Origin of the sequence: Arachidicoccus terrestris (assembly GCF_020042345.1) — a bacterium.
In the GTDB taxonomy this organism is placed as follows: domain Bacteria; phylum Bacteroidota; class Bacteroidia; order Chitinophagales; family Chitinophagaceae; genus Arachidicoccus; species Arachidicoccus terrestris.
Map to the genome: position 1 here is coordinate 4,210,021 of NZ_CP083387.1, position 230,686 is coordinate 4,440,706.

At 42.9% G+C, this 230,686-nt stretch carries 192 protein-coding genes and 3 tRNA genes (2 of these 195 running past the window's edge); 87 read left to right on the plus strand and 108 right to left on the minus strand.

The window, feature by feature from the left end; translation table 11 throughout:
* The 5 genes in view from K9M52_RS16380 to K9M52_RS16400 are tightly spaced (at most 59 nt apart) and all read left to right on the plus strand, a layout consistent with a single transcriptional unit that may run on beyond the window.
* Nucleotides 1-235 carry the end of a ParB/RepB/Spo0J family partition protein gene (locus tag K9M52_RS16380; protein WP_224069513.1) on the plus strand. 707 nt of this gene lie to the left of the window's left edge, so only the last 235 of its 942 coding nucleotides appear in the window; the start codon falls outside the window, past its left edge; the stop codon is at nt 233-235.
* 9 nt (nt 236-244) lie between these two features.
* The gene (locus K9M52_RS16385; RefSeq protein WP_224069514.1) at nt 245-1,156 is read left to right on the plus strand and encodes a DUF5683 domain-containing protein; all 912 of its coding nucleotides are present in this window, start codon (nt 245-247) and stop codon (nt 1,154-1,156) included.
* Nucleotides 1,157-1,214: 58 nt separating this feature from the next.
* The gene (gene dapB, locus K9M52_RS16390) at nt 1,215-1,934 is read left to right on the plus strand and encodes a 4-hydroxy-tetrahydrodipicolinate reductase (RefSeq protein WP_224069515.1); all 720 of its coding nucleotides are present in this window, start codon (nt 1,215-1,217) and stop codon (nt 1,932-1,934) included.
* A 59-nt stretch (nt 1,935-1,993) separates the two neighbouring features.
* Nucleotides 1,994-3,388, plus strand: a complete 1,395-nt coding sequence (locus tag K9M52_RS16395; protein ID WP_224069516.1) for an FAD-binding oxidoreductase — start codon at nt 1,994-1,996, stop codon at nt 3,386-3,388.
* A 40-nt stretch (nt 3,389-3,428) separates the two neighbouring features.
* A complete protein-coding gene (locus K9M52_RS16400; protein WP_224069517.1) occupies nt 3,429-4,115 on the plus strand; it encodes a hypothetical protein in 687 nt (228 codons plus the stop codon).
* Nucleotides 4,116-4,135: 20 nt separating this feature from the next.
* On the opposite strand, the gene hpt is transcribed toward K9M52_RS16400, so the two are convergent.
* The 4 genes from hpt to K9M52_RS16420 all read right to left on the minus strand — a co-directional run bounded on the left by hpt (nt 4,136) and on the right by K9M52_RS16420 (nt 8,072).
* Complete coding sequence (gene hpt, locus K9M52_RS16405) at nt 4,136-4,678, minus strand: hypoxanthine phosphoribosyltransferase (RefSeq protein WP_224069518.1); 543 nt, start codon at nt 4,676-4,678, stop codon at nt 4,136-4,138.
* 88 nt (nt 4,679-4,766) lie between these two features.
* Nucleotides 4,767-5,849 (minus strand): glycoside hydrolase family 73 protein, encoded by a 1,083-nt coding sequence (locus K9M52_RS16410; protein ID WP_224069519.1) that lies wholly within the window; start codon nt 5,847-5,849, stop codon nt 4,767-4,769.
* Nucleotides 5,846-6,487, minus strand: coding sequence for an O-methyltransferase (locus tag K9M52_RS16415; RefSeq protein ID WP_224069520.1), 642 nt, complete (start codon nt 6,485-6,487; stop codon nt 5,846-5,848). Before K9M52_RS16415 ends, K9M52_RS16410 begins: the two co-directional genes overlap by 4 nt.
* Nucleotides 6,488-6,575: 88 nt before the next feature.
* Nucleotides 6,576-8,072, minus strand: a complete 1,497-nt coding sequence (locus K9M52_RS16420) for a sodium:solute symporter (RefSeq protein ID WP_224069521.1) — start codon at nt 8,070-8,072, stop codon at nt 6,576-6,578.
* Between the two features lie 82 nt (nt 8,073-8,154).
* Between K9M52_RS16420 and K9M52_RS16425 the strand changes: the two genes are divergently transcribed.
* The 12 genes from K9M52_RS16425 (at nt 8,155) to K9M52_RS16480 (ending at nt 23,869) form a co-directional block, all read left to right on the plus strand.
* A complete protein-coding gene (locus K9M52_RS16425; RefSeq protein ID WP_224069522.1) occupies nt 8,155-8,622 on the plus strand; it encodes a GNAT family N-acetyltransferase in 468 nt (155 codons plus the stop codon).
* A 28-nt stretch (nt 8,623-8,650) separates the two neighbouring features.
* Nucleotides 8,651-9,895 (plus strand): 4-hydroxy-3-methylbut-2-enyl diphosphate reductase, encoded by a 1,245-nt coding sequence (locus tag K9M52_RS16430; RefSeq protein WP_224069523.1) that lies wholly within the window; start codon nt 8,651-8,653, stop codon nt 9,893-9,895.
* A gap of 525 nt (nt 9,896-10,420) precedes the next feature.
* Nucleotides 10,421-11,650, plus strand: a complete 1,230-nt coding sequence (gene spt / locus K9M52_RS16435) for a serine palmitoyltransferase (protein ID WP_224069524.1) — start codon at nt 10,421-10,423, stop codon at nt 11,648-11,650.
* A gap of 42 nt (nt 11,651-11,692) precedes the next feature.
* On the plus strand, nt 11,693-12,823 hold the full coding sequence (locus K9M52_RS16440) for a GNAT family N-acetyltransferase (protein WP_224069525.1): 1,131 nt from the start codon (nt 11,693-11,695) through the stop codon (nt 12,821-12,823).
* Entirely contained in the window at nt 12,820-13,803 is a 984-nt protein-coding gene (locus K9M52_RS16445; RefSeq protein ID WP_224069526.1) for an NAD-dependent epimerase/dehydratase family protein, read from the plus strand. The genes K9M52_RS16440 and K9M52_RS16445 overlap by 4 nt, the downstream gene beginning before the upstream one ends.
* Nucleotides 13,804-13,991: 188 nt before the next feature.
* Entirely contained in the window at nt 13,992-15,311 is a 1,320-nt protein-coding gene (locus tag K9M52_RS16450) for an inositol-3-phosphate synthase (RefSeq protein WP_224069527.1), read from the plus strand.
* A 482-nt stretch (nt 15,312-15,793) separates the two neighbouring features.
* Nucleotides 15,794-18,364: a DUF5686 family protein gene (locus tag K9M52_RS16455; protein ID WP_224069528.1), complete on the plus strand. Its 2,571-nt coding sequence runs from the start codon at nt 15,794-15,796 to the stop codon at nt 18,362-18,364.
* An 11-nt stretch (nt 18,365-18,375) separates the two neighbouring features.
* Nucleotides 18,376-19,092, plus strand: coding sequence for a DUF4833 domain-containing protein (locus K9M52_RS16460; protein WP_224069529.1), 717 nt, complete (start codon nt 18,376-18,378; stop codon nt 19,090-19,092).
* A gap of 45 nt (nt 19,093-19,137) precedes the next feature.
* Complete coding sequence (locus K9M52_RS16465; protein ID WP_224069530.1) at nt 19,138-19,839, plus strand: sterol desaturase family protein; 702 nt, start codon at nt 19,138-19,140, stop codon at nt 19,837-19,839.
* Between the two features lie 518 nt (nt 19,840-20,357).
* Nucleotides 20,358-21,737: a TolC family protein gene (locus tag K9M52_RS16470; RefSeq protein WP_224069531.1), complete on the plus strand. Its 1,380-nt coding sequence runs from the start codon at nt 20,358-20,360 to the stop codon at nt 21,735-21,737.
* Between the two features lie 2 nt (nt 21,738-21,739).
* Entirely contained in the window at nt 21,740-22,696 is a 957-nt protein-coding gene (locus K9M52_RS16475; RefSeq protein ID WP_224069532.1) for an HlyD family secretion protein, read from the plus strand.
* A 3-nt stretch (nt 22,697-22,699) separates the two neighbouring features.
* Nucleotides 22,700-23,869: an ABC transporter permease gene (locus tag K9M52_RS16480; RefSeq protein ID WP_224069533.1), complete on the plus strand. Its 1,170-nt coding sequence runs from the start codon at nt 22,700-22,702 to the stop codon at nt 23,867-23,869.
* 10 nt (nt 23,870-23,879) lie between these two features.
* Here K9M52_RS16480 and K9M52_RS16485 read toward each other — a convergent pair whose 3' ends face one another.
* The 8 genes from K9M52_RS16485 to K9M52_RS16520 all read right to left on the minus strand — a co-directional run bounded on the left by K9M52_RS16485 (nt 23,880) and on the right by K9M52_RS16520 (nt 31,241).
* Nucleotides 23,880-24,299, minus strand: a complete 420-nt coding sequence (locus K9M52_RS16485; RefSeq protein WP_224069534.1) for a GtrA family protein — start codon at nt 24,297-24,299, stop codon at nt 23,880-23,882.
* A 76-nt stretch (nt 24,300-24,375) separates the two neighbouring features.
* Complete coding sequence (locus tag K9M52_RS16490; protein WP_224069535.1) at nt 24,376-25,116, minus strand: HAD family hydrolase; 741 nt, start codon at nt 25,114-25,116, stop codon at nt 24,376-24,378.
* Between the two features lie 7 nt (nt 25,117-25,123).
* The gene (locus tag K9M52_RS16495) at nt 25,124-26,065 is read right to left on the minus strand and encodes a CDP-alcohol phosphatidyltransferase family protein (protein WP_224069536.1); all 942 of its coding nucleotides are present in this window, start codon (nt 26,063-26,065) and stop codon (nt 25,124-25,126) included.
* A gap of 74 nt (nt 26,066-26,139) precedes the next feature.
* Nucleotides 26,140-27,054: a hypothetical protein gene (locus K9M52_RS16500; RefSeq protein WP_224069537.1), complete on the minus strand. Its 915-nt coding sequence runs from the start codon at nt 27,052-27,054 to the stop codon at nt 26,140-26,142.
* A 23-nt stretch (nt 27,055-27,077) separates the two neighbouring features.
* Entirely contained in the window at nt 27,078-27,800 is a 723-nt protein-coding gene (locus K9M52_RS16505) for an NTP transferase domain-containing protein (protein WP_224069538.1), read from the minus strand.
* Between the two features lie 138 nt (nt 27,801-27,938).
* Nucleotides 27,939-29,897, minus strand: coding sequence for a ribosomal protection-like ABC-F family protein (gene abc-f / locus K9M52_RS16510; protein ID WP_224069539.1), 1,959 nt, complete (start codon nt 29,895-29,897; stop codon nt 27,939-27,941).
* Nucleotides 29,898-29,985: 88 nt separating this feature from the next.
* The gene (locus tag K9M52_RS16515; protein ID WP_224069540.1) at nt 29,986-30,576 is read right to left on the minus strand and encodes an acetate uptake transporter; all 591 of its coding nucleotides are present in this window, start codon (nt 30,574-30,576) and stop codon (nt 29,986-29,988) included.
* 86 nt (nt 30,577-30,662) lie between these two features.
* On the minus strand, nt 30,663-31,241 hold the full coding sequence (locus K9M52_RS16520; RefSeq protein WP_224069541.1) for a DNA-3-methyladenine glycosylase I: 579 nt from the start codon (nt 31,239-31,241) through the stop codon (nt 30,663-30,665).
* Nucleotides 31,242-31,420: 179 nt separating this feature from the next.
* Here K9M52_RS16520 and nagB point away from each other — a divergent pair, with 179 nt between their 5' ends.
* On the plus strand, nt 31,421-33,325 hold the full coding sequence (gene nagB, locus K9M52_RS16525) for a glucosamine-6-phosphate deaminase (protein ID WP_224069542.1): 1,905 nt from the start codon (nt 31,421-31,423) through the stop codon (nt 33,323-33,325).
* A gap of 567 nt (nt 33,326-33,892) precedes the next feature.
* On the opposite strand, the gene K9M52_RS16530 is transcribed toward nagB, so the two are convergent.
* From K9M52_RS16530 to K9M52_RS16585, 12 genes are all read right to left on the minus strand, one after another.
* A complete protein-coding gene (locus K9M52_RS16530) occupies nt 33,893-34,957 on the minus strand; it encodes a cytochrome d ubiquinol oxidase subunit II (protein ID WP_224069543.1) in 1,065 nt (354 codons plus the stop codon).
* A gap of 1 nt (nt 34,958) precedes the next feature.
* Nucleotides 34,959-36,284 carry a cytochrome ubiquinol oxidase subunit I gene (locus tag K9M52_RS16535; protein ID WP_224069544.1) on the minus strand — a complete coding sequence of 442 codons (1,326 nt, stop codon included), beginning with the start codon at nt 36,282-36,284 and terminating at the stop codon, nt 34,959-34,961.
* A gap of 576 nt (nt 36,285-36,860) precedes the next feature.
* Entirely contained in the window at nt 36,861-38,072 is a 1,212-nt protein-coding gene (locus K9M52_RS16540; protein WP_224069545.1) for a pyridoxal phosphate-dependent aminotransferase, read from the minus strand.
* A 134-nt stretch (nt 38,073-38,206) separates the two neighbouring features.
* Nucleotides 38,207-39,154: a glycosyltransferase family 2 protein gene (locus K9M52_RS16545; RefSeq protein ID WP_224069546.1), complete on the minus strand. Its 948-nt coding sequence runs from the start codon at nt 39,152-39,154 to the stop codon at nt 38,207-38,209.
* 52 nt (nt 39,155-39,206) lie between these two features.
* On the minus strand, nt 39,207-39,722 hold the full coding sequence (locus K9M52_RS16550; protein ID WP_224069547.1) for a DUF4199 domain-containing protein: 516 nt from the start codon (nt 39,720-39,722) through the stop codon (nt 39,207-39,209).
* A 10-nt stretch (nt 39,723-39,732) separates the two neighbouring features.
* On the minus strand, nt 39,733-41,001 hold the full coding sequence (locus tag K9M52_RS16555) for a dihydroorotase (RefSeq protein WP_224069548.1): 1,269 nt from the start codon (nt 40,999-41,001) through the stop codon (nt 39,733-39,735).
* Nucleotides 41,002-41,108: 107 nt separating this feature from the next.
* A complete protein-coding gene (locus tag K9M52_RS16560; protein ID WP_224069549.1) occupies nt 41,109-42,239 on the minus strand; it encodes a cysteine desulfurase family protein in 1,131 nt (376 codons plus the stop codon).
* A 162-nt stretch (nt 42,240-42,401) separates the two neighbouring features.
* Complete coding sequence (glmM, locus tag K9M52_RS16565) at nt 42,402-43,787, minus strand: phosphoglucosamine mutase (protein WP_224069550.1); 1,386 nt, start codon at nt 43,785-43,787, stop codon at nt 42,402-42,404.
* 91 nt (nt 43,788-43,878) lie between these two features.
* Entirely contained in the window at nt 43,879-44,361 is a 483-nt protein-coding gene (locus K9M52_RS16570) for a T9SS type A sorting domain-containing protein (RefSeq protein ID WP_224069551.1), read from the minus strand.
* Nucleotides 44,362-44,440: 79 nt separating this feature from the next.
* Nucleotides 44,441-44,746 (minus strand): chaperone modulator CbpM, encoded by a 306-nt coding sequence (locus tag K9M52_RS16575; protein ID WP_224069552.1) that lies wholly within the window; start codon nt 44,744-44,746, stop codon nt 44,441-44,443.
* On the minus strand, nt 44,733-45,674 hold the full coding sequence (locus K9M52_RS16580) for a DnaJ C-terminal domain-containing protein (protein WP_224069553.1): 942 nt from the start codon (nt 45,672-45,674) through the stop codon (nt 44,733-44,735). The genes K9M52_RS16575 and K9M52_RS16580 overlap by 14 nt, the downstream gene beginning before the upstream one ends.
* Nucleotides 45,675-45,956: 282 nt before the next feature.
* The gene (locus tag K9M52_RS16585) at nt 45,957-47,582 is read right to left on the minus strand and encodes an ABC-F family ATP-binding cassette domain-containing protein (RefSeq protein ID WP_224069554.1); all 1,626 of its coding nucleotides are present in this window, start codon (nt 47,580-47,582) and stop codon (nt 45,957-45,959) included.
* A gap of 194 nt (nt 47,583-47,776) precedes the next feature.
* On the opposite strand from K9M52_RS16585, the gene K9M52_RS16590 reads away from it, so the two are divergent.
* From K9M52_RS16590 to K9M52_RS16600, 3 genes are read left to right on the plus strand one after another with little or no spacing between them, the layout of a single operon-like run.
* Nucleotides 47,777-49,012 carry a formylglycine-generating enzyme family protein gene (locus K9M52_RS16590; protein WP_224069555.1) on the plus strand — a complete coding sequence of 412 codons (1,236 nt, stop codon included), beginning with the start codon at nt 47,777-47,779 and terminating at the stop codon, nt 49,010-49,012.
* 35 nt (nt 49,013-49,047) lie between these two features.
* On the plus strand, nt 49,048-51,384 hold the full coding sequence (locus tag K9M52_RS16595; RefSeq protein ID WP_224069556.1) for a TonB-dependent receptor: 2,337 nt from the start codon (nt 49,048-49,050) through the stop codon (nt 51,382-51,384).
* 7 nt (nt 51,385-51,391) lie between these two features.
* Nucleotides 51,392-52,237: a DUF4249 family protein gene (locus K9M52_RS16600; RefSeq protein ID WP_224069557.1), complete on the plus strand. Its 846-nt coding sequence runs from the start codon at nt 51,392-51,394 to the stop codon at nt 52,235-52,237.
* 38 nt (nt 52,238-52,275) lie between these two features.
* Here the strand turns inward: K9M52_RS16600 and K9M52_RS16605 are convergent, their stop codons facing one another.
* The gene (locus K9M52_RS16605; RefSeq protein WP_224069558.1) at nt 52,276-54,030 is read right to left on the minus strand and encodes a dipeptide ABC transporter ATP-binding protein; all 1,755 of its coding nucleotides are present in this window, start codon (nt 54,028-54,030) and stop codon (nt 52,276-52,278) included.
* 12 nt (nt 54,031-54,042) lie between these two features.
* Nucleotides 54,043-55,857: an ABC transporter ATP-binding protein gene (locus tag K9M52_RS16610; RefSeq protein WP_224069559.1), complete on the minus strand. Its 1,815-nt coding sequence runs from the start codon at nt 55,855-55,857 to the stop codon at nt 54,043-54,045.
* A gap of 183 nt (nt 55,858-56,040) precedes the next feature.
* Here K9M52_RS16610 and K9M52_RS16615 point away from each other — a divergent pair, with 183 nt between their 5' ends.
* The 6 genes from K9M52_RS16615 to K9M52_RS16640 all read left to right on the plus strand — a co-directional run bounded on the left by K9M52_RS16615 (nt 56,041) and on the right by K9M52_RS16640 (nt 60,763).
* A complete protein-coding gene (locus tag K9M52_RS16615) occupies nt 56,041-57,237 on the plus strand; it encodes a proline dehydrogenase family protein (protein ID WP_224069560.1) in 1,197 nt (398 codons plus the stop codon).
* A gap of 214 nt (nt 57,238-57,451) precedes the next feature.
* Entirely contained in the window at nt 57,452-57,850 is a 399-nt protein-coding gene (locus tag K9M52_RS16620; RefSeq protein WP_224069561.1) for a DUF3127 domain-containing protein, read from the plus strand.
* A 331-nt stretch (nt 57,851-58,181) separates the two neighbouring features.
* Nucleotides 58,182-58,694: an outer membrane beta-barrel protein gene (locus K9M52_RS16625; RefSeq protein ID WP_224069562.1), complete on the plus strand. Its 513-nt coding sequence runs from the start codon at nt 58,182-58,184 to the stop codon at nt 58,692-58,694.
* A gap of 208 nt (nt 58,695-58,902) precedes the next feature.
* On the plus strand, nt 58,903-59,745 hold the full coding sequence (locus tag K9M52_RS16630; protein WP_224069563.1) for a purine-nucleoside phosphorylase: 843 nt from the start codon (nt 58,903-58,905) through the stop codon (nt 59,743-59,745).
* 66 nt (nt 59,746-59,811) lie between these two features.
* On the plus strand, nt 59,812-60,300 hold the full coding sequence (locus tag K9M52_RS16635; RefSeq protein ID WP_224069564.1) for a BON domain-containing protein: 489 nt from the start codon (nt 59,812-59,814) through the stop codon (nt 60,298-60,300).
* Between the two features lie 37 nt (nt 60,301-60,337).
* Complete coding sequence (locus K9M52_RS16640) at nt 60,338-60,763, plus strand: SH3 domain-containing protein (protein ID WP_224069565.1); 426 nt, start codon at nt 60,338-60,340, stop codon at nt 60,761-60,763.
* Nucleotides 60,764-60,854: 91 nt separating this feature from the next.
* Here K9M52_RS16640 and K9M52_RS16645 read toward each other — a convergent pair whose 3' ends face one another.
* Nucleotides 60,855-61,202 (minus strand): 4Fe-4S dicluster domain-containing protein, encoded by a 348-nt coding sequence (locus K9M52_RS16645; RefSeq protein ID WP_224069566.1) that lies wholly within the window; start codon nt 61,200-61,202, stop codon nt 60,855-60,857.
* A gap of 54 nt (nt 61,203-61,256) precedes the next feature.
* Here K9M52_RS16645 and K9M52_RS16650 point away from each other — a divergent pair, with 54 nt between their 5' ends.
* Entirely contained in the window at nt 61,257-62,255 is a 999-nt protein-coding gene (locus K9M52_RS16650) for an acyl-CoA reductase (protein WP_224069567.1), read from the plus strand.
* An 11-nt stretch (nt 62,256-62,266) separates the two neighbouring features.
* Nucleotides 62,267-62,340: transfer RNA gene (locus K9M52_RS16655), tRNA-Pro, on the plus strand.
* A 332-nt stretch (nt 62,341-62,672) separates the two neighbouring features.
* On the opposite strand, the gene K9M52_RS16660 is transcribed toward K9M52_RS16655, so the two are convergent.
* From K9M52_RS16660 to K9M52_RS16680, 5 genes are all read right to left on the minus strand, one after another.
* Nucleotides 62,673-63,176 (minus strand): DUF417 family protein, encoded by a 504-nt coding sequence (locus K9M52_RS16660; protein ID WP_224069568.1) that lies wholly within the window; start codon nt 63,174-63,176, stop codon nt 62,673-62,675.
* A 503-nt stretch (nt 63,177-63,679) separates the two neighbouring features.
* Nucleotides 63,680-64,588 (minus strand): haloalkane dehalogenase, encoded by a 909-nt coding sequence (locus K9M52_RS16665; protein ID WP_224069569.1) that lies wholly within the window; start codon nt 64,586-64,588, stop codon nt 63,680-63,682.
* A gap of 61 nt (nt 64,589-64,649) precedes the next feature.
* Nucleotides 64,650-65,258, minus strand: a complete 609-nt coding sequence (locus K9M52_RS16670) for a Crp/Fnr family transcriptional regulator (protein WP_224069570.1) — start codon at nt 65,256-65,258, stop codon at nt 64,650-64,652.
* Between the two features lie 271 nt (nt 65,259-65,529).
* Entirely contained in the window at nt 65,530-66,456 is a 927-nt protein-coding gene (locus tag K9M52_RS16675; RefSeq protein ID WP_224069571.1) for an alpha/beta fold hydrolase, read from the minus strand.
* A 231-nt stretch (nt 66,457-66,687) separates the two neighbouring features.
* Nucleotides 66,688-67,704 (minus strand): GlxA family transcriptional regulator, encoded by a 1,017-nt coding sequence (locus K9M52_RS16680; protein ID WP_224069572.1) that lies wholly within the window; start codon nt 67,702-67,704, stop codon nt 66,688-66,690.
* A 129-nt stretch (nt 67,705-67,833) separates the two neighbouring features.
* Between K9M52_RS16680 and K9M52_RS16685 the strand changes: the two genes are divergently transcribed.
* The 4 genes from K9M52_RS16685 (at nt 67,834) to K9M52_RS16700 (ending at nt 70,306) form a co-directional block, all read left to right on the plus strand.
* Nucleotides 67,834-68,223: a hypothetical protein gene (locus K9M52_RS16685; protein ID WP_224069573.1), complete on the plus strand. Its 390-nt coding sequence runs from the start codon at nt 67,834-67,836 to the stop codon at nt 68,221-68,223.
* Nucleotides 68,224-68,245: 22 nt separating this feature from the next.
* Complete coding sequence (locus tag K9M52_RS16690; RefSeq protein ID WP_224069574.1) at nt 68,246-68,794, plus strand: dihydrofolate reductase family protein; 549 nt, start codon at nt 68,246-68,248, stop codon at nt 68,792-68,794.
* Nucleotides 68,795-68,944: 150 nt separating this feature from the next.
* On the plus strand, nt 68,945-69,409 hold the full coding sequence (locus K9M52_RS16695) for an anthrone oxygenase family protein (RefSeq protein ID WP_224069575.1): 465 nt from the start codon (nt 68,945-68,947) through the stop codon (nt 69,407-69,409).
* 735 nt (nt 69,410-70,144) lie between these two features.
* Nucleotides 70,145-70,306, plus strand: coding sequence for a hypothetical protein (locus tag K9M52_RS16700; RefSeq protein ID WP_224069576.1), 162 nt, complete (start codon nt 70,145-70,147; stop codon nt 70,304-70,306).
* Nucleotides 70,307-70,445: 139 nt separating this feature from the next.
* Here K9M52_RS16700 and K9M52_RS16705 read toward each other — a convergent pair whose 3' ends face one another.
* Entirely contained in the window at nt 70,446-70,823 is a 378-nt protein-coding gene (locus K9M52_RS16705; RefSeq protein ID WP_224069577.1) for a hypothetical protein, read from the minus strand.
* 419 nt (nt 70,824-71,242) lie between these two features.
* Here K9M52_RS16705 and K9M52_RS16710 point away from each other — a divergent pair, with 419 nt between their 5' ends.
* The 3 genes from K9M52_RS16710 to K9M52_RS16720 are packed head-to-tail and all read left to right on the plus strand — an operon-like array spanning nt 71,243 to nt 73,327.
* Nucleotides 71,243-72,226 (plus strand): aldo/keto reductase, encoded by a 984-nt coding sequence (locus tag K9M52_RS16710; RefSeq protein WP_224069578.1) that lies wholly within the window; start codon nt 71,243-71,245, stop codon nt 72,224-72,226.
* 35 nt (nt 72,227-72,261) lie between these two features.
* Nucleotides 72,262-72,633, plus strand: a complete 372-nt coding sequence (locus K9M52_RS16715; protein WP_224069579.1) for a hypothetical protein — start codon at nt 72,262-72,264, stop codon at nt 72,631-72,633.
* Between the two features lie 13 nt (nt 72,634-72,646).
* Nucleotides 72,647-73,327: a VOC family protein gene (locus tag K9M52_RS16720; RefSeq protein WP_224069580.1), complete on the plus strand. Its 681-nt coding sequence runs from the start codon at nt 72,647-72,649 to the stop codon at nt 73,325-73,327.
* A 98-nt stretch (nt 73,328-73,425) separates the two neighbouring features.
* Here K9M52_RS16720 and K9M52_RS16725 read toward each other — a convergent pair whose 3' ends face one another.
* From K9M52_RS16725 to K9M52_RS19220, 3 genes are all read right to left on the minus strand, one after another.
* Nucleotides 73,426-74,643: an efflux RND transporter periplasmic adaptor subunit gene (locus tag K9M52_RS16725; protein WP_224069581.1), complete on the minus strand. Its 1,218-nt coding sequence runs from the start codon at nt 74,641-74,643 to the stop codon at nt 73,426-73,428.
* Nucleotides 74,644-74,649: 6 nt separating this feature from the next.
* Nucleotides 74,650-79,008 carry a CusA/CzcA family heavy metal efflux RND transporter gene (locus K9M52_RS16730; protein WP_224069582.1) on the minus strand — a complete coding sequence of 1,453 codons (4,359 nt, stop codon included), beginning with the start codon at nt 79,006-79,008 and terminating at the stop codon, nt 74,650-74,652.
* 184 nt (nt 79,009-79,192) lie between these two features.
* A complete protein-coding gene (locus K9M52_RS19220) occupies nt 79,193-79,525 on the minus strand; it encodes a DUF6660 family protein (protein WP_394369820.1) in 333 nt (110 codons plus the stop codon).
* Nucleotides 79,526-79,809: 284 nt separating this feature from the next.
* On the opposite strand from K9M52_RS19220, the gene K9M52_RS16735 reads away from it, so the two are divergent.
* Nucleotides 79,810-83,091, plus strand: coding sequence for a S41 family peptidase (locus K9M52_RS16735; RefSeq protein ID WP_224069583.1), 3,282 nt, complete (start codon nt 79,810-79,812; stop codon nt 83,089-83,091).
* 91 nt (nt 83,092-83,182) lie between these two features.
* On the opposite strand, the gene K9M52_RS16740 is transcribed toward K9M52_RS16735, so the two are convergent.
* The 3 genes from K9M52_RS16740 to K9M52_RS16750 all read right to left on the minus strand — a co-directional run bounded on the left by K9M52_RS16740 (nt 83,183) and on the right by K9M52_RS16750 (nt 85,482).
* On the minus strand, nt 83,183-83,947 hold the full coding sequence (locus K9M52_RS16740) for an SDR family NAD(P)-dependent oxidoreductase (RefSeq protein WP_224069584.1): 765 nt from the start codon (nt 83,945-83,947) through the stop codon (nt 83,183-83,185).
* 117 nt (nt 83,948-84,064) lie between these two features.
* Nucleotides 84,065-85,000 carry a helix-turn-helix domain-containing protein gene (locus tag K9M52_RS16745; protein WP_224069585.1) on the minus strand — a complete coding sequence of 312 codons (936 nt, stop codon included), beginning with the start codon at nt 84,998-85,000 and terminating at the stop codon, nt 84,065-84,067.
* Nucleotides 85,001-85,035: 35 nt separating this feature from the next.
* Complete coding sequence (locus tag K9M52_RS16750) at nt 85,036-85,482, minus strand: NUDIX hydrolase (protein WP_224069586.1); 447 nt, start codon at nt 85,480-85,482, stop codon at nt 85,036-85,038.
* A gap of 219 nt (nt 85,483-85,701) precedes the next feature.
* Here K9M52_RS16750 and K9M52_RS16755 point away from each other — a divergent pair, with 219 nt between their 5' ends.
* The gene (locus K9M52_RS16755) at nt 85,702-86,268 is read left to right on the plus strand and encodes a type 1 glutamine amidotransferase domain-containing protein (RefSeq protein ID WP_224069587.1); all 567 of its coding nucleotides are present in this window, start codon (nt 85,702-85,704) and stop codon (nt 86,266-86,268) included.
* A gap of 66 nt (nt 86,269-86,334) precedes the next feature.
* On the opposite strand, the gene K9M52_RS16760 is transcribed toward K9M52_RS16755, so the two are convergent.
* Complete coding sequence (locus K9M52_RS16760) at nt 86,335-88,488, minus strand: cation:proton antiporter (RefSeq protein WP_224069588.1); 2,154 nt, start codon at nt 88,486-88,488, stop codon at nt 86,335-86,337.
* A gap of 308 nt (nt 88,489-88,796) precedes the next feature.
* Here K9M52_RS16760 and K9M52_RS16765 point away from each other — a divergent pair, with 308 nt between their 5' ends.
* Nucleotides 88,797-89,042 (plus strand): hypothetical protein, encoded by a 246-nt coding sequence (locus tag K9M52_RS16765; protein WP_224069589.1) that lies wholly within the window; start codon nt 88,797-88,799, stop codon nt 89,040-89,042.
* A gap of 712 nt (nt 89,043-89,754) precedes the next feature.
* Here the strand turns inward: K9M52_RS16765 and K9M52_RS16770 are convergent.
* The 3 genes from K9M52_RS16770 to K9M52_RS16780 all read right to left on the minus strand — a co-directional run bounded on the left by K9M52_RS16770 (nt 89,755) and on the right by K9M52_RS16780 (nt 93,291).
* The gene (locus K9M52_RS16770; RefSeq protein ID WP_224069590.1) at nt 89,755-90,486 is read right to left on the minus strand and encodes a sulfite exporter TauE/SafE family protein; all 732 of its coding nucleotides are present in this window, start codon (nt 90,484-90,486) and stop codon (nt 89,755-89,757) included.
* A 63-nt stretch (nt 90,487-90,549) separates the two neighbouring features.
* Entirely contained in the window at nt 90,550-92,265 is a 1,716-nt protein-coding gene (locus tag K9M52_RS16775) for a ribonucleoside-diphosphate reductase subunit alpha (protein WP_224069591.1), read from the minus strand.
* A 51-nt stretch (nt 92,266-92,316) separates the two neighbouring features.
* Nucleotides 92,317-93,291 (minus strand): ribonucleotide-diphosphate reductase subunit beta, encoded by a 975-nt coding sequence (locus tag K9M52_RS16780; protein ID WP_224069592.1) that lies wholly within the window; start codon nt 93,289-93,291, stop codon nt 92,317-92,319.
* A 507-nt stretch (nt 93,292-93,798) separates the two neighbouring features.
* Between K9M52_RS16780 and K9M52_RS16785 the strand changes: the two genes are divergently transcribed.
* From K9M52_RS16785 to K9M52_RS16795, 3 genes are all read left to right on the plus strand, one after another.
* Nucleotides 93,799-94,269, plus strand: a complete 471-nt coding sequence (locus tag K9M52_RS16785) for a hypothetical protein (RefSeq protein WP_224069593.1) — start codon at nt 93,799-93,801, stop codon at nt 94,267-94,269.
* A 421-nt stretch (nt 94,270-94,690) separates the two neighbouring features.
* The gene (locus K9M52_RS16790) at nt 94,691-95,074 is read left to right on the plus strand and encodes a hypothetical protein (RefSeq protein WP_224069594.1); all 384 of its coding nucleotides are present in this window, start codon (nt 94,691-94,693) and stop codon (nt 95,072-95,074) included.
* Nucleotides 95,075-95,077: 3 nt separating this feature from the next.
* The gene (locus K9M52_RS16795; protein ID WP_224069595.1) at nt 95,078-95,725 is read left to right on the plus strand and encodes a sigma-70 family RNA polymerase sigma factor; all 648 of its coding nucleotides are present in this window, start codon (nt 95,078-95,080) and stop codon (nt 95,723-95,725) included.
* 107 nt (nt 95,726-95,832) lie between these two features.
* Here the strand turns inward: K9M52_RS16795 and K9M52_RS16800 are convergent, their stop codons facing one another.
* The 7 genes from K9M52_RS16800 to K9M52_RS16830 form a co-directional block, all read right to left on the minus strand.
* Nucleotides 95,833-96,891, minus strand: coding sequence for an NAD(P)-dependent alcohol dehydrogenase (locus K9M52_RS16800; RefSeq protein ID WP_224069596.1), 1,059 nt, complete (start codon nt 96,889-96,891; stop codon nt 95,833-95,835).
* A 353-nt stretch (nt 96,892-97,244) separates the two neighbouring features.
* A complete protein-coding gene (locus K9M52_RS16805; protein WP_224069597.1) occupies nt 97,245-97,469 on the minus strand; it encodes a hypothetical protein in 225 nt (74 codons plus the stop codon).
* 219 nt (nt 97,470-97,688) lie between these two features.
* Nucleotides 97,689-99,296, minus strand: coding sequence for an MFS transporter (locus K9M52_RS16810; RefSeq protein WP_224069598.1), 1,608 nt, complete (start codon nt 99,294-99,296; stop codon nt 97,689-97,691).
* Nucleotides 99,297-99,299: 3 nt separating this feature from the next.
* Nucleotides 99,300-100,331 carry an HlyD family secretion protein gene (locus K9M52_RS16815; RefSeq protein ID WP_224069599.1) on the minus strand — a complete coding sequence of 344 codons (1,032 nt, stop codon included), beginning with the start codon at nt 100,329-100,331 and terminating at the stop codon, nt 99,300-99,302.
* Between the two features lie 45 nt (nt 100,332-100,376).
* Complete coding sequence (locus K9M52_RS16820) at nt 100,377-101,807, minus strand: TolC family protein (RefSeq protein ID WP_224069600.1); 1,431 nt, start codon at nt 101,805-101,807, stop codon at nt 100,377-100,379.
* Between the two features lie 53 nt (nt 101,808-101,860).
* Nucleotides 101,861-102,442: a TetR/AcrR family transcriptional regulator gene (locus tag K9M52_RS16825; RefSeq protein WP_224069601.1), complete on the minus strand. Its 582-nt coding sequence runs from the start codon at nt 102,440-102,442 to the stop codon at nt 101,861-101,863.
* Between the two features lie 38 nt (nt 102,443-102,480).
* Nucleotides 102,481-102,621, minus strand: a complete 141-nt coding sequence (locus K9M52_RS16830; protein WP_224069602.1) for a hypothetical protein — start codon at nt 102,619-102,621, stop codon at nt 102,481-102,483.
* A 6-nt stretch (nt 102,622-102,627) separates the two neighbouring features.
* Between K9M52_RS16830 and K9M52_RS16835 the strand changes: the two genes are divergently transcribed.
* On the plus strand, nt 102,628-103,512 hold the full coding sequence (locus K9M52_RS16835) for a helix-turn-helix domain-containing protein (RefSeq protein WP_224069603.1): 885 nt from the start codon (nt 102,628-102,630) through the stop codon (nt 103,510-103,512).
* 75 nt (nt 103,513-103,587) lie between these two features.
* Here K9M52_RS16835 and K9M52_RS16840 read toward each other — a convergent pair whose 3' ends face one another.
* Nucleotides 103,588-104,148, minus strand: coding sequence for a YdeI/OmpD-associated family protein (locus K9M52_RS16840; protein ID WP_224069604.1), 561 nt, complete (start codon nt 104,146-104,148; stop codon nt 103,588-103,590).
* A gap of 467 nt (nt 104,149-104,615) precedes the next feature.
* Between K9M52_RS16840 and K9M52_RS16845 the strand changes: the two genes are divergently transcribed.
* Both K9M52_RS16845 and K9M52_RS16850 read left to right on the plus strand, forming a co-directional pair.
* Entirely contained in the window at nt 104,616-105,101 is a 486-nt protein-coding gene (locus K9M52_RS16845; protein WP_224069605.1) for a hypothetical protein, read from the plus strand.
* Nucleotides 105,091-105,519: a DoxX family protein gene (locus K9M52_RS16850; RefSeq protein WP_224069606.1), complete on the plus strand. Its 429-nt coding sequence runs from the start codon at nt 105,091-105,093 to the stop codon at nt 105,517-105,519. The genes K9M52_RS16845 and K9M52_RS16850 overlap by 11 nt, the downstream gene beginning before the upstream one ends.
* Before the next feature lie 167 nt (nt 105,520-105,686).
* Here the strand turns inward: K9M52_RS16850 and K9M52_RS16855 are convergent.
* The 3 genes from K9M52_RS16855 to K9M52_RS16865 form a co-directional block, all read right to left on the minus strand.
* Nucleotides 105,687-105,775, minus strand: a tRNA-Ser gene (locus tag K9M52_RS16855).
* An 84-nt stretch (nt 105,776-105,859) separates the two neighbouring features.
* On the minus strand, nt 105,860-107,293 hold the full coding sequence (gene dnaA / locus K9M52_RS16860; RefSeq protein WP_224069607.1) for a chromosomal replication initiator protein DnaA: 1,434 nt from the start codon (nt 107,291-107,293) through the stop codon (nt 105,860-105,862).
* Nucleotides 107,294-108,055: 762 nt separating this feature from the next.
* A complete protein-coding gene (locus tag K9M52_RS16865; RefSeq protein WP_224069608.1) occupies nt 108,056-108,802 on the minus strand; it encodes a lysophospholipid acyltransferase family protein in 747 nt (248 codons plus the stop codon).
* Between the two features lie 163 nt (nt 108,803-108,965).
* Between K9M52_RS16865 and K9M52_RS16870 the strand changes: the two genes are divergently transcribed.
* Nucleotides 108,966-110,273 carry an alkaline phosphatase family protein gene (locus K9M52_RS16870; RefSeq protein WP_224069609.1) on the plus strand — a complete coding sequence of 436 codons (1,308 nt, stop codon included), beginning with the start codon at nt 108,966-108,968 and terminating at the stop codon, nt 110,271-110,273.
* 130 nt (nt 110,274-110,403) lie between these two features.
* Here K9M52_RS16870 and K9M52_RS16875 read toward each other — a convergent pair whose 3' ends face one another.
* Nucleotides 110,404-111,126, minus strand: coding sequence for a YebC/PmpR family DNA-binding transcriptional regulator (locus K9M52_RS16875; protein WP_224069610.1), 723 nt, complete (start codon nt 111,124-111,126; stop codon nt 110,404-110,406).
* Between the two features lie 146 nt (nt 111,127-111,272).
* Between K9M52_RS16875 and mutL the strand changes: the two genes are divergently transcribed.
* Nucleotides 111,273-113,465, plus strand: coding sequence for a DNA mismatch repair endonuclease MutL (gene mutL / locus K9M52_RS16880; RefSeq protein ID WP_224069611.1), 2,193 nt, complete (start codon nt 111,273-111,275; stop codon nt 113,463-113,465).
* A 12-nt stretch (nt 113,466-113,477) separates the two neighbouring features.
* Here the strand turns inward: mutL and K9M52_RS16885 are convergent, their stop codons facing one another.
* Nucleotides 113,478-114,755 carry a replication-associated recombination protein A gene (locus K9M52_RS16885; protein WP_224069612.1) on the minus strand — a complete coding sequence of 426 codons (1,278 nt, stop codon included), beginning with the start codon at nt 114,753-114,755 and terminating at the stop codon, nt 113,478-113,480.
* 95 nt (nt 114,756-114,850) lie between these two features.
* On the opposite strand from K9M52_RS16885, the gene mqnC reads away from it, so the two are divergent.
* Complete coding sequence (mqnC, locus tag K9M52_RS16890; RefSeq protein ID WP_224069613.1) at nt 114,851-115,975, plus strand: cyclic dehypoxanthinyl futalosine synthase; 1,125 nt, start codon at nt 114,851-114,853, stop codon at nt 115,973-115,975.
* Nucleotides 115,976-116,095: 120 nt separating this feature from the next.
* Here mqnC and K9M52_RS16895 read toward each other — a convergent pair whose 3' ends face one another.
* Both K9M52_RS16895 and K9M52_RS16900 read right to left on the minus strand, forming a co-directional pair.
* The gene (locus K9M52_RS16895) at nt 116,096-116,944 is read right to left on the minus strand and encodes a hypothetical protein (RefSeq protein WP_224069614.1); all 849 of its coding nucleotides are present in this window, start codon (nt 116,942-116,944) and stop codon (nt 116,096-116,098) included.
* A 75-nt stretch (nt 116,945-117,019) separates the two neighbouring features.
* Nucleotides 117,020-119,404 carry a glycoside hydrolase family 3 N-terminal domain-containing protein gene (locus tag K9M52_RS16900; RefSeq protein ID WP_224069615.1) on the minus strand — a complete coding sequence of 795 codons (2,385 nt, stop codon included), beginning with the start codon at nt 119,402-119,404 and terminating at the stop codon, nt 117,020-117,022.
* 397 nt (nt 119,405-119,801) lie between these two features.
* On the opposite strand from K9M52_RS16900, the gene K9M52_RS16905 reads away from it, so the two are divergent.
* Genes K9M52_RS16905 through K9M52_RS16915 form a run of 3 tightly spaced genes read left to right on the plus strand, consistent with a single transcriptional unit; the run spans nt 119,802 to nt 126,097 of the window.
* Nucleotides 119,802-121,034 (plus strand): ROK family protein, encoded by a 1,233-nt coding sequence (locus tag K9M52_RS16905; protein ID WP_224069616.1) that lies wholly within the window; start codon nt 119,802-119,804, stop codon nt 121,032-121,034.
* A gap of 48 nt (nt 121,035-121,082) precedes the next feature.
* Nucleotides 121,083-124,436, plus strand: a complete 3,354-nt coding sequence (locus K9M52_RS16910) for a SusC/RagA family TonB-linked outer membrane protein (RefSeq protein WP_224069617.1) — start codon at nt 121,083-121,085, stop codon at nt 124,434-124,436.
* 23 nt (nt 124,437-124,459) lie between these two features.
* Entirely contained in the window at nt 124,460-126,097 is a 1,638-nt protein-coding gene (locus K9M52_RS16915; protein WP_224069618.1) for a SusD/RagB family nutrient-binding outer membrane lipoprotein, read from the plus strand.
* A 425-nt stretch (nt 126,098-126,522) separates the two neighbouring features.
* Here K9M52_RS16915 and K9M52_RS16920 read toward each other — a convergent pair whose 3' ends face one another.
* A complete protein-coding gene (locus K9M52_RS16920; RefSeq protein WP_224069619.1) occupies nt 126,523-127,716 on the minus strand; it encodes a carbamoyl phosphate synthase preATP-grasp domain-containing protein in 1,194 nt (397 codons plus the stop codon).
* Nucleotides 127,717-127,781: 65 nt separating this feature from the next.
* A complete protein-coding gene (locus tag K9M52_RS16925; protein WP_224069620.1) occupies nt 127,782-128,825 on the minus strand; it encodes a quinone-dependent dihydroorotate dehydrogenase in 1,044 nt (347 codons plus the stop codon).
* 173 nt (nt 128,826-128,998) lie between these two features.
* Between K9M52_RS16925 and porV the strand changes: the two genes are divergently transcribed.
* From porV to K9M52_RS16960, 7 genes are all read left to right on the plus strand, one after another.
* The gene (gene porV / locus K9M52_RS16930; protein WP_224069621.1) at nt 128,999-130,132 is read left to right on the plus strand and encodes a type IX secretion system outer membrane channel protein PorV; all 1,134 of its coding nucleotides are present in this window, start codon (nt 128,999-129,001) and stop codon (nt 130,130-130,132) included.
* A gap of 180 nt (nt 130,133-130,312) precedes the next feature.
* Complete coding sequence (gene ispF, locus K9M52_RS16935) at nt 130,313-130,795, plus strand: 2-C-methyl-D-erythritol 2,4-cyclodiphosphate synthase (RefSeq protein WP_224069622.1); 483 nt, start codon at nt 130,313-130,315, stop codon at nt 130,793-130,795.
* An 83-nt stretch (nt 130,796-130,878) separates the two neighbouring features.
* On the plus strand, nt 130,879-131,328 hold the full coding sequence (dut, locus tag K9M52_RS16940) for a dUTP diphosphatase (RefSeq protein WP_224069623.1): 450 nt from the start codon (nt 130,879-130,881) through the stop codon (nt 131,326-131,328).
* Nucleotides 131,329-131,350: 22 nt separating this feature from the next.
* Complete coding sequence (locus K9M52_RS16945) at nt 131,351-132,190, plus strand: DUF4292 domain-containing protein (RefSeq protein ID WP_224069624.1); 840 nt, start codon at nt 131,351-131,353, stop codon at nt 132,188-132,190.
* Between the two features lie 58 nt (nt 132,191-132,248).
* Nucleotides 132,249-133,724: a murein hydrolase activator EnvC family protein gene (locus K9M52_RS16950; protein ID WP_224069625.1), complete on the plus strand. Its 1,476-nt coding sequence runs from the start codon at nt 132,249-132,251 to the stop codon at nt 133,722-133,724.
* A gap of 103 nt (nt 133,725-133,827) precedes the next feature.
* Nucleotides 133,828-134,802 (plus strand): deoxyhypusine synthase family protein, encoded by a 975-nt coding sequence (locus K9M52_RS16955; protein ID WP_224069626.1) that lies wholly within the window; start codon nt 133,828-133,830, stop codon nt 134,800-134,802.
* 141 nt (nt 134,803-134,943) lie between these two features.
* On the plus strand, nt 134,944-135,606 hold the full coding sequence (locus tag K9M52_RS16960) for a hypothetical protein (protein ID WP_224069627.1): 663 nt from the start codon (nt 134,944-134,946) through the stop codon (nt 135,604-135,606).
* Between the two features lie 7 nt (nt 135,607-135,613).
* Here the strand turns inward: K9M52_RS16960 and K9M52_RS16965 are convergent, their stop codons facing one another.
* Nucleotides 135,614-136,576: an aldo/keto reductase gene (locus K9M52_RS16965; RefSeq protein WP_224069628.1), complete on the minus strand. Its 963-nt coding sequence runs from the start codon at nt 136,574-136,576 to the stop codon at nt 135,614-135,616.
* A gap of 340 nt (nt 136,577-136,916) precedes the next feature.
* Here K9M52_RS16965 and trxB point away from each other — a divergent pair, with 340 nt between their 5' ends.
* Complete coding sequence (gene trxB, locus K9M52_RS16970; protein ID WP_224069629.1) at nt 136,917-137,858, plus strand: thioredoxin-disulfide reductase; 942 nt, start codon at nt 136,917-136,919, stop codon at nt 137,856-137,858.
* Nucleotides 137,859-137,901: 43 nt separating this feature from the next.
* Nucleotides 137,902-138,285 (plus strand): dihydroneopterin aldolase, encoded by a 384-nt coding sequence (locus tag K9M52_RS16975; RefSeq protein WP_224069630.1) that lies wholly within the window; start codon nt 137,902-137,904, stop codon nt 138,283-138,285.
* Nucleotides 138,286-138,370: 85 nt separating this feature from the next.
* Here K9M52_RS16975 and K9M52_RS16980 read toward each other — a convergent pair whose 3' ends face one another.
* The 17 genes from K9M52_RS16980 to K9M52_RS17060 all read right to left on the minus strand — a co-directional run bounded on the left by K9M52_RS16980 (nt 138,371) and on the right by K9M52_RS17060 (nt 158,611).
* Nucleotides 138,371-138,943, minus strand: a complete 573-nt coding sequence (locus K9M52_RS16980; protein WP_224069631.1) for an NAD(P)H-dependent oxidoreductase — start codon at nt 138,941-138,943, stop codon at nt 138,371-138,373.
* 174 nt (nt 138,944-139,117) lie between these two features.
* Nucleotides 139,118-139,927, minus strand: coding sequence for an AraC family transcriptional regulator (locus K9M52_RS16985; protein ID WP_224069632.1), 810 nt, complete (start codon nt 139,925-139,927; stop codon nt 139,118-139,120).
* A gap of 136 nt (nt 139,928-140,063) precedes the next feature.
* On the minus strand, nt 140,064-142,148 hold the full coding sequence (locus K9M52_RS16990; RefSeq protein ID WP_224069633.1) for a M16 family metallopeptidase: 2,085 nt from the start codon (nt 142,146-142,148) through the stop codon (nt 140,064-140,066).
* Between the two features lie 45 nt (nt 142,149-142,193).
* Complete coding sequence (locus tag K9M52_RS16995; RefSeq protein WP_224069634.1) at nt 142,194-143,519, minus strand: M16 family metallopeptidase; 1,326 nt, start codon at nt 143,517-143,519, stop codon at nt 142,194-142,196.
* Between the two features lie 219 nt (nt 143,520-143,738).
* Complete coding sequence (locus tag K9M52_RS17000) at nt 143,739-145,067, minus strand: DEAD/DEAH box helicase (protein ID WP_224069635.1); 1,329 nt, start codon at nt 145,065-145,067, stop codon at nt 143,739-143,741.
* 436 nt (nt 145,068-145,503) lie between these two features.
* Nucleotides 145,504-147,468, minus strand: coding sequence for a 4-alpha-glucanotransferase (locus tag K9M52_RS17005; protein WP_224069636.1), 1,965 nt, complete (start codon nt 147,466-147,468; stop codon nt 145,504-145,506).
* 27 nt (nt 147,469-147,495) lie between these two features.
* Complete coding sequence (locus K9M52_RS17010) at nt 147,496-148,428, minus strand: carbohydrate-binding module family 20 domain-containing protein (protein ID WP_224069637.1); 933 nt, start codon at nt 148,426-148,428, stop codon at nt 147,496-147,498.
* Nucleotides 148,429-148,524: 96 nt separating this feature from the next.
* Entirely contained in the window at nt 148,525-150,414 is a 1,890-nt protein-coding gene (locus tag K9M52_RS17015) for a DUF6263 family protein (protein WP_224069638.1), read from the minus strand.
* A gap of 320 nt (nt 150,415-150,734) precedes the next feature.
* Nucleotides 150,735-151,895: a cystathionine gamma-synthase gene (locus tag K9M52_RS17020; RefSeq protein ID WP_224069639.1), complete on the minus strand. Its 1,161-nt coding sequence runs from the start codon at nt 151,893-151,895 to the stop codon at nt 150,735-150,737.
* Nucleotides 151,896-151,977: 82 nt separating this feature from the next.
* Complete coding sequence (locus K9M52_RS17025) at nt 151,978-152,577, minus strand: acyl carrier protein phosphodiesterase (RefSeq protein WP_224069640.1); 600 nt, start codon at nt 152,575-152,577, stop codon at nt 151,978-151,980.
* A gap of 13 nt (nt 152,578-152,590) precedes the next feature.
* Nucleotides 152,591-154,207 (minus strand): NAD(P)/FAD-dependent oxidoreductase, encoded by a 1,617-nt coding sequence (locus tag K9M52_RS17030; protein WP_224069641.1) that lies wholly within the window; start codon nt 154,205-154,207, stop codon nt 152,591-152,593.
* Nucleotides 154,208-154,367: 160 nt separating this feature from the next.
* Entirely contained in the window at nt 154,368-155,048 is a 681-nt protein-coding gene (locus K9M52_RS17035; protein ID WP_224071875.1) for a transposase, read from the minus strand.
* A gap of 12 nt (nt 155,049-155,060) precedes the next feature.
* On the minus strand, nt 155,061-155,345 hold the full coding sequence (locus tag K9M52_RS17040) for a hypothetical protein (RefSeq protein ID WP_224069642.1): 285 nt from the start codon (nt 155,343-155,345) through the stop codon (nt 155,061-155,063).
* A gap of 31 nt (nt 155,346-155,376) precedes the next feature.
* A complete protein-coding gene (locus tag K9M52_RS17045; RefSeq protein WP_224069643.1) occupies nt 155,377-155,748 on the minus strand; it encodes an ISAon1 family transposase N-terminal region protein in 372 nt (123 codons plus the stop codon).
* Nucleotides 155,749-155,914: 166 nt separating this feature from the next.
* The gene (locus K9M52_RS17050; RefSeq protein ID WP_224069644.1) at nt 155,915-156,604 is read right to left on the minus strand and encodes a porin family protein; all 690 of its coding nucleotides are present in this window, start codon (nt 156,602-156,604) and stop codon (nt 155,915-155,917) included.
* A gap of 196 nt (nt 156,605-156,800) precedes the next feature.
* Entirely contained in the window at nt 156,801-157,814 is a 1,014-nt protein-coding gene (locus K9M52_RS17055; protein ID WP_224069645.1) for a LuxE/PaaK family acyltransferase, read from the minus strand.
* 416 nt (nt 157,815-158,230) lie between these two features.
* Nucleotides 158,231-158,611 carry a winged helix-turn-helix transcriptional regulator gene (locus K9M52_RS17060; RefSeq protein WP_224069646.1) on the minus strand — a complete coding sequence of 127 codons (381 nt, stop codon included), beginning with the start codon at nt 158,609-158,611 and terminating at the stop codon, nt 158,231-158,233.
* 116 nt (nt 158,612-158,727) lie between these two features.
* Here K9M52_RS17060 and K9M52_RS17065 point away from each other — a divergent pair, with 116 nt between their 5' ends.
* Complete coding sequence (locus tag K9M52_RS17065) at nt 158,728-159,480, plus strand: SDR family NAD(P)-dependent oxidoreductase (RefSeq protein ID WP_224069647.1); 753 nt, start codon at nt 158,728-158,730, stop codon at nt 159,478-159,480.
* 96 nt (nt 159,481-159,576) lie between these two features.
* On the opposite strand, the gene K9M52_RS17070 is transcribed toward K9M52_RS17065, so the two are convergent.
* The gene (locus K9M52_RS17070; RefSeq protein WP_224069648.1) at nt 159,577-160,857 is read right to left on the minus strand and encodes a Gfo/Idh/MocA family protein; all 1,281 of its coding nucleotides are present in this window, start codon (nt 160,855-160,857) and stop codon (nt 159,577-159,579) included.
* A gap of 266 nt (nt 160,858-161,123) precedes the next feature.
* Between K9M52_RS17070 and K9M52_RS17075 the strand changes: the two genes are divergently transcribed.
* Nucleotides 161,124-162,086, plus strand: coding sequence for a UbiA prenyltransferase family protein (locus K9M52_RS17075; RefSeq protein WP_224069649.1), 963 nt, complete (start codon nt 161,124-161,126; stop codon nt 162,084-162,086).
* Nucleotides 162,087-162,119: 33 nt separating this feature from the next.
* The gene (locus K9M52_RS17080; RefSeq protein ID WP_224069650.1) at nt 162,120-163,238 is read left to right on the plus strand and encodes a M42 family metallopeptidase; all 1,119 of its coding nucleotides are present in this window, start codon (nt 162,120-162,122) and stop codon (nt 163,236-163,238) included.
* Nucleotides 163,239-163,340: 102 nt separating this feature from the next.
* Here the strand turns inward: K9M52_RS17080 and K9M52_RS17085 are convergent, their stop codons facing one another.
* Together K9M52_RS17085 and K9M52_RS17090 are read right to left on the minus strand one after the other, a co-directional pair.
* Nucleotides 163,341-163,973, minus strand: coding sequence for a SprT-like domain-containing protein (locus K9M52_RS17085; RefSeq protein WP_224069651.1), 633 nt, complete (start codon nt 163,971-163,973; stop codon nt 163,341-163,343).
* 22 nt (nt 163,974-163,995) lie between these two features.
* Complete coding sequence (locus K9M52_RS17090) at nt 163,996-164,409, minus strand: hypothetical protein (RefSeq protein ID WP_224069652.1); 414 nt, start codon at nt 164,407-164,409, stop codon at nt 163,996-163,998.
* A 550-nt stretch (nt 164,410-164,959) separates the two neighbouring features.
* Between K9M52_RS17090 and K9M52_RS17095 the strand changes: the two genes are divergently transcribed.
* Entirely contained in the window at nt 164,960-166,048 is a 1,089-nt protein-coding gene (locus K9M52_RS17095; protein WP_224069653.1) for a PA0069 family radical SAM protein, read from the plus strand.
* A 9-nt stretch (nt 166,049-166,057) separates the two neighbouring features.
* Here K9M52_RS17095 and K9M52_RS17100 read toward each other — a convergent pair whose 3' ends face one another.
* The 13 genes from K9M52_RS17100 to K9M52_RS17160 all read right to left on the minus strand — a co-directional run bounded on the left by K9M52_RS17100 (nt 166,058) and on the right by K9M52_RS17160 (nt 179,095).
* On the minus strand, nt 166,058-167,716 hold the full coding sequence (locus K9M52_RS17100; RefSeq protein WP_224069654.1) for an amidohydrolase: 1,659 nt from the start codon (nt 167,714-167,716) through the stop codon (nt 166,058-166,060).
* A 224-nt stretch (nt 167,717-167,940) separates the two neighbouring features.
* Nucleotides 167,941-168,420: a hemerythrin domain-containing protein gene (locus K9M52_RS17105; RefSeq protein ID WP_224069655.1), complete on the minus strand. Its 480-nt coding sequence runs from the start codon at nt 168,418-168,420 to the stop codon at nt 167,941-167,943.
* A 4-nt stretch (nt 168,421-168,424) separates the two neighbouring features.
* Nucleotides 168,425-168,793 (minus strand): DUF488 domain-containing protein, encoded by a 369-nt coding sequence (locus K9M52_RS17110; protein ID WP_224069656.1) that lies wholly within the window; start codon nt 168,791-168,793, stop codon nt 168,425-168,427.
* A 72-nt stretch (nt 168,794-168,865) separates the two neighbouring features.
* Complete coding sequence (gene ric, locus K9M52_RS17115; protein WP_224069657.1) at nt 168,866-169,612, minus strand: iron-sulfur cluster repair di-iron protein; 747 nt, start codon at nt 169,610-169,612, stop codon at nt 168,866-168,868.
* Nucleotides 169,599-170,069, minus strand: coding sequence for a hypothetical protein (locus K9M52_RS17120; protein WP_224069658.1), 471 nt, complete (start codon nt 170,067-170,069; stop codon nt 169,599-169,601). The genes ric and K9M52_RS17120 overlap by 14 nt, the downstream gene beginning before the upstream one ends.
* Nucleotides 170,070-170,126: 57 nt before the next feature.
* Nucleotides 170,127-170,522: a group III truncated hemoglobin gene (locus K9M52_RS17125; RefSeq protein ID WP_224069659.1), complete on the minus strand. Its 396-nt coding sequence runs from the start codon at nt 170,520-170,522 to the stop codon at nt 170,127-170,129.
* Between the two features lie 4 nt (nt 170,523-170,526).
* Complete coding sequence (locus K9M52_RS17130) at nt 170,527-170,967, minus strand: cytochrome C (protein ID WP_224069660.1); 441 nt, start codon at nt 170,965-170,967, stop codon at nt 170,527-170,529.
* A gap of 1 nt (nt 170,968) precedes the next feature.
* Nucleotides 170,969-171,265, minus strand: a complete 297-nt coding sequence (locus K9M52_RS17135; protein WP_224069661.1) for a hypothetical protein — start codon at nt 171,263-171,265, stop codon at nt 170,969-170,971.
* Between the two features lie 137 nt (nt 171,266-171,402).
* Nucleotides 171,403-171,708, minus strand: a complete 306-nt coding sequence (locus K9M52_RS17140; RefSeq protein ID WP_224069662.1) for a phosphoribosylpyrophosphate synthetase — start codon at nt 171,706-171,708, stop codon at nt 171,403-171,405.
* 202 nt (nt 171,709-171,910) lie between these two features.
* Nucleotides 171,911-172,921: a cytochrome c gene (locus K9M52_RS17145; protein WP_224069663.1), complete on the minus strand. Its 1,011-nt coding sequence runs from the start codon at nt 172,919-172,921 to the stop codon at nt 171,911-171,913.
* Nucleotides 172,922-172,947: 26 nt separating this feature from the next.
* Nucleotides 172,948-175,095: a cbb3-type cytochrome c oxidase subunit I gene (locus K9M52_RS17150; RefSeq protein WP_224069664.1), complete on the minus strand. Its 2,148-nt coding sequence runs from the start codon at nt 175,093-175,095 to the stop codon at nt 172,948-172,950.
* Nucleotides 175,096-175,213: 118 nt separating this feature from the next.
* The gene (locus K9M52_RS17155) at nt 175,214-175,651 is read right to left on the minus strand and encodes an RrF2 family transcriptional regulator (protein WP_224069665.1); all 438 of its coding nucleotides are present in this window, start codon (nt 175,649-175,651) and stop codon (nt 175,214-175,216) included.
* A 132-nt stretch (nt 175,652-175,783) separates the two neighbouring features.
* On the minus strand, nt 175,784-179,095 hold the full coding sequence (locus K9M52_RS17160; RefSeq protein ID WP_224069666.1) for a TonB-dependent receptor: 3,312 nt from the start codon (nt 179,093-179,095) through the stop codon (nt 175,784-175,786).
* Between the two features lie 263 nt (nt 179,096-179,358).
* Here K9M52_RS17160 and K9M52_RS17165 point away from each other — a divergent pair, with 263 nt between their 5' ends.
* Together K9M52_RS17165 and K9M52_RS17170 are read left to right on the plus strand one after the other, a co-directional pair.
* On the plus strand, nt 179,359-179,988 hold the full coding sequence (locus K9M52_RS17165) for a peroxiredoxin (RefSeq protein ID WP_224069667.1): 630 nt from the start codon (nt 179,359-179,361) through the stop codon (nt 179,986-179,988).
* 335 nt (nt 179,989-180,323) lie between these two features.
* Nucleotides 180,324-181,640, plus strand: a complete 1,317-nt coding sequence (locus tag K9M52_RS17170) for a mechanosensitive ion channel family protein (protein ID WP_224069668.1) — start codon at nt 180,324-180,326, stop codon at nt 181,638-181,640.
* A gap of 118 nt (nt 181,641-181,758) precedes the next feature.
* Here the strand turns inward: K9M52_RS17170 and K9M52_RS17175 are convergent, their stop codons facing one another.
* The 8 genes from K9M52_RS17175 to K9M52_RS17210 all read right to left on the minus strand — a co-directional run bounded on the left by K9M52_RS17175 (nt 181,759) and on the right by K9M52_RS17210 (nt 192,952).
* On the minus strand, nt 181,759-183,072 hold the full coding sequence (locus K9M52_RS17175; protein ID WP_224069669.1) for a M28 family peptidase: 1,314 nt from the start codon (nt 183,070-183,072) through the stop codon (nt 181,759-181,761).
* A gap of 88 nt (nt 183,073-183,160) precedes the next feature.
* A complete protein-coding gene (locus K9M52_RS17180) occupies nt 183,161-186,247 on the minus strand; it encodes a vitamin B12 dependent-methionine synthase activation domain-containing protein (RefSeq protein ID WP_224069670.1) in 3,087 nt (1,028 codons plus the stop codon).
* A gap of 65 nt (nt 186,248-186,312) precedes the next feature.
* On the minus strand, nt 186,313-187,332 hold the full coding sequence (locus K9M52_RS17185; protein ID WP_224069671.1) for a homocysteine S-methyltransferase family protein: 1,020 nt from the start codon (nt 187,330-187,332) through the stop codon (nt 186,313-186,315).
* A gap of 356 nt (nt 187,333-187,688) precedes the next feature.
* Nucleotides 187,689-188,303 (minus strand): recombination mediator RecR, encoded by a 615-nt coding sequence (gene recR, locus K9M52_RS17190; RefSeq protein ID WP_262902410.1) that lies wholly within the window; start codon nt 188,301-188,303, stop codon nt 187,689-187,691.
* A gap of 48 nt (nt 188,304-188,351) precedes the next feature.
* Nucleotides 188,352-189,845 (minus strand): Ig-like domain-containing protein, encoded by a 1,494-nt coding sequence (locus K9M52_RS17195; protein ID WP_224069672.1) that lies wholly within the window; start codon nt 189,843-189,845, stop codon nt 188,352-188,354.
* Nucleotides 189,846-189,956: 111 nt separating this feature from the next.
* Complete coding sequence (locus K9M52_RS17200; RefSeq protein WP_224069673.1) at nt 189,957-191,840, minus strand: CocE/NonD family hydrolase; 1,884 nt, start codon at nt 191,838-191,840, stop codon at nt 189,957-189,959.
* Between the two features lie 53 nt (nt 191,841-191,893).
* Nucleotides 191,894-192,133 carry a hypothetical protein gene (locus tag K9M52_RS17205; RefSeq protein ID WP_224069674.1) on the minus strand — a complete coding sequence of 80 codons (240 nt, stop codon included), beginning with the start codon at nt 192,131-192,133 and terminating at the stop codon, nt 191,894-191,896.
* Between the two features lie 162 nt (nt 192,134-192,295).
* Entirely contained in the window at nt 192,296-192,952 is a 657-nt protein-coding gene (locus tag K9M52_RS17210) for a tetratricopeptide repeat protein (RefSeq protein ID WP_224069675.1), read from the minus strand.
* Between the two features lie 123 nt (nt 192,953-193,075).
* Here K9M52_RS17210 and K9M52_RS17215 point away from each other — a divergent pair.
* The 6 genes from K9M52_RS17215 to K9M52_RS17240 all read left to right on the plus strand — a co-directional run bounded on the left by K9M52_RS17215 (nt 193,076) and on the right by K9M52_RS17240 (nt 201,867).
* Nucleotides 193,076-193,147: transfer RNA gene (locus K9M52_RS17215), tRNA-Arg, on the plus strand.
* A gap of 900 nt (nt 193,148-194,047) precedes the next feature.
* Entirely contained in the window at nt 194,048-194,863 is an 816-nt protein-coding gene (locus tag K9M52_RS17220; protein WP_224069676.1) for a hypothetical protein, read from the plus strand.
* A gap of 15 nt (nt 194,864-194,878) precedes the next feature.
* Nucleotides 194,879-195,502 (plus strand): response regulator transcription factor, encoded by a 624-nt coding sequence (locus K9M52_RS17225; protein WP_224069677.1) that lies wholly within the window; start codon nt 194,879-194,881, stop codon nt 195,500-195,502.
* A gap of 236 nt (nt 195,503-195,738) precedes the next feature.
* The gene (locus K9M52_RS17230) at nt 195,739-197,967 is read left to right on the plus strand and encodes an ATP-binding protein (protein ID WP_224069678.1); all 2,229 of its coding nucleotides are present in this window, start codon (nt 195,739-195,741) and stop codon (nt 197,965-197,967) included.
* Between the two features lie 298 nt (nt 197,968-198,265).
* A complete protein-coding gene (locus tag K9M52_RS17235; protein WP_224069679.1) occupies nt 198,266-200,824 on the plus strand; it encodes a T9SS type A sorting domain-containing protein in 2,559 nt (852 codons plus the stop codon).
* A 200-nt stretch (nt 200,825-201,024) separates the two neighbouring features.
* On the plus strand, nt 201,025-201,867 hold the full coding sequence (locus K9M52_RS17240) for an alpha/beta fold hydrolase (RefSeq protein ID WP_224069680.1): 843 nt from the start codon (nt 201,025-201,027) through the stop codon (nt 201,865-201,867).
* Between the two features lie 25 nt (nt 201,868-201,892).
* Here K9M52_RS17240 and K9M52_RS17245 read toward each other — a convergent pair whose 3' ends face one another.
* Nucleotides 201,893-203,662: an ABC transporter ATP-binding protein gene (locus K9M52_RS17245; protein WP_224069681.1), complete on the minus strand. Its 1,770-nt coding sequence runs from the start codon at nt 203,660-203,662 to the stop codon at nt 201,893-201,895.
* 58 nt (nt 203,663-203,720) lie between these two features.
* Entirely contained in the window at nt 203,721-205,484 is a 1,764-nt protein-coding gene (locus K9M52_RS17250; RefSeq protein ID WP_224069682.1) for an ABC transporter ATP-binding protein, read from the minus strand.
* Nucleotides 205,485-205,725: 241 nt separating this feature from the next.
* On the opposite strand from K9M52_RS17250, the gene pdhA reads away from it, so the two are divergent.
* From pdhA to K9M52_RS17275, 5 genes are all read left to right on the plus strand, one after another.
* The gene (pdhA, locus tag K9M52_RS17255; RefSeq protein WP_224069683.1) at nt 205,726-206,727 is read left to right on the plus strand and encodes a pyruvate dehydrogenase (acetyl-transferring) E1 component subunit alpha; all 1,002 of its coding nucleotides are present in this window, start codon (nt 205,726-205,728) and stop codon (nt 206,725-206,727) included.
* Nucleotides 206,728-206,753: 26 nt separating this feature from the next.
* The gene (locus K9M52_RS17260) at nt 206,754-207,443 is read left to right on the plus strand and encodes a tetratricopeptide repeat protein (RefSeq protein WP_224069684.1); all 690 of its coding nucleotides are present in this window, start codon (nt 206,754-206,756) and stop codon (nt 207,441-207,443) included.
* A 9-nt stretch (nt 207,444-207,452) separates the two neighbouring features.
* The gene (ribH, locus tag K9M52_RS17265) at nt 207,453-207,932 is read left to right on the plus strand and encodes a 6,7-dimethyl-8-ribityllumazine synthase (protein ID WP_224069685.1); all 480 of its coding nucleotides are present in this window, start codon (nt 207,453-207,455) and stop codon (nt 207,930-207,932) included.
* Nucleotides 207,933-208,058: 126 nt separating this feature from the next.
* On the plus strand, nt 208,059-208,781 hold the full coding sequence (locus tag K9M52_RS17270; RefSeq protein WP_224069686.1) for a (Fe-S)-binding protein: 723 nt from the start codon (nt 208,059-208,061) through the stop codon (nt 208,779-208,781).
* 47 nt (nt 208,782-208,828) lie between these two features.
* Complete coding sequence (locus K9M52_RS17275; protein ID WP_224069687.1) at nt 208,829-209,266, plus strand: EVE domain-containing protein; 438 nt, start codon at nt 208,829-208,831, stop codon at nt 209,264-209,266.
* A gap of 176 nt (nt 209,267-209,442) precedes the next feature.
* Here the strand turns inward: K9M52_RS17275 and K9M52_RS17280 are convergent, their stop codons facing one another.
* From K9M52_RS17280 to K9M52_RS17290, 3 genes are all read right to left on the minus strand, one after another.
* Nucleotides 209,443-210,897 (minus strand): hypothetical protein, encoded by a 1,455-nt coding sequence (locus K9M52_RS17280; protein WP_224069688.1) that lies wholly within the window; start codon nt 210,895-210,897, stop codon nt 209,443-209,445.
* 70 nt (nt 210,898-210,967) lie between these two features.
* Nucleotides 210,968-211,615, minus strand: a complete 648-nt coding sequence (locus K9M52_RS17285) for an RNA polymerase sigma factor (RefSeq protein ID WP_224069689.1) — start codon at nt 211,613-211,615, stop codon at nt 210,968-210,970.
* Nucleotides 211,616-211,719: 104 nt separating this feature from the next.
* A complete protein-coding gene (locus K9M52_RS17290; protein ID WP_224069690.1) occupies nt 211,720-212,427 on the minus strand; it encodes a DUF4397 domain-containing protein in 708 nt (235 codons plus the stop codon).
* A gap of 333 nt (nt 212,428-212,760) precedes the next feature.
* Here K9M52_RS17290 and K9M52_RS17295 point away from each other — a divergent pair, with 333 nt between their 5' ends.
* Both K9M52_RS17295 and recA read left to right on the plus strand, forming a co-directional pair.
* Entirely contained in the window at nt 212,761-213,222 is a 462-nt protein-coding gene (locus K9M52_RS17295) for a hypothetical protein (protein ID WP_224069691.1), read from the plus strand.
* Between the two features lie 351 nt (nt 213,223-213,573).
* Nucleotides 213,574-214,644 carry a recombinase RecA gene (gene recA / locus K9M52_RS17300; RefSeq protein WP_224069692.1) on the plus strand — a complete coding sequence of 357 codons (1,071 nt, stop codon included), beginning with the start codon at nt 213,574-213,576 and terminating at the stop codon, nt 214,642-214,644.
* A gap of 175 nt (nt 214,645-214,819) precedes the next feature.
* Here recA and K9M52_RS17305 read toward each other — a convergent pair whose 3' ends face one another.
* Nucleotides 214,820-215,236, minus strand: coding sequence for a nucleoside-diphosphate kinase (locus K9M52_RS17305; RefSeq protein WP_224069693.1), 417 nt, complete (start codon nt 215,234-215,236; stop codon nt 214,820-214,822).
* A gap of 258 nt (nt 215,237-215,494) precedes the next feature.
* Between K9M52_RS17305 and K9M52_RS17310 the strand changes: the two genes are divergently transcribed.
* From K9M52_RS17310 to recF, 8 genes are all read left to right on the plus strand, one after another.
* Nucleotides 215,495-216,511, plus strand: a complete 1,017-nt coding sequence (locus K9M52_RS17310; RefSeq protein WP_224069694.1) for a DHH family phosphoesterase — start codon at nt 215,495-215,497, stop codon at nt 216,509-216,511.
* A 40-nt stretch (nt 216,512-216,551) separates the two neighbouring features.
* Nucleotides 216,552-217,496: an FKBP-type peptidyl-prolyl cis-trans isomerase gene (locus K9M52_RS17315; protein WP_224069695.1), complete on the plus strand. Its 945-nt coding sequence runs from the start codon at nt 216,552-216,554 to the stop codon at nt 217,494-217,496.
* Between the two features lie 131 nt (nt 217,497-217,627).
* Nucleotides 217,628-220,516: a helix-turn-helix and ligand-binding sensor domain-containing protein gene (locus K9M52_RS17320; RefSeq protein WP_224069696.1), complete on the plus strand. Its 2,889-nt coding sequence runs from the start codon at nt 217,628-217,630 to the stop codon at nt 220,514-220,516.
* 342 nt (nt 220,517-220,858) lie between these two features.
* Nucleotides 220,859-223,816: a SusC/RagA family TonB-linked outer membrane protein gene (locus K9M52_RS17325; protein ID WP_224069697.1), complete on the plus strand. Its 2,958-nt coding sequence runs from the start codon at nt 220,859-220,861 to the stop codon at nt 223,814-223,816.
* Nucleotides 223,817-223,845: 29 nt separating this feature from the next.
* On the plus strand, nt 223,846-225,369 hold the full coding sequence (locus tag K9M52_RS17330; RefSeq protein WP_224069698.1) for a RagB/SusD family nutrient uptake outer membrane protein: 1,524 nt from the start codon (nt 223,846-223,848) through the stop codon (nt 225,367-225,369).
* A 46-nt stretch (nt 225,370-225,415) separates the two neighbouring features.
* Entirely contained in the window at nt 225,416-226,906 is a 1,491-nt protein-coding gene (locus K9M52_RS17335; RefSeq protein WP_224069699.1) for a glucoamylase family protein, read from the plus strand.
* A 410-nt stretch (nt 226,907-227,316) separates the two neighbouring features.
* Nucleotides 227,317-229,710: a beta-glucosidase BglX gene (bglX, locus tag K9M52_RS17340; protein WP_224069700.1), complete on the plus strand. Its 2,394-nt coding sequence runs from the start codon at nt 227,317-227,319 to the stop codon at nt 229,708-229,710.
* Between the two features lie 124 nt (nt 229,711-229,834).
* Nucleotides 229,835-230,686 carry the 5' portion of a DNA replication/repair protein RecF gene (gene recF, locus K9M52_RS17345; RefSeq protein WP_224069701.1) on the plus strand. It continues 294 nt past the right edge of the window, so the window shows 852 of its 1,146 coding nt (coding positions 1-852); the start codon lies at nt 229,835-229,837; its stop codon lies off the right edge, out of view.

Genomic DNA, 230,686 nt, shown 5'->3' on the forward strand with positions numbered 1-230,686 from the left:
AGCATTGGTCCGGCAGATGCAAAATGAAGGTAGCGGTATAGATAAGCCGAAGGCGTCTGCGACCAGCAGCCTGCCTCCTGCCTATAAAAAGATACAGGACCAGCTGGCTTCTCATTTTGGAACCAAAGTAAAGCTGGCGCATAGTAAAAAAGGCAATGGCAGTATACTTATTGAATATTATTCTTTGCAGGAATTGAACAAACTACTAGACACGATGAATGTTCAAGTGGGATAAAGATTTGTGATGCAGCAAAATTCACCATTTTACTTTTTTCATACACCGGGGCATACACCGGCCGTAGTTAAGGAGAAGCCAGGAACAGAGGTAAATACGAGATTCATACTCCTGATTTTTCTTATTGCCACATATTTCACGTTTGGTTTTATTATAAGTGCCTGCGCGCAGGCGGTAGACACTGCTGCAAACAAAAGCGTCGTTGATACGTTCCCAAAAAATAAGAATGAAGCATTGCCTGTAACAACAGCACCGGCATCTGCTGCACCGTCAACAACGCCATTATCATCTGTAATACAAGATACTGCCAGGGTAGATACTTCGGGTGTAAAACCGGACAGTACCTTACAGCAAGCACTGAAGCCGTTTTCCTTGAGACTCCCCGGAAGTAAAGAGCATACACCTAAAGGCGCTACGATCCGGTCCCTGATTTTACCGGGATGGGGGCAGGCATATAACCATGAATATTGGAAAGTGCCGCTGGCGGTGGCTGCGGTTGGGATTCCGATCTATCTTTTTATAGACAATAGTAAAGAATATAACGCGGCCAGGCAGGCCTATAGCGTGGTGTTTGAGGAAATGCCTGTCGTTTCAGGTGGTAAAGGGAAATTGGACCCCACTAAATTTGCACAAATCGATCAGAAATTCCAGGATGCCTATAACCGGTATAAGGAAGTAGGGGGAAACTACGTTACCAATTTTCTTTCTACTGTTCAGAACTACAGAAATACTTTTCGCCAATATCGGGACTACTCTATCGTTGCTGCAGTGCTTGGCTGGGGATTACAGATCGCAGATGCGACCGTCTTTGGGCATTTGCATGGGTTTGATGTAAGTGATGACCTTAGCATGAAAGTGCGTCCGGTGTATTTTCAGTATGCGAGAATACCGGGTATTGGTTTGAGTTTTTCTTTTAAGTAGAAAATTTAGATTAGCAAAGGCTCTTAGGTATCCTATAAACAAAAAAAATTAAGCGCTCATGAAAATTGCATTAATCGGATATGGTAAAATGGGACATGCCATTGAAGAGATCGCGGTGGCAAAAGGCCATGAAATTGTACTTAAAATCAATATTGATAATACGGAAGAGTTTACATCTCAATCAATCAAACAGGCAGATGTAGCCATTGAATTTACCGGCCCGGATACAGCCCTTGGCAATATTTTGAAGTGTATTGAAAACGGCGTGCCGGTCGTCTCCGGCTCTACCGGCTGGCTGGATAAATGGTCCGAAGTGGAAGGAGCTGTTAAGGAAAATGAGGCCGCATTCTTATATAGCAGCAATTATTCTATCGGCGTAAACCTGTTTTTTGAAGTCAATAAGTATTTGGCGCGCCTGATGAAAGATTACCCCGACTATGATGTAGAAATGGAAGAAATCCATCATACACAGAAAAAAGATGCGCCTTCTGGTACAGCCATCAGCCTGGCCGAGCAAATACTGGAAAACCTGCCTCGTAAAAAAGGCTGGATCAATGAAGCTGCTCATAATGCAGAAGAACTCGCTATTATCTCTAAAAGAATCGATCCGGCTCCCGGTACTCATGTTGTTACGTATAAAAGCGATATCGATGATATAGAGATCAAGCACACGGCACATAACCGTAAAGGATTTGCCTCCGGCGCCGTTGTTGCCGCAGAATTCCTGGAAAACAGAAAAGGCATTTATTCCATGCGGGACGTACTGTTTGGCGGTTAACAGTAAACGAATCAAGTCATCATCATTAAACAAAATATCTAAAACGCAAATCAATTATCATGATTTCCCCAGAACTCTTGGAGGCCTTCACCGGTATTGTCGGAGCAGATAATGTCCTGACAGATGAAGAGTCAAGATCCAATTACGGCCATGACGAGACAGAAAGATTACTATATCTTCCCTGGGTCGTTTTAAAACCTGAGACGACTGATCAGATCAGTCAGATCATGCGACTCTGTAATACGCATACAATACCTGTTACTCCAAGAGGTGGTGGAACAGGTCTGAGTGGCGGGGCGCTGCCAAATCTGGGCGGTGTTTTGCTGTCTACAGAAAGACTCAATAAGATCCTCTCCATTGACGAACGCAATCTGCAGGTGACTACGGAACCGGGCGTCATAACTGAAGTCCTGCAATCGGCTGTAAAGGAAAAGAACCTGTTCTACCCCCCTGATCCCAGTAGTAAAGGCTCCTGTTTCATAGGTGGGAATATTGCTGAAAACAGTGGCGGTCCCAAAGCCGTTAAATACGGCGTTGTAAAAGATTACGTGCTCAATCTGGAAGTGGTACTCCCTTCAGGTGAAGTGATCTGGACCGGATCCAATGTATTGAAAAACTCTACCGGTTATAACCTGACGCAATTGATGGTCGGCAGTGAAGGGACACTGGGTATTGTGACCAAGATCGTTTTAAAATTGATTCCGCTTCCAAAATATGATTTGCTAATGCTCGCCCCTTTTGCCAGCGTCGAAAAGGCCAGCGAGGCAGTGAGCGCCATTTTCAGAGCCGGATTTACCCCAAGCGCATTAGAGCTCGTAGAAATCAATGCGCTTAAGATCGTCAGCGAAATGGTGGATAGTCATAGCCTGCCGGTATCCGATGACATTGAAGCACATCTGATCATAGAGGTGGATGGCAACAATATGGACGTACTAATGCAGGAAATGGAAGAGATATCCGTGTTGTTAGCGGATTTTGACGCGGGAGAGATCTTTTTTGCAGAAGATGCACAACAGAAAGAAGAACTCTGGAAGTTACGTCGCAGGGTGGCTGAAGCGGTGAAAATGCAGGGCTATACTATTGAAGAAGATACTGTGGTGCCACGGGCAGAACTGCCAAAGTTGATTAAAGGTGTAAAAGCACTTGGTAAGCAGCATGATTTTAAAGTGGTTTGCTATGGACATTCTGGAGATGGCAATCTGCATATCCGTATTAATAAAGAAGGCCAGCCCAATAGTTTTGAAAATCCGGAAATGACTGCGGTTTTAGAAGATTTATTTAAGCTGGTACATAAACTGGGCGGTACCATCAGCGGAGAACACGGCATTGGCCTGATCCAGAAAAAATATATGCCGATCGTCTTTAATGATGCTCAGCTGAATTTGATGCGAGGTATAAAAAAGGCATTTGATCCAAATAATATTCTCAATGCGGGTAAAATCTTTGATCTTTGATCAAGGGTTTTACCCGCTACACGCAAAAGTTGAACTGAATATGAAACAAAATAGCAGAAGATTCTTCAAGAAAGCATCACTGTTCTTGATGGCCGCTCTCGCTCTCATAGGTTTGAGTGTGAATTATACCTATGCCCAGTATCAAAATGACAACGGGTATGATAGTGGGAATGATTACGAAGTGCAGTCGCCGGTCCGCGGGCAAAGGCAGCAGAAATTTCGGCATTATTTTGTCGGGGGTAACTTCCTGGCTTCCTTTGGCGATGGTGGCGGCGCCTTCGGCCTCAACCCGTCTATTGGTTATTCCCTGAATCAGTATGTAGACGTGGGGGTAGGCTTTAACGCGGTCTATAACTATAATAAGGATTACTATTATGGCGGTAAATGGCGCACCTGGAATCTGGGTATAGCTCCTTTTGCCAGGGTATATCCTGTGGATTTTCTGTTTTTTGAAGCGTCTTTTGAAGAGAATTTTATTAGCTCCAGATATATCGACAAGGAAGGTGTAAAGAGCGACCGACAGAATGCCTCTGCGCCGAGCCTGATCGGTTCTATCGGGTATGTGCAGAGAATTTACGGGCAATCCAGCTTCTTTTTTAGCGTGGGTATGGATTTCTTAAATAATAAGAACTCTCCTTATCGCGAAAATTATTATGATGGAGGCGGTACACTACGCTCCCGTCCTACGGCAATTATCAGGACCGGGTTTAATATTAATCTTTGGTAAGCATATTCAGGCGTCTAATTTCACACAAGAACATGGTCGTCTAGCTGATATATTTCTTTCAGATTCCTTCCCAAACCATCATAATCCAGACCATACCCCACAACAAACTTATTAGGGATTGAAAAGCAGAGATAGTCGATCTTGACAGGATGTGTTGTTGCTTCCGGTTTATTCAACAGGGCTGCCAGTTTAATGGATGCAGGACTCTGGTGTTCCAATTGCGGTAAAAAGCTGCTCAGTGTTTTGCCGGTGTCTACAATATCTTCAATAATAATGACGTGCCTGCCATTGATATCCGTATCCAGTCCGATGGCGGTCAATACATTACCCGTTGATTTGGTGCCTGAGTATGATGCCAGCTTAATAAAGGAAATCTCTGCATCGATGGTTAATTCTTTGAACAGGTCACTGGCAAACATAAAGGCTCCGTTCAGAATAGCTATAAATAATGGCTTTTTATCTGCGTAATCCTTAGAGATGCCTGCTGCCATTACTTTTATCTTCTCCTTGATTTGTGCTTCCGAAAGGTAAGGGATGAAACTTTTATCGTGTATCTGAACCATAATCTGTGTCTATCGTTTAATTAAATTGACTATCGCTGTACTTAATGGACAAACCATACAGCGCTTTTCTGCTCACTACTGATGGCTGCTATTTTGACAAAGTTTGTAAAGCTGCCGGCGCCTTGCCTCTTAAATATACTTTTTGCCCTGCCGCCAAGGGGGTCTCTGCGGCTGTCTTATTATAACTCACAAGGCTTTTCAAAGCGACTCCTTGTGAAGCTGCAATTTCCTTAAGTGTCTGGCCGTATTGGCTATTGATATATTCCTTTTGGCCTTTCCTGGGCCTTTTCTCCAGATAGATCAATTGACCCGGCGAAAGTACCGCGGTGGGGCCCAGATCGTTTAAAGTAAGTAGCTTATGAAAATTGAGATGATTTTTGGATGCCAGGGCCATAAGCGATACACCTTTTGGGGCATAAACGACCTTAGTTTGATTAATGCTAAAGGGTGCTACCGGATAACTTGGTGCCTGAACCATTGTTTGTGCCACCCGCATCGTAGGCGGATTATCCGGGCGATGGGTAGCTACTTCAGCTCTTTTTTTGCTGTCGTCAGCATCTATTGAAAGCTCTTTGATCGCTTCAGATGAGTATGGCTGATCTGCTTTGGCAATTCTGTCTGTTGGATTGTCATCGTTTTTCATTTTATTAAGGGCCAGGTCGGTATAGCTCTCCAGGTTATAGGTTTCAATTAATTTGATCAGACTTTGTGGATAATTTCTTTCTGTGGCATAGCCTGCTTTTTTCAGCCCATACGCCCATCCCTTATAATCCGTTGGATTGAGTAAAAATAAATCCTGATAATAAGGACGGTGTTTTAAGAAATCAGAGTGGTCTCTATACGAATCTGCAACACTGGGGTAAACCCTAAAGCACTCTCCTCTTCTGTCGTCATCATGATAGGTCTTCTCTCCTACCCATTCGGATTTGCACTTGATACCAAAATGGTTATTCGAAGCTTTGGCAAGGGAGCTTTCTCCACAACCCGACTCTAAAATTGCCTGAGCGAGTGTTATGGAAGCTGGCACACCGGTTCGGATCATTTCTGAGACGGCCAGGGACTGATAGCGCTGTATATATGCCTCTACACGAGGGTTCTGATTTTGACCTCGTACTATGCTACCGGTCAGCAATATCAGGATAAATGGCATCAACAGGGAGGATTTTCTCATGATTTCTTTTTAATCATTAATAAGCCGTCTCGCACGCTCAGTAATACTTGCTCCGATCTGGGGTCTTTAGCAACATGGTCATTGAAAGCCTGGATTGCTTTGGCGCTTTTACCTTTGGTCGGGGTCTCAAATATCTGTCCGTGAAACAGCACATTGTCTACCAGTATAATACCTTTTGGGCTCAGCCTTTCCATTACGAGTTCATAATAATCGATATAACCGGTTTTGTCGGCATCGATAAACACTAAATCCCATTTGTAATTCAGTGTAGGTATGGTTTCCACGGCATTTCCCCGGTGCAAATATATTTTATTTTTATGGATACTTCTGTCGAAATATGATTGCGCAAGTCCGGCGTCTTCTTCTCTTAACTCCAGTGTATGCAATTCACCTTGCCCGGTTAAGCCCTCAGCCAGGCAAAGTGCACTATAACCGGTAAAAGTGCCGATCTCAAGAATATATTGTGGTTGCAGCATTTGGCTCAAAAAGGAAAGCAGCCTACCCTGTACATGGCCGCTGATCATGTGCGGTTGACTATGGTTGGCATAAGTTTCTTTTTCTATTTCCTGCAAGAGCGGATCCGCAGGGGTGGTCATTTGATCGGTAAACTGTTCTACGGTTGGATGAATCAAGTCCATAGTTATCATTGTTATAGTAGGATATAGCCTTTACTGTTATTGTACTATTCCTTTTTATATATCTATATGTGGGGCCAAATCTTATTCCCTATATTCTGTCCGGCTGGCTGCCATGCAGGCCTGCGGATTCCCAGTCTTCGCTCTTGGATGGAGACGAGAAAAGCCACAATCCCAGCCAGGTAAGTCCGCCATTAATAATAATCAGTTCCAGGCCGATTCTGAATTCGCCAAAAATATGTGCCTGGTTATAGTCGATCAACAGGCAGATCAGGGGAGCTGCAAAACAGATATAAGGTACAAACCCGTCCCGAACCTTTCTTTTTGTAAAGATACCAAAAGCAAATAAACCCAGCAAAGGTCCATAAGTATATGTGGCCATTTTCAAAATGACACCGATCATGGAGTTGTCATTGATAACTTTAAAAACCAACACGAGGATCAGAAAACTGAAAGCGACCCATAAATGTACTTTCTTGCGGATAGATTGTTGTTTTGCCGTATCCCATTTATCCTGTCTTTTCATACCCAGGATATCGATACAGATCGAAGACGTTAGTGCGGTCATGGCACCATCGGCACTTGGAAATAAGGCGGAGATCAAGGCGATCAGAAATATAATACCAATTGCCGTGGGCATATGTTCCAGGGCAATGGTCGGAAATAACAGATCACCCGAGGCTGCGAGCTGTTCTCTTTCGCCATATAAATGGATCAGCCCTCCCATGTAAAGAAACAGTGTAATAACGATCAGGATAATAACCGAAAGTGTTACCATATTTTTCTGAGAATCCTTCAGATTGCTTACCGAAATGCTTTTCTGCATCATCTCCTGATCGATCCCTGTCATGGTAATCGTTATGAAAGCCCCGGCCAGTATCTGTTTGACAAAATAGTTTTTATCATTAAAATCCAGCCCGAATACCCGGGACAGCCCTTTGTCATGCATAGCTGTCAGGCTATCTGTTATATTCATATCCATATGGTAAAGCATATAGATACTGCATATGATAAGCCCGGCCAGCATACAAGTAGTTTGCAGGGTATCAGTCCAGACGATGGTTTTAACACCACCTTCATATGTGTAAAGTATGATCATGACCAGGATGATCAGGGTGGTAAACCAAAATGGGACATGCAGTTGATCCAAAATGATCTTTTGCAGGATAATGACCACAAGGTAGAGCCTGGCTGTTGCGCCCACCCATCTCGAGACGATAAAAAACAGAGAACCGGTTTTATAGGAAGCCATGCCCATCCGGGTACGAAGGTACCCGTATATGGAAGTGAGCTTTAAGCGATAGTAAAGCGGCAACAGTATAAAAGCAATAGCAATATAGCCAATTACATAGCCTAAGGTGATCTGGAGGTAACCGAAGGCATCATGGCCCACAGCACCCGGCACACTGACAAATGTAACGCCGCTCAGTGAGGTGCCGATCATCCCGAACGCAACCAGCATCCAGTTACTGCTTCTGTTACCGATAAAAAAAGAGTCATTATTGCTGCCCTTAGAGGTTTTCCAGGACACAAACAGCAGTAGCAGAAAATAGGCAAAAACAATAGTCAGTAATAGGGATGCAGACATAACTAATTTTATATTATATAACAAATATAGCCTTCTATATTTAAAAATGGGTTCTTAAGAGGGATTGATTTAATTTTGCAAGATGGAATATATCATTAGGTGCAAAGAATTTAAAGAGCTGTCACTGACAGAACTGTACCGGATTTTACAGATCCGCAATCAGGTATTCTATGTGGAACAACGTTGTGATGATCTGGATCTCGATGACAAAGACCAGGAAAGCCTGCATTTGACGATCTATGACAAGGATATCCTGGTGGGCTATGCCCGACTGTTGCCGGCCGGCCTCTCCTATCCGGAAATGTCTGTCGGTCGTGTGGCGGTCAGTGCGAGCTATCGGGGCCGGCAATTAGGCCGGTTACTGATGGAGAAATCCATTCAATGTCTGGAACAACATTATGGTAAGGGGGCCATTAAAATTAGTGCACAGGCCTATTTAGAGCAGTTTTACGGATCTTTGGGCTTTGAGACCATTAGTGATATATATATGGAGGCGGGAATCGAGCATTTAAAAATGCTGAGACCGGCTCCCATAACGGCTACCTCCTGACCCTCTAATTTGTAGTTAACGCATAATCATGAAGCAGTTTAATGTACCCAGTATATATCGAAGTGAGCTTATCAGTGCTATTAAAAATAAAAGGCGCCTGCAGGATAAGCTAAAAAAGGACTTTAGCCCCACGCTGCTGGATTTTGGTGCCGTTCAGATTTTTTTGGCCCGCCATTTTGGTTTTTGTTACGGTGTTGAAAATGCTATTGAGATTGCCTTTAATATTATTGAAGCACATCCCGACCGGCAGATTTATCTGCTTAGCGAGATGATTCATAATCCTCAGGTCAATGCAGACCTGGCTCAGCGGGGGGTCAAATTCTTGCAAGATACCTATGGAAGGCAGCTAATTCCCTTTGATCAGATCACCTCCGAGGATATAGTGGTAATACCGGCCTTTGGCACGACCCTGGAGGTAGAAGCATTATTACATAAAAAAGGTATCCAGACAGAAAAATACAATACCACCTGTCCTTTTGTGGAGAAGGTATGGAATCGCAGCGAACAGATTGCCAGAAAAGGCTACAGTATTGTTGTCCATGGCAAACCCCGCCATGAAGAGACAAGGGCAACTTTCTCCCATGCTTCTGCCAAGACGCCGACCGTTATTGTCAATGATATGCATGAAGCGTCCTTATTGGCTGCATTTATCCGGGCGGAGCGCTCCCCGCTGGAATTCTATGAGCTCTTTAAAGGTAAATATTCTGATGGATTTGACGTAGAAAAGGATCTTAGATGCCTGGGAGTGGTCAATCAGACAACACAGTTAGCCAGTGAAACGCAGGCTATCTCAGATTTTTTGAAAAAGACGATCAAAGATCATTACGGCCTGGACGATACCAATTTGGCTGAACATTTTGCTGATACCAGGGATACATTATGTTATGCTACTAATGATAACCAGTCTGCCGTAAGTGGCATGCTGGATACAGAAGCCGATTTTGCTATTGTTGTAGGTGGCTACAATAGCAGCAATACTTCACATCTGGTAGAGCTCTGCGCAGAGAAGCTCCCTACCTACTTTATCAACCATGCTTCCAGGATATTGTCTGCAACAGCGATTGAAACCTGCGATTGGCAGACAAAGAAGATAAGCCGGGTTGATGGATTTATGGGAGAGAGAAGACCCGCTAAAATACTCATTACCAGTGGTGCCAGCTGCCCCGATTCGATTGTTCAGGAGGTAATCTATCGATTATTGGATCTTTTAAATTGTAAAGATAAGATTGTACAGGTTGCAGCTCAGTTTGGTGAAGAACCTATCATAGATTAGGACGGTTGCTGCAGGAGCACTGAGAAGGTGGATATATAAGGCTATGATACTCATAATAGTAAACAATTCGCCTATTAACTGCTGCCATTTAAAATATTCCGTTCAATGGTATAACATTTATTATTACCTTTGCGCCGATTTAAGACAAATCAGTATTTAGCTATCAGTGCGTCCTGTAAAGCAATTAGTTGCTAACAATTGATAGTAGGATGTTTTAAATGCAGCTCTTGGCATTACTGTTGTGTTAGTTTTCGGTAAGTCGTCAAAAAACAGCGACGAAAATTATAAAGTATTGGATAACTTTAAAGAATACTTTTTACTTTTACGCATTATTTGAATGTTATCTTTTCGACCCATATAATTAAAATGGATATATAAAGATCAGGTTCAAATAAAAATGGAGGATATAGCAAGAAACGTTAATTTTGAAAGTAAGTCTTTTTGTTCGACGCTTACTTGTCAGATAACGCCCATTGATTCAAATTGTTCAACAACCGGAATTATTATTAATAAGATTGGTCACGGATGCAGAAAAAATTAAAATCAAAAATTGCAGAGTTTAAAGACGCTGCAATTATTAAAGAAAAAGGCTTATACCCTTATTTCAGGTCCATTGAATCAGGTCAGGATACGATCGTATATATAGAAGGCAAACCTGTTCTCATGTTTGGATCAAATTCCTATCTGGGGTTAACCAACCACCCTAAAATCAAGGAAGCTGCACAAAAGGCAGTCGCAAAATACGGTTCAGGCTGTGCCGGTTCCCGATTTCTAAACGGTACACTGGATATACATATTGACCTGGAAAAAAGGCTGGCGGCCTTTGTGGGAAAAGAAGACGCGCTATTATTCAGTACAGGGTTCCAGGTGAATCTAGGGGTGCTATCCGCTATCGGTGGGCGCAATGATTACCTGTTGCTGGATGAATATAATCATGCCTCCATTATCGATGGCGCGAGACTTTCCTTTGCCAAAGTCCTTAAGTATCGCCATAATGATATGGACGACCTGGAACAGAAACTAAGGATTCTGCCCGAAGATTCATTAAAACTAATAGCTGTGGACGGTATCTTTTCTATGGAAGGTGATATCGTTAACTTACCTGAGATTGTAAAACTGGCCGATAAATACGGGGTGAACATTTATGTCGATGACGCGCATAGTCTGGGCGTAATTGGTGAAAAAGGCGCTGGTACAGCGTCACATTTTGGCTTAACGAGTGAAGTTGATCTGATTATGGGCACTTTCAGTAAGTCTCTGGCTTCGCTGGGTGGTTTTGTTGCCAGTGATGCTGAAACCATCGATTATCTGAAGCACCGTGCCCGTTCCCTGCTTTTTAGTGCTTCTATGACACCTTCCGCTGCCGCAAGCGTAATGGCTGCCCTGGATATCATAGAAACGGAACCCGAGCATATGGAACGTCTGTGGGCGAATACAAATTATGCACAAAAATTGTTACTGGAAGCCGGATTTAATCTGGGGCGCACCCAAAGTCCTATATTACCGATCTACATAAGAGATTCTGACAAGACCTTTCTGCTGACTAAAAAATTACTGGAACAAGGCGTGTTTGTTAATCCGGTCGTTGCCCCGGCTGTGCCTTCTGAAGAGTCGCTCATTCGTTTTTCACTGATGGCTACACATACCTTTGCACAAATTCAGGAAGCAGTAGAAAAAATCAGTATGATCGCAAAAGAGATTGGTGTGGAGCTGAGCCCGGCGGAAGGCTTGAAAGTCTCAAAGAAAATTGTCTGACCCGGAAACTTGCTTTACAGCACGCTTTAACCAAATCAAAAAATGAAAAGAATTGAACTTGTCTCTTCCAAAAAGGAGTTAAAGGATTTTGTTGATTTTCCGCATGATTTATATAAAGATGAGCCGACTTACGTACCGGAACTGTTTATCGCTCAGAAGGATTTATTGACACCTTCCAAGCATCCGTTTCATGAAAATGGCGAAATGCAGTTATACCTGTGCTATGATGATGATAAAATCGTCGGCCGGATTGCCGGTATCATCAATCAAAATCATAATAATTTCAATAAGGTAAATGACGGGTTCTTCGGTTTCTTTGATTGTGTCAATGATCAACAGGTTGCAGATCTGCTTTTGGATGCTGTTGAAAAATGGTTGAAGGGAAAGGGAGTAACGGATCATATCGTAGGTCCCATGAATCCTTCTACCAATGAGACCTGCGGGATGTTGGTGGATGGTTTCTCTAGGCCTCCGATGGTGATGATGACCCATAACGCTTCCTACTACCCTGCTCTTGTTGAGGCGCATGGTTATCAGAAGCAGACAGATATACTTGCCTACTTGTATCAGGTAGATAATTATAATGACAGCCGGATCAGAAGGCTCCACGAGCTGACCCAAATAAAACTGGACAAAAGAAAGATTATTATCCGCAAGATCAATATGAAAGATTTTCAAAATGAAGCGGATAAAATCAAAGCGGTTTATAATTCCGCCTGGGATAAGAATCTGGGATTTTATCCCATGACAGATAAAGAATTTAATTATACGGCTAAGGACCTTAAGATGATCCTTGATCCGGATTTCTGTATTGTTGCGGAGCATGAAGGCGAAATCGTCGGATTTGCCCTTGCCCTGCCTAATATTAACGAGGTACTCAAAAAGATCAAAAGAGGCCGTCTTTTTCCGACTGGTATCTTTAAACTCCTAATGGGTAAGAACAAAGTAACCAGCATGCGTATCATTATGCTGGGTGTTATTGAGGGGTATCGTAAGATTGGAGTAGAAATGGCTTTTTATACCTCAATTATAGATGAGGTCGTCAAGAAAAAACGGATTAAGGAGGTGGAAGCCTCCTGGGTACTGGAGGGTAACCTGCTGATGAATAAAGCTATTCAGGATATTGGTGGGGTGCCCTATAAAAGGTACAGAATATACGAGAAAAAGATATGATAAATAAAAAACTATTGATCACAGGAGCGAATGGTTTTGTGGGCTCGCATCTTGCAGAAATGGCCCTGGACAATGGTTTTGAGGTTTTTGCGGCGGTGCGTAAAACCAGCGACCTTCAGTTTTTGGACGGACTGAAAGTTACTTTGGTGTATCCCGATTACAGAAATGTCAACAGTGTCACCGCCCTGTTGGACCAACAGGGAATCACCCATATTGCCCATGTGGCAGGTATGACTAAAGGCAGGACCGCACAAGATTATACAGAGGCCAATGCCACCGTTACCGTCTCGTTGGCCCAAGCCGCACTGGCAGTTAAAAACCCTATCCAGAAATTCGTATTTGTCAGTTCCATGGCAGTCATGGGACCGACGGATGCTGACTTGCAGTTAACAGAGGAAACATTACCCGAGCCGGTTACTTTGTATGGCAAAAGTAAATGGCTGGCTGAGCAATACCTGGAACAATATCCTGCCTTGCCGTTGATTACACTCCGGCCGACCGCAGTCTATGGTCCCAGAGAAAAAGATATGCTGATCGTTATCAACATGGTGCGAAAAGGCTGGGAGCTTTATTTAGGAAGCGCTCCGCAAAAACTCAGCTTTATCTACGTTAAAGATCTTTGTCAAGCAATATTGTTGGCTTTAAATAGCCCTGTCAACCGCAGGACCTATCTGTTAAGTGATGGGATGAATTATGACCGGTATGATTTTGCCAATCAGGTCAAAAAAGACTTGGGGCGAAAAACGGTCCGGATGCATATACCGGTTGGGTTAGTGTCGGGTTTTCTGAGTATTTTGGAAAAACTGATGCCTTCCAGGACCTCCATCCTGAACAAGGACAAATTAAAGGAGCTTACAGGCAGTTGGGCCTGTCGTATCGATAAAGCAACAAATGAGCTGGGATTCAACCCTCAGTATCGTTTAGATAAAGGCACGGGTGAAACCATTGCCTGGAATCAGGCCAGAAACTGGTCCTCATAGCATAAGGCAAGTAATTTTTGTAAGAGATACTGCATTTTCCGGGAAGTATCTTAAAATTTACAAAAATTATAATTTAAACATTTGTTTGTTTTAAACAATTGTTTAATTTTGCCGCGAACTATGGATGAGGTTCTGGTAAATTTACGTTTGGTAGTTTTTACTAATATAACACAATAAAATAGTACTCAATGAAACAAAATGTTCAACCCGCTGAGGGTAAGTTGGGAATACTCATTCCTGGTTTAGGGGCGGTAGCCACTACATTAATTGCGGGCGTTATTGCCAGCAGAAGAGGTTTAGCTGAGCCGGTGGGTTCTCTGACACAGACCGGTCATATCCGTATTGGAAAAAGAACTGAAAATAATTACCCGAAAATAAAGGATTTTGTTCCCGTTGCAAAGCTCGAGGATATCGTATTTGGTGGCTGGGATGTATATGAGGATAATGTATATCAGGCAGCTAGTGTGGCCAAAGTACTGGATCAGCATTTACTGGATTCAATTAAGGATGAGTTGGAACAGATCGCTCCGATGAAGGCGGTATTTGACAAAAGCTATGTAGAGAATCTGGATGGGCACCATGTAAAAACCGCGGATTCTAAATGGGATCTGGCACAACAGACGATCAAAGATATCCAGGATTTTAAAGAAAAAAATGGCCTTAACCGTATTGTGGTCATCTGGTGTGGTTCTACTGAGAAATACTTTGAACCCTCTGAAATCCATGAAACTGTAGAAGCTTTTGAAGCAGCACTGAAAAACAACGATGACAGGATCGCTCCCAGCATGATCTATGCCTATGCTGCGTTGGTACAGGGCATCCCGTATGTTAATGGTGCGCCTAACCTAACTGTTGATACGCGTGCGCTGGTACAATTGTCTAAAGATACGAATACGCCAATTGCCGGTAAAGACTTCAAGACAGGACAAACTTTAATGAAAACCATTCTGGCTCCAGGCCTGGAGGCACGTTCTTTAGGCGTCAGAGGCTGGTTCTCCACCAATATCCTGGGTAACAGAGATGGACTGGTGCTGGACAGACCAGAAAATTTCAAAACCAAAGAAGTTTCGAAATTAGGTGTGCTGGAAGATATCCTGCGTCCTGACCTGCATCCTGAATTATATGGTGATCTGTATCATAAGATCCGTATCAACTATTATCCTCCACACGGTGATAACAAAGAAAGCTGGGATAACATTGATATCTTTGGCTGGTTAGGTTACCCGATGCAGATCAAAATCAATTTCCTGTGCCGAGATTCAATTCTGGCAGCACCGGTTGCGCTGGATCTGGCGCTGTTTGCTGATCTGGCCAAACGTGCAGGTATGAAAGGCATTCAGGAATGGTTATCCTTCTATCTGAAATCTCCTCAGACAAAAGAAGGGTTGCGTCCGGAAAATGACATTTTTAAACAATTGATCAAATTGCAGAATACTTTACGCTATATGATGGGTGAAGAACTGATCACACATCTGGGTCTGGATTATTATGAAGAAGATGAAGCGTAAATAAATGATTTTTCCGATGTTCTTTGAACAGTGGAAAAATCGATCTAAACAAGGTATACTGATTTGTATATAAAACAGTTGGATTCATCCGCCATCTGTTCCGGTAAGGGAATGGAGCCCTTAGCAGAAGTAAACTCAGATGGCGGATCACCTTGTTTAATGAACTAAATAGAACAGAAGTTTAGATAGTGATATCTACTTGTAATTTTAAAGGGTTTTTTCAGGGCATTTGATCAGTTTTTTAAAGAGGATCGTATTAGTTTAAAATGCTAGATCAGTGGGTATGAATCTTGGCAGTATAATAGGTTGAAAAGGCTGTATCTGAGTTTGTGGAGTAGTTGTTGTGATAGAGAAGCAAACGGCTCATTTATGGTTCTTGAAAAAATATTTTACCAATAGCGGTGGATGGTGCGCCCTATATCTGATAAAACAGGTAGCCGGCTGTTACATTCACTTTAGCTACAACGTTAGAAGAGAAACAAATGTCTTTGAAGTTTAAATTACGAAGTATACTTCTGTCTTTTTTATGTCTGCTTGTGACCACAGGTGGACTTTGGGCGCAGTCGGCCTCCATTGTCATCAAAGGATTGGTGACGGATGCCGCGGGCGGCGCTCCGATTGCCAATGTAAGTGTTTTTTTTAGCGGGTCTGCCGGCGTATTAACCGACTCAACCGGGCATTACACTTTATTTACTTCCCGTCGTTTTGTGAAGGATAATCACCTGAAGTTTGTCTATGTTGGCTATAAGACGGGTTCTGTGGACATCAATTTTGATGTTCCTGAACAGACCGTTGACATGCAGCTGGAAGAGAGTGGTCATGCATTAGCGGATGTAATCGTTAAAAATACCCGTGAAAAATATCGCAACAGAGATAATCCGGCCGTAGCGCTTATTCGCAAAGTGATTGCCCATAAGGACGAAAATCGTATGAATGCCTATGAAACCGCGACTTATCAGCAATATGAGAAAATGACTGTTTCAGTCAGCAATTTCTCAGAAAAGCTCAAAAGCAAAAAAGCCCTGAAGAAGTATCAGTTTTTGCTGAATAATGTAGATACAACCAAAGTAAGGGGCAAGAGCCTGCTCCCTATTTATTTAGAAGAAACCCGTTCTACCCATTATTTCCGTCAACATCCCAAAGATGACAAGCAGGTGATTACGGGTGCCAGAAAAGTGGATTTCGGTGAATTTGTGGATACGAAAGGCGTTACTAAATACCTGGGAAGCCTGTACGCAGCTATTGACATCTACGATAATAATATTACTCTGCTGTCCAACCAGTTTTTAAGCCCAATTGCGGGTTCGGCACCGACGTTTTATAAATTTTATATCCGTGATACAGTGGAGCGAGACGGTATTAAGATCGTTCACCTGGCCTTTTCTCCAAGAAATCCACAGGACATGCTCTTTAGAGGGAATCTGGATATTACCCTTGACGGACATTATGCTGTTCAACGGGCGAGGTTGTTCTCTCCCATCGGCATTAATGTAAATTTTTTAAGGGCTATGAACATTTCATTGGATTTTATTAAGGGAGCAGATGGCCGTTATCTGCTCTCAAAAAGTGATATGATGGCTGATTTTGGTCTTTCCAAAAAAGGTATGGGGCTGTATGGAGAAAGAGTGATTTCCTTTAAGGATTTTAAAACAGATATGCCGTTGGCTGATTCTATTTTTGCCGGCGCAGCAGTAGAGAAGAAAGACTCTGCGGAAACCAGAAGCCAGCAGTTCTGGGTCAATAATCGTTTTGATACACTGACGACAGCCGAGTCTAAAACTTACATGAATATTGATTCCCTGAAGAACATGAAGTCGTTTAAAAGGACGATGGACTGGATTACCTTTATTTTTGCAGGTTACAAGCAAGTGGGACCAGCAGAGATCGGCCCGGCTAATACCTTCTATAGCTTTAACCCGGTAGAAGGCTTTCGGTTAAGGGCCGGTGGCCGTACCACTACAAGGCTGAGTAATCGCTACTTCTTCGAGGGATACGGGGCCTACGGTTTTAAAGACCAGAAGTTCAAATATTTTGGTAGTGCTACGTATTCACTGAACAATAAGTCGATTTATAAATTTCCGCAGAATTACATCCGGGTCAGTTATCAGCATGATACCAAGATTCCTGGTCAGGAACTGCAATTTGTGCAGGAAGATAACTTCTTTCTGTCCTTCAAGCGGGGTAATAATGATAAATGGCTTTACAATGATTATCTGAACTTCAATTATAAGAGAGAATTCGAGAACCACTTCTCCTATGAGTTCAATATGCGATACTGGAAGCAGTCCCCTGCCGGCACATTGGATTTTAACTATCTGGGCGGACAGCCGGGATTGCTAAAATCTATAGATCATGTAACAACAGGAGAGGCTGGGGTAACACTTAGGTATGCGCCCGGAGAGGTCTACTATCAGACCAAACTCTACAGAGTACCTTTGATCAATAAGTATCCGATCTTCCAGTTGCGTTATACCGCAGGGATTAAAGGGCTTTTCGGTGGAGAATACAATTACAATAATTTCCAGGCCAATATTTTTAAACGTTTTTATTTGTCGCAGTTAGGTTTTACGGACGTGACTGTAGATGCCGGTTATATCTCCGGCAAGGTGCCTTATCCATTGTTGTCCCTTCCAAGGGCAAACCAGACATATGCTTACCAGCTGAACTCCTATAATCTGATGAACTTTTTGGAGTTCGCCAGTGATCACTATGTATCGGTAATGGCAGATCATTATTTTAACGGGTTCTTTTTCAATAAAATACCGCTGATTCGCCGGTTAAAATGGCGTGAGGTGATTGAAGGCAAGGCGCTCTTTGGCGGCCTGAGAGATGAAAATAACCCGATGGTCAACCCTGATCAGATGCGTTTCCCATATACCAACGGGATGATGAGCACTTTTGCCCTGCAGAATGAACCCTATTTTGAGGCAGGCTTTGGGATTACAAATATATTTAAAATATTAAGGGTGGATTATGTCCGCCGGTTTACCTATCTGGAACATAGTGATATCGCTAAATGGGGTATTCGTTTCAGGATTAAATTTGACTTTTAATTTAGATCTTAATGAGAGGACAGAAAAGTGGCAGAAAAGTGCTGCAATGGCTTGAAAGCGTTTATTCGTTCAAAGGGCTGCAGTATAGGGATAAAAACATAAATAAAATTATTAATGTGAAGCGGGCTTTCCTATATAAGTCATTGATTGTAGGGCTGTTGTCCATTACTTATGGCTTCACGCAGAGCAAGGCCCAGTCGACAATTACCAGAGAAGGCATGGCCTATCCCATCCCTCCTGCTTCCGCCCACCGCATGTTTTTTTTGCAGCGTACGCCCAATGCCAATACCATTGCCTGTGACCTGAATGTGGATAGTAAAGGCAACGTAAACCTTAAAGTACCTCTGACAACATATTGGCTACGTTATGGCGATTCTCCGGCCGGTGATAAGAAAGAGCTTAATTTTATACAGCGACATTTTGCCTATGGTTTGAATATCAAGGAAAGAGGAGCAAAAAAATATGAATTTTGGTTTGTTTCCTATAAAAAGTACCATATGTATCTGTTGCAGACCAAGGATGGTAAATGGCGGGTCTATGGTAAAATTAATGACAAGTTAACCGTGTTGGGCAGCATATTCATCTATATTAAAGGAGGGTCGTTCTGGAATCCTCATGTTGAGTATGTTGAACTTAGAGGTGAAGATCTGACGACCGGCAAACAGGAAGTTCAACGGTTGACAGATGTGAAAAAAGATCCTGACGCCGGTCATGATAAAGAAGGCTAGCAATAAATTGACTAAATTTGTATCAGCGAATTAAATTTTAGGGTTATGGCAAAGAATTTCGTATCAAACTCTACGGAGTCAACAAGAATGTTTAAAAGTAGCTTCCTGGAAAGTCTTTCCAAGGTGCACTTTACTGTCCCGTTATTTATTTTTATCCCCGCAATTGCCTTTTTCATTTACAGGACTTTTGCGGTATTTCATGATAGTTTCCTGTTCTTTTTGGGTTATTATGTCCTGGGATTATTCGTCTGGACGTTGACAGAATATGTGTTACACCGGTATATCTTCCATTTTCATCCAAGTTCCAGGTGGGGGCAGCGAATTCATTTTATCTTCCACGGTGTGCATCATGATTATCCACGTGATAAGAAAAGACTGGTAATGCCTCCTTCTGTAAGCATTCCGCTGGCGCTGTTGTTTTATTTCCTATTTTATCTGATACTACCCACTGGTGGGGCATTAAGCAGCTTTTTCCCCGGTTTCCTCACCGGTTATCTGATCTACGACATGATGCACTACGCCATGCATCATTATAATTTTAAATCTTCCCTGATGAAGAGGATCAAACAGCATCATATGCTGCACCATTACCAGGACGAACACAAGGGATTTGGCGTAAGCTCATCATTATGGGACAAAATCTTCATCTCTGGCTTTCCGAAGAAAAAAGACCGCAGTCAGGGGGATACTGCAACTGTCACAAAGACTGCCGGAAACAAGAACGAGGCCCCCGAGGCTGTTATATGACTTCCTCTTTTTTAGAATGTTAGAACTAACAGATAAAGTATTATAGCACCAGGAATTATAATAACAGATTGATCGCATAGGCCCTGCAAATAACAATAAATATTGTTTTTGCAGGGTTTTTTCGTTGGTTGCTTCTGCCATGGCAAGCCTAAAAGGTAAAATAATCCTTTGATTTATTTTTAACTATTTGATAATCAATGTTTATGTCGCCCTTTTTTTTAAATGTAAGATGCCCGTATGATCGCCATTGTTTTAATAACTTTATAGTGAGGTTTTTAAACAAGGAAGATTGTCAAAATGAGACATATAGAAACGATTAGAAAGGTGGTAAACCTGAGCCAATCTTCCAGAGACACCAAAAAGGGTCAATAGGCAGGGCCGGTATAATAAATTTTGTTAATGAAGGCGTTAAGCGGGCCAAGGCCCGGAAGCATTCTTTTTTGGATGCTGTGCCTTACTGCTTATCAGATATCGGAGGAAACGCATTTCAGATTAGATAAAATTCAAAATCTCATGCAATGAAAAAGCTGATTTTAAGCACAGTGGTTTTACTGATCGGTTATGTAGGAGCTGCACAGCTGCAACTGACTGCTGATGTAAAAAGTGCAATACAGGCTGCTTTAAAAAAGGATGTGGAGTTAACCAATCAAAACCTGGAAAAGCAAAAACTGGAACTAGAGCGCAAAGGTATATGGGATAAGTATCTGCCCAAAGTAGAAGCAAATGCTTTGTACGGCTATCTAAACAGTAAAGGAACGCTGGATCTACCTACAATTTTTTTGCCCATTACCGGTTACCCTTTATTTAATGGAGCATCAGACTTTTCCATTAAAGGACAGGCTTTTCATGGAGGTGTCATGGCCAAAACAGTGCTCTTTAGTGGCGGTCAGATCGCTAACGGGGCAAGAGCCGTTCAGTACAAAAATCAGGGAACCGGTTATATGATGCAGCTTCGGATGGATGAGGTGATTAAAGATATTGTTTTAAGTTTCGATCAGCTGGAAATGTTGCGCTCAGCAGATAAATTGATTGATGAAAGTGAGAGGCGTTTGAACAAAGAATCGGAAAGAGTGGAGAAAGCTATATCAGCTGGCCTGGCTGTCCCCTATGATCGGGATAAAATTAAGCTGGCTACATTAGAGCTGAAAGCAAAAAGAGCTGATGTGCATCGCAGAAAAGAACTACTGATTTTAAAAATTCAGCAGGCGACGGGCATGAATAAGGCAGATATTATGGCATGTAAGCATGACGTTGAGCCTGTCATCATTACAGATGAATTGGCGGTTGACAATAGAAATGAAGTCAAGGCCCTGGAATCATTTAAAGTAGCGTCTGAATATGCGGTTAAAAAGGAAAAAGGGAGTTTGCTGCCAACGCTTGGCGCTTTTGGAGGGTACAGTTATAGTTCGCTATTTAATGGAGAGATCAGCGCACCGCTTACGATATTGAACACTACGGCCCGGTTGACCACAAAAGAGTTAACATTAAATCCCACATGGATGGTTGGCATTGCGATGAAATGGGAACTATTCGGCGGGTTTGAACGCAAACATAAAATTGAGCAGGCAAGGATAAACGTACAGCAGTTGGAAAATAAGCTGAGTGACACGAAGGAAAAAATTCTACTTCAGTTCCAAAAGAGTAAAATTGAATACCAAAGTGCGTCAGAGCAGATCGAAATCGCCCGGCAAAGAGAGGCGGTCGCCACCAACAATAATCTGCTGGCTGTAAAGCAATACCGGGCAGGCTTAATTAGTGTGACTGAACGACTGACTGCTGAAACAGATCTTTATAAGGAGTCACTAAATGAATTAGATGCTGTTATCAAACAAAGGCAGGCAGCACTAGAGACCTATCAGTCAGCCGGCGTATTACATTCACTTATTTCAACCCAATAGTTATGAAAAAAAGAAACATTCTTCTGGGGCTGGTATTAAGTATTCTTTCTTGCAATAACCAACCAGAAATGACGCAGACGATTCAAGGAAAAGTAGAGCGTGATGAAATCGCCGTTGTTGGTAAAGTGCCGGGCAGGATCGATCGGTTATTGGTTAGAGAAGGCGATCATGTAAAAAGAGGTGACACACTCGCTGTATTGGATATTCCCGAAGTTGATGCGAAAAAGGCACAGGCAAAAGGCGCTGTAACCTCCGCTGAGGCCCAATATGAGATGGCTGTCCGCGGCGCTACTGCCAATCAGTTAAAACAGCTGAATGCAAAAAAGGCTGCCTTGACCGAGCAGTATGAATTTGCGCGTAAATCACTGAACCGGCTGAAGGATCTGGTCAAAGACTCTTTGATACCCCAACAACAATATGATGAGGTCTTCGCCAAGTATCAAGGAGCAAAGGCGCAAATGGAAGCCGTTGATGCCGAGATTGCCGATGTGAAAAACGGTGTAAGAATCGAACAGCAGATGATGGCCCGGGGGCAGCAGGACCGGGCCTTAGGTGCTTTAAAAGAAGTACAGGCTGCGGAAAAAGAGCGCTATATTCTGGCACCGCAAAATATGCAGGTAGCAACCATCACACTTAAATTAGGTGAACTGGCTCTTCCCGGTTATACTTTGTTTAAAGGAGTTCTTGATAGCAGCACCTATTTTCGCTTTACGATACCGGAAAGTAAATTGTCGTCTTTTCAAAAAGGTAAAGAAGTTTTGGTAAATGTTCCTTATCTGGGCAAAGAGTTAAAAGGGATTGTCCGGCAAATTAAGCCTATTGGAGCCTATGCGAACATTGCAACAGCCTACCCTGATTACGACCTGCAGGACCCGCTTTATGAAATGCTGATACGCCCTCAGGATCCTGCAGCGACTATAAATATTCTCTCAAAATCTACGGTAACAATAAAAAAGTAACCTATGCGCAGTTTTTTGAATCTACTAAAAAGGGAGTTCCGCCTGTTCTGGGGTAATAAAGTACTGCGGCTCTTGTTTTTTGGCGCCCCGCTCCTATATGGTATTCTGATCGGCTATGTTTACAGCAAGGGAAAAGCGACTGATCTGCCTGTTATCGTTGTTGACGAAGACCAAAGTTCAATGAGTGCAAAAATAGTGGAGATGATTCAGGATAATGAAGTATTATCCATTGCTGCCTTACGTTTTGATGAAGCGCATCTTTCCCGGCTTATGATTGCCAAAAAAGCAGCATGTGTGGTGATCATTCCCAAAGGTTTTGAAACAGATGTGCTCACTAAGAGGTATCCCGAGGTGCGCACAATTGTCAATACGGCTAATATTCTGACGGCCAATTATGCATCGGGGGCCTTACAGGTGGTCCTTGGAACCCTGAAAGTCGGTACACAACTGGAAACACTTAGAAAGCAAGGTACCCCGGAGCATCTTTTGATGAGCCAGTATGAGCCGTTTAGGACAACTTTTATTAAAAAGAATAACCGGGCGACGAATTACATGTATTTTTTGTGGCCAGGCGTACTGGCCACTGTACTCCAACAGGTGCTACTGCTGGGCCTGGCCCTTTCTTTTGCCAGCGAATTTGAATCGGGCAGTTTTAGGACACTGATACGTAAAACCAATTCTACGCTGCAGTTATTGATGGTGAAAGTAATTCCATATCTGATCATGAGTTTTGTTATATGGTTGATGTACTGGTGCTTTACGTGGTGGTTTAATATCCCTTTTACTGAAAACTTGGGAAAGCTGACGCTTGTGGCCGGTGTTTTTGTGCTTTCGGTGACCTTCATCGGCGTTCTGGTCAGCATCATAATTCCGGATCAGCTCAAAGCTACGGAAGTATTAATGGTGGTAGCAACACCTAGTTTTATGATATCGGGATTTACCTGGCCTTTAAGCCAAATGCCGGTTTGGATTCAGGGGATTGCTCAGGTCATACCATTGACGCATTTTTTGCCCGCCTTTAGAATTCTGATTATTGAACAGGGCGATTTTGATTTAACCTATCCTTATATTGGCAATATGATGATCATTGCCGCTGTTGGCGCCTTGCTTAGTTTTATTGCTCTTTATGCCAAAAAAAGAAAACTATTGAAGCAGGAAACTGTCAGTGCTTAGTTTCAGAAGATTATTTTTTGAATACAAAGTATTTAAGCAGTGGGAAATTCCAGGCGAATCGGACAATGAGCCCTGTTCCCAGCCGGCTGACAAACTTATTGATACCTAGTTTTTCCACAAATACATAAGTACCATAGGTGTTCAATAAAAGCGAACCACACCAAACAATCAGATAACGGGCTACCTGGTGACTTTTCTTTTGTTCGAAACTCTTGAAGGCGAAGTTGCGGTTCATTAAAAAATTTACAACGCCGCCAACAATAACCCCCGCACTTGTTGAGACAATAATATTAAAATGGAAGACCACAGAGCACAGCGTAAATACAGAAAGGTCTATGATCGAAGAACTCAGTGAGGAGAGTTCCGATTTCAGGAACTGCATCACGGAGACTTTCTTCTTTTCGTTGAGCTGTAATATCTTTTTGGCCATAGTTTGATTCTAATTGAATGGTCTGCGATACCCCTGGCATATATTGAGGAAATTAATACAAGCCGGTTTTGCTGTTTTAAAGGAGTGTTGTTATTTGCTCCAGAGAATAAATCGACTGTATATCGACAGGGATTTCCGGTTCATCTCTTTGCTGCTCTCCCGGGCCGCTTATGGGCTCGTCCTCCCAACCTTTTCCCCTTAACCAGAGGCCCTGGCAACCGATGGCTGTTGCCGGCTGCATATCTTTGATAAGTGAATCTCCGACAGCAATGCAAACACTTGGAGAAAGGCCAAGACTATCACAACCCAGTTGCCAGATCTGTGGATCCGGTTTTTTTACTCCTACAACGGCGGATTCGGTTACCGTTTCAAAGATGTCAACAATGCCAAAGTCTTCAAGGACAGCATGTAAATTGCCATAAAAATTGGAGACCATACCCACCTTGTACTTTTGCTTTAGTCTTTTTATGATCAGGCTGTGCTGCTGGCAGTTGTCCAGCGCTTCCTGATAGGCTTCATCGGCGACAACTTTCTGATCTCTTATCGTACAGGCGACTTTGTTTTCCTGTAGAAAGGTTGCCTGGATGGCCAGTTTCTTTTCCAACAAGTCCAGAAAATTATCTGTCGGCAGGATGATCCTTTCTCTGGCCAATGTACGTTCGCCGTGTGCAAATGCCTGGCGATATATACCCGGATCAAGACCGGGCAACCGGTCTTCCCACAGGGGGTAGAGAACGTGTAGCCAGTGCAGGCCGCCGGTATCAATAGTGCCGCCAAAATCAAATAACAATGCCTGAATGTTGTCCGTATGTAACATTATGCGTTTAATTGTTTTTTGCGACTTGAGCAAGTGTCTTTCGGCAATAGCGCTCCTGACGGCTTATTAAATAGAGCATGATTGGGTTCAGGATAAAAATATCAAACAGAAAATAGAGCCATGGCTGACCGATAAATAACCAGATAAACAGAAAAATAACCCGGGTATTGAACTGAATAATATTGGTGTATTTCATGAGCGGCTTATTGGCCACCAGAAAGCCATTTCTTAGCTCCGGCGTCATAAAATCCGGTTCTATCCTCAATTTATGCAAAAACTTCTGCAGCCAGGGAGAAGCGCTTTCCTGGATTTTTGTATAGTTATGATACGTCTTCATTGCGAAACGGCGAATACCGGTAAAGTCGTTGATCTGTTTTTCCACATCCTTACTGTTATCAAACTCACTGCCGCTGTCGCCTTTCAGAAAATACAGGTAAAGGTTGCGGTAGTAATCGGCCATGGCAGATTGAATGACATGGGACAGCCCGGATACGACAGCCAGTATCCATACGAAAGGCGACCAGCCGGCATGCATAAGCCTGAGCGATAAAGCGATCGCGATGGCTCCGAACCAGAAGTCACCTGCGATACCGTCCAGGATCCTGCCAAATCGGCTTTTATTATTGGTAAGACGGGCCAGCTGGCCGTCGGCGCTATCCAGGGAATTCGCAAATATCAAAAGCAGCATGCCTATAATATTGATCCAAATATTATTCCAATAAAAAAGGATACCTGCCACAACCCCGATATATATGCTGGTAATGGTCACCGTGTTAGGCGTGATATTCAACCTGGCACAGGCTTTCGCGATGCGCAGACCGATGGGTCGGTAAAACCAGATGTCAATCTGTTCTTCTGTGTCACGGGATTTAAGAGAGGCCGTGAATTCGTTCTGGTCCTTACGCTCAATCCGCTCTCTGTCATCCGTTTGTTCAATTTGTTCGTTCATTACTGAAAAGAAGGTAAGTGTATGTAGTCAATATTGTTGTCTGTGCATAGTATTTTGCCCATGAATACCATGGCCTATTGTGACGCAGGAAGGCCGGCAGCCGCCACTTTTGCCTGTAATGCCTGCAGGAGCTTGTTCGTGATGGCCCTGGCAGCATCCTCTCTACAAGGTGCAAAGCTTGGCCAGTCATTAAAATCAATGATGGCTATATGGCCTTTATCGTCTATGACGGCATCACCGCCATAAATTGGCACGCCAGCCTTGACGGCAGTTTTATCAGATATCGCCTTTAACCGGGCTGCATCAAAATCATAATACTGCGTCTGTCCATTGATTGCCTGAAACTCCTTGTATTTATAATGCCCCTTGTCATATGGATAGAGCCAATGGAAAAAGTCGGTCCCATGCACACCATAGAATTTGATCAGATCGCCTCCCAAATGGGTAGATACAACTACTTCTCCAATCGCTCTTTCCTTAAAAGCTCTCATATGTTCAATGGCTTTTACGGGATTTGCGGCGAAGACGACATCTTCTTTAATGATGGCATGAAAATCCCCTCTTTTCATCCAGAGCCCATGGCCATGATCAAGCTTTTTGAGTATCTCCGGATCATAGCCTGTGGTTGGCATAATGGCACTGGGCGCTGTAGGAATTTTATTATCCAGGAGAATTCTGGTGATATTAGATCTGAAGCAATGTTCAATGCCAAGCGGGCTATTGATCATGACAATTGTATTGCCTGACTGCCGTTCAATGCTTTTTAACCTCGACAATACTTCCGGATTCCGGGACATGGAAAAGATGAGCCGGGTCTCTTTCAGACTTTCTGTTTTATACTCTGCTTTCAGGAACTCGTGTTCATGAAAAGTGCTTAAGATAATACCAGATGCTTCCAACTGATCTGCCACCATCTGAAAAATGGTGGCATCATTGTTAATATGATTGGGTGAGTGTTTAACTGCTCTTTTTATACCGATTACCTGCATGAATATATTCTAAATCGTTTAATTTAAATAGTAGTGGATTGAATGAGTGCTTCTGCCAGCGGAATATCACTCACATGATCGATATCAATGATCTTGCCTAAATCGTGCGCCTTTAGATACATGCCTGCATCCAGGAGCGCCTGCTGATAATTGCGCATTTTGCTGACGCCACCTTGCATGGCAGGTTCAGCTACTGCAAGGGCTTCTTTTCTAAGTAAATAAATGCCACCGGAGATCCAGTGTTGCCCTGTAAGGGGGACACCCGTAAATTTTGTGATCCGCTCATTTTCATCTGTATATACATGTAGTGGCTTATCATCTTCAACAAATGAAGTGACGGCCATCAAGCCATCCACCGCTGTATTTTGTCTAAATGCATCTACATATCCTTTGAAAAGGTCTTCACTGAATATAGGATCAATGGTCGAAATACAGACATCAGTTCTGTGCTCAGGCGCCATATGACTGATGAGCGCATAGAAACTGTGAAATGAGCTGGGCGTATCTTTATATATGATATGAATGGGCAATTGTCTGGCAACAGGCAGGCCATCGATAAACGCCCCTACCTCCTTTTCTGTGTTATTAAGTATGATGTAGACAGCCGTGGCACTATTTTCAACAAAGATCCGGACCAGGCGTTGGATTAAGGTTTCACCGGCAATTTTCACCATGGGCTTACATCCACGGTAGCCGTCTGCTTTTAATCTGGATCCTTCTCCTGCTGCAATAATGCCATATACCATATCAGAAATTTGTGTGCAAAGATAAGCCAGCCAGGCCTTTAAAGTCGGTTTTTTTAGCGTTTCCGTAAAAATAATCGTTTAAACACCGTTTTTTGTCGGTAAGCGGTAAGCACGGGCTAAGTTACTGGTAAATAAGCGCTAAAGGCCTTCAAGTTCAAGGATCTGCTCAAAAAGCGACTCATATTCCTTTTCTGCTTTATCTAACTGCTTTCTGACTTCGGAATAGCTTTTCTCGAGCTCACTGAATTTTGCGGCTTCCGCATAGGTCTCTGGCAGGGACATTTCCAGTTCAATAGCGGTTTGTTTTCCTTTGAGTGTATCGATAAGTGCCTCTGTTTTCTCCAGCTGCCGCTGATGCCGCTGTAAGTTTTTTTTCTGTTCGCGGTCCAGCTGTGGCTCATTCTGAACTGGCTTTGGTGCAGCTGCCGGTGTAGGTCTGGCCATTTTCACAGGCTGTTCGTCTGTAGGCTCTTCTTTATTCATTTGCTTCTGACGGGCTGCCATTAGTTCTTTCCACTCCATATATTCCGCATAGCTACCCTTAAATTCTTTTATCTGGTAATCCTCTATCTCCCAGATCTTATTGGCCGTTTTTGAGATAAAATACCGGTCATGGCTGACAAAGATCAGGCTGCCTTCATATTTGGTCAGCGCGGTAGCCAGCAAGTCTACTGAATGCATATCCAAGTGGTTCGTCGGCTCATCCAGCATGAGGAAGTTGGATTTACTGGCAATAACCTTTGCCAGCGCTACTCTTGCTTTTTCACCCCCACTCAGGATCTTGATCTTTTTATCTATATCATCTCCGCCGAACATAAAGCCACCCAATAAGCTACGCAGTTCGAGTTCAGTCTTTCCGCTGCCGCATAGCTGCATTTCCTCGATTATAGTATTGTCCAGATTCAGGCTCTCCAGCTGATGTTGCGCATAGAAGCTTTCTTCTACATTATGTCCCCATATGCGCTCTCCTTCAAAAGTCTCTGTATCAGCGATCATTCTCAGAAGCGTCGATTTTCCCTTGCCATTAGCCCCGATAAGTGCGATCTTGTCACCGCGGTCAATTTCAGCACAGGCACCTTGAACAATAATACGATCTCCAAAAGCTTTGGAGACATTTTTTAGGGTGACAAGTATCTTGCCTGGCTGTTTATCGATCTGAAAATTGATTCTTAGATTAGGCCGTTCCATCTCAACCTGTTCAATGCGGTCGATCTTATCCAGTCTTTTCATGGCGGATTGTGCCTGGGCCGCTTTTGTCGCCTTTGCACGGAAACGTTCGATAAATCTTTCCTGCTGCTTTATATATTCTTGTTGGTTTTCGTAGGCCCGCTGCTGCATTTCTATACGGAGCTCCTTTTCCTTCTGATAATATGCATAATCTCCAGTATATATATGTAATTGTTGCTGATATAGTTCAACAATTTTATTCACCATTTTATTCAGGAAGAACTGGTCGTGAGATACGATGACCACACTTCCTTTATAGCCAGACAGGTACTTTTCCAGCCATTCGATAGAGGGTAGGTCCAGGTGGTTCGTCGGCTCATCCAGTAAGAGCACATCTGGTTGTTGCAGAATCATTTTAGCCAACAGGACGCGCATACGCCAGCCTCCGCTAAATGTCTTATAAGGCCGGTCGAGCTCTTCTGTGCTGAAACCCAGACCGTGTAATACTTCTTCGGTGCGGTGCTGAATAGTGTAGCCGTCCAGCACGTCCATTTCGTGAAGATAATCTGTATATTTTTCCAGCAATTTTTCGTCGGAATTATCTTCGAGAACCTGCCCCAGCCGTTCAATTTCCTTTTCCAGAAAGCGAATCCTCTCAAAGGCACCCATGGCGACTTCAAGGATACTTTCCTGTGTATCAAAGCTTAATAAATCCTGATGAAGGTAGCCGATCGTCGTTGACTTACCTCTTTCTACCGTACCGGCTGACGGCTGATATTGACCCACGAGCACTTTTAAAAGGGTCGATTTACCTGTACCATTGTAACCGATCAGACCGATTCTTTCTCCTGGATGAATGTGCCAGGTAGCCTCTGTTACAATAACACGGGCACCAAATTCAAATGTTACATTATTAAATCCGACGAGCATAACTGAATTTTTGTGCTGCAAAAGTAAGCAATTTGCGGCGCTCAAAAAACCAGCCAATGCTTCCGGGCTAAAACTTTACCTTTTGCCCTTATTTTTTGACCATTCCCAACGGTAGCACGGTTTTGCCGTAAGCACCATTTACAATCTCTGCAAGTGCGGTATAAATGGCAGACGCGCCACAGATAATTCCTTCATAGCCTGCAATTTTGGTAAGACTTGCATTACCGGTAAATTCTGCCGCGGATAACAGGAAAAATAAGATGGTCAATGTGCCAAAAACGACTTGAAGTGCGCGGTTGTTTTTAAGTGTCGGAAAAAACATTCCAAAAGTAAACAATCCCCAAAGGAAAAGGTAGTAACCCATAGAGGCCGACATATTCTGTTCTGCATCCCACCATCCTATTTTGGGAAGGACCAAAAGTCCCACCAGTGTGAGCCAGAAGAAGCCATATGAGATAAAGGCGGTGGTGCCGAAAGTATTACCTTTTTTCCATTCCATAATGCCCGCAATAACCTGGGCGATACCTCCATAGAAAATACCCATGGCCAGGATCATACTACTCAGTGGAATACAACCTGCATTATGGATATTGAGCAGCACAGTGGTCATGCCGAAGCCTAAAAGACCCAGTGGTGCGGGATTAGCTGTCTTGTCTACCTGAATAATTTGATTTTCCATTTATTTTTTGCTTAAAAATAACGGAGATTTTCTATATATATAATTATATACATAAGAAACAATCCACATTTATCCCACATTTGCCGTTAGTTTTTAGTCAAACGGGACTTTCCTGGATGTCGGTTCAGTGGAAGATTCTTTAGTTTTTTTAGCTTTTGGGTAACCGGGCAGTCAGGGTCATGTGCCCCCGGTAAATAGCCAGTGCTCATTAGAAATTCACCGGTAATTTCTCCGCCTGTAAACTTAAAAGTCTTTTTAAAGAGCCTGACCCAATCTTCCTTAGGGAGCGGGTGTTGAAGATCCAGCCAGTTTTTAAAAGAACCGTACTCTTTTTGCAGTTGCTGGATAACACCGGCATTGTGGATCACCGCTTGGATTTTTAGCCGGTTGCGGATAATACCCTCATCTTTTAAAAGCCGCTCGATATCCCGGTCTTTATACCGGGCGATTTTGGTGATGTTGTAATTATGGAAGGCTTTTTTAAAGGCGGCTTCCTTTCTTAGGATCGTGGCCCAGGACAGGCCGGCCTGATTGATTTCCAGGATCAGCCTTCCGAAAAGCTCATTATCGTCCTCTAACGGGAAGCCGTAATACTGGTCATGATATATTGTATGGATCAAGTCTTTTTCTTCTTTAATCGCCTGTACAAACTTGCAGTAACTCATAGGAAAAGTTTTAAAAATTGCTTAAATGTAACGGAAATTTCCGGCATAGTTATACCTATTAAAAAAAAGGATATGACTACCCGTTTCGTTTTATCAAACGTTTGTTCTGACTGCACTTGATTCCGTGATTTTGAATTAACTTTACCGCTCACATTCACCCATCAAATTCCTTATTGACTATGAACATGGTTGACTCTTTTGAGAAAATCCCAGTAGAAATTTACAAGACACCAGATGAGGGCTCCCTGGCTGTTGCCAGAGAGATCGCCGATCTGATCCGCAGCAAAGCGGAAAAAAATGAAAAATGTGTACTGGGGCTGGCCACTGGCTCCACCCCCATTCAACTTTATGCTGAGTTGGTACGTATGCATAAAGAAGAAGGGCTAAGTTTCAAAAACGTAGTCTCATTTAACTTGGATGAGTACTATCCGATCAGCAGAGATTCAATTAACAGTTACTGGACATTTATGCATCAGCATTTATTTGACCATGTTGATATTGACCCTGCTAATATCCATATGCCGAACGGTGAACTTGCAAAAGCAGATGTACGTCAGGCATGTGAAGATTATGAAAGCAAGATCGATGCTGCCGGGGGTATTGACTTACAACTATTAGGCCTGGGTCATAACGGTCATATCGGTTTTAATGAGCCGGGATCGAGTTTGTTTTCCAAGACGCGTTTATTAATTCTGGACAACAATACCCGTATTGCCAACTGTAGAGACTTTGTCAACCTGTCTAAAGTGCCCAGGCTGGCTATTACCATGGGGCTGGGTACCATCATGAAATCTAAGAGGATTGTGCTGATGGCTTGGGGAAATAAAGCTCCTACGGTAGTGACCGCAGTCGAAGGCCCAGTTACTGATCAGGTGCCGGCCAGCTATCTGCAGATGCACAATAACTGTACTTTTGTCATTGATGAATTGGCTGCAACTGAACTCACCCGCTTTAAATCGCCTTGGTTGTGTGGCAATGTTGAATGGACCGATGCCCTGGTTCGCAGAGCAGTGGTAGATATGGCGCTTAAAATAGGTAAGCCGATTCTGAGCCTGACCAATAATGATTATAATGAAAACGGTCTGAGTGATTTGCTGGCTGATAATGGAGATGCCTACGAGATCAACTTACAGGTATTCTATATGCTGCGTGATTCTATCACTGGTTGGCCCGGTGGTAAGCCTGGTGAACCCAGAGCTAATCATCCCGAACGTTCCACACCGTATCCAAAGACTTGTTTGATCTTCTCCCCGCATCCTGATGATGACATCATCTCGATGGGTGGGACTTTTATGCGTCTGCACGACCAGGGCCACAACGTTCATGTCGCCTATCAGACCAGCGGTAATATTGCCGTTACAGATGAGTTTGTAACGCGCTTTCTGGATTTCGCAGTAGGCTTTGATCAACTGACCCGTCAGGATGCTTCGACGAGTAACCAGATCCTGAAAGAAGCACAAGACTTTATTGCGACCAAGAAGCCCAATGATATAGATACAGAGATTATCCGGTCCGTCAAAGGTTTGATCCGACGTTGTGAAGCAAAAGCAACTGCTAAATATGTGGGACTGAGCGATGAACAGATTCATTTTATGAATCTGCCTTTCTATGAAACGGGAACCATCGAGAAAAAACCGATGGGCGAAGAGGATATTAAGGTAACTATGGAGTTATTAAGAAAGATTCAGCCACAACAGGTCTATTGCGCCGGAGACCTGGCTGACCCGCATGGAACGCATAAGGTCTGTCTGGATATTATTTTTGAAAGTATGAGAAGGCTAAAGGCGGAAGGTGATGCTTGGGTGAAAGACTGTTGGGTATGGCTGTATAAAGGCGCCTGGCAAGAATGGGATATCGCCGAAATCGAAATGGCAGTGCCTATGAGCCCTGATCAGGTGAAAAAGAAACGTTATGGTATCTTCATTCACCAATCCCAGAAAGATTCTGTTCCTTTTCAGGGTACAGATAGCCGTGAATTCTGGCAAAGGGCGGAGGAACGCAACGCCAATACTGCCAGCTTATATGCACAGCTTGGTCTGACACAATATGCCGCGATGGAAGCTTTTGTCCGCTGGCATTTTTAAGGACAGGCAGATTTAACCGGTCAATATGACGAATATTGCCGGGTGTAAATAAAAAACAAAAGGCACTTCTTTGTTTCAAATAAAATAAAGGAGTGCCTTTATTTATAAAAAGGTTAACCCCCTTTTTTGAAATCTTCGGTTTCCCGATAAAATGAAATTGCTTTATAGAGCGATCTGCCACCGGTTCCTTCGATAAAGGTTTTGATTCAGACATAACAAGATTAATGCCTTGTCCAGCTCTTTTAATTCCAAAGAAACATGAAGAAGTCAGATCTGAGTTTCGGGATCTGGTCACCTCCTGCCCGTTAATCTGAAGCATATAGGCTGTAACCCCACCGGCAAAGCTTTGCCAGGATCTTATAACATTGTCTTGCGGCAGGTCTTGCTGGTCTGCGGCGTTTTTACAAAAGGTCTGCGTTATTTTGTAGAGAATCCTGGCGGCTCCTCATCGATACAAATGGATCATAGTTGGCCTGTTTATTCTCTATACGATTGAATCTGGGGTTACCAGATTGAAAGACGGCTTGACGCTTCTTATGTTAGTGTCAAGGCAATAATTTAATCGCTTTAATTTATCGGGCCTGCTATCGCTTCGGTAGCCCGTTTTGCTGCGGCTTGTTTTTTGGCTGATTTTCGAAAGCTATAAAGCAAGTAGAATAAAGCCGGCAAAATAAAAACACTGCCGATGACAAGGGCCCAGCCCAATGCTTCAAGGGTTTTGGCTTGGCCATGGTGTTCCATCAGGGAAAGGTAGCCGCCTCCTTTTAGCAGAACAATCTTTGGAAAGTGAACATAGGTAACGGATAGCAGGATCATCGTTATCTGAAACCCCGCCAGCACTGGTAGAATCCCAACCTTTCCTTTGCTCAATAAATACCAAAGCAAGATTAAAGATAACGACGCTAAAAGAATACTGATCCGGCCTACCCAGTTACCAAATATCCAATCTTCGAGCGGGATACCCTCATAAATGGCCGCCATGAATACCAGTCCGCCACAGATAAAGGCCGCTATATTAGAAGTCTTTGCCTTTGCGATAAAGCGTCTTTTGTCTTTTTCTCCCGTTGCCTCTCCGATCAAAAATATCGCTGCCAGAAAAGCACAGATCGCTACAGTAAAACAGCCTACAGCAATCGTAAACCAGTCCAGCCAGCTAAATATATAGCCTTCCAGAAAATTGGCTGGCTTGGCGTCTATCTTTCCAGACACGGTACTGCCGGCAATAACTCCCAAAAACAAAGGAGTGATTAAGGAAGACCAAGTAAATATTTTACTATATAAATGCTGCATATCATCTACGACAGCATCGTAATGCCTGAATGCAAAGGCTGTACCCCTGGCGATAATACCTAAAAGCATAATAATAAGCGGAATATGCATTGCGGTGGACATCGTAGCATAAATGGCCGGGAAACCAACAAATAGTATTACGATCGCAATAATCAACCACATATGGTTGGCCTCCCAGATAGGGCCAATAGCTCTATACATTGTTCGTCTGGTACGGTCTTTATTATGAGATCTGGTGAAGAGTTCAAGAATGCCTGCACCAAAATCTGCACCGCCAAAAAGCAGGTAAAACCATAGGGAAATCCAAAGAAAAGATATGACTACATATAACATCATTTGCATTTTAGGAGGTTGTTGAAGAAGTAATGTCATACAATTTGTCAACCATTCTTATCTGCCTGGAAAGCATAAATATGACCACAAACGACAGAGAAATATATACGGCCGTGAATATATAGAAGGTATAAGGAATTCCCGGCATCGGGGTAACAGCCTCTGAGGTTTTCATAATACCGTAGATAATCCACGGCTGCCTGCCAACTTCCGTGACCGTCCATCCCGCTTCTACAGCTATAAATCCCAGGGGTGTTGCCAGGATAAATAGCTTGAGTAACCATCTTTTTTTCTGCCAGCTTTTCTTTTTGACGAGGATCACGAGGTATAGTACTGCTATTAATAGCATAAACATACCTAACGCTACCATGATCTGGAAGGAAATATGCGTAATCATCAGTGGTGGCTGCTCAGCTTCCGGAATCTGATCATAACCTTTCACGGTGGCATTTAAATCATTATAGGCCATATAGCTTAACATGCCGGGAAGTTTAATCGCATATTTGACCTCACCTGAGGCGATATCAGGAATGCCCCCGATAATAAGAGGCGCCGATTTTTCCGTCTTCAGTACGGCTTCCATGGCAGCAAGTTTTGCAGGTTGTAGCTTTGCTACATTTTTGGCTGAAATATCTCCGCTCAGTGGTTGCAATATGGCTGCAACACAAGCAAAGATGGCGGCTATTTTAAAAGCCTTCGCATGGAATAGAATATTTTTCTTCCGGTAGATCATCAGGGCGTGAACACCAGCTACCGCAAAGCCTGTGGCAACGAACGCTGCCACACACATGTGCAATGCCTGCGAAAACCATGCGTCATTGAACATCGCTTTTATAGGATCAATGTTGAGATAGGCCCCGTTTGCAAAATCGAATCCTGTAGGGTTGTTCATCCAGGCATTAGCTGCTACGACCAGAATACCGGATAGCAGGCCGCTGATTCCCACAATCATCCCGGTTGTCCAATGGAACCATTTATTAAACTTGTCCCACCCATACAGGTAAAAACCGAGCGCTATGGCTTCTACAAAGAAAGCTGTTCCTTCCAGGGAAAATGGCATCCCGAAGATAGGCCCCGCATGTTCCATGAAAGTAGGCCACAATAATCCCAGTTCAAAAGAAAGTACAGTGCCTGAAACAGCACCTGTCGCAAAAAATATGGCAACGCCCTTGCTCCATGCACGAGTGATGTTTTTATAGAGTATGTTACCGGTTTTCAGGTAGATAAAATGAGATACGGCCATAAAAAAAGGCATCACCATGCCAATACAAGAGAAAATAATGTGAAAGCCTAGCGATAGGGCCATTTGGGAGCGGGCGGCAATAAAATTATCCATGGCGGAAGGTTTAATCATGAATCCGGAGCCACGGCAAAGCTAACCATTTTGTTTCTAACGTTTGTTTTAAACCGGAAAAGAATGTAAGGAGTTATTTTACCGGGGTCCCCAGGTTGCACATAAAAAGAAAGGTCCGTGGTAGAAACCACAGACCGTCTTCGATTGCTTGCCATATGAAAAAAAGGTGTACTGATAATTCAAAAACTAACTCAAATAATCAGTGTCAAATATCTTTATTGTGAACATCAGCTTTCGCTAATTCGTATTCTCGTCTTTCGTAATTATCTGACCGAATGCTGACAAAAAAGTTTAAAGGAGTTTGATCTTTTTTTGAAGTTTCTTGAGCTTTTTTGATTCATTTAACGTTTATCATTATGCAGCCCTTCCACCTTACAGTTTATTTTAAATCTGGTTCTATTTTCTGGGGATTCTTAGTAACAACGATCGTTTAAATTATTCTACTCTCCATCCTCTTAAAACCGCTCCTAATCACTTTAGTGGCACAAAGATAGGGTGAAAATTGTTACTAAAAAACTAAGAATATGTAAAACTTAATCAAAAAGTAATTTTCGCTTTTTAAACCAATTTGGCGGGCTTTTTAGGATATACTTTCAGAGCTTCCTGAAGGCAATCCATCGCCTTTTCTATTTCACTTGTATTTAGCACATAGGCCAGACGAACTTCATTTTTGCCTAAGCCGGGTGTTGCATAGAAACCAGGCGCAGGAGCCATCATAAGCGTCTGATTCTTATATGAAAATTCTTCCAACAGCCATTTACAAAAATCTTCAGCGTCCTCGACCGGCAGACTTGCCATTGCGTAAAAAGCCCCGCCCGGGTTGGGGCAGTACACGCCTTCCATTGCATTTAAACGCCCCACAAGGGTGTCTCTCCTGTTTTTGTATTCCGCTCTGGTGCCGTCAAAATAATCACTCGGCAATTCAGTTGCCGCTTCTCCCAGAATCTGTGCAAAGCCCGGAGGGCTGAGTCTGGCCTGCGCAAATTTCAGCACCGTTTCCATGACCTCTTTGTTTTTGGTAACCAGTGCGCCCATGCGGGCACCGCAGGCACTATAGCGCTTACTGATCGTGTCGGTCAATATGACATTATTCTCCGCGCCTTTCAGCGTCATAGCACTAATATGAGTCCCTCCGTAGCAAAATTCCCTGTAAGCTTCATCTGCCATTAAGTACAGGTTGTATTTCAAAATAATATCCCTTAAGGTTGTCATTTCATCTGCGCTATATAGATAACCTGTCGGATTATTAGGGTTACAAAGCACGATGGCTTTAGTTTTGTCTGTGATCAGTTTTTCAAAATCACTGACCGGTGGCAAGGCAAAACCATCTTTGATACTGGAAGGTACAGGAACAACTTTTACACCGGCTTCAATAGCGAAACCATTGTAGTTGGCATAAAAAGGCTCCGGAATAATAATCTCGTCTCCTGGGTTTAGGCAAGCCAGAAAACTAAAAAAGATAGCTTCAGAACCGCCGGTCGTAATTAGAATCTCTTCATGATTGACATCGATACCAATACCGTTGTAATAACCAGCAAGTTTTCTGCGATAAGACTCATTGCCGGCACTGTGACTATATTCCAAAACCCGCATATGATTGTGCCGAACGGCGTCCATCGCTGCGGGAGGCGTTTCAATATCGGGTTGGCCGATATTAAGATGATATACATGAATACCGTTTTCTTTAGCCTTTTCTGCGAAAGGCACGAGCTTGCGTATAGGAGAAGCCGGCATCTGGATGCCTCTTTGGCTTATAGATAGACTAGACATATGTTACACTAATTCAATTAGTTATTATTAATCGACGGGGTAGCCCGCCTGGTTGGCGGTACCTGCGGGGCAAAGGTACTACAAAAACTACCTGTCATTCGTTTTTGGGAAGAAAATAGTTGGGGGCGTCAGCATTAATCCAATCCAAGACGCTGTTCTATCAGGTATTTATTACGGTCCGCACCGTTTCTGGCTATCAGTTCTCCGATAAATCCCGCCAGAAAAAGCTGCATCCCGATAATCATCGCCGTCAGTGCCATGAAGAACAACGGACTATTGGTCAGGCCCTGAAAAGGGTGAATGAATTTATTGATGATCAGGGCGATGCTGATCAAAAAGCCGATAAAAAAGCAAAGGCTGCCATAGAGACCAAAAAAGTGCATGGGGCGCTTACCGAAGCGGCTGATAAAAGAAATAGTCCCCAGATCCAAAAAACCGTTGACAAATCTTTCCAACCCGAATTTAGTAACGCCAAATTTACGTGCGCGGTGTTCCACTACTTTTTCGCCAATCTTTCTGAACCCTGCCCATTTGGCGAGCACAGGGATATAGCGGTGCATCTCTCCATAGACCTCGATACTTTTGACAACTTTCTTTTTGTAGGCCTTAAGGCCGCAATTAAAGTCGTGGAGTTTAATGCCAGAACTGCGCCTGGCAGCAGCATTAAAAAGTTTTGATGGCAGGTTTTTGGTCAGTTTATTATCATAGCGTTTTTTCTTCCAGCCACTAATCAGATCATATCCTTGGGCCTGGATCATTTTATAGAGTTCTGGAACCTCGTCAGGGCTATCCTGCAAATCTGCATCCATGGTGATCACCACCTCTCCTATTGCGGCTTTAAACCCTTCATTGAGCGCCGCTGATTTACCGTAATTGCGCTGAAATTTTATACCCTTGAAATTCGTATTGATTCTGGCGATGGATTCAATAACAGCCCAGCTATTATCGGTGCTGCCATCATCTACCATAATTACCTCATATGTGAAATTATTTTCTTTCATGACCCTGGTAATCCAGTCTGCCAGTTCCGGCAGGGATTCGTCTTCATTAAACAGAGGGACAATTACAGATATATTTATCATAAAACGCTTATACTTTCTATCAGGACCGGCTTATTTTAACCGGTATTATTATTTACTGTTGAAACGGAGAACTGTTGGCCGGCATTTTCTTGGAAAATGCAGCGCCGAGCAGTGCACCGATGAGGCCTAAGATCGCATAGGTTAAAAGAGTGCCGCCTATAGCAAATGTCATAAAATACTTTTTAGTTATTTCCAGGCCCTTGCTAAGCTGCTCTTCTGAATACCCTTTTTTCAATCCTTCTGTTCTCTGCATCTGCATCATCGTCTCCTGCATATCGGGAAATATGACCTTATACATCAATACGACCCATATGATCATAATCAAGGTCACAATGGCCGACACTTTAAACCCATGTGCAAAGAGGTTGCCAAAAGTTACCTGTCCGTCATGTTCTTTGCTATACTGAATGGTAATGTAGATAATGGCCACCACAAAGATAGCTATACCAATCCAGCCCATGGAGGGGTTTTGGTCTTGCCCGGTAAAATGAAAAATCAAATTGAGCACAATCAGGATCAATGCGATGATGATACCTTTTTCCCAGAGTTTCCCTTTGTTCTTTTCCATGGAAGTTTTTTTAGTTTTTGTGAATTTGATTACAAGATACAGTAGCCAGCACTTTTCCCTTTAATTTTTTGCCAAAGTAAGGGCTGTTGCTTGCCTTGCTTTTATTGTCTTCTTTGGTAAAAGTACTGCTTTTACCCGGATGGAAAATGGTTAAATCCGCTGTTTCTCCTGTTTTTAAGCTCAGTTCCGGCAGTCCAAAGACGGTTCTGGCCTTCAGACTTAAAAGTTCTGCAATCCGTTCGGGGCTTAATTCAGGAAGGGCATGCATCAGCGCACTGTAAGTAGTCTGCAATCCAATCATGCCGTTTTTTGCATATTCAAATTCACGAACCTTATCGTCAAAATGTTGTGGAAAATGCTGTGTAGCGATAAGGTCGATATTCCCATTTTTGACGCCTTCTCTCAGCGCATCTCTGTCTGCTTTTGTTCTGAGCGGCGGATTGAGCTTGAGATTGGTGTCATAATCCTTCAAGTCTTCATCTGTGAAAAGCAAATGATGAGGCGTTACACTACAGGTGATGCGAAGCCCCTCTTTTTTGGCGGCTGCAATCAGCGCCACGGACTTAGCTGAAGAAATGCCCGTAAAATGAAGCTTGCTTTCTGTATAGCGAACGAGCTCAATATCTCTTTGGATCATTAATTCTTCCGCAATGGCCGGCAGTCCCGGCAGTCCCAATCTTGTAGACACCAGGCCTTCATTGATCAACCCAAAAGTGCCGATGCTTCTATCAAAGGGCATCTGTATTAAGATACCGTCATTGGCTTTAATATATTGCAGTGCCTTCAGTAATAGCCCCGCTGATTGCAAAGGCAGCTTTCCATCAGAGTACGCAATAGCACCGCTATCCCCCATATCATACATTTCAGACAGTTCTTTTCCTTCCAGGCCTTTGGAGACGGCCCCTACCGGATAGAGACTGACGGGTAATCTGGCCGATTTATCTATAATATAACTCACTTGGGATTTATTGTCCACTACCGGTGAAGTCGAGGGCAGTAAAAAGACATGTGTGAATCCACCTGCAAAGGCAGCTGCCGCTCCTGTTGTAAGATCCTCTTTAAACTCATAACCGGGATCTGCAAAATCAGAAAAAATTTCTACCCATCCCGGGCTAATATAGCCGCCTTCAGCATCCAGTACATCCACTTTTTCACTGTCTTTTAGAGAAATTGTCTCAGCGATCTGATCGATCTTACCGTTCCTGATTAATATCTCTCCATAAGAAAGCCCTTTATATACATTTTTGGGGAAATTCAGATTCTTGATGAGGATGTCCATAATTGCAAGTAGAAATTTAACGCAATATACAAGCTAATTTGAAAAAATGAAGGCATAAAAAAGCCATCAGGTGTATTTTGATGGCTTTTTTGTGAATTATGTCAGGCCTAGATCAGCTCTTTTAACTGATCAATGACCTGATCTACTTCCTCCAGGGTATTGTATTTGGAGAAAGAAAACCGGACGGGAACGATCTTTTTGTCAGGATAGATGCTGTGAATGACATGCGAACCCACACTTGCACCACTGGAACACGCACTACCTCCTGAAACACAGATATTGTGGATATCCAGGTTAAAGAGCAGCATTTCTGATTTTTCTGTTTCCGGGAATCCAACGTTGAGCACAGTATACAGGCATCTGCCCTTGGCATCTCCGTTAAATTGGATTCCTTCAAATTCCTTTTCCAGCCGACCCATCATGTGGTCTTTAAGCCCCTGAATATGTTTACTTTCTGCATCGTAGTGTTCCGTAGCCATTTCCAATGCTTTGGCGAATCCGACAATCCCGTAAATATTTTCCGTGCCGGCACGCATATTGCGCTCCTGAGCACCGCCTTCAATAAATGGATGGATTTTAATATCTTCATTTACATAGAGAACACCCACTCCCTTGGGGCCATGGAACTTATGGCCGGCCGCCGAGATAAAATCTACGTTAAACTTTTTAAGGTCCAATGGGTAGTGACCTACGGTCTGAACGGTGTCACAGTGAAAGACCGCTTTGTATTGCTGACAGAGTTCTCCTACAGCTTCAATGTGCAGTAGGTTTCCGATTTCGTTATTAGCATGCATAAGTGTTACCAGCGTCTTTTCTTCGGAACCCGCCAGCAGTGCTTCCAGGCTGGCCAGGTCAATATGTCCGTCTTGTAGAATACGCACATATTCAAGTGTGACTTCTCCTCTTCTTTTAAGGGCTTCTGTACAATGCATCGTTGCATGGTGTTCAAGCGGAGACGTAATGATCCTCGTGCATCCCAGGTCTCTTACCGCTGCTGTGATTGCTGTATTGGTACTTTCTGTCCCTCCACTGGTAAAAAATACTTCCGATGGGTGTACTCCCAGGATTTTGGCGACTGATTTACGGGCATTCTCTACTGCGAGCCTGGTTTCACGCCCATAGCTGTAGATTGAGGATGGATTGCCAAAATGGGTAGTAAGATAAGGCAACATTGCATCCAGCACTTCCTTATCCAGAGCGGTAGTGGCTGCATTGTCAAAATAAATACGCTTGGTCATTTTCTTCTTAGTATTAATACATTATAGCTAACTAAAAAGCGTACAACTTAATTGTACGCTCTAAAATTATTTTGCAAAGATACTGGCTATTAGTATATAAATCAGCCATATTTTCCGGAACCGCCTGATTCGCCGCGGGCAGGCTTAGACTGGAACACCACCTCACATAGCTTCTTTTATATCTTGCATGATGCGTTTAGCAATATTTTCTGCAGTTGTCGGAGAGGAGCTTTCCGCATAGATACGCACGATCGGTTCAGTATTACTTGTTCGCAGATGCACCCAATCCTTATCAAATTCAATTTTTAGCCCGTCTTCCTGATTGATCGGGTTATTTTTGTATTTGGTCTTGATCTGGTCGAAAATGCGGGATACATCGATGCCGTTTTCCAGCTCAATTTTATTTTTAGAGATAAAATAATTCGGATACTGGATTCGCAACTGGTGTACGCTTTTTCGTTCTGTCATCATAGAAAGGAACAGCGCAATGCCGATCAGGGCGTCTCTCCCATAATGCAGGTCGGGCATAATTACACCGCCGTTACCTTCACCGCCAATTACCGCATTCACTTCTTTCATCTTCTTTACTACATTCACTTCACCTACTGCGCTGGCAAAATACTGCCCCCCCGCTTTCTCGGTTACATCGCGCAGTGCCCTGGTGGAGGACATGTTGCTGACGGTATTGCCTTTTTTGTGTTGCAATACATAGTCAGCAATAGCCACCAATGTATATTCTTCACCAAATAAAGAGCCGTCTTCGCTGACAAAGCACAACCGATCCACGTCCGGATCCACGGCAATCCCTAAATCAGCTTTTTGTTGTTTTACCTCGTTACGAAGGCTGTTCAGATGCTCAGGGAGTGGCTCCGGATTATGGGCAAACTTACCGTTTACCTCTTCGTTGAGAATAAAGATATCGCTCTCGTTGACACCCAATGCTTTTAAAAGCTCAGGAACAGCTATAGCGCCAGTACTGTTAATAGCATCTACGACAATTCGGAAACCTCTTTCTTTGATAGCATCCGGTTTTACAAGCGGATGTTTGGTGATCACATCAATATGTTTGGCCAGTACGGTTTCGTTAATGGCATAGCTCCCCAGTTTATCGACACCGACAAAATTAAAATCATCCTTTTCAACCATTTCCAGAATGGCAGCGCCATCAGCACCGCTGATAAATTCTCCATCCTGATTCAATAGTTTCAGCGCATTCCATTCTTTGGGGTTGTGACTGGCCGTCAGGATTATGCCACCTGCCGCATCTTCAAATTTTACAGCCATTTCTACTGTGGGAGTTGTACTTAATCCTACATCGATCACGTCCAGGCCTACAGCATTTAGTGTGGATACTACAAGGCGTTGCACCATTTCTCCACTAATCCGGCCATCTCTGCCTACGACGATTTTACTATTGGTTTCATTATTTTGCTTGATCCATGTTCCATAAGCAGCTGCAAATTTGACGACATCTAAAGGGCTCAAGGTCTCTCCGGGTTTTCCGCCGATAGTGCCGCGGATCCCTGAAATACTTTTAATTAAGGGCATAATGCTTTGTTGAATTGTAAGTTGATCTATTATAGGTGTACAAACGTAGGTCCAAAATTAGCATCCATTTTTCTTTTTGAAAAATCACTCATCAGTTCTTAACCTGGAATTTGCCGCTTTCCAAAATAGCGCCACCGGCACTTCTAAGCTGATAAACATACAGTCCCCGATAGTATTTATCCAGGGTGATTTTCAGGATCTGGCCGGTTATTGTCAGTTCCTCCATTTTTTTTCCTGTGAAGCTAAAGACAAAGAGTCTGGCATCTTTAGGAACAGATTTGTCAAACTTAAAATTAATATAGGAAATAGCTGGATTGGGATAACAAGTGATATGCTTTTCAGCAACACCTTCAGTTACATCGCTCAAATCCATGTTAAAAGGGTCGATCGCATATGGAGAATATATAGAAGCAAACCTGGAAGCATTGCTGCCAGTCGCGTGCAGACTGGCAGCTGCAGCGCGGTTCATGGAGCCGGTTAACAGCAGGAATGCTGCTACCACAGCTGCGATGAAAGCAGACAGGGTATATCCTGTTAAACGGCGTCTTAATTTGCTAAGTAAAATTTTATCCATTCCCCAAATTGTTAAGCAAAGTTAATACATTTTGTGCCATTTAAGTCAGCAGAAGGGTTAATAATTGTAAAAATCCCGTCTAGCGTTCTTCAAAGCCGCGCAGCCGGCTTTTTACCTGAGATAATTCAGATTGCAGCCTTTCCATCTTCTGTAATAAATGGGCGATGGCATCCAGCCCTTCCATATTGATATTGAGATCATAATGGAGGTGAATCCATTTTTCCACTTCCTTGATTCGTTCGACTTCTATGGAGGGTGTTTGCTCCACTTGAATTAAGGTAACAAGCCCATACTCCTGTAGCAATTCAAAAAAATGTATATCTGTCTGATAATGTGTGCATAGATGCATAACCGGTATGGTTTCTATTTGATTACTTGCTTCCATGAGGATTGATTTTTGCCAGTTGGGTAAATAAGTCTTTTTCCTGTTCGGTCAGCTGGGTTGGAATCAGAACTTTATAAGTAATATATAAATCTCCGAATGTCCCTTCTTTTTTATACACCGCAAACCCCTTGCCGGCTAATTTCACTTTAGTGCCGTTCTGAGTTTCAGGTTTTATTTTCAGTTTGACCTGACCATCCATGGTATTAACCAGTATTTCTCCCCCTAAAACTGCCGTGTATAAAGGGATTTCCTGCGTGGCATAGAGGTCATGGTCTCGTCTTTGAAAATGCGGATCCGGATGGATCTTAAATGTGATATAGAGGTCACCTGCAGGACCACCGTTAATGCCGGGGCTGCCGTGTCCTTTCAGACGGATGATCTGCCCGTCCTCAACGCCAGCCGGTATTGTGATCCTGATATTTTTACCATTTACAGTGAATACTTGTTTATGGGTTTGGTAGGCTTGTTTTAACGCCAGTGGGAATTCTGCTTGAATATCCTGGCCCCTGAAACCCCGCTGCTGTCTGGAGCCTTGGGCCCGGCCGGTACTTCCCCCTCCACCAAACATAGAGGAGAAAAAGTCCGAAAAATCATAGTCATCAAAGCCGGCGCCCTGTCCCTCGCTGAACCCGCCGGTAAAGCCACCTGCCTGCCCACTGTTGCCTCGCCCCTGTTGGCTACGTGCTCTTTCATAGGCCTCGCTTTCCTTCCAGTTTTTACCGTATTGATCGTATTTTTTGCGTTTTTCCGGGTCGCTAAGCACTTCATGGGCTTCATTGATCTCCTGAAACCGCTTTTTAGCATTGTCATCATCGGGATTCAGGTCCGGGTGATATTTTCTGGCCAGCTTCCGATAGGCTTTTTTAATATCATCAGAAGATGCCCCCTTCTCCAATCCCAGAATTTTGTAATAGTCGATATATTCCATATGATTGATATCTATAGGCTCTTCTTTGTAATTACAGGAAGAGCAGTTTTTGCCTTAATAACTTTAGTGACTCTAATGTATAATAATTTTATAAAAGAGCCTAACTGCAATCGTCAAAAAAGGGTTATTTGGAAAGAATTTATCAGTTGAATAGGCTCAGCTGAGATACTATAAGCAATTTGTTTTAATAATGTAGAAAGCGGGTGATTTCATCATTTTACTGATTGAAATCACCCGCTTTGTGATTGTTTGAGACAATGATATCTGTATCAGTTATTGTCTTTAATTATACATTTCTGTTCTCAGGTCTTTAACGCGGTTATCCTGCAGATATTCATCGAACGTCATCAGACGGTCGATGATGCCCTTAGGTGTCAATTCAATGACTCTGTTGGCCACCGTTTCCATAAATGTGTGGTCATGTGAAGTGAGCAGGACAACGCCCGGAAAGTTGATACAGCTTTCATTGAAACTCTGGATGCTTTCCAGGTCCAGATGGTTGGTGGGTTGGTCCAGGATGATCACATTGGGGTTCTGGAGCATCATTCTTGAGACCATACATCTTACTTTCTCCCCTCCGCTAAGGACATCTGTCTTTTTCAGGATGTCATCTCCTGCAAATAACATTTTACCAAAAAAGCCTCTTAAGAAAGGTTCATCTGCTTCGGTGACATGTGCTGGAACGTATTGACGTAACCAGTCCAGCAGCGGCAAACCCTTTTCAAAATACTTACCGTTTTCAATAGGCAGATAAGCCTTGGTAATAGTGGTACCCCACTGAAACTGGCCTTTATCGGCCTTGACTTCATCGTTTATAATATCAAAGAAGGCAGACACAGCCATCGGGTCTTTACTCAAAAAGGCGATCTTCTCCCCTTTCTTGATATCGAAAGTCACTTTGTCAAACAGTGTGCGACCCTCAACAGCCTTACTCAGGTTCTCAACATGTAAAATCTCATTACCGACTTCACGAAGTGGCTGGAAGATAATTCCGGGGTATTTTCTGTTGGATGGTTCGATTTCTTCGATGGTCAGTTTTTCCAGGGCCTTTTTTCTGGATGTCGCCTGTTTTGATTTAGATGCATTGGCACTGAATCGGGCTATAAAGTCCAGCAAGTCCTTGCGCTTGTCTTCCATTTTCTTATTCTTATCAGCAATCTGCCTCGCCATCAGCTGAGAACTCTCATACCAGAAAGAATAGTTACCGGTGTAAACCTTGATTTTCTGCCTGTCCACATCTGCTACATGGGTACATACAGCATCCAGAAAGTGGCGGTCATGGGAAACGACCAGGACGATGTTCTGGTAATCGGCCAGGAAGTTTTCAAGCCAGCCGATGGTTTCAATATCCAGACCATTGGTCGGCTCGTCCAGCAGCAGGATATCCGGATTACCAAATAATGCTTGTGCCAGCAGGACCCGGACTTTCATGTTGGAAGGGATATCGCGCATATACATCTGATGCATATCATCTTTGATCCCCAGGGAACTCAAAAAGTTAGCAGCGTTGCTTTCCGATTCATAGCCACCCATTTCCCCAAATTCAGCTTCCAGTTCACCGGCTTTCATGTAATCATCTTCGGTGGCGTCCGGATCCGCATAGATGGCGTCCTTTTTGTGCATGATATCCCACATTTTCTTGTGGCCCATGAGTACCGTATTCAGAACTGTTTCATTATCAAACTCAAATTGGTTCTGCTTTAAAAAGGAGAGCCGCTCGCCGGGCGTGATTTCAACATGGCCCTTGTTGGGTTCTATCTCTCCGCTGAGGATTTTCAGGAAGGTCGATTTTCCCGCACCGTTGGCCCCGATGACCCCGTAACAGTTACCTTTAATGAAATTAATATTTACTTCGTCAAAAAGAACCCTTTTGCCATAAGCCAGGGTGATATTTCTTGCGCTAATCATTGCCGTTTCTGCTTATAATTTTTGAGCGGCAAAGGTACTAAGAATTCACCAAAGCTAAAAATAGAGGCAACCTCTTTTCTGGTTGACCGCCCCATTTAGACGTCAGCTCGCAGTTGATTATTGTCATGAAGGTCGTATGAAGCTTTTTTATTAGATTTGCCAAAGCAGATATTATCATTTATTTTAAGTACTCCATGAACCTTCAACAGCCCTTCAACAAGAGAGATCGCTTTTTCCTTAATAGCCAGAACGTCGTTATTGTTGCGACAATCCTTTTTGGAATCTTTCTGCTTGCTTTATCGCTATCCAGTTGTAAAAACAGTGGGAGCAGCCGAAATAAAAACAATTCCTTAACAGAGAGTGCGGCCGCCACAAAGGGATCTTCTTCGACAGACGCCCGTCAGGGGAAGATAGCCATGGACTGTACACTTTGCAAAGAACCTTCCAGAGCGCAGTTACTAATGGGCGGGGCCGGCGCAAGAACAGATAGCGGCATAGATGCCGGCAGTCGTACGGATGCCGGCAGTAAGGGCAACGATACTGCAAAAATGGTATTGATTGAAGGAGGCAGTTTTCAGATGGGATCTGATCAGTTTGCGGATGCTCAGCCTATTCACCGGGTACATGTTTCTTCTTTTTATATGGACACCCATGAAGTGACAAATGATCAGTTTGCGCGCTTTGTAGCAGCCACTAACTATATTACTGTGGCAGAACGCCCACTTAACCCCAAAGATTATCCGGGCGTACCGGTAGATAAATTAGTGCCCGGCTCCGGTGTGTTCACGCCACCCGGTCACCCCGTATCACTCAATAATCCAATGGCCTGGTGGAGTTACGTGCCGGGCGCTAACTGGCGTCATCCTAAAGGCCCTGGATCTTCTATAGAAGGGAAAGGGAACTTACCGGTAGTTCAGGTTTGCTATGAAGATTGCCTGGCGTATGCCAAATGGACTGGCAAAAGGCTACCTACCGAAGCTGAGTGGGAGTATGCGGCCCGGGCAGGTAAACATTTTGAAGATTATTACTGGGGTAAACAGTTGCGCCCGGGTGGCCATTTTATGGCCAATAATTTTCAGGGCCATTTTCCCGATCATAATACCCGGGCTGATGGTTATGATGAATTGGCGCCTATTGAATCTTATCCACGGAGTGCATTTGGACTATACGATATGGAAGGCAATGCCTGGGAATGGTGCAATGACTTCTACCGGCCGGACTATTATGCTTCCAGTCCTGTCAATAACCCACAAGGTCCCAAAGATAGCTATGATCCCGAGGAGCCGGGTTTGGTAAAACGCGTCCAGCGCGGCGGCTCTTTTTTGTGTAGTGATGAGTATTGTATCCGTTATAAGGCGGGCTCCCGGGGAAAGGGAGAACCCAAGAGCGCCAGCAACAACCTGGGCTTTAGACTGGTCAGGGACAAATAACAACACGAGTGAGTGTTCCCCTCAAATAAGTTCCTATGCCGCAACGCTTCGCCTTATTTGTTTTTTTCTTATTTTCTGCGTCTTCCGTGTTGAGGGCACAGCATATGGATATACCTGTGAAAATCAGTGGTACTGTACATGATCTGTCGTCGGGAGAATTGCTTTCAGGCGTCAATGTAAAATATGGAATACGCAAAGGCACCACTACCAATAGCTATGGCTTTTTTAGCCTGGTTGCCAAAGATACACCTGTTGAATTAGTGGTTTCGCATGTAGGTTATCTGGATACGATCCTTCCTTTTTCTTTTTTCAGAGATACCGTTTTGGAAATTGCACTCCGCCCCACCCTGTTGTCTGCCACCAAACTGGACAGCAATGCCGTAAAGGTATATGCAGCCAGCGCCCCAGGGATGACGGCTGCCCAAATGGGGATTAATCGGATAAATTTGGAACAGGCGGCAAAACTGCCGGTTATTTTTGGAGAAAGAGATGTGTTGAAGACGTTGTCACTGTTGCCGGGTGTGAAGCAATCCGGTGACGGAAACGCAGGATTTTATGTCAGGGGCAGCAGTGCTGGACAGAATCTGATCCTCTTAGATGAGGCACCGATCTACAATGCTTCTCATCTGTTTGGCTTTTTTAGTACTTTCAATAGCGATGCCATTAATGATGTGACACTTATTAAGGGCAATGCAGACGCTCGATATGGAGGAAGGCTTGCCTCTGTATTAGATGTACATATGAAAGAGGGAAATAACCAGCAGTTCCATGCAGCTGGCGGCATTGGTTTGATCAGCAGCCGCCTTAGTCTGGAAGGGCCGATTCAAAAAGGGCGCTCTTCTTTTTTGATCACTGGCCGCAGAACCTATGCTGACCTGTTTTTACATCTGAGCAAAAATGAAGATGTTAAAGACAATTCCCTTTACTTTTATGATCTTAATACAAAAGCCAATCTGTCGCTCAGCCCTAAAATGCATTTATATTTTTCCGGATATCTGGGAACGGATAAATTGGGCCTCAAAGATCAGTTTATGATTGACTGGGGCAATAAGGTAGCAACGCTTAGATTGAACAGTATTCTGGGAGCAGGGCTATTTTCTAATACCAGTTTTATTTTTAGTGACTACCATTTTAATATCCTGCTTAAATCCGGTAACAACCGCTTTCACCTGAACTCGGTCATCAGAGACATGGATTTTAAACAGGATTTTTCCTGGAACAGCCAGATGGGTGCCTGGCACAGTGGCCTGAGTAGTATCTACCACCAGTTTGACCCTACTCATTTTTCCGGAGGTAATGACAGTGCAGATTATACACAATATAAATCCCTTCAAAGAGGTTGGGAAAATGCGTTTTACGTGAATTATGATGGTAAGCTAAGCGAGCGTCTGGGATTATCTGCCGGAATTCGGCTATCTGCCTACAGTTTGCTAGGTCCTGGAACCTTCTACCGGTATATGCCCGAAAGCACCGATCCGGTTGACTCCGTCAAACTCAGATCCGGTCAGATCGGAAAAACCTATTTGAATCCGGAACCCAGAATCTCGCTGGCCTGGCAGCTTGATGAACAGGCTAGCCTGAAAGCGGCCTATAGCCGCAATACCCAGCATTTGCACCTGCTCAGCAATTCAGTATCCACTAATCCCACCGATCAATGGATTGGAGACAGCTATAATATCCAGCCAGAGACTGCTGATCAATTGTCTTTGGGGTATTACAGAGACTTAAAGGCCTACCGGTTAGAAGCGGAGGTCTATTACAAATGGCTGGGAAATCAGGTTGATTATAGAAACGGTGCGGACCTGACCACTACAGATGACGTGCAGTCACAGTTGCTGTATGGTATAGGACGGGCCTACGGACTTGAACTGTTTTTTAAGAAAATCCAGGGCAAATTAACGGGGTGGGTAAGCTATACCTTATCCCGTACGGAAACCAAAATAGCAGGTATAAATGGTAATGAGTGGTATAGAGCTCATCAGGACAGAACACACGATCTTTCGGTGGTGGCCATGTATCCTTTGTCTGAGCGTTGGGAAGTGGCGGGAGACTTTATGATCGCAACCGGAAACGCTGTTACATTTCCACAAGCTAAATACAGATTAAATGACCAGAGCTTTTTTTATTACGCCAAAAGGAATGATTACAGGATGCCGGTCTATCACCGCATGGATCTGAACTTTACATTGAAATGCAAACCACATCGCCGTTATCAGGCCTCCTGGAGCTTTGGCCTGTATAATGTTTATGGAAGGGAGAATGCGTATATCATACAGTTTGAAGAAGATCCCGACAAACCCGGCAAAACAGTGGCCAAGCAAACTTCTTTATTCAGATGGGTACCCTCGGTTACCTATAACTTTAAATTCTGATTCACAGATGCCACAACTATTTAAAGATATACAGTATTTAATAAAAGCGGGCCCGATGCTGCTGATATGCGCATTCATTCTGATGCTAAGTAGTTGTACCAAAGAGGTGGAGCTGTCGTTAAAATCATCCAAACCACAACTCGTGATTGAGGGTGTTGTTTCTAATGGCGTCGGCGGGTCCTATGTGCGACTGTCCCGTTCGCAGGACTTCGCGGATCAAAATGACTATACCAATGTGACAGATGCGCTTGTCGTCTTATCAGATAGCACACGTGGCTTACATGACACCTTAAACATCAGTCCCGATCAGCAGGGAATGCCTTATTTTCACAGCCGCAGGATCCGGCCGGCAATAGGCCATGTTTATCGATTGGAAGTACAGGTTGACGGGCATGTATATACGGCCCGATCTGAAATGGCTGATACAGTTACCTTCGAAGGTATCACCCTGTTGTCGGATGCCGGCGATTTAACAGCCAACTCGGTGTTTACTGCCGTTCCTAAATACGTTGATCAGGCAGGGGTTAAAAATTATTACCGGTTTGAGCAGTATATCAACCATAAAAAAGATCCCGGTATCAACGTAATGAATGACAACGTTGGCGATGGCCTGATGAATGAAAGACCTATTTTTACCAGGGATATTGATATTCATTTAGGGGACACACTCACTGTCGTCATGATCCAGATTACACAACCTGTTTATCAATATTTTTATCAGCTGGCACAAAACCAGGACCGTTTAGGAGCAACACCCAGCAATCCGGTGTCTAATATTTCAGGCGGTGCCCTCGGTTATTTTAGCGCAGAATCCCGCCAATACTTTACAGCAAAGATTTCGGACGAAAACTAACACAGCCAACTTTTGAGGTTACATTATTTGTTTAACGGCTAAATGGGGCGGTTTAGGCCAGGTGCGGGGATAGCGGCCAGCAAGCTTTTTGTGTAGGCCGATTGCGGACGTTCATATATATCATCTGCGTTACCGAGCTCTTCCAGTTCTCCCTGATTCATGACTGCAATACGATCTGAGATATATTTGACTACAGACAGGTCATGTGAAATGAATATGGATGTAAAGCCTAGTTGTGCTTTTAAGTCGTTAAAGAGATTCAGAATCTGCGCTTGTACACTCACATCGAGTGCTGAAACACTCTCATCACAAATCACGAAATCAGGTTCAAGGATTAACGCACGGGCTATAACCAGCCGTTGTCTTTGCCCGCCACTGAATTCATGGGGATATCGATCATAATGTGCGGGTTGCAGCCCTACCCTTTCCAGCCAGCCGCAGACCTTATCTTTAACATGGCGCCCCGCTACCTTGCCATGTACTAAAAGCGCCTCACCGATGGCCTTTCCGACAGTGATCCTGGGATTGAGTGCACTGTATGGATCCTGAAAGATCATCTGCATTTCTGTAGCCGACTGCCAGCTGTTAGAATGATCATTTTGTCTGGAATGTCCTTTAAAGGTGATCGAACCGTCATGAATAGGGGTCAGTCCCATGATGGCCCGGCCAAGGGTTGTTTTGCCACACCCTGATCCGCCGACCAGGCCGAGCGTTTCCCCTTTGTACACCTCCAGATCCATGCCTTTTACAGCTTTAAAATAAGCAGTCGCCCGCCCCCAAAAATCTCTTTTGGTCGGGTACCAGACCTGCAATTTTCTAATCTGCAGCAACGCGCCGGCCTCCCTGTTGGGAGCACTGACAGATGCATGTACTTTAATGTCGGCTGTCCTATCATGAAGGGCAGCGCGGCCATCCTCCTTATTCAAAAAATCTGAAACGACTGGCAGCCTTTCTCCCCTCTTGTATAAACCTGGGCGACAGGACAATAAGGCCCGTGTATAAGGATGCGAGGGGGTGGATATGATATTGCCTGCCTGCCCATACTCCACCAACTCACCTCTGTATAGTACAGCGATCTGATCCGCAATTTCTGCGACCAATTGTATGTCGTGTGAGATAAACAGCACACTCATATTGGTCTTTTGCTGTAAATCTTTTATAAGCTGAAGGATCTCTTTTTGGACCATGACGTCTAGTGCCGTGGTAGGCTCATCACAGATGAGTAGTCTGGGCGAACAGCTCATTGCCATGGCGATCATTACCCTTTGTTTTTGGCCACCACTGATCTGATGGGGATACTTATCAAAAACAGCAGCCGGATCAGGCAACTGCACGTCTGTAAAAAGTTGTATGGCCCTTGCTCTGGCCGTTTTTCTATCGATCTTGAGATGCGCAATAATGGCTTCGGCTACCTGGTCGCCACAGGTCTTAACAGGGTTGAGTGATGTCATGGGTTCCTGGAAGATCATGGCAATCTGGGAGCCCCTAATGTTTTCCATCTGCCGCGTATTGAGTGCTGTCAGGTTGATTGACGTATGCTGCCGTTTTTGCTCCTCCGGTGGCAGATCTTTAAAGGCATTCTTTAAAAAGATCTCCCCGGATAGCGCTGCTTGTCCAGGTAATAACTGTAACAGAGATAAAGCTGTCAGTGATTTTCCGCTCCCCGATTCTCCCACAACAGCCAATGTCTGGCCTGTGCCAATCGTCAGATCCAGTGCACGCAGCACGGTGTTCCGGCCAAAACTGATGGTCAGGCGGTTTATTTCTACAAGTTCATTTTGTTTTTGTTGCAAATGCTCGGGTGTTTAGGAAGCAGTCTGCATCTGATCTGCGAACTGCATTTGATGCAATTTCGCATAAAAACCGTTACGTTCCAAAAGCTCGTCATGAGTGCCCATTTCTTTAATCTGGCCTTTATCCAGGACAATGATCTTATGGGCCTTGCGGATCGTGGAAAGTCTATGGGCGATGACAATCGAGGTACGCCCCTTGATCAGCTTATCAATGGCGCGCTGTACAAGGATTTCGCTATCGGTGTCAATAGAAGAGGTGGCTTCATCCAGTATCAGAATTGAAGGGTCATACAGGAGTGCACGAATAAAAGAAATCAATTGTCTCTGGCCCAGGCTGAGTGAACTGCCTCTTTCCATGACAGAAAAATCATAGCTACCTTCCAGCTGCATGATAAAATCGTGCATTCCGATCATTTTAGCTGCTTCTACAACTTCCGATTTGGTGATATCTGGGTTCCGTAACGTGATATTTTCCATGATGGAACCGGAAAATAAAAAGACATCCTGTAAGACCACGCCAATATGTTTACGAAGCGTCTCAATATTATATTCTCTGATATCCACTCCATCAATTAATATCTTACCGCTCTGGATCTCATAAAGGCGGTTGATCAGGCTGATGATGGAAGTTTTGCCACTGCCAGTATGGCCAACGATAGCTACCGTCTCACCAGGATTGATCTGAAAATCTACATCTTTTAAGACATAATGCGGTGGATTATACGCAAAGTTCACATGATCAAAACGGATAGAACCATTGATCTGATCAGGATGATAATGTCCTTGACTGGCCTGCGGTTGCATGTCATCATTTTCCAGGACCTTAAAGACTCTCTCCGCAGCAATAAGCCCCATCTGCAGCACATTGAATTTATCAGCTATCACCCGTAAAGGCCTAAATATCTGGTTCAGATAGAGGATAAAGGATACTAACAGCCCCGCATCCAACTTGTTATCTGCCACAAACCAGATCAGAAAGGCCATACTAAGAGCCAGGATAATCTCTACGACCGGAAAGAATACAGAGTAGGCGAAAATCGCTGAGATGTTGGCATTTCTGTGTTCTTTATTGATCTCTTTGAATTTGTCAGCTTCTCTTTTTTCTGCTGCAAAGGCCTGAACAATGGCCATGCCGGATATATGCTCCTGGACAAAAGCATTAAGAGCGGAGATGGCATTTCTCACCCGCAGGTAGCTCCTGTTGACACTTTCTTTAAAGTAAAAAGTTGCGATGATTAATATAGGGAAAGGGATCAAGCTGATGAGCGTGAGCTTCCAGTCGATATAAAACATGGTTCCCAGTGTGACCACAATGGCAAAAAGGTCTGCCAGGATAGGTACTAATCCATCTGAGAAGATGTTATTGATACTCTCTATATCGTTAATGGTTCTTGTAGTCAGTGTACCAATAGGCGTCTTATCGAACTGACGCTGGTTAAGCTGGCTGATTTTGTCAAAAACCTGAATGCGCATGTCTTTTACGACTGCCTGACCCAGCCATGAGGTAATAAAACTGAAAATGAACCTGGTTAAGGTCTCAATAAATATAAATATGATCTGGAAAATGGTGACGGCAATAATGAACTGAAGAACATTATTAAGATGTTGATCACTGATAAATATTTTGAGCCAACCGGGTACAGAAACGGGTTTGCCCGTTGCCTCTGAGACAGTCAATTGGATCAGATAAGGGCGCACCGGCGCAAATACGGACAGGACAAGTGCCAGCACGAGACTGCAGGTAAACTGTAACCGATAAGGTTTAACATAGGCGAATACCCTGCTGAGCAGGCGTATATCTAGTTTTTTCTTCTCCTTTTTTTCCATTTGCCCGGCAAAGATACATCCTTTTTACTGAGGAATATTTTGGGCTGCATGGAGCTATCCCCAAGGAAAGGGAATGTCTAAAAATCTTGCGCAAACTTTGCGTAGAACGATTGTTTGTTTTTATGCTTAAATTTTCCGTTTTAAATTCTTTTGTTCGATATTTGCTCCCAAATTATAATCTGAATGAACCTTTCATTTGACAATACAAAGGTTGCCTTTGCGTACAAGACGACTAAGGATCTAAAATCCGCTAAGAGCCTGTTTTCCACCATGAAATACCCGGTGCTGACGGCATTGGGTACCCGCTTTACCCCTTTTTTAATGAAGACGGGGCTTCCGATTAACGGCATCATCCGCAACACCATATTTAAGCAGTTTGTGGGCGGAGAATCTCTGGAAGCGACGGCGCCGATTTGTGATATGTTAAATAAGTATGGTGTCGGGGTTATCTTAGATTATGGCGTTGAGGGCAAGGAATCGGAGGCCAGCTTTGATCATGCTATGGAAGAATTTATCCGGGTGATCGCCTTTGCGGCCACCCAGAAAAATATTCCCGTAATTGCGATTAAAGTATCCGGGATTGCCCGTTTTGAGCTGCTACGCAAACTCAATGAAGCGCCCCGCCTCAGAAGCGGTGTGCATGAAAATGAAGAACAGCTGGCGGAGTGGGCCAGGGTCAGACAGCGTATGATCAGAATCTGCGATGCGGCCAGAGAATATAAAATCGGCGTTCTCGTGGATGCTGAGGAGAGCTGGATACAGGATCCGATTGACCGGATCACCATGGAAATGATGGAAATCTATAACAAAGAGCAGGTGCTGGTATATAATACGATACAGTTATATCGTCACGACCGGTTGGATTTTCTGAAAATGTCCCATGACATAGCCAGCCGGCAGGGATTTTTACTAGGTGTTAAGCTTGTACGCGGTGCCTATATGGAGAAAGAAAGAGCACGCGCTCAGGAAGAGGGGTACCCTTCGCCGATTCAAAAGGATAAAGACAGCACAGATCTGGATTATAATAATGCCGTGCTGTTCTGTGTGGACAATATAGATACGGTCGGATTTGTAGTAGCAACCCATAACGAGGCCAGCTCCTTATATGCTGCTGAATTACTGGATCAGAAAGGCATTACACATAACCATCCCCATGTACATTTTTCTCAGCTATATGGGATGAGTGACAATATCACCTTTAATCTTGCCAGGGAAGGCTACAGTGTCAGTAAGTACCTGCCCTTTGGGCCGATCCGCGATGTGATCCCCTATCTGATGCGCCGGGCGCAGGAAAACTCCAGCGTTAAGGGACAGACCGGTAGAGAACTTTCGCTGATCAACCTGGAACTGGAGCGTAGAAAACAGCTGGAAGCCAGTTGACGAACGAAATACAACTTTTCTTATTTGGGAAAAATGACCCGCACGGTGGGTAACTTTATATTGCCCGAGCGTGTCAGAATTGAACAAAAGTCCTTACTTTCACGCTTTGGCTTTGAATGTATTCAGATCGAAGTTAAAGCTGAAAAATAGATGAGGGCAGGACCGATTGTGTCCATCTCAAACACTTTTAAAACATTATAAATTTAAAATAGAAATGGCTTACGAAGTAATTGGCAAATTAGTGGCAAAGTATGATATTGTACAACGTACAGAAACGTTTAAAACCAGAGAGTTTGTGGTAGAAAAGACGGATGATATCGGTGGTCGTATGATCAGCAACTATATCAAATTTCAGTGTGTTCAGGATCGTACTGCCCTCCCTGATCGCTTTAATCTTGGGGATGAAGTAAAAGTTTCCTTTAATCTGAAGGGCTCTAAATGGAGCAGAGACGGAAGAGAGAATTATATAACGAATCTGGATGCCTGGAGAATGGAGCCGGCTGGCAGTCTGCAGGGTGGTGGATATGGCGCCCCACAACAAGGTGTGGATGCCCCTCCGCCCCCATTTGTGCCTGACAGCGCACCTGGAGAGGCTGATGATTTGCCTTTCTAATTTTAGACGTTATTGTGGAGCCTATTAGTAATGCTCAAATGATCAATAATGAAATGACCGGTTAGTTTTATCCATTTAAAAATGTAATTGATGGAAATGTGATAAGGCTGACCGGTTTTTTTGCGTATCAACCTTGTAGTTAATCTCCCAGATTGTTGGAAGGTGGGTTTTAATTTTGTTTTTTAGTATATACTTGATTCTTAAGTAGTTGTATGAATTATAACTCGTTGCTTTACGCTTATTTTTTTGCTGTTTTAAAGTAAAATATAGCCTGTTTTGCTTCCTTTGGTATAGTTTTAGATATATCCCTTCTGAATCAAAAATTATATTTATGAAAAAGGCATTATTGTTATTTGCTGCTGGTCTTTTCTTCGTAGGCGTTTCAAACGCACAATATGAGCGCCCCATCGGATCTGAGTTCAGCGTGGGTATCACGGGTGCTTTACCAGTCGGTGACTTTAGTGATGTATCTTCATTCGGTTTAGGCGGTGATTTAAAATATGCCTATAACTTTAATGAGTCAATTGCCGCTACCGTTTCTGCCGGTTACAACAATTTTTTTGTTAAAGACGAATTAAAGAATGCAGGCTTTGATAAAAATGTGGGTATTGTTCCATTGAAGGCCGGTGTACGTTTTAGCATGGGAGGTTTATATGCAGAACCGCAACTGGGTGTTGCGATTGGCACGAATGAAGGATCAGAATCTGCCTTTACTTATGCAGGTCAGGTAGGTGTAATGGCCACCCAGAATCTGGATTTGAGCCTGCGTTATGAAGGTTGGTCTAAAAATGACATTAAGAATGGATTTGTAGGGTTAAGAGTAGCCTATACCATGCCTTTCTAGGGCAAGCGAAACCTGTTTTCAACCTATGGATAATACCTAAGGGCCGGCGATAATTTTTGCCGGCTTTTTACTTTCTGATATTTTAACTGGCTATTTCTTTGTTTAGAATTCAGCTCAAAAACTTATTTTTGTTTTGGAAAAGGAAGCTTTGTTCCGGACTAACTTTAAAAGAAACCTCTTTAAACAACATTCAATTATTAATATCATTATGGCAAGCTTAAAGGAGCGCTTACAGGACACGGTTAGTTATATCCAGAGTAAATGTGACAGAAAACCTCTCATCGGTATTGTATTGGGTAGCGGATTGGGGAACCTGGCGTCAGAAATTATTGTTGAGAAAGAATTAGGCTATGCAGAAATACCCCATTTTCCCGTGAGTACGGTTAAGGGACATGGTGGCAAGCTCATCTTTGGCCTGCTGAACGGTGTACCGGTGCTGGCGATGTCAGGTCGTTTTCATTATTATGAGGGGTATACTCCGGCAGAAGTTGCCTATCCTATCCGGGCTATGCATGGGCTTGGTGTACAGACACTACTTTTGTCCAATGCTGCCGGTGCTGTGAATCCGGACTATCAGGTGGGTGACCTGGTCCTTATAAACGATCATATCAGTTTTTTTACGGTTAACCCTTTACTTGGACCTAACGAAGATGAGCTAGGCCCCCGTTTCCCGGACATGAGCGAGCCTTACAATAAGAATATTATCGCCATCGCTAAAAGAATTGCTGTCGACTATGGTTTTAGTGTTCATGAAGGCGTTTATACTGGCGTAACAGGGCCTACTTTTGAAACGCGCGCCGAATATAAATTAATCAGAGCTGTAGGCGGAGATGTTGTCGGGATGAGTACCGTACAGGAAGTCATTGCCGCCGTTCATACCGGTATGAAGGTTTTCTGCGTAAGCGTGGTAACGGACTTAGGCATCCGGGAGGAAGATAATATTATTACCCACGAGGAAGTGTTACAGGCGGCCGAGGAGGCGGAACCTAAACTAACAACCTTATTTAAGGAGTTGGCATCAGAATTGCAAAGGAATATTAAATTAACATAATATATCTCGAATTGAGTAACATGTTAAACTTTTTTCTTCTGATTTTTAACTTTAAAATTAAGTAAGATGCTACTAAAAAAAATGTTACCTGCTTTTGTAATGGCGACCGCACTGGCCATCGCCTTGCCATCTTGTAAATCCAAACCGTCTGACGCAGATATCCAGACGCAGGTTCAGACCGCCATCTCAGCGACACCAGGTGTTACGGCTGATGTAAAAGATGGTGTTGTTACCTTAAGTGGTCTGGTGGGCTCTGAGGAAGAGAAAACTGCTGTAGAAACTGCCGTTAATAACCTTAAAGAGTCAGGCGTTAAAAGTGTAGTGGATAATATTGAGGTAGAAGCACCTCCAGCTCCAGCAGCAACCGCTACTGATCCATTGGCACAAGGTGTGGCTGATGCCACCAAAGATTTTCCTGGGATTACCGCTACAGTAGCAGATGGAATTATTACCGTTACCGGTGAGATCGAGCAGTCTAAAGTTAAGACACTCAAATCCTCTCTGGATGCTTTGAATCCTAAAAAAGTAGATATGTCTCAGGTAAAGGTTAAATAACCCTCTTATTATTAGCTAACATAAAAACAAAATTAAAATGGCAGCTTTACAGGAAAAATATAAAGAATTGATTGATGCAGTCAATGCCTCTGGAGTGACGGGGGCACAGGTCAGTGAAGCAGATGGTGTTCTGCATATTACAGGAACCGCACCGAGTGCTGATGTTAAAAACAAGCTTTGGGATATATATGGTAAAATAGATCCTAATTTTTTGACCGGTGATGTGGTCATGAATGTAAACGTTGCAACGGCCGTGGCCGGGGCAAAAGTGAAAGTTGTTACTGATGAGTCCAATCTGAATATCCGTAAAGGACCAGGGACTGATCAGCCGATTGTCGGTAAGGCCGCTCATGGAGAAGTCATTACACTGGTAGGTAAAGCCAATGATCAATGGTGGCTCGTCAGAACCAATGACGGTGAAGAAGGTTACAGCTATTCCCAATATCTGTCTCCAGTTGAATAACCATATTTTATAGGAATAAGCTATAAAACTGAAAGAGCGTCAATACTGCCGAAGTATTGACGCTCTTTGCTTTAAATAGAGGAAATAGGAATTACATGTGCAATTTATCTTTTTTCTCCAGGAGTTCTTCTACCGTCTCTTGGTACATCTCATCAGGAACACAACAATCTACTGGGCAGACAGCCGCACATTGTGGTTCTTCGTGGAATCCCTGACATTCTGTGCATTTGTCTGGCACTATAAAATAAACGTCATTACTGACTGGATCAAATCTTTTGTCTGCATCTACGACTGTACCATCCATCAGTGTATAATCACCTTTAACACTGGTTCCGTCTGTGATGGCCCAATCCACACCCCCTTCATAGATAGCATTATTGGGGCATTCTGGTTCACAGGCGCCACAATTAATACATTCATCTGTTATCTTAATCGCCATCGGGTTCGTTGGTTTAATATTTTTTGAATAATTTTGCGCAAAATTACATAAAAAATGCAATTGTCACAAAAAGTAGCTTTGGCTGTAAAGTTAGGAAATTATTTGCTCCAAAACAATGATGAGTGGCAGGACATCAAGCAAAAGGCCTACCGGGAAAACCCTTGGTTTACACCGGAATTCATTGATATTGCAGCTAAAAACATTGCCTGCTCATTTTTGAAGGAACAATTGTTAAAGGAATGGCTGGCACACTATCCTGCATTAAACCACCTTAAATCACAGAAAACGGTTGGTGTTGTTATGGCGGGCAATATCCCAATGGTGGGTTTTCAGGATTTTTTATGTGTCTTCATGAGCGGTCACAAACAGCAAATCAAACTATCTTCAAAAGATCAGGTTCTCATGCAGCACCTGCTGGCAAAAATGGCTGAATGGGATGCGGCTTTTAGAGAACAGGTAAGCGTTGTTGAAAGATTACGGGGGTGTGACGCCTATATAGCGACGGGGAGTAATAACTCAAGTAGATATTTTGCTTATTATTTTGGCAGTAAGCCAAATATTATTCGCAAAAACAGAACGTCAGTTGCCTTGTTGGATGGCAAGGAGACTAATGAGGAATTGGGCGCATTGGCGAGAGATATCATGTTGTATTTTGGTCTCGGATGCAGAAATGTGACGAAGTTATACGTGCCTGAAAAATATGATTTTGTCCCACTGATTGAAGCATTAAAAGAATATAATTATTATTTGGATTTTCATAAGTACCATCATAATTTTGACTATCAGTTGGCGATACTAATCATGAATAGTAAGGTGTATATGAATAGCGGTGCTTTGCTGCTCATCGAAAGCGAAGATCTGTTCTCCCCTATCAGTCAGGTGAATTATTCTTTTTATAAAGACTCCGCTGAATTAAAAAATAGTCTTCGGTCCAATGGGGATGTCCAATGTATCATGGGTAAAGACTTTATTCCATTTGGGGAAGGTCAATCACCTAATCTTAGGGATTATGCTGACGGTGTAGACGCGATGTCGTTTTTGCAAAGTCTTTAAATATAAAATTGCGGGATGTAGCGCAGCCCGGTAGCGCGCTTCGTTCGGGACGAAGAGGCCGCTGGTTCGAATCCAGTCATCCCGACAATTTGACTTTCGAAAAATAACTAAACCTGTAAATCTTGTTGATTTGCAGGTTTTTTTATTCCCCTGCATATCAAAAAATATCAATGAATAGCTAGCCAACTTAAATGAATACATTTCATGATATTGATCTTTTTAAATATTTATATTACAAAACTAATTGTTGACATAACCTCTATTGATATCTATACTTCCTTTTGTGTTTTCGCCATTTCCCGATAGAGAGTAGTGCCCCCTATCTTACTTATATTGCTCAAAGGCTTTGCGTTACCAATAGAATAATGTTTGACACACTGACTGTTCCGTAGAACTCTCAAGCATCAAGTATATTGCCTATTTTGTATTTTGAGAAGTGATCGCCTTTTTGCCAAAATAACTAATCAGGTAAAAGGACACGCCTAGTGATATAGTATCTTTGAAGAGGAACAGACCAAGGTTGTTCATATAACCCATACCGTTGACTTTAATTATGGTGTCAGGCGTGGTAATGAGCATAGTACTGGTAATAAAAAACATAACTATTGTAATCAACCCTCCAATAATGCCAGCTTGAGGTTTGGAATAAGCGATAATAAAAAGTATTGCGGCAATGATCTCTGTAATGCCAATAATATCTGAGCCAATATAAGGCCCGAAAAGCTTAAAATGCCAGCTGATGAACGGACTGTTTGAAACCAGGGGAATGATGCCCTCAGCGCCAGAGTTAGTCATTTTAAAAGAGCCTGCCCAAAGGAGCATGACGACCATAGCAATGCTGATAAACAGGAAAGGTAAGTTTTTTGCGCTTATCCAGTTCGCCAATTTGATTAAGTTGCCTTGTGTTGTTTCCGATTTCATTTTCTTGAAGTTTTTATTATTATTTTGATACTACAAAGGTCTGATGAAAATGAAGGGAGAAAAATATCCGAGTTACCCGAAGAAATGTCCCGATTTCCCGAAACATAGATTAAGAAAATAGTGAATGATAAAATGTCTGGCCTGAATAGTAGGGTTAACGGAAAATATCTGTATTCGTCAAAGAACAAGATGTATTTTAAATCAGTTTGGCAGTCTCGTGCCTTGAAGCTGAAAGTTCGAAATAGGATAAAAAGTTCGAACCGCTGGTTTGCCTGATAGTTTTTCTTATTGTATGTTTTTTTGTATATCCCACTAAACATCTGATTTTTAGCGATTTAATAATCTGTTTTTGATGCCAATATTTTTAAATCTTCCAAAAAATGGTTCGAAAATTGTCCCGGGAGGCCGACTCAGCCTTAAAATCAGTGCAATAGCAGGGTTTAAGGCTTTTTTTATTGTAACTTCTTTTTTATAGAATGGTCCCCTAAAATACCGTGTAAACTTCAACGCAACTTTTTTACAAATTCGGCAATGGCTTTTCCGATTTCCATGGGGCTATCTTCTTGCAAAAAATGTTTTCCCTTCACTGAAGTCTCTGTTTGATTGGGCCATGTGCTGCAGAATTTGCGTATGCTATCATTTTCCACTGCTCCGGGGTCGCCATGAATCCAAAGCTTAGGAACCTGACTTTGTTTAAGCCAATTTCCATATTCAGCTACTATTTCAGCCACTTCCTTAGGCTCCCCATCCAGAGCAATTTGACATGGAAATGACAATGTCGGACGGCGATCCTCACCCTCGTTAAGGTAGGGCCGCCGATACTCTGCCATTTCCGCATCGCTGAGTTCTCGCAAAATCCCTCCCGGCAAAACCTTTTCAACAAACACATTGTCTTTTAAAACCAACTCCTCACCTGCGGGAGAACGTAAAGCCCGGAATAAATCGCTTACTTTAGGTTCAAATTCATTCCACTTAAAAGGAATCGCCAATGCTTCCATGTAAACGATACCCTGAATTCGGGAACGGTTTTGATTTGCCCAATCAAAGCCCAATACCGAACCCCAGTCGTGAAGCACCAATATCACCTTTGTTCCCAGTTTCAATTCTTCCCAAAGTGCAAAAAGAAAGCTACGTTGCTCTAGATATGAATACCGTTTAGGTCCTGAGTTGGGGAGCTTTTCCGAGTCGCCCATACCAATCAAATCGCAGGCGATAAGGCGCCCAAAATTACGGCAATAAGGCATTATATTTCGCCAGAGATAGGATGAAGTAGGATTACCGTGCTGAAATACAATAGGGTCGCCTTCGCCTTCATCAATATAAGCCATACGTCGGCCTTTAATCTCGATAAATTTCTTTTGGGCAAAAGGTTTTTCGCTAAAAATGGTCTGTACGTTCGTTTTGCGTTCCATGTGTTTAGTGATTTAATACAACAAAACTACAGCCATGTCATACACCAAAAAATAATGTATATTAAGATTTTCTGCGAAACATACTTGCTTTCATCTGGCTAAAGAATTCCGGTGTAACACCGATATATGAGGCAATATATTTTTGCGGAATCCGGTTTTCAAGACCTGGGTAAGCTTCGGTGAACAGATCATATCTTCCCTCCGCAGGTTTTGAAAGGCCGGCATTTATTCTGTTTTGATGAAAGACAAAAGCATTTTGAAATAAAATTCTGAAAAATCGTTCGAATTTTGGTGCTCGCTTATACAGAATGTCCAAATTGTTTTTGCTGATTTGTAATAGGACGGTAGGCTCCAACGCTTCTAGATTATTGACACTCTTCTGTCCCGACAAAAAGCTATATAAATCGCCGCTACACCACCAATCTTCTGGTGCGAACATCAAAACATGTTCCTTGCCGCCAGCATCAATTGTATAGGTTCGCAGACAACCGCTGATCACAAAAAACTGATGTCGCGCCAAATCACCTTCTGTTAATAAAAGTTCTTTTCTTTTAACGGTTTTAATAATTGCAAGGGAGGAAAAAATTTGTGTCTCTTCCTCAGTCGGCTCAATGTGCCGCTGTATATTTTTTATAACATATTCGTGCATGTGCTGTTGCTGGAATTTCAAATATAACGAATATTTCCAGTCCTGGTAAGCCCTGTGACCTTTCCGCCCCATAAACTTGTCTATATGAAAGGCCTTTTGCCGATTTAACGGATATAGCTGCGGTCGAAAGCTACGATATATTCTTTTCCTCTATCGTTCCAATAGATGCTATCAATATAAATATCATGAATTTATATTTTAATTCTTATATATCCAGCTCTCTAGTTGGGACCTTGATAGATTTCGCAGGGGGATGAATCATTTAAATAAATGACCTGATTAATGTTATTAATCAGAAAGAAGGAGATTCTTTAGCGTTTCTTGAATTACTTGTCATTTTAGTGATCGCCAGCTTTAAAAGTTGATTAAACCGGTCCGGACTCTCAAGCATGGGATAGTGCCCTGTTGGACCCATGTTTAGTAGATGATATTCAATCTGGTTTTTCTCAAACGCAAGGGTATCGGTAGGATGATAGTCGCTATTAATCAGATACAGCGGCTTATGGAGCAGCTTGAGTTTTTCCAAAAAAGGATATTTATCAAGATCTTCTAAGCAATTGGCGGCAATGACGGAATCAGAACTTAGTATGTCTTTCAAAACTCTTTGTTGTATTGCGCTGTCAGTAGAGGGTGAGAATAGGTGCTTGCGCTCTTCCAATACATTTGCTTTAAAATGTCGTCTAATGTCGGCATAGGCTTCTGCCCATTCTTTTTCCATTTGAGGGGTGAGTATTAATCCGATGTTTTTGAGATTGTCAACGCCAACAAGGCCAATAATGAGTTTCGGATAAGTGATGGCCGATTCAACAATGATTGAGCCACTCATAGAATGACCAATAAGGACTACATTTTTTAAATTTAATGCTCTGATCACAGTATTTACATCTTTGGCATATTCTTCCACTGTCCAAGAAGTCCGGTTCTTGCCGGATTTACCAAATCCCGGTAAGTCAATAGTAATTACCCGATAGTGGTTAGAAAAAAATGAGGCTTGCTTAGCCCAATAGCTTTGGTTAATGCCCCATCCGTGAATGAAAAACAAAACAGTGTCTCCGATTTTGCTGTCATTATAATTAATAACTACCCCATTATTACGGATTGAGCTGTCCATTTTGCCTGTTATTTTTGTATGCGGCTTATTATTTCCACAGGAACAAAAATATAGTGATAGAAGCAATACAAAGCTGCCGATAAATAAAAATCGAAGGATTGGTTTCATTTTGATTCAATTCAATGTGTTAACATCCTTGAGGAACTATAATACGAATTTAAAGCAAATATGTTAAAACAATTTGTATTTCACATCTGTCTTGTAATGACAGTGTTTCCATAAAAGAGCCTCGGGCAGTTTAAGATATTTTGAAAAAAATTATCTAGTGTTCTTTTATTTTCTTGGAAACTTCTCTCGACGCAGGGCAATCAGGTTATTTGCGAATTCATTTTTTCGATTCTATTTTAATGAAGAGTGATTAGATGCTTGTGCGAAACCTTCTCTGTTATATTTGTGTTTGTATTCTACAGGAGGAAGTCCTGTAATCTTTCTGAATAAGTTTCTGAAAGCATTGGTGTCACTATACCCCACTTCATACATCACTTCATTAATTGTTTTTTGAGTTGTCTCAATTAATCGTTTTGCTGCTTCCATTTTTACCCGCTGTACATATTCTGCCGGGGTATTGTCTGTTGCCTTAATAAATCTACGGTCGAAATGCCGCCTTCCAACAGCGAATCTGGCAGCAAGACCTTCTACTGTTATTTTTTCAGAAATATTATCTTCAATGTATGTTTGCGCTTGCTTGATTAGCTCGTCACCGTGAAGCTTCTGCCCTGTAAATATGGTAAAAGTAGCCTGAGTTTGCCGGTCCATTTCAATTTGAAATATTTTTGAACATAATATAGCCGTTTGCCTGTCATAATATTTTTCTATCAAATAAAGTAAGAGATTCAGAAAAGAGTAAGCGCCTCCGTTTGTATAGAGTCCATTTTCATCGGTAATCAGCTTGTCTGTCTGTAAATTCACCTTGGGAAACATAGTTCGAAATGCATCTGCTGCGAACCAATGTGTAGAGCAACTTTTGCCATTCAACAAACCAGAGGAGGCCAGCATAAATGCACCTGTACACATACTTGCAATCTCTGCCCCATTTTCGTATTGCTTTTGAAGCCATTTGATTAACTTCTTTTCCTGGTGTACGATTTTTTCAAGGTTGCGAACTAAGGAAGGGATAATGATTAAGTCAGTTTTTTTGATAGACGTAATTAGTTTTTGAGGAATAAGCGCAAATGAGCCCTTATAGACTTCACTTCTTTTTGAAGTACTTGCCAGTTCGATTTTAAAAAGATCTCTCTTGCTCATCTGGGTACAATATTCATTGGCGGTTGAAAAGATTTCATAAGCACCAACTACTCCAGCAATAGTATAAAGATTCGTTTGGCCGGCCGGGATAATTATAGTTAGACGTTTCATGGCATTCTTTTTACAAAAGTAACTAAATATTTGTCAGGTCTAAATAACCACACTATAAAGTCCAATTTACAGGGCTTCAGATAATTTATTTTATATCAATTTTGTATCTAACAATTAAATAAACCCGTTATGAAACTAAATAACTTATTGTCGGTCGCTGCTATTTATATGGCTGTTGTAGGTTTTGGTTTTATACTTTTTCCCGAAGCTTTTGGTCGAGGAGCCCTCCCTGCAGATCCATCTCCTACATTAATTTCATATTTACGCCTTTGGGGAAGCCCCTTAATAGGGATCGCAGTTTTGAACTGGAAGGTCAGAAAAGAAGGTCCTTCTAAAGCCCTGGATGCCATTGTAGTAGGAAATATAGTCGGATTTGCTGTTATGACGCTTTTAGATGCATGGGGTTTGCTCAACGAAGCACGCCCTGTCACAAAAGTATTTGTCGTCGTTCATTTAGTCTTTACGCTGGCCTTCATTATTATCGGAAGAAAGCGCTTATCAAAAAATAACATGGTTTAAGTATATTGGTAATAAAAAGGTTATGGGAAAATTAATTGTCGAAGCGGAAGTTTCAATAGATGGGGTGGTCAACACCCCTGATATATGGGGTGAAATCTTCAAATATCATAGTGAAGATGTGACCAACTATCTTCATTCGTTGCTTTTCAGTGCAGATATGCTCGTATTGGGTCGTAAAACTTATGAGTTCTTTTCTGAGGTATGGCCGGAGCGTTGTGATGAAAATGCGGAGAAAATCAATTCAATGACTAAACATGTGGCTTCCCGAAACCCAAATTTGCCAGTAAAGTGGAATGCCTCTCTTATCAAAGATGATCTAGTCGCTGAAATACAAGCGTTAAAGCGGCAACCCGGCCGCGTTCTACTCCAGTATGGTATAGGAGAATTGACAAAAGATATGTTAAAGAATGGTTTGATAGATGAGTTTCAGTTGATGGTGTTTCCTTTTACATTTGGACATGGAGAACGCTGGTTTGATATCATTGATCCCTTCGTTTTTCAGCTGCTTGAATGTAGAGCCTTTATCTCCGGAACTCTACTACTTCGTTATCAGCCAAAATATCGTTTATGATGGGGCGATCGGCCCCGTTATTATTTGCTGGTTTTCCGGGCGGCAGTATGGCACATAAAATGATGTAGATACATTAAATACAGGTGGTTTCCCAAAAAAGGAATTTGGGGGAATTACGCGTTTAACCGATTTTCTAATAAAGCAAAAGGTATGAAACTTCGAATTGTTCAGTTTTTCTCTGTTATTCTATTGGTAATGGTCACAGGCGTCTTTTGGGGAACCTGGTTCACCCTTACCCGGTCGCTGGATGCGTTTCCGGTGGAAGAGTTTATCCATAATGGAAAAGTGATTATTAATAATCTTGCTACTCCCATGCGTATCATATTTCCACTTTGCATCTTCTTTGTTTTATGGACATTATGGCTGACACGTAAGAATAACCGCAAAGGGTTTTATTTTACGCTGATTTCAATTATATCACTTCTTATTGCGTTGTTGATTACGCTGCTGGTTGAAGTTCCAATTGATAATCAAATTAAAACGTGGACGGTTTCAACGGTGCCTTCTAACTGGGCGGTTATACGGGAAAAATGGGGGACTTTTCACGGCCTCCGTACCTTTGCCTCTCTTGCCAGTATATACAGTTATGTAGTTCCCATTATTTTCGCCGAATGATAAATATGCCTATGAAAGGCAGCGTGTCTATTGTTGTATTAAAATAGGCGGGATTAGGCAATGGAATCTGTATTATCTGTACAATGTGAATAGTAATATGGCTTTACCTACTAATACGCTTCCCGGCATTCTCAGGGAGCCGGTTACCTTTCCAGCCTAGAAAGTAACCCCTACAGGTGGAATGATGAATACTATTTCAAGCCGCAGCAGCATTATCTGGATCTGTTCTCAGAACAATTCAAAACGCCCGTAAATATCGTTCCGTATTGAATAAATAACAATAATTATCAGACTGCGTTCTAACCATGCTGAAATCGGCAAATAAATAAGTTGTTTTTTAAAGTCGGAAAACTAATTAAGGGAGAATGCTATACCGGAAACCAGTAGCGAGGCCTACACACTGCGCCTTTTTGCTCGGTAACATCGTTTCTGATGCTGCCGTGGTGTTTGTTTTATTCCTTTTTCTTGGTGGTAATTTTTCAAATCAATGGGGTGTTTCTTCCCCGAATGTGAATCTTTCTGCGCTCAGTTACTAGTGAAAATAGAGGCGGTTTTGCAAATGTATTGTCGATTAAAGGCAATACCATGCGTAAACTTATTTTTAGAAGGATATCAATGACTTTAAGGGGCCTATGGCATGCTTTTGACAGACTATTTATAAATGAGTCACAGCAGTCTACTTCTGCTTCGTATTTTTTCAATATGCGATATTACTTATATAATAAAATTTGAACTATGAAAAAGGAAATTGTTAAGAACCAAAGAACGACAAAGAGGGAACTCAAGAAAAAGGTTCCTGAAAATAAAGACACGCTCGACAGCCGGAAAAATGAAGAATTTAGCTTTAAGGGAGACGATATTACCCATAATAAAAAGCCAACTAAAAGGAAGAAATAATGAATTAGACAGGACTTGTCGGGCAGCTCCCGCATGTAATTTTAATTTCTTTCCTGCGCCTGTTTTAGACATTAAAAATAAACCGCGGACTGAGTTGTCGGCGGTTTATCAAATTACTAGATTTCGATGGAAGGAAATGCTACTTTCTATTTTCTTTATAACGCATGTCCTTGGTGCCATCTTTTTTTAGATGATGGCCAGTTGCATCGGTTTTGGCTGCAGCTGTTTTCTTGACCTCTTTGGCTTTTTTAGCGGCTGTTTTTTCGGATGCTTTAGCATTTTTTCTAGCCACTTTCGCCGATGCCGGTGCTTTTGCTGTCGCTTTTTCTGCTGTTCTTAGATGTTTCTTTTGTGTCTTTTTAGCTTTTTTGACGACCTGTTTTCCTGTGGTTTGGGTCGTAACTGTGGTTTGTGCATAGCTTCCTGTGAAGCAGAAGCTGAGTGCAAAAGCCATGATCAATCCAAAAATCAATTTCTTCATGATGCACATTTTGTTTGTTATTGGAAAAATTTCCATATCAAATTTACGGGCGAATTGAAATTGGAAATATCAGCCATAGCAGTAAATTATTGTTAATCTATATGGATTTATCAGTGTTTAAACATAGAAATTCCTTCATTTTTTGCATTCCATATTATACCCATTGTGATAATTCAAATGATTTTTTGAGTCAGTGACGGCGGCTCTCTGAACTCATTTTACTCTCCCGGTTAAATATAGGTCGTATTTCTGCTTCTTGTGGAATAGACTGTAACGTACAATGATAAAGACATCAATTGTATCTACAGTTTAATGCGGCGGTTATAGCTGGTGTCGAGTATTAAAGCTGCTTTTTAATCTCATATTGCCATCTGGATTCGTAAATTTGATACAGAAAGTTTACCGGTAAATAGATCTGGCTATTGCCGGTTATTGCTAATCATCAATATTGAGTTATGAAAACTAGAATTTTAGGTAACAGCGGTCTTGAGGTTTCTGCGTTGGGAATGGGTTGCATGGGTCTTAGTTATGCCTATAGCCCATCCATAAGTGAATCAGCTGCTATTCGCTTGTTACAAAAAGCAATTGACCTGGGTGTAAACTTCTTTGATACAGCAGAGGCTTATAGTCGGGGCGGTAATGAAGCCATTCTTGGGAAAGCGTTTACATCGAGTAGAGATAAGGTGGTGATTGCCACAAAATTTGGGTTTAGAAACGGCAACCCTGCTGAGGGATTGGACAGCCGACCGCGTACTATCCGTAAGGTCGCAGAAAATTCTTTACGCTTATTAAGAACTGACCATATTGATCTATTTTACCAACATAGAGTCGATCCTAAAGTTCCAATCGAAGAAGTGGCCGGCGTAGTTAAGGATTTGATTCAGGAGGGTAAAGTCAGGCATTTTGGACTGAGTGAGGCAGGGGTAGATGTCATAAGAAAAGCACATGCGATACACCCAGTAGCTGCGCTACAAAGTGAATATTCTTTGTGGTGGCGGGAGCCGGAGGGAACCCTCCTTGAAACCCTGGAAGAACTGGGTGTCGGTTTTGTCCCCTTTAGTCCTCTTGGGAGAGGTTTTTTGACAGGCGCTATTCAGGCAGATACAAAGTTTGGCGAAGGTGATTTTAGAAGTCAGCTCCCCAGATTTGCTGAAGAAAACAGAAAGGCGAACCTAGCCCTTGTCGATCAATTGAAAAGCATTGGACAGGAAAAAGGCGCCTCTCCTGCCCAGATAGCGCTGGCCTGGTTGTTGGCGCAAAAACCATGGATTGTTCCAATTCCAGGCACAACTAAGCTAAAAAGACTGGAGGAGAATATCGGCGCGGTTGATATTATATTAACCGATAAGGAGTTGAAACGCATCCGCACATCGGTTGAAAGTGCTGCCGTCCTGGGGGACCGATACCCGCAAGCGTTACAAAAAACGGTAAATAGATAAGGCGGGGAGACTTATGGGCCTATTGATTACTGAGATTGAAAAAGATAACCATGGTGTATCGTATGGATAATTATTTTAATAAGATAGTTCGATTAGCTGAGAATAGTCATCAACAAATGAGCTGCACTTTGACAGACGTGGCATTAAGGGAAAGAAAGGCACATTTGCTGGATACTGTTCAACAAAAGGTACTGGAGAAAATAGAACTGGAAAATGGGTATGCTTATAGGTTTGAAAGCGGTGGCCAAATTTTGGAACAATTAATGGAACTGATCCGTGCCGAAAGAGCCTGTTGCAGTTTTCTGATATTTACCCTGTCAGTAAGCGGTCCAACGGATGATTTGTGGCTGAATTTGACCGGTGCTGAAGGCGTAAAATCTTTCATTACGCGAGAGCTGGGATTTTAATCACATGTATGAAATGAGTCAGATAATGAAAATCAAATCCCTTATGCTTCTTACATCCCGGCTTGAGGAAGTGAGGCAATTTTATGAGAAGACATTAGGTTTTGCAATATTGGATGCTTCGGAAGATATGTTTAGCATTCAGGTAGGTTGGTCAAGACTCTGCTTTAAGTTGACATCAATGCCTTATTTGTATCATTACTGTTTTTTGATTCCACGCAACCAGCTGAAAGGTGCGATGCAATGGATGGGAGAGCGTGTCCCTATCGTTGATATTCAGCCGGGAAAGAAGACTGTGCACTTTGATAGCTGGAATGCTGATTCTTTTTATTTCTATGATCCTGCTGGTAATATTGCAGAATGTATTGCCCATAATGAGCTGGATAACGATAGCAGTGGCCCATTTGATAGAACGTCGCTCTTGGCGGTGAATGAGATCGGTCTGGGGACAGATAATATTGAAAAGATTAATTCCATATTGGAAAGACAGTGTGCATCACCTTTCTGGAAAGGAGATTTGATGAGTTTTGGCACCAACGGCTCTGCAGAAGGGCGCGTCCTTATTCCTGATTATAACATTAAGGAAACCTGGTTTCCCACAAACATTAAAATTGAGCCAGCACCCGTAGATTTATTAATAGAATGCCAAGGGCGCAAGTTCAAATTAATTTACAGAAATGGCGAGTTAAGCGTGTGAAAGATAAAGAGAGAAGGTTCACTTTTTGTTTATGACTATTGAACGAAGCTCCTTCTCTCCTTTTAGGTTGCAATTCGATGGCAGACTTACTCCTCTTCTTATACATTGGTGAGTGTTGCATTGACGAAGAAAGCCCCTTTTGTGACTATTTGTACATTTTTCGGAAGCGCCTGGACGAAAGTGACGGCGGTATATCCCAGCTCAGAGACGCCGCTGATCACTTGTATTTTTCTGAATGCTTTGTTTTTTGTTGGGGTCGGTGAATCTATTGCTACAAATATAAAATCATTCCCCCCTTCGCTAACTATCGCGCTATTTGGAACGGCTGGCGTTACTGCTTTACTCAGACTAACAATCCCGGTAATATTCATCTGGTCGATCATACCTGTTTTATCCCCGTTTACACGGCAATGAACAGGAATGGTCTTGCTGTCATTTTCAAAGGCGGCGCCTATGCTGTATACCACTGCATCATATTCTTTGGCCGGGTTATTGGTCAATGTAAAATGAATGATCTGCCCGATTTTGATAAGTGGCAGATCTTTTTCGAATATCTGCAGATCCAGATGCAGGGCATCGTTATTGACAATTTCTGCAACGGGGCTGCTTGGATCTACATAGCTGCCAATTTCTGCATATACCTGACTGACAGTTCCGCTGACCGGACTTGTAATAACCAGCGTAGATTGCATCGTCGCATTATTCAGATTAGAAGCGTTGATCCCCATAAGGTTCAGTTGCTGATGCAGGGAGGACTGCCGGGTGCGGAGCGCGTTTAAATTTGCCGTGGCATTTTGCAGGTTCTTCAAGGCGCCGGCCTGCCCCTCATTGAGTGCTTTTTGTCTGGCCTCCTCTTGCGCGGCCAAAGTGATTTTACTGACTAAAGAAACGTATTCTTCCTGTAATTGGATAAACGCGGGATTGCTAACCGTAGCAATGGTTTGCCCTTTTTTGACGTGGCTGCCCAATTGAATGTTTAGTTTTTTGATTACCCCACTAAACAGCGGTGTTGCCTTGCCTCTGCTTTCATTGGGAACCCGAAGGGCTCCGTTGGCCTTGATGGTGGCGGTTAGCTCTTTGTTTTCAATTCTGCCAAGTTGCAGATCAACCGCTTTCATCTGTTCGGGGGTTAAAGTAGCGACAACGGAAGCTGCATTTTCCGCTGCGAATGCCTTTTGCTCCAGTTTATTTGTTAGAGAGTCGTTTATGGCAGGTGCTTTGGCTTCATTGCCCGCGTTATTACAAGCGGATAGGATGCCAGCTATGAGAGAAAAACTAAAAAAGCAATATAAACTTTGTTTTAATGAAGATTTCATAACGTATTATTGATTGGTCAGATAGTAAATTTGGATAGCTGTTTCATTGAGCTGTTGAATACTTTTCAGGTAATTTAACCGGATATCAGTTGCTGTTTCAAGACTATATAGAAATTCCACATAACCGATGTCGCCCAATTTATAACCGGTCTTTGCCGCTTCAACGATCTGAGCAGCATTGGGCAGAGCCTGCTCTTTGTAATATTGATAGGATAGCTGATCCTGCTCATATTGACTGAAAGCATTTATCAGGTTACTTTGAAGCTCTTTTGCTTTCTGCTGCGCTTCGGCCATAACCGCCTCCGCCTCAAGCTGACTGGCTTTTACCCTTGCCCTGCCGGCACCAATGCTCAGGGGAATCGCAATGCCGATATTTACATAGCTAAACCTTTTACTTCCGTCGATCAGGCGTTCCTGACCATTTATATTTTGTAACCCGATCAGTGATTGGTTGTTGTAGCCAACGGTAAAATCCGGCGTATTTTTTGCCTTTTCTACCTGACTGTTTTTTGTGGCAACTGCTGATTTTTGATACAGAGCCTGTACCATTGGGTGCAGCGTGATATCGCTGCTATCCAGTAACTGGTCAAGAGCTAAAGGCAGAAAGTCTGAAGTCGGCGTAATTTCAATACTGTCGCCGGTATTTAGAAGCACTTGCAGATTTTGATATGCTGAGCCGAGATAGATAGTGTTTTGTTTTGCGAGCAGCGCTATTTTCCCCTTTTGTGCCCGCGTATTGGTGATATCCAGCTTTTTTGTATCACCCGTCTGGAATCTTAGTTCTGCGATCCGGATAAAATCCTGATACAGACTGTCCAGATAGTCTAATTGCTGTTGATTGTGCTGCAGGTACAGTATCTGGTAATAAGAAAGCCGGACACGCTTTTTGAGATCATTCACGGTGAGTGCATTTTTCAGTGTACTGGCTTTTGACTGCGCCTGGGCCAGCTTTTTACGGGCAGTAAACAGGCCTGGAAAGGGAATGGTCTGGGACACTTGAAAGGAGTTGTCAAATTGCTGGCTGTTAAACTGCCCCAGTTCAGTTCCTAAACTGAGTTTAGGAAGCTCTCTGGTGGTTTTTTCCAGCATTTTCGCTGAATTTATCCTCAGTTGCCCGGCCCTGACAGCGCCATTGTTTTTCAGCGCAATGCCGATCGCCTGATCCGCAGACTGGATTTTGAGATGCTGCGCTCCGGCTTCAATTATGAAGCCGGCAAAAAACAATACAATTATGCCTTTTGCTACTGGTTTCATTTTGAAATTAATTTTTGTATGAAAGATGATGTACAACAAAGGCAAAACAAACAGTGTCAAAAAAGTAGCTGTGATCAGGCCTCCGATAACAACTGTTGCCAGCGGTTTTTGCACCTCAGCGCCCGCTCCAGTACTAATGGCCATTGGTAAAAATCCAAGGGAAGCGACCGTGGCTGTCATAAGAACGGGGCGAAGCCTTTCTTTTGTGCCGAGAAACACACGGTTAAGGATATCTTTTTTTCCTTCTTTTTCTAATTGATTAAAAGTGCCGATAAGCACGATGCCATTGAGGACAGCAACGCCAAACAATGCAATAAAGCCTACGCCCGCGCTGATTGAAAAAGGCATTTCCCGAAGGTAAAGAGCCAGCACGCCACCAATAGCACTCATGGGAATAGCCGTAAAAATCAGTGCGGCCTGTTTGACGGATTTGAAGGTAAAATATAGCAGCATAAATATGAGCAGCAGCGAAACGGGGACCGCTATCATTAACCGGTTACTGGCCCGCTGCAAATTTTCAAACTGCCCCCCATAGGTAAGGTAATATCCTGTAGGTAATTCCAGCTTTTTTCCAAGTGTCAGCTTAATATCCGTCACAACACTGGCGATATCCCGGTCATGGACATTAAAACCGATAACCACACGTCGCTTTCCATCTTCCCTGCTGATTTGAGCCGGCCCTTCCTTATAGGTGACTGTAGCTACTTGAGATAAAGGTATCTGGTTGCCGCCTGGCAGGGGTATATATAAGTCTGCCACATTGCTGATAGATTGTCGGTGTGTACTGTCTAATCTTACGACTAGATCAAAACGCCTTTCATTCTCAAAGACCTGTCCGGCTGTTTGTCCGGCAAAAGCGGTCTCGAGTACCTGATTGATATCTTCAATGTTAAGTCCGTAGGCTGATATTTTCGCCCTGTCGTATTGTACAGAAATACCGGGAAGGCCATTTGTTCGTTCCACTATCGGCTCGCTGACGCCTGGTATATTTTGAATAATTTTTGCGACATGGGGTGCCAGCTCCGCCAGCGTGTCAAGGTTTTCACCAAAAATCTTGATAGCCACATCCTGGCGGATACCAGTCATTAGCTCATTAAAGCGCATTTGGATCGGTTGACTAGGTTCCGCTATGACGCCTGGTATGTCTTCTAGCTTTTGCTTTATGCTATCCGCGAGTTGATAATAGCCGAGTGTGGTTGGCCACTGCTCTTTAGGCTTTAAAATAACCATAATGTCAGTTTGGTTCATTGGCATCGGATCGGTTGCGACATCCGCTGCTCCCGTCTTACCCACTACCATTTTAACTTCTCGGAATTGCTTGACGATACGTTCTGCCTGCATGGCCGTTTCCGTGGTCTGAGAAAGAGAACTGCCCTGTGGCAGGACAAACTCGAACGCATAATCTCCTTCCTGTAATTGTGGTATAAATTCTCCGCCCAGGCTTTTAAAAATTAAAAGACTGGCCCCAAATAAAACAACCGTACTGGTAATAATCAGAAATTTGAAGCGGATCGCTTTTTGCAGCAAAGGTTTATAAAGACTTTGCAATTTTTCTATCATTCTGTCCGAAAAAGAACGCTTCTGTGTCCTGTTTTTAGATAGAAATATAGCACTCATCATCGGAATATATGTCAGAGATAGGATCAAGGCGCCTAAAATGGCAAAACTGACCGTTTTAGCCATTGGGGTAAACATTTTGCCTTCAATGCCGGTAAGTGTCAAAATAGGAATATAAACAATCAGAATAATGATCTCTCCAAACGCCGCACTGCTTCTTATTTTTGATGCAGAAAAGAAGACTTCCTGGTCCATCTCTGCCTGACTGAGCCTGCTCATTGATTTCCTGAGGCCCAGATGGTGTAAAGTGGCCTCAACAATGATGACAGCCCCATCAACAATAAGTCCAAAATCAATGGCACCCAGACTCATCAGATTGGCGCTGACGCCAAAGACATGCATGAGGCCGAGCGCAAATAACATGGAAAGTGGTATGGCTGAGGCGACAATAAGACCAGCCCTAAAGTTGCCCAGGAAGATGACGAGCACGAAAATGACAATTAGTGCCCCTTCAATTAGATTCTTTTCAACGGTATGGATGGCATTATTCACCAGTTTAGACCTGTCCAGAAAGGGTTCAATAATAATGTCTTTTGGTAAAGACTTTTGAATGGTTTGCATTCTTTGTTTCACGTTTTGGACTACTTCATTGCTATTGGCCCCTTTGAGCATCAGTACAATTCCTCCGACAACCTCCTTTTCGCCATTATATGTTATTGCGCCATATCTGGGAGCTGAACCATACCCTACCTTGGCTACATCTCTGATTAATACGGGAATGCCGGCAGGACTGGTTTTAATCGCTATTTGCTCGATATCTTGCAAGGTCCTGACCATGCCAAGGCCTCTGATAAAGTAGGCGTTGGGCTTTTTATCAATATAAGCACCACCTGTATTTTCGTTGTTTTTTTTCAAGGCGGTGAATATCTCTGGTATAGTTACCTGCATGGCTTTGAGCTTGTCGGGATTGATAGCAACTTCGTATTGCTTTGAGATACCGCCGAAGCCCGTGATTTCTGCTACGCCATCTATCCCTTTCAACTGGCGGCTGACAATCCAGTCCTGCAGTGTTCGTAAATCCATGGCAGAATATTTGTCCTCGCTGCCTTTTTTGGGATGAATGACATATTGATAAATTTCGCCAAGCCCAGTGGTCACGGGAGCCATAACAGGTTTGCCAAGGGACGGTGGAATTACGGCCTCAGCTGCCTTTAGCCTCTCCGTGATTAGCTGCCGGGCAAAATAGATGTCTACATCGTCCTTAAAGACCAATGTAATAACACTGATCCCAAATCTGGAAAAAGAACGCATTTCCATAAGGTCCGGCAGTCCGGTCATTTCCGTTTCTATGGGATAAGTTACTAATTGTTCTACTTCCTGACTGGCAAGTGTTGGGCAATTAGTAATGATTTGTACTTGATTATTGGTGATATCGGGCACGGCATCTATGGGCAGCTTTGTCGCGCTCCAGACGCCCCATATGATAAGACCAAGGGTCATCATGGCAATAACCAGCTTATTTTGTATGCTGAATTTGATGATACGATCTAACACGCTTAAAGTAAGATTAGTGGTGAGAAAAGTGAAGATATCTTTTATGTAAATGTTGTGGGTTGCTGCCTGCCTGCCCTATGCTAGAGACTTACATTGAGTAGTTATAACGATGCCTGCGTACAAAAAATGTATGGCCAGGTACAGCGCCTGCAAACGGTTAGTCACCTTCTAATAATAAAGGGACTTAGGCAGCTATCTGGTCTTTTGGAGGCTGCCAGATATTGTCGAAGAAATTAGAGGCAAAAGTTACTTCCCTAATTAGGTATTCTTTTTTTACAGTAATAGCGGCTGGAGCATTTAATCGAAATACAGTGCCCGGTGCTTCGGAGGTTGCGGCGCTTGGACAACAGCTGCAAAGGCAAAACGGACTGCAATGATCATCGTGACCACATTGGTGTGTTCCGCTACTTTGACTAACCGTAAGCGCTTGTTGTGCAGTACTGGCATTAATATCCTGACAGGGCATAATGGATAATGCCATGACTGTGATACATAAAATGAATGCCATGAATTTCATTGTGCTCAAAGATAAATATAATTCGTTTTACCGGCATGTCTTTATATTCGATTTTTTGTTTTTTAGATTGCTCTTAGGAACATGGTTGCAAAAAATGCGTTTGCCTATGTCGTCAGGTATTAAACGGGCTGAACAGTTGTAAATGTGTTACTGCAATGAATTACGAAACGGGCTGCCTTGTTTAAAACCAGACACTGATTCTCAACGCAGAATAAAGGATATTATGACTTTTAATCGCTATATTTACAGCCATAACTAATTTTTTACCGCTTTTTATCAAGTACATGAAAAAACTGCTATTCGGCTTATTTATGTTGCTGGCAGGTGCATTGTCAGCACAGATTACACCGCTTTGGCTGCAGCACCCAGCCATCTCTCCCGATGGGAGGACCATCGCCTTTGGCTATAAAGGGACCTTGTATACAGTTAGCGCATCGGGTGGAACCGCGATTCCGCTAACTTTATTTGATGCACATAACATGATGCCTGTCTGGAGCCATGACGGCCGGCATATCGCCTTTGCAAGTGACAGGTATGGTAATTTTGATGTGTTTGTAATGCCAGCTAAGGGAGGAACGCCTAAAAGGCTTACTGCTTTTAGCGTAAATGATTACCCTTATGATTTTACGTCGGATAACAAACGCGTTTTATTCAGGTCTTCCAGAAATGCGCCTGCTAAAAGTGTGCGTTTCAGCTCTTCTCTTTTTTCTAATGTCTATACCGTTTCAATAAATGGCGGACGCCCGTTATTAGTGAGTGCCGCGGGGATGTCAACGGCGCATTATAACAAAAACGGCGATAAAATTGTCTTTGAGGATATTAAAGGTTATGAAAGTGATCAGCGTAAGCACGCAACTTCTGCTGTCACCAGAGACGTATGGATCATGGATATCCCGGGTAAAACATATAAAAAATTGAGCGCTTTTAAAGGCGAAGACAGGGAGCCTGTTTTTGCAGCTGACGGCAATAGTGTATATTATCTGAGTGAAAAAAGTGGTACGCAAAATATCTTCAGGCAACCGGTTAACAGCAATGCGCCACCCACTCAGCTGACAGATTTCAAAATGAATCCTGTCCGCTATTTAAGCAGGTCAGATGAAAATACGCTTTGTTTTGCCTGGAACGGTGAGATTTATACATTGCATGATGGTAATCAACCGGTTAAGTTGGCTATTAGCCTGAGTAACGATGGTGATGCCGGCATTAAAAAGGAGAAGAAGGTCAACGGAAATATCAGTGAATTTGCGCTGAGTCCAAATGGTAAAGAAATAGCCTTTGTTGCCAGGGGAGAAATTTTCGTTACGGCAGTGGAAAATGGAGAGACGAAAAGAATTACCAATACGCCTGAGCAGGAAAGGATGGTACAATGGGCACCCGACGGAAGAAGCCTGGTCTATGCAACCGAAAGAGCCAACAGTTGGGATATTTATAAATCTTCCATTATCCGTAAAGAGGAGCCTTATTTTTATGCGTCAACTGTCTTGAAGGAAGAGCCGCTGATCGCAACCTCCAAAGACGAATTCCAGCCCAAATTATCGCCTGACGGAAAGAAGATTGCTTATGTAGAGGAACGCAATATCCTAAAAGTCTATACGATTGATAACAAGAAAACCGTTACGTTACTTCCCCAGGGGCATAATCATTCCTACGCAGACGGCGATTGGGATTTTAACTGGAGTCCAGACAGCAGATGGGTAATAGCCGATGATGAGATGGGATACTTCTCTTCCAGCAATACGGCGCTGATTGCGGCAGATGGGACAGGCTCTATTGTATATCCTGTTAACAGCGGTTTTGGTGAATATAACGGTAAATGGGCGCTTGGTGGCAAAATGCTCACCTGGGAAAGCAGTAAGTTGGGCAGGAAATCTCTGGCCAGCCAGGGAAGCCAGGAAGTAGATGTTTACGGTGTTTTCTTTGATAAGGAAGCCTATGATCAGTTTATATTAAGTAAAGAAGACTATGCTTTGTTGAAAGAAAAGCAGTCCAACCCAGATTCGACAAAAGGGAAAGGCAACCCGGGCACCGATGCCCTGACTGCTCATGATCCTAATAAGGAAAAAGATTCTGTTGCTAAAGATAATAAAGATTCAATACTTAAACTTGATTTTACTGACCTGGATCAAAGACAGGTAAGGTTGACGATTAACAGCTCTTCGATTAGTGATTATGTATTGTCTAATGACGGCGCCAAATTATATTACCTGGCTGCTTTTGAGAAAGGATTTGATCTATGGGTAACGGAGCCCAGAACCCACGACACAAAAATACTGGCTAAGCTCAGCGGCACACCCAGTAATCTCGAAATGAGTAAAGATGGCAAAAGCCTGTTTCTTAGTTCTAAAGGCGGTCTTATTAAGGTAGATGTTGCTTCCGGTAAAGTCAGCCCCATCTCAATTGACGGCAGCATGGTGCTGGACGAAGCGGTTGAAAGAAGGTATATTTTTGAACACGCATGGCGGCAGGTAAAAAAGAAACTGTATGCACCTGATATGAATGGAGTGGACTGGAATACGTATAAAACTGTATACGAACGGTTCCTGCCCCATATCAATAACAATTATGATTTCGCCCTCTTGCTCAGTGAGATGCTGGGAGAGCTGAATGTCTCTCACACAGGTGGTCGTTTTTATCCCAAACATGCCAATGCGGATGAGACTGCCTCTCTGGGGCTGCTCTATGACGAGACCTATCAAGGGAAAGGCTTAAAGATAACTGAAGTGATCGCAGGTGGCCCCATAGACCGTACCAAGAGCAAAATAAAATCCGGCGATTTGCTTTTGGAGATCAACCATCAGCCCATCACCGATAGTATGGATTGGGCTATATTGTTGAATCACGAAGAGGGCAAGAATGTACTGTTAACCTTATCTGGATCTAATGGTAGGAAGTGGGAAGAAAAGATACGCCCTATTGATCTCTCAAAAGAATCGGATCTCATGTATAAGCGCTGGACCCGTATCATGGAAAAGAAAGTCGCTGAGCTGAGTGGTGGCAAGATTGGTTATGTACATGTTGAAGGAATGAATGATGGAAGTTTTAGAGAGACTTTTGATAAGGTGATGGGTAAAAACAGGGAAAAACAGGCCCTGATAGTAGATACCCGCTTCAACGGTGGAGGCTGGTTGCATGATGACCTTGTGACCTTTCTGTCAGGTAAAAACTATCTTAAATTTGCGCCGCAAGGACATATGCTCAAGGGGGGCGAGCCTATGAATAAATGGCAGAAACCAAGTTGCGTATTGATGAGTGAAAGTAATTACAGCGATGCCTTTATCTTTCCTTATGCCTATCATGAACTGGGGATTGGTAAGCTCATAGGCATGCCGGTACCTGGCACAGGTACGGCAGTGTGGTGGGAAAGGCAGATCGATCCGACTTTGATATTCGGAATTCCTATGGTGGCAACAATCGGAAAGGAAAACAGGCCGACAGAAAGGCTGCAGATCGAACCTGATATTCTTGTACCGCTTCCTTATGAGGATTTTCTCAATGGAAAGGATGATCAATTAGAGGCAGCTGTAAAAGAAATGTTGAAAGAGGCTGCGGGACTTACCCATAAATAGGCGAGCCATTATTCAAAAAAAGCGGCAGTCCTGAATCGGCGCTTGAGTTTCCGTTCAAGGCTGCCGCTTATTTTTTCCGGTATCTGAGGGATTAGTAAATACCTCCGGATACTTCAATGCGTTGCGCATTGATCCAGCCGGCCCTGGGAGAACACAGGAATGCAACAACACCTCCGATATCAGTAGGAAGCCCTACCCTGCCAAGCGGCGTATCATTTGCAATATGGAGATTGACCTCTTTATTATCTCTGACATGGCCGCCCCCAAAATCCGTTTCAATAGCACCGGGAGCGATCGTATTAGCCCTGATGCCACGGTTGCCAAGTTCTTTGGCCATATATCTGGTCAGTGTGTCCACGGCTGCTTTTGTTGCACCATAGGCGGACGAACCCGGCAAGGAAAACCTTGCCAGACCGGAGCTGACATTCACGATAGCACCATTATCGTTTAAAAAAGGTAAGGCTTTTTGCGTAAGGAAGTAAACCCCCTTGAAATGGATATTGATGATCTCATCGAACTGCTCTTCGGTAGTCTTCTCAAATGGTGCATAAAGCGCTGTGCCGCCGTTGTTGATCAGATAATCAAATTTTGCCTCCTTATAAGTTTCTTTGAGGTAGCTATTGAGTGTTTGGAAAAAGTTATCGAATGTTTCCGTTTTACGACTGTCCAGCTGCAAGGCAGTTGCCGATACTCCTTTGTCTTTTATCAGACCGACAACTTCATCAGCCTGCGTCTGATTAGTGTGATAGGTGATAATGACGTCGTTTCCATCGGATGCGAGTGCCAGGGCCATTTCTCGACCCAGCCCCCTGGAGCCCCCTGTTACTAATGCTATTTTGTTGTTATGTGTTGCCATTTTTGCATTTATTTATTTGAATAATGATTAACGATGCAAAATTCAGACAAGTCTTCCGAAGCTTTGTTGCAGGATTCAAAGTAATGATTGCGAAATTCAAATAATCACGGAATCAGTCTAGGATCTATACGAACTGGGGGCTGTTCCCGTATGTTTCCTGAAAAAATTTGAAAAATGGGCGGTTTCCTCAAATCCCAGCGCATAGGCTATTTCTGATATATTTAGCGGAGACTGCCTTAATAAGACCCTGGCTTCCTGTATTAGCCGGCTGCTAATAATATCTGTGGTAGATTTCCCGGTGAGCTCCTTAACGATTTTATTGAGGTGATTGACATGAACGGCGAGTCGGCTGGCATAATCACCGGCGGTTCTAAGTGTCAGCCGTTCAATACCAGTACTGGAGAATTGCCGTTCTAAAAGCTCGATAAAAAGGGATAATATACGTGTTGCTGCGTTCTGCGGTGCCCTGATATTTGTTTGAGGCTGTAGTTGTTGTCCGTAATGGATGAGCTCCATTACATAATTTCTGATCAGGTCATATTTATAGGGGTAATCAGCAAGGAGTTCTTTTTGCATTTTACCGAAAAGGTGAAGAATTTCCCTGGCTTTTTCCGCAGGTATTTCAAATATTGGTGTGCCAGTCGCTTTAAATATGGGCAACTCGTCTATGGATAAACCCGCTTTACCAGGTGACAGGAAATCTTCTGTGAAAACACAAAAACTGCCCGCAGGCGCTCCATTTAAGGGAATCCAGTGATATGGAACTTTTGGGGTAGCGAACAGTAAACCGTAGCGCTGAATGTCAATGATTTTATCGGCATATTCTGCTCTGTTTTTTCCTTTAATACAGCTTATTTTGTAATAGGCCCTATAGTTATAAGGCATTACCTTTTGTTCTTTTGCTTTTAGATATGTCTGGTGGATGTCGAAGACATTAAAATGGCCTACCTCCTTTTGGACATTAGGTGGTAACAGCTCATCTATTGATTGCCCGGTCAATGCGGCAATTTCTTTATAAAAGTCTTCCAGGGATGTCGGGGCTAAAATGGTCATTGAATAAATTTGGGCAGAAAATTGAATATTTGAATTTAAGCCTTAATGGCGTTGATAATCAGGCCATCTGCCATCAGTTTCTTAAAGGCGTTAATCACTCCCGGCACGACCGGTTGTTGGGAAATATATGCGTCATAAGAAAAGTATCGGATGGCTCCCACTTCTCCTGATGCTTTATAATGATCACTGGCTGGTCCAATAAAGCAGTCCTGTTCCATCAGGACGCTATTACTTTCACCAAATGCAGGTGCCGAAATATGATAGTAGGCGCTTAGATCGGTTTTGTTAAGCCGGACGTGCAGCTCCTCCTCTATTTCTCTGATCAGTGACTCAAGGGCTGTTTCTCCCGGGTCTATTTTCCCGCCCGGCAGATACCAGGCTTTCTTATTGTTACTGTAAGCTAACAGTAGTTGATTGTCTTTTATAACAATAAGCCCTGCTGTATGTAGCTTTATGGGTATGGACGCGTTGACTTTCGACATGTCTAGTGTTATCCGATGAAGAGATGTTAATGTATGCGTTATTCTCTGGCAAAAATAAGCAATCTTGTAGATTGCGGAAGGAATGGGACAGAATGTATCCAATCCTGGACACAAAGCTGCTTTAAAGAGAATAACCTAACTGAACAATTGATCTGGCATGACCTTCGCATTATACCGGGTAGAAGTGCATATTTCCCTATGGATGATTAATTGGCAGTCATGATAAATAAAGAGTATTTGAAAGGAAAGAAAGTAGCTATACTTTCTGAAACAGGATTCGAACAGTCTGAACTTACATCACCAAAAGCGGCATTGGAAGAAGCAGGGCTTATTGCGGAAGTGATTTCGCCTGAGCCTTATACCATTAGAGGATGGCAGGACGGGAATTGGGGTATAGAAATAAAAGTGGACGCTGGGTTGGATGAGGCCAAGGCTGAGGATTATATTGCACTGGTTTTACCAGGAGGTGTTATGAATCCTGACAGACTGAGAACGCATAAAAAAGCGGTCGAGTTTATTAAGAAGTTCAGTGAAGCCGGTAAGCCGGTTGCTGCTATCTGCCACGGTTCTCAAACACTTATTGAAACTGGTTTATTGGAGGGTAAAGAAATGACCTCCTATCCTTCAATTAAGACGGATTTGGTCAATGCCGGTGCCAAGTGGACGGACCGGGAGGTTGTGGTAGATGAATTTTTAATCACCAGCCGTTCACCTAAGGATTTGCCTGCTTTTAACGACAAATTGCTGGAGCAACTTTCTGAAGGCCGACAACAGGATATTAATTAAAAGAATCTATGTCTATAATTGTCCTTTGTATCGGGTTTGGGTGCAGCCTTATTCCAGTGTCCTGGATTAAGGCTGCTTTTTATTAAAGAAGTCCTTGATTCCTTTGCCTACAAGCTCAAATGCATCCAGGCTTCTGTTTAAGGGGCTAAGATTAATTTCTTCGTAATTATCCTCTCCGGCAACGAAACCTTCCTGTTTAGGATAAATGATAATTTTGCTGTTTTTCTCAAAATACCGATCGAGTTTATAATGCAAATGATCCTGTACACTCAGATATGAAACAGAACCATTCCTAGCGGCTATCAATATGAAGATATCTTCAGGCTTGACAAACCTGGTAAAAGAGGCGAAGTTATCCCAATCTTCAAAACTGTGGTGAAAATAAGAGATATTGACTCCCATTTTGTGAACCTTTTGTTTAAAGGCACTGTGTGTATGGGTATGACCGTAATGGAATATCGGTAAGCTCAATTCTTCGGCTAGGCGGAGGATTTTGCGCACCCAGAGGTCAAACCCTCTCTCTAGTTCAGCTAAGGGAGGAGATGCAATGACAATACGTTTATGGCCAACCAATGTTCCCTGGAATTGGCCGATAAACAAATTTTTATCTATTCTTTTGATTATACCTTCCATTTTCTCCCCGATAAACAGATCCAACATGCGGGCTCTGTTAGGCCAATTGGTAATGACGATATCTGCCATTGATTCTTTTGCCGCTCTGGCTATTCCGCTGGCTGTATTATGGTCGATTGTAGTGACTATATTAGCTTTGATTTCCGTGGCTGAGGCAAGGTTGATAAACTCTTGTAGTTTTTTTCGAGATTTTAGAATATTGTCTTCTGCTTCCTCATTATTAGGTACAACTGACAGTATCGTGATTGGCGTATCAGATCTTTTATCTTTTATAAGGAGGGCAAATTCGAGCAATTTATCAAAATTAAAGGCTTTTGAGGCGGAAACAATAATTTGTTCCTTTTTAGATTCCTGAGTCTCTTCTACTGGTGGTCCGTTACTTTCATCTTCTATTAGAATTTGCTTCGCGGCTTTTTCTGTCATAATTGAGGAAATTATGCAGGTTGCAAGAATTAAAATAATAGTGCCGTTGAGGATATTTTCATCCAAAATGCCGGCCTGATATCCAACCAGGATTACAGCTAAGGCAACAGCTGCCTGTGAGCCACTTAAGCCAAAGATAAGTCGTCTTTGCTGAGGCGATAATCGATACAGATGCTGCGTTATCCAAGCAGCTGACCATTTACCCGAAACGGAAACTAACGTTAATGTAGCTGCAATAATTAAGGCAGTTGGTCCAGATGCAATCACTTTGATATTTACGTGCATTCCAACAGAAAACAGAAAAAAGGGAATAAAAAGGGAGTTACCAATATATTCGATTCGATTCATTAATGCAGATGAACTGGGGATCAATTTATTGAGTGCCAGCCCTGCGACAAATGCACCAATAATCGGTTCCATGCCTATAACCTCCGCAAGAAAAGCGGCAAAAAATACAACCGCTAATACAAATATAAAATGGGAGTGTTTTTCACTTTCCATCTTCTGGAAGAACCATTTGGCGATTCGAGGAATTACCAGGAGCATAAATGCGATAAACAATGTAAGTGAGATGCCCATACTAATCCAGAATTCCTTCGAAAGGTTACCTTTTGCATTGCCCATAATAATAGCCAGTATAATTAATACAGCGGTGTCAGTAAGTATTGTTCCGCCAACTGTCATAGCGACAGCAATGTTTTTAGAAACACCCAGCTTACTGACAATTGGATATGAAACTAATGTATGGGTGGCAAACATACTTGCAGTTAAAAAACTCGCATTGAGATTATATCCTAGCAAATAATGACATACTGTGAAGCCAATTAATAATGGTAGAGAAAATGTAAATAAACCAAAAACGATACTTTTATTTCGGTGTTTTTTAAATTGTTGAAGATCCAGCTCCAAACCCGCAATAAACATAATATAGAGAATGCCAATGGTAGAAAATAAATGTATTGCAGAGTCATTGGCTATAATATCTAAACCATTCGGCCCTATTATGACTCCTGAAACGATAAGTCCAATTAGCCCAGGAAGATTTAACCTTTTCAGGATAATCGGGGCAAATAATATTATTAGTAAAATAACCGAAAAGATCAATACAGGGCTAGAAAGGGGTAATTCAAATTCTTTAATAATATGTTGAAAGAAATGCTCCATAAAGAATATTCTTTTATTTTTTGAGTGTAATCCATAGCTAAACTGAGGATTATCTATGAAGATAAAGATACATTTTCCTATAAAAGCAATACGTTTTTGCTGCTGAAATTCTCAAAAAAATCGATAAGCTTTCGTAGATATTAGAATATATTTTATTGTTTATACTAATGGAATTAGTATTAAGTCGCATTCATAATTAGAGATAGTGGTCATTTAGATTGGGGCTAATACAATTAAATATACTATCAGGATCTGTTCGGAGCATTTTTTGTTGCATCAATAGTTATTTAATGATTAAAAATACCGAAATGAAAAAAAGTATATGGTTATTGTTAATAGTGATATTCACAACTTTTGCTGCCATAAATTGCGGCAGTGGAGACAGGCGGCATTTAAATGATAATCCCAATGATCTGGGCATGCCAGATAGCGCTACTTATAGTGATAGCCCTATGCCAGGTCAGCCCAATGGTTATGCCCCTGCTGGCAGTGAGCATAAAGACAGTACGAATGACGTGGGTATAGACAGTGCGACTAAAGGATCCTTTCAATAGTTGGAGTCGGTTATAAGAAAGTGTCCCTTCCTGTTGCAACAGTGGAGAAACGTTATCTTTGATATAATAAATAGGTTTAATTTGACCTTGAGGTACGAAAAGGTCGAATTAAACCTGAATTGTGCTAAATCGGTAGAGAGACTCACTCGCTAAGATTTATGGGGATTCAATTATCCCGTTTATGGCATTGCGATGGGAATGACCTGTCTTTTTTAAAATATTCTAGATTTTCATTCATTTTCTGGCAATCAATCCTGGTAATTCCAGCCTGTTTTACTGGATTTTCTTTCTGTTTATACATAGCTCCACCAATAGCCCCCTTTAAGCTGGTTTTTAAGCCATCATTTCCAGTAAATTCGCGGTTCTTTGTCTTAGCGCTTCAACTGGTGGCCCCAATGTTTGACGGTGATCAACTTTTCGAGAGCATCCTTTGCAGCACCGGCATTTAGCGGCTACCTTATCTGATGGCAGCAGTTATGATAATAAGAAAATATTTAAGACATTAGAGAAGAAGCTGACTTATAGACAAAGGCAGCTGGCTAAAAAACAAAGAGGAGGAAAAACAGACAGTGGTGCCTTTGGTATGTATTCAGTATTTAAGGTGCGTAAGTATATATGACAAGGCTATTGTCAAAAAACGGCAATGTGATAAATGAAAACTGTGAATTATTGACTCTAAAGAGGTAATCATCTATTTTCGTTGCGAACCGTATTATCTGAATGTATGCCAAAGTAGGACGGTACCCAGAAGCAGTAAGAAAATATATACTAGTTTAAAAAAACTGGTGGTGGTAAATTTCTTGTTGAGCCATCTGCCTATATAAACAGCTATAATCGTGGGCGGGAGGGCAATTAGGAAATAGTGGAAAACAGTTGCGGTCACCATGGATTGCATAAAATATCCTAATAACGCCAGTGTGCTTGCGGGCAGAAAATAGGCCTGCAAAGTGGCCCTGAAATGTTGTGCCGACCATCCCTGCTTGTCACCATAGTATACGAGTGGGGGCCCGTTTAGGCCATAAGCTCCTCCGAGTATTCCGGATAATAAGCCGCAGACTGCTAACCAGCCCTTATGGTCTTTTGTGTTTTTTGAATGCATTTTTTTTAGTATTGAGTAGAGGGCAAACAGACAGATCAGTATACCTAATGCGGTTTTAGTGAACCCCTCTTTTAACTGTAGCATTAGATACAAGCCAATCGGGATACCGGGCAGCGCATATAAAATAAGCCATTTTGCACTTTGAATGTGAATGTGCCGATGATCTTGAATGACCACCAGCAATGCTATTGCAATGGAGAGCATTACAGCCAACGGCACGGCCACTTGTAACGGTAGAAATAATGCCAGTAAGGGGACCGCCACCAATGCTTCTCCGAATCCAAACGTAGAGCGGATAATCGAAGCCAGAAAGCTGACTAGAATGATGGATATTGAAATACTCATTATGGAATAGAACAGCCGCTTTTTGTCTGAGCAAAAAGCGGCTGTTGATGATCAAAATTATTCTTATGCTTCACAGCTTTTACAACTCACCAAATTCGTTACCATTTCTTTAGAGACACTTTGGCTACGTTGATAATAGATAGTCTTAACACCTAACTTCCATGCTTCAATAAATAATCTGTTCACTTCTTTAATAGGAAGATTAGACGGAATATTTACATTTAAGCTTTGGGACTGATCGACAAACTTCTGACGGATCGCTGCCTGTTGGATGATTTCCAGCTGGCTGATTTCCTTAAAGGTCTTGAATACTTCTTTCTCTTCTGTGCTCAGCTCTTCCAGGTGCTGCACGCTTCCGTGATTCAACATGATGCTTCTCCAGGTGTCCTCATTGTCTATACCCTTGTCTGCAAGTAATTGCTTGAGATATTTGTTCTTGCGCATGAAGTTGCCCTTTGAAAGGCCTACTTTGTAATAATTGCTGCTGAATGGTTCAATACCTGGGGAGGTTTGCCCCAAAATAGCAGAGGAAGACGTTGTTGGGGCAATCGCCATAAGTGTGGTATTTCTTAAATTATAGCCGGTCAACATATCTGGCTCTCCATAAATCCATGCAAGATCTCTGCTGGCTTTTACTGCTTTTTCGCTGATGTCTTTGAAAATAGCAGAAGTCAGTTGCTTGGCCTGCATTCCCTCAAATGGAATCATGTTTTTCTGAAGGTATGAATGCCAGCCCAATGCACCCAATCCCAGTGCACGATGCCTTTTCGCGAATTTGTGCGCTGCTTCCAGGTAGAAATTATTCTCAGACTTTACGATAAATTCCTGCAGCACTGCATCCAGGAAGAATACAGCCAGCTTAACAGCATCTGTATCTTTCCATTCATCATAGAGTTCCAGGTTCATAGAAGCCAGGCAACAGATAAAGGATTCATCTTCCGTAGAAGGTAACATGATCTCTGAACAAAGATTCGACGCGTGAATCGTGAGGTCTTTATCTTTATATACCTGTGGTCTGTTTTTATTGACATTATCAGAGAAAAACAGATAAGGCAACCCTTTTTGCTGACGACTTTCCAGAACTTTGGCCCATATTTCCCTTTTCTTGGTATCACCGTCAATCATTTCCTGCATCCAGTAATCTGGAATACAGACGCCGAAAAACAGGTTCTGGATTGGATGCCCGATATCTTTGATAGAGAGGAACTCTTCGATATCACCATGGTCGATGTCCATATAGGCAGCAAAAGCGCCTCTGCGAACACCGCCCTGAGAAATAGTGTCCATCGCTGTATCAAAAAGGCGCATAAAGCTCACTGCACCGGTACTTTTACCATTGTCGGTAATTGAACTGCCTCTTTCACGCAGGGTGCCAAAATAGGCGGAGGTGCCGCCTCCTAATTTTGTCTGCATGATCACTTCACCCAGCTTATGCGTGATTCCTTCGATATTATCCGGAATATGCACATTAAAGCAAGAGATCGGAAGACCTCTTTCTGTACCCATATTGGCCCAGATCGGTGAACTCAGACTCATCCATCCTCTTTCTACAATCTCCTTGAAGGCATCCTTAAGTTCGGGCTTGTACAGTCGCTGGGCAACAGCTGAACAAATCCTTTCAATAGCTCCTTCTACAGTCTCTCCTTTTAGCAGATAACCGCTATTGAGTATCCGCTCACTTTCCTCATTTTTCCACCAGAGCTTTTCATGTTCATAGTTCTGAATTAAGGCCGGCCTTGGCTCGGCACTCAGCGTGGCTGCTTCAAATAAATTGGTCATGTGCATTCGATTTTATGTGTACACAAATATGTTGTGAATTCTTCGGTTTAATTAGAACAGATCATTTGCTGATATGCTCTTGTCATGTTTTGTATAATCTACGGGGCGTTTTGCAAAAAAGTCATCCAGCGTGTTGGAGAACACTTCTTCTTCAAACCAGACCATTGGGGCAATTTCTTCAGCAGTGACATTAAAAATAGCGGGGATGCCGATTTTAACCAGGCTTTCATCCGCTCTTTTCTTCATGAAGTTAGCAAGGTCATGCTTGTTGATGATCTCTATCTCTCCTTCACTAAAGATCCAGTCCAGGATTCTTTCTTCGGTTTCAATAGATTTCCTGACCAGATTACTGACATGCTCTATTGTTGCATCTGTGAAAATGTCCGGATATTCTTCTCTAAGCTGATTAACCAGGTAAATACCGGCATTGGCATGGACCTGTTCATCTACCGAAGTCCAGGCAATAATGTTACTTACGTTTTTCATCAATCCTTTAAAGCGGGTAAAGGCCAGGATGACTGCAAACTGACTGAACAGGCTGACATTTTCGATCAGGATACTGAACATAATCAAAGAGGTGGCGTATTCCTTTTTGTTATCAGAACTGGCTGTCTCCAAGGCTTCAGACAGATAGGCAATACGTTCCCGCATCACCGGTACGCGAAGCAGGTTCTCAAAATGATTGGTGTATCCTAAAACTTCCAGCAACCTGGAATAGGCCTCTGAGTGCCTGAATTCACATTCTGCAAAAGTGGACCCCAGACCGTTGATCTCTGGTTTTGGGAAATGATGATAAAGATTGCCCCAGAACGATTTTACTGCTACTTCAATTTGTGCGATAGAAAGCAGACTGTTTCTGATTGCATGCTTTTCCGCTTCATTCAGGTTTGAATGAAAATCCTGGGTATCTGCCGTAAAATCTACTTCAGAGTGTACCCAAAATGAAGTATTGATCGCCTGCGTGAATTTAAGTATTTCCGGATACTCAAAAGGCTTATACGCTACTCTTTTATCAAAAAGTCCCATATTATTAAGAATTTAAGTGTGAATAAGCTTCCTGTATCATTCAGATTATGATGCAAAACAAAATAACAGATGACTAAGGGATTGAACTGATTTTTCAGAACAAAGTCAAAGTTCATGATTCACAGCAAATTTTCTAATTAAAGAAATCAACAGGTGTGCATAATAAACTTGGGTTATTATATACCATATGAATCAGATGGTTTTATATATGAAGCAAACTTTACTATTAAGATCAGATCCATAGTTTCCGGACAGAAATCAGCGCTCAAAAATTATCTTTATACATGATTCTTTTAACTCCATTCTCTTTTTGTACATAGGTTAATAAGTATTATTTTTTTTATATCTGTTAAGTTGTATATATATACATTTATTTGCTCTGTTTTTATGATCAATATCTAATCTAAAACATAAGTGCGATATTACACATCTTTATTCGAAAATTGCATTTCTATTGACATATGTGTAGCGTTTATAATTTGAATTCCGTTCAATTCAAAACTTTTGATGATGAGAAAAATTTTACTTTTGTTCGCTGCGGCCATTTTTATTATGGGTGCCTGCTCCAAGAATGAACACCCGGTTATGCCGGTAGATCCAGTTGCCAAGAATATTATCGGCAAATGGGCGCTTAGTGATATCCCTGGCCTGGAAGTTACAATGATGAGTAGCGGTCTGCATGCTAATCTTTACAGTGATACCTTAATTTACACGGCAGATATGCATTTTATTGTTATTAATCACCAGGACTCTGCAGATCGGGGTGATTTTACAGTGGGGCACGGAGAAGCCATTAACGGTTTTGGCAGAATGCAGAGTTATGATAGCATTTTGTATCACTCTTCTTCTCTGGTCTTGGACGCGGTATACCGCCCTTCGGTTTACTTTAAACTTGATCGAGACACTTTAAGGATTAGTACTGCCTATTTTAAGGACAGTGCAGAATTTAGGCTTTATGCTAATTATGTCCGTCAGTAAGTTTATCTGATCTATGCCTTTTTCTATGGCTTAGCGTTTTTTTCATTGAATTAAAGCGTTTGCTGCAATTGGATTTTAAGGATTGCAGGTTCTTGGGTATTCCGGAGCCTATGTTACTGTCCCGCAAGAACCGGTAAGCGTCAGTCATCGAGTAGATCAGGTTCTTTCCATTATTATATCTGATTGTAAAGCATATCTTTCCTTGATTTTCTTTCTGTCGGAATTTGAAATCAGAAATGTGCGTCAAAACAGTAAAAACCAACAGGGAAAGTTGCCATAATGCTGTATTCCATCCTCTTTTACGGGAATAATTTAAACGAATTCACAGTCGGCAATCTATTGCAGACCAGGAGTTTAGATTGTATTGTAACCTTCTTGCTCTTTGCGGACTCTAATTGGGTATAAACTAAAATTTAATTTAATGAATAATCAAAATGAACAAGCGCCACTAGAGCCGATCTTCAAGCTTTTGAAATTTACTTTTGTCATTGTACCTATTGTAGCCGGTGCAGATAAGTTTACAAATCTGCTGACAGACTGGGAAAATTATCTTAATCCTACAATTGCCAGTATAATCCCGTTTTCAGCACATACCTTCATGATGATCGTCGGTATCATTGAAATAATTGCAGGTCTCATTGTACTCAAAAAGGCGCAAATTGGAGGTTATATTGTGGCAGCATGGTTAGCATTAATTGCTTTAACTTTGCTGGCGAGTTTAAGTTATATTGACGTCGCTGTCAGGGACCTCGTTATGGCAATCTCGGCTTTTGCTATGGCTAGGATATCTAAAATTACGGAATAAATCATGGCAGATACTCGGAGTTACGCTGATCAGGAAATTATAGAAAGAATCTTACAGGGAGAGAAGGCGTTATTTGAAATCATCGTCAGACGGTTTAACGCAGCGCTGTATAAAGTAGGGCGAACCTACAATTATGGGTTGGAAGATACAAAGGACCTGATGCAGGAAACCTTTATCAGTGCCTATAAAAATCTTTCAAAATTTGAACAACGCTCCAGTTTTAAGACATGGATTATCCGAATTATGTTGAACAATTGTTACCGAAAGAAAAATAAGTTAAGTTTTATCAAGGAATGTGAATTAGACCTCGACCATAATAGCGCTTCTATGCTTAAGGACACAAATAATGATACGAATGCATTTATCCAGCAAAGAGAGTTAGGGCATATCATAGAAGCAGCCCTTCTGAAAATACCTTATGATTACAGAATGGTTTTTTCTCTTCGGGAAATTAACGGATTGAATGTGCTAGAAACTGCACATCTGCTAAATATCAGCGAGTCGAATGTAAAAGTCAGGTTAAACAGGGCCAAGGCCATGCTTAGAAAAGAGATCTCTAAAGTCTATGCCGCAGATGAGCTTTTCGAATTCAACCTGATTCATTGCGATGAAATTGTGGATGTGGTGATGGATTGTGTCAATAGATTATAGGCCTCCTTGAGCTCGAGGGCGCATAGTTTGCTCATTTACGGTGAATCAGAACTTTATTGCTGGAAATAAAAGCGGGATACCTGAATGGCAGCCCGCTTTTATTAGTGTTATTTTCCTTTCAGACTGGCCATGTCAATAACGAAGCGGTATTTTACATCGCTTTTTAAAAGCCGCTCATAGGCCTTATTAATATCTTGCATTCGGATTAACTCTATATCAGAAGTGATGTTATGCTTGCCGCAAAAATCAAGCATTTCCTGGGTCTCCGCAATGCCGCCTATTGCCGACCCGGAAAGGCTTTTGCGGCTTACGAGTAAGCTAAAAGCGGCTACTGGCAATGGATGTTCTGGCGCACCGACAAGAGTAAGCGCCCCGTCTCTTTTCAATAAACTCAAATATGCATTGATATCGTGCTGAGCAGATACACAATCCAGAATAAAATGCAGTTTTCCCGCATTTTCTTTCATTTGTTGCCCGTCTGTAGATAGAATGACCTCATCGGCACCCAGGCGTTTGGCGTCTTCTGTTTTGGAAGAGGAGGTTGTTATGACAACTACATGTGCACCCATTGCCTTTGCGATCTTGACGCCCATATGTCCCAAACCGCCAATACCGACGATGCCGACGTTTTTGCCAGGCCCAACCTTCCAGTGCCTTAATGGCGAATAAGTCGTTATACCAGCACACAATAAGGGAGCAGTTGCCGCAAGATCGAGATTCTCAGGAATCTTCAATACGAAATCTTCATCTACCACAACGCGTTCCGAATAGCCTCCGAAAGTTTGATGATTTAGGTGTTTGTCATGACCATTATATGTCTGAATGTTGCCTTTTTCACAATATTGCTCTAGCCCTTCTTTACAGCTCTCACATTCCCGGCAGCTATCGACCATACAACCGACGCCTACCAGATCTCCTATTTTATATTTGGAAACCCCTTCACCTATTTTGGTTACCCTACCTACTATTTCGTGGCCCGGAACGTTTGGGTAAATCGTGCCGCCCCATTCATTGCGTGCCGTATGTAGATCAGAGTGACAAACGCCGCAAAACAAAATGTCTATCTCAATGTCTTTGGCTGTGACTTCCCTCCTATCGATTTGCATTTGCTCCAAATTTGCTTCGGATGCCCTGGTGCCAAATGCTTTTACAGTAAATGTGCTCATGTTATTTGAATTTAATTATTCTAGTTTTTGAAAAGTGAATTTACGGAATTTAAAAATCATCTAAACTGTTCTATAATGCTTTGTCTGATTTTTCGATTACTTTATAGTTTTCATCCTATAGTTGATGGGCTTATCTGTATTGCTGATTGGTAACTTTTTTTAGCCAAGTGGCCTGATCTTCTCCCTGATAATTGGTAATGGCAATATGCACCATTTTGTCTGTTGAAGTCGCTCCATGCCAATGTTCTAGGTTTTCAGGGATAGCAACTACCTCACCGGGGTGTCACCCAGATCTAAGAAAGTCAGCCAAAATATTGATAAAGACATTTTTAGCAATAGAGGATGTTTTTCCCCTAATTGATATACAAAGGCGGGAAAATGACTATACTTTCATCTATTTTGGTTTCTGTGATCAGGCTTAAATAACGTCTCACCTCGGTTGGTTTCTCTGCGTTATTCATTTTGAGAAGTAATTTCCTGGTAGCAGAGGATGTCTCCCTTAGTTTATAGCCATCCTGGTCATCACCGTTGATCCGCTCTCCATTTTTTAACCTTTTGAAAATATTTGTTGTTGCCATTTCTGTAGTTTTCTGCTATGTTCACTGGCAAAATTAAGAAGAAGGCTTTATATCAACTTTGCTGAAGAGCTCAATTGTCTTTGCTGTAGGGCTCAATTATTTTCTTTTCAATCAGTTAATTGTGAATATTCCCTTCCCTCCAATATGCGTTCCTATTTGTGCATAAGCTTCATTAACATGCCTTAGCGGCTCATGTCAAGATATCGCCTTTTATTAGTGTTACGCCTGTAGAGGCCTTGACGGCTGATTTCTGACATAAAGTGTCAGCCATTTGCCTAATCTGCATGCAAGCATGACCATCAATAGTACACCAATGGTAAAAGCCAGTATTTTAAAAATGGCCCTATCCGTTAAAAGAAGGCTCTGGATGGACATATCCCGGTGTAAGAATAGATGGGACAATCCCATTGCCTGGTCTGCAAAATACCCTTTTGAGGTCAGCATGGAAGATATCTTTGCCAGCTGGCTGTTGTAAAGGTGGTCTATAGGCGTGAAATGATTTAAAAAATTGGTATTATATGATTGGCTATAAAATTGCTGCAAACCATAAAAGCCGGCTGAAGCATTTAGAAGGCCGATAAATCTTGCCACAGCAGCTAAAGTAATGCCGGTAAATCCTGTATAGGAAGGAACGGATTCCAGGGCAAATATTGCCAGGGGGACAAAAAGTCCGCCTGAGGCGGCGCCTTGCAGCAGAACCGGGCCAATAAGAGCTTGAAAAGATAAATCATGGCCAATGATTAGATACATCCAAAAATTAAAAATGAATAAGCAAAGAAACCCACCCAGAAAAAGCAGCCGCATATATTGACGCTTCCGTGTTAAGATATAAGCAGATAAAGCCATAGTCAAGACCATGGCACTTACATTGGCCAGGCCCAGCTGCGCAATGTCCTGATTATTCCAATGGAGAACCATTCCGGTATAACCATAAATTAAATTGATACTGTCCTTTATCCCATAGTAGAAACCGAGAAGGGCCAGTGCGAGGATAAAACGTCGGCTCTTAAATACATGCAAATGAAGATAAGGTCTTTTTAACATACCTTGACGTACGACTAATAAGCATAAACATACCACAGTAGTAATGGTGGCAAAAAGACATTTGTCATTCGACAGCCAATCGTATTTTGGACCATAAATAAAAAGAAAAGCAAAGGCAGAGAATGTAGCTATAGACAATACAAAACTTTGCCAGTCAATTTGATAGAGCGGATATTTTTTGAAAGCCGCTTTGGCTTTTAGGGTTAAGAGTATGACGAGTATGGTTATAGCATTATAGGATATAAGATAGATGTAACTGCATTGCCAAGGCATATTATCTGCTATCCACGCACTAAATAAACCGACAATAACGACACTGGCCAAAACCGAACCATAAAAGATTGTAGACCCGATAACCAGTGCATATTGTTTTTTTAGGTGGCCGAATAGTATGGTTAATGAACGGCCAACGATGGAGCAGGCAATAAATCCAGACAATAATCGCAGAGCTAAAAATATATAAAAATCAGTAGTGATCAGACTCATGAAATTAACAGCAATGGCAACGAGCAAAACGACCAACAGGTATGGCTTCGGCTCAAAATACCTGATTAGTCTAAACTGAATAGGCAGATAGGCCAAAATGCCAACGTAGCTGATTTGAATGCTGAAAGTAACGTCTTCCGGCTCAATACCGAAATAAGACATTACATGATTTTTATTTAATGCAAATATGCCAAATTGGAACAGCCCTGAGAGCATAATGACGACTAATGCCAATATAATGAAAAAGCTTTTTGTATGCAGCCAATCTCTGAAATAGGGGGAATTGTGATGATTCATTTGTTACTTTTTAATGGTGACGCTGGCATTCATACCGACTCTTACTTTACGCAGATCCTTGTCAGTAAAACGTATTTTGACAGGTATACGCTGGGTAATTCTAACGAAGTTCCCCGTAGAATTATCAGCAGGCAATAATGAAAAGCTGGAACCGGTAGCTCCGGATATGGACTCGATGACGCCATGGAATAGATGGTTTGGCAGCCCGTCAATGGAGATGTTTACGGCTTGGCCTATTTGCATGCCAGCCACCTGCGTCTCCTTAAAATTGGCTGTTATCCATTTATTGTCTTCTTGAATGATATTGACCAAAGGCTGCCCGGGTTTTATCTGCATTCCTTCATTGATTTGACGTCTGCCTACCCTGCCATTGTACGGCGCAAGAATGGCGGTGTAAGAAAGATTCAAATGAGCGAATTTTAATTGCGTCTGTTTGTCTTTTATGACCGCTTCCAATATGGCAGATTTAGAGGTAAGTTCGTGGATTTGCGCAAAAGAGGTTGCTAGGGCGTTTTTGCTGGCACTGTAGTCACTATTGGCTATATCATATTTTGCTTTAACCTGTTCATATTGCTGTCCTGTAACTGCTTCTTCGGTCAAAAGTTTTCTATACCGGTCTATGTCCTGTTGCTGTTGCCAGAGCCGTGTTTTAGCCGCGTCAATATGATCCTTGCTGACTTCTGTTCCTGCCCTTGCTGTTTTGATAGCAGCATTGAGCGACGCTAACTGTGCTTCCGCATTATTAAGACCAGCTTCTGCTTCCTTGATTTTTAGTCTGTATTCTCGATCATCAAGTATTAATAACGTATCGCCTTTATTTACAACCTGATTTTCCTCAAACCGGATTGACTGAATATAGCCACCGGCACGTGCTGATACAGGGTTAATATATGCACTTACCTGAGCATCATTTGTCTGCTCGCTAGCGACTCTTTTGGAGAAAAAACTATAAAGGAAGATCGACACGATAACCATTATTGCTATTGTTACAATAGTAATTGAAAAATTCACAACTTTATGATTTGTTTGTTTCATAACTTATTATTTTATTGTAAGTGGATCAAATATTGAATATTGTCCTTAGAGCTTTCCAAGTGTGTAGCCAATTTTATAATACAGTAGCTTGCGGTCCATTTTGGCTTTTACCAGATCATAAGTCGAGGTAACCAATAGCTTATCTGCTTCCAGTAAATCTGTTAGAAGTGCGAGTTGATTGAAATATTTAAGTGAGACAATTTTGAGGTTGACATTAGCCTGTTGTATACTATGTATTGCGACTTGGATCCTTTCGCTGGATTCCTGATATTTTATGTTAAGCGCTTTGAGTTTTTCAGAAAGTTGCTGTTTAAAATTGGCCTTGTCAAGCGCTATGCTCATTAGTTTTATCTGTTCTGCTTTTACTATGTGTTTGTTGTGGAACAACGCAGAAATATCATACCCTGCCCTTATTCCGATAAAACCCACGGAATACCATCTGGCAATCGGTGGCGTGAATAATTGATTCGGGTATTGCAGCCCGTATGCACTGTATAATTGCAGTGACGGGAGGTAATCAGTTTTGGAGAAATGAATTCTGGCTGCCTGCAATTCCATGTTTTTATTGTATCTGCGAATGCCATAGGCATTATTCGTTCCTGAAAACAGATCATCAGCTGTTATGGGCACACCATCGGAAATAATAGCCGGGAAATCTTCTTCGACAGGTATAATAATAGTGCTATCGGGGAGCCCAATTAATATATTCAACTGCTGGTTGGCGATTTTTAAGTCGTTTTGTGCCTGTTTTAGGGACAGCTTACTGGAGGATAACCCCACTTCAGCCCTTAGCAAATCGCTTTTTGTGACGACTTGGTTTTTGTATAACGCCCGAATATTTTTTAGCCTGACGCCGGCCCTGTTGACCTCTTCGAGCAGTACGGTATCTAGCTGGGTTAACAGAATCATATCTAGATAATGAAAAATTGCCTGAAGTGTGATATCGCCTGTTAACTGCTGTGTGCCAAGAATATCCAGATCGCGATGTAGCTCGCTGAAACGAATATTTAATTTTTGTTTCCCTCCGTTGTAAATATTGAATGAAGCCTCTGCTCCCAAAGAGACGCTGTTCTGGTCAGGGTAGCGATCTACGCTGTGGGCGTCTGTCAATCCATCCTCATAAAGTGTAAGCCTGGAAAACCGTTGATAACTGGCCTTTATATTTAAGTGGGGTAAGGTATTATCCTTCGCGGCTTGCAGTAGGGCGGAACTGGCATATATCCTTTGCCGACTGGCCTGAATACTCAGATTTTCATTTTTCAGGCGCTCAATGACAGTTCTCAGTTTGAGTTTTATTCGTTGGGCGGTGTCTGGAGAAACCGGATACTGCTGAGCGTTTAACGTGTTGTTTAATGGATTAAAAATAGCAGTAATAAATATAATTAAAACTATTTTGAGAGAAGCTGGCAGTTTACGAATGCCAAAAAACAAGGCAATGCTTCTCTGCACGCGATAACTTGATTTATGGTTATGCATAATATAAATGATTTGCCTGAACGCTTGTTTTACATTCAGTGGTGTTAAAAAAGTCAGTCCGCTTTTATACGTTGACTAATGACTTGGAACTTATTATGACTTTCAATCGAAAGAAAGCGTTCCAGCTTGCTTGAATGGCGCAACGCCGGATGTACACTATAGAGTAGTTGAAAGTATAATTGAAACTGCTCTCCTGATCGGTATTCTGTCCAGTGCTTATCGATTGTTTCGGTATGGGAGATGGTGGATAATGTCTGCTTGAGAAATCGTAGTATACTGAATTTACAAACTGAATATGGTAAGATGGATAACTCTCTGAAAAACAGTTTCATGAAGTCTTGCTTCCCTGCCTCAAATCTGATCAGGGCATGCGCTATTAATTCTAGATAAGCCAATGTCGATATGTCAGGATCCGCTTTAACAGCGTTTAATCGCTTGTTCAGTTGGGAAAGTCGCCTGGCAAATATGCATTTATATAACCGCTCTTTAGTGCCATAATAGTGATTAATGGCTGCCACATTAACTTGAGCCGCTTCTGCCAGGAGGCGGATAGTAGTCTTCTGATAACCGTAACCGCAAAACTGCTTTTCCGCACAACGCAGTATTTTTCTTTTTGTTTCGTTGGCCTTACTCATTGTTCGTTCATTTATGTTCTATTGGCAAAACTTCAGTTTCATTCCCACAAGGCAAAATTCCAGCTATCCCGGTAGTTATTATCGACGATATCGCCTGTTGTTTCGTCAATCTTTCCTAATTTAGCATCGAGCGATCTGTGATCCCGAAGGCCACCGACCTGGATTCTTTCCTCAAACATAATTCTATGGACCCTCGAAAGCATATACCTCAATATAAACTGGAAAACCTTCAGCATTTTTTTGGCCAGATATCCAGCAAGAGGGACTATTTTTATATTGAAGCATCCGAAAGGATCTTCTTTGATCCGTTGCCTTTTAGAACAGAGACTTATGGATTGGGTTATCTCCAGAAAGGAAGTTTGGTATTGCAGACGGGGCTGGAAAGGGCCGTATTGACAGCGCCGACTGTGTTGGCCATGGGCCCCAGTGTTATCCGTAGCTTTGAGCCGTTCGGTAAGGCTCCTACCCTAAAGGTTATTTTTTTTACTGAGAATTTTTTTACGCAGAATCTGGCCGATGTCTTCTTTTTGAGCAGGTTTAGATATTTTGAGAATAATGAACGTCATGTTTTCGAATTGAATCCACAACAGAATAAACAGTTCCATGCTCAGTTTGAACAAGTGGAACATCTGTTATATCGCAAACATATGCATGAAACAATGATGCTCAGGGGGCACTTGTTGATCCTGATTCACGAATTAGATGGTATTTTTAATCAATTGGAAGCACTGTCTCCCTTTTCCAAGTCGGCTCATCTGAATTTGTTACAGTCCTTTAAGCAGATTCTTGCCAAGGATTTTAAAAAGCAGCATGCGGTAGAGTACTTTGCGGAACGGTTACACGTTACACCCAAATATTTATCAGAATATTTAAAGAAACATACTGGAAAAACAGCAGGTCAATGGATCATTCAGACACTTGTTTTGGAGGCAAAAGTTCTTTTATTACAAAAGGAATTAACGGTCGCAGAAGTGAGTAATGAATTAGAGTTTTCTGATCAGTCTGTATTTGGTAAATTTTTCAAAGTAAACACAGGGTATACACCGTTAGGATTTCGGAAAGCCTACTAGCCTGCAGGATTTTGGCGTATTTATGAAGAATATTTTATCAATTAGTTGTGAGATGTAGGCTGTATTATGGCCTTTCTATTTATATTTATCGTTCAAGCCTTTTCCTTCTTCTATCATCGGTTTTATTTTTTCCAGACGTTTCAGTTTGGTTTGTTCCAGTTTTGCATCATTGATATACATAATGTATTCCTTTTGCTTGCCCGGGGTGAGCATTTCAAATCCGGCCTTCAGCACTTTGTTTTTTTTCAGCTCGTTGAGAAGCAGGCCCGGAATGGGCAATGGCTTAAATTTTTCGGGTTGAATCTTCAGGCCTTTTTTCTCTATTTCTATGGCTTCCTTTATGTAAGCGGAAATTTTCGTTTCGTTAATTTCGCCTTTTGATGTGAAACGCCACTGCCGCAATGATTTGGTTTTTCCCTCCTGTGCGTTGATCAATACCTGGTATTTATCCTTAAGGAAGACGCCATTATAGAACCACAATGTAAAATGATGTTTAAAGCCGCCATAGCTGACCACGTTTCTCCCGTTATAGGTGAAAACCTCTGCCCCCCATTTGATCGTTTTCTCTAAGGGGTGTTTTGAAATAATGATTGCCAATATTTCTAACTCCTCTGTCCATTTTTTGCTATTTTGCATGATAGTTAGTTTGATGAATTAAGACTGTATTTTCTGACAGCCTGGCGGTGTTAAATCTGAAGTACTGGCTTTTATTCCTTTGTTTTATAAGGAATTGTCTGACGGCACGTCTATAACCTGAGATTAGCCTTAGTGCTTTCATAATGAATTCATTTTCATTTGTTTGAGTTTATAAGTTTCTAGCTTTTCCTCAGCGTGGAGATAAATTTCGTAAATTATACGTTATCCGCAAATTTTATAATTGTAGGAAGGCTTTACACATACCTTTTGAAAGTCTTTCTCATATATTGAAGTTGCAGATTTTGTACTTGTAAGAGGAAAATATAAGGGAGCCTAATGGCCAATACTTGGTAGACAATGAGTTCGTTTTGAGCATATATAGCCTGGGCGTCAGTAATAGTGTTTCTAAGAAGTCAAAATGGGAAATATGGAGCAGAAGTCCTAACTTTAAGCTAAATTAATGCGATATGAAATGTCTTTTCTTGGCGCTGATGGCGGTTGGGCTCTCAGCCTGCAATCAGCAAAATGACAATACAGCGTATTTGCAATCTCAGATAGACAGCTTACGGGTAAATAGTTATAAACCTGGATTTGGTGAATTTATGAGTAGTATACAGATCCATCATGATAAACTCTGGTTTGCTGGTCAGAATATGAATTGGGAGCTGGCTGACTTTGAGATGAGTGAAATTAGGGAGAGTTTGGATGATATTAAAAAATATTGTACTGACAGGCCTGAAGCGAATTCTATAGATATGATAGAACAACCCTTGCAAAATTTGGATAACGCTATCTTACATAAGGACAAGGAAGCATTTGTAAAGCACTATAGAGTACTTACGGCTACCTGTAATAGTTGTCATCAAAAAACGGCCCATGGATTTAACGTAATAACTATACCAACCGCTCCTCCGTTTACGAATCAGCTTTTCAAAATGCAAAATGAAAAATAGAATCTTACAAACGTCGCCAGTTCCAACAATGATTCCACGTTTGATTGTTGGTTTAATTTTTCTTTCTGAAGGGGTACAAAAGTTTATTTTGCCCGCAATAGTGGGGGCAGGCCGCTTTGAGAAGATCGGCTTTGTTTCTCCTGAATTTTGGGCCGGCTTCACGGGTATATTTGAGATTTTTTGCGGCATCTTGATCTTGCTGGGCGTATTTACGCGCCTGGCGGTCGTTCCTTTGCTGGTTGTTATGGGGGTCGCGTTCATCAGAACAAAAATTCCAGTTCTGGTGCATAAAGGTTTTTGGGCCATGGCACACGAATACCGGACTGATTTTGCATTGACATTATTGCTTTTATTTTTGCTGTATTTCGGTGGGGGGCGTTTTTCTTTGGATAGAAAGTATTTCGGTGGCAAACCATAATGCTTATCTGGTCTTACCCGGAGCCTTGAAGATTAAGAATGCAGCATGATCCCTTATTGGCGCCTTTTGGAATGGGATAGGATGGTATAAATACGATTGGGAAAATTAAAAAACCGCCTAAATTTTAATATTTAGACGGTTTTAGATCAACTTGAGTCCTACTCTTGCGGTGAGGGCGGGATTCGAACCCGCGGTACAGTTTAACCCGTACGGCAGTTTAGCAAACTACTGATTTCAGCCACTCATCCACCTCACCGGTTTTGCTGAAAACTCCATTCGTTGAATGGGAGGCAAAAGTAATTCGTGGTGATCTTATTTCCAAATTTTATTCGGTAAATTTTTACATCGACGCCAGTTGAACTTTCTGGGTGAGTTCCAGGACATTTTCCTTAAATATACTGTCTGTATCCATCAGATCTTTGACCGTCTGACAGCTATGAATGACTGTCGTATGGTCCCTGCCTCCAAAGTGCTCCCCTATCGTTTTTAGGGAGTTTTTGGTAAAGTTTTTCGACAGATACATAGTGATCTGCCTGGCCTGGACAATTTCTCTTTTTCTGGTTTTCTCAAGCAACCTGTTATATGGCACATCAAAATACTCACAAACCAGCCGCTGAATCGTATCTATGGTTACCTCCTTGTTGCTTGTCTTAATAATGTTTCTAAGTACCCTTTTGGCCAGATCAATGTCAATTTCTCTTTTATTAAGAGACGACTGAGCTAACAGAGAAATTAAGGCTCCCCTCAGTTCGCGGACATTGGTATTGATATTATAGGCGACATACTTGACAACTTCTGGTGACATAACAAGCCCTTCGTCGCGCATTTTCTGTTCAAAGATCTCAATTCTGGTCTCATAATCCGGCACTTGAATGTCGGCACTCAATCCCCAGCGGAAACGGCTCAGCAATCTGTCCTGTAGTCCGTCCAGATCTTTCGGGGATTTATCAGAGGTCAAAATCAGCTGTTTGCCGCTCTGCTGCAGGTGATTGAAAATCGCAAAAAAGGCATCCTGGCTCTTTTCAGCCCGATTAAAAAACTGAACATCATCAATCATTAATACATCTACCAATTGATAGAAATTAATAAAATCATTAATTTGATTATTACGACTGTGGTATTGAAACTGATTGATAAACTTCTCACTACTTACATATAAAACGACTTTATTGTGATGCAGCCGTTTTACTTCATTACCGATAGCGTGCAATAAATGAGTTTTCCCCAAACCGGAGCCTCCATAAATAAACAAAGGATTGAATGAATTATTGCCCGGTTTTTCTGCAACGGTTTTACCTGCCCTTCTGGCAACCCTGTTACAGTCTCCTTCCACAAACTTATCAAAAGTGTCCTCGCTGTTTAGCTGAGGATCGATCTGCATTTTTTTGATACCCGGAATTGCAAACGGATTCAGCTCGCTATTGCGGTTGATGCGCATGGGCAATTCAAGGGTATTGGATACATCTGACTTGGTTTGTGTAGAAGCCAGGTCCATATGTCCTCTACCGTTTGTATTGCCACTATCGATCATGATACGGTATTCCAGTTTTGCGTCCTTCCCCAACTGTCTTTTCAGCGTTTTAGCCAGTAATGTAACATAATGTTGCTCTAGGTATTCATAGAAGAAATTGCTGGGCACCTGAATCAACAAAATATTCCCTTTAAGCTCAATAGGAACAATCGGCTCAAACCAAGTTTTAAAGTGCTGCCATTCGACAATATCCTTGATGATATCAAGACAGTTCGCCCAAACAGATTCTGCCGTTTTATTCATAGTTACTTAAAAGTATTTATATGTTATTACCAATTTTAAGGGGGTAGAGGATTACAGAAATTCCTGCACAATCATCGTATCTTATTCCCGTAATTGTGTACGAAAGTGGGACAATAATGTTGAAAAAAAAAGTTTTTATTTTTAATTTTTTTGTGCATAGAATATTAATTAAATTCCTTCCAAATAAATTATTGATAAATTCGATTTTTCCCTTATCGGACGGGACTTCTACTCTACTTTTCTCTCTATTTTAATCAAAGTATAAATTTTGTTCATGCAAATTTTACAGGTAGATTAATTTCCCTCTTTTCACACCTCTGTTCGCGTCCTTGCTGCCGGTTTTCTGTCTGGCACCTCTTTCCGTTTGAATACTCTGACGGATGCAATTCTCATACCTATTTGCCCGCCGTACAAAAAATTACCAATGTCGACAACTTGCCGACCCGTTTGTGTAAGGAGAGTCGTCTATGTGACTATGCTTACACAAACGGGTATCTGGTAAATAGCGATAAAAAAGTATTAAAAAAATCCAGATGCAGAATCACTTCTCTGGCGCACATTTATTCTGGATGTTCTGCATCTTGCCATTTGCAAAGGGCAATCATGAATCGCTTTTTGCATCAACAGGGTCCACATTCGTGCCTGGCTCTCGTTAGGTCTTCTTATATTTAAAACAGCTGGCATTTTCTGGTGTTTCTAGTCTCTGTTATGTTTAAAGATAATCCAATTTAGGCCGATATAAATGCAGCTAACAAGATACGATTATTTTTTATAATTGATCAAAGCTTTTTCCATTTCTGTAAAAACTTTTTCTTTTAACGCAGCTACCTGCTTCAGGTCATAACCCGTGATGTCAATTTCCGGTAAATATAAAGTGCGACACTTTCCGGGAGACATCCTAAAAAGGCTCTTTTGCGGGATTCTGTTAGCAGTATCCAGAAATAAAATTGGTTTGATGGCTGTCTGGGTTTCAATGGCCATTTTAAAGGCGCCGTCATAAAAACGGGCCAGCGGTTGTTGAGTTTCATTAAAGCCCCCCTCCGGGAATATAAATATAGAGATTCCTTCTTTAAGAACCTTTCTTAAACGGAGCATGCTCGCCACTTTACTTTGTATAGAGTCTCGGTGGACAGAGACCACTGCAGCCCTATAGATAATGCCAAAGAGCGGTATTTTGGATAGTTCCGCTTTACCCAATACGCGAACTGGTTGATGCATGCAACGCATGAGTTGCGGGATATCCAAATAGGAACTGTGATTGGCCACAAATATATAGGGCTTTTTTTTGTCATGTGTTCCTAAATACGATTCCTTATAACGGAATCCCAGCAGTGTATACCACAATATTGCCCATACTTTACAGGCTCCGTAAATTAATATACCTCCTTTGCGATTATCTAATAAGGCAGTGATTAAGGCAAAAGGAATGACAAACAGCATTAACAGGCTAAACATTAACATGGCATAGACCGTGTATAAAATCTGCAAAATCCTGATGAGTCCCTTCATTTAAAATTTGATTAATTTACCGCCGTTTCCGTATATCTTTGAGCGGTTAAAAATAGTACTTTCCGGTAGAATTAGTGAAGCCATAAGCTTAAATTAATTTGTCTTTTCTGATAATTGCAGGAACTTTGCCTCTACTCCATAACGAAAGAAAAGAGACGACCAGATGAAAATGCAGAAAGCCTCAAGTAAAATAGTTATCATCCTATTATTTGCGCTCTGTTTTGCAAATGGCCCTTACGAAGTGTTGGCACAGGATACGACCCAACAGATTGTGCCAGGCAGAGCTAACAAACTCAATCAACAGGCAAAACCCTATGTGGTCTTGATCTCGATAGATGGTTTCCGATGGGATCTGGCGGATAAGTATAATGCCAGTTTTCTAAAAAAAATGCGTGCCAAGGGGGTTCAGGCCCGTTCTATGAGGCCTGGTTATCCCAGCCTTACTTTCCCCAACCACTATGCAATTATAACAGGCCTTTATCCTGCCCATCATGGTCTGGTAGATAACTATTTTTATGACCCTCATAGAAGTGCTAGTTATAAGGTCAGTGATAAAAGAGCAGTAGCCGATGGGAGCTGGTATGGTGGAGAACCATTATGGGTATTAGCAGAGAAAGCCGGCATGCTGACCGCGAGCTTTTACTGGGTGGGTTCTGAAGCTGCCATTGACGGAGTTCGCCCTACCTATTATTATAATTACAATGAGAAGATCCCTATTGAGCGAAGGATCAGTACTGTGAAAAGCTGGCTGGAACTGCCAGAGGCAAAAAGACCCCATCTGCTTACTTTTTACCTTCCGGAAGTAGATCATATGGAACATCTCTATGGCGTAGATTCTAAGCAAACGGCTGAGGCGGTCGCTTTTGTAGACAGTAGTATCCGGCAACTTTATGACAGCCTTATGACTACCAGACTGCCGATTAATTTTATTGTATTATCGGACCACGGGTTTGCCAATTTGGATTCTAATAAGTATCTCGGTGTTCCCAAATTAGATACGGGGCATTATCTGATACGTGGCGGAAGCGCATTGGTTCATATATATGCGAAAGATAAAACTGCCAAGAAAAGTTTAAACAAGCTCTATAAACAGTTAAAATCCAGTGCAGATCATTATAAGGTGTTTAAAGCGAGCAAAACACCGCCAAGCTGGCATTATCGATCTAAAGGCAATACTGCTGGCAGAATAGGCGATATCCTTTTGGTACCTTATCCCCCCTATTCCTTCTATTTTGGTGGTAGAAAACTTCTTGGAGCTCATGGGTTCGATAATCGTCTGCAGGATATGCAGGCTACTTTTTATGCGTGGGGACCTGCCTTTAAGCAGCATTTTAAAATCGGGAACTTTCCCAATGTAGCAGTCTACCCTATGATCGCAAAAATATTAGGCTTATCCATCCGGCACAAAATTGATGGCAAAGAAAAGACGTTAGCGCCGATCTTGCAAAAACAGCTAAGACAGGTCGAGTAGGCTGGTCAAATAGTAACTGCATGTTGCTTTTTTATCAAACCGGGCCTTCTATTGTTCTTGACATAGAGAAAATAGAAAGCCCGATTCAAATATAATCATATTTCGGCGGAGCCTAAATCCGACTGAGGGGTTACCCCATATTGTGGAAAACCTTATTCACGTCATCATCTTGCTCCAGCCTGTCGATCAACTTGCTGATATCTTCTGCCTGCTCATCTGTTACCGGAACGGTGACCGTTGGAATCCATTCAGTCTCGGCGCTCAGTGGCGTTATATTTTTATCTTCCAGGCCTTTTTGCAGATTGCCAAAATCGACAAATGCACAACGAAGCACCAGAATAGGCTTTTCATGATCATCCACAGAGTCTCCCATTTCCTCAAGCCCTGCATCAATAAGTTCTAATTCCAGTTCATCAGGATCCAGGCCTTCAGGATTTAGTTTAAATACCCCCATCTTCTTAAACTGGAAACTAACTGAACCATGCGTACCCAATGATCCACCTCCCTTATTAAAGTGGGAACGGACATTGGCGACAGTTCTTGTATTATTATTGGTTGCCGTTTCTACCAGAATCGCTACTCCATGGGGCGCATACCCTTCATACAGATGTTCTTCATAATTTTCTGTATCGTTGCCTAATGCTTTTTTGATCGCCGCCTCTACTCTGTCTTTCGGCATATTGACACTCTTAGCATTCTGTATGCAGCGCCTGAGTGCTGCATTTGTTTCAGGGCTTCCGCCACCTGCCTTAACGGCTATATTAATTTCCTTGCCTATGCGCGTAAACTGCTTGGACATTTTGTCCCACCTGGCAAACATGGTCGCTTTTCTGACTTCAAAAATTCTACCCATAAATTTAAATTGATGCGCAAAAATAACGGTTATTATTGAATTTTGAAAGCCTTGATGGCGCAGTTATTGAGGAAATCAGGCAAAATATTTGAGGATTTGGAGTAACTTCGTCATCTGTTTATTAAATTAAGAAAAGAAAGAACTACGTGGACATTATCAGGAAATTGCCGGACAACATTGCCAATCAGATCGCTGCAGGCGAAGTGATTCAGAGACCGGCCAGTGCGGTAAAGGAGTTAATGGAGAATGCGATAGATGCCGGGGCGACCCAAGTACACCTGGTGATCCAGGATGCGGGCAAAGCATTGGTACAGGTCATCGATAATGGCAAGGGCATGAGCGAGGCAGATGCCGTTTTATCGTTGCAGCGCCATGCCACCAGCAAGATCCAGAAAATAGAGGACCTCTTTGAGATAAAGACCATGGGATTCAGGGGTGAGGCATTGGCTTCTATCGCGGCGGTGGCCGAGGTAGAAATAAAAACCCGGCAGGGTGACCAGGAATTGGGTGTTTTTATCGAAGCCTCTCATAGCTCTATTCAAAAAAAGGAACCTTGTGCATCGCCCCAAGGAACGAGCTTTAGCATGAAAAACCTGTTTTTCAATGTACCTGCCAGAAGGAATTTCCTCAAGAGCAATGCAGCGGAACTCCGGCATATTATTGAAGAATTTACTCGCGTGGCTCTGGCCTTCCCGGATATTTTCTTTTCCCTGACCAGTAACGGACAGGAAATGTTTCATCTTGATATTGGTCCTTTAAAAGCTCGCATTGTCCAGTTGCTGGGGAGTAACTTAAAGTCCCAGCTGGTCAGTGTCAATGATGAAACGGATTATATTAATATCCATGGGTTTATCGGTAAGCCCGAAGTTTCCAAGAAAACCAGGGGGGATCAGTATTTCTTTGTCAACAATCGGTTTATCAAAAGTGCTTATCTGAATCACGCCATTACTACTGCCTTTAATGAATTGATTCCTAAAGAGAACTATCCGTTATATGTACTTTTTATTGATATAGATCCGACACAGGTAGATATTAATGTCCATCCGACAAAACAGGAGATTAAATTTGAAGATGAGAAGATTATATATGCGTTTGTCAAGGCGGCGATCAAGCATTCTCTGGTGCAGTCCAGTGTAGCGCCTTCGCTGGACTTTTCCCTCAATGCTGAGATTCAACGCCTGGATGCGATCAACAAGCCTTTTAACGAGCAAAATAAAGAAGCAGCATCTGCCGGTGATTTGTACAAAACTTTTACCCAGAAAAATCAGGCGCATTTTATTGACGGCTCCGATAAGGGAGCTTTAAAAAATTGGCAGGACTTCTATAAACCCGCTAAAGCGGGTTCAAATGAAAATTCCGGTATCGAGAAAACGAATCTGGATACAGAAGCCAAAAGAATCGCTGATTTTCTGCAGTCAAACCCGGATCACGACACCGAAAGCCATATACCTGACACACCCTCCCGTAGTATAGATGATCGCCAAGACAATAAAAGTATGGGTGATTTAGACTGGAACCTGCATCTGGATCAGACAGAAGAGGGTTACCGGTTGCCGGAAGATCCGGACGGCTTTTACTCCTTGCCTACTGACCTGCCGGCGTCGGGATTTGCAGCAAAAAATACAAATGATGGAACTGGTGGTGATAATGACATAGATTACGGCCCCGTTAGTGAAGCTAGCCTTGATTATTTTGCGCTGGCAGGCGGGGGGACCGGTTTCGGCCTGGGAGTGTCGAAGCCCCAGAAAACGATAGAATTGCAGGAAGGAGCTCCTTTATTACAAATTCAGCAAACGTATATCATTGCGCCTACCTCAAGGGGTTATGTGCTGGTACACCAACAGCTGGCCCACGAGCGGATTCTGTATGAGCAATTTAGCAAGAGGTTACATAAAAGTTCAGGTGCTTCTCAGAAGCTATTGATACCCAGTGAATTGAATATATCTACTTCGGATGGCATTTTATTGGAAGAATTGAAAGATACTATTCAGACCCTGGGTTATTACATAGAAAAGGGGGACGATCAAAAATATGCGGTGATAGCTGTACCCGCCGATATGCCAAGTGGCGGGGAAGGCCGGGCTATCGAATTGTTACTGGAGCAGTTCAAGCATTTTAATAGTGAAATCCGCTTTTCCAAAAAAGAAAAAGTTATCCGCTGTATGGCCAGACAGCAAGCAGTGAAGGCTGGAAAATTGCTGACCCAGCCAGAGATGCTCCGGTTGGTGGAAGATCTTTTCGCCTGTGATATTTCTGCGCTGACTGCTGCCGGTGACAGCCCCACGTATATAGAATTCAAGGAAGATTATCTGGATGGTTTATTTGGTCTGGGCAAATAACATCCCGACAGTCTAGTATTTATATTTGTCTTTCCATAATTCTTTCAGATACTTTCTGAGTTCATTCTCCCTGGGCGTCTGTCCAGGTTCATAGAATTTTGTACCGGCAATCCTCTCAGGGAGATATTCTTGCCCCGCAAAGTGCCCTTCATAATCATGGGCATACTGATAATCCTTGCCATAGCCCATGGACTTCATTAGCTTTGTGGGCGCATTACGCAAATGAAGCGGCACCGGGAGGTCGCCGCTTTGTTGGACTGCGCGCTGCGCCTCGCCGATGGCCAGATAACTGGCGTTGCTTTTAGGGCAGCTGGCTAAATAGGTAACACATTGGGATAAGATAATTCTGGATTCGGGATAGCCAATCTTATGCACCGCATCAAAAGTAGACGTGGCGAGCAGTAATGCATTGGGATTTGCATTGCCGATATCTTCGCTGGCGAAAATCACGAGTCTGCGGGCGATGAACTTTACATCTTCCCCTCCCTCAATCATGCGGGCCAACCAATATACCGCTGCATTGGGATCACTTCCCCGCATGCTTTTGATAAATGCCGAGATAATATCATAATGTTGCTCCCCTTTTTTATCGTATAAAGCTACTTTCTGATGAGCTACCTGCAAAACTGCCTCGTCGGTCACGGTAATCTTTTTCTGCCCCTGATTCACCAGATTCTGTACCGTCAGCTCGAGTAAGTTCAATATTTTACGTCCATCACCACCGGATATTCTGATCAGGGCTTCGATGTCCTTTAACTCAACGTTCAGGCCCGATAACCAGTTGTCTTTTGAAAGTGAAAGTTCCAGTAATTCTCTTAATTCATTTTTATCCAACGATTTAAGATTATATACTTGGCACCGGCTGAGCAATGCTGCGTTCACCTCAAAAGACGGATTTTCCGTTGTCGCACCGATAAGTGTAATTGTTCCTTTCTCAACCGCTCCCAGTAAAGCATCTTGTTGGCTTTTATTAAAGCGGTGGATCTCGTCAATAAAGAGAATAGCTCCGACTTGTTTTTTGGCCAGGTCAAGAATCTCACGGATATCTTTCACCCCACTGCTGATGGCACTGAGTTCATAAAAAGGAGCCTGGATAGATGCGGCAATAATATGGGCGATGGTCGTTTTGCCGACACCGGGAGGTCCCCATAGTATCATGGAAGGAACACGGCCACTTTCTATGGCCTTCTGTAAGATAGAGTTTTCCTGGGTCAGGTGCTTCTGCCCCACCAGATCTTTCAACGAGGAAGGGCGCATACGCTCTGCCAGAGGTGTCATCGTGCTTGCCATAATACAAAAGTAACTAAACTGCAGGGTATTTAGGCTTTTTTCGGGTGGTGGATAGTGTCAAAGTTTGTAACTTTGGTGCCTATTAAAATGATGATATGGAGTTAAGTAAGTTATATCAGAAAGCGCTGGGGCTGGAAAGCTTAACAGTAGAGGAAGGTGTATATCTTTATCACCATGCGCCCTTAGCCGAGCTGATGCAGGTGGCCGATATTCTACGTAAAAAACAAGTGCCTCATGGAAAGGTCACCTGGCAGATAGACCGAAATGTCAATACCACTAATGTTTGTATCGCCAACTGTAAATTCTGTAATTTTTTCCGGGTACCCGGCCATAAGGATGCCTACATAACGGATATGGCAACTTACCGAAAGAAGATTACTGAAACGCTGCGACTTGGTGGTGATCAGTTACTGTTACAGGGCGGACATCATCCGGATCTGGGTCTGCAATTTTATATTGATACCTTTAGCGCGATCAAAAATGAATTTCCGCAGATCAAATTACATACACTAGGCCCCCCTGAAGTTGCCCATATATGTAAACTCGAAGGTATGAGTCACCGTGATGTCCTGGCTGCTTTAAAAGATGCTGGCATGGATTCCCTACCTGGTGCAGGCGCAGAAATACTGATTGATCGGGTACGCCGGTTAATCAGTAAAGGTAAGTGTGGTTCTGATGAGTGGCTGGAGATCATGCGTCAGGCACATCAGCTGCATATTACGACTAGTGCCACAATGATGTTCGGTCATGTAGAAACCATTGAAGAAAGGTTTATTCATCTGGTGAAAATAAGGGAAGTTCAGGCGCAAAAACCAGCAGATGCCCATGGCTTCCTGGCTTTTATTCCCTGGACCTTTCAGGATGTGGATACGCTACTGACAAGAATTCGCGGCGTACATAACCTAACGACCGCTGATGAATATATCCGTATGATTGCTCTGTCCAGAATCATGCTGCCGAATATCAAAAATATTCAGGCCAGCTGGCTGACAGTTGGCAAGGCTACTGCACAGGTTTGCCTCCATGGTGGTGCCAATGATTTTGGAAGTATTATGATCGAGGAAAATGTTGTGAGCGCTGCCGGTGCACCGCATCGCTTTACCTATAAAACCATACAGGAAGCTATTAGAGCGGCGGGGTTTGAACCGCAGTTGCGCAATCAACAATATGGATGGCGGGAGATTCCGGAAACAATTGAGGAGCAGCTAATCAATTATTAAAACAAGACAACTGCTGCTAGCCTGCGGCGAAGAAGCAAAACAAGCGACCTAAACGACAAATGGGCGACTTATTCCTAAGAATAATCGCCCATTTGCGCTCTAAACAGCCATATTGAATCGTTAGAGGCCGGCAATTTTAAAATTTCCCACACCAATGCGGGCGCCGTTATCCATATCGGTACTGGTGCTGATATAAAAATATTTTTTTTCTGGTGTTCTGGCAAACATATCAGTATCCAGCACCTTATGTTTATCCAGATACACCTGCATATGCAGTCCTTTTACAGTGATGGAAACATGCATTTTACCAATGGCGTATTCTTCCAGTGGATATTCAATTGTATTATATTTTTTGTTGTCACTGCTCGAATTGATGATCTCTTTGTTCCAGTAATGGATTTCTGTATGTGTGATAGCACCTTCGTTATAGGCATCTCCGATATAACTGCTGATGGCATTGTTATGCGCAAAACCAAAGGAAAGGCTTTCCAGATCTTTGGCTTCATCCTTACTCATTGTCACAATGTCAAATTCAAGGGTAAAATTCTCTGGCAGGGGGACATCACTCTTGAGTTTATAGGAGGTAAATTCATTTAAAAATAACCATTTGCCTGCAAATTGATCTGAAGTACCAATAGACCCACTTCCATGGGTCTTCCAGTGACTGGCCATATCTCCTACTTTTTCTGTTGCAAAACCGTCAAAATAGACACTGTCCTTTCCCTGGATAAAATTATAAGGACCTTCCAGTCCAATCGTGTTAGCGGCCTGATCGACTTTGTCCGTGTTTTTGCCGGCATCAGACTTTTTGGAAGAGTCACCATCCAGGATCTTATCTACTTTGCCTTCAATTTTGTCAGAGACTTTGTCTTTTAATTTTTTAAAAATTTGTGCGTTGCTTTGGGAAACAGACAGAAAGGTGGCGGCAAGCCCCATGCCCAGGCATAAACATAAGTGCGTTCTTTTCATAGTTTTTGATTTGCGATGTTGTGTTGTATAACCGCAAAATAACGATTTTTTTGCAAACCCGATCTGTAATAAAGGCTATTTGCCTCCACCACGGCCCGTTGTGGCTGCCATGTTATATTTGTGGTTGACTTCAATGGTGGCCTTTAAGGCGTCTTTTGCGCCGGCAAACTTAGATAATTCCAGTCTGAAACGACCGGGTTCGACAACCTGTTCACCCTGGACGTTCCAGAGACTGAGGGCAGACTGATCCAGTCGGATACGCTGTATAACAGAAGCACCCGGTGCTAAATGGCAGCGGGTGAATCCAACTAAATGGCGGATCGGAGTCACCACCGAACTGGTTTCATCAGTGACATAAAGTTGTTGAACATCCCCTGAAGGCCTATCTCCTGTGTTAGTCACCTTAAAGGAAACGTCTATCTGAACAGCAGCATCTGTTTCGGATTTTTTAATCTGTAAATCACTATAGGTAAAGCTTGAATAACTAAGCCCGAATCCGAACGGATAGAGCGGCTGCCCATCTCCTTCTACATAATGACCTCCCGAACCCTTGGGTTGACTATAATAGACAGGTAATTGCCCGACAGATTTTGGGAAGCTGATAGGCAGTCTGCCTGTTGGCGCATAGTCACCAAAGAGGATATCTGCGATCGCCTTGCCCCCTTCTGCGCCCGGGTACCAGGTTTCCAGGATATCGCCAGCCAGCTTTGCCTCATTTTCGATAGCAACGGGCCGCCCGTTAATAAGTACCAATATGATCGGTTTACCGGTAGCGGCCAGCTTTTCCAGAAGCTCAGATTGGCGGCCTAATAACTTCAGGGTATTGCGGTCATTGCCTTCTCCGTTTTCCATATCACTGACGGTGGTTTCGTTTGCAATGGCGGCACCGGTAGATTGATATTTTGTTTCAAAATCCCTGGCGCTAGATCCGCCGAGTACAACCACCACAGCGTCCGACTGCCGGGCGATAGATATAGCATCTGAAAAGCCAGCGGTAGAGCTATCCCGGATGGCACAACCCCTTGCATAACGCACTATGGTTTGCTTACCGACCAGAGACTGAATGCCTTCAAGGACAGTGGTCACGGTTTCGGGATTTTGCGGTGCAGTGTAGTCGCCCAGCTGGTTATAGGTATTATTGGCATTCGGCCCGATCACGGCGATCGATTGAATATTTTTCGAGAGTGGCAGATTCGATTTTTTGAGCAGGACCACTGATTCTCTGGCGACATCCAGGTTTAACTTTTGATGTCGGTCATTATGGACGATGCTCAGTCCTGTAGTAGACCTATAAGGGTGTTCAAATAAGCCGAGCGCGAATTTTAACATGAGTATCCTCTGAACAGCACTATCGAGCGTTGCTTCGCTAACCTGACCGGTCTTGATGGCTGCTGCCAGATATTTGCCATAACCATACCCCCCCAAATCACTGTCTACGCCAGCATTAATCGCCGCTGCCGCCGCCGCTGTGTCAGTGGCGGCGATATGGCTCGACGCGTGCAGTCCGCTAATGCTACCTAAGTCTGATACAACAAAGCCTTTAAACCCCCATTGTTTTCTTAAAATTTCCTGAATCAGGACAGGATTGGCTGTGCAAGGCACTCCGTCAATAGAATTGTAGGCCGTCATTACGGAAAGCACTCCGCCTTTTTTAATGGCATTTTCAAATGGAGGCAGGTAGTCTGTATATAATAGTCTGTCACCAACTACCGCCGGGCTGCCGTTATGCCCTCCTATGGGGACACCATAGGCCAGAAAATGTTTTAAGGTTGAGATAACATGCAAGCTGTCGGCTTTTTCAAACAATAGCTGATGGTTCTGAAGTCCGTTCACAAAATGGGTGCCCATCTCTGACACGAGATAGGTATCTTCTCCGTAAGTCTCTTCTACCCTTGACCATCGTGGTTCGCGGGCCAGATCCAAAATAGGCCCGTAGGCAATATGACTACCCATGACCCTGGTTTCTGCGGCGATGCTACCTGCAACTCTTTGGATGAGCGCCGGATCCCAGGTGCTTGCCTGGCCGATAGCTGTTGGATAAACAGTGGTACCGATAGCCATCAGGCCATGGGCACATTCTTCTGCCAGAAGCAGGGGAATGCCCCAACGGCTATGCTTTATGGCATAGGCTTGAATTTTATTGGTTGCCTTTACCGCATCTGCCGGCTGCAACCCATTGGTCAGGGTTTTCTTGGTCCAGGGGTCAGCTCTGAGCGTTCCCCATAGCATCCCGATATGTTCAGTGTCAATAGCCCTTTTTAATTTCTCCGTGACTTCAAGCTGGCCGGTGCTGTCCTTCTGGTACATTTCCCAGCCAAACAAGGTAGAGAGCTGGCCGATCTTTTCGTCTGTTGACATCCTGCGGACCAGATCCCAGGCCCTGGCCTGCGCAGATAAATTTTTATTTCGGTAAGCCGGGTGATCGATATGGATATGCTGGCCGACTGGTGGCTGCCCCATTAGATCAACCCCAAAAAATAAAAATAATAAGAAGAGAAAAATGAGTAATGCGAATTTGGATCTGTGGCAGATTTGCATAAAGATATTGGACAGGTTTGAATCTGGAAAAATATAGTGCTAAGTGATGACAACGATTGCTGAAGATGCGAAAATAAGAAAAAATCGGTTCATTAACCGGCCGGTTACTTTATTTAAGCGCTCCTAAATATCCGCAATTATTTTTCCCTGGTAGTAAATAAAAAGTTAATTGAAAATCAATTATTTCTTAATAAAATTGCCATTTATATTACTAAATTCAAAAAATATTCATAAATGATTTTAAAAAAAATAAAAAGAAATATTACCTTCATTAAAATTAAGTCAAAAAATATATCAATCACTTAAAAAAATAGAAGTGATGGCTATAAAGAACATTACATACAAAAGAAGCATTATCAAAGCGTTGTATTTTTCTGAAACTTTATCCTGTACCGAGATTAGTTTGCAGATCGGAAAAAGCTATACACTGGTAGTCAAAACGATCGACGAAATGATGAAGGAAGGTTTGGTCATGGAAAATGGCTACGCTTTATCCAGTGGCGGCCGTCGTTCTATGAATTACTGTTTACCAGCTGATTCCTTTTATACAGTTGCCGTGGCCATGGATCAGTTTGTAACCAGAATAGCCATTCTTAATGCCGTTCGGCAACCGGTTTCACAGATTCATAAGATTGAGTTACTACTGGAGCATAATAAAGATGCACTAGAGAAATTGGCAGATGCCATCAAAATGGCCATTGAAAGTGCACCTGTCAATCACAACAAGATTATTGGAATCGGTATCGCCATGCCGGGATTTATTAATAGCCATAATGGCTCCAATTATACTTTTCTTGGAGAAGGCGTCAGCGATTATGTATATGCCAAGACCGAGATTCCGGTTTTCATCGAAAATGATTCTACGGCCATCGGTCTTGCGGAATACCGGTTCGGAAAAGCGCGCCAAAAGAAAAATGCCATGGTGATCAATTTAAGCTGGGGTATCGGGTTGGGTATGATCGTCGATGGAAGCATATTCAGAGGGGAAAACGGCTTTGCCGGAGAGTTTAGCCATATCCCGGTTTTTAGAAATGGTAAGCTATGCAGTTGTGGAAAAACGGGTTGTCTGGAAACGGAAACCTCGCTGCTTTTTATGATAAAAAAAGCCCTTCAGGAAATGAAAGAAGGAAGAGCTTCACTATTGAATGCATCTATTTTAGAAGATCGTGACTTTGAGCAAAAAAGCAGTCATTTTCTGGAGACGGCCAAGTTGGGTGATTCGCTGGCTATTGAAATCATTTCAGATGTAGCTTATAATATTGGAAGAGGAATCGCTATTCTGATTCATTTGTTCAATCCACAAACAGTCATCTTAAGTGGCCGTTGTTCTGTTTGTAGCGGGCTTTGGCCACCGCCAATCAGAAGAGCGCTGAATGAATTCTGCATTCCCCGCCTCCTGCACCACACAGCTATCGAAATCTCGGAGTTAAACCATAAAGCGGAATTAATTGGTGCTTCTATTTTAGTTATAGAAAAGATCAGCGATCTGGCGCTTGGAAAAATCCTTCCCACAGATGGCAAAACCACATTAAGAAAAGAGCTACGCTCCTAATCGGGCTTGGGCATTGTTTATAAATTTTCTCACTTCGAAAATAGGATTATGAAAAGACTCAATTTATCTCTGTTGAAGGCTGTAATGTTGATCATTGTCGCCTTAAGTATGCAAAACAGCAGTTTTGCACAAACCCTCCAGACTGTTACCGGACATATATCGGACAGTCTGGGGACTGCCTTGGGCGGCGTTACTGTGTCCGCCGAAAACGGCAAGGCAAATGCCATATCCGGTGCCGATGGTAATTACTCAATTAAGGTGCAAACAGGCGCCACCCTGGTTTTTAAATACGTGGGCTATGCCACCAAACAGATAGTGGTACAATCGGGCGTTGTGAATGTGGTACTGTCAGCCCAAACGAGCACAGCCGGTAGTGACGTGGTAGTGACTGCGTTCGGTATGCAGCGCTCTGAAAGGTCACTGGGCTTTGCAGCCACTACCGTTAAATCGGATGACATCACCCGTACAGGAACCACTAATTTTGCTACTGCCTTATATGGTAAGGTGCCAGGTCTTCAGATCGCAGCGGCACCGGGTGGTTCAACTTCTGGGGTATATATGCAACTAAGAGGGGTAAACTCCATGCTTGGCAAAACAACCCCGCTAATCATTATGGATGGAGTACCTATTAGAGATGGTGGGTTTAATAGTGGCAATTACTGGGGAGATCAAAGAGCCCGCAACAACGGCGTGGTAGACATTAATCCGGAAGATATTGAGAACATCACCGTCCTAAAAGGTGCCGCTGCTGCAGCGCTTTACGGATCTGAAGGCGTTAACGGCGTAGTAATTATTACCACTAAGAGCGGTAAGAACAATAAAAAGGGATTTGCCGTAGACGTCTATGCCAATTATTTCCAGGACCGGGTGGCCTATCTACCCAGGTTCCAGAATGTAAGGGGAACAGGTTTTCCCAGCCAGGTACCTGGTTATTATACCTCTGATGAGAACGGATTTAATGTGGACAAATTTGCGGATGCATCAGGTACCATGTATAGAGCACTCGTACAGGGGTCTCTGAACTTCGGGCCTGTATTTGACGGACAGCCGATCATTGCCTGGGATGGCGTGGTACGTCCCTACTCTGCACAACCGGACAGATACAAAAATCTCTTCCAAAAAGCGAATAACGCGACCCAGACTGTTGCTCTTTCAACTAATTCTGACGTACAGTCCACCCGGTTTTCTGTGACCAATCAGCATACCGAGGGTCTGAGTATTGGCAGCAGGAATGATAAATTGTCTTTCAGTTTGAACAGTATTTTTAAATTGGGTAAAAGCAATGAGTTACAAGTCATAGCCAATTATTATAATTTACATGTACACAACCGGCCTTATCTGATTGACAGAATGATTAATAACTTTACGGGTATGATGCCTGTATTTGATAATGGAGAGTGGTATCGCAATAAATACCAAACTAGCCTTGGGTATAAATATGTGCTCAATACAACGCAGAGCCTGACCCCGGACGAGAATATTCATATTCCTAACTATATGACTGATATTCTGGATTATATGTGGAACGTCAATAAAGATATGTATGATGAATATGAAGACCGGTTGATCGCCAGTATTACTGACAGCTGGACCATCACTAAAGGGCTTAAATTGAGAGGCAGGGTTTCAACGGACTATACAAATACGAACATCTATACGAAAAATAACTCTACACAACCTATTGTGTACGGTCCGTCCGGGCAATATGGGGTTCAGAACAATTTTTATAAAATGCTGCATGGTGATATCATGTTAGAGTATACGGCTCCTTTATCAAAAGACCTGAGCTTAAGAGCTACCGGCTTTTATACAGCGGACAAGGAAAAGGGGAAAACTACGGGCATTTTCACCAATGGCGGGCTGAGTTCAGAAAACTGGTTTGACCTGGCCGCTACCGCCAACCCGATCAGTAATCCAAGTGTTGTGAATACCACCCTCGTAAAAGACGCGCTGATCGGTACGGTAAACCTTAATTACCGCAGTTACCTCTATGCAGAAGGTACGGTCAGAAAAGACCGGACTTCCACCATGAACCCGGATAATAATTCATTTGTCTACCCTTCCGCCAATGCAGGCTTTATACTCTCGGACGCCTTTAAGATGCCGGATGTATTTAATTATCTGAAGTTACGGGCCTCCTGGGGTATTGTAGGTAACTACCCACAGCAGTATTTAGCCAATGTGGCCTATCAGCCGGCCAACTGGGGTACTCAGGCACCTGGCACGAGCTCTGTTTTAACGACCTATACCAATTTTAATACCTATGGCAATCTGAATATCCGGCCCGAGAAGAAAAGTGAATGGGAATTTGGTCTGGAAGCCAGAATGTTTCAAAACAGAGTTGGCTTTGACGCGACTTTCTTTACCAATAAAATCAATGACCAGATCTTAACCATGGCACTGCCCTACAGCAGCGGTGCGGCCGGGCAGTTAAATAACGTCGGTTCACTCTCCAATAAGGGTTTTGAATTAAGCATTAATGCAACACCAATAGATCTGAAGGATTTCAGATGGGATTTTGTCTTCAACTATGCGACATACGCTAATAAAGTTCTTTCCATTTCTGACAATTCCAACAGTATCATTTACGGGGATTATGATGGTAATGCCTACCAGATCGTAGCAAGAGTCGGACATCCTGCCGGAGAGATCATGGCGCATCCACTGCTTAAAGATGAGAATGGGGTGCCAATTGTAGATGATGCAGGATTATATGAACAGGACCCTGATAAAATGGTGTCTTATGGCTCCATTCAGTCTAAAGGCTCAGGAGGACTTATTAATACCGTCACATATAAGAATTTTGCGCTGAATTTTAGTATAGATTATAGATATGGCGGTGTAGTCATTCCAACAGGTATCAACTGGATGAACAGCCGTGGCATTACGGAGGCCAGCCTTTATCATATGGATAAAGCACATGGCGGTCTGAGTTACTATTTAGATGCCAACGGCAAAGGGGTACAGACCAACGGTGCGACAGGTCCTAACGGCGAGACCGTCTATCATGATGGTATGTTGCTGGATGGCATGACTAAAGCCGGTGACGCCAATACAAATGTAATCTCACAAGCTTTTTATTTTAATAATGTATATAATTGGGGCGGCCCTCAATATTCACCGAATGCATTATATAACTACTTTATTAAAAAGAATAATTATATTAAAATGAGGGAGGTTGCAATTACCTATAATTTTTCCGATAAGATCGCTTCAAAATTAAAAGCCAACCACTTAGCGATATCCCTAATCGGCAGAAATCTGTTTTATTTCTACCGGACCTTGAAGGATCTGGATGCTGAACAGTTGACTGTTTCCAACAATTTCTTCAGTAATGCCAATAATGCAGGCAGCCAACCTGCTTCACGTACGTATGGTATTACGCTTAGAGCCAATTTTTAAACTGAACCTTTTAAATTCTGAATATGAAAAAGTATATCTTATGGCTGATTCTTGGTACATCGGTTGGGCTGATTTCCTGCTCTAAAAGTGATTTTGAGGATGCCTATGCCCAGCCCAATACCTTAAATGAGACTACGCTTGAAAAGCAATTCGCAGGGGTATTAACGTCCAATCTGGATTATACAATGTACCGGTACGGTAATTATTTTATTACGCTGCAAAATACCTGTCTGCCCTGGACGCAGGCGGTGGGGGTCATCAATACCAATGGCAGATATGTACCCGGCGCCGCTGCGATTGGTGGCAGATGGCAAAACTATTATACGTTTGTCGCTCAGTATAAGGATCTCTTGAGGGTCTACAATACCTTAAGTCCTGAGGAGCAGGCAGCTAAAAAGATCTATATTATTGCGGCGACGATATTCTATTATGACCAAAGTCAGAAGCAAGTTGATTTACATGGTGATATCCCCTGGTCTCAGGCCGGCCTGTTGAGTACCAATGATGGAAATTACCAGGCTTCCTATGCTAAATACGACAGAGCGGATTCTATTTATACTAAAATGCTGGATGACTTAAAAGGTTATGCAGATGAATTAAACGCCATGGTCATTGATCCGGCTGTCGCCACTATTTTGAAGAGCCAGGATTTTATTAATAATGGTAATATTGAATTATGGAAAAAGTATTGTAACTCTTTAAGATTGAGAATGCTTATGCGTGTTTCCGGTGTGGCTGCTTTCCAGTCAAGAGTAAGTCAGGAAATTTCTGCGATCCTGTCTGATCCTTCCAAGTATCCATTGATCTTAACCAATGATGACAATGCGCTGATCCGCGTGTATAACCTCAACAGTGTAAATGTCGGAGGCGGCACCGTTTCCGGAATTAACAATGGTACGGATGTCGGTGTAAATGCCTCCTTCTATAGGGGACTCTATGGCTGGGGCGGTGGTGATGTACCCAGTAAGGCAATGATCGATTTGATGAACACCAGCCAGGATCCACGTTTAAGGGTCATGTTTCAGCCCGGTGACAGCACTAAGGGGAAGTATGTCGGATTAGATCCAACACAAAATCAAACTGTTCAGCAAAATACCTATAATGCTGCTAAAGTATCCAGATATAATTATTCGACACTTACATACAATCTGAACCTGCCCGGCATCCTGATTGATGCTTCGGAAGTCAACTTTCTACTGGCCGAATATTATCTGAATGCAGGTAATGACAGCAAGGCAAAATCTGCTTATGAAAATGGCGTCCGGCAGTCCATTGCTTATTATTACTGGCTTCGTGCCAACAGCAGTGACAATTCTCAGGGGGCAGTGGCCAGTGCTACAGCCAGTGAAATTGCCAATTATTTAGCTGACGCGCATATCAGCTGGGGGGCCGCAACCAGCCGGCAGGCAAAACTCAGCCTGATCGCTACACAAAAATGGATCAATTATAGTGTGCTGGAACCCATTGAGAGTTGGACTGAACAGCGCAGGCTGAAATTACCCGAATTGACATTTTTGCCGGATAATGCCAATTCTTTACAGAAGTTACCGCCCAACAGGTGGACCTACCCGACTAATGAAAGCAGTTTCAATACAAAAAATTATGATGAAGTGAAGGATAAGGATAACCTGACAACGAAGATCTTCTGGGATGTAAAGTAGTATGTAAGCGATGCAATGCTGCAAGTACGCTGTAAGTAAAAAGAGGTTGCTTTAACAGGCAACCTCTTATCGTATCAAGCATGTAAAGGCCCGATTTTACTAACTCAATGAGAGAATATTGGATTAAGCGAAAATTGGGCTTTGTTTGTTGGCTCTGAATGTAAAAAAATAAGCCCCTATGGAAATAGGGGCCGCAACCAAAACTAACTGCTTATGAGAAAATTTAAATATGTTGAATAGGTAAATCAGGTTTTTCGGACACAGATTTCCTTTTTTAATTCGATTTATAATGGTGTTCTAATCCAGCTATTGATTCTTATTAAATACGCTTTTTTCTTCGTTCTTATTTTCAAATACTGTGCCAAAGGTCGAAACAAAATGAAATCATTTGTAAAAAATACCTTTAATTTTTTTAATGCACCGGCTTATTTGCTCAGGTGCATACTTCTCTCTTTATACAGCTTCCTGAAATAAGGATCTCTAAGATCTTTAATGAATCGGATTGCTTCCCCGGTGCTCTTCATTTCCGGGCCTAATTCTTTGTTGACATGTGGAAACTTATTGAAACTGAAGACAGGTTCTTTAATGGCAAATCCTTCCAGTTTTTTGTCGATCTTAAAGTCTTTCAGCTTCTTTTCTCCCAGCATCACTTTTGTGGCGATATTCAGGAAAGGCACACCGTATGCTTTCGCTATAAACGGAGTGGTTCGGCTGGCGCGGGGGTTCGCTTCAATAACATATACCGTTCCGTCCTTTATGGCAAACTGTATATTGATCAGGCCGCGGATATTTAAAGCACGGGCGATCTTTTCCCCGTAATGCTCCATAGTCGTTACTTCCAGTGGAGACAGATTAAAAGCAGGTAAAACCGCGTTACTATCGCCGCTATGAATACCGGCAGGTTCGATATGTTCCATTACACCCATGACATGGAAGTCCTCCCCGTCAAAAATACCATCAATCTCAGCTTCCTGGCAACGGTCCAGAAAATGATCAATCAGGATTTTATTGTCAGGAATGTGTTTGAGCAGACTAACGACTGCTTTTTCCAGGTCTTCGTCATTGAGTACAATCCGCATACGCTGTCCGCCCAATACATAGCTGGGGCGTACCAGCACGGGAAACCCGACTTTCTGCGCTACTTCAATGGCTTCTTCCGCATTAAAGGCAGTACCGTACTGGGGATAAGGAATCTCCAGTTCTTTGAGAAGGTCACTGAATCTTCCGCGGTCTTCAGCGATATCCATATCGTCAAACGAAGTGCCGAATATGCGGATGCCACGTTCATGCAAACGTTTAGCCAGTTTAAGGGCAGTCTGCCCGCCCAATTGAACGATAACCCCCTCAGGTTTTTCCAATTCGATGATTTCCCAGAGATGTTCCCAGAATACGGGCTCAAAATAGAGCTTGTCAGCAATATCAAAATCTGTGGAAACGGTTTCCGGATTGCAGTTGACCATAATGGCTTCATAACCACATTCTTTGATAGCCAGCAGGCCATGTACACAACAATAGTCAAATTCTATTCCTTGTCCGATTCTATTGGGGCCGCTACCCAATACGATGATTTTTTTCTTTGCGGAGGGAATGGATTCGTTGGATGAGATTGTATGATTCATATTTTTTAGGAATTGCGCAAAGGTAGTAAATCGTCATCAAAGCAGAAAAGGGAAGGCCTAAAACTTTAGCACAACTGTTTAGAAATTTTTCCGGCGATGCCCGGGCCTTCATAAATAAAGCCTGTCCATACCTGGACGAGCCGGGCACCGGCTTTGAGCCGCATACGGGCGTCATCAGGTGTGAAAATACCACCGGAAGCCACTACCGGAATGGATTCCGGTAAACGCCGGACGAGATAATCCATGACTTGTGTCGCTTTTTGTTTCACCGGACGGCCGCTCAGCCCCCCTGCCCCAATGGCTTCTACCTCCGCAACGTCGGTAGTAAGTCCTGACCTTGCAATAGTTGTATTGGTAGCCACAAGCCCACTTAGGTTAATCTCTGTTGCCAATGAGAGAATGTCTTCGAGCTGCGCTTCGTTGAGATCGGGAGCGATCTTAAGTAGCACCGGCTTAGGCCGGATCCTGCCCTGATTGATATTTTCGATCTCCGAGAAGATCTTTCTCAGGCTTTCTTTATCCTGCAGCGCTCTGAGCCCCGGTGTATTGGGAGAACTTACATTAACGGTAAAATAATCGACCAAATCAAAGAGTTGCTGAAAACATATTACATAATCTTTCCATGCATCTTCATTTTCGGTAATTTTATTTTTGCCGATATTTCCACCGATAATAAAGCCGTTTTGCAGGTCTTGCTTTTCCCGCCAGTTTGCCAACCGCGCCCGGATAGCGGCAGCACCGTCATTATTAAAACCCATACGGTTAATAAGTGCTTTGTCGGCTGGTAGTCTGAAGAGTCGAGGCTGTGGATTGCCGGGCTGTCCTATTGGCGTGACCGTTCCGATCTCAACACTGCCAAAGCCCAGTGCTTCCAATTCTCTTAAATATCGCGCGTTTTTATCGAAACCAGCGCCCAGGCCGACAGGATTTCTAAACTGAAGCCCAAAGACCTTGGTTTTTAGTTTGGGATCCTGATGGGCGCAGAGTCTGTTGATTATTGACCTGCCGCCCGGCAGGCTGCAGATGTTCTTCAGCCGGTTCATAGCAAAATAATGCGCTTTTTCGGGCGGCATGGTAAAAAAAGCTTTACGTAAAATCGGGTAAATCATGGCGCAAATATAAATTAGTTATCATTGGAAGCAGGGCTTTCTTTTAAAATCATGGAATAATTGCAAAAAATCGTCCCACCCGGATAATAATCAAATATTTATTACGTTTAGTTAAAAACTATGGGTGCTTGCTTAAGCATACCATTTTTATAAAAAGCTTAAGAAACCTAAATATGAGATTCAACTGGAAAAAATCAGCCATCCTGGCTAGCGCTTTATTGGGAACAGGAGCCATTGCTCAAGCTCAGACCTCTCCTATCAACATCGTTACAACTGCAACTCCTTTTTTAAGAATTTCTCCTGATGCCCGGGCGGGCGGTATGGGGGAAGCGGGTATTGCACTTTCGCCAGACGCGAATGCCACCTTCTGGAATAATGCCAAAGTACCTTTCGCCAGCTCTAACGGGCAGATAGGTGTCACTTATACACCTTGGCTTAAGGATGTAGCCAGCGATGTATACTTGGTGACACTGGGCGGTTATTATAAAATAGATGATCAGCAGGCTATTAGCGGTGGTGTCCGCTATTTTAACCTGGGTAGTATTCAGTTTGCCGATGAGAACGGAGCATTACAGGGAAGCTCTAATCCTAAAGAATTCTCCATTGAAGCTGGTTACTCCCGTAAACTCAGTGAACGCTTCGGCATAGGGTTGACAGCCCGTTATATAAATTCTAGCCTGGGAAATGGAACGGAAAGCAGTGACATGAAGTCTGGTAGCGCTTTTGCGGTCGACCTGTCTGGCTACTATAACGGCCTTGATGAATCCGGTCAGGGTTTAACGGCTGGCCTGACACTCTCTAATCTGGGAACCAAGATCAGCTATACTAATGATCCTGATGCCAAACAGTTCATTCCGGCTAACCTGGGCCTGGGCGGCGCCTACCACGCCGTATTGGACGAAGATAACAAACTGACCTTCGCTTTGGATGTCAATCATCTGCTGGTGCCCAAAACACCAGATTTTGAAGGTACTGAAGAAGATGTCAGCCAGGAAATGGCTGATTACTATAATACAGGAGTATTTGAAAGCTGGGGAAAATCCTTCAGTAACAGCGCCTACTCCGGATCCCTGGGTGCAGAATACGGTTATAATGATCAGTTCTTCTTAAGAGCCGGTTATTATGTAGAATCTGCCGGTGCCGGCGACCGTCATTATTTTACGGCCGGTGCAGGTATTAAATACAACGTATTTAATTTCAATTTTGCTTATTTAGCACCTTCCGGTAGTAGTGTTAACCGTAATCCCTTGTCAAATACCTTGCGCTTCTCCCTGATTTTTGATCTGGGACAGCCTAAAAACTATTAATGAAGTATTTGGGAAATGGATAACTGCCTGAAAGTGTACTGACATTGTACCCAAGAAAAGGCGGGAATTTAAAAAGCGAAGGTTACCTTCGCTTTTTTTATGCACAAGGGCTGAATGGCCGCTTAAAAGTTGGTACTTTTAGCGAACTTATATTGTAATATAATAATATGAACAATCATTATGCGTATTAGAATCGGTCAGGGAATAGACTTTCATCAGTTAGTATCGGACAGAGACCTCTGGATCGGAGGTATTAAAATTGAACATGAGAAAGGGGCACTGGGGCACAGTGATGCCGATGTACTCTTACATGCTATCTGTGACGCCCTGCTGGGCGCGCTAAGCCTGGGCGATATCGGCACTCATTTTCCTGATACCAGTGTCGATTTTAAAGACATTGATAGTAAGATACTCCTTGAGCGCAGTTACAGACTGATCCGTGAAAAGGGCTATAAGGTCGTTAATATTGATTCAACGCTTTTATTGGAAAAGCCAAAGATTAAACCCTATGTGCCGGCAATGAGAGAGGTTATTGCCCGTATTTTGGAACTTCCGCAGGACGCTGTTTCTATTAAAGCAACGACAATGGAAACAATGGGCTTTGTGGGGCGCGGGGAAGGACTTTCCGCGCACGCTGTCGTACTGCTGCAATCTACTGAATAACTGGTGGAAAAAAGAAACAATTCTTTAGCAGCAAATCTTTTTTTTACAAGTATTTTCGCAGCAGACTACAAAAATAACATAGTATGATAAATAATGATATAATAGTCCCTATTGTCAATAAGTCCGCCTTCCCTCTACCCTCCTATGCTACAGAGGGCTCATCTGGTATGGATCTGAGAGCAAACATAACTGAACCGCTTACTCTGGGTTCATTGGAAAGAATCTTAGTGCCAACAGGGATTTTTATTGAATTACCAGTAGGACATGAGGCGCAGATCAGACCGAGGAGTGGCCTGGCGGTCAAGCAGGGCCTGACATGCCTGAATACACCGGGAACCATTGATGCCGATTACCGGGGTGAGATCAAGGTGATCCTGGTCAATCTTTCCGGCCAGCCACAGACCATACAGGCGGGTGACCGCATTGCTCAGATGGTGATCCAGCAGATAGAACAAATCCAGTGGCGCGAGACAGATAGTCTCTCAGAAACTGTTCGTGGCGCCGGTGGTTTTGGACATACGGGTAAAAATTAATATAGTGACCTTTAAGCATTACATGAATAAACATATTTCCATTGGGATAGCAGCCGGTCTATGTGCTGTTTTGCTGTTTTCCTGTTCGGCCTCAAGAAAGGCACAGCATATTCAGAAAAAGCTCCAGCAAAATGACTCTTCCAGGGTTGTAAAAGTGACACCGGGCATGCAAAGCGCCGAATTGGACAGCCTGCGCAGCGTACTGGAAGGTCTGGATAGCCAGCGAATCAGCCGGTTCAGTACACTGAAGGCCAAAGTAAAGCTGGATTATAGTACGGATGACCAGAGCGCTGGTGCTACAGCCAGCATCCGGCTGAAAAAAGATAGTGTGATCTGGATATCGCTTACAGGTCCTTTTGCCATTGAAGGGTATAGAATTATGATTCGGCCAGATTCGCTGATACTGATGGATAAGCTGAAACACACGATAACCAGAAGACCTGTTAGTTACCTGGAGGAGATCGCCCGCATGCCGATTAACTTTGGCGATATGCAAAATATTATTCTGGGTAATCCGATTTTCACCAAGGGAGAGATTCGATCCTACCGCCATAACCGCAATCGGTGGTATGCGGCTTTGCAGGGTAGCGTATTTAAAAGTTTTATTGCAGTGATCAGCAACCCGCATAGGCTGATGCTTAAAAGCAATAAGATCGAGCAGATCGAAAACGGTGTTAAACGCAGCTGCACCCTGGGATATAACAATTACGAGACTGTGGACTCGATTCAAATGGCGATGGATCGTAAGATCAAATTACAGGATAAGAAGACCACTAATATTAAATTACAGTTCAAAGAGGCACAGTTTAATCGACCACTCAGTTTTCCTTTCAGTATTCCTAAAAGTTACGAAGAGTTATAAGATTATCAACTGAGTTGATTAACTTTAAATCTTTATAAAAAGCAGAAAAATAAGCATTATGTTGAAGAAATTGTTTGTATGCATCATACTTCTGGGCACCTTACAGGTGTATAGCTATGGGCAGCAAACAAGGACGGAGATCCAGCAGGAACAAAAGAGCCTCCAAAAAGAATTGGATGAACTCAATGAAACACTCTCCCAGGTGCGCAAAACCAGAAAATTATCGCTTAGAGAGCTCAACTTGCTGGAAAAGAAAATAAAGGCGCGCCAATCGCTGATCGAATCCATCAATGAGGAGATGGAGGACCTGAATAGAAAAATTAAAAAATATAATGCTGAGGTAGAAAGTAAAAAAAAGCAGCTGGATACACTGACCTCTAACTATGCGCAGAGTCTGGTCTTTGCCTATAAGAATCGGGGTAAGTACAATTATATTAATTTTCTTTTTTCTTCTAATTCTTTTAATGAGGCCATCAGACGGGTGGCTTATCTGAAAAGTTATCGAGCCTACAGGGAAACCCAGGCGGATAATATTAAGAAGGCCCAGGCAGTACTCAGAGCCAATATTGCAAAGCTGGAAGACACTAAATCAGAAAAACGAATTGCTGCGGGCCAACAAAATAACCAATTAGCAGCCCTGCAGTCGGATCGCAATGAAAAAGACAGTGCCATCGTGGATCTAAAATCCAGAGAGGGGGAAATCGGCAAAGAGATTGCCGCCAATGCTGCCAAAAGAAGAAAATTACAGGAAGTCCTGCGTCAGGTAATCCGCAGGGAAATTCAAGAAGCAGAAAGAAAAGAAAGAGAAAGGCAAGCGCGTATAGCTAAAGCCAGGGAAGAGGAAGCCCGCCGGGCTAGAATCGCCGAACAGCAGCGGGTTTTAAAAGAGCGTCAGGAGCAACTTGCCAGACAAAAAGCGGCTGCTGCGGCGCAAAAAGACAATGCAGGAAACGACGTGGTGACGACCCATCCCTCCGAGCAGGGAGCAGGTACAGATAAAGAGACTGCAGCTGCAACAGATGCACCCAAAAAGTTACGTGAGGAGCAAAAAGATGATGTAGATGCGCAGCGTATTGGGCGGTCCTATAACGTATTGGAATCCACTGAAAAGACATTAACACAATCCCTGGATTTTGAAAAGAATCGCGGGGAGCTTCCCTGGCCTGTAACAGGAGGATTTGTTTCCGGTGCCTACGGGGTACATTCCATACCCGGCACGAGCCTCAAAGAAGAGAACGACGGCATTGAACTGACTGCTACCGGTGGAAATACGACTGTTAAATCTGTCGCCTCAGGTACCGTGTCTGTCGTTATCAGTGATGAAACCTATGCTGTCATCGTCCGTCATGGCAAGTATTTTACCACTTATAGTAACTTAAAAGATGTTGCCGTCCAAAAAGGTGATGAAGTAAAAGCTGGTACAATTCTGGGGCATATGTCAACAGGGTTATCGGGTGTGGCTTCCGTCTTCTTTATGGTCACTGACAGCCAGGGGAATCCACTGAACCCAATGACCTGGATCAAAGGGCGATAAGGGAATGGACTGGTGAATCCTCGCCAAATATCTTTAATTTTACCACTTCAAATCCTGAAGCAGATAAGAATTATACAAGAAAAAACGCAAAAATAATATTGACATGAACAGAGGTCCGATTTCTACATTTATCGAACATCATTACAGACACTTTAATGCAGCTGCCTTAATGGACGCTGCAAAAGGATATGAAAAGCATCTTCAGGACGGCGGTAAAATGCTGGTTTCCCTGGCAGGTGCCATGAGTACAGCCGAACTGGGCATTTCTCTGGCAGAAATGATCCGGCAGGATAAGATCGCAATTATTAGCTGTACAGGTGCCAACCTGGAAGAAGATGTGATGAATCTGGTAGCGCACTCCCATTATAAAAGAGTTCCGGAATATCGGGACCTGACCCCGGCACAGGAAAGAGAACTGCTGGACAACCACTATAATCGCGTTACCGATACCTGTATTCCGGAAGAAGAAGCATTCAGGCGTTTACAGACACATCTGGTGGATGTCTGGAAGGCCGCAGAAGCTAAAGGAGAAAGGTATTTTCCACATGAGTTCCTTTATCAGGTCGTCTTGAGCGGTGTCCTGGAGCCTTACTATGAGATTGACCCCAGGAATAGCTGGATACTGGCTGCTGCGGAAAAAAATATACCGATTATTGTACCAGGATGGGAAGACAGCACCACGGGTAATATTTTTGCCAGCTATGTCATCAAAAAAGAATTAAACGTCCATACCGTTAAAACCGGTATTGAGTATATGATCTATCTGACTGAGTGGTACAGAGCTAACAGTGGAGGAAAAGGTGTTGGCTTCTTTCAGATTGGCGGAGGTATTGCCGGGGACTTCCCTATCTGTGTTGTCCCAATGATGTATCAGGATCTGGAGTGGGAAGACGTTCCTTTCTGGAGCTATTTCTGTCAGATATCAGATAGTACAACTTCTTATGGCTCCTATTCCGGTGCAGTTCCCAACGAGAAAATAACTTGGGGTAAACTAGATATAGATACGCCTAAATATATAGTAGAGAGTGACGCTACGATTGTTGCGCCACTCATTTTTGCCTGGATTTTGGGGCAGTAAACATAGTCTCCAAACGAAGGTCAAACAAACTAGCCACCCCTTTTCTGAAGGAAAGTCGGTGGCTAGTTTGTTATTGACGCAAAATACTTGCGCAAGGCATTGAAAAATAGAATAACTTTAAGGATAACAAATATTTTAATTATGTATGTAACGGTTCAGTTTATTATTCTGGAAATTCTGCTCGGACTCATCTTTTTAGTGATTCTGTATTTTATGGTACGTGAGCTGTTAAAGAAGATTATCAGAAAGGAGATCCGGGAAATTATGGAGCCTTTACAGGTGCTTGCCAATTATTTAGTCGACCAATCTCAGCAGGAAGGGCCCGATGATCCTGATGACAATGATGGCGATGGCAGGCAATCCACCCATTCTGGGCGACCAGGTACAGGCCCCCTACCTGCTACCAGTCCGGAAAAGCTACCGGAAGAGCCAGTAGATATCGCCGATGAATTCGTGCAGTTAAAAAACACCAATCGAATCAGCGCCTATAATATCCGGGTACAGAAGATCTGGGATCTATACAAACAAAAAAAGATCACATTACACCAGTATAAAGATGAACTGCTCCGGCTAAAAAAGGAATTCGGTATTGAAACGGGTGAGCAAGAAGCTGCGTCCGGAAACGAGCCCCTAAAAACGGCTTCCGGGGCCAGGCTGAAACCGCTAACCCCTACCCCTTCAGCTGCACCTAAAGAGAAGGCCAAAAACCTGAAGACCGATCCCCGAAAAGACGATGCCGGCGACGATGGCGAAAAGGACCCTGATAAAGGAAACAAAGCTGCCAATCTGGACAATGTTCTGTGACTACAGTTTACTGACGATGTAGATAAGTGTCTCCCCATATGGCACCTGGAGCAAATTCCTGGTTCAACTGGACTAGCTCTTCCCCGGTAAACCGAATATTCATCGCTTCTAAGGTCTCTTCGACTCTGGAAACCGTATTCATACTGATCAGCGGCATAATATTATTATGTTGAGTATTCACCCACGCGATGGCGAGTTGGGCAGTACTGCAATTTTTAGCCGATGCCATGTCAGTTAAGAATTGCACTTTTTTCAGATTGTGGATTAGATTTTCTCCCTGAAAGCGGCTAAAATGATTCCTGTAATCATTTTTTGCCAATGGGCGGCTCAGGTGGCTGGTCAACAGCCCTTCTGCGGTGCTCGCAAAAGCGACAACGGTAATACCCAGTTGTTCTGCCAAAGGAAGAAGCACAGTTTCCAAAGTACGATCTGCCAGTGAATAGCCATACTCCAGCGCCGCAACCGGGTAGATATTGTGTGCTTTTTGCAACTGTGTGGCCGTGATCTCTGACAAGCCCAGCTGTCTGACTTTACCTGCCTGTATGAGGTCGCCAATTGTGCCGATAATGTCTTCCAACAGATGGTCTTCATCGATACGGCAGGGTTGATACAGATCAATATAATCCACTCCCAGCCGCACTAAGGAGTAATTGATGAAATTACGAATAGAATTGGGCCTGAGATCTAACCCAAGCATATGCCCGTCAAAGACTGCCCCGAATTTTACGCTGATATAGGCCTGGTCTCTTCTATCCTTAATAGCTTTGCCCACTAATAATTCGTTATGGCCGGCACCATAGAAGTCTCCTGTATTTAGAAACTGTACACCGTGATCCAGTGCGCAATGTATGGCTGCAATACTTTCTTTTTCGGGCCTTGCCGCATTGTTCCATACCGGTGACATGCGCATGCAGCCCATCCCTAATTTGCCTGTTTGGGGGCCTGCCTTTCCAATGTTTATTTTTTGCATGATTCTTTTCTGATGTTTATGTTAATGACCTGGCAAAATTAGGGCTGTTCTCCATTCGGTACTATGTTAAAGAGCTCAATTATACTTTGTTAAGCGGCTCAGAAGTAATTAAAAAGATAATCGGTTTTGCCATTTGTGAGCTGTATTCCATGATAGTCGGTAACCACCTTCAGTCTAGGCTTTTAGTCTACAAAAAGATCTTATCTTTGCAGCCATCAATTTTAATGTTATTGCAGCGGAGAGCCGAAAACTGTTAATTCCCTTCGATACAGTGCATTGAAAAAGAAAGATATTTTAATCTTCCTGTATATTTACGAATCATTTTATTAAAAATAAATTCATGAGCGAAAAAGTACATTGTTTGATTATCGGTTCTGGCCCCGCAGGGTATACAGCTGCTATCTATGCTGCACGTGCTGGGATGAAGCCTGTTCTATATCAGGGAATCCAGCCCGGTGGTCAATTGACTATCACGACGGAAGTAGAAAACTATCCCGGTTATCCGGAAGGTATTCAAGGCCCCGAAATGATGGTAGATTTTGAAAACCAGGCCAAGAAAATGGGTACGGATATTCGTTATGGCCTGGCCACAAAAGTTGATTTTACAGGGCCTGTACATAAAGTACAGATCGATGAAAAAGATTGGATCGATGCAGATACGGTCATTATCTCTACAGGGGCCTCTGCCAAATGGCTGAATCTGGAAAGTGAACAACGATTGAATGGATATGGCGTTAGTGCCTGTGCCGTTTGTGACGGGTTTTTCTTCCGGGGCAAAGAAGTCGCTATTGTTGGTGCCGGTGATACTGCCTGTGAAGAAGCTGTATACCTTTCTAAACTGGCTTCGACCGTTCATATGATCGTCAGAAAAGGAGAAGACGGCATGCGTGCCAGCAAGGTTATGCAAGACAGGGTTAAAAATACGGCAAATATCAAAGTTTATTGGAATAGTGAAACCGATGAGGTATTGGGGGATAAAAAAGTAGAGGCGGTTCGTATTAAGAACACACAATCCGGCGCTACAGAAGAAATTCCTGTAAGCGCGTTCTTTGTAGCTATCGGACACCAGCCTAATAGCGCTATTTTTGCGGAATATCTGGATATGGATGATGCCGGTTATATTAAAACTATTCCCGGAAGTTCAAAAACCAATGTCGATGGCGTCTTTGCTGCCGGTGATGTGCAGGATAAGATCTATCGCCAGGCGGTCACTGCCGCGGGTAGTGGCTGTATGGCAGCCCTGGATGCAGAGCGTTACCTGACCGAAAAAGGGCTAGCCTAGGCTAGAAAATTAAGCTTCTGGAACAGCGAACATAACAGCAAATATGCTTAAAATAGAATTACTGGATCTTTGGTTCAGAGCCCGTCACGGTCTTTATGAAGAAGAAAAGCAGCTTGGTGGTGATTTTAAGCTCGATGTAGAGTTATATTATCTCCCTAGAGCCACGCCTTATCATATTCATGAAACCATCGATTATTCTGAGGTCTACGCCTTGATCCGCCGGCATATGCAAAAGCCGGAGCCCTTACTGGAAACACTTGTCATTAATATCGGTAACGATATATTGAGAAGTTTCCAGTTGGCGGAAGAAGTGCGGGTATCTATTAAAAAGATCAATCCGCCTATTATTAGCTTTACGGGATCTATGAGTGTTGCCTATCAACAAACCAGAGACAATTTATTGGGAGGACAGGGATTGCTTAAATAGCATCTGTATATCATTCAAACATTGGGCGGCATATCCGTTAAGGTAGCTATGCCGCCCAATGTTTTTTAACCTGAGGCTCCTTTCCTCAACTGAAAATGCGACAGATCTGATCTTTCCATTGGTCAATATCGGCTGAGCCGGCCCGATCCGCCTTTTCAAAGAAAAAGTGCTGCTTTCGGGTAAACCCACAATAATTATATATGCCGGTATCTGAGGTAAGGGACAGCGCCTTGTCCATGCCTATGCTTTGGTAATGTTTACTTGATTTACCCTGGGTGTTGATTATGACCGCCTGTTTTCCTTTCAGCAGGCCTTTTTGCACGCCCTGGTCGTAACGGTAGGCGAAGCCGTAACTGAAAACACGGTCGATATAACCCTTCGCAATAGCGGGCAGCCCTGTCCACCATATGGGATGAATAAAGGTAACGCAGTCGGCCCATGTGATATAGCGTTGCTCTTGTTGAACATCATCTGCAACCAGCCCTTTTCTTTGTCCCTCTATATCTTGCCGGGAGAGCACAGGGTTAAAATTTAATGCATAAAGATCGCGGATAATTACCTCATGGTTATGCTGACGTAAATGCACTTCTAAGGTTTGTTTAAGCTGCGCATTCAGGCTCCCCGGATTGGGATGCGCATAAATGATTAAATGCTTCATGATTGTATTTGTTGTTGATAAGGCAAAAGTAGACGGCTAATCACAGGTAAAATTGTAAGAAAACGAAAACCAGGTTCACCAGCGTAAAAAGCAATAAATAAGCTGTAAAAGACGGTAAGTAAGTATACCAACCCGTATTCGAAGACATAATCATAGCCGGAATAAGCTACTCAGTTATAAGATACCGCAGATGCTTCGCTGCATCTCTATGTATTTAACGGGGCTTAGATGGATGTAGTACTTAAAGTCCTTTATAAGCTGACTTTGGTCATAATAGCCGCACTGGTCAATAATGTCAAACCAGTTTTCTTTTGTCGCTTTCATCGCTTTGTCCTGTATCATTTTGATGGCCTTCATAAAGCGGTCATATCTTGCTAATTCTTTGGCTGAATACCCCAGATATTTTTTATGGTGCAGTTGAATAGAGCGCTCGCTCTGATGCGTATCGGCAGCGATTTTTTTAATTGGGTTAATGACCGAACCACGAAGGGACAGCAATTGTTGTGCGGCAAGAGGCTGCACTTTCAGGTAAGGCGTACAGAAATGTAAAATGTGCCGGATTCGCTTGGCGGGGCCATTCATAAATTGCATACTTTCCCAAAGTCTGGTAAAACAATTGTCGGATACAAGAATATTAGGATCCAAGGGAAGCCTATCTGCATCGGCAGAGGTGCCAAAAAAGCGATAAAAAGCGTCATCCTTGAAGCTAAGGACCAGTAATTGTGTATTAGTCAGAAGGGTATAATCAAAAGCTCTTTTTACCGGCCCCAAAACGATACACTTTTCGATGGCAGTCTTTTCTATGGCAGGACCCTGGATAAAGACCCTTCCGTCGCTGCCAAAGATGAAGATCATGAACATTTGATAGGACGGAACGAGGGTTCTAGTGACGGAGTGTTCAGTGTTATTCTCAGCGTAATAAAACTGGGAGAATACATCCCTAAAAGCTTCGGGCACCGTTATTTTATGCTCTACGTAACTCATATTTCCGCTAATAGACAAATCATTGAACTTGCCAATAAAACAGCCGCCTTAAGAGGATCTTAATCCTTTTCGGCGGCCATTTTTAGAAATCTCGTTTTTTGTTTTCCAGCTTACTAATTAAGAAGTCTCCGATCGTTTATTGAAAATCGGCCTCTGTGACACCCTCATTGATTTTGTAATCGGTAAAGGTAAATGCCATTTCCTGGCTTCCCTGCCCGGTAGAGACGGTCATCGCCTGACTGTAATTCATCATCAAGTTTCCCACCTTTTTATAGTCTCCGTAATCCGTGCGAATCTGAATGGATTGGCCATTGACATCCGAACTTATTTCTGACCGGAGTAACAGCCCTGTGTTAACATCATAATACTCTACTGAAGATTTGCCGGAGGGACCTGTTACCGTTAATTGATTAGCATCCTTGCCGTTAATTTTAACCACCTTGCCCGGCACCAGCTTGTAATCACTTTCCAGATAATGTAATTGTGGGATCAGGCTTTTCGAGTCTTTATACCTTTCCAGTTGATCGGCGGATAAGTCTTTTTTCTGGCCCATTTGCATTTGATATCCGGTCGTTCCGTTAAATACCGACTTACTGACAACTTTTCCATTCATACTCATTTCCATGGCTTCTTTATTAGGGGCCATACGTTTCATGGTGACGGGCAAATCCATCCCCTGTATTTTCATTGAACCAGTCACTGCAATAGAAGTTAATTTTGATACGCTCTCCTTACCACCGATGGCCTGCAAATAATGGGTTATCACTTCTTTGCCAGAAGCTGCTGGCTTATTAGCCGCTGCTGCAGCTTCGGCAGTAACAGGATTAGCGTCCTTATCATACATCTTCACCGGGTAGCCCAGTTTTTCGAGACCGGCCTTGATAGAATCTGCTTTACCGGCAATGACGATTCTGCTATTGGCATAATTGAAATATTTGCGGGCGACTCTTTGAACATCTCCTGCGGTAACCGCATTAATCTTTTGCAGATAAGTACGGTAGTAATCTTTGGGAAGATTATAGATCATGATATTTCTGGCAAAGCTGGCGATGCGGGCTTTATTTTCAGTGCCGAGCGCAAAATTGCCGTTAAATGCCGCTTTGGTATCTTTGAGCAGATCTGCCGGAACTTTCTGATCTCTGATTTTCTGGATATTCTGCATAAAAAGCACCACCGAACTGTCCGTAACTTCGTTACGTACGGCGGCATTGGCGTTAAACCTTGTCTGATGTATATTGCCGCTAACGGAGCTGTAGGCGCCATAGGTAAAGCCATGCTTTTCTCTAAGATCTTTAAATAAGTAGGCATCTGCTCCCCCACCCAGAATCTGATTGGCGATCAGTGTCGGAAAATAATCCGGATGGTCAATGGGGAGTGAAATGACATTTGTCACATTAATGACAGACTGAACAGCCGAAGGTACGTCTATCAGATCAATTTCTGTCGTCGCCGGATTGGCAACCTCCGGTATCTTGGCTACTTCTACTTTAGCACCCGTCCAGTCACCAAAGTATTTTTCAGCCAGGTTCCGGGCTTCCTCCGGTTTAATGTCACCAACGATGGTCAGATAGCCATTTGAAGGTGTGATGTATTTTTTATAATAATCCTTTACGTCGGCCAGCTGAATTTTTTCGACCGACTCGGTTGTCTCAAATTCTCCGAGCGGGCTTTCTTTACCATAAGCCAGAGCACCGGTTACATTACCCGCAATAGCATTAATAGATTTTTCCTGGCTTTTAAGGCCATTTAATTCCTGGGTTTTGAGTTTGTCAAAGGAGCTCTGCTGCATAGCCGGATAACGTAAAGCATCTGCTAACAACCCTAATCCTTTATCAAAATAACGATCCAGGGCCGCGACGGAGCCACCATTATTATTTAGTGAAATCGACGTCCCGTCCTGTTCAGCCGCCAGGTCAAATTCAGCTTTGCTCATGTGTTGGGTACCTTCGTTAAGCATACCGCCCATAAGTCCCATTGCACCCGCTTTTTCTCCCTCTTTTACCGGACCGGTATATATATAATAAGAAGCACTGATACTGGGGACTTTGTGATCCTCAACAACAAGGACTTTAATGCCGTTTTTGAGGGTATAGACGGCAGGATCTTTTAGTTTGATCACAGGGGCCGGGCCAGCCTTTGGGGCATGGGATCTGTCGATATTTTGTGCAAAAACGCCAGAGATCATAAGGGTGCCGACGGCTATAAAGAATATTTTTCGCATAATAGAAGTTTCTAAAAAATTATAGGAAATGGTTATTTCTCTTCATTATTTGGCTTTAGGCAAATAGTAAAGAACCAGACGTTGATTCTTATTCAGATATTTTCGGGCAACATCCCGGATCTGTTCGCGGGTCACAGATCTGATTTCCTTTAATTGTTCGTTGATATGATTGGTATTTTTATTAAAGAATGTGTAACCATTCGCCAGGTTCTCTGCGACTCCCAGATTAGAGTTGCTGCTGTTGACAAAACTCATTTCTGCCTGATTGAGCAACTTTTGGTAATCCTGCTCACTGATGAGGTTGGTCTGGATATCTTTAATATTTGCATCAATATCTTTTAACAAACTATCCAGTGGAGTCGTGCCATTGGGAATTGCCAACGTCAGATAAGCGCCATAATCTTCTAAGGAATAGTTGAAACAAGCTACCTGCAATGCAGTTTTTTTATCATCCACCAGTTCTTTATAAAGTCTGGAACTGGCGCCTCCGGAAAGTATGGAAGAGATCATGCCTAATGTCACTGCATCCTTTGAATTCTCTGCCGGTGTTCTATAGGCTGTAAGAATAGCTGGCAGTTGTATGTTGGCATCATAAGCCGTATCAATGATCTCCTGGGTGATAGGCATTTCTGCTATAGAAGGCTGCACGACTTCAGGGCCACCGGGGATCGGCCCAAAATAGGATTGGATCAGCTTTTTGGTTGAATCAATATCCAGATCTCCTGAAATACTCAATACAGCATTGCCCGGTACGTAGAATTTTTTAAAGAAAGCCTGAAATTCACTTAGTTTCGCCCGGTTGATATCCTCCATGGAACCAATAGGTACCCAATGATAAGGGTGTTTAACAAAAAGGTTTTTAAAGACTTCTTCCATCAGGTGACCATATGGCCGGTTATCAACTCGCATTCTTTTCTCTTCCTTGACGACTTCCCTTTGGGTATTTACCCCTACCTCATTGATAACGGGATGCATCATGCGTTCGCTTTCCAGCCAAAGACCGAGCTTGAGCTGATTGGAAGGAAACTCTTCATAATAAAAGGTTCTGTCCTGTGTGGTATTGGCATTATTGCTTCCACCGTTGGCAGAAACAATTTTCATAAACTCACCTCTTTTAATATTCTTACTGCCTTCAAATAAGAGGTGCTCAAAGAAATGAGCAAATCCTGTTAATCCAGGTGTCTCATTTTTAGACCCCACGTGATACATGACTGATACGGCCACGACGGGCGAAGTATTGTCCTGGTGCAATATAACATGCAAGCCATTGTCCAGGTCATATTCCGTAAACTTTACTTTTTGGGCAGACGAGGCCATGGATAGAAACAGCGCTCCTGCAATCAGGATGCTGCCTTTTGATCTTAAACGCATAAGTAAATAGTTTTCACATTAATTGTGCAGCAATTTAAGCAAAATTTGCTCCTACGCCTTAGTTTTTGGGTTAAATGGAGTGTTTACAGGATAAATGGGTATAATTTCTACCCCACTGGTAAAATTTAAAACTCTCTACAAAAGTGGTTGACTAACAATAGGTTGTCTATTATTATGGTAGACTATTGATGCGTCTGCCGGGTGGTAAAGGTCTGTCTTCTACCTGGCCACTTCAATCCTGACTTTTTTATTTTTTAAACGCTGGTCTTTGACAGAAGCTAGCATTTTGGAGGCTTTGTGCCGGTTGATGGCAGCGAAGGCACTGTAGTCTTTGACTTCAATCAGACCAATATCTTCTTTCTTAAGACCTCCAGTCTTTGTCAAAAAGCCTACGATATCAATTTTGCCCACTTTATTTTTTTTGCCGGCGGCTATATATAAGGTGATCCATTTTGATTTTACAGGCAATGGTGCTCCCGGGATTAGTTCGATCTTTTCCATTTCCGGATCCATGTAAGATGGCAGATACTGATCAGGGCCCAGCATAACAATAGCTGCCCCTGATTTATCCATTCTGGCGGTGCGTCCATTACGATGGATAAAGACTTGTTCCGTTTCTGGAAGCTGATAATGAATGATATACCGGATATGAGCAATATCCAATCCTCTGGAAGCCAGATCAGTAGTGATGAGTATATTGACCGTACCATTTCTGAATCGGTTGAGCGCTGTGTCGCGATCTCTTTGTTCCATAGCACCATGATAATATACCACTTCCAGTCCCTGGTCTCTAAGATAGTCGTATAATGATTCCACATGGTCGCGCTGGTTACAGAATAGAATGCTACTACGACCTCCCAGTGTACAGATCAGTTCGAAGGCAGCCTGCTGTCTGGAGACAGCAGTGCCAAAAACCAGAAGCTTATATTCAAGGCGGCCTTGCTCATTATCTTCGGCCGCTGTCCTGAAATCAAGGACCTTTGCTTGCGCCAGCGAAAAACCTTCGGGGCGCTGATCTGGCAATGTCGCAGAAATCATCCATTTTCTGGTCAGTGCATTTAAAGTGTCATGGATGAATGTGATTTCTGCCGTGAATCCAAGCTCCAGACATTTATCAAATTCATCAAGGACTAAAGTCTGGATGCCGGCCGGATCAATATTGCCCCTACGCAGGTGATCGGCCAGCCTTCCCGGTGTTCCAATAATAAGAGCCGGGCAGGCACTGAGGTTGTTTTCTTCAATCTCCCTTTTATGACCTCCATAGCAGCAAGTCACGGAAAGGCCGGATTGCAGTCCTCTGAACACATTCTCGATTTGCAGGGCGAGTTCTCTGGATGGGGCAATAATCATAGCCTGATTTTGCCTAAGCGTGTGATTCAGATCTCTAACCAGCGGCAAAAGAAAGGCCAGCGTCTTACCGGAGCCGGTTACAGATAACAAGGTGATGTCTCCCTCCTGCCCTGTTGTCGCTTCCAACATGGATTGCTGTAATAGATTTAGAGATTTAATGTCCAGATTACTGAGCAGAGTTTCTATATTTTTCTCCATCCGGCAAAAATAAGCCAATTGACAGGATTAATGGATGTTGTAACGCGTAAATTAATAATCAAGGTGATAGAAATTATCTAAGTAGTGATAATCAAAAAAAACAATATGTTAATCAATATACAAAAAAGCCAATATTCTGTTTCGGGGTTAAACCTAGAATATCAGTACAGGTCTTAGAAGAGAATCTCTTGTTTTTAATGATTTTTTTTTCAAGCAGCAGGGTTAAATATAGGAAGGCGGATCATTCATTTGGTTCGCCTTTTCTTATCTCCGGAAATTATCAGTTTTTTTGTTGATGTGTATATTTGTTCGAAACGCGTTTCATAACTCATAAGGGTGTTTGGGTGCATCGTTTTGATCCAAAAAAATAAAAATGCTTGCTTTATGAGGTTGTGTTTCCCCAAAAGCAAGCATTTTATAAGTGAGGCCGGTGTCTCTATCTCATGGACCTGCCGTTTGCAGTAATTAACTGCTTTAGCTCCTTGTTAAAGTCTTTTAATTCCAGCAATTGTTCTAATGTTACAGGCATCCGGTAACGCCAGTATTGATCAGGGTTCTCCGGATGATTGATCTGCTCAAGGTCGACCTCTGCAACATGCAGGCTGTCCTGGATATTCAGTAAATCCTGGATCAGGAAAATGCTCCACATCGCAGGGGATGCGAGGTTTTGTTCGACGATTAATTTATTTAGCCATCCCGGGAGATCATGCCCTGCAGGCGCATCTCCTTTCTGAAGGAGTACCTGTCGGTAATAAATTCCCTGTTGCTGGTGGCTGAGCCCCAGCCACCAGCCTCTAAGGCTACTGGTATCATGAGTGGAAGGCGAAACAACACTTAAGTAGGGAACTTTTGACAGGTCTTCTGCCATCTGCCCCATGATTTTAGGCATTCTTTGAACATAAAGGCCTAACAGGCCCAGATTACGCATGACTTCAGGAACAGAGCTGGGCGTGAAGCCCAGATCCTCCCCGCAGATCAACATGTTCGAGGCATTTTTAATCACTGGCAATTTTTCCATTGCCTCTTTTTTCCAGAGTTCATTTTGTCTCGAAAAAAAGTAATGATGGTATAGTTCCGTTAACCGGTTTTGTAAGGATTCATGTAAGGTTCTAAAGCTTGCTGTAAACTGCATATTGAACCTGAAATGAAATCCATTTTCCTGTGTTAAGTCCTTTATTAATACCAGATCGGTATGCAAACCCAGCAAAGCCTGTCGTAACCATTTATGATAGGTATCGGCCGGCAACTTTTTAAAATAGTTGTCTATCTTCCGCTGGGTGTCAAACAGTTCTTTAAACCGAAAAAAACCTTCTTCTTCCGCAACGAGAAATTCGTCAGCTACTTTTTGATAAGAGTCTGAAAAGATCTTTTTCAGTTCCCGAATATGGATATAGGGTTGATAGAGTCTTTCCAATGGAAAGTGAACACCGGCTTGTCTTAATTCTTCTTCTGTTACCGGTATCGCCGGCTGAAAATAACCTAATATCCCTTCTACAGCTGTTACAGGGATGCTCCAGATTCTGAAAAAACCCAGAATGTGATCAATACGGGTGGCATCGAAATATCCTTCCATATGTTTAAGGCGACTTTTCCACCAACGATAGTTATCTGCCTTCATACGTGGCCAGTTATAGGTCGGGAACCCCCAATTTTGTCCACTTACCGTAAAATCATCCGGCGGCGCACCGGCCTGAGCCTCCACATGGAACAGTTCAGCGTGTTGCCAGACATCTACACTGTTTTTAAAGACGCCAATGGCGATATCTCCTTTCAGGACACAGCCATGTTCGTGAGAGAACCGGGCGACGTCCGACAATTGCTTATGGAGGTGATATTGTACAAAGTAATGTATACAAAGTGCGTCTTCATCCAGCTTCGTTAACAGCATAGGAATATGCTGCTGATAGTTACTTTCAGACCAGGTAGAAAAATCAGCTGTGCCATATTTATCCCTCAACACAGAAAAGCAACCATAAGGCTCCAGCCACTCTTTGTTGGACGCAAAGAATGCCAGATAATCTTTTGACGCAAATAGCTGCTGCTTTTCAAGCGGGTAAATGGCTTTTATAATCTGCCATTTAGCCCTGAGGACAGCTTCATAATCTACACTCTCCGCTTCGTTGAGCTGCTGCCGTAACGGCTCCATAGATGTAAGGAGTTTTTCTGCCTGATCTTGCTGACTCAACTTTGTAACATCCAGATAAAGAGGATGCAGCGCAAATACCGATATCGAGGCATAAGGATAGCTATCCCGCCAGGTATGCGTTGCCGTGGTGTCATGAATCGGTAATAGCTGTATTAATTGCTGACCGGTAGCCTCGGCCCACAAAACAGCTTTTTTCAGATCGGAGAAATCTCCAACACCGAAGCTGTTGTCCGAACGCAGACTAAAGACGGGCACAATAAACCCTGCCCCCCTGATATTCCTTCAGTTGGTCCGGATAAAGCCATTTTGCAAGATCAGCAGTGAAGCATTTGACGGGTCGCTTTCCAATATTCTATTATCCCCCGATTCAAAACTTTCCAATTGGCCGGTAGCCAGGTCATAGATGCCGTATTTATAGGCGATACCCGATGTTGTTGGCTTAAGTGCAAGGGAAATGTCTATGCGCCATCTGCCCGCTTCTTCGTTGTTCATTAGAAGGGCTTTTGCCGCCTCCCAGCCACCTAGTGAGGCATCTTCTCCGATCAGGCAAACCGCTTTACCGGCTTCGAGTACAGGGGCGGTAATAATAAACCTATGTGTGTATTTTTTTCTGGAGCTGGTTGGCTTTTGAGCTGACTGAAGGTCGCCAGCCTGAATCGCCTGAAGGGCATCGGTTCCAAAAATATTCTCCACAAAGCCGGGTGCATTCCAGGCATCCCGAATGGTAATGGAAGTCACTGCTGGCGGAATGTCTAACTGATACGGTGCAGAAAGCGCAAGTGTGCCATCTGCATAACGAACCAAATAAGTGTATTTCAGCTGCCCGTTTTTAATAGAAGACTTATCAATCTCTAACTGAACGGCCCATTTTTGGTCATCAATATATTCCATGAGCGGCGCCTGATCTGTCGACTCAGCTCCCAAAGCCGGGTGAGCTCCGGAAATCAGCATGGCCTCACCGAATTGTGTCGAAAAAAATATTTCAAAGCGTAGATTAAGTTTGCCGGAGGACTTAATGCGCTTACTGTTACCGGTGGCGGCTTTTTGGGTTGCTGTTGAAGCAGGTTTTGCTGTTTTAGCAGCTTTAGCCACTTTTTTAGGAGTTGCTTTCGAAACAGCTTTCTTTGCTGTAGTGGCTTTTTTTGGCGCGGCTTTGACGGCCGTTTTCTTGCTAGTCGGAGTCATACCGTTTTGGGTCATTTTGTCTGATTGCATACCGGGGAGTTTAAGGGTTATATTAAATTAAAAAATTAGTTAATTTAAAAATAATTACGATGTAAAGGTAGTACAATTCTGACAAACAGCTGGTCGTCAGTTGGCCGTTACTTTTTCCTTAATTTTTGAGACAGCAGAAGCAGGTAAAGCTTGGCCGTTATAGTCAACAGTGCCCTTCATGTCAAGAGTGATGTCGCGGGATTTGACCAGTAATGTTTGTTGATCCACATACATTTTTCCTTTCTGTGTACCGGTAAAATGAGTTTTAAAGGTCGCGCCATCGCTGTTAATGACGCCGCTCTGACTGACATTCCCCGAAATCGTAACCAGCATATCTCCGTCTAATATACTCTGTATGGTATAGGTCGTGATCCTGGTATTGCTACCATGATTAACGGAGTCTGACCACTGCTGCCCAATTTCTGCAGGGCCGGATTTGCTCATCAGCAGTCCGAAATTACTGCCGACTTCAAAATCGCCTCCGGAAAGTGAGAGACCGCTAAGCACAGTATTGACTTGCCTGCCGAGTGCTGTATTGTCGACCTCTGTGATTTTCCCGGTACTATCCACTTCTAAATAGGTCTTTTTCCCTACGATGTCAAACAATGGTTTGGCAAAAGTTGAGGTACTGTCGGTTTTTTGGTTAGAATCATATTTTAACTGTACTCCCATGGTCTCGACTTCAGTATTCAGTCTTACAACTGATACATCAAAATGAAATTGCCCGTCTTTTTGACCTGTTCTTTGATATTGTGTGGTAAAATCTGCGCTGGTTTTATAGTCGACGTTTTGCTGGAGGATTGTCAGGCTGGTGGTAGAGCTGATCTGTGTTTCTTTGTCAAAAGCTCTATAAGGCTGAAATAGCTCAGTAAAGGGCGTGTTTTGAGGTTGAGGTAGACTATCTGCTATCTGGTGGGTGATTGAATTATCACTAATTGCTCCGTTGAATTTTTGAATTTCTTCCCCTTGTTTAGGACGCATCGCCGAATCGGGCAGCTGTTCTGCCGGGCGTTCCTGCACAGATGTCTTCGCTTGAGTAGGTTCTTGTTTGTTTTCTTGCTGTCGATTCAAGGCAGTAGTGTCCTGTGAAATTCCTAAGGTGTCTATAGGTAAATTATCAGCAGATTCCTTATCTTTCGAATGGCCGGGCTTATTGTCTGTTTTGTTTTCTACCCGACGGACTGGCTGCTCATTTTGGCTGGCCTGTGCTGAACTGTCTTCAGTTACTTCGAAGATATCCTCTAAATCTGTACTGTCGACTCTGTTATTTGCCGGCCTGCCGCTCGGGACATTAGGAACATTCACCGGCTCCGAAGCTATCTTTTCTGTATCGGATGCCGGAGTGACGGAGGGCTTAGGCAGTGTAAAGATACTTTGAATCGTATCTTTTTTAATGATATCGATTGTGTCATTTGCAGCCATTAAATCACTGCTGTCTGCTGTGCTCGGTGGTGTTTTAATAGAACCATCTTCTTGAGCACCCTTGTTATTCTGATGAATACTATCTTTTTTTTCGTTTAACCCGATCTGTCCTTCTGTCTCCTGTTTTTTTTCTTCTGCTTGTTCGTTTTTAATGGACTTGTCCTGCTGCTCGCGGGCTTTTTGCATTTCCTCAAAAATATCTACGATTTTACCGGTATCGCTGTTATTGAAGGTGTCAGAGACATTTTCATCCGAGCTATCCTTGCGTGTCGGGGGCACACCGGAAGGCAAAGAGTCTTCGTCGGCGTTGCGGTGGGTTTGGTCCGCCGGGAGAGCCTGTCTTGTTCGCTGAGTACTGTCCGTCTTTCCGGCTGCGGGTAACGTATCCTGGTTGGAGGCTATCGCCTTATAGGCAGTGGAATCTCCAATGCTATCTGTTACCGGGTGCGTTATCACTGGCTGAGCCGTGTCTGGTGTTGGAGCTTTTATGGTGTCCTGTGCATGGGCCGGTAGGGCTATAAACACGGATAGGGACAACCCTATGCACAGTAAAAATAATTTCATTCCTTTGTTCGTTTTTTAGGTATCATCCGAAGTGATACTTTGCATGTCGCAAAAATGGGCTGTTGTCTGTTTTTTCTTTGGGTGAAACAATTGCGTTTAAGCCACTACTCCACTGTTGTCCTTAAGTACATTATTCTTGCCAAAGGTAGTACCAGGTGCTAAAATTTTCCTAAGGATGATCATTAATTCGCTGCTAAAATTGATTTTTCAAGACGAACGGATGTTTTATAAGAACAATTCGCCGTGAAAAAGCTGTGGAAGCTTGATTACGGCGAATTATACAGATAGATATAGGCGGATGATATATTGACAATGTCGATTTATCCGATGGCCTGGTTCAGATCAGCAATCAAATCATCTGCATCTTCTATTCCTACACTTAAACGGATTAGCCCGTCGTTCAATCCGTTTTTAATACGTTCTTCTCTGGGAATGGATGCATGTGTCATGGTAGCCGGATGGTTGATCAGCGATTCCACGCCGCCCAATGATTCCGCCAGCGTGATGATCTTCGTACTGGTTACAACACGGTTAACTTCTTCGATAGATTCATTTTTAAGTTCAAAGCTTAACATGCCACCAAAATTACGCATCTGCTTTTTAGCGACGGCATAACCCGGATGATCTTCAAAACCACACCAGTGAACAATCGCTACTTTAGGATTCTGGCGTAGTGCATGGGCAACTTTTGCGCCGTTCTCGCCATGACGGTCCATTCTGACATGGAGTGTCTTAATCCCTCTGAGTACTAGGAAACAATCCTGTGGTCCCGGCACAGCTCCACTGCTTTTTTGGATAAAATACAGTCTTTCATAAAGCGCTTTATCCTTTACGATAATTGCTCCAAGGACCACATCACTATGTCCACCTAAGTACTTCGTTGCAGAGTGCACAACGATGTCTGCTCCAAAATTAAGCGGGTTCTGAAGATAGGGAGAGGCAAAGGTATTATCTACACAAAGCAGTGCTCCCGCTTTTTTAGCGATATCGGCGACCGCTTCAATATCGGTGATATTGATCAGTGGATTGGTTGGTGTTTCTGTCCAGATAAGTTTGGTATTGGAGTTTACCTTGGCTGTAATATTGGCCGGGTCTTTCATGTCGACATAATGAAAATGGATCCCGAACTTTTCAAATATTTGGGCAAATAAACGATAAGTACCTCCATACATATCAGTAGCTGCAATAACCTCATCACCCGGTGAAAGTAATTTAATGACGGCATCTGTAGCAGCTACACCACTGCTGAATGCCAGCCCGTACTTACCATTTTCAATGGCCGCGAGAGAGGCTTCCAGTGCTTGTCTGGTTGGGTTCCCTGCCCGGGAATAATCGTACCCTTTGGTTACGCCTGGCGAACTTTGTTTAAAAGTGGATGTTTGGTATATTGGAGTCATGATTGCACCGGTCAGGCTGTCTGGCTCTGCTCCGGCATGTATCAGCTTGGTGCCGATTCCCTGGTTATTTAATTCACTTGCCATATAGATACAATTTATAAATTTAGCTGCGAAGGTAGGTAATTTATTGCTTCAAAAGTCTACTAAAATAGTAGATATTTGCTTGTTATTGATGAATCTTTAGCAGTTCCGTGGCTTTCCCGAGTGCATAAGCTTGTAGTTGGGGGAAAAATCTCTGATAGACTTTCTCGAGATAAGGCAGCTGCAGCTCAAATGCGGTTAATACAGCTGATTGTTTATCTATCAACCCCACCCTTTTGAGTAAATTGGTTATAGCATTTTCAATGAAGGACAGTTCTCCGTAATGAACAAACCAGTTTTCATATTGCAGATAGGGAAAGTACCGTCGGAATCCTCCAACATGCCAACCGCGGCCTTCCGCGAGGCTCTTATAGGCCCAGGTGGCAAAACTGTGCCATTCACCTGCTGTTTTGATCGTGGTGTCATTGGCCAGAAAATAATCCATTGTAATGTCCATGATAGGCCCGGCGTATAAGCGGGCTGCCGGCCGGTAGATTTTTTTGGCTTCACTGATCAGTCGATGCTGGTCAGTAAAGCTATCTATGTAACGGTGTAACTGTATACCGGCCCTGACAGCCGGTGGGTATAATCCGATCTGCATTCCCTTTACATCATCACCGATCATATTACCTAATAAGATTTTGGGATGATTATGACTCAGATATGCATGGGCTAGGAGATTCATGGAATGCCGTTGATTAATTGAAGGATGAAGGTAGACGAATTCCTAATTTTTCCGCGATCACGCTTGCGATTTTGGCACCGTCCATGGCTGCACTGATAATACCGCCGGCATAGCCGGCTCCTTCTGCAGCGGGATAGAGATTAGTGATCTGCGGATGGTGAAGACCGGTTTCATCTCTAGGTATCCTGACTGGTGAAGACGTCCTGCTTTCCGTGGCAATCAATAAGGATTCATTCGTATAGTAACCTTTCATCCTACGCCCAAATTCTTTGAAACCACCAGACAGTGTCTGCGTAATAAATGCTGGTAATAATTGATCCAGCCGTTGACTGTCGGTCCCCGGTATATAACTGCATCTGGGCAGGTGACTTGATTTTTTACCGGCAACAAAATCCGTTAACCGTTGGGCTGGGGCGCAGAATTGCCCCCCTCCTGCCTGATACATAACTTTTTCTATTTTGCGCTGAAATTCCATCAGCATTAACGGATCCTTGGCATCTTGTTGCACCCCCTGGTGCTTTAGATAACTATAAGCAGCTTTTTCATCAACCTGGACCACCATGCCACTATTGGTGAAAGGGTTATTGCGCTTACTGGGACTCCAGCCATTGACCACGAGCTCGTCTGGGTCGGTCGCAGCCGGCGCGATGATACCACCCGGGCACATGCAGAAACTAAACACACCCCGATCTCCAACTTGTGCGACAAGGCTATAAGATGCCGGAGGCAGTTTCTGTTCCTCAATCTGCTCAACAGAACATTTATATTGAATTTCGTTGATGAGTTGTTGTGGGTGCTCTACCCTGACGCCCAGGGCAAAGGGTTTGTTTTCTATCTGGATATTTTTCTGTTTTAGTAACCGGTAGATATCCCTGGCCGAGTGGCCTGTAGCTAATATCACGTGATTGGCGAAGATCGTGTCACCGTTAGATGTCGTGATGGATCGTATTCGTCCGCTTTTCAGGTTGAGATCAGTGAGTTTTCGGTCAAAATAGATTTTACCGCCTGCCGCTTCAATTGTTTGACGCATAGCCGTAATGATGGCGGGCAATTTATTGGTACCGATGTGGGGGTGGGCCTCATACAGAATGGCAGGGTCTGCACCAAACCGCACAAAGGTTTCCAGGGCCTTCTGGATGCTTCCTCTCTTTTTACTGCGGGTATAAAGCTTGCCATCGCTATAAGTCCCGGCACCACCCTCGCCAAAACAGTAATTGCTTTCCGGATTGACCTGCCCTTTTTTATTAAGATCCGCCAAATCTCTTCTGCGGGCCTGTACATCTTTACCTCTCTCAATTATAATCGGACGGATGCCATGCTCCAGGCAGCTGATGGCAGCAAACAAACCCGCCGGACCTGCGCCAATAATTAAAACCTCGTGGCTGGCATGTTGGACATCCCGATAAGGAGCGTCAGGTAAGGTAACAGGTATAAATGTCTCTTGAATAAATACCTGCAAGGTCAGATTATAATAGATCTGCCTTTGACGTGCGTCCATAGATTTTTTAAGGATCTGATAGCCGGAAATCTGGTCAGCTTCGACCTGTAGCAACGCTGCTACTTGTTTTGTAAGTGCCTTCTGATTGGAAAAGTCCTGCGCCGTAACGCGTATCCGGAGTGCAGTTTGCATGAAAATGGATTGAGGTTAGGTAGTTATCCTAAATTTACCGAAAATCTATACATATGTCTAATGCCGACTTGATATATAGGGTAACAAAGTTACGGTTTTCAGGAAGAAATATCATATAGACGGTTTTTGAGGCTAAATCTAATTTTGAGGTGCCAGCCGACTAGGAGAAATATCCTGCCAGTCTAAAAAAGAAGAAACTTCGGTCTCTGATTCCAAAATTGTTGGCCATGAATCTCTGTATTTTACCGTTCATGTTTTCGGCTTTTGCATTTGTCTGACCTGTCTTGAAATAGTTGACGATGTCATCAAAATGCTTCTCAAACATTTTCCGAATAGCCGTGAATGCGGGGATCCTGGCGATCACCACGTCATCCAGCCAGTCGTATAAATCTCTTTCCACAAAGTCTAAATCTTTCCCTATATGCTTTTTGTCATACCAGTTTCTGATTTTTTCAGTTAGACATAATGCCGTTCGCAGTATGGGGTAACGATCTGATAAGTAATTCATTACGGCCTGCTCTTCCTCATCCCAATGCATCATCCTTTTAAATATGATGTACCGTGATCGTTCAATATATTCCAGTTCGCTGAGGCCTTTAATCGGAGCCTGATCTGCCTGACTATCTTCCTGACCCTGGTTTATGACCTGAGTTTTTATTAGCTTCCGGACTTGTTGCAGTGCATCAAGTACATGGGTAATTACATGAAATTTGTCTACTACAACGCAGGCATTGGGGAAGAGTTCTTTGCTAATCCTTTTGTAGGTGGCATTCATATCACTGCTAACCGATTTGACATCCTGTAACCTTTCTGAAAAATAGGCATTTATAGCCTGCTTTATTTCGTCCCCATTTTAAGTTTGTGCAACCAGTGCGATCTTTCCGGTTGTAAGATTTGTCATCACTGTGTACATTTTCTTGCCAATCATTTTTTCATCGATTGTCATCTTTTCACCGACGTTCTCTGATTTGGCTATATAGACAGGCTTCTCCTTAACCACTTCTCCCGTCGCCGGATCTGCTATTTTTATAGACTTTTCGCCCCAGCTTCCCGCCTTTAACTTCTCGGGGTAGCCACTGAACTGAAATTTATACCAGTTGTACAACGTACGGGGCTTTATGCCAAACATATGAGCCACACAACTGATATTGATCGGATGTGCTTCGATTCTATCTTTTAAAAAAGCCAGCCATTTCGTTTGTTAATTTCGCTGGATGGTCGGTGATCCCATATTCATTACTGAAATGCTCATCGGTTCCCGCCACCTTCCAGCGACGACGACGCAGAATCAAATACACCGGTTTTAAACTAAAGCCGTGACTTAGGATCGTCTTCGGATTGCAAAAACCATCTAAGACAACATCTGCTTTGCCTGACAACGCAGCAGGAACTAACTGTTTTTTCTCTTCAAGGGTGATCTGCCATTCTGAATTAAGTTCCTTGATCGATGCTATCTCAAAGAATTCCAGCATATCCTGAGGTACCATCATCCTGGATAACCCAAAAAGAATGGACTCCTTCGTGTTTTCCTGATTTTTCATGGTAGGACTTTTCTACCCTAAAGTTACAACTTTAGTCGGCTGGCACCTCAAAATTAGATTTAGCCGTTTTTGACCAGTTACTATTAAAAAACCGGAAAACTGGTGCAATTGCAACAGTCTCCCGGTAAGGTTTGCTTCCAGATATTTTGTATGATTGGCGGATTCCTTAGAATCGTACACCCGCGGTAATGAAAAAGGCATTGTTGCGAATGGCGACGTTGGCCACCGATCCGTCATCGTAATAATATCCGTGTTTATTAATATTTAAAAATCCAAACTGGTATCTGGCAGAAAGCCCGAATTGGGTGCCTCCGCTACCATCGTTAGGGAAATAGTATTCCAACCCAACTACACCTGAAAAATCACTTCTTTTATAATCGGCTGTTACGTCTCCTTTTCCAAAATCGCCTTTAAAAGAACCTGAAGGCTGCGTATTGGCACTTAAAAGATAACTGTACTGTGGTCCGAATAGCACCCCGAAACCGGTAAATGGCTGACTGTAGCGGAATAAAATAGGCAGATTCAAGTAGTTCATATTCAGGTTTATATTGCCTTGAAAGTCATCCGACGTATAGTCATCATAATAATTTGTCCCCATGCCGGTATAACTTAATTCCGGCTGAACAAACCACCCATAGCTGATCGGCACGCTGACTGAAACGCCGCCAATGAAACCCGCTTTAGAATTGTCTGAATAGGCATAATCAGAATATTGGTCAGAGGTTATCTGGTTGGCGATGGACAGTCCGCCAAATACACCGATTCTGGTGCGCTCAATAATTGTATTACCGCTGCGGATCTGCGAAAAACCTGCGGTAGTTGCCAAACTGAATAAAACAACGAATAGCTTTTTCATGTATTAAATTTTAATAATGTTCAATGTCCGCCATTATGCTGGCCTTAAATTAATGTTTCTAGTCTCAGCTACAACACTTCCAGATATTAGCATTATTTCTACTCCGTAAATATAAGGGAAACGCCGCCAATTTCTTAGATATATAATTCTGTTTTAGGTTTAATCTAACAAGTACTGCTTTAACGTTTAGTTGTTCTTAACCGGCTACCAATAGACTGCACCCCCTCAAGTCACTATGGTCCAACCGCCCCCAAATCTCAAAGTGATCCGGATAAATCCAGCCCACATCATCGGTAGCAATAAAGCTGCAACTATGGATATTCGCCAGATCAATGACATTGATTAACCCCTTGCCTGTATTTTTGAGTTCGAATGGGTCATTTTCATCTCTGATCAATAGTTGCATCCACGGCGGGCAATGGTATTGTCCATTGCCTTTGGAATATGCCTGACTGAGCAGCTCTGTCATGCCGTATTCAGAATGTATCGCTTCCACACCCAGTCTGGATTTTAAATATTCATGCACCTCTTCTCTCGTCATTTCTTTTTTTCGGCCTTTCATCCCTCCTGTATCCATAATAACGGTATGTGTCAGCGAATAGCTACAGTTTTGACTTTGCTTTAACAGGAGAAACCGGTCTGCGAAATCCATCAGTGCAAAAGTCACACCCAAAAGCAAGACCTTTTGCCCTTGTTTTTCCAGATTCAGGATTAATTTACCCAACCTGTCAAAGTCATACAGGTAAAACCCGCTTTCCGGATGTTTACTTAGTTCTATCAGCCCGTGTACCATTTTTACAAGAGAAGAATGGCCTTTTTCGAGGTAGTTTGGCAATAAGCCGATAATACAATAATCCTTAGGATTACCATAAAATAGTTCAAAGGTCTTCACAAAGCTTGTATGGTATACGGATGCATCCCGTATTAAATGGCGGCTGCTGATCATTTGGGTGGTGCCACTGCTCTCAAAAGTGAGCTCGGGATCAAATTCTCCTGTTTTCACCGCTCTGGATTTAAAAAATGAAATCGGTAAGAAGGGAATCTGCGTTATATCCTGAACAGCCTGAACACCAGTTCCAATTATATCACACCATTGCCTGTATACACAGCAGTGTGCATATTGGTAGCGGAAGACTTCCAGTGCCAGGGCAGGATCAAAATATGATTGTTGGAAGATCCTATCAGTAGATATTTCAGGTTCAGCTTTCATAAATAGCTGCAAAATTAAGCAATTGTCCCGGAGTTGTATACCAACGGCCAGAAATTAATGCGCCTCAAAAAGTGGCAGTCGGGACTGAGGGAAACCTGCTTTTAAGAAGGAATATACCAACAACCATGTTCGGACATGAAGGACATATGGTTTGGGTACCGATTTTCCGGTTTTCGATGAAAATGAAAAATGTGCATTGTTGGTAGGAGATGTAGCAGTCATAACTGCTGATGAGCCTGGTCATCCCGAACACCATTAAGACTGCTTTTCCCGGCCGCATATTCGGCGCAAGACCTGAATTCTGTATATTTAAGTTGTTCAGCAGTCTCTTATTACTGACGAACAGCTTGTTCTATGACGGTGTCAGCCAATTCCCATGGCCGTTATACTGGAGTTGATTTCATTCAAAAAGGCACTCATTTTTTTTTAATGAGTTGACCGGTAGATGATATTAGCTCATTGCTTCTGGCGATTTGCTTATCCCCCCACTCTTTTAGATAACTGATAAATGGTATTAACTCCTTGCCAATTTCTGTTAATGCATATTCTACTTTGGGAGGCACTTCCTGATAGACTTTTCTGGATATCAGTCCATCTAGCTCAAGCTCTCTTAAGCTTTGTGTCAACATTTTAGTTGTGATGTCCGGAAGGGTTCTTCTTAATTCTCCATAGCGGAGAATCTCATGTTCATGCAAATACCAAAGAATCCTTCCTTTATATTTTCCTCCGATTCTTTTAAAGGCGTAATCAACAGAACAGGTTACTGTTTCTGGACAAATCTTTTCCCTTTTTTTCATTTTATCTTATTGATTAATAGGTTACAATACTTTTAGTATATAGGGTACAAAAATGTACATACTTGTGACAAAGGTATATATAATCTAGTTTTGCCAAACATTAAAAATAAAACACAATGAATTTAAAATTAAATGGCAAAGTTGCAGTCGTAACCGGTGCCTCAAAAGGCATAGGCGCCGCTATTGCAAAGCAATTTGGAGGTCAGGGGGCAAAAGTGGTAGTCAATTATGTGTCTAGCAAAGTTGACGCTGATAAAGTAGTGGATGAGATTGTTAACTCCGGTGGCGCTGCTATCGCGATTCAGGCTGATATCTCAAAAGTTGATCATATAAAGCGCCTATTTGAAGCAACGATAAGTCAATTTGGCAAATTGGATATACTGGTCAACAATGCAGGCGTATTTAAGATTGAATTGCTTGACGGTATTACGGAGGAAAGCTTCCATTTACAAGTTAACACGCATTTGATGGGGCCTGTTTTTAGTATTCAGCAGGCCGTGCCACTATTTGGAGACAGGGGCGGCAGTATTATTAATGTGAGTTCTACGGTAAGCCAGAATCCTGTTGCCGGAGTGATGGTTTATTCTGCGGCAAAAGCGGGCATAGACAATATCACTAAAGCATTGGCTAAAGAATTAGGACCTAAAGGAATTCGGGTAAACGCCATTGCTCCTGGTGTGACAGAGACAGAGGGAAACCATAAAATGGGGATTATCGGTGGTGATATTGAAAAGCAAATGCTGCCTTTGACGCCATTAGGGCGAATTGGCCAGCCCAATGATATTGCTCAGGTGGCCACGTTTCTGGCTTCTGATGAATCGGCCTGGATAACAGGTGAAAGAATTACCGTTTCTGGAGGCCTTCTTTAAGATTGGTATGCATAAAGGCATAAAGTGTCGCCTGTCGTATGGTTGGACGGCACTTTATGCCTTTTCTCTATTCAATTGTCAGGTTGGAATAAAAGATCAGAAATCCCTGAAGTCCCAGCCGCCTCTATATGGTCTGCCCACCATTACATTCGCATATTCACTATCGAATTTTTCTGTTACCGGGTCCCACTGTATATCTTTTTGTAATTGATAGGCGATATTAACCGCATTGCAGACCGTGGCAGACCTGTGCCCTGTTTCTACGTCACAAATAGGCTTTGACCTTTTCTGTATCGCAGATACCCAGTCCTGATAATGGTTGTCACTATAATACAGGCGTTTGTCACTTTCCTTGAATTTGAATCCCGCCAGGTTGTCCGGTGTTGTCCTTAAAAAGCCCCTGCTTACCTCAACCTTGCCTTTTTCTCCAATAAATTGAATGGCATTGCCTTCGCCCCAGTTTTTATGGTTGACCCGGACGCCATTGTCATAAACAAAATATAGCCCTTCCTTAGCGCCGGACTGTTTAGGGGGGATAAATTTAACCGGACCAGAGCTGTCCATACCCAGCGCCCACTGTACAATATCAAACATATGTGCACCCCAGTCAGTAACGTAGCCGCCTCCAAAATCACGATAGCCGCGCCACCATGCCCAATCCTTTGCTTCCAGCGGGGGCGCAAGAATGGCATTATAGCCCCTGAACAGAGAGGGGCCTACCCATAGATCCCAGTCCAGATTGTCTGGAACGGGTTCTGTCGGCAAATCGCATTGAACCACCGGCCCGCCCACTGAGACATTGATTTCTGTGATCTTTCCTATATAGCCGTTATACACCAGTTCCGCTGCCTGTCTGAAATTATAGGAGGATCTTTGCATACTGCCTGTCTGAAATACCCGTTTATATTTTCTGGTCGCCTCTACCATGGCCCTGCCTTCTGCAATGGTCAGCGATAATGGTTTTTCACAGTAAATATCCTTACCGGCCTTTGCGGCATCAATTGCCACCTGCGCATGCCAGTGATCCGGTGTGGCAATGACAACAGCATCGATGTCTTTTCTTTCCAAGAGCTCCCGATAATGCTTGTACCCTTTTATATCGACATCGATATGCTTTTTAGTATTTTGTTTTTTGGCTAGTTCGATAAAATGGCCCAGTTTACGGGAATCTACATCTGATGCGGCTCTTATTTGGGTTTCGCGGGGACCGCTCAGATAGCTGACCAGACCATGGGATTGTTTTCCGTTACCGATGAAGCCCAGATTGATTCTATCACTGGGCGCAACATAACCTTTGCCACCCAGTACGAAACGTGGGACAATCGTAAGCGCTATGGCACTTAAAGTGGTCTGATGAATGAATTTTCGTCTTTGCATGAATATTGATGTTTAGCGTATGAACTAGAGATGGATTTGAAAATTAAATATAAGCAAAATATCTTATGTCGATGAGGCTTAACGAAAATTGTTTTAGCGTTTTTCATTGGAAGAGGCCTATTTAGATGACATCATATAGGATTCGTGAAGGACAATATATTAAAGAAGTCTTATGTATTTTGATTAATTTTAACCGCAAAACAGTTGGAAGGCTTTGACTTCTGCCTGTATATCTGGTATGGATGCTTTTTAGACAAATCAACATTTTGAGAAAGAAGATAACAGAGTTTGTATTTTTTGGCAACTATTTTTATGCATTGTGTACGGTGGCCTTGTCTATGGAAGCCTCTCTCCAGCAAGGTGTGCCACTGAATACGCCAGCCTATTATGTTTTACTGGTGGCGGGCACTATTGTTTATTACACCTATGCCTATATGGGCGAGCTGCATCTTTTTAACGCCTTTAGTAAAAAGATTGGGCTACCCAGAACGGCGGCCACCACCAATAGTTACTATAACCGAAGAACCCATTGGTACACCCGCAATTACAGAACGATAACTATTACGCAGTTTGTTTATACACTTATCGCCATAACGGCTGCGCTTTATCTGGCGATAAAGGAATTTCATGAAATATTTAGTCTTCATGCTGATGAATGGCTGATGTTGTTACTGGTACCAATGGTCGCATTCTTTTATTATGGTAATGACTACTTTCCTTTTATTAAGATCAATTTGCGCAATTCCGGATGGCTAAAACCCTTTATTATTGGCTTTGTATGGGCTGGAGCTGTCACTATTTATCCCGTGATGTTTTATAAATGGCAAATCAATCAACATTATGAGATTTCTGTAATGTCTATCTGGTTGCTGATAAAAAACTGGATGTATATTTCCGTACTGTGTATCATGTTTGATATCAAGGATTATGCAGATGATTATAATCGTCATTTGAAAACCTTTGTGGTCAGGGTCGGGTTGAGAAGGACGATTTTCAGTATTCTGTTACCTCTAATCGCTATCGGGTTGATGGCGCTCTGGGGGTTTGCGTCCAATCAACATTTTGATGGCCCCAGGACCCTGATCAATACGCTACCCTTTATCGCGCTACTATCTGTCGCTTATTCGATGCATAAAAGAAAACCAATCCTGTTTTATCTGATCGTTATTGATGGGTTGATGTTACTCAAAGGGATCTGCGGGGTCATCGGCTATTTGCTATTTCCCTAAATTGTTTATTTTTGGTCTCTAAATAGTTTTTTCATGGCAAAATCAAAGAAGCAAAAAGAGCATCCGCAAAAAGTGGGTAAGAAAGACTGGGAATTTTTAACCGGCTATATAAATAACGCCTCTCCTGTAGGGTTTGAACATAGTGGACAGAATATCTGGCTGGATTATATAAAACCCTATGTTGACACTGTCTTTACAGATCCTTATGGAACAGCAGTGGGTGTCATTAATCCAGAGCATCCATTTAAGGTCGTCATTGAAGCACATGCGGATGAGATCTCATGGTTTGTGAATTATATTACTGATCAGGGTTTTATCTATCTTAAACGAAATGGTGGAGTGGATCATCAGATTGCACCAGCCATGCGTGTCTGGATACACGGCAAAAAAGGACCTGTAAAAGCTGTGTTTGGCTGGCCAGCCATCCATACCAGGCATAATCCGGACCAGAAAGAGCCCACTCCTAAAGTGGATAACCTGTTTTTGGACTGTGGCGCCCGTTCTAAAAAAGAAGTGGAAGAACTGGGTATTCATGTAGGCGCCGTTGTGACATATCAGGATGGTTTTGATGAACTGGCAAATGACTATCTGATCGGTCGGGCTTTTGACAACCGTATCGGTGGCTTTATGATTGCACAGGTTGCTCGACAGCTCAAAGAAAATAAGAAGAAATTGCCTTTTGGACTATATATCGTCAATGCTGTCCAGGAAGAAATCGGCTTACGCGGAGCAGAAATGATTGCCAGGAGGATTAAACCGGATGTAGCGTTTATTACGGATGTTACGCACGACACGCAGACACCTTTTATCAATAAAAATATTGAGGGGGACACCGCTTGTGGAAAGGGGCCTGCATTGACATATGGTCCTGCTGTGCAGAATAAACTTTTGCAGTTTGTACAGGATGTTGCAGAAAAAAATAAGATAGATGTACAACTAAGGGTGACCAGTCGAAGTACAGGAACAGATACGGATAGTTTTGCCTATGCCAATGATGGCTGCCCGTCTGTTTTGATTTCTATACCCTTACGATATATGCATACCACCGTTGAAATGCTCCACCGTTCAGACATTGAATCTACCATTGAACTCATGTATCAGTCATTAGCCGCATTGACGCCCAAGACCAATTTGAGTTACTTTTCTAATTAGGAGGTTGATGTAAATTATCAAAAAGGTTGCTTTTACCGAAATTTTCGGCAAGAGCAACCTTTTTGATATTATGAATTACCTGGTAGCAAACCAAGCGATATGCTATGGATGTCGTTCCATAATTTTTACTTCATATAATCCGTTGAAGAGATATTGCTTTCCTGAAGGATAGGCCGTGCAGAGAAAACGGGTACGCAACTTTTTTTCCATTTTATAGATCTTATTATCTCTGGTCACAAACCATTGGCCTGGTTGTACCTCCTCCACTAAGTGAAGCCCAATGGCGTCATTGTCGTATTTTTTGAGTACCCGCATCAGCCCCGGTTCGGAACAACTGCTGGCACCGAGATTATGGAGGGACCTGTTTAGCTCTTGAGCTATATCTTCCGGGAATACTTTCTTTTGCAGGAACACCTTCAGAATACCCGCATAATTATCTTTCCATTCTCTGCCGTGCGGCTGAACTCTGTGGCGGTGCGCCTCAAAAGTGACCAGGTGGGCGAGCTCATGCAGTAACGTTATCAAAAATCCGTAGGGGTTGAGATTGCCGTTTACTGAAATCCTGTGATTTTGCTCTCCATGGGCATTCCGATAGTCTCCCAGAATGCTGCGCCTGGCTCTGGTGATTGTTAATTTCACCCTATACTTTTGCAAATAAGCGACTACGTCCTCAAATGTTTTTTCGGGGAGGTAGTTGTTGAGTTCTGATAAGGGATGGCGTTGTGATTTAGCCATAAATAAGAACGAGATACTTGATTTATTGCGTGTTAGATTTGTTTTTGTTCATTCGGTAAGCGGCACTCACTTCCATGATCGCATAAAGAATATATAACACAAGAGAAATAATGATGGCGGGGACATTCCTTTCTTCTTTTGCTGTAAATACATAGATGAGAGCGGCTGCTACCAGAACAAAGAATTTCAGGACGGTCATGCCCATAATAGATCGAATAAATACGTTGGGATTCTTATTCTCTAATGCTTTTGCATGGCGATAAGAACCCAGAAGGGCCAGTAAAAAGAGAATCAAATTGGCTATAACAACTACATATACGTCCACAAAAAAACTCAGGTGGATTGAGCCATTCCTGTAAAAAAGGCATGCTGTATTGATTATCAGGAATAAAAGGAGTAAATTGATATAATTCCGCTGTAGCCTAAATTTCTTCATGTTTTTAGTTTGAACTGCGAAAATAACGAATAATTCGGGGTATAATCGTCAGGAACGACTCCCTATTAATTTTTAGAAATATTATTGTTATTTTATTTTACCTCAGCCCGGATTAAATGCCTGTTAATCCAGACTATGACTTGCAAATAAATATAAAACCGATTTTTTGCGGACAGAGGGTGGCCTCCAGCGGGTGTACATCAAGATTTTTTGTCTGAATCCCGGTCTTGTTTTGTTTTAGAAAAATCTTTGACCAGCTTAACCAGCATATATACGAGCAATATTGTCGGTAAAACCCATATAAGCAACGGAATGGGTAGGTCAAGTGCGTTGTCGGCCCAGTAGCCCAAGTACAACCCAATACCAATCGTGGCCATAAGCTGGATGCCGTAGCTCAAATAACGCATCCAGTTGCGATTATTTCTATTAGAAGTGTTTGGACTTTTGGAAGTGATCATTTCTAAAAATACAAAAAAATTGGGAATTATTTACGAACAATATTCTAAATTAATTAGTATTTTTGATATTTAATGAATAAAAAATTTATATTATGGAGGGCGAATTTGCCAAAAAAGGTGTTTATCAAAAGGGGCAGGGTGCCCAATCAAGTCCTCATAACCGATTCCTGCAAAACAGTTACGGTAAATTCGAGATAGAAGGTATTGATGAATGGGAACAAGTTGAACAAAGCCGCCCTACTCAGTTTATATTTGGCAATGCAAAAACTATTGTCAATAAAGTGAGTAGTGGAGATGTTGGCATGCAGTTTTCCCTCAATCCTTATCAAGGGTGTGAACACGGATGCATATACTGTTATGCACGAAATTCACATGAATATTGGGGCTTTAGTGCAGGAATAGATTTTGAGAGAAACATTATCGTCAAAAAAAATACGCCTCAACTTTTTCAGTCTTTTCTGCAAAAGAAGACTTGGGTGCCGAGCCCTATTTCGCTTTCAGGAAATACCGACTGTTATCAACCGGCTGAAAGAAAGTTTAGACTGACCCGGAAGGTTCTGGAAATAGCCTTGGATTACCGGCAGCCCATTAGTATGATTACCAAAAACGCCCTTATTATACGCGATCTGGATTTATTAAAGGAAATGGCTTCGATGAATCTTTGCTGCGTATTTGTATCCATTAACAGTCTTAATGAGTCGCTTCGCCAAAAATTGGAGCCGAGAACAACTACAGCTACACAGCGACTTAAGATCATAGAACAACTGTCCGGTGCCGGAGTTCCGGTAGGCATTATGGAAGCTCCCATTATTCCGGGGCTAAATGATACAGAGATTCCCCAGGTACTAAAAACGGTGGCTTCGGCCGGTGCTAAATGGGCTGGCTTCACTGTTGTCCGGCTGAATGGTCAAATCGGCGGTATCTTTAAGGACTGGTTGCATAAAACATTTCCTGACAGAGCCGATAAGGTTTGGCATAGCATAGAAGCCTGCCATCAAGGTAGAGTCAATGATAGTGAATTTGGTCGCAGAATGCGGGGAGAAGGGCACCTTGCTGAGCTGATCAGGCAGACTTTTAAGCTGCATACCCGGCTTAATCGCCTGAATATGGAATCTCTGGAATTGGACTGTTCATTGTTTAGAAGGCCCGGAGAAGGCCGGCAACTGTCTTTGTTTGATTAATGAATGCTTTCATTGTAAAATCGGTCTGCCTGACCTGTCGTATACTTTTTCGCCGCCAACAAATGTCATTAATATTCTGGTTCTCAGTATGTCTTTCATTTCTGCCTGCATAAGGTCTTTGTCGGTGACGACAAAATCGGCCCATTTACCCACTTCAATACTCCCCTTCTCTTTATCTTCGAAGCTGGCCTTTGCGGCCCAAATGGTTATCCCTTTTAACGCTTCTTGTCTGGTAAGGGCATTTTCCATTTGGAACCCTTTTTTTGGCAAACCGCTGGCATCTCTGCGAAAAACAGCTGCGTAAAAGGTCTTAACAGGCGAAATATCTTCTACCGGGAAGTCAGTCCCCAAAGGGATAAATCCGTTTTGCCCCAAAAGCTCTTTATTGATATAGGCATTCTTGATTCTTTCAGGCCCTAACCGCTGCTCAGCCCAGTACATGTCAGAAGTAGCATGAGTCGGTTGTACGGAAGGGATAATCTTATAGTCCTTAAAATAGTGCAAGTCTTCTGGCGCTACAATTTGTGCATGTTCTATCCGCCAGCGCCGGTCATTCGGGCCTTTAAGATACTTGGCATAGACTTTTAGTATGGTACGAACAGCAGAGTCACCAATGGCGTGCGTTGCGATCTGAAAATTATGTTTATAAATAAACTGTGTAACAGAATCATAATGTCTGAGGGGACTCAGCAAAAAACCGTAATCAGTAGAGTCATCTGCATATGGCTGCAACAGGCAGGCACCTCTGGATCCCAGAGCGCCGTCTGCAAACACTTTGAAACCCGGTATGTGCAGTCTATCTGTTTTTATCTTTCCGTGCTTCAATAAAAAATCGAAATTAGATTTTTTGTCGCTGAGCAAAACATAGAGCCTTATTTTGAGTGCCCCTGTATTTTGCAGGCTATCTAACAAAGGAATCAATAGGGAATCTTCTGCCATGTCTTCTATACTCGTAAGTCCAGCAGCAAAACAGTTTTGTTCCGCCGCCTGTAATGCTTGGGTCGCTTCTTTAACAGTCGGCATGGGAATCTGATTATATACCAGGCTAGTGGCATTATCTATCAGTACACCAGTCAGCATACTGTCTTTGGACAGGATCTGTCCACCAGCAATGCTGTCTCCGGGTTGAATCCCTGCGCGGTCCAGTGCTTTCTGATTGGCGATCACTGCGTGGCCATCAATGCGGGACAATAAAACCGGATTATCTGGAAATAACGAATCTAAACCCGATTTTTCAGGGAATTCCTTTACTGCCCAGTCATTTTGGTCCCATCCTGCGCCAATGATCCAGCCCGTGTCGTTTGCAGCTCTCTTGTTTTTGTAATCGAGAAGTTTTTTTAAAATGGCATTCCAGCTTTTAGTGCCCTCTAAATTTACCTGCTTAAGGTTTTGCCCATAGGCCAGAAAATGGGCGTGTGCATCAATAAAGCCGGGATAGATAAATTTCCCCTGGGCATTTATGTTTTTAGCGCCTACATATGCATGCTGGAGCTCTTTGCTGTCGCCCACGGCCAGGATCTTACCATCTTTAATAGCAATAGCAGATACTTTGGAAAAATTGCTGTCAACGGTATATATGGTGGCATTATAAATTAGTAAATCTACCGATGTCTTGGTATGACAGGAAGCCAATAGGCCAAAGAAAAATAAAGTCAAGAGAAAGCGCATAAAAGTCTGATTTAGGAAACCTTGGTATGATGTTCCGGGTCTAATATACCAAAGATTCTCCGATCTTCCATGAATAAAACCCTAAAATAGACTGGCAGGCTGCCGTACACCTCATGGAATTGTTATAGGCAGGCCAATTAAGTCCAATATATCTACCTTGCGGAGTGTACATCTGGTCGGGTGAGATGCTTTCAGATTGGTATAATTCATACTGTCGGGATATGTTAATTGTTGCCAAGTTCCCAAAAATGGTCCTTAAAATCGTCACCTACAGCCGGCCCGTTCTTAATGGCGGCGGCAACGGCTTCCAGCTGTACCTGTGTAAGGCTTTCCTCCAGATAAGGGAATAGTTGCCTTTCTTCAAAGCGAACATGGCGATCAACGATTTCAGCCAGGGATTCAAGATCAGCATAGCCCACCCTAGGGGGCGCTGCTTTTATAGTCGCAATCATAGAGAGAATGTGACGGTGTTCGTCTAATGCCTGTTGTACAAAAGGGCTGTCGCTATAAATAAACAGAGAGGTCTCCTCTTCTTTAAAATGGGGAATCAACATATGTTGTTCAAAATACCGGATATAATCAATCATGCGACCCACTTCTACCCCATGGCTGATACCTTGGCGAAGCTTCCAGCCAAATAGCAGACTGTAATGATGTTCCCTGGAAAGCGGTTTAAGGTATTCACTCCTTTTAATGGGTGCCATAACTTTACTTTTTAAGGGTGGACATGAGGACTTCTTTTAAGACAACAGCATCGTTATGCGCCTCATCTCTCGCGCCGTAGACTAATGTGACCAAAGGATGTCTTTGAACAGTTTCCAGCAAAGAAGCCATCGTGACTTTGTTGTTTTTTAATTCCTGTTTGTATTTTTTCTTGAATTCCGGCCATTTATCGACTTCATGATTGAACCATTTTCGTAGCTCACTTGAAGGGGCAATTTCCTTGCACCAGTCATTTATATTTGCTTCTTCTTTTTTGATACCTCTGGGCCATAGTCTGTCAACTAATATACGCCAGCCATCCTTGTCGGAGGCTGGGATATAGGCCCGTTTTATCTGAATATTTGGAGTAGACATGATTATGAGTATGGATCTGTTCGCAATTAAAGTTACGAAAGTTCACCAATATATCATTCACCGTTTGGGATTTTAACTTACTACCGCGGGTTCCAGCTCAATGGCTTTTGGAAACAAAATATTGTTCTCGATATGAATGTGTTGATGAAGATCTTTTTCGAAGTCATGTAATAGCTGGAATGTCAGACGATAAGTATTGCAGGCATCTTCGGGCGCTATATAATCGTTACAAAGAGACCGGATTTTAGCTGAGCGCTCCCCTTCAGCTTCGTGGTCCGCTAACATGGCATTGACAGGATTGGCGATGCTACCGAAAGGTGGCGGAGCGGCTTTTGCACCACTTAGGGAGGCTATTGTTATTTTGCGTATGAACGGGAAAAGCATCAATTCTTCCTTTTTCATGTGCATCGCCAGTTCTCCAGCCGTCTGTTGGAATATAGATCTGATCTCTTCCAGTTCAGGGTGACGCATGCCATGAACCTGAACGATTTTATCGAGATAGTTTTTGATCACGGGTGTCTGCCTGGTGACATACCGGTGGTGCATTTTTTCCACGTAATCTGCCATAAGATCCAAAGGCCAGTCTTTCAGACTTGTCGGTACCCGCGTACTTTCATCCTTGTTACTGTTTGTCCCGCCCAGTACGTGCTGTAGCTCAGTTGTTATCTTTTCCATATCCAGGTTTGCAGCCTGGCAGACTTCTGCGAGGCTACGGGAGCCATGGCAGCAAAAGTCCAGTTGGTATTTCTCCAGAATGACAGCCGTTTGATAACTTTCGGCAACAATATCTCCCAGTGTAGTTTGCTTATTTATTTGCATGATTTAATTTTTGATGCTTTTTGACTAAATAGATACCTAGTAGAACCAGCATAATGAGTTTTACGACTTCCATAGAGACATAAATAATATGCAGGGCAGGCTGACTATCTATACCGCCAGCGATGATCTGGTCAGCGATCCGGTCCAGTGCCGGTAGCCCCCAGAAGGTTTCCAGGATTGTCATCAAAGCGGCGATGATAAACAATAAATTTCGATAACTGTATATTTTCTGTGGAACGAAAAATAAGTTGGCTGCGGTAATAATAATGAGCGCCCACTCTACTTTATTTAAAGCTCCAAAAACCAGTTTCCCGATTCCCAGACCAATTGAAATCGTAACACCGGGTGCTCGGAATTTCAGCCATGCTTCCATGAAACTGATAGCCAATAGAAATCCCAACCATAAAAAAATAGCAGGTAATGCGTATGGATAACGCTCTTGCGCGTTTGCGTTCATCTTAATATTGTTCTAAAAGTTGTCTAGAGTAAAAGATCTTTTTGTCTTTTCATTAAGTTAAAATAAAGGTCTGGCCTGGTTATTCTTATAATATTGGATCTTGAAATTGAACATTTCTGCCATTTTATTGGCGCGCCACCTGGCTTCCGTAGCTTTGTCTCCGGTGAAGTGTTCATCAATAGTTTGATTGAATAGTTCCAGCCATTTCTCAAAATGGTGCCAGTCTACCGGCAGGTTTGCATGTGGTGGAAAAGGGCTCCCAAAATACGTATGATCCTCTAAAAGTACTGTCTGCCAGAACCGATACATCTTTTCCAGATGCTCTGGCCATTTGTCCCGGATGATCCCGTCGAAAATGGGGCCGATCAAAGGGTCTTTACGGACTTTATCATAGAAGTTATCGACTAATACCTTGCAATCCTCTAGTGTAAGTATATCTTTTTTATGTTCCATAATACTATTGTGGCCTCAAATGTAAGTAAGAAATTAAATAATACATCGCCCAACCAAAAAAACCAATGATGATCATCCAGACCCAAGAGGGAATGCTTCTCGGGGACTCGCTGCCGACAATATGAAAATTCTGCGAATTTCCTTTACCGTAAGCATTGATCATGAGTGGAAGTACGCCGTCTACAATAGCGTTTTCCTTGATGCCCTCAATGGCAATTGCGGGTCCGTTCTGTACTTCAAACGGTATCAGGCGGATCCCTTCCCTTCCATCCGGGTCCCGGCTTATAATTTTAAGTGTGTGTTTGCCATCCACTAGTTTCGTCGTATCGAGCTCAAAATTCACCGGCGAAATAAAGTCAGCGACCGGTTTAGGCTCATCATCGACGAAAATGAGCACACTGCTTCTGGCTTCGGTGGCTCCTGTTTTGTTTAATATCATTTCCATGTTACTCGTCATTTAAAATCAATCTTTTAATATGTACGCTATTTTTTTCCCCGGGGCGTACCAGCCATTTTACGGAGTAATATAAGGTCGCCATTGTAATAGCAACCATGATCCATATGATAATATAGTCAAAATTGCCCTCCGGTCCCGCTCCGTGCGTAATCCCCCGAAGAATTTTAGGTTGCTGTTTTTCACAGACACTACAGGCAAATGCTGTTTTGCCGATGGCGCTCATCCAAATCAAAAAAAGTGCGATGATTGCGGTTGCTTTACATCTCCGGCCACTGCTTTTTTTCATTGTCTTATGTTTATTAGGTTATTTTAATGTAATGGTTATCTTTTTTTTTGGAATGAGTGGCCGATTTTTGATGAAACATATACAGAGATTCATCCCTGACTGCTGCATTAAAATGCCGGAACTAAAGGCCCCGGTCATTATCCTTCATGAATTCTTAGCTTTTTCATGATAACAGAGCTGTCCCTGTCTTCATAAAGACCATATCCATTTACAAGAATCCCTTTCTCGTCTCCTTTTCTGGAAGAAATGGCATAGATGATCATTTCATCACCCGGATCTGTCATTCCCTCAAATCGGTATACCTCATCAATTTCAAACTCATCAGGAGATAAAGAGAGAACTTCTCCGCAAACCAGGCAATCTTCTCCCAGATTAAAGTCATGGGTATAGCCCCTTTTGTTTAAATCATTGACGGCTTCAGAAACTGTTTCGTAATTTTTCATTGTATAACATTTTATGGTTTTAAAATTTGGATAGAGATGGTGTTGATTTTTTAATAAAGAGCCAGGGTGTCACGGGTTCTTTTCACATCGTTGTTTCAGACCCCGGCCCTTTTGTAGCCTTCTTTATCCTCTAATTTAAAACTTATTTTTAAGTTAGGCTGTTAAAAAATTACATTGTTAATATTAATGATTGAATAATGTATTACTGACCAGCTGACAGCTTGGCGGCATCCATAAATGTTTTCACATCTTCTACTTTTACCTCTGATGCGCTATTGCCCCAACTTGTACGCTCATGGTTGATAATGGCCGTTACTTCCTCAGGTGTTAGCCCGGCTGTAGTACCGATATTGGGCATAGGGCCAAAGCCTTCTTTTTCTCTGCCTGTATAACCATTCATAATAATGCCTACATAAAGTTCCAGGTTATCTCCGGTAACAACACTACTGCCTTTCAGGGGAGGAAAGGCGCCTGGCAAACCCTCTCCGTTGGCCTGATGGCAGCTTTGACAGTTGGCTGTATATAAGGCTGCACCATCGGTCGTAGCCCCACCGCTTGCCTCCTCAGCTTTGATAGCAGCTCTTTTATACAGAAACGCTGGGGAAACAGTCCCGTCAGGTAGTTCTACCTGCTTGAGAGACTGTAGATAGGCCAATAGATACATGGCTTTCTTGGTAGCTACGTATTTTCCAGGTTTTCCATCCATAAACGCTGCCGGAACATTGACAACGATATCGGTCTTTTTGGGTTTATCTCTATATATAAACAACCATGGATAGGCCGGCATAACGGATTCTTTGACGACAGCCCTCGGATTAAATAAGTGGACTAAGTTCCAGTCCTTACTGGGTTGGCGATTACCGATATTGGTCAGATCAGGGCCTGTTCTTTCCGAACCCATAAGCGTTGCAGTATTGTGCCATATATCTGGTCTTCTATCCAAGGCATAGTCTGCTGCGACGCTGGGCCGGGACCCCCAGGTCTTATCCATATCCAGATTTCTGACCTGCTGCGTATGGCAGGCGATGCAGCCATTGGCCACATAAATGGCCTTACCTTTTCGGGCAGCCGGGCTTAACTTAGTGGCACCTGGCAGGGGTTGATTGATTCTATCGGTCTGCCATGCAGGGATTACAGCTACCAAAAGCGTCAGGCCGATAAAAAACGCAGCGGCTGTAAAGAATAGCTTTTTATGATTATCAAAAAATTCCATGACGGGTGTATTTCTGTGTTTTACAATTATTTACTCATTGAAAGATTCAGTTTTTCGATGGCAGTCTTGGCCACATTGACTTCTTCTCTTTTAACAACCATGCGATAGAAATTGTAGGCGAAGAAAAGGTGGGACAGCCACATCAGAGAGCCACCAACAGCTCGCCAGACCCAGTAGGGAGCCATCATGACGACACCTTCGATAAAGGGTTTTCCCTGCATCCAGAGCATCCCTTTTAACGTGCTTCCATACATCAGCGGCACTGTATAAAACATAAGCCCGATGAGTGCCAGCCAGAAATGGGCGCCCACCAGGATCTGGGGAGGTTCTTTGCCAGTCAGGCGGGGCACCAGTGCATAAATGCCCGCCCACATAAAGAAGCAAATAATACCATACATCGTTAAGTGCGAGTGTGCAACAGTGAAGTCCGTAAAGTGCCAGTAAAGATTGGTTGTCCGAAAGGCCTCTGCAGTTCCCTGCATGGATCCGGTAAAATAGAAGATAATACCGACAATGAAAAATGGTAAAGTATAACTGCCGGAGACTTTATGCCAGCCGCCCTTGAAGGTCATCAGGAAATTAGTTGTGCCAGCGATTACAGGGATAGCCATCCCCATGCTGCCAACGATGGCGACAGTCTGTAACCACCAGGGAATCGGACTGAAAATAAAATGGTGGGTGCCTATCAGAGTATAAAACAATATTTGCGTCCAGAAGGCCAGTATTCCTAAACTATAGGAGTAAATGGGCTTATTGAGTTGCTGCGGCAAGAAGTAATATACTACGCCCAGTGTAAAGAGCATAAACCACATGCCTACTCCCTGGTGCATATAATATCCCTGAGCAATTGTTTCCCCCAGACCATTTTGCCACCAGGGCAAATAAGCTACCAGCGCGATGACAATGGTAAAGATAATTGCGGCTATAATATACCAGTTGGCGATATAGATTTCCGTAGTTTTTCGCTGCGCCACAGTGTTGAGGAAATTGATCAGGGAAAGAACCAGCGCAATAGCAAAAGGCAACATAACGGGCCAGATATATTCCCTGTATTCGCCTCCTGCATTATTGATGCCTCCCATCAGGCAAAGCGATCCGGCGACAACCGTGATGTTAATCAGTATCAGGGACCACCAGCCCATTTTGATACTGGCCAGTTTTGTATTGCCCACGCGGGGTACTACATAAGTGGCCAGCCCCAACATGGCCAAGGAGGCCCAGCCCCAGAAAACCGCGTTCGTATGTACAGGCCTTAGTCTGCCGAAACTCAGCCAAGGCGATGCATCAGCGTCCGGGGCAACAAATTTAATGCCCAGATACTCTCCCACGGTTGTGCCCAATAGTAGCCAGAACGTTGCACAGCCCAGATACCAAAGTACCAGCCGGGTTAGCTTAGGGTCTACTTTAGGGCGTTTAACGGCTTTCTTTTTGGCTTCAACGACTGGCAAACCTGCATTGGACTTAATGTTAATCAGTCCCCGGTTATCTTCGGGATCCAAATTACCCGAAAGCTCTGTCCTGTGAAGACTATAATCAAGTGCCGATTTTCTTTTCTCCAAGGTAGCCATCAGTTCAGGGTTATCTGTTTCTGTAAGAATTTCCGCCAGCCGCTCCGCTTCCTTGAGGCGACGGCGGTTGGCCAACTGCCTGAGGATATTAGATGTTTTAATCACCATCAGGATCAGCCCCACTAATACAGGAATCAAGATTAGAACAATGGTAATTATAATTCCGGTATCGCTAAAGAGCCCGCCAGTTTCCTTAACAGGTGTTGTGTCCTGGGCCAGTATCGAACTGGCGGGAAGCAGCATCAGAAATGTGGCAATTAAAAACGTGGGTGTGCCGGGTCCCTTTTTGGTAGTTGATTTGAATTTTAAGAATGCATCGATTTCTTCGCTATCCATATTTTTAATGTAAGTACTCATTTTTTCTTCCTTTACAGGGGCATCGTAATTTTTGGTTTCCTGATTGATCCGACCCTGCCTGGTTTTAAGCCAGACAGCCAGAAAGACAATGCCAGTGGTAATCAGGGCAATAAAAAGCAGTACCCCTAATGCAGGATGTGTTTTTTCAAAAACGCCAGCCTGCTCTTGTCCGAAGGCCGATTCAAAGGCGCCCAGTATGTAGCTTAGAATGAAAAGCCGGGTAAATAAAACAAAGCACTTGTTTTTCATGTGATGCGATTTAAATAATAGATATAAATACCTTTTTATCTTTTATTGTGTTAAAAAAATAGAATTTTAATTTCTTATTTTTCTTTCTTTTTAAACCTTAACGGGTCTTAGCTTTTCATTATTTTATTTTCAGAAAGGTCTCATTAAATTCTACCTGTTCACTGATCTGACCGATTCTGGAACAACGGAAAAGTTCTATGATCTCTTTTCTGGTATGTTTGTATTGATTATGCAGTGGGCAGGGTTTTGTTTCCGAGCATTGTTTAAGCCCAAGAACACATTTTGTAAACAAACTGTCTCCGTCAATTAACAGAACGATATCGGAAATAGTTGTTTTCAGGTTCTTTTTATCCATGTAAAAGCCCCCGTTGGGTCCTTTTACAGAGTTGATAAACCCCTTCTTACTCAGGTTTTGTAAGATTTTTGCGATAAAATGTTCAGGAGAATCGATCCCTCTGGCGATCTCCTTAATGGCAACCTTTTTGTCTTCTCCAGACTGTTGCGCTATATAAATACAGGCCCTGATTGCGTATTCGCAAGTTTTTGAAAATAACATATACTTAATTGCCCGACAAAGGTAAAATGAAAAACATTAATAAAAGAGTTTTTTATCTTTTATTTTTCGGGAAAAATAAAAAAAACCGATCAATCAAAATGATCGGTTTTTTTTGTATTGAATATTAAGCAGTTAAAAGGTGTAACGTAAACCTAACTGAAGGCTCCAGGTACTGGAGGAAGAAACATTAACGTCTGTTGAACTGTTAACGAGATCTCCGTTGTATTCTGACAGGTTGTAATAAATCTCTTTGGTACTGCCATCAACCTTGAACTGAAGCGGGTTAGTCAGTGACATTTTTCTTCTATATCCCCAGTTGGCCCATTTACTACTGATCAGGTTAGGCAGATTAAATATATCTGCAGTAAACTGAAGTTGGTGCAGTGTTCTGCCGCTAGTAGATTCAATCGAAAACAAGGTTTGGGTCAGCTTAAAGTCCAATTCATTAAACCAAGGCGTGGCGGCGCCATAGCGGCTAACATACTCTCCCTTATGCTTAGAAAGATATTTACTGGAAGAGATAAACTGATCATAGGCTTTTTGCTGCTGAGCTACTGTGTAGGTTTTGCCCGCCTTAGTTGTGTAATCTCTAAAGGCAATATCGCTTCCCTTGGCATATACATACATAAGCTCTGCGTTACCATCCCCTACAATAGAGCCATTCAACACATAGCTGTTCATACTTTGTGCACTACCCTGATAGAATAACGATAATGTTGTTGGGAAGCGTTTAGAGAAGCCATGATTAAATGTGTAAGAAAAATTACCCACTACGCGATGTGGCACAGCGTATTGGGAGTTATCCAATACCTGATCGTTTGGTCCGTTTACGTTCGCTATAGACTGCCAGGCTGAAGTGGCCCTGGATCCCGGGTTCGGGCTGACTTCTTTTGCCATAGAATAAGTATAGGCCAGAGAACCATAAAAGCCGCCTACCCTTCTAGAAATCTGTGCCGTCCCGGAGAAAGAATAGCCTTTATGTGTGTTTTCCAACACAATCGGCGTACCCACCAAATGTTCGTCATAATAGAACTTTTCGGCGCCAGCAGGATAATAAGGGCGATTATCCTCTCCATCATAATTAGCGGTCGGAGCCTTTAAGTTGGGGTTCCGCATTACCACCGCATTAAGGTCCTTGGTAAACATGAGGTCAACTGTGGCGGTCCAGCCATTGCCGAATCTTTTGTCCGCACCGACATTTGTCCGCCAGACCTGCGGAAATTTGAAATTTGGGTCGATCAATACAAAGTTCTGAGGAGGTGTTGTTGTCTGTGCTTTTTTCGGGAATTTAGGAGAGTTGGCATATGCGTTGATATCGGGGTCAAACTTGATCACACCGGCTTCATTCAGATCGGCTGTATTGTTTAAGAAAACTGCATTTTGATACACACCGCTGTTGGAAGGCATATTGGTCAGGAAAACGAAGGGAATCCGGCCCGAGAAAACTCCGGAACCGCCTCTGACAATCAATGACTTATCTCCCATTACGTCCCAGTTAAATCCGATTCTTGGTGAAAAAAGTGGTGTATTTTTCGGCCATGCTCCTGTATTATAATGCCTCATATTGCCATTTCTGTCAGGGAACTCTAATGCATCAATAGTGGGGTTATCGATCGGTTTTTTGCCGTAAATTGGCATATCCATTCTTAAACCGTAAGTGAGTTTAAAGTTAGGGTTAACCTTATACTCATCTTGCAGATAAATACCCAATTGACTCATAATCAGTTCCGCAGAAAATACGGCAGGCTGGCCTTCTACTAATGAATACGTATAGCCATAATAGGCAGGTTGCTGTTCTGTAAGGAAATCTTCCAGAGAGTTAAATACATAATGACCCTGAGAGCCTCCCATAAACATGTTGCCTACTTTTTGGCGTTCGAAGGTAACGCCGCCTGTCAAGGTGTGATTGCCTGCATATAGTGTGATATTATCCGTGAAATTCAGGATATTGTTCAACAGTTGATTATTGTTGGTGAACGGATCAGTACCGAGACTGATGTAGTTCTGCCCTGCCCCGTTAAAGATATCAACTGTGGGAAATACCTTGCCGCCTAAAGGTTCTCTGATGTCACTGACATGGGTATAGGTAGCGAGAAATTGATTATTTAACGAATTATTGATCCGGCTGTTTAATTCGAGTGATCCAGTCTGTACAATATGATTCGTTCTGTAATTCGAATTGCTAAAGGCCATGGACTTCTCGCTAAAACGATTATTGGGTAATCTTTTAACGCCATTTGTTTGTCCCGTTACAAATATAGTCCCATTTTGAGGAACGCTCGATCCGTTCATTGGAAAGATATCGTACCCACTGTAAGAGGTGTATTTCGCGGTTAATTTATTCGCGTTGTCAATATTCCAGTCAATTTTAGCCAGAAACTTAGTGTTCTGGGACTCAAAATTAGGAAAATTGTCATAAGCACCTACATCGTAGCCATATTTATCCAGTACAAAGTCATGTACTGTTTTCAGGTCTTCTATAGTCGTAGAGGACTTATTGCCGCTATTTTTAGAGCCGGCTGCTACATAGGTAATGCCGGGCATTGAACTCTTTTCCTTTTCGAAGTTGGCAAAGAAGAACAGTTTGTTTTTGATGATCGGGCCTCCTAAAGAAGCACCATAGATGGTGTTTTTATTCGGTGTTTTTGCCAGGTCTTGCCCGTCGACTTTATAGCCATAAAAATCCTGATTTCTGTAAAACCCATAGGCAGTTCCGTGGAATTCATTGGTGCCGCTTTTAGTGACGACGTTGATACCGGCACCGGTAAACCCGGACTGGCGAACATCATAGGGTGCTATATTGACTGATACTTCACTTAAGGCATCCAGAGAAATAGGTGAGCCACCCCCTGGCGTCAGGTCCGAACTTAATCCAAAGTTATTATTGAGGTTGGCTCCGTCTACCTGAAGATTGTTATAGCGTCCGTCCCTTCCGGCAAAGCCATTACCGTTTGCCTGTGGTGTTAGACGGGTAAAATCAGTAATTGAACGGCTGATACTGGGCAGCTCACTTAATTGCTGGGTAGTAATAATTGTTCCGGCTCCGGTTTTGAGGCTGGCGCCTTTTCTGACTTGTGCATGTACGGTGACGTCCGTGTTGTTATCAGATGATGCGTCCTGCATATCGATTTTCAGGTCATAAGTTTCTCCAAGTCTCAAGGTAATATCTTCCACCTTTTGGGGGACCATACCTACATAAGTGACATCCAATACATAGGGCCCGCCAACTCGCAGCCCCTGGAGGTCAAATAGCCCGTTCTCACGGGAAATGGTATTGTACACTGTTCCGGAAGGCATATGGACAACTTTAATAGAAGCACCTTCCAGAGGAGCCCCCGTTGCTGTCACCACCTTACCGCTAATGGCACTGGTTGTTACCTGCGCCATTGCAAAGACAGGTAGCAATATGATTACCAATAATTGTAAAGTTTTTCTCAATAACATAATTTTGAATTTTACTGCAAAAGAAATAAAATCTTACATGAATAGGTTGTTCAGGTAAATCGTTAATGATAAATTAATAATGCAAAGAACGTGTTAACTCAGTATATATTCAACAAATGGACATAAAATGATATATACAAGTTAATCACATTTTGCTTTTACATATTAATTAAAAAAATATTCATTAATAGTCTTGTTTTTTAGTAGAGTAATAATATATTTGCACCATTAAATGCTTTTATCATTTTTAAATATTTAATATTATGTCTATAAAATTAGGTGATACTGCTCCTAACTTTCAGGCGAAGACTTCTATAGGTGATATAGATTTCTATGAGTTCCTTGGCGATAGCTGGGGCGTCTTATTTTCTCACCCTGCAGACTATACACCTGTATGTACAACTGAACTGGGTGCAACTGCAGCTTTCCAGTCAGAATTTGAAAAGCGTAATGTGAAAGTTCTGGCATTGAGTGTGGATGGCGTAGAAAGCCATAAAGGCTGGATCAAAGATATTAATGAGACCCAGAATGTAGATGTTCAATACCCAATTATTGCAGATGAGGACCGCAAAGTGTCTAACCTGTATGATTTTATCCATCCGAACGCTATCGCTACAGCAACTGTACGCTCTTTGTTAGTAATCGGACCAGATAAAAAAGTAAAACTGATCATCACCTACCCTGCTTCTACCGGCAGAAACTTTCATGAGATCATCCGCGTAATCGACTCGCTGCAGTTGACTGCCAATCAAGGTTTCTCTACTCCGGCCAATTGGAAACCAGGTGAAGATGTGGTGATCTCACCGGCAATTTCTACTGAAGATGCAAAACAAAAATTCCCTAAGGGTGTTAGAGAAGTAAAGCCTTATCTTCGCTTTACGCCTGCTCCTTAGCAAAAATATGACATATATAGATATTTTATCATGAAATACGTATATGTATAAATTTTTCTTAGTTAGTTATTACATTGTACTTGCGGCCCCAATGTCTATTGGGGCTTTTTGCTGCCATCAAGAGACAGATATCCAAGTTTCTCTTAATAAAACCCTATTAAGCAGCCAATTGTTTGGGGGCGCTTATCAATTACATTAAGTTTGCTGCTTCTTGAGGGAGTTCCACTTTCCCCTCTTTGTCTGAACGGACATAAAATACTAAGAGTCTCAAAACTAATATCGATTTAGTTTTTCTAATTATTTTCCTGACCCAAAAAAAGTAATTGATTTGTACAATGAATTTATTTGAAACAAACACCACCACTGCAACAAATATTTTTAAAGGATTAGACGAGTGGATCAGCCATCATCTGCATTTAAGTTCGTCAGCAATACCCTATGTGAAAATTCCCTTTTTGGTGCTTTGCCTTATTATCTTATGCTGTTTGGTATGGTGGGTAGCCAGAAAGATTTGTATTATGGCTGTTCACCGTTTTGTCAATAAGACCAAAGCAACCTGGGATGACCTATTGATAGAGAGAAAGGTTTTTCTGAAAATATCGGCATTATTGCCTGTTTTTATAATCAAGGCGGCAGCTCCGGTAATTTTTGCTAGCTATCCGAAGACGGCCCGTATTATTCTGGAGCTGTCTGATATATTGATTATTGGCGTCTTTGTTGTCTTAATTGTTGCGGTTTTAAATACGATTGCAGCAGTGCTGTCCAAAATGCCGTCATTAAAAGAAAAGCCCATCTTCAGCTATATTCAGGTGATTAATATTTTTGTGTATTTGGTGGGCGGTATCCTGATCCTCTCTGTTCTTTTAGGGAAAAGTCCGCTATACTTTTTGGGTGCCATGGGAGCCATGACAGCCGTTTTAATGTTAATCTTTAAAGATACCATACTTGGCTTTGTGGCCAGTATTCAAATTTCGGCTTATGATATGATTAGAGTGGGCGACTGGATAGAGATGCCAGACTATAATACAGATGGAGACGTGATTTCAATTAACCTGAATACGGTGAAAGTAAAGAACTGGGATAAAACGGTTTCTTCTGTCCCAACTGCCGGCTTTCTTACGTCTTCTTTTAAAAACTGGCGCGGCATGACTGATACTGGAGGGCGTAGGATTAAAAGACCCATCTATCTTAAAATGAGCAGCTTTAAATTTTGTGATGCGGCCATGATTGACAAATTTAAAAGATACCATTTGCTACATGACTATATAATAGGAAAAGAAAAAGAATTAGCCGACTATAATGCTGCTCTTGGTAATGAAGCCCATATTGATGCCAATACCCGCAGGTTGACCAATGTAGGACTGTATAGAATTTATGCCAAGAATTATCTGGATGCTAATCCCAGGCTCAACCATAACTTGACAACGATTGTACGACAGTTGGATCCGACATCGGAAGGGCTGCCTCTTCAGCTTTGGTGCTTTACTGCGGATGTAAGATGGGGACCTTATGAAGATACGATGAGTGATATTTTTGATCACTTATTGACCATTGCTCCGGAGTTTGGACTGGAGGTGTTTGAATCGCCTACTGGAAAGGATTTAATGAATGCAATGGCGGAAGTAAATTTAACAAGTGGTACGACCAGATAAAAAGTACTGCCGTCTGCCAGCGTAGGATGCTGATTGGTCTGGATTACAAAAAAGGACACCCACGGATTGTCTACAAACAACCAGGTGGGTGTCCTTTCGAATAAAATATTGAACTGGCTTAGTCCAAATCTGCTGTATTAACTCTGCTAGGGGTATCCGTGCCATTTACAATCGTTCTGGCACTTAAAGCAATGCAGCGGATGATACGGTTCATATTGGCCAGATCCAATGTGCTAATCTCATCAGAGACTTTATGATAATTAGGCTCGGCATCCATTTTGGAAGTAGAGATCGTATGGGCTGGTACACCTTGTCTGGCGAGTGTGGCATTGTCTGAACGGTAGAACAAATGTTGATCGGTATACGGGTCCGGATAGAAGGTGAAGCCGGTCCCTTCCAGATTTTTCTGCAAAAGTTCTCCCATATTGGTTTTGTCATAGCCGGTAATATAAGCTGAGTTTTCTCCCCATTTGCTTTGCGTGCCAATCATTTCTATATTAAACATGGCCATCACTTTGGCTGGGTCGAACTGATGGGAGAAAAAAGTAGAACCAAAGCCACCGGCTTCCTCTGCCGTAAAAGCAGCAAAGACCAGCGTCCTGGCGTTATTTCCGGATTTGGCATAATACTTCGCTAACTGCATAACGGCTGTTGTCCCCGAAGCATCGTCATTGGCACCGTTATAAATGCTGTCTTGTTTGTTGCTGGGATCAGTTCCCAGATGGTCATAATGGCCGGAAAAAATAACCAACTCCTCTGGTTTTGATTTGCCAGGTAGTATGCCGACTATATTAGCCAAATGCATTGCTGAAAGCTGGTTGCCGGCTTTGATATCAAAACTTTTGACAGCTTCGTCTGAAGCGATAAAAATTGTTGTAAAATCTGACTGGAATTGATGCTGTTGTAATCTAGGCATCATTTTTAAAACGCGTAAAAACTTCTTGGGTAGAATAACCAGCGCATTGGATGATGGGTGACGGCGCTGCCCCAATAACTTGATAAGTTCATGTTGGTTTCCTGGCTGTAAAATTTCATATCCGGATTGCTGATCTGCCTGGATCCTCGGCTGTGTACTGATAATCGCGGAAAGACTGTCCGCTATCTGCACGCCATTTATTTTTATTTCCTTATTTATTATGTGACTGTTGTATATAGCGAAATTCTGGTAATACCCGCTGTCTCCTTTCGCAGGTTGCAGGCCGGCTTCTTTAAATTGTTGGGCGATCACCGCGGCTGCTTTCCGAATGCCGGGTGTGCCATACTTTCTGCCCTCCATATTATCAGCAGACAATGTTGTCAGCAAGGTTGTTGTTTGCTTTTGGTTAATCGTCTTATCCAGCAATTTGTCCGCCTTATTATTTTGAGCATGCAAGACAGCGCTATTGCCTAATAGTAGCCCAGCTATCAGAATGAGTAGGTTTTTTGACTGCATAGTATTAAATTTTCCAGCTTTGTATTACATTAATGACTACAATGATAGGCCATTTTTTTAACCCTGCAAAAAACCAGATGGCCGGCGACTATTCCATAACGGGGCGCAGCCATTTTTGGGCATACTCATCTGACCATCCTTGCCTTGATTTATAATCCTCGTACTGGTCTTCCATGATTTTGCCGATGCCGAAGTATTGGCTCTGTGGATGAGAAAAATACCATCCGCAGACACTGGAAGCAGGATGCATTGCCAGAGATTCAGTGAGATCAATACCTATGTTATCGGTCACCGACATCAAATCAAATAATTTGATTTTTTCCGTATGATCCGGACAGGCCGGGTACCCCGGAGCGGGCCTGATTCCTGTATATTTTTCATGGATCAGATCATCCGCGCTTAGACGTTCGTCTTTATCATAACCCCAGAGCTCAGTTCTGGTTTTTTGATGCAGCATTTCCGCAAAAGCCTCAACCAATCTGTCTGAGAGTGCCTGTACCATGATCTTGTTATAATCGTCATGATCTTCAATAAACCGCTTTAAATGTGGCTCAATTCCGTGAATGGTGACAGCGAAACTTCCCAGATAGTCTTTACCATAACTGGCCGGCCGCAAGAAATCAGAAAGAGAAATATTAGGTTGGCCCGACGCTTTTTTGACCTGTTGACGAATAAATTGCAAAGTCGACTTTTTATCTCCCAGACTAACATTTACTGTGTCCGGCCCGGTTTTTTCAGCCTCCATAAAGGCGACCATTCCGTCTGCACGCAACCATCTTTCTTTGATAATGGTGTCCAGCATATCATTGGCATCATTATACACCTTGGTGGCTTCAATACCCACCACTTCGTCTGTCAGGATATCGGGAAAATTGCCATGAAGCTCCCAGCTGATAAAAAAAGGCTTCCAGTCGATAAAACTTCGAATTTCACGTAAATCATAGTCTTTGAAGAGTTTTGTTCCTATAAAAGACGGTATGGGCGGGGTATAGTTCGCCCAGTCTATTGCAACCGGATTTGCCTGGGCCTCAGCGAACGGAATGTATTTTTTTACCGGTTTTTTGTTTTCGAACTGATGCTTAAGTTTGATATAATCTTCTTTTGTCTTTAAGAGAAAATCTTCTTTTAGTTCGGGGTTAAAGAGTTGCCCGACCACCGTTACACAACGTGAGGCATCTAGTGTATGTATGACGCCGTGGTCATATTCCGGAGCGATCTTGACAGCCGTGTGAATACGTGAAGTGGTAGCACCGCCAATCAATAATGGAATGGTCATATTTCTACGCTTCATCTCTCTGGCAACCCCGACCATTTCATCCAGAGAAGGCGTAATAAGTCCGCTGACACCAACGATATCTACATTTTCTTTAATGGCTGTATCCAGCAATTTATCTGTCGGTACCATAACGCCAAGGTCCTGAACCTGATAACCATTGCATCCTAATACGACGCCGACAATATTTTTCCCGATGTCGTGCACATCCCCTTTTACGGTTGCAAGTAAAATCTTTGCGGCTCCCTGTTTTTTCCCTCCTTGCTCTTCAGCAGCCTTTAACTTCGCTGCCAATTGATCGATTTGTTCCAGCTTCTTTATGATAGCGGTTTCAATGCGTTCCGGGGTTTCTATCAGGTCTGTCTCGCTGAGGTGTAATAAATGGTAGCCACTGGTTTCTAATTGCTCCTCAATATGGCTTTCTATGTCTGTTTCTGCGTCTGATGTCTGGCTACTGTCCGCTGCAGGGTGTTCTGCTGAACCGGTTTTGATAATTAATGTCAGTTGAAATTTGATGGATACTGCATCAACAACGACTCCTGCAATATTTTGATGGATAAGAAAGTTCGCAGCGGCAAATTCGGGACTTGCAAGCAGTGAGGTCAATTTCTGCTGGACACCATTGATAGCAGTCGCTTCGGCTTTTGGCTCAGCCGGCTTGATCGTCAGTATATGATTAATCTTTTTTTCCTTTTCAATGAAGGGAAACAGATATGCCACACTTTTTTTCATTACGCGCGCACTTTTTACAACCTGTGGCAGGAACATCTTACCTGAACCAAACAGATCTCCGACGATATCCATTCCTACCATGAGCGGTCCTTCAATCACTTCCAGCGGGCGTGCATATTGTAGTCTGGCCTCTTCCGTGTCCTCGTCAATATAATCGGTAATCCCGTTGACTAGTGCATGGCTAAGTCTGTCCTGGACAGAAGTTTTTCGCCAGGCATCATCTTTTTTAATAACCTTACCTTTTGCTTTGACGGTTTCGGCAAAATTGATCAGTTTCTCGGTGGCACCATTGTCTTCATTATGTTGATTCAGGATGACTTGTTCTGCCAAGTCTCTGAGTACAGGTTCAATCTGATCATATACCACTAGCTGACCTGCATTGACAATACCCATATCCATTCCAGCCTTTACTGCATAGTACAAGAATACACTGTGCATGGCTTCCCTGACCGTTTCATTCCCTCTGAAAGAAAAAGACAGATTGCTGACACCCCCGCTTATTTTAGCCAGCGGGAATTTATGCTTAAGGATCCTGGTAGCCTCAATAAAATCAACCGCATAGTTATTGTGTTCTTCCAGGCCGGTGGCAATGGCGAATATATTCAGATCGAATATGATGTCCTGTGGCGGGAATCCGACTTGCTCAGTTAAGATCTGATAGGCCTTGGAACTAATCTCGACTTTTCTTTCCATAGTATCTGCCTGGCCCTGCTCATCAAATGCCATGACAACAACGGCGGCTCCAAAATTTCTACAAATACGGGCTTCCCGGATAAACTTCTCCACGCCTTCTTTCATGGAAATAGAGTTGACTATACATTTACCCTGTACGCATTTTAAGCCGGCTTCAATGATCTCAAATTTAGAGGAATCGATCATGATCGGGATCTTAGCAATCTCAGGTTCTGCCTGTACCAGATTTAAGAAAGTTGTCATAGCCGTCAGACTGTCCAAGAGTGCATCATCCATATTAATATCGATGACCTGGGCGCCATTTTCTACTTGATCCCTGGCGACGCTTAATGCCTCTTCAAAATTTCCCGCCCGGATGAGCCTCGCAAATTTTTTGGATCCTGTGACATTCGTTCTTTCGCCGATGTTGACAAAATTGGTTTCCGGGCGTATGGATAAGGGTTCTAGACCGCTGAGCTGTAAATAAGGTTTGAGCATGATGTATAGAAAACTAATTAGCGTAAAATGGGTGAAACTGCTTTGGCGCAGGCTTTGAAATCTTATTACAAAGTTGTCGCCACTTCCGGTTTTTTGCGTGGCTGAATTTCTCGAACAACGTCAGCAATATGCTTAATATGATCAGGAGTGGTTCCGCAGCATCCTCCTACGATGTTAACAAAACCTCCAGCCGCCCAGTGTTCAAGAAAATGTGCGGTTTCATGGGGTGTCTCATCATATTCTCCCATTGCATTGGGCAATCCCGCATTGGGATAGGCGGACGTATAACAGGCGGCGATTTGACTGAGTTCTTGAACATAAGGCCGCATTTCTGCCGCACCCAATGCACAGTTCAACCCGACACTCAGTGGATTGGCATGGCTGACAGAGATATAAAAGGCTTCCAGCGTCTGGCCACTTAATGTCCTGCCACTGGCGTCAGTAATGGTGCCGGATATCATAATCGGGAGTTCTTTGCGACCATCCTTTTGATAGAAATTCTTAATTGCATAGATCGCTGCCTTACAATTAAGCGTGTCAAATATAGTCTCTATTAATAGTAAGTCCACGCCTCCATCTGCGAGTCCCCTGATCTGCTCTTCATAAGCAGCTGCCACTTCGTCGAAACTGACGGCACGGTAACCGGGATTGTTCACATCCGGAGAGAGTGAAAGTGTCTTGTTTAATGGCCCGATAGCACCTGCAACATACACCTGGCCTTTACTTTTGCCTTCAGGCGTTTGTAGATATGTATTTACCGCGTTCCTGGCACATGTGGCCGCAGCCACATTGAGTTCGTAAGCGAGGCCACTCATGTCATAGTCAGCCTGCGCAATACTTGTGCTGCTGAACGTGTTGGTTTCGAGGATATCAGCGCCCGCATGGAGATACTGCAGATGAATCTCTTCAATAATGTCCGGACGTGTGATGCTGAGCAGATCATTGTTCCCTTTCACATCCAGATGCCACTCCTTAAACCTTTCTCCTCTAAAGTCTCCTTCACTGAGTTTATACCGTTGGATCATAGTGCCCATTGCACCGTCAATCACCAGAATCCTTTTTTTTAACGCATCTTCAATTAACATTTTAATCTTCTCTTTTTTATTGTGATAGCCAGCCACCCTCAACGCAACGTGTTAATGAATACTGGCTGCAAACAGATTTACTGTTGAAGCTATTGGAATCTAATAAAACGTTTGGGGTATTTTCTGTAAGAAGTGGAAGTACTCAACGTTTATTAGTTCTTTTATTCAGGCTGAACAATAAACAAATCTGCCTTAATCTATTTACCAGGATGGCATTTCTACAAAAAAAGTGACATCCAAGCTTATTTCTATGATGCAAAATTACGGAATGTCACTGAATAAATAAAATGGAAAATAGAAGCCTGTTTAAAAATATATTTCTTTGATCGTTAATAACTTAAGTAGCCTGTAGTGCGTTATTTTACATAGTTTTCAACCGGTAACCGGTTCATCATACTGCGGCCAAGGGTCATTTCATCGGCATACTCCAATTCTCCACCAAAAGCCACTCCCCTGGAGATGGTGGTGATTTTACAGGGGAGATGACGTAGTTTCTTCTGAATGTAGAATATGGTGGTATCTCCCTGGATATTGGGATTTAAGGCAAAAACAAGTTCTTCCACATCTTCCTGCTCCACTCTGTTAATCAACGAATCAATTGTCAGGCTATCGGGACCGACGCCATCCAGTGGTGAGATCACACCGCCAAGAACATGGTAAAGCCCGCTGAATTGTTGGGTGTTTTCTATGGCAATTACATCCTTAATAGACTCTACGACGCATACCAGTCTTTGATTACGCAGTTTGTTTTCACAGATCGCGCAAAGATCGTGATCACTTAGGTTATGGCAGCGACTACAAAACTTGATATCGCTACGCATTTTGGCGAGGGTTTCAGAAAACTGCCTGACCTGGCCTTCCTCCTGTTTCAAGAGATGGAGGACCAGCCTGAGTGCGGTCTTTTTACCGATGCCTGGAAGACCTGCAAAGGCATTGACGGCGTTTTCTAGTAAGGAAGATGGTAGCTGCATAATGATAATACGAAAGTACAAAGATACTGAATACCTATATTAACTAAACTAGTAGTGATGCAATTGGTAAGGGTCATCAGGATCCGGTTGGTTAGGGTCTTTCTTAAGGTAGATATCCCATTGGTTTTCTGTATCTGCGATAAATTTAAAGCTTCTTTTAATTGTAATACCTAATTCCGGCTGTCTCCGAAGCTGATAATTACCAGGTGTCCATTGCAAATCGCCATTGGTATCGTATAAAACTCTTAGGGTATAATCACCTGGCTCAAACCGTTCAATTCTGACTTGCCTGTTATCTCCAATGACTGCTGAATCTACAATTTTTTTATCCGATAAAATAAGTAGTACCGGATGCTTCGTGGTATCTACATCTGGGAACTTTAACTGTAGTGTAGCGTAATCGTGTTCGGTTTTAACCGTGAATTTAACCGTGTCTGCTTTGGCTAATTGCACTTTGAAACTGTCCGTCGCGGCCTCGATAGGAAGGATTAATGCAAATTCTTTTCCTTGGGAGGTATCCCAGGTTCGATTCATGATAAATCGACTATTTGTGGAATCCGTTGAATCTGGGACAATGGTAAAATTGTTGACGGGTACGAAATTGGTATCCGTCAGTTGAATCAACTCCGGTTTAAAGCTTTCCAAGGGCTTACTGAATTGCAGGGTTAATGGTTTTAACAGGCTTTGTTTGCCTTCTTCCAGATTCAAAGCTACCGTAAGCGGCTTTTTTGCGTCCTGCTCTTTTCTCTTTTCCCTTTGTTTTTCAGAAAGCTGAGCCGGTCTCTTACCCTCCTGCTCTTTTGGAAATGCTCTGAATGCGTATAAAGTAATACCGTTGTTGACAGAATCATTTTTAGTGGAGACAACACTGTCCATAAATGCAAAAACAGCGGTAGAGTCTCCATAGTTCTTCATGTATGAATTCTCTACTGCAAATAAATGATAATTTTCTTTAGGAAGAAAATGGAAAGCGAAACGGCCTAGACTGTCCAGACGCGCGTAATACCGCGGGCTATTCTTGAGGACAGCTGTATCCGACAGGTCTCTGTATAAAACCACCATCAAAGTACTGTCAATGGCACCATCTTCCGCCATAACGACCTTACCGGTTATTGAATCTGTATCCAGATGGTCTCCTGTACTGAATACATAAGTGAAGTTTCTAAGGGGGTTATTTTCATTCACATCCTGTATAGCATTGCCGAAATTATAAGAATAAGTTGTATTAGGTTCGAGGGTGTCTTTGATCTCAATGGTAACTTCTCTGAGTTTACCCTTTACATTCGGAATATTCTTGGCAACCGGCGAGACAATCAGGTTATTAAAAATATCCTGTACCTGTACATATTCATCAAAAGTTAAGACGATCGATTTTGCCTTGAAATTCAAGGTCGAATCCGCAGGTGTGGCAGACAGAAGTATGGGAGAAAGCGTATCTCTGGGTCCACCACCTGGGGGAACGATCACAGCGCAGCTATTGAGCTGCATGAGTATCCCTATCAGGATAAAAAAAGAAAAAATAACGGCTAATACTTTATTCATCTGTTTTAGAAGGGCTTTTGCCTAGTGACAAAAGTACCTCATTGACCGAACTTTAAAAAGGATTTAAAGCAAATTTGTGAACCAATCAGTGACCAGCAGAAAAGAAAAAAGTCAGCTTTTGGAAAATTGGTGCTGCCGATAACTTTTTTGGTCCAATATGCCTACTTCAATATAGGATGGATGATGTTTATCATGAAAAATTTTAATATTTGACGGCCTGAAGTCGCCCGCTTTTGCCTTATAAATATCTTCGAATACCTGTGGATTTCTGTCTACCAATGGAAACCAGGAACTTTGCACCTGAATCATTATTCGATGGCCCTTTTTAAAGGTATAAAGGATATCTGGCAGCGTGTATGATACCTCGGTAAGCTCGCCCGGAATAAACGCAACCGGCTCGGAGAAGCTTTTTCTGTATTTACCCCGCATTACTTCTGCCCTGACCAGAGATTGATAACCACTCATTTTCCCGTGGGCGCTATCGGGATAAACATCGATGATTTTGACGACAAAGTCAGCATCCGTTGTGCTGATACTGACACTTAGGTGTGCTTTTACCGGCCCAGCCAGGGTGGTATTTTGATTCAATACTGATGTCGTAAAGCTTAATACATCTTTTCTGTTAGTTGCAAAACGCTGATCATCAATCATATAAGTGATACCTCTATTTTTGCGCACCCCTCCTTGATAAGGTACTGGATGAGCCGGATCGGATGTATAGGATGAGTAACTGTTTGCTATATTGGGCGCCTGAGTGGTAATTTGCTTATCGGTATTAAGGTAAAGCTTGGTATTTTTTGCCGACTTGGTCGGCCAGGTTTCGAATGCATCCCAGCGATTAATGCCCACATCATAGAGAACAGCCTCCGGTAATTTGGGTTTAGGTCCGTCTTTTAGATAATATAGAAAAAACGGTAACTCGATATTTTGCTGGAACCAGGCACTTGTATTCGTGCCGAAGGCTATATCACCTAAATGATTCATCTCGGGACCCGCCCATCCCCCATGGTTCCATGGGCCCATGACAATTGTATTTGCATGACCCGGATTATTGTGTTCAATGGTCCTATAGGTCTCCAGGGTACCCCAGAGATCCTCGGCATCATACCACCCGCCTACTAATAATGTTGCCGGTTGTACGTTACGCATATGCTTTCTGATATCCCTGGCCTGCCACCAGCTATCATAGTTGGGATGCATCAGGACGGTGTCCCAGAATGGTACCCGATGTTGATAGTATTGTTTATTGACCTGGCTAATTGTGCCCAGCTTGAGGTAAAAGTCATAGACATCTTTTATCGGTAGCTTCAAGTCTGGTAGGTTATTCTTATTGGGTCCGTTGGTTGAATTGGCAAACCAGTAGTCAAAACCCATTTCATCCATAAGAAAAAAAGCACCTTTATGGTGGGTATCGTCTCCTAAAAACCAGTTGGTGACGGGTGCCTGAGGGGAAACGGCTTTGATGGCCGGGTGCCCTGCAAGGGCCGCATTGGTAGCAAAAAAGCCTGGATATGAAATCCCCCAGACTCCTACCCGGCCGTTGTTATGTGTCACATTATGAATCAACCAGTCCACAGCATCATAGGTGTCAGAGGATTCATCGTGTTGTAATCCCGTTTTATTTTCAATGAAAGGGGTAATCTCTGTCCAGTTGCCTTCACTTTGATATTTTCCACGGACATCCTGATAGACGAAGATAAATCCTTCTTTGGTAAAATCGGGTGAAGGCCCTAATCTGGAGGGAAACTTATTTTTACCATAGGGTCCGGCGGAATAGCAGGTTCTGTTCATCATGATGGGATAGGCTTTAGAGGTATCCTTTGGCGTATATACGGCGGTGTACAATTTTACACCATCACGCATAGGAATCATATACTCCGCTTTTGTATAATGACTGACTATATAGGTTTTGCCCACATCCGTTTGTCCCCATGTTAGTATGCTGGAAAAGGAGAGCGTAACCAGAAGTATGAGTTTATTATAAAGGTTTTTCATAATGATGAATTAAATGATAAAGTACAATTGCTGGTAATTTCCAAAAAGATCGATCAGTCTTTCGCTAATATTTCCTGGATTTTTTCACTGCTGACACCATTTGCAATGGCGATTTCCGCCAATAGCTTTGTCTGTTTAAATTCAAAATCAGTTCCTGAATTCCGTTCTCTAAAGGCATCTCTGATGCCAGCCTGAACAGCGGATTTGATAAGATAAAACAGGATGGCGATGAGTCCTATAGATAATAAAACTGTCCAAAGGATACGGCTAAGACTAAAGAATGAAGAAGACATAAGTTTGGTTTGAAGTTGAAATAAAGAGAATGCACAAGTCTCTGAAAGACAGATCAAATATAATGATTTGTGTTGAGATTGACGTCTGCATGGAAATAAAATAAGGCGTCAAGCAGTGATGCCGGCGCCTCATTTTAAATATGTTTCTGTCATTATAAACAACTAACCTGGTACCCTGGAGATGTATTTTTGAATCTCTTTGATCTGTGATACGACTTCCGGTGTCGTAGGGTTGCAGGCCTTTGCTTTACGAAAATAATCCTTTGCGGCCCGGAATTCCCTTTTATTCATCATAATCTGGCACATTCCCAGGTTTGCCACAGCTTTGCTTTCGTTATCCGGGATACCCATTTTTAAGGCGGCCCGCAGATATCCTTCGCCGGAACGCATATCTCCGCGCTGCATGGCCATCATCCCTAACTGTAATTTATTGGCACCTTCTGCTTCCGGCATCGCTGAACCAATGGAAGAAGACTTTTTGAGGTGCTTTTCTGCCTCGTCATAATCTTTATTCATCATGGCCAGATTGCCTTTTAGAGTAAAGTAGGTAGAACGTACAGGTTTGATCAACATTCCCGGAAACCATACAGAGTCAATAATTTTTTGCACCTCTTCCAGATTACCCTCTTCCATAGGCTTCTGCACCAGGCGAAGCGGCCCGATAAGGAAATGGCTTAATAATCCAATAAAACCTATAAAATAAAGGGGGAACATAGCCCAGAAGCCTACCTGGCCGGTGGCATTCAGGATAATGCCCACAGCAATCAGTAAAAGGCTTAACCAAAAACGATATTTTATTATTAAGTTATAAAATTTCATAAAGTGTTTTAATTGAGTTGCAAAGATAGGTTGTTTAATTTTGACCTCCGAATAATTCGAGATTTTTCCGTCTAATTTAAATAATTATTGATTTAGAACCCTTACATTTGCCCAACTTTTTTAGGTCTCGTAGTTCAATGGATAGAATAGGAGTTTCCTAAACTCTAGATACAGGTTCGATCCCTGTCGAGACCACTTTTACCGTTTTATTAGCTGAAATACCCACTATTGCTTCGGTTTGACTTCTCTACAACTAGTAAATTCATCCCCGAATAATCCGCAAATTCCCGAATAAGTGTTTTGGATCTTATACTCTATCAATAGAGTGTGTAATTATTGGCCCTTGCTCGACTTATCCATGCAAGCAGTTGGGCCAGTAAAATAAAAAACAGGGTAATACCAGCCACATACATCATAACCACGCCTCCTTCTCCCCCGTCTTCGTTGGATCCAGGAAAGGATAAGGATCCAGCCAATGACAGATGCTCTGATAAAGGTGTAAGTCGTCCAGAGAACCGGAAATATAAGCCACAATTGCGAATTACGGGAGCTGACGGAAAGCCTGAATAAACACCACATAATATAGGTGATAGCCGCAATGAAGTTGCTTTGTACAGTAAAATAACTGAATCTATTCCAGCCATCGCCGTGGGCGGTCAGGTCTCCCTTCCGCGCTCCAAAGCTCGATTGCTGGAACAGTAAATATTGCCATTACAATTAAAACAGCAGCATTTAACCATTTTATGTGTTGAGGGAGTGCTGTGTTTGTCATCGGTGTTGTGGAATTCGAATAACCAAATTTAAATCAAAAATTTCTGATATTTCCCCAAATCGTTTAGAAATGGAGGAATCGAACGCTTATTATATTGACAGACGATAGACAAGTCGAAACAGGGCGATTTACCTGTGAGGTTATTCATTTGCTTTGCCCCTGGGCTCCATTATATAGAAAATTTAATTATTATTTAATTATAAAATCAAAATATTTGATGATATTTATGCTCCGATTTGGTGTTTTATAACTGTTTATGGCGTTAAATAACCAATAATTATTGTATATTTAAGCGCATACCCTAGCTAAAATTGTTAACAAACATGGAAACCAGGAAAAACATACTTCCGGGTGTGAGGCCGATAAATGATAATAAGCGTATCAAGCAGCTGGCTACTATTGTTCATAATACCGGCAGATGGATGGATGTTCTTTATCATGAATGTAACGGTCTGTTTGGTAACATGAATTGGGTATCCAGAATCATGCAGGAAGAAGCGGAAGATCAGGACGTATTAGTCAAAGAAACCTTCGCAGAATTAAACCGACTCACCCAAAAAAACATCTATACCCTAAAGACAATTCATAGCTATATCGATATTATGAATACGGTAGCGAACACAAACGTGTCTTCAGGCGATTTGGTGATTCTAAGTGAAGCTATACTACTGACCTCAGTACCCGGGATGAAGCAGCTTGATATTCAATGTAGTGGATTGCCGTTGAAAGTTACCCGCACATTTGCAAAAGTTGTGGCGTTTTTATTGAATAAGGTGCTTGAGATATCTGAGCAGGCCGGATTTGACGGAGGAAGTATTAAAATAGTGTTTAACGATCAGAAACGGGCTTACCTATGTATCTGTATTTCAAGCTCAGCGTTATTTTGGCATCATGAATTATGGGAGCAGAACCTTTTATCTCCTTTACATGAGTTGCCGTCAGATCCTTCTAAATGGTCCGGACAAATATTTTATGAAATGCTGGCGCTTGTTGAGGGCAAAGTCGTGAGCGGCTGTACGCAACAACGAAATTTTACAACTGTGGGTCGTAAACCTCGGCTGGCTACAGAATTGATTCAAAGAGAGATCAGCCCACAGCATTTGGAGTTTTTGATCCCTTTCGGGCTGGGAAGGGCGTAAATTAAAAATAGGCAGATGGAGGAAAGGATATTGGTAGCTGATGACCACGGTATTGTGAGATATGGGCTGAGCATGATGATTCGGAAGCTCCGGCCTGGTGCTATAGTCGAAGACGCCTCAGATTATGCAAAAGTGATTGACATGGCGAAGAAAAATCCTTACGATTTATATATATTGGATGTGACGATGCCTAACGGTAATTTTTTAAATGCTTATAACTCACTTAAAAGAATTTCACCTGATTGTAAGATTTTGATCTTTTCTTCATTAGACGAAGAGGTTTATGCCATGCGATACATTGAATCCGGAGCGGATGGATTCTTAAATAAGCTGGCAACGGAGGGTGAAATGAAAGTCGCGCTGGAGAAAATTTTCAGCAATGGTAAGTATGTCAGCGACGCGGTAAAAGACTCCTTGGTATTTTATAAATCATCAAAGGGAAAATCCCGGCCATTGGATCAGCTGTCCAACCGGGAAATTGCCATTGCTAATATGTTGGTAATTGGAAAGAGTTTAAAGGAAATCTCCCAGGAGTTACATTTGCATGTATCGACTGTAAGTACCTATAAAACTAGAATATTTGAAAAGCTACAAATCCAAAACATACCGGATTTAATAAAGGTGTTGGATTTCAAATAGCTGATAATCAATATATTTATTGCCTTTTCGTAGTAAATTTACTACACAATAATTCAAGATTATCTACATCATATTGTAACTGAACCCTATATTTTTGCATTGGAAATGATTGAATGGAGCATTTTTGGCTTAAAAAGGCCGATAATCTAGTACCGGGTGAAGGACAACCAATATGATGTAAATACGCTAGACCCTTTCCCGATCCCGGTACTTTATTATTTAAAATGAAGGGTATAATGATAAAAAACAAACTCATTAACAATCAGGGGTACGGTTTTATAACAGTTATATTTTTAGTCTTGGCTCTTTCCTGTCTTTCCATTCTGGCCTTTGTTAGCCAGCGTGATTCGGATAAATTGGGCAAGACTGTAGAAGATCTTGCGCAAACCCGGTCAAGCATTGACCGGGTTGATGTAGCCATACAACTTTTATATGCAGCTGAGAACAATTGCAGAATGTATATTATCCAAAAGGATTCCACCTACGCTAAGGCTTATAAAGGGCAATTAATGGAAGTATCTGGTATTCTCGATTCCATTTCTGAGACGATAGGTGAAGGTCCGGGAAGCGTCGATATGGAACATTTGGTCGCTGATAAGACCCGAAGGACCAGTCAATATATTAATGCCCGTTTGTTGTTGGATTCATTGATACAGCTTGCCGGTAGCAAAGAAATGGCCAGCCGGTCACAAATCACGGAAACCAGATCGTTCAAAGCGCCTGCTCCAAAGGTGTCACTGGATACAATGGTGGAGCGCATAGCCAAGCCACAGGCTCCTAAAAGGAAGTTATTCAGAAGGATCGGTGATGCCATCTCTAATAAACAGAAAGATAACGAATCGGAATTATTGATAATCAGGCAGCATCAGCTTGACTCCGTTTATCAGAATAACCAGCGGACCATCATTAGAGCGTCAGCAGAGGCTTTGCAGGAGCAAGCCAGTTACTTTAAATCTTTGAAGGCTAAAGAACAGGCATTACTGACCGCCAATCACAATTTGTTGCAAGGGCTTCAATCAATTTTAACCTCACTTAAGTCTTCTATTTTACAACAGCAGTCTGAACGAAAAATGCTGTTAAGTCATAACGCATTTTCCATCACTAAAGATATTAAATTTGGCAATACGCTTTTGATCGTTTTTGGCCTTCTGTTGACCTTGATTATTATTTGGATATTGCAACGTCTGTTTGCAAATAGTAAGGCATTAAAAAAAGCTAAGGAAGAGGCTGAGGAATTTGCCCGGCTGAAAACTGAATTTGCCGAGACCATGAGCCACGAGATTCGTACGCCGTTGCATTCCATTACCAGTTTTGCAAATGAACTGTCTACAGATCATCAAAATGGCGACCAGTCAGAAGTAATCGATGCCATCAAGTTATCTTCCGGTATGCTGCTGTCCGTTGTGAATAATATCCTGGACTATACCAAGATGGAGAAGGGCAGGTTTAAACTGGCTGAGAGTCCCTTCAATCCAATGCTGGTCATTAAGGAAATCCTGTCTGGATTACGACTACAGGCTAAAAAGAAGAATATTCTTTTGGAGCAATATCTGGATCAGGCTATAGATACAGTGCTTATTGGAGACGCTTTTCAGTTAAGGCAATTACTTATAAATTTATTAAGTAACGCTATTAAGTATACTGATAAAGGCTCTATCCGGATAACCGCTTGCTTAAATCGGAAAGGTGCTGATAACTGCGTATTGGAGCTGGCCATTAAAGACACGGGAATTGGCATTGATGGGCCGGTCGACTATAAATCTGGCAGTTCTGTATTTGATGCTTATGTAACAGCGATTCATAGAAAGGAAATAAAAGAAGGAAGTACCGGGTTAGGATTAAGCATCGTTAAAAAAGTAGTAGAATTACATAAAGGTAAGATCGATGTCGAAAGTGTTGTTGGCAAGGGCACTACTTTCTATATCGATCTTACTTATAAAGCAAGCCGGACTGCTAAACCAAAAAAACATACGCCCCCTAGGGAAAGTGCCGTTGATATGCCCATTCTTCCTTCAGAAACTGAAATAAGAATAAGTCATAAAAGCATACCGGCAGAAAAAAGAATTCAACAAGATCAGTTGGCTTCGAGATCAAGGGTTCTGGTGGTTGACAATGATCTGCTCAACCGAACTTATATTACAATGCTGTTAAAAAGAAAAGGCTTTAATGTAACGGAGGCGGATAGTGCAATAGTTGCGCTTGAAAAGTATGAACATCACGTGTTTGATTTGATTATAACTGATATATCGATGCCTGAAATGAGCGGTTATGCACTAGCAGAGGCTATTCGAAGACATTCCGGAACCGGCTGTTCGACCCCGATCATTGGTGTCAGCGGACAAAAGCCACGTATCACCGGTAATGGCCAGCCTAGTGTTGAGAATTTCAACGGTTGGCTTATAAAACCTTTTGAACCTAAAGAGCTTTACGAACTGGTAAATGAATTAATTGATGGCACAAAGTAAGGCAAATTTGGCTAGTTATCTATAAAATACTTCAATCAATCCAACCCTAACAACCGATCTTTTAATCTTTAAACCAACATGCTACCGGACAGGTCTTTCCGGCCAAAACGAAGATGAGCGTATCATCTTAGAGAAAACACTACTCAATAATGAATTAGTCGGCTACGTGTTTACCCTTCACTTTTCAGACTAATGACCGGTTTATCAGAATATTAATATGGGCCGATAGTGTCGCCGGCAGCATGTATAGCATGCTGCATGCGGATGCTTTATGCCTTAGAACAACAACAACAACAACATGAAAAAAAAATCTACTTCTACTTCAAGAAAGGTGCCTAATTATGGCCGAATTCTTGCCCGGGTCCTTGCTTTCGGGATGCTACTGACGTACCTAAACTCGCGGGCACAGTTTACCATTAAAAATAACCTGAAAGGCAGTAGTGCCGGAACTGATATTATTTTTGGCGGGTCACCGGCCGCTTATCTGACCTCCGGAATAGATGACCCCATTGACAATGGTTGGCTCAGAGTAACTAAAGCTGCTTATCAACAAAAAGGATACGCCTATATCAATAAGAGTTTCCCCTCCTCTTTGGGCGTTTTTATAGATTTTGAATACACGTCCTGGAGAAATGCCCAGGCGCAATATGGAGGCGCGGATGGCTTTTCCGTTTTCCTGTTTGATGCAAAATATGGCCCCGGCAGTTTTGAATTGGGCGGGTACGGCGGATCACTCGGGTACGCCAATTATAAAAAATCAGGAGAATCTTCCATTGGGGGGCTGAAAGGTGGCTATCTGGGTGTAGGGATTGACGAATATGGCAATTTCTCCAACCCCACCGAAGGACGTGTTGGAGGTGTTGGGTTTAAGCCGAATTCGATTGTGTTAAGAGGGCCGACTACCAATGACAGTAAGACAACCAACAGATACCTGTCAGGAACACAGCTGAACAATGACAGGCGTGTCGACTATGGTACAATCGTAAGTAAGCGACCCGCTTCCAGTAGTTTTTATAGAAGAGTGCAAATTCAGATAGATCCTACCAGTGATGGAAAGTACAGGATTCAGGTTCGCTGGGCTACCTCCAACGGCGGCGCATTCACCAAGCTATTGGATTATGTGACCACAGACGCACCTCCCGCAAGTATGAAAGTAGGGTTTGCTGCTTCCACCGGGCAAGGATTTAATTATCATGAAATCCGTAATTTAATGGTAACCACTCCTGGAGGTGTACGGCTCGATAAACAGGTAAATAAAACCAGTGTAGCGGTAGGAGAACAATTAAGGTATTCTGTGAATATCTACAACGCCACGACGGCTGATTTAAACGATTTAATACTGACTGATACCCTGCGTGACGGGGCAGGTAATTTCCTGCCGCAGGATGCATATACGCTGGACAGCATCGTCTTTGATGCACGCAACAATACCAAAAATGTGCTTATCTCCAGCACGACAGATGGTGCCACACTAAAGGCGCATCTGAATATGGGGGCCGCAACTTTGGATAACAGCACTGAGGCCACACTGACTGCTTATGTTACCGTTAAGAAAAGGCCTGCAGGTGGCATCATTACAAATTCGGCTTATATTGATGCGAGCAAATCAGGTATTACGGATGAAGACCTGACGAATAATTATGCTGTGGTCAGTTCAAGAGTTATCAGCACCAATCTTAGTGTTGAAGCAGATCATCAGGATATATTTTATCAGGGAGATGCAGTTGATGAAATTTACCTGAATGTGAAAAATAATGGCCCGGACGCTACAGGCACAACAACAGAGATTACTGACACGCTGCCCGCCGGCTTGCAATTTGTCGGTGCTGAAGGAGACGGATGGGTCATTACAGAAGATAATGGTATTGTAAAAGCAATATATAACGGATCGGTTGATGCGGCAGGCGTATACCCTCGATTGACACTTAAGGTAAATGTGGCAGAGGATGTGGCTGGTAGCCAGATACATAAGGGGTGTGTGCGCATTTCTACCGATCTGGACACTGCAGACAATAAATACATTGACCCGATTAATATTAACAGGTTTACCACCGGAGAAGTTGGAAATGACCAGACGATTAGTGCCGGTACCGTGCCTGATCAGCTTTCAGAAATTATGCCCGCTAGTACGACTACGAATGCGCCCATTACGCATCAATGGCAAAGCAGCATGGATGGCGTTAACTGGCAGAATATAGACGGGGCGATTAATGCGTCTTATCAGCCAACATCTTCGCTTACGGCCACGACCTACTACCGTAGACTGGATAATGTCAGTGATCGGAAGCAGGCGCCTGTCCCGTCTAATATCACTACGGTAACTGTTAAAGAAACGACACTGGCTATAGTATTGAAGCGCTTTGAAGGCAGCAGCAACAATGGCGTCAATCTGCTGGATTGGACTACTGCCTCTGAAGTAGATAATAAAGGTTTTGAGATCTACCGAAGTACGGATATGGGTGTTCACTGGAGTAAAGTTGGATTTATTGAGAGCAAAGGACCTTCCACCCATAGTACAGTTTACCATTATGAAGAACCGGCGCCCGTGGGTCTATTTGAAACTCAGTACAAGCTCAATGTGGTGAATAATGATGGGAAGGGTGTCTGGAGCGGGATTGTTTCTATTAGATCTGCGAAGGATGCAGCCGTGAAGCTTTATCCGAATCCTGCTCATGATTATATCTATATAGGTGGCATTACAGGAACAGCAACTGTGTTTGATTTTGCTGGCAGACAGGTATTAAGAACGAATATAACCAGCGATGATCAAACTGTAAAAGTACCGATCCAGAATCTGGCAAAAGGTATTTATTTTGTTCGGATTGGCGGTCGGCAATTTAAATTTATTAAACAGTAAAGACTTATTACCCTGTTGTTTTTGCCGCGCCATAACGCATGATTTTGAGGAAGGAGCATCCCTGCAAAGAGTGATTTGCGGGGATGCTTTCATCTGGGCTTGTATTGTATTGCCAAAGTGGCCTGAATAATGATTATTTTGTTACAGTAATGCGTATCTTTGATTGGTATATATTTCCCTCAAATCAAATCCTCCAGTTCATGCTTAACAATACGACGGGCGATCCTAATCAAAGACCTATGGAACAAGCTGCTATCCAGAAAGGGTTTCAGCTTGTCAACGGCCTGAATATGTATTATGAAATACATGATGCACGTCCGGATCAAAACAAAGGAGTGCCGCTTGTCTTAATTCACGGAGGAGGCTCTACAATTGATTCATCCTTTGGCCGGATATTACCCAAACTTGCTATAACCAGGAAGGTAATCGCTTTGGAATTGCAGGCTCATGGTCGAACAGGGGATAGAAACAAGTCACTTAGTTTTGAACAGGATGCTGCTGACGTCGCTGAATTGCTTTGTGCGCTGGATATTGCCAAAGCCGATTTATTCGGGTATAGCAACGGCGGTCAGACAGCTTTACAGATAGCATTAAGTTATCCTGACCTTGTTCACAAACTCATACTGGCTTCTATCTTCTATAAGCGAAGTGCGGCATCGGACGATTTCTGGGACGGGTTTAATGGCGCGACACTGGAAACGATGCCCCTTACATTGAGAGAGGCGTTCTTAAACGTGAACCCTGATAGCCAGGCACTTCAAAACATGTTTGATAAGGATGTCAGCCGCATGAAGCATTTTAAAGAATGGTCAGATGATCAAGTCCGGATGATTCGCGCAAAGACCCTGATCGTTCAGGGCAATGTTGATGTTGGAAGTCTGGATCATGCCCTGGAGATGCACCGCAACATTATAAACAGCGAGCTCGTTATATTACCAGGTGCTCACGGTAATTATATGGGGGCCATCGAGTTCTTAGCTGAAGGCAGATGGACTATGCCCTACTTTGCCGATTTGTTAATAGAATTTCTGGATCGAACCTGATAAAACTCAGTAACAATGTCTGTTTCTAACTGACTCTCTTTCCTTCCAGCAATAATTCCAACGCATGCTCAAACGTCCCGGCTGCTGTAATTTCACCAGCGTTAACAAAAAAGATTTCATCTGCGTTTTCAATGGTATTGAGCCGGTGTGCAATGATGATCCTGGTCGTACTACCGGGTAATTTCCTTAAGATATCACTGAGTAGCTGCTCTGTAACGGTGTCGATATTAGCCGTAGCTTCATCAAGAATCAATATTTCAGGTTGCCTGATCACAGCTCTGATAAAGGCGATCAGCTGTTTCTGCCCTAAACTAATATCATCTCCTGCGCCGTTAAGTGTTGTATCTAACCCCTTTTCAAAACGCATCAGGAGCCCAGACAGCCCCATCCTTTCCATAAGCCTGGTCAGTTCAATGTTATCCAGGTTTTTATATTGGTCATTACCATATAGAATATTGTCTCTCAGTGTTCCGGAAAATAAAAAAGGCTCCTGTAGGATAAAGCCGATCTTGGCGGTCCGTTGATTTGCTGTATAACTGCGAATGTCTCTCCCGTTTAAAAGTACAAGGCCAGAGGTGGGGTCATAGAGCCTTGCGATCAGAGAAGCCGTGGTGGTTTTGCCACCGCCGGTTGGGCCCACCAGTGCATAGGTCTTACCCTGCTCCATAGAAAAATTAATATGATGCAGTACTTTCTTGCCGCCCGGATATTCAAAATCCACATCCTTAAAGTTAATAACAGGAGTTCCTGCTATGGATATGTCGCTACCGGTGGCCGCCTGCGTTTCATTTAGTTCAATTAAATCGGGTTCCAGCTCCAAGATGACCGATATTCTATCCCAGGCAGCCATCGCAGTCTGAAAGCTGGCCCAGAGCGCTGCCAGCTGACGAAGTGGTTGATAAAAGTTCTGGGCATAGGCGATAAAACTGATTAGCAGGCCAATGGTAAATTGTCCCTGGGCAATCAGGTAGATGCCAAAGGTTAATACAATTAACTGCGCCAGGTTTGAAAACAGGGCAAAAACCGGGACAAAGACGCTATTGGCTAGTCCGGCATGCAAGGCCGCCTGGTAGTTTTCATGGTTCGCTTTCTGAAAGCGCCGGCGAAAATAATCTCTCCTGTTAAAGGCAATAATGGTCTTAAAATTATGCAGGCTTTCCTGGATTTCTCCGCTTAATCCGCCAGAGCGGTTCAGGCTTTTAGCGTTCTTTCTTTTGACCCAGGGAGAGACCAGTAGTACAAACACTAAAATGAATACACCCGGTATCAGTGTCGCACCTCCCAGCTCGGGGTTGATACTTAGCAGAAAGATCATTGCGCCTGTCATCGCAAAGACACTATCCACAAAACGCATCAGGGATTGTGAAAAGAATTGATTGACTTTATCTGTATCACTATTGATTCGGGCAATCAGGTCCCCTGATTTATTTTGATTAAAAAAGCTTACGGGAAGTGCCTGTAGTTTACCGAAGACCTCATTGCGAAGACTATACAGCATACGTTGCCCGATGCTGCCCATGACTTCTGTCTGCAGATACTCTGTCCAGGCCCAGATCAGATACAGTATAAATAGGATACCGCAATAAACCATTAATCCGTGATATTGACCCGTCTGTATATAATGATCAATCGTATAACCAATCAGGTAAGGTGTGAGCATGGTAATCCCGGAATTCAGGAGCATGACCAGCAAAGCTTTAACCAGCTGCTTGCGTTCGGGCCGGAGAAACTGTAGCATTTTCTTTAAAGCAGCCTTGGTAGAGCTCTTGGGTGCCTGACTTAAATCGTAATTCATGTATCAAAAATTAAATAGCTTCAATAGATAATAATACCCAACGCCTGTACCCCGAGTTTTAGGAAACCGGTTCGTAGGCATTAAGGCTTTGTTGAGACCGGAAAATCTGTACATATTCCGGTGAGGATTTCATGAGCTGTGCATGGGTGCCCTTGCCAATTACCTCTCCTTCCATTAAGAGGACGATTTGCTCATAATCCATAATGGGTGCCAGGTTCTGAGTAATGGATACCAAGGTGATACCCGGGTATGCCCGGGTGACATTGTTCCAGATTTTCTGCTCCGTCTGTTTATCGACTCTGGCTGTAAATTCGTCAAGGAGTAGGATTTTTGGGCCGCCTGCCAGTGCCCTTGCCAGCATCACTCTTTGTTTCTGCCCCCCCGAAAGACTGCCCCCTCTTTCAGAAACAATGGTATCTAATCCTTCAGGAAGTGATTGAATAAAATCACCCAGTTCCGCAACTTCAATTGCTTTTCGCATTTCCTCTGGAGTAACGTCTGCATTAAAGGCGATGTTTTCCCTGAGGCTCATATTGAAAATAACCGCATCCTGAAACACCAGTCCGATCTGTCTGAGCAGCACTTCCTGATCATACTGTTCAATTGCAACACCATCATAAAGAATCCTACCGTTATCCGGATGGATCAGTGTTGTGAGGGCATATAGCAGCTGGGTTTTTCCAGCCGCTGTTGGTCCGATGATAGCCGTTCTGGAGCCTGCCTTAATCGATATGGAAACATCTTTTAGTGCTTTTTTGTCCCCGAAGTTCAAGGAAAGGTGCTGAATATCGATATTTCCTTCGAGTGTTTTATTATAATTACCACCTTCTTTTTCCTCGGGTGCTTCGAGTATCTGTATGATTCTGCCATAAGATGCTGATGCTCTGGCAATGATATTACTCATAAATCCGATGATCAGAATAGGGAAGATTAAAATAGCGATATAACTGTTAAATGCAGCAAATTCCCCGAGTGTCATCGTTTGGGAAATCACAAAGTGCCCCCCCATCCCCAATACAATTAGCCTGGCCATATTAGCTGTAAACACGATAACAGGGATGAGCAGTGCAAAAAGCCTTAGAATGGACAAGCCCAGATTTTTTGCTTCGCCACTCGCTTCGGTAAACTTGTAATATTCCGGCAACTGGGCATTCAGTACGCGAATAAGGGCAGAGCCGAGGATCGCCTCACTGATGACTCGGTTAAGTTTATCCAACACCTCCTGAGAGCGTTTAAACAACGCTTTTACTTTTTTGAATACCAGAAAAAAAGCGCCCCCGATGATCGGAATCACCAGTAGTACCAAAAGCCCCAGTTTCCAGTTGATATTGATCAGCAGGATAGCTGCTCCGATGATCAGTACCAGAGAAGATACAATAGAAACGATCGCTTGTGATACAAAAGTTTTGACCGCATCCACGTCTGATGTCAGGTTGGTCAGAATCTTGCTGGGCGTGACGGCCTGAATCTGCTTATATGAATGACGGGAGACTTTGTCTGCCAACTGCCGCCTGAGGTCCCGGGCCACCTTCTCGGAGGCATAGGTTTGGATGATGCTCTGCAGGTAGCTAAAAATAAAAATACTCACAGTAGCTGTCAGAAAGACCGCGAGTATATCTGAAAGCTGATAGGTGTGATGGGTGAAGTTGTCAATACCTTTTTCAATTATTTTAGGTATAACCAGGTTGAGCATATTACTGAGCAGGGCAAAAATCAGCAGCCCTGCAAGTAGACCTTTGTAGGGCTTTAATACCTTGAATATATTTGCTTTGGGCTGGCCGTTTTGAGAACGACCCCTAGGAGAGGATGTTTGCTTTTTCATCGTAGGGGCAAAAGTACAGGAAATGGAGGCTATTTTCTGCCTGGTTTTCGACAAACCGGGGCAGGTAGTCGGTAAAGCTCTGAATCAGCAGCCGACAAGCATAAATTCGGTGTTTTTAGCAGTCTGATCCTTAGGGAGTGTTGCCATGACGATAATTTTTAGTTTTGACTGAAAACCAATCGACCATTCACTGTTGATTTCTGGAATTTATTACTATATTTGCGTCTCAAATTTTAATATCGTGGCTACAAATACTCAATTTTCGAAGGAAACCTATTTGTATTGGTATGAACTGATGCAACTTATCCGCCAGTTTGAGCTTAAAGCGGAGGAAAAGTATAAAATGGCAGGGAAAATCCGCGGATTTTTTCATGCCTATGTGGGACAGGAAGCAATTGCTGCAGGCTGTATGACAGCTACTCGCCCCGAGGATCCATTTATTACGGCTTATCGTGATCATGGCCTGGGTATGGCTAAAGGTATTACACCTAATGAAGCCATGGCTGAATTGTATGGTAAAGCTACAGGTTGTGCTAAAGGGAAGGGAGGTAGTATGCACTTTTTCAGTAAAGAACATCATTTCTTTGGCGGCCACGGAATCGTAGGTGGTCAAATTGGTGTTGGTGCGGGATTAGCATTTGCTGAACAATACCGTGGTACCGATAATGTTGTACTTTGTTTCTTTGGAGACGGTGCAGCCAGACAAGGTGTTCTACATGAGACTTTTAACCTGGCTATGTTATGGAATCTACCGGTTATTTTTATTTGTGAGAACAACCACTATGCCATGGGTACTTCCGTGGAAAGAACATCTAATGTGCTGGATATCTATAAATTAGCAGATGGGTTTGAAATGCCAGGTGATTCTGTTGATGGTATGAATCCCGAAAATGTCCATGAAGCGGTTTCCAGAGCTGTAAAACGTGCCCGTGAAAAAGGTGGTCCTACCCTCTTGGAAATCAAGACTTACCGATATAAAGGACACTCAATTTCAGATCCGGGAAAATACCGCACAAAAGAGGAACTGGAAGAATATAAATCCAAGGATCCGATTTTGCTTATTTTGCATAAAATCCGGGAAAAAGCAATTGCCACAGACGAGGAGATCGCAGCTATCGACAAACGTATTGAAGATGTCGTAGAAGCAGCCGTGAAGTTTGCTGAAGAGAGCCCGTTCCCAGATGCCAGTGAAGTACTGAAAGATGTTTATGCGGATCCTAATTATGAATTCATAACAGACTAACATCATATTAAAAATCAAGACAATTTATGGCTTACAATCAGGCAAAAAGCAGTACGGATCTGACTTCGTTTTGGTATAAAAACCAAAAAACGATATTGACGGTCGTTGCGATTATTATTATTGCCATTTTGGGCGTGATTGCCTACAAGGCCTTTATCCAGGGGCCAAAGGAGGATCGCGCTAATGAGCAGTTATCAACTGTACAGGCTACTTTTCAACAGGCCGCTTTCTCGCCGACGTTGGATACGGCTGCCTATAAGGCCGTGCTCAATGGTAATGGTAAAGGTGGCGGAGCATTAGGGATCATAAAAAGTTACAGTGGTACCCCTGCCGGTAACCTGGCAAAGTATTATGCCGGAGCAGCTTATTTGCACATTGGGGACTTCCAGAGCGCTGTAAAATATCTGAAAGATTTCAAAACGGAGCAGAAACAAATCCAAATGATGGCTTATGGCGCTTTGGGTGATGCTTATAGCGAGTTGAAGCAAAACAATGCAGCTATTGACAGTTATAAGAAAGCGGCTTCAACGTTTGAAGATGACGCTGTCAACGCTTCTGAATATCTTTTCAGGGCAGGTCTTTTAAGTGAACTGGCGGGCCAGAAAAATGACGCCATCACTATTTATAAAAAATTAAAGGATGAATTCCCGAACACGGTTAAAGGTACCCAGGCTGAAAAGTACCTGAACCGTTTGGAGTTACAGCCTACAAACTAATAGACGATTATGGCCAGTACTGGAAATAACGTATTGACAAAAGGCATCCCTGAACTAGCGGATGCCTTTGTCGTCCTGGTAAAGACGGAGTGGAATGCTCATTTAGTCGACCGATTGGAAGAAGGGTGTATTCAGGTATTGACGGCAGCAGGTGCCTCCTATAAGACGCTGGTTGTTCCTGGTGCCGTTGAACTGCCTTTCGCCGTGCAGCGCTATCAAAACGGTGCATCTAGAAAGGCGGATGCCTTTATTACACTGGGTACCGTCATTCAAGGCGGAACGCCCCATTTTGAATACGTATGTCAAATGGTTTCAGATGGAGTAACAGCATTGAATTTGACACTTCCTGTTCCGGTCATTTTCGGTGTACTAACCTTAAATAATGAACAAGAGGCAATTGATCGCACAGGCGGAGTGCATGGTCATAAAGGAGAAGAGGCGGCGATTACAGCCCTCAAGATGATCGCTCTGAATCGCAGTCTTGATTAACCAGGTAGTAACGGCAGGCACAAATATTAACTGCTTTGTGTTATTTTTGTTTTTAGCAAGGTTTTTGGTTATACAGAAAAGAAGCGAATTGAGCTTCTTTTAAAACATTACTACTATTCAAGTGATATGGATGTTCAACTATTTATACCCTGTTTTATAGATCAGCTCTATCCTTCTGTTGCATTTAATATGGTGAAGGTATTGAAAAAAGCAGGCTGTAATGTTAAATATAATACGAACCAGACCTGTTGTGGACAACCCGCTTTTAATGCAGGTTTTTTTGAAGAGGCGAAGTCTGTCTGTAAAAAGTTTCTGGAAGACTTTAAAACGGAAGACTATATCGTAGCCCCTAGTGCCAGTTGCACGGGGTTTGTCAAAAACTATTACGGCAAATTGTTTGAAAATTCTTCTCTCGTCCACGATGTCAGATCTATTGGAGAGCGCATTTTTGAATTCTCCGATTTTATGGTCAATGTGCTGAAAGTGGAAGATGTAGGTGCCAGATTTGAAGGGCGTGCAACTTATCATGACAGCTGCGCCGGTTTGAGAGAATGTCAGATCAAAGAAGAACCTCGCAGGCTACTCTCGCACGTTAAGGGGCTGGAACTGGTCGAAATGGAGGATACGGCTACCTGTTGCGGTTTTGGTGGAACCTTTGCGGTTAAATTTAACCCCATCAGTGTTGCGATGGCTGATCAGAAAATCAGGCATGCTGAAGAGACAAAGGCAGATTATTTGATTTCCACAGATATGAGTTGCCTGATGCATATTGGTGGTTATGCCGGCAAAAAAGGAACCAATATCAAGAGCCTGCATTTGGCTGATGTACTGGCCAGCGGCTGGGAATAAAACTCAAAAAATGACGATATTTTTTAATTAAAAGCGCTAGGCAATATATGGCAAATAATTATTGGCTCGTCAAATCAGAACCCTTCAAATATAGTTGGGAACAATTTAAAAAGGATAAGAAAACCTTTTGGGATGGTGTACGCAATTATCAGGCGCGTAACAACCTGAAGTCTATGAAAAAAGGCGATCAGGTGTTTTTTTATCACAGTAATGAAGGTATGGAGATCGTAGGAATTGCTCAGGTCGTCAAAGAATTTTATCAAGACCCTACCACCGATGATGAACGCTGGGTGGCAGTTGACTTAAAGCCTGTACGGGCATTGAAAGCACCGGTAGATTTGCAGCAAATGAAAGCCGAAAAGCGGTTACAGGATCTAGGACTTGTCCGGCAGGGACGACTTTCTGTTTGTCCGGTAACACAAGAGCAGTGGGAAGTTATTTTGGAACTTTCTGATCGTAATGCAAAGGACGGTGGGAAGAAATAAAGGATATGCGTGAATAAGCACTTGATCTGTTATCCACTGAAGATAAAATTGACCCGGTAGTAAACCCCTGGCGATGCAAGGGCTGACTGCCGGGTCTTTATGTTGACTGATCCTTGGTTTGGGTTTCTATAGGTTAACAACAGCCCAGTTAAAACGGCTTCGGTTTCAAAACCAGGTTATAATCCCAGTTTAATGCGGAGGCCGCCATCAGTCATCCTGATATTCTGGTTGAATAAATGATTGCTCATAGGTATACTGATAAAGGGTTCAATGGAGAGTGATTTGCTTTTATTGAGGGGTTGTTTAAATCCAAAAGAAAAATTAATAAAACCTGCAAAATCCTTAGATCCGACCTGATCTTCAGGGAGTACTTCTTTTGTCCTGATATCTGATGCGATGCTTTGCATCGCATCAGGCTTGAGAGGTTGACCATTTTTTGCTTCGAAAGCGGAGGTCTGCATTTCAGCAATGGCGTATTTACGTTCTACCTTGTCGGAGAGGACAGCCAAGGCAGATACCCCGGTACCGATATAAATTTTCTGGCTGATATGATAGCGAAGCTCCAATGGAACATTGAGGCCAGTTGCCGTAGCGTCAATTGAAGACAGCGTTCGTCCGGATGAAACAATCGTTGCCTGCTGGTCCGCATCTTTAGATCCGCTAAGCTCTGTATAGGCCAGACCCGAATTGATTGAAAGGCGGTTACTTAGTCTGTAACCGACGCTGACGCCATAACCCATATTAAGTTTTGCAGCATTACTTACTGCCGGTATAACCACCACACCCATGTTCCATTTCCTTGCAGACTGATTATCATCCAGGTTAAAATAACCTTTGTCATCAAAATATGCGTCCTTATTCATGACTGCAGCAGATTTATCAGCCTCATTTGAGTGTGAGACTACAGTGGCTACCCGTTGTTCATCAGCCTGGGCGGCAGGTGTTTCTATATAAGTATATACAGGCCCCACCGGAGGTATTCTGAGCCCTGGAATATTGCGCTGACGATTTGTATTGATGGACACCAAGCCATCCTCATAAATATGTGCAGCAGCGGTCCGGTCGTTTTGTCCAAAGGGATTGCCAAGCGGGATGATGCCTGTCTGTTCAATTAAATAAGGAAAATTAAATAACCGGCCTGATGGCATATGCACATCTGGTTGACCGATGGGCGTACTACCAAGGCCAACGCTGTTTTGTAAAGACGCAAGTGCTCTCTCGTGCCCCGTTTTGCCAATGTCACTACTGATCTGATCATTGGTAGGTAGTGACCGACCGTTGTTGTTATTATCCCTGTTCTGGCTTTGCGGTGTCTCTAGCTGTTCGGATGTTGTAGATGTTATTTGACCGGCAGGCCTGCTATTTGCGGGCTGAGCATTCCTGTGATTAGCCAGGTAAAGCCATCCTGCCCCAGCGGCCAATACCAGGGCAGCTGCAATGCCTATCCATGGTCGTAACAGGGACCGGATCCGAGTGCCGGCGTGGTCCCCCGATTCACTAATGCCAGTGACCGTGTTGGCCTTGGCCTCCATTGCGGCAAAGCGTTCCCAGGCGCCCTCTTTATAAGGAAGTTCGCTGTCTCTTAGCTTATCTGCCAACTGGCGAATAATATCTTTTTCTTCGTTGTCCATGCTAAGCGCTTACCTGGTTGTTAAAAATTATTTTCATTTATTCTCTATTATTTTATAAGCCTCCTACCCTTCAACATGCGCTAAACTTAGTGGTGTACAATGCTCTTAATTTGCTTTTGGCCCTGGTTAAAAACACCCTGGAGCTGCTCACGGGTATATCCAGCATTTTTGCAATTTCATCATGAGAGTATCCTTCCACTTCGTAAAGATTAAACACCAGTTTATGTGTATCGGGCAATTGGTTGAGTAACGACATAATGTCCGCAATATCCATATCCATGGAAACTGGTGCGCTGGCCAAATAGGCTCCTGCCTTTTCAATTTCGCTGGTGTTAAAATTGCTTTTTTGCTTACGGATATGGTCAATGGCCGTTCTGGACGCAATCTTGGCAATCCAGCCTCTGAACGATTTACCATAACTTTCAGGTTCGTCAGGTCCTGAAAATCCCTCAATATGTTTAAAGATCTTCATGAAGGAGTCATTAACCAATTCTTCTGCGTCATCTGATAAACGTACATAGCGCAAAATGACCCCCATTAAATAGCCATAAAAAGTCCGGTACATCTTCTCCTTAGAAGATGCATCATTGTTTTGACAGTCCTGGACAAGGCTTTTAATGCTGGGTGCGTCGCTTTTCATCAATATGACCCTGACTTTTGTTCGTTTGGGATGCTTGAGTCCTTTTTTTGATTTGAATGTAATGGTATCGTCAATCATATTAGTTCCGATAACTATATCACTGTCAACGATTACTCAAATGTAATCATTATTCAAATAACGGGGTACTAAGGAAAAGTTTCCATTATGCCCCGGCTCGCCCATTAATTTTCCATGAGTCTCAGACCCAGCTTTGTTTTACTGTCTGAACTTCCAAAGACTCCTCTGGCCCAAACAGTGTAAATATGCCCCTTTTTAAACTTTACTTCAGATTTAGTCGCCAACACTTTTTGCGTCTCACTGTTGATGAGTTTTAGCGTGTAATTGTCAGATGGAGAGATCGCCTCGAATTCCGTAGCTTTTGAATATGCGATATCTGCCAGATCAGGACTGCTGCCACCACTTAATTCCAGGCTAAGCTTGGGCGCATCGGCACTCATGTTGGCAAAACGAATGGCTGCTTTAGTCGTATCCATATTGCTTAGGCTATCTTGCAGCATAACCAACTTAATATCGCCGATGGTATCGGTCACAAATAATGAGTAAGCCACCCCCGGTTCCAGAGAAAATTGCTGGGAACCAAGCAGCTCATTGGAGTTATGAAGTGTTACTCCAAATACTCTAAAACCCGGATAGGCGCTCCTGTATGAAAGAACCGTATCATAGCCAAATAATGTCGGAAGACTGTTTACCTTGTTTTCTGAGATGAAATCCAGCGGCCCTGAGCCTGGAGCTGCATTAATTAGGGCTACGCCTGCCGCCTGAACACTGTAGTTATTATCGTCCTTCAGACAGGAAGTGATACTAAAAGCTGCAATTGCCAGTATCAGCCATACACGCATTTTGATTGCTTTTTCAATCATCTTTTTCATGGTCGTTTTTATTATGTGTTTTTTGCTGATTGGCCAGTTGAGAAAGGCCGTTTCAGTTATTTGCTTTATTGATTATACAAACGCCTGAGCGAGGAAAAACGCTACACAGAATTGTAATTATTGTTTAAATAGAAACAGGGCGAATCTATCCCCGTTGCGACATTTAAACGGCCAACCGATGTTAGTAACAGATTTATTGTATAGCTTGACCTGATAAGAGGCAAATGAATGTTTTACACTACCTGAAATCCGGTATATTATTTTTTTTCATGGTTTTGGCTTAGATTTTGTATTTCCTTGTGAAATAAACAATTGCAAATTAAAAAAATGAGTATGAAGAAAATTCTCCTAGCGTTTACTGCTCTGCTGCTTATTGGAGCCGCACAGCAGCTGCAGGCACAATCCTATCGCACTGCAGGTGGATTATTCATTGATTTTGGTAATGGTGCTACACTTGTAGGTCCTCATGTGAAGCATTTCGTCAATAATCATGATGCGATACAGGGTATGGTACTATTTGGCAATGGGCTAACTCTTTTAGGAGCAGAATATTCTTATAACGAGGCGATTCGTAATGCACCAGGATTGATGTGGAATATAGGTGTTGGCCCACAGGCGGCTTTTGGAGATGGGAGTACAGATTTTCTGGTCCGCCCGGCCCTGGGGATTGAGTATAAAGTACCAAGTGCACCGATCAATTTTGGCTTTGACTGGAGACCTATGTGGGTTTTAACCCACGGATCTAATTTCGAAGCTGGCCGTTTCGGGATTGCATTTAGGTATGTATTTCATTGATGATAAGGTAATTGCATAAATGTTGAAGTGATGTACTTCTTCATTTGACCTCAGATAAAGCGCCTTTTTGACGTTGGTATATTTCTTTTTCCAATAAAGAAAGCAGCCGGCGGCGGAAAGGCGTTTTCTATTTTCACTTTAGTGCATAAAAAGCGACAACAAATTGTTTTATTATGCAGAATCTTTTCTACTTTCACAGGATTAATGTGGCTTTTAGCCGAAGTTTCTTATAATAAAATAACATTATGTCTAAGACTATTATAAAATATTGACTAAGTTGATTAGTTTTATTGAAAAAGATATTGTATTTTTGAATTTCTGAATAATCTAACTTAAAAACTCTCTTATAGCATGAGTAATGTAAATGCGGAAAAATTAAAAGCGTTAAAGCTAACGATTGATAAAATTGACAAAGATTTTGGGAAAGGCAGCGTCATGATGATGAACGAAAAGCCTAATAGTGTAATAGACTCAATATCAACCGGCTCAATTGGTCTTGATACTGCGTTGGGTATTGGTGGATTACCAAGAGGACGTGTCGTTGAAATATACGGACCGGAATCTTCGGGTAAAACCACTTTAGCGACCCATGTCATCGCTGAAGCACAGAAAAGAGGGGGCATGTGTGCCATCGTAGATGCGGAACATGCCTTTGACAGCAGCTATGCCCGCAAATTGGGGGTAGATGTTGATAATTTATTAATCTCCCAGCCTGATTATGGCGAACAGGCGCTGGAAATCACAGACCGTTTGATACTTTCAGGTGCCTTAGATGTAGTTGTTGTAGACTCAGTAGCGGCCTTGGTGCCTAAAGGAGAACTGGAAGGAGAAATGGGTGATTCTAAAATGGGCTTGCAGGCGCGTCTGATGAGTCAGGCATTGCGTAAACTGACAGCGACTATCAGTAAGACCAATACTATTTGTATTTTTATCAATCAGTTACGTGAAAAGATCGGTGTAATGTTCGGCAACCCTGAAACAACTACCGGTGGCAATGCGCTTAAATTTTACGCTTCTGTACGTCTGGACATCCGTCGCGCTGCACAGATTAAAGATGGTGATGTACCTATTGGTAACCGTGTAAAAGTTAAAGTTGTAAAAAACAAAGTGGCTCCTCCGTTTCGCAATACTGAATTTGATATTATTTTTGGACAGGGAATTAGCAAAATCGGGGAAATCATCGATATGGGTGTCGAATTGGGCATCGTTGGTAAAAGCGGCAGCTGGTTCAGCTATGAAGGTAGTAAATTAGGTCAGGGCCGTGATGCGGTGAAAAGCTTATTATCTGATAATCCAGATCTAGCTAATGAAATTGAAGGAAAGATCAGAGCAAAACTTTCTGATCAACAGGCACCCGAAGATACGGCAGCTGCAGTAGACGAGGCCGCCGAAGCTGCAGAGAAAAAAGCGGCAAAAAAATAAAAAGAAAATGTGTTAGTAAATTTGCATATACGGATAGCCTCGGCTATCCGTTTTGCATTAGAGGAATTCTCTGATACCGCCTGATACGTGCGTGGTTCCTCCAAAGAAAATCCTCAGCAGAATCTCCATTCCTACTGAGGATCTAATATATATAATGTGAGATCTACGGGAGGGCTTAGAATCTTTCCAGTCTGGAGAAGAAGAAATTTCCTTCGATCTGTGCATTTTCGTCACTGTCACTGCCATGAACCGCATTTTCACCGATTGAGGCAGCAAACTGCTTACGGATGGTACCTTCAGCAGCTTCTGCTGGATTAGTAGAACCAATCAGGGTTCTGAAATCAGCGACTGCATTGTCTTTTTCTAAAATAGCGGCTACGATCTGCCCACTGCTCATGAAATCAACCAGTTCACCATAGAAAGGGCGCTCTTTGTGTACTTCATAGAAAGCACCAGCCTGCTCTTTGGTCAGTTTGGTCCATTTCATGGCTTTGATAGTAAAGCCAGCTTTAATGATCTGATCTAAGATAGCACCGGTGTGGCCTTTGGCCGTAGCATCCGGTTTAATCATGGTAAAAGTTGTATTGCTCATATTTTTTAAGATTGGCCGCAAAAGTAAAACTTTTTAACCAATAAACAGATGGTAGTTTTTTCCTCCTGTTGCCTTGTAGTAGATATCCAGCTGTTATATCCATGTTTGACCCTCCAGGGCTCATTTTCCCCTACTTTTGCTAACCGCATAAAATCAGTTATTTTTGCGCCTGCTGGATTTTGGCATTGAACGGCAATTATTGAAATTAAACCTCCTGTTTCATTGAGATCAGGACTTTTGATCACTGAAAAATTATACATGAAACCGATAACTGAATTTTATACTTTGCTGAATGATACGATCATTTCCAAAAAAGTAGTGATTACCATGCATCAAAAGCCGGATGGAGATGCAATGGGCTCAACCCTCGCACTTTATCATCTACTGGTCAAATTGGGCCACCAGGTACAGGTCATCTCCCCTACTAACTGGTCATCTTTTCTGGACTGGATGCCCGGAGCTGATCTTGTCTGGGATTATGAAAAAAGCCGGATGGAGAGTGAAGCCTGTATCAATGCTGCTGAGTGGATTTTCTGCCTGGATTTTAATGTTTTATATAGAACAAAAAATATGGAACAGGTATTAACTGAAGCTAAGGCAGTTAAAATACTGATCGATCACCACGAACAGCCTCAGACAGAGGCCTTTGATTATGGTATCAGTATTACCGCTAAAAGCTCCACCTGTGAAATGATTTATGATTTTATCATTGCCAGCGGACATCGTGATCTGATTGATCCGGACCTGGCTAGCTGCATCTATACAGGTCTTATGACTGATACGGGTTCATTCAGGTTTCCTTCTACCACTGCTTCCGTTCATTTAGCTATTGCTGACCTGAAGAATTTGGGACTGAATCACAGCCTGGTACACGAACATATCTATGATTCCAATTCAGAGGAGCGGCTTCGCTTTCTCGGTAATGCCTTATTAAAGCGTATGGAAGTGCTTTATGAATACAATACGGCAATTATGACGATTCCGAAATCCGATTTACTGACATTCCACACAAAGACCGGTGATACGGAAGGGTTGGTCAATTATTTACTGTCGCTGGATGGCATCCGCTTCGGGGCAATCGTTATTGACCGGGATGAAGAGCGTAAATGGAGTTTCAGAAGCAAAGGTGATTTTGATGTAAATCTGTTTGCCCGTAAGCATTTTAATGGCGGAGGACATAAAAATGCTTCAGGAGGCAATTCCCCGGATTCGCTGGCGGAAACTGTCCAAAAATTTAAAACGGTTTTATTAGATTATAAGTCTGCTTTGAATTAATATTGCGAATCCAAATAATTAAAGATCTCATAAATTTAAAATGAAAAAACTCTTTTTTGCATTTTCAGCCGCTGCAATCCTGGGCCTGGCAGCATGTAATGTTAATTACAAGACCACGCCATCCGGCATGAAATATAAAATCCTCTCAGGTAAAGTGATAGGTGCAGATACTATGGGTGTGAAAGCCGCCGCTGGTGATATCATTAAATTTAAATTCAAATTCTCGATTCCGGAATTAAATGATAGTGTATGGCGCAATTCATATGACAAAATGCCACAGTACACGAAGGTGGATACCAGTGAAAGGACAAAGATGACCTTCCTTGAGATCTTTCCGCAGCTCAAATCGGGAGACAGTGCGGAGGTGATTATCAGTATTGACAGTATTATTAAACAAGGCGGCCCAAACCAGGGATTGCCTCCGTTTATGACGAAGGGGCGCCATGTCAAGGCAACTGTCAGTATACTTAATGTCTTTAAAGATGAAGCCGCAGCGCAGGCCGATGTAACGAAAGAACGTGCTAAACAGCAAGTCATTTCAGAAAAAAAGCTGAAACAGGCAACGGCTGATCTGGATAAATATATTAAAGATAAAGGCCTTAAGGCGGTTAAGACAAAGAGCGGTGCCTATGTCGTGATCGACGAACCTGGCGATATCAGCAAAAAAGCAGATTCCGGCATGACGGCTACCATTAAATATACAGGTAGCCAGCTCTCTGACGGTAAAGCTTTTGACTCCAACATCGATTCTACCATCGCCGGTCATACGGACCCATTACCTATCGCAATTGGTCAGCACCGTTCTATCGTTGGTATGGATGAAGGTCTTCGTTTGTTTGGCAAAGGCGCTAAAGGGACCATCTATATTCCAGCTGAACTTGGTTATGGAGATAGGGATCAACCAGGTAAAATTCCAGCCTATAGTAACCTTAAGTTTTACATAGAGGTACTGGACGTAACCCCTTCGGATTCTACAGGTAAATAGTCCTTTATTTATAGCATTTTTTCATGGCTGGTATAGTGCAAATGGTCACTATGCCAGCCATTTTGTTTCGGTTCCGCCTGATTATTGAGACAGACAAGAATTGCCTATATTTGACCAAATAGACGACTTTCATGGCTTTCAGACGAAGTTTATTTTTTGTATTATGGATATATATATTTTCCGGCTCATTCAGATTTCTTTATGGGCAAGTTGCTGTGCGTCCGGAAATTATCAATTACCCGAATTCGGTTTATCAGGCTCAGAGCCAGAATTGGTCAGTTACGCAAAATGAGGAAGGCTTGTTGTTTTTTGCCAATAATGAGGGATTACTGACTTATGACGGAGCGAGCTGGCATCATTATTCTCTACCGGAAAATCAAATATTGCGAACGGTCGCGGCCGATGGCAAAGGGCGGGTATATGGCGGAGGGTTTGGCGTATTCGGTTATTGGCAGAAAAATGGCTATAACGGGTTTCAATTTCATAATCTGAGCGATCTTGTCAAGGACTCCATGTTTGGCGCCGAAGAGATATGGAAAGTTATTCCCGCCAGTAACTTTGTTTTATTTCAATCTTTTTCCAGGATCCATTTATTACATAACAATCAGGTCAAAACCATTGTTGCCCCGGGCACTATTTTATATACTTACCAGATCAGGGATCATTTCTATGTCCAGGTTTTGGAAAAAGGATTGTATCGGATCAGCGAAAATGAAACCCTGGAACCGGTAAGCAACGCTCCTATTCTAATTAATAAGCGGATTACATTGATGCTACCCTATGGAACTCGTGAGATACTTATGGGAACGGAACGGGATGGGCTATGGCTTATGGATCCGATGACTGGTCAGGTAAAAGCATTCCAGACGACAGTCGACCATATACTCAAAGGCGGGGAGATTAATGCAGGTCTGAAACTTGGAGACGACCTGTATGCTATCGGCACGATCGGCGAAGGAGTCATCTTTATCAATGCCCGTGGGAGCATGCAGGCTGTTGTCAATAAAAATACCGGCCTGCTGAATAATACTATTTTGGGGATGTATCCTGATAAGGAAGGGAACCTATGGCTTGCGATGGATAAAGGGAATGCTCAGTTGGTACTTAAATCTAACGTTGCTTATTTCAAGGACTTGCAGGGGAGGATCGGCACTGTATATGCAGTTGCAATATACAACCATCAGCTGTTTGTGGGATCCAATCATGGGCTTTTTCAGGCACCCTACGATAGGATGGCATCTTTCGAACTTTCCAGTTTAAAAGAAGTTGCCGGTATCACCGGACAGGTCTGGGATCTTAAAGTGATTGATGGAACCCTTTTTTGCGGAAATAATACGGGTACCTATACGATTACTGCTGGTGGTGTGCATAAAATATCCAGCCTGCCTGGCGGATGGGATTTGGAACCGGTATCAGATCCTGTTAATGGAGGCATACTAAAGCTTCTACAGGGCACTTATAATGGAATAGTTGTCTATCAAAAACAAAATGGTCTCTGGCAGTTAACACAAGTATTAAAAGGTACAGAAAATATGGCTGTGAGTAAAATGGTCATAGACAGTACAGGTTGCATATGGGCTATGCATGCCTATAAAGGTGTTTATCTGTTAAAACCAGATTCTAGTTGTACCCATCTTCTATCTTCCAGGATGCTGCCTCTAAAAACGCTTGGCCCTACAACACTTAGATGGAGTATGTTTTCATATAAAGGAGGAGTTCGCCTTGCTGGCGGGGCTGGCATTTTTAAATGGCTGCCTGAACAAGATAGCCTGTTACATGACAAATCTTTAGAGGGTTATTTTGCCCCCTATAGCAAGCCTGTCGGGGTTTTCTCAGATAGCGGGCGGGGGTATTGGGTGATCGATGCGCAAAGTCAATTGCACTATAAGGCAGGTGCCGGACAATGGACCCGCTTCGCACTGAACACGCATCTTTTTAACTTGGTCAGAGGATATGAGTCTATTGTATCTGTTGATGAAGCGCAGAGTCTGCTTACCGGCGAAGATGGGTTTGTGGTCTTGCATAAAACCGAGCATACCCTGCCAGTCAATTTGCCTGCACCTGACTTTCGCCAGATATTTCTGATGCAGGATGGAAAGCCTTCAGCGCTGGAGGCTAAGTATCTACAGTCAGACGGGAGCCTTAAGTTGCCCTACAGTAAGAATAACCTTTTAATCTCCTATTCTCTTGCCTATTATGAACAGCCGGTAACTTATCGTTTCCGGCTGAAAGGCAGTGGACAAAATAACTGGAGTGTTCCGTCCACCTTGGGGCAGAAGGAATTGAATAATCTTCCGGCCGGTCATTATATCTTCGAGATAAAGTCCTCGTTGTCTGACAATGTTTCCAGTTTGGCTATTTGGGTGCTCAACCCCTGGTATTATTCTCTGGTGGCCAGATGCCTTTATGCCCTTTTGTTGATTGCTATCGCATTATTATTATGGCGTTGGCATAAGCATCGTCTTAAACTGCAGCGCCAGGCTATGACGTTTAAAATGCGGGAAGCGCTGCAGTTACAACGGGAAAAAAATGCCAACCAATTATTGCTTTTAGAACAGAAAAAACTGTCAGAAGAAGTCATTCATAAAAGCGAGGATCTCGCCAAACTGGCGATGGAACTCATTAAAAAGAAAAAGATCCTTAAGCGTCTTAAAGAGGAACTTGACCATATGAAATCACAGAAGGGCCAGGATGCGCAAGCTGTAGATGGAAAGATCCAAAAACTATCCAAATCCTTGAATAAATATATCCAGGATGAAGAAACAGACTGGCAGTTATTTGATAACGGGTTTAGTAAGGTACATGAAGTTTTTTTTGAGAAGCTCGTTCAGGCCTATCCGGATCTTACTTCTCAGGATCTGCGACTTGCGGCCTACCTGAAAATGAATCTAAGTACAAAGGAGATTGCACCATTACTTAATATTTCTGTACGCGGCGTGGAGATCAAAAGGTATCGGCTACGCAAAAAGCTGCAGCTGGATTCACATGATAACCTTAGTGATTTTATGCTGCGCTTTTGATCTACCGGTGCCTTTCAGTCTTCCGTTATTTACTCCTTTCCGGGATGTAACACCGCATAGAAGGCTGCCTCTGGCGTGCTAACGGATGTTATTTTATGAGCTCTTTACTATTTTTTGCAAAGTGCTGTTTGATAGCAAATAATATATTTATATTTTTTTTAATGATGTATTCTTGAGCAACCAATTTATCGGAAGATAAAGACGGTGATGTAGCCTAGATGTGTTAATGATTTCGTAAGGAGGGGTGCCTGTGTGTTAAATTTGGGAGATCAATTGCGGTGATTGCATGATCATCTGCTTAGGCTTTTATAGCCTTCTCACCATTTTTAAAATACAAGCATTATGAAAAAAATCCTGACTTTTTTTGCATTTGTTACTGCTTTCCCCTGCCTGGGCATCAGTCAGCAAATCTATAGCGGACAGGTAACAGATTCAGTAACAGGCGCCCCGCTATCCAGCGCTTCTATTACCCTACTGAGCACCGGAAAAGGAGCTATCTCGGATTCTTTAGGACAGTTTTCGATAGAGGGAAAGGCTGGCGATCAACTCTCTGTTTCGTCCATTGGCTATAGTGGGACGACCCTCAGGTTAGGTGATCAATCCCATCTTTTAATACGCCTCAGCCCCTCTGCCGGCACATTGGACGAAGTCGTTATTATTGGTTATGGCACGGCCAGAAGAAGTCAGGTGGTCGGCTCCGTGGCACAGGTGGACGGCGAAGAAATTGCTGCCCGGCCCGTGCTAAGTGCTGCCCAGGGAATTCAGGGCAAAGTGCCCGGGGTACAAATCACAGCCTCGGGGGCTCCTGGATCACAACCCCAGGTCAGGGTACGCGGTGTGGGATCTGTACTCGGGAATGCCAACCCCATTTATGTCGTTGATGGGGTGATTACGGACGATATTACAAATATCAACAACAATGATATCGCTTCAGTTCAGGTGTTGAAAGACGCCTCTGCTCAGGCTATATACGGTTCGCGTGCAGGTAATGGAGTGGTGATCGTTACGACCAAGAGCGGCAGGTCCGGTAAAATGCGGATATCTTTGAATGCCTACACCGGGTTTAAGACACCTACTTCAAAAGTGGCCCTGGCGGACGCCAGAACTTATGCTGCTTTTACCAATGCTGCCAGAACCTATGATAATAAGCCGCTTGCATTTGATTTGGATACGATAGGTGCCACCACGAATTGGTTTGACAAGATCACCCGTAAAGGCCTTATCCAAAATTATGAACTCAATGTCAGCGGCGGCTCTGAGAAAGTTACATATTATTTTGGCGGATCCGTCTTCAAGGACCAGGGCATTATTCCCGGTGAAGATTATACCAGGGCCGCTTTTAGAATCAATAACGAATATCGGTTAGCTCCCTTCTTTAAATTAGGCCACAACCTGAATGTCAGCGCCTACAATATGAACAATAAGCCTACTGAGTTTGATGATGCTTACAGAATGGCTCCCACCGTGCCAGTCAGGTTTGCCAACGGGAATTATGGGTTTACAGATCTGTTAAATGTGGGCAATCCCGTTGCAAAACTGGATCTCACGCATGACCGCTCCAAACAATTAAGGCTGCAGGGAAATGTGTTTGCCGAATTAACGCCGGTAAATGGCCTGACACTGAGAAGCAGTTATAATTTTGATTATCATAATAACAATCAGAAAATATATGTCCCGGTCTATAACATATGGAGTGGTATGAAAAATGATGTCTCCAACCTAACACAAAATAATGACAATAGCTTCTATTATATTATTGACAATAATGCTACCTATAATAAAACTTTCAACGGTGTACATGAGATCAATGCCACAATAGGCTACTCCTCTGAAAAAGTCAGAGATAACAGCTGGATGGGAACAATTCAGAATGTACCTGCAGATCCCAATCTCTGGTATCTGGATCAGGGAGATAATAATGCAGATGTACATTCTTCCGGTGCGATCCTGACCCGGGCATCTGCCTATAGCCGTTTGATCTATACGTATGACAGGCGGTATATTTTCAACGGATCACTGAGAAGAGACGGTTCCAGCTCTTTCCCAACGGAAAACCAATACGGAACTTTTTATTCTATCGGAGGCGCCTGGGTGGTGTCTGAGGAAAAATTCATGGAAAACCAGCATCTTTTTAATTCCTTAAAACTGAGAGCAGGCTATGGAAAAGTGGGCAATGATATTACCATCGCCAATCTCAGGATCTTAAATGAGATCTCTCTTCAAAAGAAATACTACGGTTTTGGCGGACCAGATGACCCGGCGCAGCAGGCATGGACTTTTGATCAGATCAAAGACGCCGCTGTGAGTTGGGAAACGACTACCGGGACGGATCTCGGCCTGGAGTTCTCTATGCTGCAAAACAAATTAAGCGGTGATGTCAGCTATTATAATAAGCTGACGCATGCCTTCATCCCGGTTACTGTTCCGACCACTTACGGAGATGCAGACAAAACCGTTTATTCCCAGGCTGCGGACGTGCGCAACAAAGGGATAGAATTTGACCTGAATTGGAAAGATCATATAAACAAGGATTTTAGCTATCATCTGGGATTCAATATGACATTCAATAAGAATGTTGTAGATCATGTGGATGGCTCTTTGCAACTTAAGGGCGGTAGTCTTGGTAACGGAGAGATCGTTACTTATACAGTCGAAGGGCAACCTATTGGCAGCTTCTGGGTATTGCAGACAGACGGAATTTATAAAAGTCAGGATCAGATCGACGGATCTGCGCATATTGAAGGTACACAGCCTGGAGATTTTCGGTATGTGGATCAAAATGGCGATGGGCTTATCAATGATAATGACCGGATTTTTGCCGGTTCCTATCAGCCGAAGTTTTACTATGGCGTGAATGGCGGCCTTAACTGGAAAGGGCTGGATTTCTCTTTTGACCTGTATGGCAATAATGGCAATAAGATCTATAACGGTAAAAAAGCGGTTCGTTTTGGCAATGAGCAGATCGAGGCTAGCCGGGCGCGTGATATGTGGTCAGCAGATAACCCTGACGGCACACAGCCCCGGGCTTCTAACGCTGTGCCCAAGCCTTCGACTTATTTTGTTGAATCGGGTAATTTCCTTCGTGTCAATAATATAACGCTGGGGTATACAGTTCCCCATACAGAACGATGGCATATTAAATCTCTAAGGGTTTTCGCCAGTGCGGATAATCCGGTGATCTGGAAAAAATATAGCGGCTATACACCGGAGCTTCCCGGTAATGCACTGAGTTCGGGTATAGAGCTTAGTATCTATCCAGTCACAGCTACCTATTTGCTGGGCGTAAATATTGGATTATAGACATTCAAGAAGGACAAAAAAATAATATCATGAAAAAAATAATATTTGTAACAATCGTTTCAATTGCAGCGGTTATGCTGTATAGTTCCTGCTCTAAAAGTTATCTCAATCCAGCACCGCAGAATACTGTGCAGCAAAACGACTCTATCTATACCGATCCTAAAGGAGCGGCTAAGTTTCTGGCTGCTTGTTACACGAACCTCCTACAATGGAATGAATCTTCTTTTTCCTGGCTGGGGCTCACTTCCATTACCTCTGATGATGCGGACAAAGGGAGCGATCCGGGCGATCTAGGCGGAGATAAGGATCAACTCGATGCGATTACTTACAGTGCCACAACGGGCAGTATCGCGGAAGGCTGGGCCGGCAATTATAATGGGGTATCCAATTGTAACCAGGCTATCTTAAACATAGGGCTATACGCGAATCTGAACCAGGGGCTTAAGGAGCGTTACATAGGAGAAGCAAAGTTTTTAAGAGCCTATTATTATTTTAACCTGGTACGTATGTTTGGTGATGTACCTTTGGTAGATACCGTGTTGAACTCTGAAGACCCGGCGGATGTAGTGAAGGCCGCAACCCGGGTACCCGAGGCGGATATCTATGCATTTATTGAGCTGGACCTCAAAGCTGCGATGGCTGTGCTTCCAACCAATGATCAGCAGGCGGCGTCGGATGTGGGCCACGCGACCAAAGGTGCAGCGGCTGGCCTTTTGGCCAAAGTGTCTTTATATGAAAAGAAATGGCAACAGGCATTTGATCTCAGTCAAGGCATTATGCAGGGCAAGTATGGCACATACGGTTTAGTGAGTGATTATAGCACGATCTGGAGAGAAATTGGTGAGAATTCGAAAGAGTCCCTGTTCGAAGTACAAAGTAAGATCGGCGTACCGGATGCCGGCGTGCAGCAATACACAGCGGTACAAGGCATTCGTGCTGCAACTTTTAAGAAGGTTGGGCAAACAGGCACGGTTAGCGCTTATTCGGGTTGGGGTTTTAATGTGCCTAGTGAAGATCTGGATAAGGCTTATGAGCCGGGTGATAAAAGGAGGAAGGCCACCATTATTCATATCGGGGATACACTTTTTGATGGGGTGATCCTGACTTCCGCAGCGAATCCCCGCTATAACTACAAGGCTTACGTCAGCGTTTTTGATGAAACCTATGACGGAGACGGCGATAACACCAATAAGAATGTTCGCTTACTCAGAATGGGTGACATCGTTCTGATTAATGCAGAGGCGGCTAATGAACTGGGTAATGCCGGAGTGGCTACAGCTTCTCTTAACCTGATCCGGCACAGAGCCGGACTGAATCCGACGACTGCTTCTGGTCAGGATGGTTTGCGAGCCGCCATATGGAAAGAAAGAAGAGTGGAGTTAGCGATGGAATGTGACCGTTTTTTTGATCTCATCCGTCAGGGACGGGCAGCGGAGGTATTAAATGCGCTGGGTAAGAAGTTTACCAAAGGGAAGAACGAACATTTTCCTGTACCGCAGGTTGAAATAGATGCGACCGATGGTAAGATGCAACAGAATCCCGGATATAATTAATCTGACATTCAGAGACTCACTGATAAAAACAAAAAAAATACGTATTATGACCTGCGAGAAGAACACAGCAGTAGAACATAACAACATAACGAAATTAAGTCTGGCGGGCGCCTCTAAACGTATTCCGGCGTATCTTTTCTGCCTGCTGGTCTTCACGCTGTCTTGCAAACAGTCGCCTCTTACGAAGGATTCAGATAAGGACACCGGAACCGGTGTTGTAGCAGATACCACCAGCCGGCTTTCTGATAGCGCTCTTTTTAATCTTATAGAGCAGCGCAGTTTTCAGTATTTTTATGAAGGTGCTGAAGCCAACAGTAAGATGGCACCGGAGCGCATCCACATTGATGGAGATTATCCTGAACATGATCAGACGGTAGTGACAACCGGAGGCAGCGGATTTGGTATTATGGCATTGATTGTCGGCATAGAAAGACACTTTATTTCAAGAGAACAAGGTATACAGCGACTCGCTGCTATTGTCAGCTTTCTGGAGAGGGCAGACCGTTATCATGGAGCCTATTCTCACTGGTATGAAGGGACGACTGGTAAGACAAAGCCATTTGGGGTAAAAGACAACGGCGGAGATCTTGTGGAAACATCATTTTTAATGCAGGGCCTGCTGACCGCGCGTCAATATCTTTTACCGGGAGACAGTGTCGAGAAAAGCCTTGCAGCCCGTATCGATAAGCTCTGGCGGGAAGTAGACTATAATTGGTATACCAAAGGCGGCCAAAAAGTGCTTTACTGGCACTGGAGCCCTACGTATGGCTGGCAGATGAACTTTCCTGTACATGGATATAATGAATGTCTGATCATGTATGTATTGGGGGCCTCCTCTCCTACACATGCGATTGATAAAGCAACCTATGACAATGGCTGGGCCATGAATGGTAAGATCAAAAGAGCCAGTAATTATAATGGCATTTCATTACAATTTTTCCATCAGGGGGACTTGCCCAATGGAGGGCCGCTCTTCTGGTCTGAATATTCTTATCTGGGACTGGACCCCAGGGGACTTAAAGATGGTTATGGCAATTACGGAGAAGAGAATGTGCACCAGGCGTTGATTAACTATCAATGGTGTGTTGACAATCCTAAAGGCTACAAAGGATATGGGCCGCATTGCTGGGGACTGACAGCCAGTTATTCAACAGCAGGTTATGCTGCGCATGCGCCGAATATGAACAGTGATCTGGGGGTAATCAGCCCGACAGCTGCACTTTCTAGCTTTCCCTACACACCAGAGAAATCCATGGCCGCCATGCGCTATTTTTATGACAGCCTTGGCAATAAACTATTGGGTAAATACGGATTCTATGATGCTTTTAGTGAAACCGATAACTGGTTTCCGAAACGTTACTTGGCCATTGACCAAGGCCCCATCGTCGTTATGATGGAAAATTATCGTTCTGGGCTTTTGTGGCGGCTTTTTATGAGTGCACCCGAAGTAAGAGCTGGGTTAAAGAAACTGGGATTTACCCTTGGAAAGCAGGCTGAAGGAACAGCTTCAAGGCTACCTTCGCCGTCTTTAAACTAATATAGTATCTGAAGTGAACTACTCACCCACGCTAAAGCGATGAATGGACTTCGTGCTTCACAGCGACTTGCTTACAGCCCAAATGGGTTAGAAGTCTTATTATCGCTCCACACGTGTACTCGCAAGTCCCTTACGAGGTTTTTAAGTCTTTTACTGACAAAACGAAGGTAAATGTACTTTGTAAAACAGCCAAATACTTGTGTGCCTTACAGCCCACCCACACTACGTGATGAATGGGTTTTACGGCACGTTCTATAAAAATGTAATTAAAAAATATTAGACGAGGCCGGTTATTTTATTGGATCTTTGAGTCGTGAATACACTTTATTTTATCTTAGGAACGCCAAGTAAAAAAACCGAATGCCGGCTAATATTACCGCTTACATACCAATTTAAAACTTAAAACAATCATGTATCAAAAACCAGTTACTCCTACAAAGCGTTTTTGTAACAAACTGAAGCAGATAGCTACTTTGTTTGTGCTGATGGCAACTGCTATTTTATTGAGCCATGCGTCTGGCCAGGCACAGCAAGCGGCGCTCATAAAGACTCCCCCAGCTTTGACCGGCATTCATAAAACCCCGTCAGATAAAGAACTACCCAGGGAAAAATTTATAGATGCGCTGATGGCCAAGATGACACTTGAAGAAAAACTCGGTCAGCTTAATTTACCCAGTGCCGGAGATTTCACGACAGGGGAAGCAAAGAACTCAGATATTGCTGCCAGCATCCGCCAGGGGAAGGTAGGCGGTTTGTTTAACATTAAATCTGAGAAGAAGATCAGGGCCATTCAGGAAATCGCTGTCAAGCAAAGCAGGCTGCGCATCCCACTGATATTTGGCATGGATGTGATCCATGGCTATGAAACCATATTTCCGATTCCTCTTGGCCTCTCTACGAGCTGGGACATGGAACTGATTCGTCAGAGCGCTAAGGCTGCTGCTAAGGAGGCAAGCGCAGATGGTATTTGCTGGACATTCAGCCCCATGGTAGATATCTCCAGAGATCCCCGTTGGGGAAGAGTCTCTGAGGGAAACGGGGAAGACCCGTATTTAGGCAGCCAGATTGCAAAGGCCATGGTGGAGGGCTATCAGGGAGACTTAAGTTCCAATGAAAATATATTGGCTTGTGTTAAGCATTTTGCACTATATGGTGCCGTTGAAGCCGGTAGGGATTATAATACGGTCGACATGAGCCACCTGCAAATGTTTAATGATTATTTCCCTCCTTATAAAGCAGCTGTGGATGCAGGTGTCGGATCCGTCATGGCCAGTTTCAACCTGGTAGATGGCATTCCGGCGTCCGGTAATAAATGGCTCTTGACAGATGTCCTTCGAAAAAGATGGGGCTTTAAAGGGTTTGTCGTGTCGGATTATACCGGTATTCCAGAAATGATGGCCCACGGCATGGGTGATTATCAGGATGTATCCGCATTATCGCTCAATGCTGGTCTGGATATGGATATGGTAGGGGAAGGCTTTTTAAAGACTCTGGCGGCATCTTTGAAGGAAGGAAAAGTGGCCGAGGAGCAGATAAATGCTGCCTGCAGGAGAATCCTGGAAGCCAAATACGACTTGGGACTGTTTAAGGATCCCTTTAAGTATTGTGATGCCGTCAGAGCCGAAACGCAAGTGTTTACGAAGGCGAATAAAGATTTTGCCAGAAAAGTCGCCGCGGCATCGATGGTACTCTTAAAAAATGAAAACAAAACCTTACCTCTTAAGAAAAATACCCGTATTGCACTGATCGGTCCACTGGCCGATGCAGCTAATCAAATGACCGGTACCTGGAGTGTGGCTGCCAATAATACCGGAGTTCTTTCATTGTTACAGGCAATGAAACTAGCTGTTACAGACAGCAGCCAGATCTTATATGCGCCTGGATCAAATCTGACAACTGACAGTATGCTGCAAAAGAACGCTACTCTCTTTGGTAAAACCCTGCCCCGTTATCAAAAATTGCCGGAGGTGCTAAGAACAGAAGCCGTTAAGACGGCTCAAAGGGCAGATGTAATTGTAGCGGCTCTGGGCGAAAGCGCAGAGTTTTCAGGCGAAGCTTCCAGCAGGACAGATATTGGCTTGCCGGATGTACAAAAAGATCTGTTACAGGCATTGGTGGCTACCGGCAAGCCGGTAATACTTGTTTTGTTTAATGGCCGTCCATTGACATTATCATGGGAAGCGAAACATGTAACGTCGATATTGGATACTTGGTTTGGCGGTACGATGGCTGCCCCCGCTATTACAGATATCTTGTTTGGTGTTGTAAATCCCAGTGCCAAACTGACCATGACCTTCCCACAAAATGTAGGTCAGATTCCGCTGTATTATAACCATATGAATACGGGCCGACCTTTACCCAAAGGTGAGTGGTTCCAGAAATTCCGTTCTAATTATCTGGATGTGTCCAATCTGCCGGTTTATCCTTTTGGCTATGGATTAAGCTATACTGATTTCTCATATGGGAAGATGCGTTTAAGCGACAGTACGCTACAAGGAAATGCCAAACTGGAAGTGACCGTCCCCGTGACCAATAATGGAGACAGAGATGGTCAGGAAATTGTTCAGCTGTATATACGAGACATGATAGGTTCTGTCAGCAGACCGGTACAACAATTGAAAGGGTTTAAAAAAATAATGATCCCCAAAGGCCAGACGGTGGACGTGCATTTTACGGTTGGAGTAGATGATCTTAAATTCTATAACAGCCAGCTGGACTATAACTGGGAAGCAGGAGATTTTGAAATCATGGCCGGTCCGAACAGCCAGGATGTACAAATACAGAAAGTTCACTGGGATAAGTAGCAGTGCAATAATCCGGGATGCCACTTGCCCGGCCACCAGGATTGTGTTTTACATATAAATTCAACCCTGCTTTGTCTTTTAACCTGTGTTTTTTAATGTTCGGTCTTTTGGTTAATTTTGCCAAGTGTCCCACTTTTCTCATTTATCACTGATCCAGTTCAGGAATTACAGGCAAGCTGCTTTTGATTTTAAGCAGCGCATCATCGGCATTGCGGGCCCTAATGGAAGTGGAAAGACGAATCTTTTGGATGCGCTCTATTATCTTTGTTTTACCCGTAGTTATTTTTCCCGGCCAGACAGTAAAAATGCACTGCATGGTACAGAAGGTTTTCGGTTGGAAGGATGCATCTCCATGAAAGGAGATTTTATACTGCCTGATAGCAGCGGTCAAGTACCTATTGTCTGCATTGTACGCCCGGGCGATAAAAAAGAATTTCTCTATAATCAGATGGCCTATGAGCGGTTTTCAGAACATATGGGTAGGATGCCGGCCGTTATGATCGCTCCCGATGATAGCTCGCTGATCACCGGCGGTAGTGAGGAACGAAGAAAATTCGTAGACACGATCCTGTCTCAGACCGACCCATCCTATCTGCAAAACCTGATTCAGTATAATAAGATTTTGCAGCAACGTAATGCCTTGCTTAAATCCGGTCTGGGACAGGGAGCTGCACAGGAAGTACTCTCTGTATTGGACCAACAGCTTTGTCAGAAAGCAGAACCGATATATGAAGCCCGAAAAGTTTTTTTTGAGGATTTTATACCATCCGTATTGGAAGGCTATACTTCCATTGCAGGTGCAGGGGAAAGTGTAGGCCTTTCTTATGAATCTTCCCTATTACGCGATAACATGGGAAATCTTCTACGGCAGAGTCGGGAAAGGGACTTTATGCTCCAAAGGACAACCAAGGGGATTCACAGGGATGATCTGATGATGACGCTGGAAGACTTTCCATTTAAGTCACTGGCTTCTCAG

Excerpts from the sequence above, each read along its gene's own strand:
- K9M52_RS16470 (WP_224069531.1), top strand. The coding sequence starts at position 20,358 with ATGAAAAAGCTGATTTTAAGCACAGTGGTTTTACTGATCGGTTATGTA.
- K9M52_RS17310 (WP_224069694.1), top strand. The coding sequence starts at position 215,495 with ATGAAACCGATAACTGAATTTTATACTTTGCTGAATGATACGATCATT.
- K9M52_RS17305 (WP_224069693.1), bottom strand. The coding sequence starts at position 215,236 with ATGAGCAATACAACTTTTACCATGATTAAACCGGATGCTACGGCCAAA.
- K9M52_RS16990 (WP_224069633.1), bottom strand. The coding sequence starts at position 142,148 with ATGCGAAAAATATTCTTTATAGCCGTCGGCACCCTTATGATCTCTGGC.
- K9M52_RS16720 (WP_224069580.1), top strand. The coding sequence starts at position 72,647 with ATGAGTCAGATAATGAAAATCAAATCCCTTATGCTTCTTACATCCCGG.
- hpt (WP_224069518.1), bottom strand. The coding sequence starts at position 4,678 with ATGGTTCAGATACACGATAAAAGTTTCATCCCTTACCTTTCGGAAGCA.
- K9M52_RS17045 (WP_224069643.1), bottom strand. The coding sequence starts at position 155,748 with ATGAAAAATCAGGAAAACACGAAGGAGTCCATTCTTTTTGGGTTATCC.
- K9M52_RS17020 (WP_224069639.1), bottom strand. The coding sequence starts at position 151,895 with ATGGCAAGTGAATTAAATAACCAGGGAATCGGCACCAAGCTGATACAT.
- K9M52_RS16630 (WP_224069563.1), top strand. The coding sequence starts at position 58,903 with ATGGCAAGCTTAAAGGAGCGCTTACAGGACACGGTTAGTTATATCCAG.
- K9M52_RS17030 (WP_224069641.1), bottom strand. The coding sequence starts at position 154,207 with ATGCAAACTGCACTCCGGATACGCGTTACGGCGCAGGACTTTTCCAAT.
- K9M52_RS16925 (WP_224069620.1), bottom strand. The coding sequence starts at position 128,825 with ATGATTTACCCGATTTTACGTAAAGCTTTTTTTACCATGCCGCCCGAA.
- K9M52_RS17080 (WP_224069650.1), top strand. The coding sequence starts at position 162,120 with ATGGCAAAATCAAAGAAGCAAAAAGAGCATCCGCAAAAAGTGGGTAAG.
- K9M52_RS16575 (WP_224069552.1), bottom strand. The coding sequence starts at position 44,746 with ATGGAAGCAAGTAATCAAATAGAAACCATACCGGTTATGCATCTATGC.
- K9M52_RS16560 (WP_224069549.1), bottom strand. The coding sequence starts at position 42,239 with ATGACCAAGCGTATTTATTTTGACAATGCAGCCACTACCGCTCTGGAT.
- K9M52_RS16480 (WP_224069533.1), top strand. The coding sequence starts at position 22,700 with ATGCGCAGTTTTTTGAATCTACTAAAAAGGGAGTTCCGCCTGTTCTGG.
- K9M52_RS16520 (WP_224069541.1), bottom strand. The coding sequence starts at position 31,241 with ATGAGTTACTGCAAGTTTGTACAGGCGATTAAAGAAGAAAAAGACTTG.
- dnaA (WP_224069607.1), bottom strand. The coding sequence starts at position 107,293 with ATGAATAAAACGGCAGAATCTGTTTGGGCGAACTGTCTTGATATCATC.
- K9M52_RS16690 (WP_224069574.1), top strand. The coding sequence starts at position 68,246 with ATGGGAAAATTAATTGTCGAAGCGGAAGTTTCAATAGATGGGGTGGTC.
- K9M52_RS16835 (WP_224069603.1), top strand. The coding sequence starts at position 102,628 with ATGGACCCTCGAAAGCATATACCTCAATATAAACTGGAAAACCTTCAG.
- K9M52_RS16800 (WP_224069596.1), bottom strand. The coding sequence starts at position 96,891 with ATGAGCACATTTACTGTAAAAGCATTTGGCACCAGGGCATCCGAAGCA.
- K9M52_RS17205 (WP_224069674.1), bottom strand. The coding sequence starts at position 192,133 with ATGTCTTCTTCATTCTTTAGTCTTAGCCGTATCCTTTGGACAGTTTTA.
- K9M52_RS17065 (WP_224069647.1), top strand. The coding sequence starts at position 158,728 with ATGAATTTAAAATTAAATGGCAAAGTTGCAGTCGTAACCGGTGCCTCA.
- K9M52_RS16875 (WP_224069610.1), bottom strand. The coding sequence starts at position 111,126 with ATGGGTAGAATTTTTGAAGTCAGAAAAGCGACCATGTTTGCCAGGTGG.
- K9M52_RS16385 (WP_224069514.1), top strand. The coding sequence starts at position 245 with ATGCAGCAAAATTCACCATTTTACTTTTTTCATACACCGGGGCATACA.
- K9M52_RS16790 (WP_224069594.1), top strand. The coding sequence starts at position 94,691 with ATGAATAATCAAAATGAACAAGCGCCACTAGAGCCGATCTTCAAGCTT.
- K9M52_RS16400 (WP_224069517.1), top strand. The coding sequence starts at position 3,429 with ATGAAACAAAATAGCAGAAGATTCTTCAAGAAAGCATCACTGTTCTTG.
- K9M52_RS17180 (WP_224069670.1), bottom strand. The coding sequence starts at position 186,247 with ATGCTCAAACCTTATTTACAGCTCAGCGGTCTAGAACCCTTATCCATA.
- K9M52_RS16755 (WP_224069587.1), top strand. The coding sequence starts at position 85,702 with ATGATAAATAAAGAGTATTTGAAAGGAAAGAAAGTAGCTATACTTTCT.
- K9M52_RS17230 (WP_224069678.1), top strand. The coding sequence starts at position 195,739 with ATGATAAAAAACAAACTCATTAACAATCAGGGGTACGGTTTTATAACA.
- dut (WP_224069623.1), top strand. The coding sequence starts at position 130,879 with ATGATAAATAATGATATAATAGTCCCTATTGTCAATAAGTCCGCCTTC.
- K9M52_RS17175 (WP_224069669.1), bottom strand. The coding sequence starts at position 183,072 with ATGCAGTCAAAAAACCTACTCATTCTGATAGCTGGGCTACTATTAGGC.
- K9M52_RS16850 (WP_224069606.1), top strand. The coding sequence starts at position 105,091 with ATGAAAAATAGAATCTTACAAACGTCGCCAGTTCCAACAATGATTCCA.
- K9M52_RS16870 (WP_224069609.1), top strand. The coding sequence starts at position 108,966 with ATGAAAATGCAGAAAGCCTCAAGTAAAATAGTTATCATCCTATTATTT.
- K9M52_RS16415 (WP_224069520.1), bottom strand. The coding sequence starts at position 6,487 with ATGGACTTGATTCATCCAACCGTAGAACAGTTTACCGATCAAATGACC.
- K9M52_RS16805 (WP_224069597.1), bottom strand. The coding sequence starts at position 97,469 with ATGGCAACAACAAATATTTTCAAAAGGTTAAAAAATGGAGAGCGGATC.
- K9M52_RS16495 (WP_224069536.1), bottom strand. The coding sequence starts at position 26,065 with ATGAACGAACAAATTGAACAAACGGATGACAGAGAGCGGATTGAGCGT.
- K9M52_RS16550 (WP_224069547.1), bottom strand. The coding sequence starts at position 39,722 with ATGGAAAAGAACAAAGGGAAACTCTGGGAAAAAGGTATCATCATCGCA.
- K9M52_RS17330 (WP_224069698.1), top strand. The coding sequence starts at position 223,846 with ATGAAAAAAATAATATTTGTAACAATCGTTTCAATTGCAGCGGTTATG.
- K9M52_RS17160 (WP_224069666.1), bottom strand. The coding sequence starts at position 179,095 with ATGTTATTGAGAAAAACTTTACAATTATTGGTAATCATATTGCTACCT.
- K9M52_RS16585 (WP_224069554.1), bottom strand. The coding sequence starts at position 47,582 with ATGATTAGCGCAAGAAATATCACCCTGGCTTATGGCAAAAGGGTTCTT.
- K9M52_RS16785 (WP_224069593.1), top strand. The coding sequence starts at position 93,799 with ATGATGAGAAAAATTTTACTTTTGTTCGCTGCGGCCATTTTTATTATG.
- K9M52_RS16865 (WP_224069608.1), bottom strand. The coding sequence starts at position 108,802 with ATGAAGGGACTCATCAGGATTTTGCAGATTTTATACACGGTCTATGCC.
- dapB (WP_224069515.1), top strand. The coding sequence starts at position 1,215 with ATGAAAATTGCATTAATCGGATATGGTAAAATGGGACATGCCATTGAA.
- nagB (WP_224069542.1), top strand. The coding sequence starts at position 31,421 with ATGAACATGGTTGACTCTTTTGAGAAAATCCCAGTAGAAATTTACAAG.
- K9M52_RS16465 (WP_224069530.1), top strand. The coding sequence starts at position 19,138 with ATGGCAAAGAATTTCGTATCAAACTCTACGGAGTCAACAAGAATGTTT.
- K9M52_RS16735 (WP_224069583.1), top strand. The coding sequence starts at position 79,810 with ATGAAAAAACTGCTATTCGGCTTATTTATGTTGCTGGCAGGTGCATTG.
- K9M52_RS16425 (WP_224069522.1), top strand. The coding sequence starts at position 8,155 with ATGGAATATATCATTAGGTGCAAAGAATTTAAAGAGCTGTCACTGACA.
- K9M52_RS17185 (WP_224069671.1), bottom strand. The coding sequence starts at position 187,332 with ATGTTAATTGAAGATGCGTTAAAAAAAAGGATTCTGGTGATTGACGGT.
- K9M52_RS17315 (WP_224069695.1), top strand. The coding sequence starts at position 216,552 with ATGAAAAAACTCTTTTTTGCATTTTCAGCCGCTGCAATCCTGGGCCTG.
- K9M52_RS16705 (WP_224069577.1), bottom strand. The coding sequence starts at position 70,823 with ATGGAAATTTTTCCAATAACAAACAAAATGTGCATCATGAAGAAATTG.
- K9M52_RS17055 (WP_224069645.1), bottom strand. The coding sequence starts at position 157,814 with ATGAAAGCTGAACCTGAAATATCTACTGATAGGATCTTCCAACAATCA.
- K9M52_RS17050 (WP_224069644.1), bottom strand. The coding sequence starts at position 156,604 with ATGAAAAAGCTATTCGTTGTTTTATTCAGTTTGGCAACTACCGCAGGT.
- K9M52_RS17325 (WP_224069697.1), top strand. The coding sequence starts at position 220,859 with ATGAAAAAAATCCTGACTTTTTTTGCATTTGTTACTGCTTTCCCCTGC.
- glmM (WP_224069550.1), bottom strand. The coding sequence starts at position 43,787 with ATGCCCTTAATTAAAAGTATTTCAGGGATCCGCGGCACTATCGGCGGA.
- K9M52_RS16780 (WP_224069592.1), bottom strand. The coding sequence starts at position 93,291 with ATGGGACTTTTTGATAAAAGAGTAGCGTATAAGCCTTTTGAGTATCCG.
- K9M52_RS16515 (WP_224069540.1), bottom strand. The coding sequence starts at position 30,576 with ATGGAAAATCAAATTATTCAGGTAGACAAGACAGCTAATCCCGCACCA.
- K9M52_RS16900 (WP_224069615.1), bottom strand. The coding sequence starts at position 119,404 with ATGGGGCAGCCACCAGTCGGCCAGCATATCCATATCGATCACCCGGCT.
- K9M52_RS16995 (WP_224069634.1), bottom strand. The coding sequence starts at position 143,519 with ATGCGTTTAAGATCAAAAGGCAGCATCCTGATTGCAGGAGCGCTGTTT.
- K9M52_RS16580 (WP_224069553.1), bottom strand. The coding sequence starts at position 45,674 with ATGGAATATATCGACTATTACAAAATTCTGGGATTGGAGAAGGGGGCA.
- K9M52_RS16395 (WP_224069516.1), top strand. The coding sequence starts at position 1,994 with ATGATTTCCCCAGAACTCTTGGAGGCCTTCACCGGTATTGTCGGAGCA.
- K9M52_RS17130 (WP_224069660.1), bottom strand. The coding sequence starts at position 170,967 with ATGGAAATGATATTAAACAAAACAGGAGCCACCGAAGCCAGAAGCAGT.
- K9M52_RS17170 (WP_224069668.1), top strand. The coding sequence starts at position 180,324 with ATGAATTTATTTGAAACAAACACCACCACTGCAACAAATATTTTTAAA.
- K9M52_RS16500 (WP_224069537.1), bottom strand. The coding sequence starts at position 27,054 with ATGCAGGTAATCGGTATAAAAAGAGCAGTTAAACACTCACCCAATCAT.
- K9M52_RS16455 (WP_224069528.1), top strand. The coding sequence starts at position 15,794 with ATGTCTTTGAAGTTTAAATTACGAAGTATACTTCTGTCTTTTTTATGT.
- K9M52_RS17100 (WP_224069654.1), bottom strand. The coding sequence starts at position 167,716 with ATGCGCTTTCTCTTGACTTTATTTTTCTTTGGCCTATTGGCTTCCTGT.
- K9M52_RS16810 (WP_224069598.1), bottom strand. The coding sequence starts at position 99,296 with ATGAATCATCACAATTCCCCCTATTTCAGAGATTGGCTGCATACAAAA.
- K9M52_RS16950 (WP_224069625.1), top strand. The coding sequence starts at position 132,249 with ATGTTGAAGAAATTGTTTGTATGCATCATACTTCTGGGCACCTTACAG.
- K9M52_RS16775 (WP_224069591.1), bottom strand. The coding sequence starts at position 92,265 with ATGACCAATTTATTTGAAGCAGCCACGCTGAGTGCCGAGCCAAGGCCG.
- K9M52_RS16645 (WP_224069566.1), bottom strand. The coding sequence starts at position 61,202 with ATGGCGATTAAGATAACAGATGAATGTATTAATTGTGGCGCCTGTGAA.
- ric (WP_224069657.1), bottom strand. The coding sequence starts at position 169,612 with ATGCAAATAAATAAGCAAACTACACTGGGAGATATTGTTGCCGAAAGT.
- mqnC (WP_224069613.1), top strand. The coding sequence starts at position 114,851 with ATGGAGTTAAGTAAGTTATATCAGAAAGCGCTGGGGCTGGAAAGCTTA.
- K9M52_RS16740 (WP_224069584.1), bottom strand. The coding sequence starts at position 83,947 with ATGGCAACACATAACAACAAAATAGCATTAGTAACAGGGGGCTCCAGG.
- K9M52_RS17225 (WP_224069677.1), top strand. The coding sequence starts at position 194,879 with ATGGAGGAAAGGATATTGGTAGCTGATGACCACGGTATTGTGAGATAT.
- K9M52_RS17285 (WP_224069689.1), bottom strand. The coding sequence starts at position 211,615 with ATGATTGACGATACCATTACATTCAAATCAAAAAAAGGACTCAAGCAT.
- K9M52_RS16450 (WP_224069527.1), top strand. The coding sequence starts at position 13,992 with ATGAAACAAAATGTTCAACCCGCTGAGGGTAAGTTGGGAATACTCATT.
- ispF (WP_224069622.1), top strand. The coding sequence starts at position 130,313 with ATGCGTATTAGAATCGGTCAGGGAATAGACTTTCATCAGTTAGTATCG.
- K9M52_RS17280 (WP_224069688.1), bottom strand. The coding sequence starts at position 210,897 with ATGGACAACGAAGAAAAAGATATTATTCGCCAGTTGGCAGATAAGCTA.
- K9M52_RS16570 (WP_224069551.1), bottom strand. The coding sequence starts at position 44,361 with ATGGATAAAATTTTACTTAGCAAATTAAGACGCCGTTTAACAGGATAT.
- K9M52_RS16440 (WP_224069525.1), top strand. The coding sequence starts at position 11,693 with ATGAAAAGAATTGAACTTGTCTCTTCCAAAAAGGAGTTAAAGGATTTT.
- K9M52_RS17135 (WP_224069661.1), bottom strand. The coding sequence starts at position 171,265 with ATGAAAAAAAGCAGTGGCCGGAGATGTAAAGCAACCGCAATCATCGCA.
- K9M52_RS16955 (WP_224069626.1), top strand. The coding sequence starts at position 133,828 with ATGAACAGAGGTCCGATTTCTACATTTATCGAACATCATTACAGACAC.
- K9M52_RS16490 (WP_224069535.1), bottom strand. The coding sequence starts at position 25,116 with ATGTTACATACGGACAACATTCAGGCATTGTTATTTGATTTTGGCGGC.
- K9M52_RS17070 (WP_224069648.1), bottom strand. The coding sequence starts at position 160,857 with ATGCAAAGACGAAAATTCATTCATCAGACCACTTTAAGTGCCATAGCG.
- K9M52_RS16710 (WP_224069578.1), top strand. The coding sequence starts at position 71,243 with ATGAAAACTAGAATTTTAGGTAACAGCGGTCTTGAGGTTTCTGCGTTG.
- K9M52_RS16460 (WP_224069529.1), top strand. The coding sequence starts at position 18,376 with ATGAGAGGACAGAAAAGTGGCAGAAAAGTGCTGCAATGGCTTGAAAGC.
- K9M52_RS17140 (WP_224069662.1), bottom strand. The coding sequence starts at position 171,708 with ATGAAAAATTACGAAACAGTTTCTGAAGCCGTCAATGATTTAAACAAA.
- K9M52_RS17095 (WP_224069653.1), top strand. The coding sequence starts at position 164,960 with ATGGAGGGCGAATTTGCCAAAAAAGGTGTTTATCAAAAGGGGCAGGGT.
- K9M52_RS17240 (WP_224069680.1), top strand. The coding sequence starts at position 201,025 with ATGCTTAACAATACGACGGGCGATCCTAATCAAAGACCTATGGAACAA.
- K9M52_RS17120 (WP_224069658.1), bottom strand. The coding sequence starts at position 170,069 with ATGAACGCAAACGCGCAAGAGCGTTATCCATACGCATTACCTGCTATT.
- K9M52_RS17200 (WP_224069673.1), bottom strand. The coding sequence starts at position 191,840 with ATGAAAAACCTTTATAATAAACTCATACTTCTGGTTACGCTCTCCTTT.
- K9M52_RS17235 (WP_224069679.1), top strand. The coding sequence starts at position 198,266 with ATGAAAAAAAAATCTACTTCTACTTCAAGAAAGGTGCCTAATTATGGC.
- K9M52_RS16545 (WP_224069546.1), bottom strand. The coding sequence starts at position 39,154 with ATGATAAATATATCTGTAATTGTCCCTCTGTTTAATGAAGACGAATCC.
- K9M52_RS16665 (WP_224069569.1), bottom strand. The coding sequence starts at position 64,588 with ATGGAACGCAAAACGAACGTACAGACCATTTTTAGCGAAAAACCTTTT.
- K9M52_RS17320 (WP_224069696.1), top strand. The coding sequence starts at position 217,628 with ATGGCTTTCAGACGAAGTTTATTTTTTGTATTATGGATATATATATTT.
- K9M52_RS16905 (WP_224069616.1), top strand. The coding sequence starts at position 119,802 with ATGGCTATAAAGAACATTACATACAAAAGAAGCATTATCAAAGCGTTG.
- K9M52_RS16475 (WP_224069532.1), top strand. The coding sequence starts at position 21,740 with ATGAAAAAAAGAAACATTCTTCTGGGGCTGGTATTAAGTATTCTTTCT.
- K9M52_RS17000 (WP_224069635.1), bottom strand. The coding sequence starts at position 145,067 with ATGGAGAAAAATATAGAAACTCTGCTCAGTAATCTGGACATTAAATCT.
- K9M52_RS16680 (WP_224069572.1), bottom strand. The coding sequence starts at position 67,704 with ATGAAACGTCTAACTATAATTATCCCGGCCGGCCAAACGAATCTTTAT.
- K9M52_RS17150 (WP_224069664.1), bottom strand. The coding sequence starts at position 175,095 with ATGAAAAACAAGTGCTTTGTTTTATTTACCCGGCTTTTCATTCTAAGC.
- K9M52_RS17060 (WP_224069646.1), bottom strand. The coding sequence starts at position 158,611 with ATGAAAAAAAGGGAAAAGATTTGTCCAGAAACAGTAACCTGTTCTGTT.
- K9M52_RS16660 (WP_224069568.1), bottom strand. The coding sequence starts at position 63,176 with ATGAAATCGGAAACAACACAAGGCAACTTAATCAAATTGGCGAACTGG.
- K9M52_RS16590 (WP_224069555.1), top strand. The coding sequence starts at position 47,777 with ATGAACCTTCAACAGCCCTTCAACAAGAGAGATCGCTTTTTCCTTAAT.
- recR (WP_262902410.1), bottom strand. The coding sequence starts at position 188,303 with ATGCAGCTACCATCTTCCTTACTAGAAAACGCCGTCAATGCCTTTGCA.
- K9M52_RS16640 (WP_224069565.1), top strand. The coding sequence starts at position 60,338 with ATGGCAGCTTTACAGGAAAAATATAAAGAATTGATTGATGCAGTCAAT.
- K9M52_RS17245 (WP_224069681.1), bottom strand. The coding sequence starts at position 203,662 with ATGAATTACGATTTAAGTCAGGCACCCAAGAGCTCTACCAAGGCTGCT.
- K9M52_RS16540 (WP_224069545.1), bottom strand. The coding sequence starts at position 38,072 with ATGTCTAGTCTATCTATAAGCCAAAGAGGCATCCAGATGCCGGCTTCT.
- K9M52_RS16985 (WP_224069632.1), bottom strand. The coding sequence starts at position 139,927 with ATGAGTTACGTAGAGCATAAAATAACGGTGCCCGAAGCTTTTAGGGAT.
- K9M52_RS17090 (WP_224069652.1), bottom strand. The coding sequence starts at position 164,409 with ATGAAGAAATTTAGGCTACAGCGGAATTATATCAATTTACTCCTTTTA.
- K9M52_RS16635 (WP_224069564.1), top strand. The coding sequence starts at position 59,812 with ATGCTACTAAAAAAAATGTTACCTGCTTTTGTAATGGCGACCGCACTG.
- abc-f (WP_224069539.1), bottom strand. The coding sequence starts at position 29,897 with ATGCTCGTCGGATTTAATAATGTAACATTTGAATTTGGTGCCCGTGTT.
- K9M52_RS16530 (WP_224069543.1), bottom strand. The coding sequence starts at position 34,957 with ATGCAAATGATGTTATATGTAGTCATATCTTTTCTTTGGATTTCCCTA.
- K9M52_RS16610 (WP_224069559.1), bottom strand. The coding sequence starts at position 55,857 with ATGGAAAAAAAGGAGAAGAAAAAACTAGATATACGCCTGCTCAGCAGG.
- K9M52_RS16505 (WP_224069538.1), bottom strand. The coding sequence starts at position 27,800 with ATGGTATATGGCATTATTGCAGCAGGAGAAGGATCCAGATTAAAAGCA.
- K9M52_RS19220 (WP_394369820.1), bottom strand. The coding sequence starts at position 79,525 with ATGAAATTCATGGCATTCATTTTATGTATCACAGTCATGGCATTATCC.
- K9M52_RS16815 (WP_224069599.1), bottom strand. The coding sequence starts at position 100,331 with ATGAAACAAACAAATCATAAAGTTGTGAATTTTTCAATTACTATTGTA.
- K9M52_RS16695 (WP_224069575.1), top strand. The coding sequence starts at position 68,945 with ATGAAACTTCGAATTGTTCAGTTTTTCTCTGTTATTCTATTGGTAATG.
- K9M52_RS16535 (WP_224069544.1), bottom strand. The coding sequence starts at position 36,284 with ATGGATAATTTTATTGCCGCCCGCTCCCAAATGGCCCTATCGCTAGGC.
- K9M52_RS17145 (WP_224069663.1), bottom strand. The coding sequence starts at position 172,921 with ATGGAATTTTTTGATAATCATAAAAAGCTATTCTTTACAGCCGCTGCG.
- K9M52_RS17275 (WP_224069687.1), top strand. The coding sequence starts at position 208,829 with ATGGCAAATAATTATTGGCTCGTCAAATCAGAACCCTTCAAATATAGT.
- K9M52_RS17290 (WP_224069690.1), bottom strand. The coding sequence starts at position 212,427 with ATGAAAAAGATGATTGAAAAAGCAATCAAAATGCGTGTATGGCTGATA.
- K9M52_RS16625 (WP_224069562.1), top strand. The coding sequence starts at position 58,182 with ATGAAAAAGGCATTATTGTTATTTGCTGCTGGTCTTTTCTTCGTAGGC.
- K9M52_RS16920 (WP_224069619.1), bottom strand. The coding sequence starts at position 127,716 with ATGAATCATACAATCTCATCCAACGAATCCATTCCCTCCGCAAAGAAA.
- K9M52_RS17270 (WP_224069686.1), top strand. The coding sequence starts at position 208,059 with ATGGATGTTCAACTATTTATACCCTGTTTTATAGATCAGCTCTATCCT.
- K9M52_RS17085 (WP_224069651.1), bottom strand. The coding sequence starts at position 163,973 with ATGGCTAAATCACAACGCCATCCCTTATCAGAACTCAACAACTACCTC.
- K9M52_RS16820 (WP_224069600.1), bottom strand. The coding sequence starts at position 101,807 with ATGCATAACCATAAATCAAGTTATCGCGTGCAGAGAAGCATTGCCTTG.
- K9M52_RS16485 (WP_224069534.1), bottom strand. The coding sequence starts at position 24,299 with ATGGCCAAAAAGATATTACAGCTCAACGAAAAGAAGAAAGTCTCCGTG.
- K9M52_RS16965 (WP_224069628.1), bottom strand. The coding sequence starts at position 136,576 with ATGCAAAAAATAAACATTGGAAAGGCAGGCCCCCAAACAGGCAAATTA.
- K9M52_RS17250 (WP_224069682.1), bottom strand. The coding sequence starts at position 205,484 with ATGAAAAAGCAAACATCCTCTCCTAGGGGTCGTTCTCAAAACGGCCAG.
- K9M52_RS16760 (WP_224069588.1), bottom strand. The coding sequence starts at position 88,488 with ATGGAGCATTTCTTTCAACATATTATTAAAGAATTTGAATTACCCCTT.
- K9M52_RS17125 (WP_224069659.1), bottom strand. The coding sequence starts at position 170,522 with ATGGAACATAAAAAAGATATACTTACACTAGAGGATTGCAAGGTATTA.
- K9M52_RS16910 (WP_224069617.1), top strand. The coding sequence starts at position 121,083 with ATGAAAAGACTCAATTTATCTCTGTTGAAGGCTGTAATGTTGATCATT.
- K9M52_RS16915 (WP_224069618.1), top strand. The coding sequence starts at position 124,460 with ATGAAAAAGTATATCTTATGGCTGATTCTTGGTACATCGGTTGGGCTG.
- K9M52_RS16885 (WP_224069612.1), bottom strand. The coding sequence starts at position 114,755 with ATGGCAAGCACGATGACACCTCTGGCAGAGCGTATGCGCCCTTCCTCG.
- K9M52_RS16770 (WP_224069590.1), bottom strand. The coding sequence starts at position 90,486 with ATGAGTATTTCAATATCCATCATTCTAGTCAGCTTTCTGGCTTCGATT.
- K9M52_RS16675 (WP_224069571.1), bottom strand. The coding sequence starts at position 66,456 with ATGAAACCAATCCTTCGATTTTTATTTATCGGCAGCTTTGTATTGCTT.
- K9M52_RS16600 (WP_224069557.1), top strand. The coding sequence starts at position 51,392 with ATGCCACAACTATTTAAAGATATACAGTATTTAATAAAAGCGGGCCCG.
- trxB (WP_224069629.1), top strand. The coding sequence starts at position 136,917 with ATGAGCGAAAAAGTACATTGTTTGATTATCGGTTCTGGCCCCGCAGGG.
- K9M52_RS16960 (WP_224069627.1), top strand. The coding sequence starts at position 134,944 with ATGTATGTAACGGTTCAGTTTATTATTCTGGAAATTCTGCTCGGACTC.
- porV (WP_224069621.1), top strand. The coding sequence starts at position 128,999 with ATGAGATTCAACTGGAAAAAATCAGCCATCCTGGCTAGCGCTTTATTG.
- K9M52_RS17155 (WP_224069665.1), bottom strand. The coding sequence starts at position 175,651 with ATGTTATTTTCAAAAACTTGCGAATACGCAATCAGGGCCTGTATTTAT.
- K9M52_RS16825 (WP_224069601.1), bottom strand. The coding sequence starts at position 102,442 with ATGAGTAAGGCCAACGAAACAAAAAGAAAAATACTGCGTTGTGCGGAA.
- K9M52_RS16795 (WP_224069595.1), top strand. The coding sequence starts at position 95,078 with ATGGCAGATACTCGGAGTTACGCTGATCAGGAAATTATAGAAAGAATC.
- K9M52_RS16750 (WP_224069586.1), bottom strand. The coding sequence starts at position 85,482 with ATGTCGAAAGTCAACGCGTCCATACCCATAAAGCTACATACAGCAGGG.
- K9M52_RS17220 (WP_224069676.1), top strand. The coding sequence starts at position 194,048 with ATGGAAACCAGGAAAAACATACTTCCGGGTGTGAGGCCGATAAATGAT.
- K9M52_RS16725 (WP_224069581.1), bottom strand. The coding sequence starts at position 74,643 with ATGAAATCTTCATTAAAACAAAGTTTATATTGCTTTTTTAGTTTTTCT.
- K9M52_RS17015 (WP_224069638.1), bottom strand. The coding sequence starts at position 150,414 with ATGAAATTATTTTTACTGTGCATAGGGTTGTCCCTATCCGTGTTTATA.
- K9M52_RS17210 (WP_224069675.1), bottom strand. The coding sequence starts at position 192,952 with ATGAAATTTTATAACTTAATAATAAAATATCGTTTTTGGTTAAGCCTT.
- K9M52_RS16975 (WP_224069630.1), top strand. The coding sequence starts at position 137,902 with ATGCTTAAAATAGAATTACTGGATCTTTGGTTCAGAGCCCGTCACGGT.
- K9M52_RS17025 (WP_224069640.1), bottom strand. The coding sequence starts at position 152,577 with ATGAATCTCCTAGCCCATGCATATCTGAGTCATAATCATCCCAAAATC.
- K9M52_RS16700 (WP_224069576.1), top strand. The coding sequence starts at position 70,145 with ATGAAAAAGGAAATTGTTAAGAACCAAAGAACGACAAAGAGGGAACTC.
- K9M52_RS16685 (WP_224069573.1), top strand. The coding sequence starts at position 67,834 with ATGAAACTAAATAACTTATTGTCGGTCGCTGCTATTTATATGGCTGTT.
- K9M52_RS17010 (WP_224069637.1), bottom strand. The coding sequence starts at position 148,428 with ATGCAATCAGACAAAATGACCCAAAACGGTATGACTCCGACTAGCAAG.
- K9M52_RS17260 (WP_224069684.1), top strand. The coding sequence starts at position 206,754 with ATGGCTTACAATCAGGCAAAAAGCAGTACGGATCTGACTTCGTTTTGG.
- K9M52_RS16840 (WP_224069604.1), bottom strand. The coding sequence starts at position 104,148 with ATGCAAAATAGCAAAAAATGGACAGAGGAGTTAGAAATATTGGCAATC.
- K9M52_RS16745 (WP_224069585.1), bottom strand. The coding sequence starts at position 85,000 with ATGACCATTTTAGCCCCGACATCCCTGGAAGACTTTTATAAAGAAATT.
- K9M52_RS16595 (WP_224069556.1), top strand. The coding sequence starts at position 49,048 with ATGCCGCAACGCTTCGCCTTATTTGTTTTTTTCTTATTTTCTGCGTCT.
- K9M52_RS16945 (WP_224069624.1), top strand. The coding sequence starts at position 131,351 with ATGAATAAACATATTTCCATTGGGATAGCAGCCGGTCTATGTGCTGTT.
- K9M52_RS17195 (WP_224069672.1), bottom strand. The coding sequence starts at position 189,845 with ATGAATAAAGTATTAGCCGTTATTTTTTCTTTTTTTATCCTGATAGGG.
- K9M52_RS17335 (WP_224069699.1), top strand. The coding sequence starts at position 225,416 with ATGACCTGCGAGAAGAACACAGCAGTAGAACATAACAACATAACGAAA.
- K9M52_RS16620 (WP_224069561.1), top strand. The coding sequence starts at position 57,452 with ATGGCTTACGAAGTAATTGGCAAATTAGTGGCAAAGTATGATATTGTA.
- K9M52_RS16420 (WP_224069521.1), bottom strand. The coding sequence starts at position 8,072 with ATGTCTGCATCCCTATTACTGACTATTGTTTTTGCCTATTTTCTGCTA.
- K9M52_RS16410 (WP_224069519.1), bottom strand. The coding sequence starts at position 5,849 with ATGAGAAAATCCTCCCTGTTGATGCCATTTATCCTGATATTGCTGACC.
- recA (WP_224069692.1), top strand. The coding sequence starts at position 213,574 with ATGAGTAATGTAAATGCGGAAAAATTAAAAGCGTTAAAGCTAACGATT.
- K9M52_RS17110 (WP_224069656.1), bottom strand. The coding sequence starts at position 168,793 with ATGTCTACTCCAAATATTCAGATAAAACGGGCCTATATCCCAGCCTCC.
- K9M52_RS17295 (WP_224069691.1), top strand. The coding sequence starts at position 212,761 with ATGAAGAAAATTCTCCTAGCGTTTACTGCTCTGCTGCTTATTGGAGCC.
- K9M52_RS16830 (WP_224069602.1), bottom strand. The coding sequence starts at position 102,621 with ATGTTTGAGGAAAGAATCCAGGTCGGTGGCCTTCGGGATCACAGATCG.
- K9M52_RS16895 (WP_224069614.1), bottom strand. The coding sequence starts at position 116,944 with ATGAAAAGAACGCACTTATGTTTATGCCTGGGCATGGGGCTTGCCGCC.
- bglX (WP_224069700.1), top strand. The coding sequence starts at position 227,317 with ATGTATCAAAAACCAGTTACTCCTACAAAGCGTTTTTGTAACAAACTG.
- K9M52_RS16430 (WP_224069523.1), top strand. The coding sequence starts at position 8,651 with ATGAAGCAGTTTAATGTACCCAGTATATATCGAAGTGAGCTTATCAGT.
- spt (WP_224069524.1), top strand. The coding sequence starts at position 10,421 with ATGCAGAAAAAATTAAAATCAAAAATTGCAGAGTTTAAAGACGCTGCA.
- K9M52_RS17165 (WP_224069667.1), top strand. The coding sequence starts at position 179,359 with ATGTCTATAAAATTAGGTGATACTGCTCCTAACTTTCAGGCGAAGACT.
- K9M52_RS16555 (WP_224069548.1), bottom strand. The coding sequence starts at position 41,001 with ATGGACATCCTCATCAAGAATCTGAATTTCCCCAAAAATGTATATAAA.
- ribH (WP_224069685.1), top strand. The coding sequence starts at position 207,453 with ATGGCCAGTACTGGAAATAACGTATTGACAAAAGGCATCCCTGAACTA.
- K9M52_RS16615 (WP_224069560.1), top strand. The coding sequence starts at position 56,041 with ATGAACCTTTCATTTGACAATACAAAGGTTGCCTTTGCGTACAAGACG.
- K9M52_RS16845 (WP_224069605.1), top strand. The coding sequence starts at position 104,616 with ATGAAATGTCTTTTCTTGGCGCTGATGGCGGTTGGGCTCTCAGCCTGC.
- K9M52_RS17105 (WP_224069655.1), bottom strand. The coding sequence starts at position 168,420 with ATGGCACCCATTAAAAGGAGTGAATACCTTAAACCGCTTTCCAGGGAA.
- K9M52_RS16445 (WP_224069526.1), top strand. The coding sequence starts at position 12,820 with ATGATAAATAAAAAACTATTGATCACAGGAGCGAATGGTTTTGTGGGC.
- K9M52_RS16980 (WP_224069631.1), bottom strand. The coding sequence starts at position 138,943 with ATGAAGCATTTAATCATTTATGCGCATCCCAATCCGGGGAGCCTGAAT.
- K9M52_RS16765 (WP_224069589.1), top strand. The coding sequence starts at position 88,797 with ATGAAAAAAAGTATATGGTTATTGTTAATAGTGATATTCACAACTTTT.
- K9M52_RS16650 (WP_224069567.1), top strand. The coding sequence starts at position 61,257 with ATGCAATTGTCACAAAAAGTAGCTTTGGCTGTAAAGTTAGGAAATTAT.